Genomic DNA, 230,686 nt, shown 5'->3' on the forward strand with positions numbered 1-230,686 from the left:
CCGCTACCGGCTCCAGGAGACGCTGCGCCACCAGGCCACCCACGACCCGCTGACCGGCCTGCCCAACCGCGCCGCCTTCTTCGAGCGGCTGGAGAAGCTCTTCGAGGACCCGGACCCGGGCGCCCGCTTCGGCCTCTGCTACGTCGACCTCGACGGTTTCAAGGTGGTCAACGACAGCCTCGGCCACGACACCGGGGACCAGCTGCTCGCCGCCGTCGCCGCCCGGCTGAAGGCCGCCCTCAGCCCGCTCGGCCACCTGGTCGCGCGGCTCGGCGGGGACGAGTTCGTCGTCCTGCTGGAGAACAGCCGGGGCGAGCAGGAGGCGGTCGCCGCCGCCAAGACCGTGCTCAAGGCGCTCGCCGGGCCGGTGCTGATCGGCGACCACAAGCTGGCCGTCGGCGCCAGCGTCGGCGTGCTGGAGCGGCGGGTCTCCACCACCACCCCCGGCGCCGCCGTCCGCGCCGCCGACCTGACCCTCTACCGTGCCAAGGAGGCCGGCCGGGGCCGCTGGACGCTCTTCGACCCCAAGGAGAACGCCCGCGCCGTCTCCCGGTACGCGGTCTCGGTGCGGATGCCCGCCGCCCTCGACCGGGGCGAGTTCTTCATCGACTACCAGCCGCTGTACGCGCTCGCCGACGGCCGGCTGGCCGCCGTCGAGGCGCTCGTCCGCTGGCGCCACCCCCAGCTCGGCGTGCTCGGCCCGGACGAGTTCGTCACCACCGCCGAGGAGACCGGGCTGATCATGCCGCTCGGCCGCTGGGTGCTGGAACAGGCCTGCGGCCAGGCCGCGGAGTGGATCAAGCGGTTCGGCGACGCCGCTCCCCAGCTCAACGTCAACCTGGCGGTCCGCCAGGCCCGCAGCGCCGCCCTGGTCACCGATCTCGGCCGGATCCTCGACACCACCGGCCTGGACCCCGCCCGGCTCCAGCTGGAGATCACCGAGTCCACCGTGGTCGGCCCGGAGGACGAGGCGCTGCGCACCCTGCACGGGCTGGTCGGCCTGGGCGTCTCGCTCGCCGTGGACGACTTCGGCACCGGCTGGTCCAACCTCGCCTACCTGCGCGACCTGCCCGTCTCCGGGCTGAAGATCGCCGGGTCCTTCGTCGGCGACCTGCACGACCCGGCGAAGGACGAGTCGACGGGCTGGCGGATCGTCAGCGGCCTGGTCTCGATGGCGCACGCCCTCGGGCTGACCGTGACCGCGGAGGGCGTGGAGACCAGGAAGGACGCCGAGCGGCTGCGCCGGATCGGCTGCGACTGGGCGCAGGGCTGGCACTTCGGCCGCCCGGTCCGGCCCGCCGAGATCGCCCGCCGCATCGTCGAGGAGCCGAAGGGCCGCCCCGTCCCGCCGGCCTGACCGGCAGCCGCCCCGCCACGGCACTCCCGTGCCGGACGACGGGTCGGCCACGCGGATCCGCGGCCCGTGGTGCGTTGTCGGCGGCCGGGTTCCGGCGACGCCGGCCCGGAGCCGCCCCCGGGGCTCAGCCGACCAGGCGGGGGAGCTCGATCGAGTGCCCCGTCCGCTCCACCTTGGCGCGCAGGTAGTGGACGTTGGAGGCGGAGAGGTGGACGCCGGTGGGTACCCGGTCGTGGACCGTGATGCCCAGGCCGGTCAGCTGGGCCGCCTTGTCGGGGTTGTTGCTCAGCAGTTCGACGCCGGTGACGCCGAGCGCGCCCAGCATCTGTGCGGCGGCGGTGTAGTCGCGGGCGTCCTCCGGAAGGCCGAGCGCGGTGTTGGCGTCGTAGGTGTCCAGCCCGGAGTCCTGCAGGGCGTACGCGTCGAGCTTGTTGTACAGGCCGATGCCCCGGCCCTCCTGGCGCAGGTAGAGCAGGTATCCGCCGGCCCCGCTGATCAGTTCCACCGACTCGCGCAGCTGCGGGCCGCAGTCGCAGCGGTCGGAGCCGAACACGTCCCCGGTCAGGCACTCCGAGTGCAGCCGGACCAGCGGGGTGCCGCCCTCCGGTACCTCGCCGAGGGCGAGTGCGAGGTGTTCCGCCCCGTCCGCCAGCCCGTGGAAGGTGAACACCTCCGCGTCGGCCCGGTAGCCGTCCGGGAAGGTGAGCGGGATCCGGACGCGGGACCGCACGGTGGCGGCACCGGTCTGCGGCGGGAGGTGCTGCGGCATGGAAGGGCCTCCGGGGACGGAAGGGGTGATCGGGTCCCGACCGTACTAGGTAGTTCCAATTTGAACAACTGGGTTCCGAGCGCCCGCGTGCTCCGGCGCGCGGGGACGCAGCCTCGCAACACCGTCCGCGCCGGGCCTGTTCCCTCCGTGGTGGGCCGTGGTGGGCCGTGGCGTGCTGTGACCGCGGACGGGCCCGCCGGGTGACTCGGAGCGGTTCCCCCGGGAACGACGGCGCCATGCCCGGGGGAACCGGTTCCCGACCCGCCCCCGAAATGGATTCCCGGAATGCGCCGCGGCCGTTCGGACTTCCCGTGCGGACGAAGGGCGGGCGGGTGAATCCGGACGTGCAAGTCCGTATCGGATCCGGTGCTCCCGAACGGTATCCCGGTGGTCGCACCGCATTCGGCCGGCCGGGACTCCGGCGCGCCGGTCCGGACGCGGCACATCGGCCCCGGTCCCCGTCCGTCGCCCGGGGATCGGGGCCGTGCGACGCGGCGGACCTCCGGTGATGCGGGGCGTGCGTGTGGATTCCCGCTTCCGTGCCGAAGGGAATTCGACGGTTCCGGGGAATTCGCGGACCGCCGCGGTGCCGGACGGAACCGCTCGGCGGGGCCGGAAATCCGGCGTGCCGCGGAGATCCCCGGCGGACCCGGCGGGAGAAGTTCGTCGGCAATGGTTCGCCGCTCCCCGCCCCCGCGGAGCGGGAGGGCCGTGGGCGAATGGTCCGTGTCCGGCGGGCGGGCGCCGGGACCGTTCCGACTTTGCGCCCAGAATGCGGAAGGCGGCGGACAAAGCGGTTCGACAGTGGGAGACTGACCCCGCGCAAGCGGTCCGAGCTGCCGCACGGGTGCGAGTCGCACCGTGACGCCCTCAATGGCGAGGGGGACCGCCGGTGTTCCCCGGGACGGGGACACCCTGCCCGTCGACCACGGTCGACCAGACCACGGAAGGTCCTCACAAGATGCCGGCCACCCCGTTCTCCTCGGCGTCCCACGACGCCGGGAACCCTGTCATCGAGTCGCTCTACGCCGAGGTGCTGCGCCGCAATCCGGGCGAGCCCGAGTTCCACCAGGCCGTGCACGAGGTCGTGGAGACGCTCGGCCCCGTGCTGCTGAAGCGGCCGGAGCTGGTCGACGCCCGGATCGTCGAGCGGATCGCGGAGCCGGAGCGGCAGCTGATGTTCCGGGTGCCGTGGACGGACGACCAGGGGCGGATCCACGTCAACCGCGGGTTCCGGGTGGAGTTCAACAGCGCGCTCGGCCCGTACAAGGGCGGGCTGCGGTTCCACCCCTCCGTGAACCTCGGGATCGTCAAGTTCCTCGGGTTCGAGCAGATCTTCAAGAACGCGCTCACCGGCCTCGGGATAGGCGGCGGCAAGGGCGGCTCCGACTTCGACCCGAAGGGGCGGTCGGACGCGGAGGTCATGCGCTTCTGCCAGTCCTTCATGACCGAGCTGTACCGCCACCTCGGCGAGCACACCGACGTCCCCGCCGGTGACATCGGCGTCGGCGGCCGGGAGATCGGCTACCTCTTCGGCCAGTACAAGCGGATCACCAACCGCTACGAGTCCGGCGTGCTGACCGGCAAGGGCATCGGCTGGGGCGGCTCGCAGGCGCGGACGGAGGCGACCGGCTACGGGTGCGTCCTGTTCACCGCCGAGATGCTGCGCGCCCGGGGCGAGGAGCTGGACGGCCTGCGGGTCGCGGTCTCCGGGTCCGGGAACGTCGCCGTGTACGCGGTCGAGAAGGCCCAGCAGCTCGGGGCCACGGTGGTCACGGTCTCCGACTCGGCCGGCTACGTGGTGGACGAGAAGGGTATCGACCTCGCGCTGCTCAAGGAGGTCAAGGAGGTCCGCCGCGGCCGGCTCACCGAGTACGCGGAGCTGCGGGGCAGCCACGTGCGGTACGTGGAGGGCACCGGCGTGTGGAGCGTGCCGGTCGACGTGGCGCTGCCGTGCGCGACGCAGAACGAGCTCACCGAGGAGGACGCGCGGGCGCTGGTCCGCAACGGCGTGCGGGCGGTCGCCGAGGGCGCCAACATGCCGACCACGCCCGAGGCCGTGCGGGTCTTCCAGGAGGCCGGGGTCGCCTTCGGCCCGGGCAAGGCCGCCAACGCGGGCGGGGTCGCCACCAGCGCGCTGGAGATGCAGCAGAACGCCTCCCGCGACTCGTGGTCCTTCGCGCGCACGGAGGAGCAGCTGGCCGGCATCATGCGGAACATCCACGACGCCTGCCACACCACCGCGGAGAAGTACGGCCGCCCCGGCGACTACGTGCTGGGCGCCAACATCGCCGGCTTCGAGCTGGTGGCGGACGCGATGCTGGCGCAGGGCCTGATCTGAGGCGTCGCCGAGCGCGCACCCGTGCGTCCCGCACCCCTCCGGTCGTCTCTCACGGCCGGAGGGAAGGTGGCGGGCGGGCGGGTGCGCGCTCGGCGTGCCCGCGCTCCGGGCGGTTCGCGCGCCCGCCGGACGGCCCGCGTCCACGCGATGGGCGCCGTCCGTGCCGTCCGTGCCGTCCGTGCCGTCCGTGCCGTCCGTGCCGTCCGTGCCGTCCGTGCCGTCCGTGCCGTGCATGCCGTCCGTGCCGTGCGCGCGCTGCCCACCGGTGCCTCCCGGACCGCGGCGCGGGCCCCGGGGCACCCGACCAGGCCGGGCACAGGATGTCGGGTCCGGCCGGGGGCCCGCTGCCTACGGTGAGGAGCAGTGAGGGAAGGACGGGGCAGTGATGCTGGAACGGCTGAACCAGGCCATGGAGCACATCGAGGAGCACCTCGTCGGGACGGTCGACGCGGCCGAACTGGCGCGGATCGCGACGACGTCGGAGTACCACTTCCGGCGGCTGTTCTCGGCGCTGGCCGGGATGCCGCTGTCGGAGTACCTGCGGCGCCGGCGGCTCACCCTCGCCGGGGCCGAAGTGCTCTCCGGCGAACGGACGCTGCTCGACGTCGCGGTCCGGTACGGCTACACCTCCGGCGAGGCGTTCGCCCGGGCGTTCCGTGCGATGCACGGGGTGGGCCCGGGCGAGGCGCGGCGCGGCGGTGCGGTGCTCACCTCGCAGCCCCGGATGTCCTTCCGACTCGTCGTCGAAGGGAGCAGCAGCATGGAGTACCGCATCGTGGAGAGGCCGGCGTTCCGGGTCGTCGGGAGGAGGGCCCGCGTGCCGTTGGTCCACGAGGGGGTCAACCCGGCCATCGCCGCGTTCATCCGGGGGATCGGCCAGGAGGGCATCGACCGGATCGCCGCCCTCTCGGAGCAGGACCCGGAGGGCATCGTCTCGGTCACCGAGTTCTTCTCGGAGAGCCGGGAGGAGGGCGTCGAACTCGACTACTACCACGCGGTGGTGGCCGGTGCGGACGCCGTGGTGCCGGACGGCCTGGACGTGCGGGAGGTGCCGGCCGGCACCTGGGCCGTCTTCGCCAACACCGGGACGTTCCCGCAGGCGCTGCAGGAGATGTGGCGGGACGTCTACACCCAGTGGTTCCCGTCCAACCCGTACGAGTCCCGGCCGGGCCCCGAGATCCTCCACACCCGCTTCCTCACGGAGGCGGGGACGGCCCGGGCGGAGGTGTGGGTCCCGGTGGTCCGCGCGAGGCGCTGACGGGGTGGCGGCGGGCGGGCGGCGGAGCGGGGAGTCTGCGGGCCGTCCGCCGCCCCGCCGTCCGCCCCGTCCGCTGACCGGGAGCCGTCCCGCCCGGAGCGGCCCCGCTTCGGGCCGGCCGCCCGTTCGGCCCAGCAACGCCCGCCCGCCCGCCGCCCCCGCCCGCATGCTGGGCGGGGGAGCAGCACGGGGGGCGGGGGCCACCGAGCGAGGAGTGGATCGAGGATGGCCAAGGCGTTCGGGTTCGTCGACTACGGCGGGCCGGAGAAGCAGGAGTTCCTGGACCGGCCCGTGCTGGAGCCCGGGCCCGGGCAACTGGCGATCACGGTGCGGGCGGCCGGGGTGAACCCCGTGGACTGGAAGATCCGCCGCGGCCTGCTCGGCCGGGACCGGGAGCTGCCGGCCGTCATGGGCCAGGAGGCGGCGGGCGTGGTGGAGCGGGTCGGGCCGGAGGTGACCGGGTTCACGCCGGGCGACGAGGTGTTCGGGCTCGCCGCCGCGGGAGCGTTCGCGGAACAGACGCTGCTGCTCGCCGCGATGAGCGCGCTCAAGCCGGCGGAGGTCGGCTTCGACCAGGCGGCCACCCTGCCGGTGGCCGCGGCGACGGCCGACGACGGCGTCCGGGACGTCGGGGTGGGCGCCGGGCAGACGCTGCTGATCCTCGGCGTCTCCGGGGGCGTGGGCAGCGTGGCCGCGCAGATCGCCCGCAGCCGGGGCATCCGCGTCATCGGCACGGCGAGCGACGCCAACCGCAGCTTCGTGGAGTCGCTGGGCGCGGTCCAGGTCCGGTACGGCGGCGGGGTCGCGGAGCGGATCCGGGCGGTGGCGCCGGACGGGGTCGACGGCATCCTCGACCTGGTCGGCGGCGACGACGCGCGGGCGGCCGCCACCACGCTGGCGGACCGGTCCCGGCTGGTCGCCACCTCCGACCCGGCCACCGCGGCCGAGCTCGGCGGCCGGTACATCACCCGCTCCAGCACGCCGGAGACGCTCGCCGCGCTGGCCGGGCTGGTGGCCGCCGGCGAACTCGACCCGCGGATCAGCGCCCGCTACCCGCTGGCGCACGCCGCCGAGGCGCTCGCCCTGGTCGAATCCGGACACGCCCGCGGCAAGTCGGTCCTCGAAGTCGCCTGAGCGGCGGCCGCGGACACCGCTCGGCTGCACGACCGGCGGCACCATCGACGACGCCCGGGCCCTCCCGACGGCCCCACCTCCCGACGCCCCCACCCCCTGACGCCCCCACCCCCCCGACCCCCGAGGAACACCGATGAAGATCGACGAAGTGGCGGTCGGCGGCCCGTGCTGGGTCGAGCACGGCAGCGCCGAACCGGCCGCGGCCCAGCGGTTCTACGGCGAGCTGTTCGGCTGGCGGCCCGAGGCCGACGAGCGCCCCGAGGCCGGCGGCTACACCTTCATGCGGCTGGACGACGCGATCGCCGCCTCCGTCTCCCCCCTGTACGGGGAGGGGCAGCCCACCGCCTGGTCCGTCTCCTTCATGGTGGCCGACGCCGACGCGTCCGCCGCGCGGATCGCGGAGGCGGGCGGCAGCGTCATCGTGCAGCCGACGGCGGCGCTCGACTTCGGCCGGTTCGCGATCGCCGCCGATCCGTCCGGCGCGGTGTTCGGGCTCTGGCAGGCGGGCCGGCTGGTCGGGGCCGAGGTGCTGAACGCGCCCGGCGCGCTCGGCTGGGTGGAGCTGCTCACCAGGGACCCGGACGGTGCCGTGGCGTTCTACCCGGCCGTGTTCGGCTGGACGGTCGCCCCGTCCGAGCAGTACACCCAGTGGGGCCTGGCCGGCGAGGACTTCGGCGGCATGCTGGCGATGGGCGAGGAATTCCCGCCGCAGGTGCCGCCGCACTGGCTGCCCTACTTCGCGGTCGCCGACGTGGACGTGACGGCCTTCCGGGCCGGCAACCTCGGCGCCGACGTGCTGATGGCGCCGACCTCGGTGCCGGACGGCCCGCGGATCGCCGTCCTGCGCGACCCGCAGGGTGCGGCCTTCGGCATCTACCTGGCGGGCTCCGAGGGCTGACCGCCCGCCGCCGGCGGCCTCCGCACGCCTGCCGCCGGTCCGTGCGGCGGCCGGCCCGTGCGGCGTCCGCGCCAGGCGGCGGCCGCCGATCCCGCGGTCACCAGCAGCGCGCCCAACGGCACCACGTCCCCGAGCCGGTCGTACCAGGTGAGCGCGGACGGAGCGGTCAGCGGCAGCCGGACGACCAGCACGCCCGTCCCGTCCGTGCCCAGCCGGGCCAGCTCGCGCCCCTGCGCGTCGAAGGCGGCGGACACGCCGGTGAGCGAGGCCTGGACGGTCGGCCGACCGGTCTCGGCGGCCCGGATCGCGGCCAGTGACACGTGCTGCTCCGGCGCCCAGGTGCGCTGGAAGGTCGAGGTCGAGGACTGGTAGACCAGCACCCGCGCGCCCTGCCGTGCGGCGGTCCGGGAGAGGTCGGGGAACGCCGACTCGAAGCAGATCAGCGCCCCGACCGGGAGCGCGCCGCCGCCCCGGTCGACGGTGGGCAGGAGGTGGAAGCCGCTGCCGGGCGCCCGGTTCTCGCCGGCCGCGCGGCTCACTCCGGCCACCCAGCCGAGCACCGGCCGCAGCGGGATGTACTCGCCGAACGGCACCAGCCGGATCTTGCGGTACCGGTCGACGATCCCGCCCGGGGAGACCAGGACCGCGTCCTTGGAGATCCGCCCGTCCGCCTTGCGCGCGTCCTCGCCGGCCAGGACCTGGGCGCCGGTGGCGGCGGCCAGCTCGCGCAGCCGGTCGAGCGTCGCCCCGTCCCGGTCGAGATCGGCGGTGGTGCTGGACTCGCCCCAGACCACCAGGTCGACGGGCCGCCCGTCCAGCGTCCGGGTGGCCCGCAGGCTCGCCTCGAACCGGGCCTGCGGCTCGTCGACGATGCCGGGCTGGACCAGGGCGAGGGTGACGGTCCCGGCCGCCCCGTCCGTCCCGGGGGACGCGCCGGCCCCGCCCGCCGGTTCGGGCGCGGGCCGCAGCGCGAACAACAGCGGTCCGGCGGCCAGCACGCCGGCCGCGGCGAGGGCTGCCACGGCCCTGGGGCGCCGCTCGGCGGCGGTGAGGGCGATCAGCACCCCGGTGTTGACCGCCACCACGGCCGCACTGACCAGCCAGATCCCGCCGACCGAGGCCAGCGCGAGGACGGCCGGGTGCTGCCACTGGGTGGCGCCGAGCAGCGCCCAGGGTCCGCCGAGGGCGGGCCAGGACCGCGCGTACTCGGTGGTGAGCCAGACCGCGGGGACGACCACCAGCGCGAGCAGCGCCCGACGGGCGGTCGGCGGCGGGCGCAGCAGCAGCCACACCGCCATGCCGACCCCGGCCTGGAGCACGCCGAACACCACGGCGAGCACCGGCAGTCCGGGGCCGATGGACGGCAGCAGCCAGTACATGCCGGTGAGGATGAAGCCGGCGCCGAACCACCACCCGCGCACGGCCGCCTCGCGCAGCCCCGGCGCGCGCTGCATCAGCAGCAGGCCGGGGACGAGTGCGACCCAGGCCAGCGCCGCCAGTCCGGGGGCCGGGAAGGCGAACACCGGCACCGCCCCGGCGGCGAGGGCCGCCAGCCGGGGCCGGTACCCGGCGGACCGGCCGGGGCGACCGGGAACGGCGACAGCCGTGGGACCGGCGGGGCCGGTGAGCTGGGAGCGTCGCGACATGCCCCGTATTGTCCGCTTGGCGGGGCCCGGTCACCAGCCCCGTGATCACTCGAACGGGCCAATGGGGCCAATCGTGATGCGAGCAGCCCGCACGGCCCCGCCCCGGCCCGCGCCCAGAACCGCCCCGCCCCTCATCACCTCCCCACCGGGAGCCCCCACCAGGAGGACCTCACCAGGAGCCCCCCACCGGGACGCCGCGCGCCGCCCGCGGGAGTTCGCGGGCGGCGCGCAGGCGTCGGCGGGGTGGCGTCGGCGGGGTGGTGTCGCGGGGGTGGCCGACCCGTACCGGGCGTCAGCCCTCGTCGCCCTCCAGGTCGCCCTCGGTCTCCAGGAACGCCGCCTGCAGCTGCTCGATCAGCTCCGGGTCCGGCTTCTCCCAGAGCCCGCGGCTGGCCGCCTCCAGCAGGCGCTCGCTGATGCCGTGCAGCGCCCACGGGTTGGCGCCGGTCAGGAACTCCCGGTTCACCGGGTCGAGCACGTACTCCTGGGTGAGCTTCTCGTACATCCAGTCCGCGACCACGCCGGTCGTGGCGTCGTACCCGAACAGGTAGTCGACGGTGGCCGCCATCTCGAAGGCGCCCTTGTAGCCGTGCCGGCGCATCGCCTCGATCCAGCGCGGGTTGACCACCCGGGCGCGGAAGACCCGGGCCGCCTCCTCGGTGAGGGTGCGGGTGCGGACCGTCTCGGGCCGGGTCGAGTCGCCGATGTAGGCGGTCGGCGCCTTGCCGGTGAGGGCCCGCACGGTGGCCACCATGCCGCCGTGGTACTGGAAGTAGTCGTCCGAGTCGGCGATGTCGTGCTCGCGGGTGTCGGTGTTCTTCGCGGCGACGGTGATCCGCTTGTACGCGGTCTCCATCTCCTCGCGGGCCGGCCGCCCGTCCAGGCCCCGCCCGTAGGCGTAGCCGCCCCAGACCGTGTACACCTCGGCGAGGTCGGCGTCGGTGCGCCAGTCGCGGCTGTCGATCAGCTGCAGCAGGCCCGCGCCGTACGTGCCGGGGCGGGAGCCGAAGACGCGGACGGTGGCCTTGCGCTCGTCGCCGTGGACGGCGAGGTCGGCCTGGACGTGCGCGCGGACGAAGTTGTCCGCGTCCGCCTCCTCCTGGGCGGCCGCCAGCCGGACGGCGTCGTCCAGCAGCGCGACGACGTGCGGGAAGGCGTCCCGGAAGAAGCCGGAGATGCGCAGCGTGACGTCGATGCGCGGACGGCCCAGCTCCTCCAGCGTGATCGGCTCCAGACCGGTGACCCGGCGCGAGGCGTCGTCCCAGACCGGGCGGACGCCGAGCAGCGCGAAGGCCTCGGCGATGTCGTCGCCGGCGGTGCGCATCGCACTGGTCCCCCAGAGCGAGAGCCCGACCGACGGCGGGCAGGCGCCGTCGTTGTCGGCCTGGTAGCGCTCGACCAGGGAGGCGGCGAGCGCCTGCCCGGTCTCCCAGGCGAGCTTGCTGGGCACGGCCTTCGGGTCGACGGAGTAGAAGTTGCGGCCGGTCGGCAGCACGTTGACCAGCCCGCGCAGCGGCGAGCCGGACGGTCCGGCCGGGACGAAGCCGCCGCGCAGCGCGTGCAGCACGGCGTCCAGCTCGTCGGTGGTGGCGGCCAGGCGCGGGACCACCTGGGCGGCGGCGAAGTCCAGCACCTCGCGGACCGCCGCGCGGTTCTCGTCCGGGAGTCCGGCGGTGACCTTCTCGACGGCCTCCGGAGCCCAGTCCTCGGCCTCCATCGCCTCGACCAGCTCGCGGGCCCGGGCCTCGGCGGCGTCGGTCGCTCCGAGGCTGAGCGCGGCCTCGTCCAGGCCGAGCGCCTCGCGCAGGCCGGGCAGGGCGCTGACGCCGCCCCAGATCTGCCGGGCGCGCAGGATGGCGAGCACGATGTTGACCCGGTCGGTGCCGGCCGGCGCCTGGCCGAGGACGTGCAGGCCGTCGCGGATCTGGGCGTCCTTGATCTCGCAGAGCCAGCCGTCGACGTGCAGCAGGAAGTCGTCGAAGCCGTCGTCCTCGGGGCGCTCGTCGAGGCCGAGGTCGTGGTCGAGCTTGGCGGCCTGGATCAGCGTCCAGATCTGGGCGCGGATCGCGGGCAGCTTGGCCGGGTCCATCGCGGCGATGTTGGAGTGCTCGTCGAGGAGCTGCTCCAGGCGCGCGATGTCGCCGTAGGAGTCGGCCCGGGCCATCGGCGGGACGAGGTGGTCGACCAGGGTGGCGTGGGCGCGGCGCTTGGCCTGGGTGCCCTCGCCCGGGTCGTTGACCAGGAAGGGGTAGACCAGCGGCAGGTCGCCGAGGACGGCGTCGGGGCCGCACTCGGCGGAGAGCGCCGCGGTCTTGCCGGGGAGCCACTCCAGGTTGCCGTGCTTGCCGAGGTGGACCACCGCGTGGGCGCCGAAGCCGCCGTCCGCCTGCTCGGCGGCGATCCAGCGGTACGCGGCCAGGTAGTGGTGGGACGGCGGGAGGTCCGGGTCGTGGTAGATCGCGACCGGGTTCTCGCCGAAGCCGCGCGGCGGCTGGATGAGGACGAGCAGGTTCCCGGAGCGGATCGCGGCGAGCACGATGTCGCCGTCCGGGTTCTGCGAGCGGTCGACGTACAGCTCGCCGGGGGCCGGGCCCCAGTGCTCCTCGACCCGGGTGCGCAGGCCCTCGGGCAGGGTGGCGTACCAGCGGCGGTAGTCGGCGGCGGGGATGCGGACGGGGTTGCGGGCCAGCTGGTCCTCGGTGAGCCAGTCCTGGTCGTAGCCGCCGGCGGCGATCAGCGCGTGGATGAGGGCGTCGCCCTCGTGCTGCTCCTCGCCGGCCGGCCCGCCCGCCGGTGCGTCGTCCAGGCCCGGCAGGTCGGTGCCCAGGTCCATGCCCTCCGCGCGCAGCGCGGTCAGCAGCCGCACCGCGCTGGCCGGGGTGTCGAGGCCGACGGCGTTGCCGACCCGGGCGTGCTTGGTCGGGTAGGCGGAGAGGACGAGCGCGAGCCGGCGCTCGGCGGCCGGGATGTGCCGCAGCCGGGCGTGGGCGACGGCGACGCCCGCGACCCGGGCGGAGCGCTCGGCGTCGGCGGCGTAGACGGTGAGGCCGTCCTCGTCCAGCTCCTTGAAGGAGAACGGGACGGTGATCAGGCGGCCGTCGAACTCGGGCACGGCGATCTGGGTGGCGGTGTCCAGCGGCGAGAGGCCGTCGTCGCTGGCCTCCCACTGGGCGCGCGACCAGGTCAGGCAGAGCGCCTGGAGGATCGGGCGGTCGAGGGCGGCGAGCGCGCCGGCGTCCCAGGCCTCCTCGTCGCCGCCGGCCTGGGCGTCGGCCGGCCGGGTGCCGCCGGCGGCCAGCACGGTGGTGACGATGGCGTCGGCCTCGCCGAGGGCGGCCAGCAGGTCGGCCTCGGCGCCGCGCAGCGAGGCGCAGTAGTACGCCCGGGCCTGCGCGCCCTGGTCCTCGATCGCCCGGCAGAGCGTCTCGACGAAGGCGGTGTTCCCGCTCATGTGGTGGGCGCGGTAGTACAGCACGGCGACGGTCGGGCCGCCGTCGGTGCGGGCGGTGCGCTCCAGCGGGCCCCAGGCGGGGGCCGAGGCGGGCGGGGCGAAGCCGTGGCCGGTGAGCAGCACGGTGTCGGAGAGGAAGGCGGCCAGCTCGGCGAGGTTGGCCGCGCCGCCGTGCGCCAGGTAGGCGTGGGCCTCGGCGGCGATGCCGGCGGGGACGGTGGACAGCTCCATCAGCTGGGCGTCGGGTGCCTGCTCGCCGGTCAGGACGATGACGGGGCGCGGGCCGGCCAGCAGCGCGTCCAGGCCCTCCTGCCAGGCGCGGCGTCCGCCGAGCAGGCGGACCACGACCAGGTCGGTGCCGTCCAGCAGGGCGGGCAGGTCCTCGGGGGTGAGCCGGGCCGGGTTGCCGAGCCGGTAGCTGACCGGCCCCTCGGCGGCGCGGGCACTGAGCAGGTCGGTGTCGGACGTCGACAGCAGCAGAATCATGCGAAGGCCCTCCCGGCCTCGGAAGCGCCCCGAGCCGAAGGGCGCGCCGGCGTTGAAAGTGACGGGTGACAGACGGCTGGTGAAGGCGGGCACGCCGGAGCGGTGGCCCTTCCTGCCCGGTGCCGGGCGAGGAGGGCGGGCGTCAACGGCGGATCCGAGCGCCCGGTGGACCCCTCCTGCCCGTGCGGGGCAAGGGGGGAGGGCGGTCGCGTCACGGAGGACGGGACCGCGGGGGCGGGCATGCGGCGGCGCATGGCTTTTCGAGCCTTCCTCGGGGTCCGCGCCCCGGGCCGGTGGAGGACGGCAGGAGTTCCTGGCTCCCGCGGCTCCCCGGTGTTCCGGTGAGCCGTGGTCACAGTGGCGGGACCGCACCGGGCTCGCACCGGTTTCCTCCCCTGCGCCGTCGCTGGCGTGCGGGCGGTCTGCGGGGACCGCCCGCCCAGCATCGTACGGGGTGTGGCTGACCTGGGGGAGTGCCCTTCGGCAGGGTGCTGTCCGGCACCCTGCCCGGTGCCGCGGTGTGACCTTCGGTACGGCGGCATCCGATCGGATCATCGGTATGCTCGCCGCCATGCCACCGACACCCGACGCCACCACGCCGGGCGCCGCCGCGCCCGACCGGGGGCGTGCGGACGCCTGTCCGGGGGCGCTTCGTCTGCACACCGCCGATGACGGCGCCCTCGCCCGGGTCCGCCTGCCGGGCGGGCTGCTGACGGTCCGTCAGGCGCTGGCGCTCGCCGACGCCGCGGAGGTGCTCGGCGACGGCTCGCTGGAGACCACCTCGCGGGGCAACGTCCAGTTGCGCGGCCTGGCCCCGGGCTGCGGCGGCGAACTCGGCGACCGGCTGCGGGCCGCCGGCCTGCTGCCCTCGGACACCCACGAGCGGGTCCGCAACATCGTCGCCTCGCCCGGTCCCGCCGGCGGCCGCCCCACCCGCGGCCGCACCGCCAACGGTGCACCGGTGGAAGGCCGTTCCGCAGACGGGCGCCCGGCAGACGGCCGTCCCGCCGGGGACGGCCCCGGCGCCGACGTCCGGGCCTGGGCGCGTGAGCTGGACGCGCGGCTCTGCGCGAGCCCCTGGGCGACCGGCCTCTCCGGCAAGTTCCTGTTCGTCCTGGACGACGGCCGCGGCGACGTCGCCGCGCTGGACGCCGATGTGACATTGATCGCAGGCGGTGGCGGCACCGCCCTGCTGCGCCTCGGCCGGGCGGCCACCGCACGCGTCGTCCCCGCCGACGGCGCGGTCGACGCGGCGCTGGACGCCGCCCGCTCCTTCCTGGAGGCCCTGCGCGCGACCGGGACCAGGGCCTGGCACCTGCGCGAGGTCCCCGGCCTGCTGCCGCCCGGGGACGCCCCGCTGCCCGACCTCCCCGGCGAGCCGGTGCCGCTCGGCGCGCTGCCCGGCGGACTCTCCGTCGGGCTCCGGTTCGGCCGGGCCACCGCCGCGCAGTGGCGCGTGCTGGCCGGGGCGGCCGAGGGGGAGCTGCGGCTGACCCCGTGGCGCGGCGCCGTCCTGCCGGACGCGCCGGCCGACCGGCTGCCCGTGCTCGCGGCGGCCGGGTACCGTACCGAGCCCGGCTCGCCCTGGGACCGGGCCACCGCCTGCACCGGGCTGCCGGGCTGCGCCAAGTCGCTCGCCGACGTGCGGGCGGACGCGGCCCGGGCACTCGACGCCGACGCCGACGCCGCCGCGGTGGCGCCGGGCGCGGTGCCCGTGGAGCGCCTCCCGGTGCACTGGTCGGGCTGTGAGCGGCGCTGCGGACACCCGGCCGGGCGCTGGGTGGACGTGCTCGCCACCGGCCGGGGCTACCGGGTGACCACGAACGGGCCGGAGAACGGGCCGACGAACGAGCCGAGGAACGGGTCGACGAACGTGCCGAAGAACGGGCCGACGAACGGGTCGGCGTCCGCCGGTCCGGCCGTCGGTGTGACGAACGAGGAGACGGCAGCGGCGGTCGCCGCGGCCAGGAGGACCACCAAGTGATCGAGTACGAGAAGGACGGCGCGTCCATCTACCGCCAGTCCTTTGCCACCATCCGGGCCGAGGCCGACCTGGCCGCACTGCCCGCGGACGTCTCCCAGGTCGCGGTGCGGATGATCCACGCCTGCGGCATGGTCGACCTGGTCGAGGACCTGGTGTACTCGTCCGGCGTGGTCGCCTCCGCCCGCGCCGCGCTGCGGGCCGGCGCGCCGATCCTGTGCGACGTCAACATGGTCGCCAGCGGCGTCACCCGCAAGCGGCTGCCCGCCGACAACGAGGTGGTCTGCACCCTCACCGACCCGTCGGTTCCCGAGCTGGCGCGGGCGATGGGCAACACCCGCAGCGCCGCCGCGATGGAGCTGTGGCTGCCGCGCCTGGAGGGCGCCGTGGTCGCCGTCGGCAACGCGCCGACCTCGCTCTTCCGCCTGCTGGAGATGATCGAGGCCGGCGCCCCGCACCCGGCCGCGGTGATCGGCGTGCCGGTCGGATTCATCGGCGCGGCCGAGTCCAAGGAGGCCCTGGCCGCCCACCCCGCCGGACTGGAGCACCTGGTGGTGCGCGGCCGGCGCGGCGGCAGTGCGATCGCGGCCGCCGCGATCAACGCGATTGCGAGCGAGGAAGAGTGACGAACCACCGGAACGACCCGGCCCCCGCGGAGGGGGCGACCGGCCGGCTCTACGGGGTCGGTCTCGGCCCCGGCGACCCGTCGCTGGTCACCGTCCGCGCCGCCGAACTCATCGGCAAGGCCGACGTGGTGGCGTACCACAGCGCGCGGCACGGCCGTTCGATCGCCCGGTCCATCGCCGAGCGGTACCTGACCGGCGGGCAGATCGAGGAGAAGCTGGTCTACCCGCTCACCGTGGAGACCACCGACCACCCCGGCGGCTACCGGGGCGCGCTGGACGACTTCTACGAGGAGGCCGCCGCCCGGCTGGCCGCCCACCTGGACGCCGGCCGCGACGTCGTGGTGCTGGCCGAGGGGGACCCGTTCTTCTACGGCTCCTACCAGCACATGCACAAGCGCCTCGCGGACCGCTACCCGACCGAGGTGGTGCCGGGCGTGACCTCGGTCAGCGCCGCCGCCGCCCGGCTCGGCATGCCGCTCACCGAGGCCGACGAGACGCTCACCGTCATCCCGGGCACGCTCCCCGAGGAGGAGCTGACCGCGCGGCTCGCCGCGGCCGACTCCGCCGTCGTCATGAAGCTCGGCCGGACCTTCCCGGCCGTCCGCCGCGCCCTGGAGCGGGCCGGCCGGCTCGACGACGCCCAGTACGTCGAGCGCGCCTTCATGGAGGGCGAGCGGACCGCGCCGCTGGCCTCGGTCGACGCCGGGACCGTCCCGTACTTCTCGGTGGCCGTGCTCCCCAGCAAGGTCGCCCCGCTGGAGTCCGCGCCGCCCGCCCCGGGCGGTACCGACGGAAGCACCGACACCGACACCGACACCGACAGCGGTACCGGCAGCGTGACCGTGATCGGCACCGGCCCGGCCGGTCCGCTCTGGCTCACCCCGGAGGCGCGCGGCGCCCTGGCCGCCGCCACCGACCTGGTCGGCTACACCACCTACCTGGACCGGGTGCCGGTCAGGCCGGGCCAGGTGCGGCACGGCTCCGACAACAAGGTGGAGTCCGAGCGCGCCGAGTTCGCCCTCGACCTGGCCCGCCGCGGCCACCGGGTCGCGGTCGTCTCCTCCGGCGACCCGGGCGTCTTCGCGATGGCCACCGCCGTCCTGGAGGTCGCCTGCGAGGAGGCCTACCGCGAGGTGCCGGTCCGGATCGTCCCCGGCATGACCGCCGCGCACGCCGCCGCCTCCCGGGCCGGCGCCCCGCTCGGCCACGACTACGCGGTGGTCTCCCTCTCCGACCGCCTCAAGCCCTGGGACGTCGTCGCGCAGCGGCTGCGCGCCGCCGCCGCGGCCGACCTCGTGCTCGCCCTCTACAACCCGGGCTCGCAGTCCCGCACCACCCAGGTCGGCCGCGCCCGCGACCTGCTCCTGGAGTACCGGGACCCCGGCACCCCGGTGGTGATGGCCCGTGACGTCGGCGGCCCGACCGAGCGCGTCCGCACGGTGCGCCTCGGCGACCTCGACCCGTCCGAGGTCGACATGCGGACCATCCTCCTGGTCGGCTCCTCGCAGACCCGGCACGTCACCCGGTCCCCCGGCTCCGAGGTCACCTGGACCCCGCGCCGCTACCCGGAGGCCTGAGCACCGCCGCCACCGCCCCGGGCCCGGGGCGGTGGCGGGATGGTGGCGGGATGGTGGACGGACGCCGGAGCGGCGCCCCGTCCGGTAGGGCGTCCGTCAGCCGCGGTAGACCTCGGAACGGTGGCCGACCCGGACCACCAGGACGAGCAGCAGCCCGCCGTCGACGGTGTAGATCACCCTGTGGTCGCCCACCCGCAGACGGCGATGGTCGGGCGATCCCACCAATGCGGTGGTGTGGAAGCCGTAGGGGTCCTGTTCGAGCTCGGCGAGCTTGCGCAGGACCAGGACCGCCGTCGCCCGGGGCAGCTTGCGCAGCTCGCCGCGGGCCGACTCGGTGAAGCGCGTGCTGTACTTCACTCCGGCCTGGCCAGGGTCTCGGCCATGACCTCGTCCAGCGAGTAGGTGGGCTCGTCGCGGCGCTCCTCGATGAGGCGCATCAGTTCGCGCTCCTCCCACTGCCGGTACTCACGCAGCAGCTCTATCGGGACGACGGCGGCGACCTCCCGTCCACGCCGCGTGATGACGGTCGGCTCGTCCCGCTCCGCGCGGTCGACGACGTCGGCGAGGTGCTCGCGGGCCTCGCGAATCGATACGGTCTGCACAGGCTGCTCGCTCATGCCCCGAGTGTACGAAGTGTGCCAGGTGTACACAATCCCGCTTGCGGACCCCGGACCCCACTGCGGGACCGGCGTGCCGGCGGTGGAGCATGATGTCCCGACCGACGAGGAACGACAGGGAGACGGGTGCGGGGCATGGGCGAGGTCGGCGGGCGGGCCGGGCAGCTGAGGAGCAGCGGGCTGCGGCACGGGTGGACGACCGGGGCCTGTGCCACGGCGGCGACCAAGGCCGCGTACCGGGCGCTGCTGACCGGGGCCTTCCCGGACCCGGTGGTGATCACGCTGCCGAAGGGCCAGCGGCCGGGGTTCGCACTGGCGGCGGAGGAGCTCTCCGCCGGGGCGGGCGGCCGGTGGGCGATGGCCGGGGTGGTGAAGGACGCCGGGGACGACCCGGACGTGACCCACGGGGCGCTGGTCCGCTCCACCGTGCGGGCGGGGCGGCCGGGCGCCGGCGTGGTGTTCCGGGCCGGGCCGGGGGTGGGCACGGTGACCAGGGCCGGGCTGCCGCTCCCGGTCGGCGAGCCGGCCATCAACCCGGTGCCCCGGCAGATGATCCGGGACGCGGTCGCCGAGGTCGCGGCGGAGTTCGGCGGCAGCGGGGACGTCGTGGTGGAGATCTCCGTCGACCACGGCGAGGAGATCGCCCGGTCCACCTGGAACCCCCGGCTCGGCATCCTGGGCGGCCTCTCCGTCCTCGGGACGACCGGGATCGTCGTCCCCTACTCCTGTTCGGCCTGGATCGACTCGATCCGGCGCGGGGTGGACGTGGCCCGGGCGGCCGGCCGCACGCATGTGGCCGGCTGCACCGGTTCGACCTCGGAGAAGGTGGCGGTCGCCGTGCACGGGCTGCCCGAGGACGCGCTGCTCGACATGGGCGACTTCGCGGGTGCGGTGCTCAAGTACCTCAAGCGCCACCCGGTGCCCCGGCTGACCATCGCGGGGGGCTTCGCCAAGCTCTCCAAGCTCGCGGCCGGCCACCTCGACCTGCACTCGGCGCGCTCCCAGGTCGACAAGGGCCACCTGGCCGGACTGGCCCGCACGGGCGGTGCGGACGAGGAGTTGGTGTCGGCGGTGGCGTCGGCGAACACCGCGCTGGAGGCGGTCCAGCTCTGCCGCGCCGCCGGGGTGCCGCTCGGCGACCTCGTAGCGGTGCGGGCCCGGGCCACCGCGCTGGAGGTGCTGGTGGGTTCGCCGGTCGAGGTGGACGTCATCTGCATCGACCGGGCCGGGACGATCGTCGGCCGGGCGGAGCCGCTGGGCCCGTGCTGACGGCCCCTTCTGTCTCAGGCGTGTCATAGGAACTTCGCTGTGATGTGAAGATCTGACGCTCATACGGGGGGAGAATCGGACAAAAGTGGCGCCACGCCCGGGGTCGATTCTGGTGCTATCTCAGCCATGAGATATGGTCTGCCGGGTGACAGGCGACTATCTCACCCGTATCGGCACCCTCATCCGCACCGCGCGTCAGCACCGCGGTTGGTCCCAGGCTCAGCTCGGCGAAGCCCTCGGCACCAGCCAGAGCGCGGTCAACCGCATCGAACAGGGCAAGCAGAACGTCAGCCTTGAGATGATCGCCCGCATCGGCGAAGCGCTCGACAGCGAGATCGTCTCCCTCGGCTACGCCGGCCCGATGCACCTGCGGGTCGCCGGCGGCACCCGGCTCTCCGGTGCGATCGACGTCCGCAGCAGCAAGAACGCCTGCGTGGCGATCCTCTGCGCCTCGCTGCTGACCACCGGTCGCACCACCCTGCGCAGCGTCGCCCGCATCGAGGAGGTCTACCGCATCCTCGAAGTGCTCAACAGCATCGGCGTCAAGAGCCGCTGGACCAACGACGGCCGCGACCTCGAACTCACCCCGCCCGCCGAGCTCGACCTCGACGGCATGGACGTCGAGGCCGCCCGCCGCACCCGCAGCGTGCTGATGTTCCTCGGCCCGCTGATGCACCGCGCCGACAAGTTCGCCATCCCGTACGCCGGCGGCTGCGACCTCGGCACCCGCACCGTCCAGCCCCACCTCACCGCGCTGCGCCGCTTCGGCCTGGAGGTCGCCACCACCGGCGGCGCCTACCACGCCTCCGTCCAGCCCGGCACCCCGCTGGACCGGCCGATCGTGCTGACCGAGCGCGGGGACACCGTCACCGAGAACGCCCTGCTCGCCGCCGCCCGCCACGACGGCGTCAGCGTCATCCGCAACGCCTCGCCCAACTACATGGTCCAGGACCTCTGCTTCTTCCTGGAGAAGCTGGGCGTCCGGATCGAGGGCGTCGGGACCACCACCCTCACCGTGCACGGCGTCCCGCAGATCACCTGCGACGTCGACTACACCCCCGCCGAGGACCCGGTGGAGGCGATGAGCCTGCTGGCCGCCGCCGTCGTCACCTCCTCCGAGCTGACCATCCGCCGGGTGCCGATCGAGTTCCTGGAGATCGAGCTCGCCGTGCTGGAGGGCATGGGCCTCGACTACGACCGCACCCCCGAGTACCCGGCCCACAACGGCCGCACCCGGCTGGTCGACCTCACCGTCCGCCCGTCCAAGCTGACCGCGCCGGTCGACACCATCCACCCGATGCCGTTCCCCGGCATCAACATCGACAACGTGCCGTTCTTCGCCGCGATCGCCGCGGCCGCGCACGGCACCACGATGATCCACGACTGGGTCTACGACAACCGCGCCATCTACCTCACCGAACTCACCCGGCTCGGCGCGGACATCAAGCTGCTCGACCCGCACCGGGTCCTCGTCCAGGGCCCGACCCGCTGGCGCGCCGCCGAGATGGTCTGCCCGCCCGCGCTGCGCCCCGCCGTCGTGATCCTGCTCGCGATGCTCGCGGCCAAGGGCACCTCGGTGCTGCGCAACGTCTACGTCATCAACCGCGGTTACGAGGACCTCGCCGAGCGCCTCAACTCCATCGGCGCCCAGATCGAGACCTTCCGCGACATCTGATCGCGACATCTGATCGCGGCATCCGACAGCGCCATCCCACTGCACCACCGGTCGACCGGTGGTGCAGTGCGCGGTGCGCGGTGCCCGGCCCGGGAGACCCGGGGCCGGGCACCGGCGCATTCCGCGTCACTCGCCGGTGCGGCCGTCGAGGTGTTCGCGGAGGAGGTCGGCGTGGCCGTTGTGGCGGGCGTACTCCTCGATCATGTGGGTGAGGATCCAGCGGAGCGAGTAGACCTCGTCGGTGCCGTCGCTGCTGCGCCGGTAGTGCCCGAGTACGTCCAACGAGTCGGCGGCGGCGACGAGTTGCCGGGCGTGCTCGCACTCGCCGCGCCAGATCTCGAAGGCCTCGTCCGGGTCGGCCGCTTCGGCCTCGAACTCCGCGGACCTGTCGTCCTCGTGCCTCCAGTAGCCCGGCCGGTCCTCGTCGGCGAGGACGTTGCGGAACCAGCCGCGCTCCACCTCGGCGAGGTGGCGGGCCAGGCCGAGCAGGGAGAGCTCCGAGGGCAGGAGGGGGCGGGCGCGCAGCTGTTCGGTGGTCAGCCCGGCGCACTTCATCGCGAACGTGGCGCGCTGGTGGTCCAGGAAGGTGACCAGGGTGGCGCGTTCGTCGGCGGTGCGGAGGGGCTCGGTGCGCGCGGCGTCGGCGCGGTCGTAGGCGTCCATCGGGTCATGATCGCAGGGCGGGCGGCTCCTGGCGCCGGGTTTTTTCGAACCGGACCGGGCCTCGGGGGCCGGGCCGCGAAGGCGGGGCCGGGCAGGTCGGGTACGGCCGGTCGGCGCCGGAGGGCGCGCCCGGCGCGGCGGCCGTCACCAGCCGGGGCCGAGCCCGGCGAGCCACTCCCGCGCGGCCCCGACGCTCTCCGCCACCGGGACGCCGTCCGGCAGCGGCGGGCGCTCCACGACCACCACGGGGAGGGCGAGTTCGCGGGCGGCGGTGAGCTTGGGGGCGGTGGCGGCGCCGCCGCTGTCCTTGGTGACCACCACGTCGATCCGGTGCTCGCGCAGCAGCGCGCGTTCCCCGTCCAGGGTGAACGGCCCGCGGTCGAGCAGGACGTCGAGCGAGGCGGGCACCGGGGGCTCGGGCGGGTCGACCGAACGGGCCGTGAAGTGCAGGCCGTCGAGGTGGGCGAACACGCCGATGCCCTGCCGTCCGGTGGTGAGGAGGACCCGCCGGCCGAGCGAGGGGAGCAGCTCCGCCGCGGCCGCGAGGGAGGCCACCGGGTGCCAGCGGTCGCCGGCCACCGGCTCCCAGCCGGGGCGGCGCAGCGCGAGCAGCGGCACGCCGGTCGCGGCGGCGGCCCCGGCCGCGTTGCGGGACATCACGGCGGCGAACGGGTGGGTGGCGTCGACCACGGCGTCCACCCGCTCGGCGCGCAGCCAGGCGGCGAGGCCCTCGGGGCCGCCGAAGCCGCCGATCCGGACCTCGCCGGCGGGCAGCCGGGGTTCGGCGACCCGGCCGGCGAGCGAGCTGGTGACCCTGAGCGGTGCGCCGACCAGGGCGGCGGCCAGCTCCCGCGCCTCGGTCGTCCCGCCGAGGACCAGCAGGTGGGGGCGGTGCGGGGCCCGGGGCGCGGGCTGAGGTACGGGCTGCGGTGCGGGCGGTGCGGGCTGCGGTGCGGGCGGTGCGGGTTGCGGGGCGGGCCGCGGCGGGCGGGCCACTACGACCCGCAGGGCTCGTGCGGGCGCTCGCGGTCCGCCGAGTAGAGGTGGCTGTCGCGGAACTGCTCGGCGGCGAGCGTCCGGCCGACGATGATCACCGCGGTGCGGACCACGCCCGCCTCCTTCACCTGCCCGGCGATGGAGCCGACGGTGCCGCGCAGCACCAGCTCGTCCGGCCGGCTGGCCATCGCGACGACGGCGGCCGGGCACTCGGCGCCGTAGTGCGGCAGCAGCTGCTCGACCACGTCGTCGACGTACCCGGCGGCCAGGTGCAGGACGAGCAGGGCGCCGCTGCGGCCGAGGGTGGCGAGGTCCTCGCCCTCCGGCATCGGGGTGGCGCGCTTGGCGATCCTGGTGAGGATGACGGTCTGGCCGACGGTCGGCACGGTCAGTTCGCGCTTGAGCGCGGCCGCGGCGGCGGCGAAGGCCGGCACGCCGGGCACCACCTCGTACGGGACGCCGGCCGCGTCGAGCCGGCGCATCTGCTCGGCGACGGCGCTGAACACGGACGGGTCGCCGGAGTGCAGCCGGGCCACGTCCTGGCCGGCCCGGTGGGCGCGGACCAGCTCCTCGACGATCTGGTCGAGGTTGAGGTTGGCGGTGTCGACCAGGCGGGCGCCGGGCGGGCACTCGTCCAGCAGCTCGCGGGGCACCAGGCTGCCCGCGTAGAGGCAGACCTCGGCGCGGGCCAGCAGGCGCTGGCCGCGCAGGGTGATCAGGTCGGCGGCGCCGGGTCCGGCCCCGATGAAGTGGACGGTCACGAGGCGTTCTCCTGGGAGGTGAGGGGTTTGACGGCGGACCACTGGGTGACCGGCATCGCCTGGCGCCAGCCGGTGAAGCCGCCGACCGGGACGGCGTGCGCGACGGCGAGCCGCAGCAGCTCCCCGCCGTGCCGCCGGTACCACTCGGTGAGCAGCGCCTCGGACTCCAGGGTGACGGTGTTGGCGACCAGCCGCCCGCCCGGCGCCAGCGCGGTCCAGCAGGCGTCGAGCAGTCCGGGGGCGGTGAGCCCGCCGCCGACGAACACCGCGTCGGGGGCCGGCAGCCCGGTGAGCGCGGCGGGCGCGGGGCCGGTGACGACGTGCAGCCGGGGCACGCCGAGCGCGGCGGCGTTGCGGGCGATCCGCCCGGCCCGGACGGGGTCGCGTTCGACGGTGACGGCCCGGTTGTCGCGGTGGGCGCGCAGCCACTCGATCGCGATCGAGCCGGAGCCGCCGCCGACGTCCCAGAGCAGCTCGCCGGGGGTGGGCGCGAGGGTGGCGAGGGTGGCGGCGCGGACGTGCCGCTTGGTCAGCTGGCCGTCGCTCTCGTAGGCGGCGTCGGGCAGACCGGGGACGACCGGGGTGCGGGGGCCGGCGGGGCCGAGGTCGACCGCGATCAGGTTGAGCGGGTCGCCGGGCGGGTGCGGCCAGCCGTCGGCGGGGCCGTCCAGCTGCCGCTCGGCGGGGCCGCCGAGCTGTTCCAGGACCCGCAGCCGGGCGGCGCCGAAGCCGCTCGCGGTGAGCAGCGCGGCGACGGCGGCGGGCCCTGCGGCGTCGGCGCTGAGGACGAGCAGCCGGCGGCCGGGGTTGAGGGCGAGGCGCAGGGTGTCCAGGGGGCGGCCGACCAGGGTGACCACCTCGGTGGACTCCAGCGGCCAGCCGAGCCGGGCGCAGGCGTACGACACGGAGGAGGGGTGCGGCAGGATGCGCAGCCGGTCGGGGCCGGCGATCTCCGCGAGGGTGCGGCCGATGCCGTGGAACATGGGGTCGCCGCTGGCCAGGACGGCGACCCGGCGGTCCGCGAACCGCTCCAGCAGCCCGGGGACGGCCGGGCGCAGCGGGGACGGCCAGGAGACCCGTTCGGCGGACACCTCGTCCGGGGGGAGCAGGTCGAGCTGGCGGGGGCCGCCGATCACGACCTCGGCCGTCCGCAGCGCGGCCCGCGCGGTGCCGGCGAGGCCGGGCCAGCCGTCGGCCCCGATCCCGACGACGGTGAGCGGGGGCGGCTGCTGGGTCACCGGGGGCTCCTTGGGGATCTGCGGGCGCGGTTCGGGCGGTGGGCTTCGGACGGTGCGCATCGGACGGTGCGGTTCGGGCGGGGTGGTACGGACGGCGGGGGGCCTGCGGCCCGGCTCGGTGGCCCGGGGCCGGAGGGCCGTCCGGGGCCGGTGAGGCGGGACCGGGGCAGCCTACCTGGCGGTATCCGGTCGCGGACCGGCCAGGGTGCACGCCCCGCCGGGCGGCGTTAGCGTCGACCGGGGGGACCTCAGCACGCAACGGAGGGCACCATGTCCGAGTCAGCGGTCCCGTACACCACCAACAACGCCGGGGTCCCGGTGCCGAGCGACGACAACTCGCTCACGGTGGGCAGGGACGGCCCGATTCTGCTCCACGACCACTACCTGATCGAGAAGATGGCCCAGTTCAACCGCGAACGGGTGCCGGAGCGGGTGGTGCACGCGAAGGGGGCCGGGGCGTACGGCGTCTTCGAGACCACGGAGGACGTCAGCCGGTATACCAAGGCGACGCTGTTCCAGCCGGGCAAGCGGACGGAGATGCTGGCCCGCTTCTCGACCGTGGCCGGCGAGCAGGGCAGCCCGGACACCTGGCGCGACCCGCGCGGCTTCGCGCTGAAGTTCTACACCGAGGACGGCAACTACGACCTGGTGGGCAACAACACCCCGGTCTTCTTCGTCCGCGACACGATCAAGTTCCAGGACTTCATCCGCTCGCAGAAGCGGCGCACGGACAACGGCCTGCGCGACCACGACATGCAGTGGGACTTCTGGACGCTCTCGCCGGAGTCCGCCCACCAGGTCACCTGGCTGATGGGGGACCGCGGGATCCCGAAGTCCTACCGGCACATGAACGGGTACAGCTCGCACACCTACATGTGGATCAACGCCGCCGGCGAGCGGTTCTGGGTGAAGTACCACTTCAAGACCGACCAGGGCGTCGACTTCCTCACCCAGGCCGACGCCGACCGGCTGGCCGGCTCCGACCCGGACCTGCACCGCGAGGACCTCTGGCAGGCGATCGAGGGCGGCAACGCGCCGTCCTGGACGCTGCACGTGCAGGTCATGCCGTTCGACGAGGCGCCCGGCTACCGGTTCAACCCCTTCGACCTGACGAAGGTCTGGCCGCACGGCGACTACCCGCTGATCCGGGTCGGCACGATGACCCTGAACCGCAACCCCGAGGACTACTTCGTCCACATCGAGCAGGCCGCCTTCGAACCCGCCAACCTGGTGCCGGGCATCAGCGTCTCGCCGGACAAGATGCTGCTCGGCCGGGTCTTCTCCTACCCGGACACGCACCGGTACCGGATCGGCCCCAACTACGCGCAGCTGCCGCCGAACCGGCCGCACGTCCCGGTGCACTCGTACGCCAAGGACGGGCCGATGCGGTTCGACCCGGCGCGCACTGCGGCCCCGTACGCGCCCAACTCCAAGGGCGGACCGGCGGCCGACCCGAAGGCGTACGACGACCCGTCGGCCGGCTGGCAGACGTCCGGCGACATGGTCCGCGAGGCGTACTCGCTGCACGCCGAGGACGACGACTGGGGGCAGGCGGGCACGATGGTCCGCAAGGTGCTGGACGACGCGCAGCGCGACCGGCTGGTCTCCAACATCGTCGGGCACCTCAAGGGCGGGGTGAGCGATCCGGTGCTGGACCGGGCGGTGCAGTACTGGCGCAATGTCGACAAGGCGCTCGGCGACCGGGTCGCCTCGGGCGTGGGCAGGGCCTGAGCCGGCCGGACGGCGGTCCGGACGCAGTCGGAGGGCGCGGGCCCCGTCGGGCCCGCGCCCTCAGCGGTCGTGCAGCCAGTCCCCGGAGGCGATCAGCGCGGGGTGCGTGCGCAGCCGGGCGGCGACCTCCGGCCCGGCCAGGTACACCCACGCCTGCGCCGCGGCGCCGTCCGCGGTCCGGACGGCGAGCCGCTCCCGGACGTACTCGCCGGTGCCGTCGGCCCGGCAGTCCTCCAGGCGGTCCAGGGCGGCGAGCGCGTCCGGGTACGCGCCGGGGCGGATCGTGACCAGCTCGCCGACGATCCGCCGCCCGGGGGTCGCGTCCGGCACCGCGTAGGGGAACCCCGGTCCCGCGTGCAGGGCCGCGCCCTCCAGCACCGCCCCGCGCACCTCGGCGCACCGGCCGGCCAGGTGGAGGGCGTGGTTGCGCCCGCCGGGGCGGAGGGTGCCGTAGACGAAGAAGGGGAGGGCGGGGGCGGTCGGGGCGGCGGGCACGGGGCTCCTCGGGGGCGGTCGACGACTGATGACTGATGACTGATGACTGGCGGATGACGGAATCCGCCAGTCATCAGTCATCCGCTGATTGTCGGCTGTCGGTCGCTTCCCGATCGCCGGAATCCGTCGACCGCCGGTGCTCCGCCGTCCGGCCCCCTCGGTCCGGTGCCGCCTGCCACCCCCCGCCCGTCGCCGCCCGTCGCCGTCGGTCCGCCGGTCGGACTCCGGTGGCCGTCGGCCGATCGCCTGGTGATACCGACTGGCGCTCGGGTGGGCTGATGCGATGTCATGACTGGTGCAAGCCAGTACCGTCCTAGGGGGACACACATGACAGCTCCCGCCGCAGGCACGTCCGGCGCGTCCGGTGCGGCCGCCGCCGGACCCGCCGCCGTACCCGTCGATGCCGTGCCCGTCGACGCCGCGCCCGCCGGTTCCGTGCCCGCGGACGCCGCGCCCGCCCGCCTCGGCGGCCCGGTGTGGGTGGCGCTCGGCGTGGTCTACGTGCTCTGGGGGTCGACGTACCTGGCGATCCGGATCGCGCTGGAGACGATGCCGTCCTTCCTCTCCGCCGCGGCACGCTTCCTGACCGCGGGTCTGCTGCTCGTCGGGTTCGTCGCGATCCGCTACGGGCGGAGCGGGCTCCGGGTGGACCTGCGGCAGCTGGGGTCCTCCGTGCTGGTCGGCGTGCTGCTGCTGACCGGCGGGAACGGCCTGGTGGTGCTCGGCGAGAACTCGATCCCGTCGGGGCTGGCCGCCCTGCTGGTGGCCGTCGTGCCGCTCTGGATGGTCCTGCTGACGGCGGCGGGCGGCGACCGCCCGAAGGCGGTCGAGCTGGCCGGTGTGATGCTCGGACTGGTCGGGCTCGGTGTGCTCTCGGCACCCGCGATCGGCGGCGACATCGCGAAGGGCGGTGTGATCGCGGTGGTCTGCGGCACCCTCACCTGGGCGTTCGGGTCGTTCGCCGCGAAGCGGATCCGAATGCCCGGCAACGTCTTCGCCGCCAGCGCCTACCAGATGCTCGCGGGCGGGCTCGGCAACACGCTGATCGGGCTGGTGCGCGGCGAGCAGTACGGACTGGACCTGGGAGCCGTCTCCGGGCGGTCCTGGCTGGCGCTCGGCTTCCTGGTGGTGTTCGGCTCGCTGGTCGCCTACACCGCGTACGCGTGGCTGCTGCGCTCGGCGCCGCTGGGCCTGGTCGCCACCTACGCCTACGTCAACCCGGTGGTGGCGGTGCTGCTCGGCTGGCTGGTGCTCGCCGAGCCGCTGACCCGCCCCACCCTGCTGGGCGGGGCGATCGTGGTCGTCGGCGTCTGCCTCGTGGTGAGCGTCAGCCGGACGTCCTCGCGTAAGTGAGGACGACGGCCCCGTTGTCGAAGGTGCGGGCCTCCTCCAGGGAGAAGGCGTGCGGGGCGAACCCGGCCCGGAACAGCGGGACGCCCGAGCCGGTCACGAGCGGGTACTGCTTGATGATCAGTTCGTCGATCTCGGGGAGGAGCCGCCCGGCCAGTTCGCCGCCGCCGCACAGCCAGATGCCGAGGCCGTCCTCCTGCTTGAGCTCGCGGACCAGGGTCAGCGGGTCGGCGGCGGTGACCTCGACCGCGGGGTCGGGGCTCTCCGTCATGGAGCGGGAGAAGACGATCTGGCGCAGGTGGGCGTAGGGGTTGGCGAGGCCGAGGGGCACCCCGGGGCCGTAGGTGCCGCGGCCCATGAGCACGGTGTCGAAGCGCTTGTTGGGCGCGTCCGCCACCCCCAGGGCGGCGCGGCCCGGCGTGGGCAGGGCCTCCGGGAACTCGGCGAGCATGTAGGGGAGGAAGTCGCCGGTGAGGTACGGGAGGAGCATGTCGAAGTCGCCGTCCGGGGCGGCGATGAAGCCGTCGAGGGTGGCGCCGACGTAGTAGGTGAGCTTGCGCATTCACGTCCTTGGAATCGTCCGGTCGAGGGCCTCGTGCTCTCAACCACGACAGTTATAGTACTCCGGATGTAGTGGCTGCAAGAGGTATCCGGGAAAAGTCGGCCGCCGGTCCGAAGGGGCGGGCTGCGCAGGGCCCGGGCCGTCCGGTCGCGCCGCCCTCACGGGTGGGGCGCGGCGCGGGAGACGACCGCCTCGATCAGGTCCGCCCGCTCGGCCACCCCGGCGGCCGGGACGTCGATCAGCCGGAAGCCGTGCGCCCGGTAGGCACGCTCGTGCAGCCGCTCGAAGACGAGCGCGTCCTCGAAGGAGATCCGCCGGGCGGCGGTCGGCTCGACGAAGCCGAGGTTGCGGACGAAGAACACCTCGCGCCGGTAGACGGCCTCTTCGCCGATGCGGCGCAGCTCGGCGGTCAGCCCCGGCGACGCGGGGCGTCCGAGGAAGTCGCGCAGCGCCTCGGTGCAGACCGGCGAGCGGTCGTGGAACTGGACCTCCCCGTCCGCGGCGGCCGCGCGCTCGCGCTGCAGGGCCACGACCTCGTCGACGAAGTCGGCCCGGGTCCACGGTTCCGGATCGCCGCCGGCCTGCCGTCGCGCGATCACGTCGGTGGCGGCCTCCGGCACGACGGTGAAGCCGCGCCGCGCCAACTCGCCCAGCAGAGTGGTCTTCCCGGCTCCCGGTGTACCGGTGAGGACGAACCGCCGCATGGTGCTGCCCCTGTCTGCTCGGACGCCTGCTCGGGCGCCTGCTGGGATGTCTGCCTGGATGCCCCGCTCGGGCGCTTGCCCGGATGCCTGCTGGGATGTCCGCTCAGATGAACCGGATGTGCCTGACCCCCACCAGCGCCCGCCGGAGGCGCCCGCGCAGCGGGCCGTCGGTGTCCGGTGCGATCGCCAACCCGGCCGAGGCCGCCACGTGTTCGGCGACCTCGGGCACGGTGAGGTGGTCGGTCCGCACGTGTTCGCCGAATTCGGCGCCGCCGAGGCGGTCGAGGCAGTGGTCGAGCCGCGACACCGCGAAGCTCTCCCCGCGCAGCGGCGCGTCCACCCCGGCGACCAGCTGCACGGCGTGGCCGAACCCGCGCTCGCGCAGGCGTCGCAGCACCTCCTCGCGCTCCGCCAGCAGGGCGAAGTGCCGTACGTCGTGGCCGCGTTCGCGCAGGCGGCCGAGGGTCTCGGCGAGGTAGGCGGGCTCGGTGACCGTCATCGGCACGATCACCGGACCCGGGTGGTGATCGAGCGTCAGATCCAGGACCTCGAAGACGCCCTGGCGCCAGGCGGGCAGGTCCTGGAAGTCGCCGCGCAGCGCCTTCGGGGTCATCCGGTGCAGCCCGAAGCCGACCTCCTCGGGGTCGCACAGCACGCTGCCGGGCAGCCGCCGCCGCAGTTCGTGCGAGACCTGGGTCTTGCCGACGCCGAAGGGCCCGTTGATCCACAAGAGCATGCCGATCACTCTATGCCGCCGTCCCGGCCGTGCCACTCCCGTGGGCCGCCGCCGGTGCGCGATCGTGGATCTTCGCCAAGTCGCCTCCGGGAAAGGGTCATTCGACTACCATCCATCGGGTGCCCGGCGGCGCCGGGGAGTCGCCGCCGGGTCGGGGAACACACACAGCCGACAGCGGGGGAGCGGTATGACGGACACCGGCGTTCACGGAACACGCACCGACGGGGTCGGCCCGCGGGCCCGTCCGCCCGGGCTCTGGCGGCAGCGGGACTTCGCGGCGCTCTGGTCGGCCCACACCGTCAGCCAGTTCGGCACCCAGATCACCTTCTTCGTCCTCCCCGTCCTCGCGCTCACCACCGTCGGCGCGACTCCGGGCCAGCTCGGACTGGTCGCCGCGGCCGAGACCCTGCCCTTCCTGCTGGTCGGCCTGCCGGCCGGTGCGCTGCTCGACCAGTGGGACCGGCGCCGGGTGATGGTCGTGGCCGACCTCGGCCGGGCGGCCGCGATCTGCGTCCTGCCGCTCGGCTACGCCCTCGACCTGCTGAGCGTGCCGCTGCTCTGCGCGGTCGGGTTCGTCACCGGACTGTTCACGGTCTTCTTCGACATCGCCGACCAGGCGTTCCTGCCCGAAGTCGTCGGGCGCGGCCGGACGGCGGACGGCAACAGCCGGCTGGAGTTCTCCCGCTCGGCCGCCGAACTGACCGGTCCCGGGCTCTCCGGGCTGCTGCTCCAGCTGGTGGCCGCACCGCTGATCCTGCTCGCGGACGCGGTGAGCTACCTCGTCTCGGCGCTCCTCCTCGGCGTGATCCGGACGCCGGGGCGGGCCGGTGGGCCGGAGCGGGCGGAGCCGGGCCGGGGGGAACCCGCGCGGCCCGCGGCCGAGGGGAGGATGCGTACCCGGATCGCCGCCGGCCTGCGCTTCGTCTTCCGCCGGCGGATCCTGCGCTCGCTCGCCCTCGCCACGGCCGTCTCCAACCTGGTGGGCCTGAGTGGTGCGCTGAGTGCCCTGCTGCCCGCGTTCGCCCTGCGTGACCTGGCCCTGTCGCCGGGCCGGCTCGGCCTTGCACTGACCGTCGGCAACGTGTTCGCGCTGCTCGGCGCCCTGTCCACGGCCCGGCTGATCCGGGTGGTCGGGCTCGGCCGGGTGCTGGTGGCGGCCAAGTGCCTGCCCGGCCTGGGCGTACTGCTGCTCGCCACCGCCACCCCCGGCCGTGCCGTCCCCACGCTGGCGGCGGCCGCCGGGATCACGGCCTTCGGCATCACCGCCTACAACATCGCCCAGGTCAGCCTGCGGCAGGCGATCACGCCGGCCGCGATGCAGGCCCGGATGAACGCGTCGGTCCGCTTCGTCATCTGGGGCACGCTCCCGCTCGGCGCGGCCGCCGGCGGTCTGCTGGGCTCTGCGGTGGGCCTGCGTCCGGCCCTCTGGGCGGTGGCCGTGGTCGCGCTGTCCTCCTGCGTGCCGCTGCTGCTGACCCGTGAGGTCCGGGCGCTGCGGGACTTCCCCGCGGAGCCGGCCGACTGACGCCGCCTCTGCGGGACTTCCCCGCGGAGCCGGCCGACTGACGCCGCCTCCCGTGCGGGGGGGCGTGGGTCCGGGGCCCGGCGTCGGTCCGGGGCCCGGCTCAGTACAGCAGGGTCGGTTTGCCGGCCCACCAGTTGCCGGGGGCCCCGGGGTCGCGGCTGGTCCAGAACTCGACGATGCCGGAGACGAATTCGGCGGCGGAGAGCCGTCCGTCGCCGTCCAGGTCGAGCCGTCGGAACGCCTCGTCCGAGTCGTCGCGGGAGAGGGCGGAGAAGTGGCCGCGCTGGAAGACGAAGAACTCGCCCGCGTCGACGGTTCCGCTGCCGTCCACATCGGCGATGGCCATGAACGCCTCGGCCAGGGTGCCGAAGACGGCCCGCGCGGCGGCCGGGTCGTCGGCGACCGTCCGGGTGGAGGCGATGAACTGCTCGCGGGTGATCGAGGTGGCGCCGGGCGGCAGGTGGGCGAGGTGCAGGTCCCGCCAGATGGCCAGGTAGGCGCCGACGATCCGCTCCTCCTTCACCGACCCCTCGGCGTGGCCGAGCGACCGGGCCACCGCGTGTCCCATCAGGACGTGGTCGTGCTCGGTGAGCAGGCCGTCCCCGTCGGCGTCCAGATGGTCGAAGCCGTGGTTGATCTTGGCGATCAGCAGTTCCTCCGACACCGTGCCCCCTCGGTTGGTGCTCGCTCCGAAGTCTGCACGCTAACCCGCCGTCGCGTGATCGCGCAGCCGAAGCCGCCAACAGCCCGGCGAGGCCGCCGACGGCCGTGGTCGGCCGCCGGCGGCCCCGCCGGTGGGGGAGCGGTTCAGCCCGTGCCCGTGCCCTGGAGCGCGGCGTCCGCCAGCCGCTCCGCCAGGCCGCCGAAGGCGGCGCCGAGCTCCTCGTCGGCGATACCCCCGGCGTACGCCTGGAAGGTCAGCGCGGCCTGGGCCTGGACGGCGGGGGTCGCGTACGTCCAGTCGATCGGGTAAGGCTCGCCGGGCGGCCACGGGAACGGCCAGTGCTTCGGCCACGGGATCCTGCCGTGCGGGGTGCCGCACCAGTCGTCGCCGACCTCGGTGAGGATTCTCCCCACGTCGCCGTCGGAGAGGCGGGCGGTGATGGCGGCGTTGGCCACCGCGTTGACGGTGGCGGCGACGGCGAGCCGCAGTTCCGCGGCGCCCGGCGGGATCGGCTGCGGGTTGAGCGGCCTGCCCCCGCCGCCGGCGTCGGCGAGGTGGACGTGCCGGGTGGGGCCCAGGACGGGCAGGTGCGGGACGATGCCGTCGATCGCCTCGGGATGGAGACGGCCCAACAGGTAACAGGAGGTTGGCGGACTGGCGGACGAAGCCCATCGGGGACCCCTTCTCCGGGAATGCGCGGTCACTGCCGGTGGTCGATCGTAGACGGAGCGACGCCGGAGGAGGGGGACCGACACAGCGGCGCGGGCGCCGCCGGGGCCTCAGTGCGCGGCGGCCAGCAGCTCCCGGGTGTACTCGGTGTGCGGCGCGCTGAACAGCTGGTCCCGTCCGGTGGACTCGACCAGCCGGCCCCGGTGCATCACGGCCACCCGGTCGCAGAAGTGCCGCACCACCGCGAGGTCGTGGGAGACGAACAGGAAGGCGACGCCGAGCCGTTCGCGCAGCTCCATCAGCAGGTTGAGCACCTGGGCCTGGACCGAGACGTCCAGTGCGGAGACCGGCTCGTCGGCGATGATCAGCCGGGGCTCGGGGGCGAGTGCGCGGGCGATGCCGATCCGCTGCCGCTGGCCCCCGGAGAACTCGTGCGGGTAGCGGTCCAGGTGCGCGGCCGTCAGGCCGACCTGCTCCAGCAGTTCGGCGGACCGGTCACGGCGTTCCGCGGCGGTCAGCGCGGTGTGCAGGCGCAGCGGGGTGTCCAGCGTCCGGGCGATCGTGCGGCGGGGGTTGAGCGAGGCGTACGGGTCCTGGAAGACCAGCTGGATCTCCTTGCTGAGCCGCCGCCGGAGCGTCCGGTCGGGGGCGGTGGCGTCCACGCCGTCGTACCGGACGGTCCCGCCGGTGACGGTCTGGAGGCCGGCCAGGACGCGGGAGGTGGTGGACTTGCCGGAGCCGGACTCGCCCACCAGGCCGAGGGACTCGCCGGGGGCGATGCGCAGGCTGACGCCCTCGACGGCCCGGACCGGTTCGGGGCGCCGGCCGGGGAAGCGGCGACGGCCGGGGAAGTGCACGGCGAGGTCCTCGACCTCCACCAGCCACGGGGCCGGCCGGGAGGCGGCGGCCCGGTCGGGGGCGGCGCCGCCGCTACGGCCGTCACCGCCGTCACCGTCCCGCGAGGCACCCCGCGCGGCGAAGGAGTACGAGGGCGACGGGTCGTCGACCGTCGGCAGCGGCGTGCCGGGCACCGTCTCCAGGGTGAGCGCCGCGCCCACCAGGGCCCGGGTGTACGGCTGCCGGGGCGAGGCGAGCAGCGAGGCGGTCGGCGCCGTCTCGACCTGCTCACCGCCGCGCAGCACCAGCGTCCGGTCCGTCGTGCCGGCGACCACGCCGAGGTCGTGGCTGACCAGCAGCACGGCGGTGCCGTGTTCGCGCTGCAACTCGCCCAGCAGGTCGAGCACCTGGCGCTGGACGCGGGCGTCGAGCGCGGTGGTCGGCTCGTCGGCGATCAGCACGTCGGGGTCGTTCATCAGCGCCATCGCGATCATCACGCGCTGCCGCATGCCGCCGGAGAACTGGTGCGGGTAGTCGCGGACCCGGGCGGCCGGGATGCCGACCCGGTCCAGCATGTCGGCCGCCCGCCGCCCGGCCTCGGAGCGCCCGGCGCCGGGGTGGTGCAGCCGGTACATCTCGGCGAGCTGCGCGCCGACGCCGTGGAACGGGCTGAGCGAGGTGAGCGCGTCCTGGAAGACCAGCGCCACCCGGCCGCCGCGCACCTCGCGCAGCACCGACTCCGAGGCGCCCACCAGCTCCTGTCCGCCCAGCCGGATCGAGCCGGTGACGGTGGTGGTGCGCGGGTCGTGCAGGCCGAGCACGGCGAGCCCGGTCGCGGACTTTCCGGAGCCGGACTCGCCTACCAGGCCGAGGACTTCACCCCGGGCGAGGTCGAAGGAGAGGCCGTGGACGGCGGTCACGGGGGAGCCGCCGCGCGGGTCGGCGAAGGTGACGGACAGCTCGCGGACGCTGAGCACGGGCTCGCCGGCGGCAGCCCCGGCGCTCCCCCCGACGGGTGCGGGTGCGGGTGCGGGGGTGGGCGCGGGACCGGGGACGGGCGCGGCGGCCGGAGTCGTGGCGGGCTCGGTCATGGGACGGGCTCCAGGAAGGGCGGGGGCGGGGGTCAGCTGAGGCGGATGCGCGGGTCGAGCCAGGCGACCACGAGGTCGGCCAGCGCGACGAACAGCACGACGAAGCAGGCGGCCAGCAGCACCGCGCCGACCACGGCCGGCAGGTCCTGCCCCTCGACGGCCTCGGTGGCGAACCGGCCGATGCCGTTCAGGCCGAACACCGTCTCGGTGATCACCGCGCCGCCGAGCAGGGCGCCCGCCTCCAGGCCGAGCAGCTGCACCAGCGGTCCGGCGGCGCCGCGGGAGGTGTACTTGAGGTGGGTGCGGAGCAGGCCGAGGCCCTTGCCGCGCGCCGTCCGGACGTACTCCTCGTTCATCGTCTCCAGCAGCTGGGAGCGCGAGAGCCGGGCGAAGACGGCCGAGTTGACGAAGCCGAGGACCAGCCAGGGGAGCAGCATCCCGCCCGCCCAGGCGGCCGGGTCGGTGGCCGGCGGGGTGTAGGAGGGCAGCGGCAGCAGTCCGGTGGTGTAGACGAGCCCCCACTGCGCGACGTACCCGAGGAAGTAGATCTGCACGCTGGCGCCGACCAGGGTGAAGCCGGAGAGCAGCTTGTCGGTCCGGGTGCCGTGGCGCAGCGCGGCGACGAAGCCGGTGCCGAGCCCGAACAGCAGCAGGAAGGCGAGCGCGCCGGCGGCCAGCGAGACGGTGACCGGCAGGTGGTCGACCAGCGCGTCGGTGACCGGCTGGTGGAGCCGGTAGGAGTAGCCGAGGCAGGGCGCGTCGCAGTGGATGACCGAGCCGTCGACGTCCTTGATGTCCCGCCCGGCGACGACCCCGGTCAGGTAGTCGGTGTACTGGGCGAGCAGCGGCTGGTCCAGTCCCATGCTCGAACGGACCGCCGCGACCTGGCCGGTGTCGCAGCGCGGGCCGCAGGCGGCGCGGGCCGGGTCGGCGGGGGCGGCGTAGAAGAGGGCGAAGGCGGCGGCGGAGACCGCGGCCAGGACGGCGATCGCCTGGAGGATCCGCCGCAGGGCGAAGGAGAGCATGGTGGCCGGTCCGAATCAGAGGGCGTCGGGAGCGCGTCGGGGGCGTCGAGTGCGTCGGGGGCGGCCCCGCCCGCGCGGACCGTCGCGCGCCGTGGCGGGCGCGGCGGGCGGGGCCGCCGGGGGCTTCGGGCGTCAGGACTTCAGGTAGACCCAGGCCAGGCTGACCGAGCCGTAGATCGGGTGGATGAACGCCCCGCCGACGTTGGCGCCGCGCAGCTGGTTCATGTTCGGGTAGGCGAACGGCAGCACCGGCAGCTCCTTCATCACGGTCTGCTCCAGCGCGTACAGCTCCTTGGCCTTCTGGCGCGGGTCGCCGATCTGGTTGATCCGGTCGATCTCCTTGTCGACCTCGGCGTTGCGGTACCGGGCGGAGTTGAGGTCGCTGTTGGCGCGGCCGTCGAAGGAGAACGGGATCAGCGTGGAGGGCGTCGGCCAGTCGACCGAGCTGGTCTCCTCCCACAGGTCGTAGGGGGAGTCGGCGCGGTGCGTCTCGTCCAGCAGGGCCTTGGGGTCGATCGGCTTGGGCACGATGGTGATGCCGGCCTTGGCGAAGCCGTCGACGAGGACCTGGGCGATCCGCTGCCCGTTGGGCGTGTTGGCGTACGCGTAGGTGAGCGGGGCGGGTGCCTGCTTGGCCTTGGCGAGGGCGGCCTTGGCCGCCTCCGGGTCGCCCTCCGGCTTGGCCGGGTCGAGGTCGTACTTCTGCCAGTCGACGAGCGCAGGCGAGCTGAGGGTGGTGGCGAGTTCGCCGGCCCGGGTGCCGCCCTGCACCTGGCGCGCCTGCTGGCGCGGGTAGGCGAGGTTGAGCGCCCTGCGGACCTCCAGGTCGGCCACCCGCTCGTTGTTGATCATGAGCTGGGTGACGAAGGCGCCCTGCCGGCCGGAGACGACCAGTTCCTTGGCCTTGGGGTCGGTGTCCACGGTCTGGTACAGCTCGGGGGAGAGCTGGGTGGCGACCGTGGTGGCGTCCGCTCCGCCGTCGCGCCCGGAGAGGATCTCCTGGTTGATGTTGAGCGCTTCCTTGCCGAAGGTGAAGACGAACTTCTCCGGGTACTGGTTGCGGATCGGGTCGGTCTCCGGCTTCCAGTGCGGGTTGCGCTCCAGCACCAGCCGGGTGTTCTGGACGTGCTCGACGATCCGGTACGGGCCGCTGGAGTACGGCAGCCGGTCGTAGTCCGTCCCGGTGTCCTTGTCCTTGCGCACCGGCGAGGAGGAGGACTGCGCGGCCATGTACGGCACGTCGGCCTGCGGCTGCGGGAAGTGGAGGACGAGGGTGCGGTCGTCCGGCGTCTCGATCGCGGCGAGGTCGCCGTCCTGCGGGCCGCCGTACTTCTTGCGGGCGTCGTCGTAGCTGGCCTCGCCGGTGAGCCACTGCGGCCAGTACGGCGGGCCGACCTCGTAGCCCTTGCCGAAGCTGCGCTGGATGCCGTACTTGACCTGCTGGGAGGTGATCGGCTGGCCGTCCTCCCAGGCCACCCCCTCCTTCAGCTTGTACGTCCAGGTGCGGCCGCCGTCGGCGGGGGTGCCGGTGTCGGTGGCGAGGTCGCCGACCAGCTTCGCCTTGCCGTCCACCACCTGGTACTGGGTGAGCTGGCGGCCCCAGAGCAGCGAGGTGTTGTAGGCGGCGCCGGCGTACACCTTCTGCGGGTCGAGGTGGCGGAAGTCGGTCGCGTTGTAGACGTTCACCGTGCCGCCCGCGCGGGCGCCGGGGACGGCGGGGGCCGGGCCGGCGCTCTCCTTCTCGGTGCCGAGCGCGGCGGTCAGCGGCGAGGCGTCCTTGGCCGCGGCGGTGCCGCCGGTGCCGGTGGTGCTGCCCGCGCCGGCCGAGCAGGAGGTCGCCAGCAGGGCGGTCGCGACGACGGCGAGGGACGGTCTGATCCAGCGCATGGCGAATCTCTCCTTGCCCCGGGGGCCGGGGCGGCTAGGTGAACGGTGTGACGGGGGAGGGAAGGTCTCGGGGGAGGACGGAAGGCCTCAGCGGGCGGCGCGCGGGTCCAGCGCGTCCCGGACGGCGTCGCCGAGCAGGTTGAAGGCGAGGACGAAGAGCAGCAGCGCGACGCCGGGGAAGAACATGTACGTCGGGTCGGCCTGGAAGACCTCCGAACCGCGGGAGATCATCCGGCCCCAGTCCGGGATCGGTTCGCTGATGCCGACGCCGAGGAAGGACAGCACCGCCTCGGAGGCGACGAACGTCGGCACCGCCATGGTGGCGTGCACCAGCAGTTGCGCCCGGACGTTCGGCAGGAGTTCGCGGAACACGATGTGGAATCCGCTCGCGCCCATGGCCCGTGCGGACTGGACGAAATCCCTTTCCCGGAGCGACCGGACGGCGGCCCGCAGGGAAAGCGCGAGCGGAATCCAGCCGAACGCGGAGAACACCAGGATGAGGACCAGGAACTGCATCCAGTCGGGTTCCGCGGTGCCGGGATCGACCAGCCGGGACTGGATCACCGGGCTGAGCGCGAGCAGCAGGAGCAGCGTCGGGAACGCCAGCAGGACGTTCGAGAGGAAGCCGAAGAGCCGGTCGGTGAGGCCGCCGAGGTAGCCCACCGCCACTCCGGCCAGCACCCCGAGGGCGGTGGTCACGGCGGCCGAGACGAAGGCGATCAGCAGCGAGGTGCGGATGCCGTACAGCAGCTGGGTGAGGACGTCGCGACCGAGCCCGGGTTCGAGGCCGAACCAGAACTCGCCGGAGATGCCGCCGTTCGGCGCGATCGGCAGGCCACCGTCGCTGAGCAGGCCGGGAGCGTTCTGGCCGTAGTGCTCGGTGGGGTTCTTGCCGTACAGCGCGGCGATCAGCGGGGCCGCGAGGGCGAGCAGCAGGAAGAGGACGACGACGGCGAGGGCGACGGCTCCGGTGCGGTCGCGGCAGACGCGCCGCAGCAGGCTCTTCGGGGCGGGTGCCGGGGAGGCCGCCGGGGCGGGCTCCCGGGCGGGGCCCGGGGCGGGCGTCCGTGGGCCCGGCTCCGCGTCCGGCGCTGCGACTGGTTCGACCACTGCCATGAGAGGCGTACTCCCCGAATTCTCCGCCGCCCCGTGGGTGAGGGTGCGCTGACCTGTATTTCCGGGCGGCCGGTCCGGGGGTTTCCCGGGGGCCGCCGATCGCCATCAGATCGGATACCAAGGGAGTTCCGCAAATCATTCCGGAGGCCTGTGTCGGGCTTTGTTTCGTGCATTGTGACGGCTTCATTCCGCCGCAATACTGCCGTTGCAGTAGAACGGACATAGCCGGACAAAAGTCATGTCATGTCCGCCGTCGTCCCGCATTTTGAGATCTCCGCCACAGGAACCGTGGCATTGGTACGATTCCGGCGGGCCGCGACTGGCGCGCACGGATGGAATCGACCATCGGGAAGCGGTCCCGTGCCGAATCACGATCAAGTTGCCGAGCGCCTGGGCCGTCCGAACCTCCCTCCAGGAGACCGCCATGGCCCAGCAGCCCCACACGGCCGCCAGCCCCGGTGCCAACACCGCGTTCCGCTCCGCCCTCGACGCCGTCCGCGAGGTCGAGCCGCGGATCGCCGCCGCCATCGGCCGCGAGATCGAGGACCAGCGCGCCTCCCTCAAGCTCATCGCCAGCGAGAACTACGCCTCCCCGGCCGTCCTGCTCGCCATGGGCAACTGGCTCAGCGACAAGTACGCCGAGGGCACCGTCGGCCGCCGCTTCTACGCGGGCTGCCGCAACGTCGACGACGTCGAGGCCATCGCCGCCGAGCACGCCCGGGCCCTGTTCGGTGCCGACCACGCCTACGTCCAGCCGCACTCCGGCATCGACGCCAACCTGACCGCCTTCTGGGCCGTCCTCTCCCAGCGGGTCGAGAGCCCCGCGCTCGAACGCGCCCGGGTCCGCAACGTCAACGACCTCACCGACGAGGACTGGGCCCGGCTGCGGCAGGAACTCGGCAACCAGCGGATGCTCGGCATGTCCCTGGACACCGGCGGCCACCTCACCCACGGCTTCCGCCCCAACATCTCGGGCAAGATGTTCGACCAGCGCAGCTACGGCACCGACCCGGTCACCGGCCTGATCGACTACGACGCGCTGCGCGCCACCGCCCGCGAGTTCCGCCCGCTGATCCTGGTGGCCGGCTACTCCGCCTACCCGCGCCGGGTCGACTTCCGCAGGATGCGCGAGATCGCGGACGAGGTCGGCGCGACGCTGATGGTCGACATGGCGCACTTCGCCGGCCTGGTCGCGGGCAAGGTGCTCACCGGCGACTTCGACCCCGTCCCGCACGCCCACATCGTCACCACCACCACCCACAAGTCGCTGCGCGGCCCGCGCGGCGGCATGGTGCTCTCCACCGCCGAACTGGCCGAGCACGTCGACCGCGGCTGCCCGCTGGTCCTCGGCGGCCCGCTCTCCCACGTCATGGCCGCCAAGGCGGTCGCCTTCGCCGAGGCCCGCCGTCCGGAGTTCCGGGCCTACGCCCAGCAGGTCGTCGACAACGCGCAGGCGCTCGCCGAGGGCCTGCTGCGCCGCGGCGGCACGCTGGTGACCGGCGGCACCGACAACCACCTCGTCCTCGCCGACGTCTCCGGCCACGGCCTGACGGGCCGGCAGGCCGAGGCGGCGCTCCTCGACTCCGGCATCGTCACCAACCGCAACTCCGTCCCGCAGGACCCGAACGGCGCCTGGTACACCTCCGGCGTCCGGATCGGCACCCCCGCGCTCACCACCCGCGGCCTGGGCGTCGCGGAGATGGACGAGATCGCCGCACTGATCGACACGGTGCTGCGCGCCACCACGCCCGCCACCACCGCCGCCGGCGCCCCCTCCAAGGCGCAGTACGTCCTCGACCCCGCGGTCGCCGACGGCGTCGCCAAGCGCGCCGCCGACCTCCTCGGCGGCTTCCCGCTCTACCCGGGCGTCGACCTGGCGTAGCCGCCCCGACGGGGGCGGGGCCCACCGGCCCCGCCCCCGTCACCGCCTCCTCCGGCCCCGCAGCCCCCCGCAGCCCCCTGTGGCCCGCCGTGGCGCGGACCCGGCCGTGCGCACGACGGGTGACCCGCCCCCGTCCCGCCCCGCCCGGGCCGTCCCCTCCCGGCCCCCTCGCCCCCGCCCCGCCTGGGCCGTCGGCGCGCCCGCCCGCCGAAAGGGTGAAGGCCGTCGTCCGTGGTGATGACAAATCGGGCGAACGGGCGGCACTATGGACGAACGCTCCACCGCTGTCCGAACGTGATCGATCAGGTTCGTCGACCAAGTAGCCGGACGGCGAAATTCTCCGTGCAGAGCTCTCTCCAACTCCGCCGGGTGACCGGTAGATTGCGGCGAACTCCGGCGCCCGGGACTACCGTTGGCCGCAGGTCGAGCCGCGTTCGCGCCCGGTTCACCGTCCGGCCCGGTCGGCGAACCGGCGGAGATCCGTCACCGACGTGCAGCGGCGCTCCAGGGACAGGGAGCGCGGCCGACGGCCGGTCGAACCGTGTGAGGAGCCACCTCGTGACCGACACCGCACTCAGCACCGAGCAGCAGCGACCCGCCGAGCCCGCCGTGCTCGACGACGTCCCCGGCTGGTTCTGGGACCACGACCGTCACCTCTTCGAGTGGTTCCTCGGCCGACAGGAGGCCGCGGGGTTCCGCGGCGACCTGCTGGAGATGGGCGCCTACCTCGGGCGCAGCGCCATCGTGATCGGCTCCCACCTGCAACCCGGGGAGGGCTTCACGGTCTGCGACCTGTTCGACTCGGACGCGCCGGACGACGAGAACGCCGCCGAGATGGACATGTCCTACCGCAAGTCGCTCACCCGGACGGCCTTCGAGGCGAACTACCTCTCGTTCCACGACCGGCTGCCGGAGATCGTCCAGGCGCCCACCTCCGCGCTGGCCGGCGGCCGCCTCCCGGCCGGGGCCTTCCGCTTCATCCACATCGACGCCTCGCACCTCTACGAGCACGTGGCCCCCGACCTGGAGGTGGCCCGCACCGCGCTGGCCCCGCAGGGCGTGGTGGTCATGGACGACTACCGCTCGGCGCACACCCCGGGTGTGGCCGCCGCCACCTGGGAGGCCGTGTTCAACCACGGGCTCAAGCCGGTCGTCCTCACGGACACCAAGTTCTACGGCACCTGGGGCGACCCCGGCGCCGCCCAGCGGGACCTGCTGGCCCGCCGGGGCACCCTCCCGCACTGCGACATCTCCAGCGAGGCGCTGGCCGGGCACCGGCTGGTGAGGGTGGCGGGCAGCTCGGAGGGCGCCGCCCCGTTCCCGGTCTCGCGCCACTACGCCCGGCTGGCCGTCGAGGCCGAACGCCGCGAGGCCGAACGCGCCGCCCGGGAGGCCCTCCACGAGGCGGAGCGGGAGCGCGAGGCCGCCGTTCTCGACCTGACCGAACGCCGGGCCAGGGCCGCCGAGCGCCGCCGCCCGGCCAACGTGGCCAAGCGGGTGGCGGGCGACCTCCTCCCGCCCGTCGTCACCTCCGCCATCCGCCGCGCCCGCCGCGACTGACCCGCCGGCCGGCGGGTCCGGGGCCCGCCCCCGGGGGAACGCGCGAGCGCCGGCCGGGAGGAGTCCCGGCCGGCGCTTCGAGCCTTGCGTGCCGTGGTCGGACCGCGGCGTTCCGTGTTCCGTGCGTCAGACCCGCGAGGTCTCGCCCGCCTGGCGCGGCAGTCCGGTCCCGGCCTCGGCCTCGCCGGCCCCGGCCTCGCGGGCCTCGGCCGCCGCCTCGGCGGCCAGCTCGCGCTTCACGGCGTCGAGCGAGGGGTTGGCCCAGGCGCTGCGGACGCCCCAGGCGTAGAAGGCCAGGGCGATCGCGGCGACGACCAGGAGGTCCCAGCCCTCGGGGAGGTAGCCCTCGCCGCCGAACTCGGTCGAGCCGGCCCACGAGACGGCGGCCATCACGAACAGGTAGGCGATCATCCAGGCGCCCGCCTTCAGGTGCGGCTTCAGCTCGGCGAACGGCTTGCGCAGCTCGTACCAGGCCCAGATCGGCAGGCCGGCGGCCATCAGCAGGATGACCTTGCCGGTCAGCGGCCAGCGGGCCCAGTAGAGGACCAGTGAACCGAAGATCATGGCGACCGGCGCGATCACCGGCATCGCGCGGAGCCGGACGGGGCGCGGCAGCTCGGGGGCGAGGCGGCGCAGCGCCATCACGGCGACCGGGCCGGTGATGTACGAGATCACGGTGGCCACCGAGACGATCTCGGCGAGCGAGCCCCAGCCGCGGAAGACCGCGAGGAAGGCGAAGGCGACCACGAGGTTGAGCACCAGGGCCGGACGCGGGATACCGGTCTTCCGGTCGACCCGGCCGAGGACGGACGGCAGGTGGCCGTTCTCCTGGACGCCGTGGATCATCCGCGAGGTGGTGGCGGCGTAGATCATGCCGGTGCCGCTGGGGGAGACGAAGGCGTCCGCGTACAGCAGCAGGGCGAGCCAGTTGAGGCCCCAGGCGATGGCCAGGTCGGCCAGCGGCGAGGTGTAGGCGAGGTTGCTCCAGCCGTCGGACAGGTCCGCCGACGGGATGGCGCCGAGGAAGGCGATCTGCAGGGCGACGTAGATCACCAGGGCGATCAGGATCGAGCCGATCACGGCCTTGGGCAGCGACTTGCCGGGGTCGCGGGCCTCGCCCGCCAGGTTGAGCGGGGACTGGAAGCCGTTGAAGGCCCAGACGATGCCGGAGACGGCGACCGCGGTGAACACCGCGCTCCAGCCGTTCGGCGCGAAGCCGCCGTGGTCGGTGAAGTGCGCGGTGTCGAAGTGGGCGAGCAGCAGCGCGCCGGCCGTGAGCGTCGGGACGACGACCTTGAAGACCGTGATCGCCGTGTTGGTCTTGGCGAACAGCGTGATGGCGAACCAGTTCAGCGCGAAGTACCCGACCAGCAGCACGCTGGCCAGGGCCACTCCGCTGAGGGAGAGTTCCCGCCCGTCGTAGAGGCCCTTGGCCCAGTCGAAGTCCCAGGAGCTCATGTACTGCACCGAGGCGGTCGCCTCGCCGGGGATCACCGAGACGATGGCTATCCAGTTGGCCCAGGCGGCCAGGTACCCGGCCAGCGAACCGTGCGAGTACTGGCCGTACCGGACCATTCCGCCGGCCTTGGGGAACATCGACCCGAGCTCGCTGTAGGTGAGCGCGATGGTCAGCGCGACCGCCGCTCCGATCACCCAGGCGACGATCGACGCCGGCCCGGCCAGCCGTGCGGCCCGTTCGGCGCCGAACAGCCAGCCCGATCCGATGATCGACCCCAGGCCGACGGCCGTGAGGCTGATGGTGCCGAGCGAGCGGCGGTAGTTCTGATGGGACGCCGTCGTCGACTCGCGCTCACTCAACGTATCGGTCCTCTGTCTCGTCATCTCGTCGGTTTTCCGGACAAACGGACAGCAGCTTATGGGGCGAAAACGGGCCAAACCTCAGATCAACCTCAGATGTGCCGCAAATCGGTTGATCGTTGCCATCCCGTGTCCCGGGGCCGGATATTCGGCGGGGGTCGTCACCGGCTTCCGGCGGGGGTGTCCGCCGACGGCGCCGACAGGGCTGGGAGCGCCGGGCCGGGCCGGGAAAAAAGAAATTCCCCTTGGGTACTCTTTCGAGTTCCCAAGGGGAATTTTCGGTGTCCGAGGGGGGACTTGAACCCCCACGCCCGATAAAGGGCACTAGCACCTCAAGCTAGCGCGTCTGCCATTCCGCCACCCGGACGGGGTGTGTGCTTCGGGGGCTTTCTGCTCGCCCCCTCGGCGACAGAGAGAACATTACCAGGCTTCCGGAGTGCTTCTCACCTGCGTTTCCCCGGTCGGGATGGGAGGGGTGGCAGGGACGGGTCGCGGATGTGCGCGAACCGGTGGTTCGAGGTCGGCAAGCGGTCGGCTTGGGGGTGGCGAACGATCGGAAACAGTCTTGAGCGATCCGACATGGGCAAGTTGTCGACGGTGCCACGGTCCCGGGGACGCCTCTCCTAGCCTCTGTGGACCGAGGGCGCCATGAGCGGAACGCCTGATTCCCGGGGTCGCGGACGAAGGGCGGCTGGACGTGGAGCAGACCAGCGAGGAAGAGACAGAGGCCAGGACGGCAGGGGCCGGGACGGGAGGAGCCGGGCCGGCGGAGGCCGGGCCCGCCGGGACGGCCGCCGGCCCCGTGCCCGGCCCGCTGGCCGACCCCGCGAGCCCGCCCGCGCCGGAGACCGGGGCGGCGGCACTGGTGGCCGGCGCGGTGCTGGAGGCGGGGGCGGCACTGGCCGGCGCGGTGCTGGCCGCGTCCGTACGGGCGTCGGCACGGGCCGGAGCCCCGGCCGCGGCGCCGACCGGCGCACCGGCCCGGAGCGGGCCCGCGGAGGGCGTGTGGCGGTTCACCGTGCCGGCCGAGGAGGCCTCCGTGCCGCGCACCCGGCACGCGGTGCGGGACCGGCTGCTGGCCCAGGGCATGGCGGAGATCCGCTACCAGGAGCTGGTGGACGACGTGCTGCTGATCGTCTCCGAGCTGGTCGGCAACGCCGTCACGCACGCCGCGGAGCTCTCGCCGGAGGTCACCACCGAGCTGGCGGTCCAGGACGGCTGGGTGCGGGTCTCGGTCGAGGACGGCGACCCCTACCGGCCGAAGGCCCTGGAGACCGACACCGGGCGGACCGGCGGGCGCGGGCTGCTGCTGGTGAAGAGCGTCACGCTGCAGGCCGGCGGCGTCTGCGACGTGGAGCAGGCGGGGGAGGGCGGCAAGGTGATCTGGGCCTCGCTGCCCCTCCCCCGGAGGGACCCGGACCGGGGGAGGGGCCGGGACTGACGCGGCCGCCGTCCGGGGCCGCGCCCGTCCCGGTGACCGCGTCCTCCCGGGCGCCGCGTCCTACCAGTCGTTTCCGGCGATCTCCCGGATCCCCGGCAGCGCGGCGTCGAAGACGGTCCGGAACCACACCGAGAACGGCCGCTCCGCCTCCAGCTCGCGCAGCTCCGCGGCGGTGACGAAGGCGTAGTCGTCCACCTCGTCGGGGTTCGGCCGGACCGGCTCGGTGGCCAGGCCGACGAACAGGTGGTTCCACTCGCGCTCGATCAGCCCGGACGCCTCGTCCGGCAGGTCGTAGCGGACCGTCCCCGCCTCGCAGAGCAGCGCCGGGGCGACCCCCAGCTCCTCCGCGGTCCGCCGGGCGGCGGCCACGAAGGGCGGCTCGTCCGGGTACGGGTGCCCGCAGCAGGTGTTCGACCAGACGCCGGGGGAGTGGTACTTGCCGAGGGCCCTGCGCTGCAGCAGCAGCCGGCCCTGCCGGTCGAAGAGGAAGACCGAGAACGCGCGGTGCAGCCGCCCGGGCTGCTGGTGGGCCCAGAGCTTCTCGGCGGTGCCGATCGTCACGCCCTCGTCGTCGACCAGCTCCAGCAGGATCTCGGCGGGGGCGCCGGCGGAATCCGCACCGGTCGCCACGTCGGTCTCCACGTCGAGACCGGTGTCGAGGCCGGTGTCGAGACCGGTCCCGATCTCCGTGGCGTCCGAGGCGAAGCGCGTCGGGTCGGTCGGCAGACTCTGGGGCATGAGGCCTCTTTCGGAAGCTTCGGGAGCGTTGGGAGCAACCACGGCACCGGTGGCGTCGCGGTCAAGTCTGCCGTACGGGTGGCAGTGCGATGGGGTCCCACGCACAACCGGCGGGATCGGGACCGTCCGGGACCGTCTACGGGCCGTGCGAGGGCGTTGGAATAGCAGAACCGTTCGGAACCTGTTCGGTCGGCGTTCGACTTCGCGGCCCGATCGGCCCGATCGGCCGGGAACGCGCACCGCGGCTCCACCCCTTCTTCACGGCACCCCGCACGGCACCCCGCACCGCCCCGCGCCGCACCCGGGCGCAGCCCGCCCGGTGCGCCGCGCAGCCCCCCGGCCGCGTTCGGGCTGGTCGCCGCGGTCGCCTACCATCACATAGGACACGGCGGCCGCATCTCGGCGGCCCCGGCGCGCCACCCGGAGGGGCCGGCCCTGCCGTCCCGCGGACCGGTACCTGGCGCGGCAGCGCACAGCACGACGGATCAGGAGACCACGCATGATCGGCCTCGTTCTGGCAGCCGGCGCCGGCCGCCGGCTGCGCCCGTACACCGACACCCTGCCGAAGGCGCTGGTGCCGGTCGACGGGGAGCGGACCGTCCTGGACCTCACCCTCGGCAACTTCGCCGAGGTCGGCCTGCGCGAGGCGGCGATCGTCGTCGGCTACCGCAAGGAGGCGGTCCGCGACCGCCAGGCCGCCCTGGAGCGGAAGTACGGCGTCAAGCTCACCCTGGTCGAGAACGACAAGGCCGAGGAGTGGAACAACGCCTACTCGCTCTGGTGCGCCCGTGACCTCTTCGCCGAGGGCCTGCTGCTCGCCAACGGCGACACCGTCCACCCGGTCTCGGTGCAGCGCACCATGCTGGAGGGCAACGAGCGGCTGACCGCCGCGGGCCGGGCCCCCGGCATCCTGCTCGCCCTCGACACGGTGAAGAAGCTCGCCGACGAGGAGATGAAGGTGGTCGTCGACCCGGCCACCGGGATGCGCCGGATCACCAAGCTCATGGACCCGGCCGAGGCGACCGGCGAGTACATCGGCGTCACCGTGATCAACCCGGCCGCCGCCGCCGACCTCACCGACGCGCTGCGCGCGACCTACGAGCGCGACCCGCAGCTCTACTACGAGGACGGCTACCAGGAGATGGTCGACCGCGGCCTGCGGATCGACGTCCAGCCGATCGGCGAGGTGTCCTGGGTCGAGGTCGACAACCACGAGGACCTGGCCAAGGCGCGGGAGATCGCGTGCCAGTACTGACCCGGCTGGTGCCGTCGCCGGTCTTCGTCGAGATCCGCCCGGGCGCGCTGGACGCGCTCGGCGGCATCCTCGCGGACCAGCGCCTCTCCGCCTCGGGCCGGATCGCGGTGGCGATCAGCAACGGCTCGGGCGCGGTGCTGCGCGCGCGACTGGAGCCGGCGCTGCCCGGCGCCGACTGGTACAGCGTCGACGACGGCAGCATCGACAGCGCGGTACGGCTGGCGGACGCGATGCGCGGCGGCCACTACGACACCATCGTGGCGCTGGGCGGCGGCAAGATCATCGACGTCGCCAAGTACGCCGCGGCCCGGGTCGGCCTGCCGCTGGTCTCGGTCCCCACCAACCTGGCCCACGACGGCATCTGCTCGCCCGTCTCCACCCTCGACAACGACGCCGGGAAGGGCTCCTACGGGGTGCCCAGCCCGATCGGCATCGTGATCGACCTGGACGTGATCCGGCACGCCCCGCCGCGCTTCGTCGCGGCCGGGATCGGCGACGTGGTCTCCAACATCTCGGCCTGCGCCGACTGGGAGCTGTCGCACGCCGAGACCGGCGAGCCGGTCGACGGCCTGGCCGTCGCGATGGCCCGCTCGGCCGGCGAGAACCTGCTGCGGCACCCGGGGGGCATCCAGGACCGGGACCTCCTCACCGCGCTGGCCGAGGCACTGGTACTGTCCGGCATCGCGATGAACATCGCCGGCAGCACCCGGCCCTCGTCGGGGGCCTGCCACGAGATCTCGCATGCCCTGGACGTGCTGTACCCCAAGCGGTCCGCCCAGCACGGCGAACAGGTCGGCCTCGGTGCCGCCTTCGCCAGCTTCCTGCGGGGCGAGCGCGAGCTGACCGGTCTGATCGTGGAGCGCCTGGCGCGCCACGGACTGCCGGTGACCGCCGCTCAGATCGGCTTCACCGAGACGGAGTTCACCGAGGCGGTGCACTACGCTCCGAACACCCGCCCGGGCCGCTTCACCATCCTCGAACACCTCGACCTCTCCCCTTCCGCAATCAGGGACGCGTACGCCGACTATGTCCAAGCCGTCAACAGCTGACCGCTCCGCCGCGGGTTCCACGCCGCCGCCGGTGGACCTGACCCGCCGCCCCTCGATCGAGGAGCTGCGCGCGGTGATCCACCCGGAGGGCATGCTCCAGCGCCGCAGCGCCGAGCACTGGGCCGGCCGGCTCTACATGCGGAGGATCTCGCTGCGGATCACCCGCGTGCTCTCCACCGTGACGGCGATCACGCCCAACGGCCTGACCTACCTGATGATGCTCACCGGCATCCTGGCCGGCGCGGCGCTGGTCCTCCCGGGCCTCGCCGGTGCGGTGCTCGCCGCCGTGCTCATCCAGGTCTACCTGCTGCTGGACTGCGTGGACGGCGAGGTGGCCCGCTGGCGCCGCCAGACCTCGCTCACCGGCGTCTACCTGGACCGGGTCGGCCACTACATGTCCGAGGCGGCTCTGCTGACCGGCCTCGGGCTGCGCGGCACCGACCTGCTGCACCGGGAGGGCCCGGCCTCGCACTGGGAGTGGGCGTTCCTCGGCACGCTGGCGGCGCTCGGCGCGATCCTGATCAAGTCGGAGACCGACCTGGTCGACGTGGCCCGCGCCCGCAGCGGCATGACGGCGGTCGAGGACAGCGCCTCGGTGCCGCGCTCGTCCGGCGTCGCCAAGGCCCGCCGGGCCGCCTCCGTCCTCAAGTTCCACCGCCTGGTGGGCGCGGTCGAGGCCTCGCTGTTCATCCTCGCCGCGGGCGTCGCGGACGCCGTCCAGGGCGGTCTCTTCTTCACCCGGCTCGCGGTGGTCGTGCTGGCCGCGATCGCCATGCTGCAGACCGTGCTGCACCTGCTGAGCATCGTCCTGTCGAGCAGGCTCCGGTGAGCGCCGCGGACGTGGAGCAGGGCGGCCCCGGCCCCCGGCGGACCCCCGGCGCCGGGGGCGCCCCCGGCGCGGACGCCTTCCGGCTCGGCGCGGTCATCATCACGATGGGCAACCGCCCGGCCGAGCTGACCGCCCTGATCGAGTCGGTCCGCGCCCAGCAGGGCCCGGCCGTCGAGCTGGCCGTGGTCGCCAACGGCGCCCCGCTGCCCCCGCTCCCCGCGGACGTGCGCTCCGTCGAGCTGCCGGAGAACCTCGGCATCCCGGGCGGGCGCAACGTCGGCATCGAGCTGTTCGGCCGCAACGGCCGGGACGTCGACGCGGTGCTGTTCCTGGACGACGACGGCCGGCTGCCCGGCACCGACGCGGCCCGCCTGCTGCGCGAGGCCTTCACCGGCGACCCGGAGCTCGGCATCGTGAGCTTCCGGATCGCCGACCCGGACACCGGCGCCACCCAGCGCCGGCACGTGCCCAGGCTGCGCGCCAGCGACCCGCTGCGCTCGTCCCGGGTGACCACCTTCCTGGGCGGTGCCAGCGCCGTGCGCTGCGCCGTCTTCGACGAGGCCGGCCAGCTGCCCGCCGAGTTCTTCTACGCCCACGAGGAGACCGACCTCGCGTGGCGTGCGCTGGACGCCGGCTGGGCGATCGACTACCGGGCGGACGTGGTGCTGCACCACCCCACCACCTCGCCCGCACGGCACGCCTCCTACTTCCACAACGTGGCCCGGAACAGGGTTTGGCTCGCCAGGCGGAACCTTCCGGCCCTGTTCGTGCCTCTCTATCTGGGAACCTGGTTCCTGCTGACCGTGGCCCGCCGCCCCTCCCCGGAGGCGCTGAAGGCCTGGCTGGGCGGGTTCCGGGCGGGCTGGCGCGAACCCTGCGGTACGCGGCGGCCCATGCGATGGCGTACCGTTTGGCGACTGACCAGGCTGGGCCGACCGCCGGTCATCTGATCCGTCCGATGACCGTACGGTCGGTGGATCGGACGGCCGTACGGAAGTACGGCGGCCGATCGCCGCGGCCGGTGATCACCCACCGGCCGGACTCCCCCCGAGATCCGAGTGGATCCCCCTCGGCGGAAGGCCGGCGGACCCCCGCCGACCGGCTCGCCCCGACCCCGATCCCGCGCGAAGGACGAATGTGTCGACAGTGAGTGAACCCGTCAGCCTCTCAGCCCCTAGGGGGGCGGACACGGGCCTGACCCCCAAGCAGCTTGCGGACAAGTACGGCCTGTCGGTCAGCGGCAGACGGCCGGGCCTGTTCGCGTACTCGAAGCAGCTGTGGGCCCGGCGCCACTTCATCTGGGCTTTCGCCACCGCGCGCCTGGTGGCCCAGTACACCGATGCCAAGCTCGGTCAGATCTGGCAGGTCGTGACGCCGCTGCTCAACTGCGCGGTGTTCTACCTGGTCTTCGGCGAGATCCTCGCCAACAAGGACGACAACCCGTACTACGTGGCGTGGCTGTGCATCGGCGTCTTCATCTTCCAGTTCACCCAGAACGCGGTGCAGTCCGGCACCCGGGCGATCGCTGACAACCTCGGCCTGATCCGGGCGCTGCACTTCCCGCGCGCCTCGATGCCGATCTCGTTCACCCTGATCCAGCTCCAGCAGCTGGCGATCTCGATGGTCGTGCTGTTCGTGGTGGTGCTGGCGAACGGCATCACGCCCGGCCGCACCTGGATCCTGGTGATCCCCGCGCTGCTGCTGCAGTCGATGTTCAACACCGGTGTCGCCCTGATCTTCGCCCGGATCGGCGCCAAGACCAGCGACATCTCCCAGCTGATCCCGTTCGCGATGCGCGCCTGGCTCTTCCTGTCCGGCGTCATGTACAGCATCCAGGACAAGATCAAGGAATGGCCGCCGTTCTGGCAGACGGTGATGGAGATCAACCCCGCCTCCGTCTACATCGACCTGGTCCGCCACGCGCTGGCACCGGTCATGTACAACAAGCACGAGGCGGTGTTCCTGGAGTTCCCGCCGCACCAGTGGAAGTACGGCATCGCCTGGGGCGTCGGCATGCTGGTCATCGGATACGTCTTCTTCTGGAAGGCCGAGGAGGAGTACGGCCGTGGCTGACACCGACCTGCGCAAGAGCGCGCTGGGCAAGGGCAAGAGCGACCTGCCCAAGACCCGTCCGATCTTCGACGCCGACGTGGCCCGCGAGCCCACCGTCGTCGTCGACGACGTCCACATCGTCTACCGGGTGCACGGCGCCGGCTCCGGCAAGGGCAGCGCGACGTCCGCGCTGAGCCGGATCATCAGCCGCAAGCGCTCCGCCGGCGTGCGCGAGGTGCACGCCGTGCGCGGCGTCAGCTTCACCGCGTACAAGGGTGAGGCGATCGGCCTGATCGGCTCCAACGGCTCCGGCAAGTCCACCATGCTGGCGGCCATCGCGGGCCTGCTGCCGACCGAGAGCGGCGGCATCTACACCAACGGCCAGCCCTCGCTGCTCGGCGTGAACGCGGCGCTGATGAACGAGCTCACCGGCGAGCGCAACGTCGTGCTCGGCTGCCTGGCGATGGGCATGTCGCCGGCCGACGTGAAGAGCCGCTACCAGGACATCGTCGACTTCTCGGGCATCAACGAGAAGGGCGACTTCATCTCGCTGCCGATGCGCACCTACTCCTCCGGCATGGGCGCCCGGCTCCGGTTCGCGATCGCCGCGGCCAAGACCCACGACGTGCTGCTGATCGACGAGGCGCTCGCCACCGGCGACCAGGCCTTCCAGGCGCGCAGCAAGAAGCGGATCAAGGAGCTGCGGGAGGCCGCCGGAACGGTCTTCCTGGTCAGCCACGACAACGCCTCGATCCGCGAGACCTGCGAGCGGACCATCTGGATCGAGGCCGGCGAGCTGATCATGGACGGGCCGACCGAGCTGGTCGTCGGCTGCTACGAGCGCGGCGAGCGCCCGTAACGCCGCACCGGACCCCGAGGGAGGGCCGGCCGCCGGAGCTGATCCGGGGCCGGCCCTCCCGTCGTTCGTGCGCCCCCGGTCCGCCGGTCGTGCCCCGGGTGGCCCGCCGCCGCCCGGGTGAGCGCCCCGTGCGCCGGGCGAGGCGCTCTTCTCCGGCGCGGCCGTTGGTGTCAGGCTGTAGGCGCGGGGGTGGTGTGCCGGACGTGACTCCCGTGGTCGGACGCGTGTCCGACTCGGGCCGACGAGTGGATCGGTGTAGAACGGGGGAGTGACAGCAGTGTCGGCTTCGGCCCAGCCCAGTAGTGAACCCCGCCCCGGTGACGGCCCGGCGGCGAGCCCCGTGGGGGCGACCCTGGACAAGGCGAGCGCGGAGAACTTCCCGGTCGCCCCGTTCTTCCTGCCCGCCGCCTGGCGCGACGACCTGATGGCCGTGTACGGCTTCGCCCGGCTGGTGGACGACTCCGGGGACGGCGACCTCGCCGACCCGGCGGGCACCGCCGCGCTGCTCGGGGTGGCCGGACCGCCCCCCGCCGTGACCCGTTCGGCGCAACCCGGTCCGGCCGAGACCGCGTTCCGGCTGGCACTGCTGGACGGGCTGGAGCACGACCTCGACCGGGCGTTCGAGAGCGCCCTGCACCCCCGGACCGCCGAGGCCCCCCGGCACCCGCTGATGCGCTCCCTCGTCCCCCTGCTGGACCGGCACGGGCTGACCCCGGAGCCCTTCCGCCGCCTGATCGAGGCCAACCGGGTGGACCAGACCACCGCCCGGTACGCCCGCTACGAGGACCTCGCCGACTACTGCACGCTCTCCGCCGACCCGGTCGGCCGCCTGGTGCTGGCCATCGCCGGGGTCTCCACCCCCGAACGGATCGCCCTCTCCGACGCCGTCTGCACCGCCCTCCAGATCGTCGAGCACCTCCAGGACGTCGCCGAGGACCTCGCCCGCGGCCGGATCTACCTGCCGGCCGAGGACCTCGACCGGTTCGGCGTGACCGAGGCCGACCTCGCCGCGCCGAGCGCCGGCGGCCCCGTCCGCGAGCTGATCGCCTTCGAGGCGGAGCGGGCCCGGACCCTGCTCGACCGGGGCGCGCCCCTGGTAGGTACGGTTCGGGGGAGGCTTCGACTGCTCCTGGCGGGATTCACCGCCGGCGGGTACGCGGCCCTGGCGGCCGTCGAGGCCGCCGGGTACGACGTGCTCGCCCAGCAGGCGAAGCCTGACAAGCGCCGCCTCGCAGCGAAGGCGGCGGCCATCTTCGCGAAGGGAAGGTGAACGCCCGAGTGGCGGCATCACCACTGGCGTCGGCGCCGGTCATGGCGGCGTACCGGTACTGCGAGGCAGTGACCGGGCTGCAGGCCCGCAACTTCAGCTACGGGATCCGGCTCCTGCCGGAGCCGAAACGGCTGGCCATGTCGGCCCTCTACGCGCTCGCGCGCCGGGTGGACGACATCGGCGACGGCGACCTCCCGGGCGACCGCAAGGCCGAGGCCCTGCTGCGCACCCGCGAGCTGTTGGACGAGGTCCGGGCCGGCTCGGTGGCGGAGGACGACACCGACCCGATCAAGGTGGCCCTGGCGGACACCGCCCGGCGCTTCCCGATCCCGCTCGGCGGCTTCGACGAGCTGATCGACGGGGTCGAGATGGACCTCAAGGGCGCCGAGTACCAGTCCTACGAGGAGCTCAAGGTCTACTGCCGGTGCGTGGCCGGCGCGATCGGCCGGCTCTCGCTGGGCGTGTACGGGTGCGACGACCCCGAGCGCGGGGCCCGCTACGCGGACACCCTCGGCCTGGCCCTCCAGCTCACCAACATCCTCCGCGACCTGCGCGAGGACGCCCTGAACGGCCGGACCTACCTGCCGACCGAGGACCTGGTCCGGTTCGGCTGCCAGGAGGGCTTCGCGCTCTCCAGGCCGCCGGTCGGGGCCGACTTCACCGGTCTGATCGCGTTCGAGGCCGCCCGGGCCCAGGCCGCCTTCGAGGAGGGCCTGCGGCTGCTGCCGATGCTCGACCGCCGCAGCCGGGCGTGCACGGCCGCGATGGCGGGCATCTACCACCGGCTGCTCGGCCGGATCGCCGCCGATCCGGAGTCGGTCCTGCGGGGCCGGGTCTCGCTGCCGGGCTGGGAGAAGGCGTACGTCGCGCTTTCCGGGCTCGCCGGGGGGCGTTCTTGATTCTTGCCACAGTTCTGTCACGCTGTGTCAGCGGGGAATCACTTATGGGTAGAGCCGTGTTGACCGCTGTGTTCGGCGCGACCGAACGGACCACGACCGCAATGACCACGGGCGTGCCGGCCACGAACGGGCGGCGCGTCGGACGCGAGGGGGAGAGCCGATGACCGGGCGAGCCGATGCCGCGCGCCCGGCCGCCGTCGTGGTCGGCGGCGGCCTGGCCGGCATCACCGCCGCGCTGCGGCTGGCCGAGGCCGGGCACCGGGTCACGCTGGCCGAGGGCCGCCCCCGGCTGGGCGGCCTGGCCTTCTCCTTCCAGCGCGGCGAGCTGACCGTCGACAACGGCCAGCACGTCTACCTGCGCTGCTGCACCGCCTACCGCGGCCTGCTGGACCGGCTCGGCGCCGGCGGGCTGGTCCACCTCCAGGACCGGCTCGACGTCCCCGTCCTGGGCGTCTCCGGGCCCCCCGGCGCGCCGGTCCGCACGCTCGGCCGGCTCGGCCGGGCGGCCCTGCCCGTCCCGCTGCACCTGGCGGGCAGCCTGGCCCGGTACCCGCACCTGCGCCCGGCCGACCGCGCCCGGGTGGTCCGCGGCGCGCTGGCCCTCCAGCGGCTGGACCTCGCCGACCCGGCGCTGGACGACGTCTCCTTCGGCGACTGGCTGCGCCGCCAGGGGCAGAACGAGCGGACCCTGGCCGCCCTCTGGGACCTGGTCGGCGTCGCCACCCTGAACGCCCGGGCCGACCGGGTGTCACTGGCCCTGGCCGCGATGGTGTTCAAGACCGGCCTGCTCTCCGACCCGGGCGCCTCCGACATCGGCATGGCCACCGTCCCGCTCGGCGCGATCCACCACGACCGGGCGCTCGCCGAGTTGGAGCGGGCCGGGGTGAAGGTCCTGCTGCGCGCCCGCGTGGCGGAGCTCAAGCCGGCCGCGCCGCAGCACGCCGTCCGGCTGGAGGGCGACGGCGAGCCGCTCGCCGCCGACACCGTGGTGCTGGCCGGCGCCCAGGACACCGCCGCCGCCCTGCTGCCGCCGGAGGCGACCGCCCTGAGGGCCCGGCTGGCGGGGTTCGGCACCGAGCCGATCCTCAACGTGCACGTGGTCTACGACCGGCAGGTGCTGCGCAAGCCGTTCTTCGCCGCGCTCGGCTCGCCGATCCAGTGGGTCTTCGACCGCACCGCGCACTCCGGCCTGGCCGGCACCGGCCTCGGCCGGGCCCACCCCGGCGCCCAGTACCTGGCGCTCTCGCAGTCCGCCGCGCAGGACGAGATCGACCTGCCGGTCGCCGAGCTGCGCGACCGCTACCTCCCGGAGCTGGCCCGGCTGCTCCCCGCCGCCGGCGGCGCCGAGGTGCTGGACTTCTTCGTGACCCGCGAGCGCACCGCCACCTTCGACCCGGCACCCGGGACGGCGGCCCTGCGTCCCGGCCCGCGCACCGGCGTCCCCGGCCTGCTGCTGGCCGGCGCGTGGACGGCCACCGGCTGGCCCGCGACCATGGAGGGCGCCGTGCGCAGCGGCCACGCCGCCGCCGACGCGGCCCTCGCCGCCGACGGCCGCCGCCTTCCGGCGGACCGCGGCGACGGGAGGTGGCCCAGGTGACCAGGGGCACGCCCGGCGGCGACCCCGGGGACCCCGCCAGACCGGGCGGTCACGCCTCCGGTCCCGGCGGCCCCACCGGTCCGACCGGCCGCACAGACATCGCCAGCGCCCGGCCGTCCCACGCGGCCCGGCACCACCAGGGAGAGGGAACGCACGTGGAGTCACGCACCGGCACTGCCGTCGGAGGCACGGCGCACGCCGAACCGGTTTCGGTGCCGGAGCTGCTCGACCGCAGCCGCACGCTCTGTACCCCGCCGCTGCGGGCCGCCGTGGCCCGTCTGGCGGCACCGATGGACACCGTCGCGGCCTACCACTTCGGCTGGATCGACCGGGACGGCACACCGGCGGCGGGGGACGGCGGCAAGGCCGTCCGCCCGGCCCTGGCCCTGCTCTCCGCCCGGGCCGTCGGAGCCCCGGCGGAGGCCGGTGTGCCGGGCGGTGTCGCTGTTGAACTGGTGCACAACTTCTCCCTGCTCCATGATGATCTGATGGACGGTGACGAGACCAGACGCCACCGGGCCACCGCCTGGACGGTCTTCGGCCCGGCCCAGGCGATCCTGGTCGGTGACGCCCTGGCGACGCTCGGTACGGAGGTGCTGCTCGACGCCGCGACCGCGGGCGGCGCGAGCCCCGCCGACGCCGCGCGCGCCGTCCGGCTGCTCACCACCGCGACCCGCCGACTGATCGACGGGCAGGCGATGGACGTCGCCTTCGAGCAGCGGGACAGCGTCACCGTCGCCGAGTGCCTGGAGATGGAGGGCGGCAAGACCGCCGCCCTGCTCGCCGCCGCCTCGGCGATCGGCGCCGTGCTGGCCGGGGCCGACGACCGGGTCTCGGACTCCCTCCAGCGCTACGGGCACCACCTGGGCCTGGCCTTCCAGGCGGTGGACGACCTGCTCGGCATCTGGGGGGCCACCGAGGTGACCGGCAAGCCGCACTGGGGCGACCTGCGCCAGCGCAAGAAGTCCCTGCCGGTCGCGGCCGCGCTCGCCGAGGGCGGGGCCGCCTCGCGCGAACTGGCCGGGCAGCTCGCCGACCCCAAGGGGCGCGGCGAGGAGAGCGAGACCGAGCTGGCAGCCCGGGCCGCCCTGATCGAGCAGGCCGGCGGACGGGACTGGACCCGGGAGGAGGCCCGCCGCCAGCACACAACTGCCCTCGCCGCCCTGGACGAGGTGCCCATGCCCGACGGGGTGCGCGAGCACTTCGTCGCACTCGCCGAATTCGTGGTGGTACGAGAGAGGTGACGTTACGTTGACAGCAACCGCGGACGGCCGGCTCGACCCTGAGTACGATTCCGAGCCGGTCGCGGTGGGCGACCTCCCCCCGGCGCTGCTGAGCGCCGGGCGGTGGCAGCCCGAAGGGTCCGCGCCGGCCCGCCAGGCCGGCCGGACCGACCAGCAACAGGAACGGCCCGCCTCCGCCGAGGAGGCCCTGGCCCGCGCCACCACCCACCTGCTCTCCCTACAGAGCTCCGAGGGGTGGTGGAAAGGCGACCTGGAGACCAACGTCACCATGGACGCCGAGGACTTACTGCTCCGGCAGTTCCTCGGCATCCGGACCGAGGAGCAGACCAAGGCCACCGCCGAATGGATCCGCTCCCAGCAGCGGGAGGACGGCACCTGGTCCACCTTCCACGGCGGACCGGCCGAGATCTCCACCACCGTCGAGGCCTACGTCGCCCTCAAACTGGCCGGCGACGACCCCGGCGCGCCGCACATGATGGCCGCCGCCCGCTGGATCCGCTCCGCCGGAGGGATCGCCGGAGCCCGGGTCTTCACCCGGATCTGGCTGGCGCTGTTCGGCTGGTGGCCGTGGGAACGGCTGCCCGAGATGCCACCGGAGATCATCTTCCTGCCGAAGTGGCTGCCGCTGAACATCTACGCCTTCGGCTGCTGGGCCCGGCAGACCATCGTCCCGCTGACCGTCGTGTCCGCCCACCGGCCGGTGCGCCCGGCCCCCTTCCCGCTCACCGAGCTGCACACCGACCCGGACGACCCGTACCCGCTCCGTCCGCTCGCCCGGGCCACCACCTGGGACGGCGTCTTCGAACGCCTGGACAAGGTGCTGCACGCCTACCACCGCCGGGCCCTGCGCCCGCTGCGCAAGCTCGCCGTCGCCCAGGCCTGCCGCTGGATCGTCGAGCGCCAGGAGGCCGACGGCTGCTGGGGCGGCATCCAGCCGCCGGCCGTCTACTCGCTGATCGCCCTGCACCTGGAGGGCTACGAGCTCGACCACCCGGTGATGCGGGCCGGCCTCTCCTCCTTCGACCGGTTCACGGTGCACACCGAGGACGGCCGGCGCTGGCTGGAGGCCTGCCAGTCCCCCGTCTGGGACACCTGCCTGGCGACCATCGCGCTGGCCGACGCGGGCCTGCCGGCCGACCACCCCGCGCTGGTCTCCGCCGTCGACTGGATGGTCGGCGAGGAGATCACCAGGCGCGGCGACTGGTCGGTCCAGCGGCCCTCGCTGGCCCCCGGCGGCTGGGCCTTCGAGTTCGAGAACGACACCTACCCGGACATCGACGACACCGCCGAAGTGGTGCTCGCGCTCTGCCGGGTCGCCCACCCGGACCCGGCCAAGGTCGGCGGCTCGGTCGACCGGGGCGTCCGGTGGAACCTCGGGATGCAGTCCAAGAACGGCGCCTGGGGCGCGTTCGACGTCGACAACACCAGCACCCTGCCGAACAAGCTGCCGTTCTGCGACTTCGGCGAGGTGGTCGACCCGCCGTCCGCGGACGTCACCGCCCACGTGGTGGAGATGCTCGCCGAGGTCGGCAAGGCCCGGGACCCGCGCACCCGGCGCGGCGTCGAGTGGCTGCTGAAGAACCAGGAGGCCGACGGCTCCTGGTTCGGCCGCTGGGGCACCAACTACATCTACGGCACCGGCTCGGTGCTGCCCGCGCTGGTCGCCGCCGGCGTCCCGGCCGAGCACCCGGCGATCCGCCGCGCCGTCCGCTGGCTGGAGGACCGGCAGAACACCGACGGCGGCTGGGGCGAGGACATGCGCTCCTACGAGGACCCGGCGCGCTGGGCCGGGCGCGGGGAGTCCACCGCCTCGCAGACCGCCTGGGCGCTGATGGCGCTCCTCGCGGCCGACGAGGGGCCGGACGGCCGGGCCAACCCGGCCGTCGAGCGCGGCGTCGACTGGCTGGTCCGCACCCAGCTCCCCGAGGGGACCTGGGACGAACCGCAGTTCACCGGCACCGGCTTCCCGTGGGACTTCTCCATCAACTACCACCTGTACCGGCTGGTCTTCCCGGTCACCGCACTGGGACGGTACGTGCACGGCAGCCCCGCCACCGGCCGGTTCGCCCCCGGTGCCCCGGCGATCGGGGCGTCCCGGTGAAGCCTGCCCCGCTGCTCGTCCTCTGCGCGCTCGGCCCCGAGGTGTGGGCCCTGCGCGGCGGGGACTGGCGCGGCTCGGCCGGCGGCCCGCCGGTCCTGGTCCGCACCGGCGTCGGACGGCGGCGGGCCTCGTTCGCCGTCCGGCGGCTGCTCACCGCGGCCCCCGGCGGCTACGGGGCCGTCGTGGTGGTCGGCTTCGGAGCCGCCGTCGCCCCCGGAGTGACGCCCGGGGAGGTGATCGTCGCCGACGGGGTGCGCGACGCGGAGGGCAACCACTTCGCCGTCGACTCCGCCCCGGAGCTCGGCCGGGCGCTCAGGACACGCGGCCTGAGCGTCCACACCGGCGTGCACCACACCGCGGACCACGTGGTCCGCGGTCTGGAGCGCCGCGCCCTGCACCTCCAGGGTGCACTGGCCGTCGACATGGAGGCCGCCGCGGTACTGGCCGCCCTCCGCGAACTGCGCCCCGCCCTGCCCGCCGCGGTGCTGCGGGTCGTGGTCGACACCCCCGAGCGCGAGCTGCTGCGCCCGGGCACCCTGCCGGCCGGCGTCCGGGCCTGGCGGGCACTGCGGGCCACGGTCCCCGCGCTGGTCGACTGGCACCGCGAGAACCGGCCGTACCCGGGCCGACCGTCGCCCGGCACCCTCAACCACCCCACACCCTCGACGCTCCCCCAGGAGGCGAGCTAGCCATGGCCATGCCGTTGCGCCAGACCGTGCGGGTCGGCACCTACCTCATGCAGCAGAAGCTCAAGCGGCGCGACAAGTTCCCACTGATCGTCGAACTCGAACCGCTCTTCGCGTGCAACCTGGCCTGCGAGGGGTGCGGCAAGATCCAGCACCCGGCAGGCGTGCTGAAGCAGCGGATGCCGGTCGCCCAGGCGGTCGGCGCGGTGCTGGAGTCGGGGGCCCCGATGGTCTCGATCGCCGGCGGCGAGCCGCTGATGCACCCGCACATCGACGAGATCGTGCGCCAGCTCGTCGCACGACGCAAGTACGTCTTCCTCTGCACCAACGCGCTGCTGATGCGCAAGAAGCTCGACAAGTTCACGCCCTCGCCGTACTTCACCTTCACCGTGCACATCGACGGCCTCCGGGAGCGGCACGACGCCTCGGTGGCCAAGGAGGGCACCTTCGACGAGGCGGTGGAGGCGATCAAGGAGGCCCAGCGGCGCGGCTTCCGGGTCACCACCAACAGCACCTTCTTCAACACCGACACCCCGCAGACCATCATCGACGTGCTCGACTACCTCAACGACGACCTCAAGGTCGACGAGATGATGATCTCCCCGGCGTTCGCCTACGAGAAGGCGCCCGACCAGGAGCACTTCCTCGGCGTCGAGCAGACCCGGGAGCTGTTCCGCAAGACCTTCGCCGGCGGCAACCGGCGGCGCTGGAGGCTCAACCACAGCCCGCTCTTCCTGGACTTCCTGGAGGGCAAGGTCGACTTCGAGTGCACCGCCTGGGGCATTCCCAACTACTCGCTGTTCGGCTGGCAGCGGCCCTGCTACCTGATGGCCGACGGGTACGTGCCGACCTACCGCGAGCTGATCGAGAAGACCGACTGGGACAAGTACGGCCGGGGCAAGGACGCCCGCTGCTCCAACTGCATGGCGCACTGCGGCTACGAGCCGACCGCCGTCCTCGCCACCATGGGCTCGCTCAAGGAGTCGCTGCGGGCGATGACCGACACCATCGGCTCCGGCCGCAGCCGCTGACCGCACACCGTCGGCGGCCGGCGCAACCGCCGCGCCGCCCCGTCCGGCCCGGGCCGCCGCGCCCGGGCCGGGCCAACCCCGTCCGGGCCCGGGCACCCGGCCCGGCGGGGGTACCACCGCACCGCTCCGAGTCGTGAGGTGTACCCATGTCACTGCTCTCCAGCGTCACGTCCCCGGCGGACCTGCGAAGAATCCCGGCCGCCGACCTGCCCCGGCTGGCCGACGAGATCCGCGACTTCCTGATCGACGCCGTCACCAGGACCGGCGGCCACCTCGGCCCGAACCTCGGCGTGGTGGAGCTGACCATCGCGCTCCACCGGGCCTTCGACTCCCCGTACGACCGGATCGTCTGGGACACCGGACACCAGAGCTACGTGCACAAACTTCTCACCGGTCGCCAGGACTTCTCGAAACTCCGTTCCAAGGGCGGACTCTCCGGTTACCCGTCGCGCGCCGAATCCGAGCACGACCTGGTCGAGAACTCGCACGCCTCCACCGCCCTGTCCTACGCCGACGGCCTGGCCAAGGCCGCCCAGCTGCTCGGCCAGCACGACCGGAGCACCGTCGCGGTGATCGGCGACGGCGCCCTCACCGGCGGCCTCGCCTGGGAGGCGCTCAACAACATCGCCGACGCCAAGGACCGCCCGCTGGTCATCGTCGTCAACGACAACGAGCGCTCCTACGCCCGCACCATCGGCGGCCTGGCCAACCACCTCGCCACCCTGCGGACCACCCGGGGCTACGAGCGGTTCCTCTCCTGGGGCAAGGACGCGCTGCAGCGCACCCCGGTGGTCGGCCAGCCGATCTTCGACGCGCTCCACGGCGCCAAGAAGGGGTTCAAGGACGCCTTCGCCCCGCAGGGCATGTTCGAGGACCTCGGCCTCAAGTACCTCGGCCCGATCGACGGCCACGACCTCGCGGCCCTGGAGTCCGCGCTCACCAAGGCGCGCGGCTTCGGCGGCCCGGTGATCGTGCACTGCCTGACCGTCAAGGGCCGCGGCTACGGGCCCGCCGAGCAGGACGAGGCGGACCGCTTCCACGCGGTCAACCCGATCGACCCGTACACCTGCCTGCCGACCTCGCCCAGCGGCGGGGTCTCCTGGACGTCCGTCTTCGGCGAGGAGATGCTGGCCATCGGCGCGGAGCGGCCGGACGTGGTGGCGATCACCGCCGCGATGCTCCAGCCGGTCGGCCTGGCCAAGTTCGCCAAGGCCCACCCGGACCGGATCTTCGACGTCGGCATCGCCGAGCAGCACGCCGTCACCAGCGCCGCCGGCCTGGCCACCGGCGGGCTCCACCCGGTCGTGGCGGTCTACGCGACCTTCCTGAACCGGGCCTTCGACCAGGTGCTGATGGACGTCGCGCTGCACCGGCTCGGCGTCACCTTCGTGCTGGACCGGTCCGGGGTGACCGGTCCGGACGGCGCCTCGCACAACGGCATGTGGGACATGTCGATCCTCCAGGTCGTCCCCGGCCTGCGGCTCGCCGCGCCGCGCGACGCCGACGAACTCCGTGCCCAGCTGCGCGAGGCGGTCGACGTCGCGGACGCCCCGACCGTGGTCCGCTTCCCGAAGGCGACCATCGGGCCGGCCGTCCCGGCGGTCGAGCGGATCGGCGGCGTCGACGTCCTGCTGCGGACCTCGGAGCGGCCGGAGATCCTGCTGGTGGCCGTCGGCACCACGGCCGCGGCCGGACTGGACGCGGCCCGGCTGCTGCTCGCCGAGGGGTTCACCGCGACGGTGGTCGACCCGCGCTGGGTCAAGCCGGTCGACCCGGCGCTGCCGGCCCTCGCCGCGGCGCACCGGCTGGTCGTCACCGTCGAGGACAACGGCCGCGCCGGCGGGGTCGGCACGGCCGTCGCCCAGGCGCTGCGGGACGCCGACGTGGACGTCCCGGTCCGCGTGCTCGGCCTGCCGCAGGAGTTCCTGGGCCACGCCGCCCGTGGCGAGATCCTGGAGGAGACCGGGCTGACCGGCACCGGGGTCGCCGCCCAGACCGCCGCCTTCGCCAAGAACCTGCTGCGGGACCGGGTGCCGGCGGACCCGGCAGCGGCCGACCCCGCGCGACCGGACCCAGGGCCACCGAACCGAGGACTTCCGAACCGAGGAGCGAACCAGCACCATGCCGGCTGACCCCGACGACCGCACCGAAGCGCGCTTCGACCTCGCCGCCCTGCTCGCCGAGCGCGGCGGCGAGCGGTACGAGCTGCAGAGCCGCTACCTCAATCCGCAGCTGTCGCGGATGCTGCACACCATCGGCTTCGACAAGTACTACGAGCGCGCCAAGGGGCAGTACTTCTACGACGCCGAGGGCAACGAGTACCTCGACATGCTGGCCGGCTTCGGCATCTTCGCGCTCGGCCGCCACCACCCGGTGGTCCGCTCGGCGATCCAGCAGGTGATGGACCTCGACCTGCCCGACCTGGTGCGCTTCGACTGCTCGCCGCTGCCCGGCCTGCTGGCCGAGCGGCTGCTGTCCCACACGCCCGGGCTGGACCGGGTCTTCTTCGGGAACAGCGGCACCGAGGCGGTGGAGACGGCCCTCAAGTTCGCCCGGTACGCCACCGGCCGGAAACGGGTGCTCTTCGCGGACCACGCCTTCCACGGACTCACCACCGGGTCACTCTCGGTCAACGGCGAGAGCGGGTTCCGCAAGGGCTTCGACCCGCTGCTGCCGGACACCGCCATCCCGCTCGGGGACCTGGGAGCGCTGGCCAAGGAGCTGAAGCGGGGCGACGTCGCCGCCCTGATCGTCGAGCCGATCCAGGGCAAGGGGGTGCAGGCCACCCCGCCGGGCTGGCTGCGCGCGGCCCAGGACCTGCTGCACGAGCACAAGGCGCTGCTGATCTGCGACGAGGTGCAGACCGGCATCGGGCGGACCGGAGACTTCTTCGCCTACCAGGCCGAGGAGGGCGTGCTGCCCGACCTGGTCTGTGCGGCCAAGGCGCTCTCCGGCGGCTACGTGCCGGTCGGCGCCACGCTCGGCAAGAGCTGGATCTTCGAGAAGGTGTACTCCTCGATGGACCGGGTGCTGGTCCACTCGGCCAGCTTCGGCTCCAACGCGCAGGCGATGGCGGCCGGGCTGGCGACCCTGGAGGTCGTCCGGGACGAGCGGGTGGTGGAGAACGCCGCCAAGGTGGGCGAGTACTTCCGCGAGCGGCTGACGGCACTGGTCGACACCTACGAGCTGCTCGCCGAGGTCCGCGGGCGCGGGCTGATGATCGGCATCGAGTTCGGCCGGCCGAAGTCGCTGAAGCTGAGGACCGGCTGGACGGCGCTGCAGGCGGCGCGCAAGGGCCTGTTCGCCCAGATGGTCGTCGTCCCGCTGCTCCAGCGGCACCGGATCCTCACCCAGGTGTCCGGGGACCACCTGGAAGTGATCAAACTGATCCCGCCGCTGATCATCACCGCGCAGGACGTGGACCGGTTCATGGACGCCTTCACCGAGGTGATGGACGACGCGCACCGGGGGAGCGGTCTGATGTGGGACTTCGGTCGGACGCTGGTCAAGCAGGCGGTCTCCAACCGCTGAGCCGCGGCCGGCCGGGGCGCGTGTCACGGAGCGGGAGGCCGGGCGGCCGGCTTCCCACTCCGTGGGAGACACCGCGTCAGAGCTCGGTCCGGCGGCGCCGGATGACGACCACGAGATCGACGACGGCGAACAGGGTGAGGATTCCGCACGCCACGGCGAAGCCGGTCAGGGTGGACCGGCTCGGCGCACCGAACTCCGGGGCGTTCGCGGCCCAGACCGCGAACGCCACCGTGGCCAGGGCGAACAGCGGGGTGAAGGTCAGCGACAGCAGGTAGCGCAGTTTGAGGTCGCTGCGGGCGGTGGCGGGCTCGGTGCCGCTGCGCCGGGGGCGCGGCGTGGTGGCGGGCATCCGTGGTCACCTCCCGGGCCGTCCGGTGCGGCCGGGTCTCCGTACCGCCCGTGCGGGGGCGGTCTACGATTCCAGCGTACGTCCGCAATGCGAGCCGGGGAGGGGCGATGTCGGACCAGGACGCGGAGGGTTACGCGGGGCTGCGGGTGGAGCGGGCCGAGGAGTTGGCCCGCCGGCACGGGTGGGCCTCGGTGCGGGTGCTCGCGCAGGGGGCGGCGATGACGATGGACCACCGGGAGGGGCGGCTCAACCTCGCGGTGCGCGACGGGGTGGTGGTACGCAGCTGGGAGGGGTAGCCGGGCCCCGGGCGGGGGCGGTCCGGCCGGGGCGGTCCGGTCGGTGGGACCGGCCCGGCGGGCAGGGCCGGTTCGCGGGCCGGGCGCGGTCGGTGTGACCGGCCTGGTCGCGGCGTTCGGCCTGGTCGGACCGGTGGGCCTGGTCGGTGTGGTGGGCCTGGTCGGTGTGGCGGTCCGGGGCGGCGGGTTCGGCCCGGTCGCGGTGCCCGGTCCCGTCGGTGTGACCGGCCGGGGCGGGGTCCGGGGCCGTCCGCAGCCGGCCGAGGCGGTGCTCGACCGCGAGCACCAGCGGTTCCAGCAGCGGGAGCGAGAGCAGGACGAGCAGGCCGGCCGCCCAGCCCGCCAGCACGTCGGTCACCCAGTGGGTGCCCAGGTAGACGGTGGTGAGGCCGACCGAGCAGGCGGTGACTCCGGCGAGCACCGCGCCGGTGCGGCGCCACCGGGCCGCGAGGTAGGCGAGCACGCCCCAGGTGACCACGGCGTTGGCGGTGTGTCCGGAGGGGAAGATGGTGCCGCCGGAGAAGAGTTCGGGGGAGCCGACGTAGTGGGCGTAGTGCGGGCCCAGCCTGCCGGTGACGATCTTGACCGTGCCGACGGTGAGGTTGAGCAGCAGCAGCGCGGCGCCCGTGACCAGCAGCGGGCGGATCCGGCCCAGCCGGCGGGCGCGCCAGCCGAGCCAGCCGAAGGCGGCGACGGCGGACGGACCGCGCTGGCCGGCCACCACCCAGTCGTCGAGCAGTGGTTCCAGGCCGGGCCAGCGCTCGTACGGCCGGGCCAGGCGGACCGCCCAGTCCAGGTCGACCAGGGCGGTGTCGAGCAGCACCCCGGCGACGACCAGCAGGTAGGCGAGGCCGGTGAGGCCCAGCAGGAGGGCCTGCCGGCGGCCGAGCGGCGGCCGGCCGGCCGGGCCGGTGGCGGGCTCGCGGGTGGGGCGCGGGCGCTCGCGGCGGGTGGTGGTCAGGTTCTCCGGGAGTTCACTCGGCGCTTGCACGCCGGTGACCATACCCACCGGCTCGGGGTGATTCCCGACGGAATTCGGAATTCCCCGGCAATGCCGCGGACTGATGACAAACAGGCTGTTTCGGGCTGATTCACCGGCGTTTCAGGATCGAATGCCCGTCTGGTCGTCGAGCGGGATTTCCCGGCGGCCGGGAAAACGGACGGAGTGGGAGACCGGCCGCGCCGGTTCCCACTCCGTGGTAACCCTGGGTAGGTTCGGCGCTCAGTCGAGCGGGCCGCCGGCCACGTAGACGACCTGGCCGGAGACGAATCCGGCGGCCTCGCCGGCGAAGAACGAGATGGCGTTCGCGACGTCCTCGGGCACGCCGACCCGCTGGACCGGGATCTGGGAGGCGGCGGCGCGCTTGAAGTCCTCGAAGTCCATGCCGACCCGGGCGGCGGTGGCCGCGGTCATGTCGGTGGCGATGAATCCGGGGGCGACCGCGTTGGCCGTGATGCCGAACTTGCCGAGTTCGATCGCGAGGGTCTTGGTGAAGCCCTGCAGACCGGCCTTGGCGGCCGAGTAGTTGGCCTGGCCGCGGTTGCCCTGGGCGGAGGAGGAGGACAGGTTGACGATCCGGCCGAACCCGGCGTCCACCATGTGCTTCTGGACCGCGCGGGTCATCAGGAAGGCGCCGCGCAGGTGGACGTTCATGACCGTGTCCCAGTCGGACTCGGTCATCTTGAAGATCAGGTTGTCGCGGAGTACGCCCGCATTGTTGACCAGGACGACCGGGGCGCCGAGCTCCGCGGTGATCCGGTCGACCGCGGCCTGGACCTGGGCGGCGTCCGAGACGTCGGCGCCGACGGCGACGGCCCGCCCGCCCGCGGCGGTGATCCGCTCGACGGTCTCCCGGCCGGCGGCCTCCTCCAGGTCGAGGACGGCCACGGCGTAGCCGTCGGCGGCCAGCCGGACGGCGGTGGCGGCGCCCAGGCCGCGCGCGGCGCCGGTGACGACGGCGACTCGGGGGGCGGTGCTCTGCTCGGTCATGCTCGCTCTCGTCTCTCTCGGATGTCGCTCGCGGACTCCCAGGGTTCTCCCAGGGACCTCACAGGTGCCACTCGGGGACCCCGGAGGGCCGTTCGGGGTGTTCCGGCGGGGCGGGAGCTCCCGGGGTGGCCACACCCTACCGGTGGGTAAGGGGCGCTGTCAGGGCCGAAGATGCAGGTGACCGAGGGTAAGGACCGACCGGTCGGCTTTCTCCTGCGAACGGGTTACCGCCGGGTCGGCGCGGCGCGTAAATATGCCAATGTTGCCGAACCTGCGTCTACTATCCGCCCCTGCCTGCCAGCGAGGGCCTGCCGTTTGTATAGTGTCCGCCAGCAGCCACCGGCTGCACGGCTGGAGCGCCCTCCCTCATAGCGGGACGCCCACTCGCCGTTACTGCCCCACCCGGGTGTCCCACACACACCGGGTGTGACATCGGGACGGATACATGGTGCTGGGGGAGATCCCGACGACCCGTGTGTCCGCGCGACTGCAGCAGTCGCCCGGACACCTGATCCGCGTTGCACAGCAGGTCCACACCCGTCTGTGGTCCGAACACGTCGGAGCCGATCTCACGGCTCCGCAGTTCGCGGTCCTGCTGGTCCTCGCCCTCGAACCGGGCGCTGACCAGCGGACGGTCGGGGAGCGTGCTTCGCTCGACAAGGCCACGATGGCCGAGATGGTCGCCCGGCTGGTCCGGCGCGGCCTGGTGCTGCGGCGCCGTGACCCGGCCGACGGCCGGCGCAAGCTGCTCGCTCTCTCGCAGAGCGGCGCCCAGGCTGTTCGTGAGGCCACCGGCGGAGTGGTCCGCGTGCAGCGCACGCTCTTCGAGCCGCTCACTCCGGAGGAGCAGCTGGAGATCGTCCGTGTGATGGCCAAGATAGCCAGGCTGGAACCGGCTCAGGTCGCGGTCCTCACGGACGCGCGGCCGATGCTGGACGCCCAGCGGGCGATCGGCTACCTGATCCGGGTGAGCCAGCAGGTGCACACCAAGCTCTGGACGGAGCACGTCGGTTCGGAGCTGACGGCGCCGCAGTACGCGGTGCTGGACGCACTGGAGCTGGAGCCGGGCGCCGACCAGCGCACGGTCGGCGAGCTGGCCTCGCTGGACAAGGCCACGATGGCCGAGATGGTCAGCCGGCTGGTCCGGCGCGGTCTGGTGCAGCGTCGCCGCGACCCCTCGGACGGGCGGCGCAACCTGCTCTCGCTCTCGCCGGCGGGGCAGGACCTGCTGCACCGCTCGGCCGCGGGCGTGGCCCGGGTCCAGCAGCTGCTGCTGGATCCGCTGGACGAGCACGAGCACGAGGCCGCACTGGCCCTGATCGCCAAGGCGGCCAGGCTGTAGCTTTCGCTTTCGAGCTTCAGCCAAAACGATTCGCCAGCGGATCGAAGGCCGTCGACGGTTCGTGCATGTCGATGCGGCGCAGGCCGCTCTCCCGGAAGAGGGGAGAGCGGCCTGCGGCGTCCGGGGGCGCCGTGGCGCGGGGCCGGACCGGGAACGGTCAGTTCCAGTCGAACTCCTGCGGGTCCGGACCGATCCGCTTGCCGGTGGCGATGCCGGCGATCGCGGCGAGGTCCTCGGCGTCCAGCTCGAAGCCGGAGACGTCGAGGTTCTCCTTGATCCGGGACGGCGTGACCGACTTCGGGATCGCGATGATCCCGCTCTGCAGGTGCCAGCGGAGCACCACCTGGGCGACGGTGCGGCCGTGCTTCCCGGCGATCCGCGCCAGCGCCGGCTCCGCCAGCAGCTCCTTGCCCTGGCCCAGCGGGCTCCAGGCCTCGGTGGCGATGCCGTGCTCGGCGTGGAAGGCGCGGAGCTCGTCCTGCGGGAAGTACGGGTGCAGCTCGACCTGGTTCAGCACCGGCACCACGGAGGCCTCGTCGAGCAGGCGGGTGAGCTGCTCGGGTCCGAAGTTGGAGACGCCGATCGACGTCACCCGGCCGTCGGCGCGCAGCTGCTCGAACGCCTTCCAGACGTTGAGGTAGCTGCCGTGCATCGGGCGCGGCCAGTGGATCAGGTACAGGTCGATGCGGTCGAGGCCCAGGCGGGCCAGCGAGGCGTCGAACTCGCGCAGCACCGCGTCGCGGCCCTGCTCGCCGGACCAGTCGCGGGTGCCGGAGTTCCACAGCTTGGTGGTGACGTAGAGGTCCTCGCGGGCCAGGCCGCCGGCGAGCGCCTCGGTGATCGCCTGACCGGTGCCGGTCTCGTTCTCGTAGACCGCGGCGGTGTCGATCGAGCGGTAGCCGGACTCGATGGCGGCGCGGACGGCGGGGGTGGCCTCCGCGTCCGGCACCTGCCAGACCCCGAAGCCGAGCTGCGGGATCTGCGAGCCGTCGTTGAGCGTGACGGTGGGGATGTTGCTCACGGGAAGGAGTGCCCTCTCCTGGTCGTCCTTGGGGTTCCGATGGGGCAAACCGGTGGGCCGCCGGGAATGTTCCCGTTCCGGAAAAGAATTTTCCGACGCCTGGTACCGGCGTGCGCATGGTCCGTGCCGGGGGCGGGTGCCGCCGGAAAACCTGTTGCGTGGGTCACACCGGAGTTGGCACGCTCGCTGCCATGACCTCCTGACCGACCCACGGCCGTGACCGTACCGGCCGCCCCGAGCCCGCCGCCCGCACCGCCCCGCAACGGAGCGTCATGCCGCTCGAAACCCTCCCCCTGGCCGATCCCGGCCGTCCCGAACTCTCCTCCCCGCTCGCCTTCCTGCGCTGGCTCCAGCGCGGCCAGCGGCGCGGGCAGGTGCTCGCCACCTGCTGGTCGCTGCTGGAGATGGGCGGCCAGGCGGCCCTGCCGGTGCCGGTCGGCCTCGGCATCCAGGCCGCCGTCGACGGCGACGCCGCCGGCCTCTGGCGCGCCGGGGGCATCGCCCTCGGGCTCGCCGCGCTGTCCTCGGTGGGCACCGTCCTGCTGCACCGCCAGGCCGTCTGGAACTGGATCCACGCCGCCACCCAGGTCCGCCAGCTCGTCGCCCGCCAGGCCTCCCGCCTCGGCGCCGGCCTGTCCCGGCGGATCGCGACCGGCGAGATCGTCGCGGTCGGCAGCGGGGACGTCGAGAAGATCGGCTGGTACGTCGAGCTGGTCGCCCGGCTGCGCGGCGCGGTCCTCGTCTGGCTGGCCGTCAGCACGGCGGTGCTGGTCACCCAGCCGCTGCTCGGGCTCGCCGTCCTGCTCGGGGTGCCCGTGCTGGCCGCCTCGGTCTGGCCGCTGCTCGGCCCGTTCGAGCGGCGCTACACGGAACAGCGCGCGCTCGGGGGCAAGGCCACCGAGCTGGCCGCCGACACGGTCGCCGGACTCCGGGTGCTGCGCGGCATCGGCGGCGAGGAGCTCTTCCTCGCCCGGTACCGGGCCGCCTCCCAGCAGGTCCGCGCGGCGGCCGTCCGCTCGGCCCGGATCTGGTCCCTGATGCAGGCCCAGCAGGTGCTGCTGCCCGGCCTGTTCGTGGTGGGCATCACCTGGTACGGCGCCCACCTGGCCGCCACCGGGCGGATCTCGGTCGGCACCCTGGTCGCCGTCTACGGCTCGACGGCCTACCTCGCCGCGCCGCTGCGGATCCTCGGCGAGGCGGCGCACGCCTGGAGCGTGGCCCGGGTCTCGGCCGGCCGGGCCGTCCGGGTGCTCTCGCTCGACCGGACCGCCGGCACCCCCGACTCCGGGCTCACCGGTCCCGCGCAGTCCGACCTGTTCGACCCGGCCACCGGGCTGACCGCCGCGGCCGGCCGGCTGACCGCCGTGGTCTGCGGCGACCCCGACTTCGCCGGCGCGCTGGCCGAGCGGCTCGGCGGGCACGTCCCGACCGCCGAGGACGAGCCGCCGGGGCCGTCCGTCCGGCTGGGCGGCGTCGAGCTGGACGCCGTGCCGCTGGCCGAGGCGCGGGCCGCCGTCCTCGTCCACGACAAGGAGCCGGTCCTGCTCTCCGGCACCCTGGCGGGGCTGTTCGACATCCCCGCCTCCGGGCGGGTCGAACCCGCCGACGCGCTCGCCGCGGCCTGCGCCGAGGACGTCCTGGACGCCCTGGTCGACGGCTCGCCCGACTGCCGGGGGGACGCCATGCGGGCGGAGATCACCGAGCGCGGCCGCTCGCTGTCCGGCGGGCAGCGGCAGCGGCTGGCACTGGCCCGGTCGCTGCTGGCCGACCCGCCGGTGCTCGTCCTCGACGAGCCGACCAGCGCGGTGGACGCGCACACCGAGTCCCGGATCGCGGCCGGGCTGCGCCGCAACCGCGAGGGGCGCACCACGGTGGTCTTCGCGACCAGCCCGCTGCTGCTGGACCAGGCGGACCGGGTCGTCCTGGTCCGCGACGGGAGGGTGGCCGCCGCCGGCCGCCACCGCGAGCTGATGCGGACCGAGCCGGGCTACCGGGCCGTGGTCACCCGTGCGGAGGAGCCGGCGCCGGTGCGGGAGGCGGTGTGAGCCCGGCAGCCCGCCGCCACCGAGCCGACGTCCGAGAACAGCTGAGGAGAACCCCATGAAGCCCCCCGTCCAGCAGGAGCAGGGGCCGGCCACCACCCTCCCGGTCGGCTCCCCGGCCGCCGTGCGGTCCTACCTGCGGCTGCTGGCCAGACGCCACCGGGGCGGGTTCTCCGCCGTGGTGGGGCTGCACGCGGTGGCCACCACGGCCGGGCTGGTCGGGCCCTGGGTGCTCGGCACCCTGGTCGAGTCGCTGGCCACCGGCACCGCCGGGGAGACCGTCACCGTCGCCGTCGCCTGGTACCTGCTGGCGCTGGTGGTGCAGTCGGCGTTCACCTGGTGGTCGCGGCTGCGCGGCAGCGTCCTCGGCGAGCGGGTCCTCGCCGACCTCCGGGAGGACTTCCTGGTCCGCTCGGTGGCGCTGCCGACCGGCGTGCTGGAGCGGGCCGGCACCGGGGACCTCGTCTCCCGCGGCACCACCGACATCGACCGGCTGGACAAGTCGGTCCGCGAGGCGGTGCCGGAGCTGGCCGTGGCGATCGTGTCGCTGCTGCTGGTGCTGGGCGCGCTGGCGGCCACCTCGCCCCTGCTCGCACTCACCTCGCTGATCGGCCTGCCGCTGCTGCTGGCCTCCTCCCGCTGGTACTTCCGGCGGGCTCCGCAGTCCTACCGCAACGAGTCGGCCGGGTACGCGGCGGTCAACTCCGTGCTGGCCGAGACGGTGGACGCCGGGCGGACGGTCGAGGCGCTGCGCCTCGGCGAGCAGCGGGTCCGGCTGACCGACCGCAAGCTGGCGGACTGGATCGCCTGGGAGCGGTACACCCTCTGGCTGCGCTCGGCCTGGTTCCCGACCATCGACGCGGTCTACACGCTGGCCGTGCTCGGCACCCTGGTGCTGGGCGGGTTGTTCACCCTCCGGGGTTGGATCACCGTCGGCGAGCTGACCACCGGGGTGCTCTACGCCCAGGCGCTGACCGCCCCGGTCGATCTGATCCTGCGCTGGTACGACGAACTGCAGATCGGGCAGGCCTCGCTGGCCAGGCTGGTCGGGGTGCGGGAGGTGCCCGAGCAGGAGAGCGACGAGGCGGCCCGGCCGGACGGTCGGCGGGTCGAGGCGCGGGACGTCCGCTTCGGCTACCGCGAGGGCGCCGACGTGCTGCACGGCATCAGTCTGGACGTCGCCCCGGGGAGCAGGGTCGCCCTGGTCGGGCCGTCCGGCGCGGGCAAGTCCACCCTGGGGCGGCTGCTGGCCGGGATCTACGCACCGGGGCGGGGCAGTGTGACGCTGGGCGGGGCCGCGCTGTCGCGGATGCCGGCCGAGCGGGTCCGCTCCGAGGTCGCGCTGGTCAACCAGGAGCACCACGTCTTCGTCGGCACGCTCCGTGACAACCTGCGGCTGGCCGCGCCGGACGCGGACGACACCGAGCTGCGCGGTGCGCTGGACGCGGTGGACGCCGGTGACTGGGTGGACGCGCTGTCGGCCGGGCTGGACACCGAGGTCGGCTCGGGCGGAGCGGCGCTGACCCCGCCGCAGGCGCAGCAGCTGGCGCTGGCCCGGCTGGTGCTGGCGGACCCGCACACCCTGGTGCTGGACGAGGCCACCTCGCTGCTGGATCCGCGGGCCGCCCGGCACCTGGAGCGTTCGCTCTCCAAGGTGCTGGAGGGGCGGACGGTGATCGCGATCGCCCACCGGCTGCACACGGCGCACGACGCGGACGTGATCGCGGTGGTCGAGGGCGGGCGGATCAGCGAGTACGGCAGTCACCCGGAGCTGGTGGCGGCCGGTGGTCCGTACGCGGCGCTCTGGCGTTCCTGGCGCGACGAGCCGTCCTCGGACTGACCGGGGGCCCTCGCCGGGGTGGCGGGGGCGGCGGGCGCACCGCGGTGGGCGGGGCGTGACGGGCGGTAAACCCGTGCGGGCGAGGTTGCCCCGTGCGGGTTACTCCCGGGCGCGTAGCCGGGCAAACCCGCCCATTCGCCCGCAGACTTCGCCTGTGACCAAGATTTCAGACGGTTCGTCCGGTACCAAGCGCAGTGAGATCGGCGGGATCCCCACCCGGTACATCGGGATCGCCGTCATCGTCGTGCTCGCGGTGTGGTTCCTGTTCGCCAATCTCGAAAGGGTGAAGATCCAGTTCTGGGTCTTCACCGTGACCGCGCCGCTCTGGATCGCCCTGCTGGCCACCCTGCTCGCCGGTGGCGCGCTGGGGTGGCTGCTGAAGGGCCGGAGCGGGCGGTGACCGCCGCACCGGAGCCCCGGCCCGGGTCCGGGCCGGGGCTCTCCGCCTTCACGCCCCTGATCGAGATGCGCGGTGTCAACAAGCACTTCGGTGAGCTGCACGTCCTGCAGGACATCGAGCTGACCATCGGCCGGGGCGAGGTCGTGGTGGTGATCGGGCCGTCCGGCTCCGGCAAGTCCACCCTCTGCCGGGCGATCAACCGGCTGGAGCCGATCGAGTCCGGCGACATCGTGATCGACGGCCGGCCGCTTCCCGAGGAGGGCAAGGGGCTGGCGCAGCTGCGCGCCGAGGTGGGGATGGTGTTCCAGTCCTTCAACCTGTTCGCGCACAAGACCGTGCTGCAGAACGTCTCGCTGGCCCAGGTCAGGGTGCGCGGGCGGTCGAGGGCGGAGGCGGACGGGAGGTCCCGGGAGCTGCTGGAGCGGGTCGGGCTCGCCCCGCAGGCGGACAAGTACCCGGCCCAGCTCTCCGGAGGCCAGCAGCAGCGGGTGGCGATCGCGCGGGCGCTGGCGATGGACCCCAAGGCGCTGCTGTTCGACGAGCCCACCTCGGCGCTCGATCCCGAGATGATCAACGAGGTGCTGGACGTGATGCGCGGGCTGGCGCATGAGGGCATGACCATGATCGTCGTGACCCACGAGATGGGGTTCGCCCGGGCCTCCGCCAACCGGGTGGTCTTCATGGCCGACGGGCGGATCGTCGAGGACCGCAGCCCGGAGGAGTTCTTCGGCGCCCCGGAGAGCGAGCGCGCCCGGGACTTCCTCTCCAAGATCCTGAAGCACTGAGGCCGCGCCCGTGAAGAAGATCGTCACCGCCGCCGCGGTGGCCGCCGCCGTGGCCGCGACCCTGCTGCCGGCCGGCTGCGGCAAGGAGGGCACCCCGCCGCCCAAGGGGCCGCAGCCCAGCGCGCTGCCGAGCTACCGGGTGGAGAGCGGTGCCGGGATCACCGGCTCGCCGACCCTGGACGCGGCCCGCAGCCGGGGGCACCTGGTGGTCGGCGCCAAAGAGGACCAGCCCTACCTGGGTCAGAAGAACCCGGCCACCGGGGTGTACTCCGGCTTCGACATCGAGATCGCCAAGATGCTCGCCGCCGACCTCGGGTTCGGCCCGGACCGGATCGAGTTCAGGACCATCGCCTCGGCGAACCGCGAGACCGCACTGCAGAACGGCCAGGTCGACTACTACGTGGGCACCTACACGATCAACGACAACCGCAAGAAGCTGGTCGGCTTCGCCGGGCCGTACTACCTGGCCGGACAGTCGCTGCTGGTGCGCCGGAACGAGACCGCCATCAACGGGCCGGAGGACCTGGACGGGAAGAAGGTCTGCTCCGCGGCCGGCTCCACCCCGTACCAGCGGATCCAGAAGGACTACCCGAAGGCCAGGCTGATCGGCTACGACACCTACTCGGCCTGCGTCGACAACCTGATCACCTCCCAGGTGGACGCGGTGACCACGGACAACACCATCCTGATGGGCTACGCGGCCAAGGTGCCGGACGAGCTCAAGGTGGTCGGACCGCTCTTCTCCCAGGAGCCGTACGGCATCGGCACGCCGAAGAACGACACCGTGCTGCGCGGGGCGCTGAACGACGCGCTGGCGCACCACGAGGAGAACGGCGACTGGCGGAAGGCCTACGACGCGACCCTCGGCCTCTCCGGGGTGCCCGCGCCCACCCCGCCGCCGATCGACCGGTACTGAGGAGGGGGCGGCCCGTGAAGACGCTGACCGACAACTGGTCGATCTACTGGGAGGGCTTCCTCGGCACCCTCTCGCTGTTCCTGGTGAGCGCGGTGCTGTCGCTGGTGCTCGGTGTGCTGGTCGCGAGCTTCCGGGTCTCGCCGGTGAAGCCGCTGCGGGTGTTCGGCACCACCTGGGTGACGCTGCTGCGCAACACCCCGCTGACCCTGCTGTTCTTCATCGTGGTGCTGGGCCTGCCGCGGTTCGACATCACCCTGCCGTTCTTCACCTTCGCGGTGCTCGCGCTGGGCTGCTACACCTCGGCGTTCGTCTGCGAGGCGATGCGCGCCGGCGTCAACACGGTGCCCACCGGGCAGGGCGAGGCGGCCCGCAGCCTGGGGATGACCTTCGGCCAGACGATGGGCCTGGTGGTGCTGCCGCAGGCGTACCGGTCGGTGATCGCCCCGATCGGCAGTGTGATGATCGCGCTGGCGAAGAACACGGCGATCGCCGGCTCGTTCAGCGTCACCGAGCTGCTCGGCACCTACCGGACCATCAACGAGCTGGGCTACGGCATCGTCTGGACCTTCGTCTGGATCGCCGTCGGCTACCTGATCATCACGCTGGCCGTCAGCGCCGTGTTCAACCTGCTGGAACGACGACTGGCGGTGTCGCGATGACGGTGGAATCCTCGGCGCTCTACGACATCCCGGGACCCAGGGCGCTCGCCCGGCACCGGCTGTACGGCGCGATCGCGCTGGTGGCGATCGCCGCGCTGCTCGGCTGGATCGTCTACATGCTCTTCCACACGCAGCAGTTCACCGCGGAGAAGTGGACGGCCTTCGAGTACAAGGGCGTCCAGGAACTGCTGCTGCGCGGGCTCGGCAACACGCTCAAGGCCTTCGGGTGGACCGTGCTGTTCGCGCTGCCGTTCGGAGCGCTGTTCGCCGCGGGGCGGCTCTCGGACCACCGGGTGGTGCGCTGGTTCTCCACCCTGGTGGTCGAGTTCTTCCGGGCCATGCCGCTGCTGGTGATGATCTTCTTCATCTTCGTCGCGCTCAAGGTCGAGCCGCTCTGGGCGCTGGTGGCGGGACTGGTGCTCTACAACGGCTCGGTGCTCGCGGAGGTGTTCCGGGCCGGCGTGCTGGCGGTGCCCCGGGGGCAGAAGGAGGCGGCGTTCGCGCTCGGCATGCGCAAGACCCAGGTGATGGCGTACGTCCTGGTGCCGCAGGCCAACCGGGCGATGCTCCCGGCGATCATCAGCCAGCTGGTGGTGGCCCTCAAGGACACCTCGCTGGGCTTCCTGATCACCTACGAGGAGTTCCTGCACGCGGGGAAGCTGATCGCCACCAACCTGGACTACGACCTGCCCTTCATCCCGGTGGTGATGGTGATCGCACCGGTCTACATCGGGATGTGCCTGCTGCTCTCCTGGTTCGCGCGCTGGGTCGAGCGGCGCAGCCGGCGCAGCCCGAGCGTGCGCGGCGGGGCGCCGGTGGCCAGTGCCGACGTGTCGATGGGGCTGCCGCCGGTCGCCCGGTCCTAGGCCCGTTCTCGGGCCCCTTCCTCCGGCCCCTTCCTCCGGCCCCGGCCGTCACCGGGTGTGCGAGGGGCGGGCGGTTCGCGCTTGAACCATAGGTGCGAACGAGGTCAGGCTCTGTTCCTCCAATCTCTGCTTATGATTGCCGGGACGTGGCACGGCGGTCGGGCGGAGGGGCAGTGGAGCCGGTTTTCGACTCGCGGCACATCAGGACCTTCCACGAGGTGGTCCGGGCCGGTTCCTACTCGGCGGCCGCCCGCGAACTCGGCTACACCCAGCCGGCCATCACCCAGCAGATGAAGGCCCTCGAACGGACCGTCGGCCTGCCGCTGTTCACCCGGGCCGGGCGCGGACTGCGGCTCACCGAGGCGGGCGAGGCGCTCTCCCGGCACTCCGAGCAGATCCTCGGCAGCCTCTCCGCCGCCCAGCAGCAGCTCGCCGCCCTGGCCCGGCTGCGCGCCGGACGCGTCCGGGTCTGCGCCTTCCCCAGCGCCAACGCCACCCTGATCCCCGAGACGATGGCCCGGCTGCTCGCCGAACACCCCGGCGTCCGGGTCGAACTGCTCGAAGCCGAGCCGCCGGACTCCGTCCAGCGGCTGCTCCGCGGTGAGTGCGACATCGCGCTGGCCTTCCGTTATCCGGGCGCGCCGGCCGAGGTGCCGGAGGAGCTGGACGAGATACCGCTCATGGAGGACCTGCTGACCGTGCTCCTGCCGGTCGGCCACCCGCTCGGCCGCCGGCACGCCGTCCGGCTGGCCGACCTCGACGGCGAGCGGTGGATCGCCGGGTGTCCGCGCTGCCGGGCCAACCTGCTGCACGTCTGCGCGGAGGAGGGATTCGCACCCGACATCGTCTTCTCCACCGACGACAACCTCGCCGTGCAGAGCCTGGTCGCCGCCGGTGTCGGCATCGCCCTGATGCCGGCCCTGGTGCTCTCCTTCATGTGCCACCGCAAGGTCACCGGCCGGGCCGTGGAGCCGCACCTGCGGCGCCGGGTCAGCGCCTACGTGCTCCGCGAGCACCGGCGGATCCCGGCGACCGCGCTGGTGCTGGACCACCTGCGGTCGGCGGCCGCGTCGCGGGTGGGGTGCTGAGCCGGTCCGGCGAGGGCGCCGATTCATAAGCGATCATTGGGGGATCCTTAAAGAACCCTCCTTGGACGTGATAGGTGGGTCGGGCCGAACCTGCTGGCATGACACCCTCAGCCACGGTCGGCAGCGGCCCGCTCACCGAGCGCATGACCGCCCTCGTCGGCGGGATCCGCGCGGTCGTGGACCGCGGCCTGCCCCCGGAACTCACCGCCTACCTCGTCGGTGAACGCCTCGCCCCGCACCTCGGCGACAGCGAACTGCTGACCGCCGAGCAGCGCGAGGGCGACCCGGACCGCTACCGCCAGCACGTCCTGCACGCCGAGGACGACGGTTCCTTCTCCGTCGTCGCGCTGGTCTGGCTGCCCGGCCAGCGGACCCCGATCCACGACCACGTCTCCTGGTGCGTGGCCGGCGTCCACCAGGGACAGGAGAGCGAGACCCGCTACCGGCTGGTCTCCGACGGCCGCACCGCCCACCTGGTCGAGACCGAGCACGTGGTCGGCCCCGCCGGCACCGTCGCCGCCTTCGCCCCGCCCGGCGACATCCACCTCGTCCGCAACGCCTGTTCCTCCACCGCGATATCCATCCACGTCTACGGCGCCGACGTCGCCCGGCTCGGCACCAGCATCCGGCGGGTCTACCGGCTGCCCGCCGGCGACCCCCGGTGAGCCCCGCATGGCACTGACCATCCGGGAACGACCGTCGTCCCGCACCCGCGTCCTTCCCCCGCTCGGAGGGGACGCCCCCGGACTGCTGCTCGCCGCGCTCGGCGTGGCCGCCGCCTTCGCCGTCCACCAGGCCGTCCCCGCCGTGCCCAAGCTCACCGCCGCCGTGCTGCTCGGCGTCGCCGCCGCCCACCTGCCCGGGCTGCGGCCGCTGGTCCGGGGCGCCGCCCGGCCCGGGCTCTCCACCGCCGGGCGGCGGTTGATGCGGCTCGGCATCGTCCTGCTCGGCCTCAAACTCGGCCTGGACGACGTGCTCGGCCTCGGCTGGGCCACCGTCGCCATGGTGATCGGCGTCGTCGCCGCCACCTTCGCCGGCACCTGCTGGCTCGGGCGCCGGCTCGGCCTACCCGGCGACCAGCCGCTGCTGGTCGCCACCGGGTACTCGATCTGCGGCGCCTCCGCGATCGGCGCGGTCAGCCAGGCGGCCGGCAGCGAGGAGGAGGACGTCGCCGCCTCCGTCGCCCTGGTCACCCTCTGCGGCACCCTGGCCATCGCCGTCCTGCCGCTGCTCCAGCAGCCGCTCGGACTGGACGAGGCGGCCTTCGGGCGCTGGGTCGGCGCCAGCGTGCACGACGTCGGGCAGGTGGTCGCCACCGCGCAGACCGGTGGGGCGGGCGCCCTGCGCGAGGCGGTGCTGGTGAAGCTGATGCGGGTGGTGCTGCTGGCCCCGCTGGTCGCCGGGGTGGTGATGGCCGGGCGGCGCGCGCGTGCGCGGAGCGGGCCGGCGGAGGACGTCGGGGCCGGCTCGGCGGACGGTTCCGCGGACGGCGGTACGGGCGGGGCCGGTGCTGCCGCTGCCGCCCGTGGGGCGGCAGCCGGTCGTGCGGCCGGGAAGCGGCCGCCGCTGGTGCCGCTCTTCGTCGCGGGGTTCCTCGCGATGATCGTGCTGCGCACCACCGGGCTGGTGCCGGAGCCGGTGCTCCGGCTGGCCGGGGACGCCCAGGAGCTGCTGCTGGCGGCCGCGTTGTTCGGGCTCGGCAGCGCCGTCCACCTGCCGACGATGGCCCGTACGGGCGGGCGGATCGCGCTGCTCGGGCTCGGGTCCTGGGTGATGGTGGCCGGGGTCTCGTACGCCGGGGTGCTGATCACGACGTGACCGGGCCCGGTGCGGCCTCCGCTATTGTCGAGCGGGTAGTCCGAGCCCCCGACCGGGGCTCCCGAAGGCCGGAGAGGACCCGCTGCATGTCCACCGCACTGCCCGAACGGGACGGTTTCGACGCCGTCGTCACCCTCGACCGGCGCGAGGGCCCCTTCGGGGAAGTGGTGCTGCGGCAGCGCGGGCGCCACTACGAGATCATCGCCAACGGCTGCTTCCTGATGGACACCGCCGACGGGCGCTCCGAGCGGCTGCTGGTCCAGGCGGCGCTGGACGAACTGGACCGGACCGGCGGGGTGGACCGGCCTGCGGTGCTGATCGGCGGGCTCGGGGTGGGCTTCTCGCTGGCCTACGCGGCGGCCGAGCCGCGATGGGGGCGGATCGCCGTCGTCGAGCGGGAGACCGCGATCATCGACTGGCACCGGACCGGGCCGCTCGCGGCGATCTCGGCCGGCGCGCTGGGCGACGGGCGGGTCGAGGTGCTCCACACCGACCTGCTGGAGTACCTCGCGGCGGCGGACGGCGCGCGCTACCACGCGCTCTGCCTCGACATCGACAACGGACCCGACTGGACCGTCACCGACTCCAACGCCGGACTGTACGGCGCGGACGGGCTGGCCGTGCTCCGGTACCGGCTGGAGCCGGGCGGGGTGCTGGCGGTCTGGAGCGCGCAGCCGTCCCCGGCCTTCGAGGAGGCGCTGCGCGCGGCCGGGTTCCTGGACGTCGTCACGCACGAGATCCGGGTGGCCCGGGGCGTTCCGGACGTCGTGCACCTGGCCCGCCGCGCGCGGTGAGCGCACGACGGGCCAGGCGGGTCTGAACCGGCCTGTCGGGGCAGGCCGTCGTCCGGTTACTTCAGGCCGTTGTCCACCGCGGCCATCAGCTCGCCGTTGGGCGTGTCACCGTCGAAGGCCCAGATCATCGCACCGGCCAGCCCCTGGGACTTGATCCAGGCGGTCTTCCGGGCGATCTCGGTCGGGTCGTCGTAGCTGTAGAAGACCGAGCCGTTGTAGATGTAGGCGTAGCCGGCCACCGGGTCCCGGTAGATGGTGTAACCACCGCTGGTGGCCATCTGCTTGAGCTTCTTGTAGTCCTCGAACCCGGCCTCGTAGGTGCCCGGGCCGGGGCCCGTCGCGGTCTGGAAGAGGCCGTTGGTGGTGCCGCGCGGCACGCCCGTCCAGCCCCGGCCGTAGAACGGGATGCCCAGTGTGAGCTTGCTCTTCGGGGCGCCGCCGTTCACGTACGCGCCGATCGCGATCTCGGAACTGAACTGCCGTGCGGGCGGGTTCGGGTCGCCGGCCGCGACCTTGATCGCGGACTGCTGGTTGGTGACCATCTCCCAGCCGCCGTGGTAGTCGTAGCCCTGGATGGTGGCGAAGTCGAAGGCGCCGAACAGGCCGGGGATGTCGATGCCGGCGGTGATCTTCGCCGGGTCGGCCGGGAGGAAGGCGCTCAGCGTGTAGTGCTTGGCGGTGGTGGCGCCGAGCGCGTCCAGCTGGCGGCGGAACTCCTGTGCCAGCAGGGTGTAGTTGGCCTTGTCGGCGGGCCGGAAGATGTTCCCGGTGTGCCCGTCGGAGTTCGGCCACTCCCAGTCGAGGTCGATGCCGTCGAAGATGCCGGCAGCGCTGCCCGCACCGCCGCGGCCGTCGATCACCGGCAGGTTGCCCTTGATGTACATGTCGATGCAGGAGCTGACCAGCGCCTTGCGGGAGGCGTCGGTGGCGGCCGCGTCGGAGAACCACTTGCTGTACGACCAACCGCCCAGCGAGATCTGGATCTTGAGGTTGGGGTACTTGGCCTTGAGCTGCTTCAGCTGGTTGAAGTTGCCGGCCAGCTTCTGGTCCCAGGTGTCGGTGGTGCCGGCCACCGAGCTGCCCGCGTCCCAGCCCTTGCCGAAGTCGGCCCAGGCGTCACCGGCGCCGTCACCCGCGTTCGGGTCGTTGTCCGGCCCGGCCGCCTTGTTGGTGATGAAGCACTGCTTGGTGCTGGGGTGGATGTTGGCGAAGGCGTAGTTGAGCGTGGTGAGTCGGCCCGCCGAGCCCGAGGTGTCGAGCTGCTTCACGCTGTACCCGCGGGCGTAGATGCTCCACTGGGTGAAGTAGCCGATCTTCAGCGTGCCGGGGTTGCTGCCGCCGGGCTTGGTCTTGCCGGTCACCGGGCCGGAGGCGGGCGAGACGTTGCCCGCCGCGTCGCGGGCCTTGACCGTGAAGGTGTACTCGGTGTCGGGCGCCAGGTTGCCGACGGTGGCGCCGGCGCCGGTGACGGTCGCGGCCAGCGTGCTGCCGGTGTAGACGTCGTAGGCGGTGACGCCGACGTTGTCGGTGCTGGCGGCCCAGGTCAGCGAGACCGAGTTGGCGTCCGAGCCGGTCACCGTGGGGGTGCCCGGGGTGGTCGGCGCCTGCTTGTCCTCGACCGGCGGCAGGGTGGTGGCACTGACCGGCCCGGCCGCCGCCGAGCGGTTGCCCGCCGCGTCGAAGGCCTGGACGGTGAACTGGTAGGCGGTGCCGGCGGTCAGGCCCTGCACGGTGGCGGCCGTGGTGGCGCCGTCGGTGGTGGCCACCTTGGTGCCGTCACGGTAGACGTCGTAGCCGGTGACGGCGACGTTGTCGGTGCTCGCCGTCCAGGTCAGGCCGACCGAGGTCTGGGTGATGTCGCCCGCCTGGAGGCTGCCCGGGACGGTCGGCGCGGTCTGGTCCCCGCCGCCGGTGCCGTCACACGGCTGACCGTTCAACTTGCAGTTCAGCAAGGGCTTGTAGGCACCCGAGTAGGCGATGTTGAAGCCGACGTTGTAGGTGCCGCCGACCGGCAGGGTCGACGCCCAGCCGGGGTTCTTCACCGTGACGTGGGAGGCCGAGGTGGTGTACGTCGCGTTCCAGAGGCCGGCCACGGTGTTGCCGGTGGGCAGGTCGAACTCCAGCGTCCAGCCGTTCAGCGGGGCGCTGGAACCGTTGGTGATGGTGTAACTGGCGTCGTAGCCGGTGCCCCAGTCGCTGCCCTTGGCGAAGGTCGCGGTGGCGGACCCGGCGACGGCCTCGGCCGAGCGGGCGTTGGCGATGGTGGCAGGGAGGGCGGCGGCGAGCAGCGGGACGAGCAGTGTCCCGGCTGCGAGCAGCGGCAGGCTGATCCGACGTCTGCGCATGGATAAGGCTCCTGTCCTGGGGTCCCGGGGCAGGCCCGGACGCCCCGTTACCCGTGGGGAGGTGTCAGGTGCGTGGAGCAGCGTGCTCCGGCCATGGGGGCGGCGCGGAACCGGAGACCTCGGGCCGTCGGGGTGCCGCGGAGGATCCTGTGCCGAGAGTAGGGAGCAGATCGGCAACTGGCAATAGGTCTGTACCAGTTGTCGATCGTGAGCATGACGGGCCGCTAGGGGGAGCCCAGTTGACCTGGGGCTTCGCCAACTGCCGCTCGGTGGAATCCTGTTGCGGTCGGAGCCGGAGCCGGAGTCAGGCCGGGATTCAGGGCTGGAGCGAGGGCCGGATCCGGAGTCGGGATCGGAGCGGGTGTCGGAGCGGGTGTCGGAGTGGGAGTTCGTGCCGGGGCCGGACCCGGCGGGGCGGCACCGGTGCGGTCGGACGGCGCCGGCCGCCGCTCCGGGAGGCGGGAGCGGCGGCCGGGGTGGGTGCCGGTGCGGCGGGGCGGCGTCGGGCTCAGCCGAACGGGCCGGTCTCGGGGGCGGCTCCCGGCGGCGGCGCGGGGCGGTCCTCCGGCTGCGGCGCGAACGGGTCGAAGTCCGGCGGCGGGACCATCACCGGGGTGCCTTCGGGCCGCGGCCCGGGCTCGCCGGTGCCCCCGGCGGGCGCCCCGGAGGGCGCGGCCGGGACCGGGACGGTCGGCGGCCCCGCGGGCGGCGGGGGGACGGGTGCGGGCCGCTGCGGGGCGGTGGTGCCGTACGGGTCGCCGGGGTGGTCGGCCGCGGTCACCGTCCCGAAGGGGTCGGCGACCGGCGCCGGGGTGGGCGGGCCCGCCGGGAGGTACGGCGCGGGCGGTGCGGCGGGCTGCGGTGCGGCGGGCTGCAGGGCGAACGGGTCGAAGTCCGGGGGCGGGACCGCCACCGGGGTGCCCTTGGGCCCGGGCGGCGGGGCGGCGCCGTCACCGTGGCCGGCGATGTCGGCGTGACCGTGACCGGTGCCGCCGTCCGGGCCGGTCGTGCCGCCGGTGCCGCCGGTGCCGCTCGTGTCGGCGGGGACGAGGATCGGCTGGGCCGGGGTCGGGTCGGCGACCGGTGCGAAGGGGTTGAAGTCGGCGGGCGGAACGCGCACCGGGGTCCCCCGGAGGTGGACCGGCAGCGGGGTGGCGTCGACGGGGGCCGGGTCGGCGGCGGGCGCGGCCGCCGCCGGGTGCGTCGGCGTCGCGGGGTCGACCGGGTGCGTCGGGACGCCGTGGGCCGGGGCGGGCGCGGCCGGCGCGCCGTGCACGCCGTCCCAGCCGAACTGCACGCTCTTCAGCAGCTCGGCGAAGACCTCCGTGTACAGCTCCCAGTCCTGCGGCTGGGCGGTGCTGAGCTGGACGCAGAGCACCGAGGCGCCGTCCGGCAGCGGGACGAACGCCTCCACCACCGAGGTGACCGCCCAGCGGCGCACCCCGTCCGCGGCCAGCGGGCCGGGCACCGGGACGCTTCGGCCCTCCACCAGCACGGCGGCCGGCCCGGCGGGCAGCAGCACCGTCCAGACCTCGGCGTGCCGGCGCACGGTGGCCAGCTCGGTGGCCAACCCGGTGATCGGCAGCGGGTGCCGGGCGAGCGAGACCACCAGGGTGGCGTCGGCGGGCCGGCCGTCCACCTGGAGGGCGCAGACGCCCGCGTAGACGGCGCCCGAGGCGGTCACCGCGTCCGCCAGGGCGGCGGCGATCACCGCGAAGTCGCGGCGGGCGGCCGGACCGGCCCCGCTGAGCAGCTCCTCGGCGGTCTCCGCCAGGTGCGCGGTCAGCTCGGCGGCGGCGGCGCCGGTGGCCGGGTCGACGCCCCGGACGGCTGGGACCCCGCCGCCCGGACCGGTGGGCACGGTGCGGGCGGAGACGCCGGGCGGCCCGCCCGGGGAGGTGAGCGGGTGGAAGCCGGGCGGGACGACCAGGCGGACCTCGGAGCCGGCGCCGGTGGCGAGCTCGACCGGTTGCCGGGTCTGCTGTCCGGCGGCCAGCGCGGCCAGCGCGGTGGTGAACGGCGGGCGGAGCTTGGGGTCGGCGGGCTCGCCGGTCACCGGGAGCTCGAACCGGTCGGCCGTCAGGGCGCCGTGGGCGCCGGGCGCCGCGCCGCGGACCGGGCCGTCGGCGCCGTAGCGGGCCAGGAGTGCGCCGGTCGCCAGCGCGGAGACCGCGGCGCCGGTGCCCGGGCGGGCCGTTCCGGCGGTGACCACGGTGCCGAGCCGGCCGACGGCGGTGTGCACCGGGCCGTTGGGCGCGAGCGGCAGGTCGAAGAGCGCCTCGGCGGCCGGGTGGACGGCCGTCCGCAGGGCGGTCAGCGAGGCCGCCGGGTGGCGTGAGGTCCGGGCGTCGAAGAGGGCGTCGGTGAGTGTTCCGAGCGTCGCGGAGACCCGCTCCGCCGCCGCGAAGGGGTTGGCCTCCACGCTGAACTGGCCTTCCTGGGTCAACTGTTGAGCCCCCCGCTCTGCTCGGTGTGCGTTCGGTGGTCCGGGGATCGGAGCCCGGGGGGTGACCGGCGGGCCGTCAGATCCGTGCACATTCCTATCAGAGGCCGCCGACGTGGCAGAACCTGCCGGCAGGGCGCGTCTCGGCGCCGGGCCGCACCCGCGGCCGGTCGGCGGGCCACCGGTGGTCCGTCAGCGGCCCGGCCCGCCGGTGGGCCCGTCGGGGAGTCCGCCGGGGAGTCCGCCGGTCGGCCCATCGGTCGGCCCGTCGGCGGGGGACGCTCCGGCGGGGGGCTCCTCACCGGCGGGGGGCGGGGCGTCGGGTGCGACGGCCAGGGCGGTGACCGCCTCGGCGAGGCCCGGAACGGCGAACAGCCCGGCCAGGTCGCGGACCAGCAGCCCGGTCGGGCCGTCCGGGCGCTCGTCGGCGAAGAAGCCGGCCAGCTCGGCGGCGAGCGCGGGCTCCCGGGCGGCGGTCAGGGTCAGCGCGGCGACGAACTCCTGCACCAGGTGCAGCTGGAGCTCCTCCAGGGGCACCGAGCGGTCCGCCAGCCACTCCAGCGAGGTGATCTCGGCGTTGGCGATCCAGGCCCGGACGGTCAGCCGCAGGCCAGGCCCGGGGGAGGGGAGCGCCAGGTGGCCGAGGATCTGGTCGTGCGCGGCCCGCCGGACCTCGTCGATCACCGCGGAGGTGTTGGTGCTGGCCGCCACCGAGCCGCCGCGCAGCAGTGCTGCGAAGCCGGGGCCGTGGCTCTGCACGAAGTCCAGGTAGCGGCCCATCACCCGGTGGAGGCGTTCGGACAGCGGGCCCTCAGCGGGCTCCTCGAACCGGGCCGCCAGCTCCCGGCCCGCGCGCCGCAGCGACTCCTCGTACAGGGCCTGCTTGCCCGGGAAGTAGTGGTAGACCAGCGGCCGGGAGGCGCCGGCGGCGGCCGCGATGTCGTCGATCGACACCTCCTCCGGCGGACGGAGGCTGAACAGCTCCAGCGCGACCGCGATCAGCTGCTCGCGCCGCTCGTCCACGCTGAGGCGCCGGCGCGTCCGCTCGCCGCCCCCGCGCGCGGGACGCTCCGCGCGCTCGGCGGGCCGGGTGGGTCCGGCGGGCTCCGTGCGCGCCGCGGGCTGCGGGCCTTCGGGCCGTTCCGGACCCTCCGGTCGTTCCGAGCGTGAGGGCGCGGGGGAGGGGGCCGACGGCGTGCGGGATGCCATGCGCGCCACCCTATCCGGCGTCACCCGGCATAGTGCTCCAGGTAGCGGCGGTACGCCTCGCGGCCGTCCGGCACGAACTCGTCGCGGGCCAGGCGGTCCGCCAGCTCCTCCGGGGTCAGCCAGGCGTGCCAGCCGACCTCCGACTCCTGCGGCGACACCGGGCCGTCCCACTCGGCCTCGTACACGTCGGACCACCAGGAGAGGCCGTCGCCCCGGAACAGGAACCGGAACAGCGGGCGCGGGACGATCCCCTCGACGCCCAGCTCCTCCTCGGCCTCCCGGACGGCGGCGTCCCCGTACGCCTCGCCGGAGCCCACCACTCCGCCGACGAACATGTCGTGGGCGCCGGGGGCGAACAGCTTGGTCTCGGTGCGCCGGTGGACGAAGATCCGCCCGGCCGGGTCGCGGACCAGCACGAAGACGCACCGGTGGATCAGCCCCTCCCGGTACACCTCCCCCCGTGTGGCGGTCCGGATCACCCGGTCGTGCTCGTCGACGACGTCCAGCAGCTCTTCGGCAGGGTTGCTCATGACCGACAGGTTAGGGTTTCCGGGCGGTGCACGGACATACGATCGAATCGAGGGCGGCGCGCGGTGGTGGAGATCTGGGGCGAGACGGCCGAGGGCTTCGAGCCGGTACGGGACGCCTTCGCGCACAACTTCCGGGAGTACGGCGAACTCGGCGCGGCCTTCGCGCTCTACGTGCGCGGCCGCAAGGTGGTCGACCTGTGGGGCGGCGACGCCAGGCCCGAGGTCGGCGGGCGGCCCGCGCCGGCCGTGCCGTGGACCGCCGACACCGCGCAGGTGCTGCGCTCCGTCACCAAGGGGCTGACCGCCGCCACCGCGCTGCTGCTGGCCGACCGGGGGCAGCTCGACCTGGACGCGCCGGTGGCCGAGTACTGGCCGGAGTTCAAGGCCGAGGGCAAGGAGCGGGTCCCGGTGCGCTGGCTGCTGTCGCACCAGGCCGGGCTGCCGGCGCTGGACGTGCCGCTGCGCCTGGAGGACGTGCTCACCTGGGAGCGGGCGGCGGCCGCGGTGGCCGCCCAGGCGCCCGCCTGGGAGCCGGGCACCGCGCACGGCTACCACCCGTACACCTTCGGCTGGCTGGTGGGCGAGGTGGTGCGGCGGGTGAGCGGCCGGACGGTCGGCCGGTACTTCGCCGAGGAGGTCGCCCGGCCGCTCGGCCTCGACCTGTGGATCGGGCTGCCGTCCGGCGCCGCGCCGCGGGTGGGGCGGTTGGTCGACCTGCCGGCGCCGGTGGCCGCCAGGACCGGGCCGAGCGGGCTGCGGCTGCGGCCCAAGCAGGCGGTCCGTGACGCGTACCAGGACCCGACCTCGCTGACCGCGCGGGCGTTCGCCTCGGTGCGGCCCGGGGTGGACCTCAACGACCCGGCGGTGCAGGCCGCCGAGATCCCCGGCGCGGGCGGGATCGGCACCGCCCGCTCGCTGGCCCGCTTCTACGCGGCGCTGGTCGGCGCGGCCGACCGGCACGGCGGCAGCGGCGGCACGCTGCCGCCGCTGCTCGGACCGGAGGTGCTGGCCCGCGCGGTCGGGCCGGTGGTCAGCGGCCCGGACCGGGTGCTGATCGTCAACTCCACTTTCGGGCTCGGCTTCTTCCGGCACGGCCCGACCGCGCTGATGACCTCGCCGGCCGCCTTCGGCCACCCGGGCCGGGGCGGTTCGCTGGGCTTCGCCGACCCGGACCTCGGGATCGGGTTCGGCTACGTGACCAACGGCATGCAGCCCGGTGTGACGGGGGACATCCGGTCCCGCACGCTGATCCGGGCGGTGCGGGGCTGCCTGGGGCTGTCCTGAACGGGCCCGGGGCCGACCGGAGCGGGCCCCGGGCCGTCCTGGGCGGACATCAGGCCTGGCCGGTCTCGAACCGGCTGATCCGGCCGCCGTCGACGGTGAACCGCCAGGCGGTGCGCATCTCGCCCCAGGTCTCGTTGCTGTAGTTGGCGAGCAGGGCGCGGCCGCCGTCGGACTCGGACTGGACGTCCATGTGACCGCGACTGGTGAAGATCTCGCGGTCGATCCAGTCCTGCAGGTCCCGGTCGTTGCCGTCGTCGGACATGGTCGCGTCGGGCGTGAGCAGCGCGACGAAGGCCGCGCGGTCGCCTGAGTTGATCGCCGTGACGGCGGCGCGCACGGTCGGGTCGGACAGCTTGGCGGTGGCGATGGTCATCCGGTCTCCCAGGGGTGAAGGGTCGGTACCTCCTGTTTAGGGCGTCGGCCGGGACTCGCCGGGCATGTCGTCGGCGCGTCGAGGCTTTGGAGGGATTCATGTGCTTAGATCCCGATACGGGTGATTTGCCCCTCGGGGTGCCCGGCTGAGCCACGGGGAGTGGCGTACGGAGTGGGAAGTCGGCCGGACCGGCTTCCCACTCCGCGTTTCCCCGGGGGCCGCGGGCCGGCACGGGACCGACCGGGGCCGGGTCTCGGGGCGGGCCCTCAGAACAGGCCCTGGGCCTCCTGCGCGTAGCTGACCAGCAGGTTCTTGGTCTGCTGGTAGTGCTCAAGGACGGCCTTGTGGTTCTCCCGGCCGATGCCCGAGTTCTTGTAGCCGCCGAAGGCCGCGTGTGCCGGGTAGGCGTGGTAGCAGTTGGTCCAGACCCGGCCGGCCTGGATGGCGCGGCCGGCCCGGTAGGCGGTGGTGCCGTCACGGGTCCAGACACCGGCGCCGAGCCCGTACAGCGTGTCGTTGGCGAGCGCGATCGCGTCGTCGAAGTCCTCGAAGCGGGTGACGGCGACGACCGGGCCGAAGATCTCCTCCTGGAAGATCCGCATCCCGTTGACGCCCTCGAAGACGGTGGGCGTCACGTAGTAGCCGCCGGCGAGGGAGCCGCCGAGGTCGGCCCGCTCGCCGCCGGCCAGCACCTTGGCGCCCTCGGCCTGGCCGATCTCGATGTAGGAGAGGATCTTGCGGAGCTGCTCGGCGCTGGCCTGGGCGCCGACCTGGGTCGCGGTGTCCAGCGGGTTGCCCTGGCGCATCGCGCGCACCCGCTCCAGGCCGTCGGCGAGCAGCCGGTCGTACACCGCGGACTCGACCAGCGCCCGGCTCGGGCAGGTGCAGACCTCGCCCTGGTTGAGGGCGAACATCGCGAAGCCCTCGACGGCCTTGTCGTAGAAGGCGTCGCGCTCGGCGGCGACGTCGGCGAAGAACAGGTTGGGGCTCTTGCCGCCGAGCTCCAGGGAGACGGGGATCAGGTTGCCGCTGGCGTACTGGGAGATCAGCCGGCCGGTGGTGGTCTCGCCGGTGAAGGCGATCTTGCGGATCCGGTCGCTGGAGGCCAGCGGGCGGCCGGCCTCCAGGCCGTAGCCGTTGACCACGTTGAGCACGCCGGGCGGCAGCAGGTCGGCCGTCAGTTCGGCCAGCAGCAGGACCGAGGCGGGGGTCTGCTCGGCGGGCTTGAGCACCACCGCGTTCCCCGCCGCCAGGGCCGGGGCGAACTTCCAGACCGCCATCAGGATCGGGAAGTTCCACGGGATGATCTGGCCGACCACGCCCAGCGGTTCGTGGAAGTGGTAGGCGACGGTGTCCTCGTCCAGCTGGGAGAGGCCGCCCTCCTGGGCGCGCAGCGCGCCGGCGAAGTAGCGCAGGTGGTCGACGGCGAGCGGCAGGTCGGCGGCCAGGGTCTCGCGGACGGGCTTGCCGTTCTCCCAGCTCTCCGCGACGGCGAGCCGCTCCAGGTTGTGCTCGATCCGGTCGGCGACCCGCAGCAGGACCTGGGCCCGTTCGGCGGGCGGGGTGCGGCCCCAGGCCGGGGCGGCGGCGTGGGCCGCGTCGAGGGCGGCCTCGATGTCCTCGGCGGTGCCGCGGGCGACCTCGGTGAAGACCTCGCCGGTGACCGGGCTGGGGTTCTCGAAGTACTGGCCGAGGACCGGCGGCGCCCATCGGCCGCCGATCCAGTGCTCGTAGCGGGGGCGGTAGCTGACGACGGATCCGGGCTGGCCCGGGGGCAGGTAGACCGGCATGCTCTGGTGCCTCCTCGCTGTCGGGGCACCGCCGCGGCGCGCGGGCCGGGCGGTGCGCCGGGCGGCCAAGGGGGGCGGCCCGGCGGGAGTACGGACGCACATGCGGGTCGGGCGCCCCTCGCCGGGGCACCCGCCGGGCAGCACCCTAACCCGGCGGGCCCGGTCCGGCTACGGTCCGTACGGCGGGGATCGACGCAGGGTGGTGGTTTCCGGTCGATCCCGGCCGGCGGACCGGCGGCGGGCGGCGGCTCCCGTCAGGCGGACTGGTAGCGGCCGGTGCGGCGCTCCCAGCTCAGGTAGCCGGCCAGCCAGGTGACGAGGCCGTCGGCGTACCGCTGGGCGAGGAGCCGTTCGACCCGGGCGAGGCCGAGCTCCCGGTGGACGTCGGGCAGCCGCTCGTAGAGCCCCCGGCAGCGTTCGACCATCAGCTGCGCCTCCTCCATCACCACGGCGCAGGCCTCCTCGGCGGAGCAGTTCCGCTCCCGCTGCACGATCATCACCAGGTTGTTGACGTCGCCGCGCGGTGCCTCCAGCGGGAACGACCGCACGTCGTTGGTGAGGGAGGGGATGTCGGCGGCGAGCTGGCGGAGCTGGCGCAGCACCGGGTGGTGCAGGACGGCCGGCGGCACCTCGAAGTTCCCGAGCCGTTCGACCATGTCGAAGATGGTCTCCATGGCGGCGGTGCCGCGCCGCAGGACCAGGTACCCGTCGCGGTCCGGGGGGCGCGGGGAGATCCGGCCGGCCGCCTCGGCGGGGTGACTGGCCAGGTACCACTCCCAGTTGTACGCGGCGCGCGCCTGCCAGCGTGCGGGCATGCCGCGGGCGCTGCGCTCCCAGAGGTCGGCGAACGCGGTCTCGACGGCGGAGTCCTGCCGGGGGCGTGCGCCGTGCAGGACGTCGATCAGCCGGTCGCAGATCGGCGCGACCTCGGTGGGCCGGCGGCCGAGGGGTCCGTCGAACTGGTCGTCGAACAGGAAGTAGAAGCCCATCAGGTCTGCGGCCAGGGCGAGTTCCTCGGGACCGGTGTCGGGGTAGCCCAGGGCGGCGAGGTCGACCACGTCCCAGTGCGCGTACGACGGATGGGTGGGGTCCGGCAGCAGCGGGTGGCGGGTGAGCCAGGCGCGGTGCAGTTCGGTGGCGTACGGCCCGTGCGGGCTGCGACGGTGCGGGAACGGAATCTGAAGTGAGGTGTCGTCAGACATCGGACTCCCGGGGCGGCGATGGGTGGGGGTGCTGGCGTTACTGGTAGTGCCTGTGGGGGAGTTGGGGGAAGCGGCCGTGCGGGGAGGTGCTGATGTGCCATGATCAACTGGCTACGCGGGGCGTAGAGTATCTGATGCAATGATCCGACGTTAGGGATATAGGGCAATTGCCCTTGGCAAGCCCTTCGAACCCTCGATCTCGGCCCCGGCCTGCGTGAATGGATTCCAACACGCCTCCGGCGGCGCTAACCTCGGCTCCACGAGCAGGGATCGGCGAGGCGGAAGGCGCGACGGTGACCGAGCGGGACAACGAATTCCGGGCGGAGGCGCTGCCCGGCGCACGGGACACGGCAGCCGCCCCGAACCGGGTCAGGCTACGCGACCGCGACGCCGAACTCCGCTCGGCCGAGGCCGCCGTGGACAAGCTCTGCCGCGAGTTCGAGGCCGGCGGCACCGAGATCGGCGAACTGCTCACCTTCTCCGGCCGGCCCGGCATCGGCAAGACCACCCTGCTGCACGAGGTCCGCCGCCTCGCCAAGCTGCGCCCGGGCGCCACCGTGCTGTTCGCGCGCGGCGGCGAGCGCCAGTTCAACGAGCCCTACCACGTCCTGCGCCAGCTGCTCCAGCCCGCGCTCGGCATCCTGAAGCCCGGCGAGTTCCGCCAGGTGATGGGCACCTGGGAGGAGGTCGTCGGACCGGCGATGGGCCTCAAGCAGCCCAAGCAGGGCGCCCGCCGCCTCGACCCGCAGGGCGTCCGCGACGGCCTCGACTACGTCCTCACCCAGCTCGCCCCGCGCCGGGCCCCGCTGGTGATGATCGTCGACGACCTGCACTGGGCCGACCTCGAATCCCTCGCCTGGCTCTCCCAGTTCGCCGTCCGCGCCCGCGAACTGCCCGTCCTGCTCGTCTTCGCCTACCGGGACGACGTCGCCGACTGGCAGGCCGAGTCCCAGGAGCACCACGGCGCCGTCACCGGACTCGCCACCCGCAAGCACGAGTTGAGCCGTCTCTCGCTCGTCGCCGTCACCGACATGATCCGCGCCGACCTCGGCGACCGGGCCGAGGACGCCTTCTGCTACGAGTTCTGGAACGTCGCCAACGGAAACCCGTTCGAGGTCGTCGCCCTGCTCGACCAGGTCCGTGACCAGGAACTGGACCCGGTCGAGGAGAACTCCCAGCAACTGCGCGAACTCGCCGTCGATGCGACCGGGATGACCCTCAAGAGCTGGCTGGACCGGCTCGGCGCCGCCACCCTGCGGTTCGCCTGGGCCGCCGCCATGCTCGGCACCGACATCCGGCAGGACCTCGCCGCCCGGATCTCCACCCAGAGCACCGAGGGCGCCCGCGAGTCCGTCAAGGAGCTGCGCAGGCAGCGGGTGCTCACCCAGACCCCGAACGGCAACCTCGAATTCGTCCACCCGCTGATCGCCAGCTCGATCTACAACACCATGCCGGAGGCCACCCGGACCGGCATGCACGGCGTCGCGGCGGCGGAGATCGAGAACGCCGGGCTCGGCCTGCTCGCCGCCTCCCGCCACCTGGTGGAGACCTTCGCGGGCGAGGGCGACGACCGGACCGTCCGCAAGCTCCGCCGGGCCGCCGCCGAACACCTGCTGATCGGCGCGCCCGAGGCCGCCCAGCGCTGCCTCCACCGCGCGCTGGCCGAGCCGCCGGACGACCAGGACCGCGCCGAGGTGCTGTACGAGCTCGGCTGCTCCGCGCTGCTCACCGACCCGATGGCCACCGTCAACCAGCTGAAGCTCGCCCTCGACCCGGAGGAGGGACCGCTGCGCGCCTCGCTGCGGGTGGACGCCACCTTCCGGCTCTCCGAGGTGCTCGCCCACAGCGGCGAACTCCGCGAGGCGGCCCTGGTCTGCCAGCGGGAGGCCGAGCGCACCGCCGCCGACCCGGCGGGCCGGCTCAGGCTGGAGGCCGCCTCGTTCATGTGGCACGCCTACCGGAAGTCCGAGGAGGACGGCCCGAGCCGCTCCGCCCGGCTGGGCGCGCTCTGCGACAGCCTCTCCGGACGGGACGCCGCCGACCGCGCCGTCCTCGCGATGCGCGCCTGGGACCTCACCCTGCGCGGCGAGCCCTCCGCCGAGGCGCTGCGGTACGCCGACGACGTCCTCGACAACGGCCGGCTGCCCAAGGGTCTGGGCTGGACCGACAACACCTGGGGCTTCGAGCTGCCCGCCACGCTCGGCCTCTCCTACACCTACAACGACCGCATCGCGCAGGCCGAGCGGCTCTTCTCGGACGCCATCATCCAGTTCGAGGTGGCCGGCTGGAGCGGCGCCCACCGCGGCTTCGCCTACTTCCTGATGGGCCTGGCCCGGTTCCGGCGCGGTCTGCTCGCCGAGGCCGAGGACTTCCTGCGCCGGGCGCTGCGGCTCTCCGAGCGGATCGGCCCCAAGCTGCCGCTGGCCTGGGACGCGGTCGGGGTGCTGGTCGACACCTTGATCGCCCGCGGCCGCCCCCGGGAGGCCTGGGAGCTCGCCATCGGCTTCGGCTTCCACCCGCCGTACCACGCCACCGCGATGGTGCTGCCCGACGCGGCCTCGCTGTACGGCAAGCTGCTGCTCGCCGTCGACCGGCCCGCCGGGGCGGCCGCCGCGCTCACCGAGGCCGGTGCCCAGCTGGACCTGCGGGGCTGGCACAACACGGTGTGGGCGCCGTGGGCCGGACACCTGGCGATCGCCCTGGCCGGGGACGAGCCGGAGCGCGCCCGCGGGTACGCCAGGCGCTCCGTCGCGGACGCCGAGCGGTTCGGCACCGCCTCGGCGATCGGCACCGCGCTGCGGCTGCACGCCCAGATCGAGGACGGCCAGCAGGCGGTCGAGCTGCTGGAGCGGGCGGTGGAGCACCTCGGACAGTCGCCGGCCGGGTACGAGCACGCGGTGGCCCTGGTCGACCTCGGGGCCGCGCTGCGCCGGGTCGGACGGCTGGAGGACGCCCAGGAGTACCTGTACCAGGGCATCGAGCTGGCGCAGCACTGCGCGGCCGACGGACTGGTCGACCGCGCCCGGCGCGAGCTGGCCAACTACGGGCTGCGGCCCAACCGGCTGGGCGACGTCCGGGAGATGCTCAGCCAGCCCGAGTGGGACGTCGCCCGGCAGGCCGTCCGCGGTGTGCCGCCGCAGCGGATCGCGGAGGAGCTGGACCTCCCGCTCAGCCTGGTCAACCGGCGGCTGGCCGCCGTCTACCGCAAGGCGGGCAGCGGCCCGGACGGGCTGGCCGCCGCGCTCGGCATGCAGCCCGGCGGGCGGGGCGGCCGGCCGGACGCCTCCGGGTCGGACGGCCGAGGACCGGACGGCTACGGCCTGGACGGCTACGGCCTGGACGGCTACGGCCTGGACGGTCACGGGGACGGCCACTGACCGGCGGAGCACCGGCCGGGCGGTGCCGGTCCGGCCGCCGCCGGGGAGCGCGGGTAGCGAACGGCGGGTGCGCGGCGTCGGCGCGTCCGGCGGCGGGCGAGTCGTCGGGCGGCGCGCAGGGGCCCCATGAGCGCCCCCGCGGCCGCCCTCCTCGTTAGGCTTTCGCCGACGGGGCCGCCGGTGGCGGGATCCCCGGGACGGGACCCAGGAACCAGCGCGGCGGTGGTCCACCGCCGCCGCCAGTGAGGAGCAGGCCATGGCGACGCCCCCGGCGAACGGGCCGCAGGCGACCACCGTGCGGCACGAGCCCTTGGAGCCCGCGGGCGCGGGCGCCGCCATCGAGCGCTGGACGCTGCAGGCGGGCCCGTACGAGGCGAGCGTGCTCACCCTCGGCGCCACCCTGCACACCCTGGTCGCGCCCGACCGGCACGGCCGCCGGGACCAGTTGCTGCTCTCCACCGACCGGCTCGCCGAGATCCTCGGCCCGGCCCGGCACTACGGCACCGTGGTCGGCCGCTACGCCAACCGGATCGACCGCAGCGCGGTCACCGTCGACGGCGAGGAGCACCCGCTGGCCCCGACCGGCGGCGGCGTCACCCTGCACGGCGGCCCGGACGGCTTCGCGCACCGGATGTGGGAGGCCGAGGAGCGGCCCGACGGCGTCCGGCTGCGGCTGCACAGCCCGGACGGCGACCAGGGCTTCCCGGGCGCGCTCGACGTCACCGTCGACTACACGCTCGACGCGACCGGCGAGCTGACCGTCTCCTACCACGCCGTCACGACCAGGCCGACCGTGCTCAACCTCACCAACCACGCCTACTTCAACCTGGCCGGGGAGGGCACCGGCGACGTCCTCGGCCACCTGCTCACCCTGGACGCGGACGGCTACACCCCCGCCGACGACCGGCAGATCCCGTACGGCCGGGTCGAGCCGGTGGCCGGCACGCCGTTCGACTTCACCACCGCCCGGCCGATCGGCAAGTCGGTGCACGACGACCACCCGCAGCTGGTGGGCCCCGGCGGGTACGACCACAACTGGGTGCTCAGGCCGCGTCCGGCCGACGGCGCCCCGGCCCGGGCCGCGCTGCTGGAGGAGCCGGTCAGCGGCCGCACCCTGGAGGTGCTGACCACCGAGCCGGGGATCCAGGTCTACACGGCCAACAAGTTCCAGGGCGCGGTGACCGGCGCGAGCGGTGCGGCGTACGGGCCGTTCGCCGGGGTCGCGCTGGAGACCCAGCACTTCCCGGACTCCCCGCACCACCCGGCGTTCCCGAGCACCGTGCTGCGCCCGGGGGAGGAGTTCCGCTCGGTCACCGTCCTGCGGCTGGGCACCGCCTGACCGGGACGCGACCCGACCCGCGTACCCGACCGCGTACGCGACCCGGTACGAGACCTCCGGCGCCCGGACGGCCCGCCCCGCGCGGGTGTCCGGGCGCCGGCGCGAGCGCCCGCAGGAGCGCCCGCACAGCCGGGTGCTGCAAGAGGTTTCCACCGGGTTCCAGCACGGAGGGTGGCCCCGGCGGCCCGGCTCGACCGGGGTGAACCGGACATAGCGCCACAACTTCCACACCTGTCAACTACCGTGCGGCAACGTGAAGGACACGTGGGCGTAACGATCGCCGTTTCTTGCAGAAACTTGCTGCAAGGTCTTTCCGCGGTGATTGCCCCGCTGTTAACTTCCTTCCGAGCCCGACGGCAGCAACGGTGCGGTCGGTGCGAGGCAGCCATTATGCGCCTGTCTCCCTACATCTCGGGCACCCCCCACCCTCCAAGGAGTTCTCATGCGGCGTGGCATCGCGGCCTCTGCCCTCGTTGTGGCCCTCGCGGTCTCGATGGCTGCCTGTGGCAGCAGCGGCTCCAGCTCGGACGGCAAGGCCGACGGGCCGGTCACCCTCACCTACTGGGACACGTCGAACGCCACCAACGAGGCGCCGAACTACCAGGAGCTCGTCAAGAAGTTCGAGGCCGCCAACCCGGGCGTCAAGGTCGACTTCGTCAACGTGCCCTTCGACCAGGCGCAGAACAAGCTCCAGACCGCGATGGGGGCCAAGGGCGCCCCGGACGTCTTCCGCTCCGAGGTCGGCTGGACCGCCGCCTTCGCCAAGGCCGGCTTCCTGGAGCCGCTGGACGGCACCCCGGCCGCCGCCGACAGCGGCAAGTTCCAGCCCAGCCTGATCGAGCAGGCCAAGTACGAGGGCAAGCTCTACGGCGTCCCGCTGGTCACCGACACCCTCGGCCTGCTCTACAACAAGGAGCTCTTCGCCAAGGCCGGCATCACCGCCGCCCCCGCCACCTGGGACGAGCTGAAGACCGCCGCCGCCGCGGTCAAGGAGAAGGCCGGCGTCGACGGCTTCTGGCTGAAGGCCGCCGACGGCTACTACGCGATGCCGTTCCTGTTCGGCGAGGGCACCGACACCGTCGACGCCAAGGGCAAGAAGATCACCGTCACCTCGCCCGAGGCCGTCAAGGGCATCGAGACCTACAAGACGCTCTTCACCTCGCCCGGCACCGCCAAGGCCGACGTCACCACCGACGCCTACGCGCACATGATGGACGCCTTCAACGGCGGCAAGGTCGCGGCGATCGTCCAGGGTCCCTGGGAGATCACCAACATCTACAAGGGCACCGCGTTCGCCGACAAGACCAACCTCGGCATCGCCCCCGTCCCCGGCGGCTCCGCGGGCAAGGCCGGCGCCCCCACCGGCGGCCACAACATCTCCGTCTACGCGGGCGCCGACAAGGCCCACAAGGACGCCGCCGAGAAGTTCGCCGCCTTCATGACCTCGGCCGAGAGCCAGGCGTTCGTCGCGCAGAAGAACTCCACCCTGCCGACCCGCAGCGACGCCTTCACCCCCGAGGTCAAGGCCGACCCCGGCATCGCCGGCTTCCAGGCGGTCCTCTCCAGCGCCAAGCCGCGCCCCGAACTGCCCGAGTACAGCTCGCTGTTCGCCTCGCTGGGCACCAACCTCGGCAAGATCGTCCAGGGCACCTCGACCCAGGACGGCCTGAACACCGTCGCCACCGACTACGCCAAGCTCCTCCCGGGCTTCGCCAAGTAGTCCACCCGCAGCCGTCCGGCCCGCCGCCGCTCCACCCGCGCGGGCCGGACGGCCGGACCCGTAGCAGCAGTCGCCGAAGCGAGGCGGCGGACCTCCCCGAGAAGGTGTCGAACAATGTCAGTCGCCGTGCAGGGCGCCACCGGCAAGGGCAGCCGGGAGCGCGATCCGCGTCCGGGCCTGATGGAGCGCGTCAAGCGCTCGTACGCCAAGCACTGGTACGCCTACGCGATGATCGCGCCGGTCGTGCTGGTGCTCGGCGTGCTGGTGCTCTACCCGCTCGCCGAGGGGCTCTGGCTCACCCTCACCGATGCCAACAGCCTCAACGCCGCCCGGAAGATCGGCGTCAACGAGATCCCGGCCAGCTACAAGTTCGTCGGCCTCGACAACTACGCCGACATCCTCTGGGGCCCCGGCTCGTACGACCGCTTCTGGTCGCACTTCGTCTGGACCATCGCCTGGACGGCGCTCTGCGTCTGCCTGCACTACACCATCGGCCTCGGCCTCGCCCTGCTGCTCAACCAGAAGCTGCGCGGCCGCGCCGTCTACCGGATGCTGCTCATCCTGCCCTGGGCCGTGCCGACCTTCGTCACCGTCTTCTCCTGGCGCCTGATGCTCGCCGACGGCGGCGCCGTCAACGGCCTGCTCTCCGCCCTGCACCTGCCCGAACCCGGCTGGCTGGACGACCCGACCGCGCAGAAGGCCGCCGCCGTCCTGGTCAACACCTGGGTCGGCGTGCCGTTCATGATGATCTCGCTGCTCGGCGGCCTCCAGTCGATCCCGGCCGAGCTGTACGAGGCGGCCGAGATGGACGGCGCCACGGCCTGGCAGCGGTTCCGCCACGTCACCCTGCCGGGGCTGCGCACCGTCTCCTCCACCGTGGTGCTGCTCGGCGTGATCTGGACGTTCAACCAGTTCGCCGTCATCTTCCTGCTGTTCGGCGGCAACGGCGCGCCCGACGCCCAGCTGCTGGTCACCTGGGCCTACCGCCTCGGCTTCGGCCAGCAGCCCCGGGACTACGCGCAGTCCGCCGCGTACGGCGTGATCCTGCTGTCGATCCTCATCGTCTTCACCTCCTTCTACCGGCGCTGGCTCGCCCGCAACGAGCAGGCCAACGGCTGACGCCGACCGGCAACCAAGCGACCCACGAAGGAGGCAACCCCGATGAGCACCACCACCGAACGACCCACCGTCCTCGCCGCCCCGGCGGCCGTCGCCAAGCCGGCCAGGACCCGTCGCCGCGGCGAGTCCGGCCCGCTCGCCAGGGCGCTGTCGCACGGCGCCCTGATCCTGGCCAGCCTGATCGCGCTGTTCCCGGTGGCCTGGATCCTCTACGTCTCGCTCGGCCCGGACAAGACGGACTACCTCCACCCCGGCGAGATCCTCGACAAGATGTCCCTGTCGAACTACGGCACGGTGCTGTTCGACACCGACTTCTTCACCTGGTTCGGCAACGCGTTCCTGGTCTCCGGCGTGACCACCGTCTTCGGCGTGCTGATCGCGGCCACCACCGGCTACGCCGTCTCCCGGATGCGCTTCCCCGGCCACAAGCCGCTGATGTGGTCGCTGCTGGTCACCCAGATGTTCCCGATCGCGGTGCTGATCGTGCCGATGTACACGATCCTCTCCGAACTCGGCCTGCTGGACAGCTACCTCGGCCTGATCCTGGTCTACTCGACGACCACCGTGCCGTACTGCGCCTGGCTGCTGAAGGGCTACTTCGACACCATCCCGGTGGAGATCGACGAGGCCGGCCGGGTCGACGGGCTCACGCCGATCGGCACCTTCTGGCGGCTGGTGCTGCCGCTCGCCCGCCCGGGCCTGGCGGTGGCCGCGTTCTACTCCTTCCTGACCGCCTGGGCCGAGGTCGCCTTCGCCTCCACCTTCATGCTCAGCTCCGACAAGTACACGCTGGCCGTCGGCCTGCAGACCTTCGTCAGCGAGCACGACGCCCAGTGGAACCTGATGGCCGCCACCGCCGTGCTGATCGCGATCCCGTCGTCGGTCCTCTTCTACCTGGTGCAGCGCCACCTGGTGACCGGCCTGACCGCCGGCGCGTCCAAGTCCTGAGCCCGCCCGGGCCCGCGGCTCCCGACCGCGCCCGCGGCTCCGGACCGCTCCCGACCGCGCCCCGATCCTCTGATCCCCGCTCCTCTGATCCCCGAGGGATACCGTCCATGACCCAGAACCTGGCCGACACCTCCCGGCCCGCCGCCGACGCCACCGCTCACGAGGCCGGTGCCGGCGCGGACAGAGGCTGGTGGCGGGACGCGGTCATCTACCAGGTGTACCCGCGCAGCTTCGCCGACTCCAACGGGGACGGCATGGGCGACCTGCCCGGCATCCGCAGCCGCCTGCCCTACCTGCGCGACCTCGGCGTGGACGCCGTCTGGCTCTCGCCGTTCTACGCCTCCCCGCAGGCCGACGCCGGCTACGACGTCGCCGACTACCGGGCGGTGGACCCGATGTTCGGCACCCTGCTGGACGCCGACGCGCTGATCCGCGACGCGCACCGGCTGGGCCTGCGGATCATCGTCGACCTCGTCCCCAACCACTCCTCGGACCAGCACGAGTGGTTCAAGCGCGCGCTGCGCGAGGGCCCGGAGTCGCCGCTGCGCGACCGCTACCACTTCCGCCCCGGCAAGGGCGCGAACGGCGAACTGCCGCCCAACGACTGGGAGTCCATCTTCGGCGGCCCCGCCTGGACCCGCACCGAGAACCCGGACGGCACCCCCGGCGACTGGTACCTGCACCTGTTCGCCCCGGAGCAGCCCGACTTCAACTGGGAGAGCCCGGCCGTCGCCGACGAGTTCCGCTCCATCCTCCGCTTCTGGCTGGACATGGGCGTCGACGGCTTCCGCATCGACGTCGCGCACGGCCTGGTGAAGGCCCCCGGCCTGCCCGACATCGGCGGCTCCGACCAGCTCAGGCTGCTCGGCAACGACGTCATGCCGTTCTTCGACCAGGACGGCGTGCACGAGATCTACCGCAGCTGGCGGAAGATCCTCGACGAGTACCCGGGGCAGCGGATCGGCGTCGCCGAGGCGTGGACCCCGACCGTCGAGCGCACCGCCGGCTACGTCCGCCCCGACGAACTGCACCAGGCCTTCAACTTCCAGTACCTGGGCACCTCCTGGGACGCCGCCGAGCTGCGCGCGGTGATCGACCTCTCGCTCGACTCGATGCGCCCGGTCGACGCCCCCACCACCTGGGTGCTCTCCAACCACGACGTCACCCGGCACGCCACCCGGTTCGCCAACCCGCCCGGCCTCGGCACCCAGATCCGCACCCCCGGCGACCGTGCGCTCGGCCTGCGCCGGGCCCGCGCCGCCACCCTGCTGATGCTCGCCCTCCCCGGCTCCGCCTACCTGTACCAGGGCGAGGAGCTCGGCCTGCCGGACGTCACCGACCTGCCCGACGAGGTCCGCCAGGATCCGTCGTTCTTCCGCAAGGCCGGCCAGGACGGCTACCGCGATGGCTGCCGCGTCCCGATCCCGTGGTCCGGCACCGAGGCCCCGTACGGCTTCGGACCCGCCGCCGGCGGCCCCAGCTGGCTGCCGCAGCCCGCCGAGTGGGCCGGGCTCAGCGTCGAGGCGCAGACCGGCGACCCGACCTCCACCCTGGAGCTGTACCGTTCCGCGCTGGCCGTCCGCCGGGCGCAGGCCGACCTCGGCGCCGGCACCGGCGTCGAGTGGCTGGACGGCCCCGAGGGCACCCTGGCGTTCCGCCGCGGCGCCTTCGTCTGCACCGTGAACGCCACCGCCGGCCCGGTCCGGATACCGGCGCCCGGCCGGCTGCTGCTGAGCTCCGCCGGCGCGGACCCGCTGATCGACGGCGGCGAGACGGTGCTCGCACCGGACAGCACCGACTGGTGGGCGGTCTGACGTGGTTGCAATAGGCTCTGGGACCGTGACTACGGCGCGACTCTCAGACATCGCGGCGCAGGCGGGGGTCAGCGAGGCCACCGTCTCCCGCGTGCTCAACGGCAAGGCGAACGTCTCGGCCGCCACCCGGCAGACCGTGCTGGCGGCGCTCGACGTGCTCGGCTACGAGCGGCCGACCCGGCTGCGCCAGCGCAGTGCGGGGCTGATCGGACTGATCACCCCCGAGCTGAGCAACCCGATCTTCCCCGCGCTGGCCCAGGTGATCGAGCAGGTGCTGAGCCGGCACGGCTACACGCCGGTGCTCTGCACCCAGACGCCGGGCGGCTCCACCGAGGACGAACTGGTGGAGATGCTGGTCGACCGGGGCGTCGCGGGCATCGTCTTCGTCTCCGGCCTGCACGCCGACTCCACCGCCGACCACGACCGGTACGCCCGGCTGACGGGCCGGGGCGTGCCGTTCGTGCTGATCAACGGCTACAGCGAGAAGATCGACGCGCCGTTCATCTCGCCGGACGACCGGGCCGCGATGTGGATGGCCGTCCAGCACCTGGCCGAACTCGGCCACGAGCGGATCGGCCTCGCGGTGGGGCAGCGCCGGTACGTGCCGGTGCTGCGGAAGATCGAGGGGTTCACCGCGGCGATGCGGGAGGTGCTCGGGCGCTCCCGCGAGGAGGCCGAGGCGCTCGTCCACCACACGCTGTTCAGCGTGGAGGGCGGGCACGCGGCGGCCGGCGCGCTGCTCGACAAGGGCTGCACGGCGATCGTCTGCGGCAGCGACATGATGGCGCTCGGCGCGATCCGGGCCGTCCGGCAGCGGGGCCTGGCGGTGCCGCAGGACGTCTCCGTGGTCGGCTTCGACGACTCGCCGCTCATAGCGTTCACCGAGCCGCCGCTGACCACCATCCGCCAGCCGGTGGAGGCGATGGCCACCGCCGCGGTGGACGCGCTGCTGGAGGAGGTCGGCGGGAACGCCGCCCAGCGCGGGGAGTTCATGTTCCAGCCCGAGCTGGTGATGCGCGGCTCGACCGGCGCCGGCGCGCGCTGACCGCACGGACCGCACGGACTGCACGGCGAACGGCCGGGGCCCCGGGAGCACGCGCTCCCGGGGCCCCGGCCGTTCGCCGTGCCGCTCAGCCCTCCTGGGCGATCGGGCGGTCCGGGGTGACCCGGCGGCCGTCGGCGGACTCGCCGGTCCGGGTCTCGGTGCGCCGGCCGCGCTCCAGGTAGTCACGGAGGATCAGCTCGACGGCGTCCTGCGGGTTCTTGGTGCCGGACAGCATCATCGCGTCGATCGCGAGGTTGGCGTCGAGCGTGACGGTGACCTGGGCCATGGTGACTCCTCCTCGGGTACAGAGCAGCAGCATGCCCGGTGCGGCCGGATTTGACCATGACCTTCCGGCGGCCGCGGCGCGTTCCGGCCGGTCCGCCGGGGCACGCCCGCGGCGGGGCGGCGCGCGGTGCTTCCGCGCCGTCCGGGTGGCGGCGGTGGCGGCGGCGGCGGTGGTCGTGGCCCTGCGCTCGGGGGCGTCGGGGCCGCGGGGGCAGGGCCACGGGGTCAGGGGCGTGCTGCGCCGGTCGCGGTGGTCGTCGCCGTGTCCGGCGCGGGGCGCACCGGAGCCCCCGGGGAGGAGCGACCAGACTCCTCCCCGGGGGCTCCGGGCGTTCGTGGGTCAGACCCGGCCGGCGAAGTCCGGGGCCCAGTTGGCGACGGTCTGGGTCCGCACGCCCGAGCTGGGGTTGGCGGCCTCGACGTACTTGCCGTCGCCGATGTAGAGCGCGACGTGGTAGACGCCGGAGTCCTGGCCGTTGTTGGACCAGAACAGCAGGTCGCCCGGCTTGAGGGCGTCCAGCGAGACGTGCGTGGACGCGGCGGCCTGGTCGGCGGCGACGCGCGGGACGGAGACGCCCGCGGCGCGCAGCGCGGCCTGGGTGAGGCCGGAGCAGTCCCAGCCGCCGTTGCCGGTGCCGCCGTAGACGTAGGCCTGGCCGACCTTCGACTGGGCGAAGGACACGGCGGCGGCCATGCTGCCGGTGGCGGTCTGGGCCGGGGCCGGGGTCTCGGCCTGGGCGGCCGGCTTCGCGGCCGGCTTGGTGGCGGGGGCCTGGGTCTGCGCGCCCGCGCCGGTGCCGCCCTGCTGGGCGTCCTTGGCCCGGTTGAACCAGTCGAAGCCCTTGCCGGACTCGTCCGAGGCGGAGGCCGTGGCCTGGCCCTTGGCGCGGTCGCCGAAGGTCAGGTGCTGGCCCGGGTAGATGCTGTGCGGGCCGTCGGTCAGGGTGGCGCGGTTGAGCTCGTAGAGCCGCTCCCAGCCGCCCTGGACGTCGTTCTTGTCGGCGATGGCGGAGAGCCAGTCGCCGGCGACCACGGTGTAGTCGTCGGCCTGGCTCCAGCCGCCCTGCTGACCGGCCTGCTGGCGCCACTGCCGGCCGTCCTGGCCGCCGTCGCCCTTCCGGGCGTCGTCGGAGGCGGGGGCCGGGGCCTGGGCCTGCTGCTGGGGGGCCTTGGGCGCGGCGGGCTGCTCGGCCTTCGGCTTGGCGGCGGGCTTGGCGGCCTCGGCCGGGGCCGGGGCCGGGGCGGGGGTCTGGGCGGCCGGCTTGGCGGCGGCGGAGGTGTCGACGGCGGCCGGGGTGCCGCCCTTGGTCAGGCCGGCCTGGACCGAGCAGACCGGCCAGGCGCCGGGGCCCTGCACGGCGAGCACCTTCTCGGCGATCGCGATCTGCTGGTCCTTGGTGGCGAGGTCGGCGCGCGGGGCGAACGAGGTACCGCCGAACGCGGCCCAGGTGGAGCTGGTGAACTGGAGGCCGCCGTAGAAGCCGTTGCCGGTGTTGATGCTCCAGTTGCCGGTGCTCTCGCACTGGGCGACCTTGTCCCAGGTCGCGACGGTGGCGGCGGTGGCGGTGCCGGAGGTGAGGCAGGGGACGGTGAGGCCGATGCCCGCGACGCCGAGGGCGGCGATGGCGCGACGGGTACGGCCGGACAGACGGGTGCCGTTGGTGGGCAGCATGAAGACGCGGTCCTCTCCCACGCCTGCGAGGTGAGCTGTCGGATTCGGGCTGGAGTTGCCCGGCCGCGCTGTGGACGCGGCTTCACCCCTAGCCCTGGTCGGTCCGGGGACCGGCCTGGGCGAACTACCTGTGGTTCCCCCGCTCCTGCCGTGGTGCTTCGTGCTTCCAGCGCACCCGACGGCAGGACTCGGCGTTGCGGATGAGCTGGGTCCGTGTGGCCACGAACGGGGAGCACGTTAAGCAGAGCCGCATTCAAACCGCAAACATGTGTGAGGCACGTCACTGTTTGCGAAATCCGTGGTGGGCGGCTGTCCTTCATGATCAGAAATGACCGATTTCGCACAACGCCCGTCACGGTCAACGCAACTGCCTATGCTTCAGAACGCCGGCGGCACGCCGGCGAGGACGCAGCCGTCTGGGGGGAGGGCTACGCACCGATGGCCATGGACGAGGATCCGGCCGCCGCCCGCCCGGCCGCCCGGCCGCGTGGAGCGCATCGCAGGGCAAAGCACCGCAGAGCGGACATCCCACCCGAACCATCACCAACTCCCGTAAGCCGCCGCACTCTACTGCGCTGGCTCGCCGTCGGCACCGCCTTCGCGGCGATCAGCGGCGAGGAGGTCCTGCGGCGCTCCCTGAGCGGCCCGACCGAACCGGTCGCCGCCGTCGCCGGACCGTCCGGCGCCGACCCGACGGGACCGGACGGCGGCCACGGCGCCGCGCCGCCCGGGACCGCACCCGGCGGCGTCGCGCCCGACCAGCCCGCCCCCGAGCCCACCGTCGACCAGAGCGGCCGCCGCTGGTCCGACCCGGCCGGCTGGGGCGGCGCCGTACCCGGGCCCGGGAGCGCCGTCCGGATCACCGACCGGGTGCTGCTCGACACCGACGCCGCCGTCGGCACGCTGCTGGTGGAGCCGGCCGGGGCCCTCACCTTCGCCGCCGACCGCACCCTCACCCTCGCCGTCACCGGCAACGCCGAGATCCGCGGCGCCCTCGCCCTCGCCCCCGACGGCGCCCGCACCCACACCCTGCGCTTCCCCGCCGTCGACGAGAGGCGCTTCCGGGGTGACGGCATGAAGGTCGTCGACACCGACGTCGGCCTCTGGGTCACCGGCGCCGGGTACCTCCGGCTGGACGGCGCCGCCAAGACCGCCTGGGTCCGCGCCGACCGCGAACTGAGGGCCGGTGACACCACCCTCGACCTGGCCGCCCCGCCCGCCGGCTGGCTCCCCGGCGACGAACTTGCCGTCACCCCGACCGGCCCGCCCGACCAGGAGGACTTCGCCGCCCGCTACGACCTCGTCACCGTCCGGTCCGTCAGCGGAACGACCGTCACCCTGGAGCAGCCGCTCCGGCACGCCCACCCCCGGGTCGCCGCCGGAGGGGGCGTCACCGTCGGCGCGGAGGTGCTCAACCTGACCCGCAGCGTCCGGGTCGAGGGCACCGCCGGGGGCCGCACCCACGTCCACCTCACCAGCTCCCGCCGCGCCGACGTCCGCCACACCGCGCTGCGCTGGGTCGGCCCGCGCGCCGACACCAAGGAGACCTGGAAGGGCCGGGACGGCACCGTCCCGATCACCGCGCCCGTCCTCGGCCGCTACGGGCTCCACTTCCACCAGCTCGGCGACGCCACCCGCGGCACGGTGGTCGAGGGCGTGGTGGTCCGCGACGCCGGCAGCCACGCGTACGTCCCGCACGCCAGCCACGGCATCACCTTCCGCAGCTGCATCAGCCACGAGACCTGGGAGGACGCCTACTGGTGGGACGGGCCGCTGGACACCCGCACCCCGCAGCGCCCCTCCGACGACATCGTGTACGAGTCCTGCGTCGCCTCCCGCACCCTGCTCGAACCCGAACCCCGCGCCTACCGCCTGACGGGCTTCAACCTCGGCGCGGGCACCGGCGGCAAGGCGGTGGACTGCGTGGCCGTCGGCGTCCGGGGCGCCACCGGCGCCTCCGGCTTCGAGTGGCCGGAGAACAGCGAGGGCGTGTGGACCTTCGAGCGCTGCCTGGCCCACAACAACGCGCAGGACGGCATCTTCGTCTGGCTCAACGCCCGTCAGCAGCACCTCGTCACCCAGTTCGCCGCGTACCACAACGGCGGCTGGGGCATCGAGCACGGCGCCTACCTGAACGACTTCGACTACACCGCGACCGTGCTGTACGGGAACGCGGGCGGGGGAGTGGCGCTGCACGCGCTCGGCCGGGACAGGGGCACCGTCTTCGACGGACTCCTGGTCGACGCGGCCGGGCAGAGCGACTTCGCCGTCTCCACCGCCCGGCACGAACTCGCCGGGCAGTCCGTCACCTTCAGCCGCAGCCGGTTCACCGGCTACCGCCGGGCCGGGATCGCCTTCCGCGCCACCCCGGACGGCCGGCCGGACGACGTGCTGGTGCTGGACTGCGAGTTCGGCGGCAACGAGCTCTGGCTGGACCCGGAGGGCGTCCGGCCGAAGGACATCCTGTTGCGCCGGGCCGGCGGGACGGAGGTGCTCAAGGTCCGGAAGCCGGACGAGGAGGGCGCCGCGCAACCGCAGTGGAACGCCGTCGCCGCGCCGGTGGCCACGTTCGCGGGGCAGTCGCGGCCGGTGCTGGTGCCCGCGCTGAAGCTGAAGGACGCCGCCGCGCCCACCAGTCGGGTCGGCCGCTGAGGCGTGGCCGCCGGCCGCCGTGCGGGCCGGGACCGGAGCCGCCGTCGTCGCGGCCGGACCGGCGGGCAGCCGAAGGGGCCCGGAACGGATGCGTTCCGGGCCCCTTCGGACGGGCCGGTGCTACTGGGCGGCGTGCCGTCCGCCGGACGGCTCCCCGGCGTCCTCCCCGGCCGCGGCCTCGGCGGCCTGCGCCTCGAAGCCGACGGCCGGCAGCGTGGCCAGGTAGGTGGAGGCGATCAGCTGGCCCACCGTCGGGTACGCGCCCAGCGGCGCGGCCGACGGGCAGCCGGTCTCCTCGGCGGCCGTGGCGAGCAGCTCGGAGTCCGCCTCCGGGCCGATCACCAGCGGAGCGAGCGCCGGGTTCTGCGAGCCCATCTCACGGAGGTGGGCGACGGCCGCGGCCACCGAGCCGGGCAGGTCGAGCGCGGCGGGGACGACCGGCACGGCCAGGCGGGCGGCCAGCAGCATGCCGGTGATCCCGGCGGCGTCGGCGGCGGCCTGCCCGCCGACGGTGGTGAGCACCACGCCGTCGGCCGCGGTCGCGATGGCGAACAGCCGGGCCCGGTCGGCGCGGGCCAGACCGGCCTCGGAGAGGCGGACGTGGACGGCCTCGGCCAGCAGCGGGTGCGGGCCCAGCACGTCGGTGACGGGGGCGCCGTACTCGGCGGCGAGTTCGTGGAGCTCGGCCAGGAAGCCGTGCGGGCCGGGGACCAGCGGCACCACGACCGGCGTGGGCAGGCCGGACTCGGCCGCCTCGGCCAGCAGGTCGGCGACGGTGCGCTCGGTACCCGGACCGGCGTCGTGGGCCGAGAGGTAGCCGGCCGCCGTCTGCACGCCGTTCTGTTCGCTGCGGACGATGGACAGCAGCTCCTCGACCACGGACCGGGATTCCGGCCCGGCGGCCGCGGGCACGGCGAGCAGCAGGACCGGGGAACCGGTCGGGATCTCGGGGCGCTCGGGACGGCGGTGGCGCCCCCGCGCACGGGAGCCTGGAGTGCGGACGGGCAGTGGCGCGCCCGGGATGGCTGCGGTGCTCATGGCGGAGATCGTAGGACATCACCCCGCCGTGCTTGCAGTCGGCTGCCGTACGAGGAGGGGCGGGCCGTCCGAAAACCGGACATATCCGGCCTGAACCCGTTCCTCTCCCGGTATCCCCTCAGATGCGGGGGAAGGGGGTCCGAGTTGCAGGGGTGGCGCGTGACATGTCTCACAGTGCGGGCATCGCCTGACGGAGGGTCACGGCGGTGCGACTCCCGGCTTCCGAAGATCAACATTCAGCGGGTGGTCGCCTACGGGCCGTTATCGGAGGCTTGCCGATTCAGTCGGCTATGTCCGCTTACGTACCGTCAGGTGCACGGCTCGTGAAGAGTTCCGTTTCGGTGTCGAAAAGCCCGTGCACCTGCAACGTCCCGTGCTGATGCACGTGCACTGGAGCTATCATCACGTCAAGTGAGGCGTTGTGCCGGGCCGGTACGGGGCCGGCCCAGCCGTTCGGCTGAGGGCCGGGGCGCCGAGCTGGACGACCCACTCCGGAGCTCTTCGGGAGATTTCTATGCACGACACGTTCGACACGTACAACGGGATGGCCGCTGCGGACCTCAAGGGCGTGGTCTGGCAGAAGAGCCTGCACAGCAACTCGCAGGGCAACTGCGTGGAGTTCGCGGCCCTCCCGGGCGGCGATGTGGCGATGCGCAACTCGCGCTTCCCGGACGGTCCGGCGCTCATCTACACCCGGGCCGAGATAGCGGCCCTGCTCCTGGGGGCCAAGGACGGGGAGTTCGACCACCTGGCGGTCTGACCGGCCGTCGGCTTCACCATCGGGGGGCCGTCGTGGGTGCTGACACCACGACGGCCTTTGTCTTTCCCGGCCCGTCTTCCCCGGGCCTCGCTGCCGGTGCGCTGCCGGTCCGGGCCCTGCCCGCCGCCGGATCCGCCGACTCCCGCGGGCCTGCCGTCCCGGTGGCCCGTCGAGCCGCCGACCTGCCGAGCCGCCGACCTGCCGGCCCTGACCGGTGGCCTGGCGGCCTCCGCCCCGCCGGCCGGAGTCCTGTGCCACGGTTCCCGGCCGTCGCCGCCGTGCCGAGCCGCCGCACGCGGATCGGAGGGGCGCCACCGCCGGAAGGCCGCCGGTACCCGCTGCCCGAGGGTCACCGATCGCCGTTGCCGGGGTGTGTCGTGCTGGTCCGTGCCCTCCCGCCGGGGGCTGTGTGGTGCTCCCGCGGGGGTCCTGCCGGTCGTGCGCCGGACTACGCCGAGCGCCGGTGCCGTCCGCCGATCTCGGGGACCGGGGCCGGCCGCTGTTCCGGTTCCGCCTCGAACAGCGCCCAGACGACCTTGCCGCCGCCGAGCGGGTGCCAGCCCCAGGAGTGGCTGAACGAGTCGACCAGGTGCAGACCGCGGCCGGATTCCGCCACGAAGTCCGCCTCCCGGGCGACCGGGCCGATGTTGCTGGGGTCGCTCACCGCGCAGACGACCTGCGGGGAGCGGTGCACGAGGCTTATTCGGATCGGCAGCCTCCCGTCGGCCGCCGCCTGCATGGGAAAGTCGTAGTCGTCCACCGCACCCGGGCGCGCGCCGATCGCGTGCCGCAGGGCGTTGGTCACCAGCTCCGAGGCCACCAGCGCGACGTCGTCGAAGAGCTCGCCCAGGCCCCAGCGGTGCAGGGCGGTTCTGGCGAAGTCGCGCGCGGTTCTGACGGCTTCATATCGGGGAGCGAGCGTACAGGTGACCACATGGGGGTCGACTGCCAAGGCCGTTCCGGTGCTCATGAAGAGCTCCTCCCATAAGGGGGCGGACACGGCTGGACCCGCCGGGGTCATGCCGGTCACCTCCGACTCGCTCGGCCGCTCGGCCGCCCCCTCGACCAGGCGCGCGCGCACATGGGCCCGGTGGCGCGGGGGCGCTGCCGGGCCTGTGCACGGAGTCGCGCGTGGGGTCGACGCGGAGCCCGCGGGATTGCCAGGGATGTGCAGGTGCACGTGCACCATCGTCCTCTGCGCTCACTGCAGATGCAAGAGTCGATTCACGTGCAGTCGTTCAGATGGCATATGCAAACGCCGGATGCACGTGCATCCTGGTGTGCGGAGTGCAGAACTGATAGGAACATCCGTCAGTATCGGCACCGTGAGCGCTCAACTGATGGCAGACTGTGCGCTGTTTGCCCTAGGTGGAGGTTAGGACCACATGACCACAGTTCAGCCGGGCGGCGGCTCGATGGTCCGCCGGATCCTCCTCGGCTCCCAGCTGCGCCGGCTCCGGGAGGCGCGCGGCATCACCCGCGAGGACGCGGGCTACGCGATCCGCGCGTCCGAGTCCAAGATCAGCCGTATGGAACTCGGCCGGGTCAGCTTCAAGGAACGCGACGTCGCGGACCTGCTCAGCCTCTACGGGGTCGACGACGGCCTGGAGCGCGAGGCGCTCCTCGGACTCGTCCGGGAGGCCAACAAGTCGGGCTGGTGGCACAGCTTCAACGACGTCCTGCCGGGGTGGTTCCAGACCTACGTCGGTCTGGAGGAGGCCGCCGCACTGATCCGCACCTACGAGGTCCAGTTCGTCCCCGGCCTGCTCCAGTCCGAGGAGTACGCACGGGCGGTTTTCGGCCAGAGTCGGCCGGTGATCAGCGACGAGGAGGTCGAGCGCCGGGTCAGCCTGCGGATGCGCCGCCAGAAGCTGCTCACCGAGGGCGACAGCCCCCGGCTCTGGGCCGTCATCGACGAGGCGGCGCTGCGCCGCCCGGTCGGCGGGCCCAAGGTGATGCGCGGCCAGGTCCAGTACCTGATCGACGCGGCCGAGCAGGCCAACGTGGTGATCCAGGTCATGCCGTTCCGCTTCGGTGCGCACGCCGGTGAGTCCGGTGCGTTCACCATCCTGCGCTTTCCCGAGCAGGACCTGGCGGACGTCGTGTACCTGGAGCAGCTCACCAGTGCGCTGTACCTCGACAAGCGCGACGACGTCGACGCGTACATCCAGGTCATGGAGCGGCTCTGCGTGGACAGCCTCACGCCCGAGCGCACCATCGACCTGCTGGCCTCGATCCTCAAGGAGCGCTGAGCGCCGGACGTCGGTCCGCCGCCCGCCGCTCCATCGGACGGCCGCCGGCCCCGCGGTTCAGCCGCGGGCCGGCGGCCGTTCGCGTTCCGGGGGGAGCGGCTGGGGCGGACGGCCGAGGTCCCAGGCCAGGTCGTAGCGGCGGAACAGGTCGGCCCGGATCGGCGCCAGCGGCACCTCGGCGCCCGGCAGCAGGACGCCTATGCAGCCGCCCATCAGCGCGCTGCGCAGCACCGCGTGCTCGGCCGTCGGGTCGGGTGCGCCCCAGTCCCGCAGCAGTTCCTGGAGGATCGCGCCGAGCCGTTGCTGCTCCGGGTCCTGGACGAAGGCGCCGGTGTCCGGGTCGAGGATCAGCGCGAGGTGTGAGCGCATCACCCGCGGGTGGTCGACGGCCAGGCCGAGCACCGCGTCGATGGCCCGGGCCAGCCGGTCCTCCGGGGTCGCGTCGGGCGCCAGCTCGCCGAGCACGGTGGAGAGCTCCTGGTGCATCATCCGGTGGGTGGCGGACTGCATGAGCAGCCGTTTGCCGTCGAAGTAGTAGGAGAGCAGTCCGCGGGCCAGTCCGGCCCGTTCCGCGATGTCGGTCAGCGTCGTCCCGGCGTACCCGTACCGGTCGACGAGTTCGACGGTGGCGCGCATGATGCGCCGCCGCGAACGCTGGCGCATCTCCTCATTGACCGAATCCCCGCGAGGTGCCATCGTGTCTGCTCCGTACGTTCGTTGGCTGTCGGCCAATCTACTGGCGAGGCCGGCTGCAGGACCGTGGCGCCCGGCGGTCGGCCGGGCGGCGACGTCCGGTCCGTACGGAGGCGCCGGCTCCACCAACACGGGGGTTTGGTGGAGCCGGCGCCTGCCCGATGCGAGGGTGTCGGTCTCGGGCGTCGTGGAACTCGTGCCGCTGTTCAGCTCTTGCTGAGGATCTCGCCGCGCCGGTCGTCGACCAGGTCTACTGACGGATAATCATAGTCCGGTACGGAGGTGAGGGTTGCCTTCTTCCGTCGGTCGAGCACGGCACCCGCGACGGCGATCACCAGACCGGTCAGGGCGATGCCGGTGACGAACAGCAGGGCCGGCCGGTAGCCGTCCAGCTGTGCCTGCGCGCTGTGCCCGCCGCCGCTGCCGGCGGTGATGATGGCGGTGGCGCCGGCCAGCACGACCGCGGTGCCGACCTGGATCGCGGTGTTCACCAGTCCGGAGGCCAGGCCCTGCTCCTCGTCGGCCACGCCGTCCGTGGCGGCGATGTTCACCGAGGGGAAGGCCAGCGCGAAGCCGACGCCCAGCAGGACGATCGACGGCAGCACCAGCACCGGGTAGGAGCTGTGCTCGTCCAGCCGGAGGAACAGCGCGAACGCGCCGACCAGGGCGAGCAGGCCGATCGGCAGCAGCCGGCCGGTGCCGAAGCGGTCCACCACGGGGCCCATGAACGGCGCCGACAGGGCGATCATGGCGCCGGCCGGCAGCAGTCCGAGCGCCATCTCCAGCGCGGACCAGTCGAGCAGCTCCTGGAGGTAGAGGGTGACCACGAACTGGAACCCGCCGTACGCGCCGGTCATCGCGAAGGCGATCACGTTGGCCCGGGCGACCGCGCCGTTGCGGAAGATCCCGAGTCGCACCAGCGGGTGCGCGGTGCGGCTCTCGACGAACAGGAAGGCCGCGCCGAGCAGGACGACGACGGCGAGCGAGCCGAGGGTGCGCAGGCTGAGCCAGCCGGCGCCCTGTGCCTCGGTCACCGTGAAGACGAGCAGCAGCACGGTGGTCGTGCCGGTGATCGCGCCGAGGACGTCGTACCGGCCGGTGGCCTTCTCCCCGGCGGTCGGGCGGGGTAGCAGCCGGACGGCGAAGACCAGGGCGAGCAGGGCGATCGGGACGGGCATCAGGAAGGTCCAGCGCCAGCCGACCGAGGTGAGCAGTCCGCTGAGGACCAGGCCGAGCGAGAAGCCGCTCGCTCCGCAGGTGGTGTAGATCGACAGGGCCCGGTTGCGGGCCGGGCCCTCCGGGAACGTGGTGGTGATGATCGACAGGCCGGCCGGCGCGGTGAAGGCGGCGGCGACGCCCTTGAGGAAGCGGGCGGCGATCAGCAGTCCGCCGTCGTCGACCAGGCCGCCGAGCAGCGAGGCGCCGGCGAAGACGGCGAGGGCCACGAGGAAGACCCGGCGGCGGCCGAGCAGGTCGGCGGTGCGGCCGCCGAGCAGCAGCAGGCCGCCGTAGCCGAGCACGTACCCGGAGACGACCCACTGGAGGGTCGAGGTGGAGAGGTCGAGCTCGGAGCCGATGGACGGGAGGGCGATGCCCACCATCGAGATGTCCAGGGCGTCCAGGAACAGCGCGGCGCAGAGCACGATCAGCGTGCCCCAGAGACGGGGGGTCCAGTGTGGCCCGCCCTGTGATGAGTCGTCAGATGTCGTGACGGTCGCGGTGGTCATGGGGCAAGAGACTACATGCACGTGCATTCAATGCAAGTGAATAAAGTGTTAACGCATAAATTGCTGGCGCGTGTGATAGCGTGGCGGCGTGGCTGAACTCGACCCCCTCGACTCCCCGGCGGAGGCAGGTCTGGTCGCCGAGTGGCGCGACCTGCTCGCCCGGCACGCCCAGACCGCCTGCCTGCTCGACCGTGAACTCGGCGAGAGGCACGGGCTGGGCATGAGCGAGTTCGAAGTGCTGGAGCGCCTCGTCGAGGGGTGCGACGGCGGCAGCCACGGACTGCGGATCCAGGAGCTCGCCGACACCGTGCACCTGAGCCAGAGCGCGCTCTCCCGGCTGATCGGCCGACTGGAGAAGGCCGGACTCGTCACCCGCGCGATGTGCGCGAGCGACCGGCGCGGCATCCAGGTCGCGCTCACCGAGGACGGCCGCCGCCGCTACACGGAGGCCCGGCCGCTGCACCGCGAGGTGCTCGCGCTCACGCTCGCGGACGGGCCGGTGCGGGCCTGCGGGGCCCCCGCCGACTGACGGGCCGCCCGCCGGCGGGGCCGGATCCCCGCCAACCCGCCCGTGGGGGTCGGCCCTTGGGGCGCGCCCCGGTCCGACGCGACTCTGCCGGCACGCCCTAGAGCAGCGAGGCCAGCCCCGGTGCGGCGGCCAGCAGGACGACCGCCGCGGGCGCGGCCGCGGCGGCCAGGGTCAGCCGGAGCCGGTGCGGCACCGAGAGCCGGGGCTGCCCGGCCAGCAGCCGGTCCACCCGTCGCGGCGACTGCGCCAGGCCGGGCGGGCAGGAGCCGAACACCCCGCGCCCCAGGTTTAGTTCGGCCAGTGCCAGCGCGGTGGTGTGCCGCCCGTGCCGGCGGGCGGCCCGGTCGTCCGCCGCCAGCTCGACCAACTCGCCGACCTGGTCCCGGAAGGCGCTGAACACGCCGACCCCCGGGAAGCCGGACGCGAGGGCCTGCGCACCCTGCGCCAGCCAGTGGTGCCGGGCCCGGACGTGCCCGCGCTCGTGGCTCAGCACCGCCTCCAACTCCCGGTCGGTCAGCTGGCGGAGCGCCCCGGTGGTGACGACCAGCCGGGAGTTGTGTCCGGGCAGCGACCAGGCCCCGGGCCGGACGTCCTCCAGGACCACCAGCCGCTCCCGGCGCTGCCGGACGTCCGCGATCGTCGTCGGCAACTCGGGTGACATCGTGGCGAGTTCCGCATGCCGGTGGGCGCGCAGCGCCTTCGCCGAACGGACCTCGCGGGTCAGCGCGACCAGCGTCTGCAACCCGCCCGCCGCCAGCACCGCGGCGCAGAGCCGGCCCCAGCCCTCGGCGTTGTGCAGCCCGTACGCGGCCTCCACCCCGTGCGGCGCGCCCGCGAACAGCAGCGAGCGCAGCCCGGGGAGGGCGGCCGAGGCGGCCAGCAGCAGGCTCAGCGCGCAGCACAGCAGCAGGGCCACCACCAGGCACTGCCAGACCAGCAGTGCCAGGACGGGTTCGCGGTCCACCCAGCGGGCCCGGGTCAGCAGCCGGGGAGCGACCGTGGCGAGCAGCAGTCCGAGCAGCAGCAGGCCGATCAGGGCCGTCATGGCATGGGCTCCCCGAGGAGGCACGGAGCGCGACGGTGCGCTTCCTGCCAACCTATGCGCTGCCGACGCGGCGTGGCACGACTTTCGGTCGGCCAGTGACCAACGCCACGACTGTCCGCCGCCGGACCGCAGGGTCCGGTGCGGGGCGGGCGGGAGGTGGCGGGGAACGGGTGCCGGGGGTGGGTGCGGGGGCGGGCGGGGAGCCCGGCGGCGGGTCCGGTGTCACATGGTCAGGAGCATGGCGAACATGCCGATGCCCATCGACAGCCGGCAGGCCCGGGGGAGCGCCGCCGCCGCGGTCGGCACCCCGCCGGACCCGTCGCCGGCGACGCTCAGCAGCCGGCTGCCCGACCAGAGCGCGTAGCCGCCGAAGTACGCCAGCAGCACGCCGGTCAGCGCCGGTGACCCGGCCGCCGACAGGTGGTGCCCGGTGTGCGGGCCCGGCGCGGTGGCCATCACGAGCGCCATGTAGGTCATCGCCGACGCGCCGACCGCATGGTGCAGCCGGTGCGCCCGCCGGTCCGGACGGCACGCGGCGGCCAGCAGCAGGGCGACCGCGGGCGGGCCGAACACCCAGGCCCAGACGGTGCCCGGCACGGCCGTCCCGGTCACCGCCATGGCGGCCATCCCGAAGCCCATCAACGCCTCGGCGGCGTCCGACTCGTACGCGTGCAGCCGTCGGGCGCGGGCCGTCCCGGCGTCGGGTCCTCCCGGGCGGGGCGCCCCCGTCCCCGGCGGCGAGCAGGGGTCGCGGCGGAGCCGGCTGAGGCAGTAGCCGCCGGAGGCCGCGGTGAGGACGGCCAGCAGCCAGCTGACCAGGGTCGATCCGTGCAACGACGACCTCCCGGGCGGTGCGGACGGGCGTACGGCGTGGGGCCGGGCACGGTCCACGATCACCGCTCGGGGCCGAGTGCAGCAGGGCGCGCGCGGGGGCGCACGGTGGTGCCCGACCGGGTGGGCCCGGGGGCGGGCGCCGTCCACGGCCAGGCCGGCCCGCCGCGCCGTCCACCGCCAGGCCGGCCCGCCCGCCCGGCCCGCCGTGCCCGCCCGGTCCGTCGGGTGGGCCCTGCCCCGTCGGGTGGGCCCTGCCCCGTCGGGTGGGCCCTGCCCCGTCGGGTGGGCCCTGCCCCGTCGGGTGGGCCCTGCCCCGTCGGCCGAGGCCGGTCAGCCGAGTCCGGTCGGCCCGGACTGTCCCGAGAGCCGCCCGGAGGCGATCACCCGGCTCAGGAACCGCCGGGTCCGCTCCTGCCGCGGCGCCCCGAACACCTGCTCCGGCGGGCCCTGTTCGAGCACCACGCCGCCGTCCAGGAAGCAGACCCGGTCGGCGACCTCGCGGGCGAACGCCATCTCGTGGGTCGCGACCAGCATCGTCATGCCCCGCTCCTTGAGGTCGCGCACCACCGACAGCACCTCGCCGACGAGCTCCGGGTCGAGGGCCGCGGTGATCTCGTCGAGCAGCAGCAGCCGCGGCCCGGTGGCGAGGGCCCGGACGATGGCCACCCGCTGCTGCTGGCCGCCGGAGAGCCGGTCGGGGTACTCCCGGGCCTTCGCCGCGAGCCCGAGCCGGTCCAGCAGGTCGAGGGCCTGCGCCTCAGCCTCGGCCCGGGCCAGGCCGTGCACCCGGCGCGGGGCGAGCGTGACGTTCTCCAGCACCGTCATGTGCGGGAAGAGGTTGTACGCCTGGAAGACGACGCCGATCCGCCGCCGGACGGCGTCCTCGTCGGCGCGCGGGTCGGTGATCTCCGCACCGTCCAGGAAGACCGCGCCGTCGTCGATCCGCTCCAGCAGGTTGACGCACCGCAGGAGGGTCGACTTGCCGGAGCCCGAGGCGCCGATCAGCGCCGTCACCGAGTGCTCGGGGACGACGAGGTCCACGTCGCGCAGCACCACCTGGCCGTTGAAGGTCTTGCGCACCGACTCCACGCGCAGCACCGGCCCGCCGCCCGCGCCGTCGGCGGCCCCTCCGGTCGGTCGGCCGCTCACACCGCACCTCCGTGCTGCTGCTTGCGGTTCATCCGGGTGGTCAGCCAGCCGGTGAACCGGGTGAGCGGGATGGTCAGCACCACGAAGACGAGCGCCGCCACCAGGTACGGGGTGGAGTTGAACGACCGGCCGTTGATGATCTTCGCCGCGTACACCGCGTCGATCACCCCGCCGATCGAGACCAGCCCGGTGTCCTTCTGCAGGCTGACCAGGTTGTTGAGGAGCGGCGGAACCACCCGCCGGACCGCCTGCGGCAGCACCACGTACCGCATCGCCTGCGCGTTGGAGAGGCCCAGCGACCGGGCGGCGGCCCGCTGGCTCGGGTGGACCGACTCGATCCCGGCCCGGAACACCTCCGAGACGTACGCCGCGTAGGTCATGACCAGCGCGGCGCCGCCGAGCCAGAGCGGGTCCGAGGTGACCCCGGTCAGCCGGAGCGCCGGCACGCCGGTGATCATCACCAGCAGGCAGATGATCATCGGCAGGCCGAGGAAGAAGTCCACGTACGCGGTGGCCAGCAGCCGCACCGGCAGGAAGACCGGCCCGCTCAGCGTCCGGAGCACCGCGAGCAGCAGGCCGAAGAAGAGGATCAGCACGCCGCAGACGGCCATCAGCTCCAGGTTGATCCGCAGCCCCCGGAGCACCTCGGGCAGCGCCTGCCGGGCGTACTCGGCGCTGAGGAACGACCTCCGCACCGCCGGCCAGCCGGGAGAGCCGACCACCAGCAGGACCAGCGCCACCGCCGTCGCCAGCGTCGAGCCGGCCGCGATCAGCGCCGCCCGCCGGGCCCGGGCGCGCCGGTACGCCTCGTGGGCGAGCCGCCGCGCCGACGGGCGGTAGTCGTCCACCGCCGCGCCGGGGTCGTCCGCCCCGTCCGGCGCCCCCGGCGCGCCCTGAGCCCCCACGGCGTTCCGGGCCCCCGCCGCGTCCGGGTCGGCCGGACCCGGGGAGGACCCCTTCACGGCGCCGCTCACCTGAGCACGGGGGCCGAGACGGCGTCCGAGAGCCACTGCTTCTCCAGCTTCGCCAGTGTCCCGTCGGCCCGCAGCGCGTCCACCGCGCCGGAGACGCAGCCGGTCAGCTTCGAGCCCTTGTCCAGCACCAGGCCGAACTGCTCGCCCTGCGCCGCGCCCTCCAACTGGCCGACCACCTGGGCGTCCGTCACCTCGGCGCCGGTGATGTAGAACGCCGTCGGCAGGTCGACCACCAGCGCCTCGACCTGACCGTTCTTCAGCGCGGCCTTCGCGAGGTCGTTGGAGTCGAAGACGGCCGGCTGGACGGTCGGCCTGATGGTGCCGGTGACCGCCTCCAGGCTGGTGGTGCCGACCTGCGCGCCCAGCTTGGCGCCCTTGAGGTCGGCGAGGCTCCGGGCCGAGGCCGCCTTGGAGCCCTTCAGCGCGATCACCGCCTGGCGGACGTCGTAGTAGCCGGAGGAGAAGTCCACCGCCTGGCGGCGCTCGGCACTGATCGAGACCTGGTTGACGTCGAAGTCGAAGTCCTTCGGGCCGGGGGCGGTCGCCGTGCCGAACGGCGCGACCACCCAGCGCACCTTCTCCCTGGGGTAGCCCAGCCTCTCCGCCACCGCGTACGCGACCGCCGACTCGAAGCCCTTGCCGTTCTCCGGCGCGTCCCCCGAGAACCACGGGTCGTACGCGGGCTTGTCGGTGCCGACGGTCAGCGTCCCCGCCGTCCGGGTGGCCAGCGCCCCCGGGGCGCAGCCGCCGGCCGTGCCCGCGGACGAGGCGCTCCCGCCGGACGCGGAGTCCTGGGGGGCGCAGGCGGCCAGCACGGTACCGGCCAGCACGGTGCCGGCGAGCAGCAGCGCGACGAGCGGCTTGCGGGGGAGGGGCATGGCGGGACTCCCGGGAGGAGGGGGACGGACCGGTCGGGTGGGGAACCTCCCCCGGTGGCGACCCCGGAACACGCGCGGCATGGTCGGCTTACGAGGCTTCGCCCGCTCTGTCCCGGAAGATCCCGGCGGCTGTTCACACGGACGACATACGGCCGCCGGCGCCGTCCGCCGCAGATCCGTCGCCAGGTGCCCCCTTGAACAGAAGAACCTTTCGTACTTATGGTGGTCTCGTTGAAAACCCTCCTGTCGAAGTGAGTCCCCGATGCAGAATCTTTCGCCAAGGCTCGCCGTGGCGGCCGACGCTCCGGCCGAGACCCTCGCCGGCCACCCGGCCTGGCTGCGGCTCAAGGAAGCTGTCGAGGCCCTCCGCCCCCTGCAGTCCAAGGACGGCTCCATCGACCTGTCCGTCGTCGAGCGGCAGACGGTCGACCCGCTGGTCGCCACCGTGCGCACGGCGGTCGCGGAGCTGGCGCCGCTGTTCCCGCACGACGCCGCCTACCTGGCCGCCGTCGACGCCGACCTGGCCAAGTGGGCCGACACCGGCTACCGGGAGCCCGACTTCCTGGACTCGCTGCTCGCCTTCCAGCCCGCCGAGCAGCGCGAGGACGGCCTGGAGCACCTGGTCGTCTTCCCGATGTACACCCAGAACGGCAACCCGGACCGGAACCTGGAAGCCGTCCTGCTGAGCGTCGTCTGGCCCGAGTGGCTGGCGGAGCTGGAGCGCACCCGCTTCGACAACCCGATGTTCGTGCCGATCACCTTCACCGACTTCACGGCCGGCTACGACACCAACTCCGCCGTCCTCTTCCCCGAGACCGTGGCCGTGCGCAAGGCGCCGGAACGTTTCACCTGGGGCGGCATCTTCTGCGACCGCGAGGCGGCCCGCTTCCGGGTCGTCACCACCAACGCCGTCGAGCTGCTCGGCCTGGAGATCCCGGCCGACGCCGAGAGCCTGCTCCAGGACCAGGCGCGCTCGCAGCAGACCTTCGTGCTGTGGGACCTCATCCACGACCGCACCCACAGCCACGGCGACCTGCCGTTCGACCCCTTCATGATCAAGCAGCGCAGCCCGTTCTGGATGTACGGCCTGGAGGAGCTCCGCTGCGACCTCACCACCTTCAAGGAGGCGGTGACCCTGGAGGCCGAGGGCAACGAGCACGCCCGCGACGTCCAGTACGCGATCCTCTTCGACCGCATGTTCCGCTTCCCCGTCAGCGGCGACCGCGTCCGCAACTACGACGGCCTCGGCGGCCAGCTGCTCTTCGCGTACCTGCACAAGCACGACGCGCTGCGCTGGCGCGACAACCGCCTCAGCATCGACTGGGAGCGGGCCCCGCAGGTCACCAACGCACTCTGCGCCGAGATCGAGACCCTCTACCGCGACGGCATCGACCGGCCCAAGCCGGCCCACTGGATCGCCGCCTACGAGCTGGTCTCCCGCTACCTCACCCCGCACCCCGCCTCCACCTGGGCGAAGGGCTCCGAGGCGCTGCCGTTCGACATCACCGAGGGCAAGGCCCTCAACAAGGCGCTGTGCGACGCTGTGCTCCCCGACGAGTTCCCGCTGAGCATGTTCTACGAGGCCCTCTCCAAGAAGCTCAGCGGCGTCATCGCCTCGACCACCGGCATCACCGGTGCCGGCCTGCAGGGAGCTGCCGCGTGACCACCGCACCCAAGGGACCCCTCAACGGCAAGGTCATCGCCGTCGCCGGAGCCAGCGGCCCGGCCGGCCAGGCCGTGCTGCGCCGCCTCGCGGCGGACGGCGCCACCGTCATCGGCGCCGACATCGACGCCCAGCGGCTGGAGGCCGCCCTCGACACCGTGCGCGTCGCCGTGCGCGGCGCCAAGGTCAGCGGCCAGGTCATCGACCTCCTCGACCCGCAGGAGGTCCACGACTGGGCCGACCACCTGGAGGCCGAGCACGGCCACGTCGACGGCCTCCTCCACCTGGTCGGCGGCTGGCGCGGCAGCAAGACCTTCTTCGACTCCCGGATCGACGACTGGGACTTCCTGCACGACACCGTCGTGCGGACCCTCCAGCACACCTCGCTGGCGTTCCAGCCCGCCCTCGTCCGCAGCGCCGCCGGCCGCTACGCCATGATCTCGGCCGCCGCCGCGCACAAGCCCACCGCGGGCGGCGCCGCCTACGCCGCCGCCAAGGCGGCCACCGAGGCCTGGACGCTCGCCATGGCGGACTCCTTCAAGAAGGAGACCACCGCCGAGGACGGCAAGCCCACCGCCGCGGCTGCCATCCTGGTGATCAAGGCGTTGGTCAGTCCCGAGATGCGTGCCGAGAAGCCGGACGCGAAGTTCGCCGGCTTCACCGACACCGCCGACCTCGCCACCACCCTGGCGGGCCTCTGGGACCGCCCCGCAGAAGAACTGAACGGACAGCACCTGTGGCTGACAGCCCGATGACCGACCTCACCTCCCACACGGACGCGGCCCGGCGGCACGACCCCGCCGTCCGCGGCTTCGCCAGCGACAACTACGCCGGCGTGCACCCGGAGGTCCTCGCCGCGATAGCCCTCGCCAACGGCGGCCACCAGGTCGCCTACGGCGAGGACGACTACACCGCGCACCTGCAGGACGTCTTCCGCCGCCACTTCGGCGAGAAGGCCGAGGCGTACCCCGTCTTCAACGGGACCGGCGCCAACGTCGTCGCGCTGCAGGCCCTGCTCCCGCGCTGGGGCGCGGTGATCGCCGCCGAGTCCGCCCACATCAACGTGGACGAGGGCGGCGCCCCCGAGAAGATGGGCGGCATCAAGCTGCTCACCGTCCCCACCCCGGACGGCAAGCTCACCCCCGAGCTCATCGACCAGCAGGCCTGGGGCTACGGCGACGAGCACCGTGCCCAGCCGCTCGCGGTCTCGATCACCCAGAGCACCGAGCTCGGCACCCTCTACACGGTCGAGGAGATCCGGGCGATCGTCGACCACGCGCACCAGCACGGCATGCTGGTCCACGTGGACGGCTCCCGCCTGGCCAACGCCGCCGCCTCGCTCGGCGTCCCGCTGCGCGCCTTCACCACGGACGTCGGCGTCGACGTGCTCTCCTTCGGCGGGACGAAGAACGGCCTGCTGCTCGGCGAGTGCGTGGTCGTGCTCGACCCCGAGAAGGTCAGGAACATCAAGTTCCTGCGCAAGACCTCGATGCAGCTCGCCTCGAAGATGCGCTTCGTCTCGGTCCAGTTCGAGGCCCTGCTCTCGGGCGACCTCTACCTCCGCAACGCCGGCCACGCAAACGCGATGGCCAGCCGCCTGGAGGCCGCGGTCCGCGAGATCGACGGCGTGACGGTGGTGCGCCCGGTCGAGGCGAACGCCGTCTTCGCGATCCTCCCGCGCGAGGTCAGCGAGCGCCTGCAGAAGCGCTACCGCTTCTACTTCTGGAACGAGCACACCGGCGAGGTCCGCTGGATGTGCGCCTACGACACGACGGAGGCGGACATCGACGCCTTCGCCGCGGCCATCGCCGAGGAGATGGGCCGCGCGTGACGCGTGCCTGACCTGCCCGTTCCGGGTGCCCGGACCGCGGATCGCCCCGTCCTGCCGCCGCAGGACGGGGCGATTTGCATGTGGCGGGCGTAGCCCCGTACAGTTCCGGAGTCGCCGCGAGAGAGCGGGGGCAAGGTGGAAAGCCAATCCGATGAATGAAACTCCGGAAAACGGGGCGGAAAACGTCTGATAAGCTTGAAACACGAAAGAACGAAGCGCCCGGAGGGCCGGTGTGAAAGCCGCCTGAAGGAAGTGTCCGTTCCTTGAGAACTCAACAGCGTGCCAAAAGTCAACGCCAGATATGTTGACATCCCCGGCCTCAGATCATCTGGGGTTGGAGATTCCTTTTGAAGTAAAACACTAGCGAGGACGCAGTGCGCGGGACCGCCCTATTCCGGTGGTTGCCGTGCCGCTCAACGCGGGTGTCGACCGGATTACCGGTAAACATTCACGGAGAGTTTGATCCTGGCTCAGGACGAACGCTGGCGGCGTGCTTAACACATGCAAGTCGAACGGTGAAGCCCTTCGGGGTGGATCAGTGGCGAACGGGTGAGTAACACGTGGGCAATCTGCCCTGCACTCTGGGACAAGCCCTGGAAACGGGGTCTAATACCGGATATGACCTTCCTCCGCATGGGGGTTGGTGGAAAGCTCCGGCGGTGCAGGATGAGCCCGCGGCCTATCAGCTTGTTGGTGGGGTAATGGCCTACCAAGGCGACGACGGGTAGCCGGCCTGAGAGGGCGACCGGCCACACTGGGACTGAGACACGGCCCAGACTCCTACGGGAGGCAGCAGTGGGGAATATTGCACAATGGGCGAAAGCCTGATGCAGCGACGCCGCGTGAGGGATGACGGCCTTCGGGTTGTAAACCTCTTTCAGCAGGGAAGAAGCGCAAGTGACGGTACCTGCAGAAGAAGCACCGGCTAACTACGTGCCAGCAGCCGCGGTAATACGTAGGGTGCGAGCGTTGTCCGGAATTATTGGGCGTAAAGAGCTCGTAGGCGGCCTGTCGCGTCGGATGTGAAAGCCCGGGGCTTAACCCCGGGTCTGCATTCGATACGGGCAGGCTAGAGTGTGGTAGGGGAGATCGGAATTCCTGGTGTAGCGGTGAAATGCGCAGATATCAGGAGGAACACCGGTGGCGAAGGCGGATCTCTGGGCCATTACTGACGCTGAGGAGCGAAAGCGTGGGGAGCGAACAGGATTAGATACCCTGGTAGTCCACGCCGTAAACGTTGGGAACTAGGTGTTGGCGACATTCCACGTCGTCGGTGCCGCAGCTAACGCATTAAGTTCCCCGCCTGGGGAGTACGGCCGCAAGGCTAAAACTCAAAGGAATTGACGGGGGCCCGCACAAGCAGCGGAGCATGTGGCTTAATTCGACGCAACGCGAAGAACCTTACCAAGGCTTGACATATGCCGGAAACATCCAGAGATGGGTGCCCCCTTGTGGTCGGTATACAGGTGGTGCATGGTTGTCGTCAGCTCGTGTCGTGAGATGTTGGGTTAAGTCCCGCAACGAGCGCAACCCTTGTTCTGTGTTGCCAGCATGCCTTTCGGGGTGATGGGGACTCACAGGAGACTGCCGGGGTCAACTCGGAGGAAGGTGGGGACGACGTCAAATCATCATGCCCCTTATGTCTTGGGCTGCACACGTGCTACAATGGTCGGTACAAAGGGCTGCGATGCCGCGAGGCGGAGCGAATCCCAAAAAGCCGGCCTCAGTTCGGATTGGGGTCTGCAACTCGACCCCATGAAGTTGGAGTTGCTAGTAATCGCAGATCAGCATGCTGCGGTGAATACGTTCCCGGGCCTTGTACACACCGCCCGTCACGTCACGAAAGTCGGTAACACCCGAAGCCGGTGGCCTAACCCGTAAGGGGAGGAGCCGTCGAAGGTGGGACCAGCGATTGGGACGAAGTCGTAACAAGGTAGCCGTACCGGAAGGTGCGGCTGGATCACCTCCTTTCTAAGGAGCACATAGCCGCTTGCAGGCGAATGTCCTGCACGGTTGCTCATGGGTGGAACGTTGACTATTCGGCACAGGAAGAGACCAGGGGCTAGTACTGCTTCGGCGTGGAACGCGTTCTGGGATTGACTGTGTCGGGCACGTTGTTGGGTCCTGAGGGAACGGCCGTATGGTCGTTGCTTCAGTGATGCCGGTCCCATGCTTGTTCAGGTGGGTGTCTGGTCGTTGTTTGAGAACTGCACAGTGGACGCGAGCATCTGTGGCCAAGTTTTTAAGGGCGCACGGTGGATGCCTTGGCACCAGGAACCGATGAAGGACGTGGGAGGCCACGATAGTCCCCGGGGAGCCGTCAACCAGGCTTTGATCCGGGGGTTTCCGAATGGGGAAACCCGGCAGTCGTCATGGGCTGTCACCCATACCTGAACACATAGGGTATGTGGAGGGAACGCGGGGAAGTGAAACATCTCAGTACCCGCAGGAAGAGAAAACAACCGTGATTCCGGGAGTAGTGGCGAGCGAAACCGGATGAGGCTAAACCATGAGCGTGTGAGACCCGGCAGGGGTTGCGCTTGTGGGGTCGTGGGATTTTTCTTGACCGGTCTGCCGGCCGGTCGGCGAGTCAGAAACCGTATGGATAGTCGAAGGACATGCGAAAGGTCCGGCGTAGAGGGTAAGACCCCCGTAGGCGAAATCTGTACGGCTCGTTTGAAGAACTCCCAAGTAGCACGGGGCCCGAGAAATCCCGTGTGAATCTGGCGGGACCACCCGCTAAGCCTAAATATTCCCTGGTGACCGATAGCGGATAGTACCGTGAGGGAATGGTGAAAAGTACCGCGGGAGCGGAGTGAAATAGTACCTGAAACCGTGTGCCTACAAGCCGTGGGAGCGTCGTTCACGTTTTCGGACGTGGGCCGTGACTGCGTGCCTTTTGAAGAATGAGCCTGCGAGTTTGCGGTGTGTAGCGAGGTTAACCCGTGTGGGGTAGCCGTAGCGAAAGCGAGTCCGAATAGGGCGGTTGAGTTGCATGCCCAAGACCCGAAGCGGAGTGATCTAGCCATGGGCAGGTTGAAGCGGAGGTAAGACTTCGTGGAGGACCGAACCCACCAGGGTTGAAAACCTGGGGGATGACCTGTGGTTAGGGGTGAAAGGCCAATCAAACTCCGTGATAGCTGGTTCTCCCCGAAATGCATTTAGGTGCAGCGTCACGTGTTTCTTGCCGGAGGTAGAGCACTGGATAGGCGATGGGCCTCACCGGGTTACTGACCTTAGCCAAACTCCGAATGCCGGTAAGTGAGAGCGTGGCAGTGAGACTGTGGGGGATAAGCTCCATGGTCGAGAGGGAAACAGCCCAGAACACCGACTAAGGTCCCTAAGCGTGTGCTAAGTGGGAAAGGATGTGGAGTCGCAGAGACAACCAGGAGGTTGGCTTAGAAGCAGCCACCCTTGAAAGAGTGCGTAATAGCTCACTGGTCAAGTGATTCCGCGCCGACAATGTAGCGGGGCTCAAGCACATCACCGAAGTCGTGTCATTGCAGCATATAGGGCCAACGCCTGCTGTGATGGGTAGGGGAGCGTCGTGTGCCGGGTGAAGCGGCGGTGGAAACCAGTCGTGGACGGTACACGAGTGAGAATGCAGGCATGAGTAGCGATACAAGAGTGAGAAACTCTTGCGCCGATTGACCAAGGGTTCCTGGGTCAAGCTGATCTGCCCAGGGTAAGTCGGGACCTAAGGCGAGGCCGACAGGCGTAGTCGATGGACAACGGGTTGATATTCCCGTACCCGCTTTGAAGCGCCAACGCTGAACCAGGTGATGCTAAAGCCGTGAAGCCGGCCCGGAGTCTTCGGACAAAGGGACGTGGTGGAGCCGCTGAACCAAGTCTGTATTAGGTGAGCGATGGGGTGACGCAGGAAGGTAGTCCAGCCCGGGCGGTGGTTGTCCCGGGGTAAGGGTGTAGGCCGAGTGATAGGCAAATCCGTCACTCATTAAGGCTGAGACCTGATGCCGAGCCGATTGTGGTGAAGTGGATGATCCTATGCTGTCGAGAAAAGCCTCTAGCGAGTTTCATGGCGGCCCGTACCCCAAACCGACTCAGGTGGTCAGGTAGAGAATACCGAGGCGTTCGGGTGAACTATGGTTAAGGAACTCGGCAAAATGCCCCCGTAACTTCGGGAGAAGGGGGGCCATTCCTGGTGACGGCACTTGCTGCCAGAGCTGGGGGTGGCCGCAGAGACCAGCGAGAAGCGACTGTTTACTAAAAACACAGGTCCGTGCGAAGCCGTAAGGCGATGTATACGGACTGACGCCTGCCCGGTGCTGGAACGTTAAGGGGACCGGTTAGCTCCACTTCGGTGGGGCGAAGCTGAGAACTTAAGCGCCAGTAAACGGCGGTGGTAACTATAACCATCCTAAGGTAGCGAAATTCCTTGTCGGGTAAGTTCCGACCTGCACGAATGGCGTAACGACTTCTCGACTGTCTCAACCATAGGCCCGGTGAAATTGCATTACGAGTAAAGATGCTCGTTTCGCGCAGCAGGACGGAAAGACCCCGGGACCTTTACTATAGCTTGATATTGGTGTTCGGTTCGGCTTGTGTAGGATAGGTGGGAGACTTTGAAGCAGCAACGCCAGTTGTTGTGGAGTCGTCGTTGAAATACCACTCTGGTCGTGCTGGATGTCTAACCTGGGTCCGTGATCCGGATCAGGGACAGTGTCTGGTGGGTAGTTTAACTGGGGCGGTTGCCTCCTAAAGAGTAACGGAGGCGCCCAAAGGTTCCCTCAGCCTGGTTGGCAATCAGGTGTTGAGTGTAAGTGCACAAGGGAGCTTGACTGTGAGACTGACGGGTCGAGCAGGGACGAAAGTCGGGACTAGTGATCCGGCGGTGGCTTGTGGAAGCGCCGTCGCTCAACGGATAAAAGGTACCCCGGGGATAACAGGCTGATCTTCCCCAAGAGTCCATATCGACGGGATGGTTTGGCACCTCGATGTCGGCTCGTCGCATCCTGGGGCTGGAGTAGGTCCCAAGGGTTGGGCTGTTCGCCCATTAAAGCGGTACGCGAGCTGGGTTTAGAACGTCGTGAGACAGTTCGGTCCCTATCCGCTGTGCGCGTAGGAGTGTTGAGAAGGGCTGTCCCTAGTACGAGAGGACCGGGACGGACGAACCTCTGGTGTGCCAGTTGTCCTGCCAAGGGCATGGCTGGTTGGCTACGTTCGGGAGGGATAACCGCTGAAAGCATCTAAGCGGGAAGCCTGCTTCGAGATGAGCACTCCCACCTCCTTGAGAGGGTAAGGCTCCCAGTAGACGACTGGGTTGATAGGCCGGATATGGAAGCCCTGTAAGGGGTGGAGTTGACCGGTACTAATAGGCCGAGGGCTTGTCCTCAGTTGCTCGCGTCCACTGTGTTGTTCTGAAACAACGACCCCCACATCAGGTCACGGTGTGGGTGCGGTTGACAGTTTCATAGTGTTTCGGTGGTCATAGCGTGAGGGAAACGCCCGGTTACATTCCGAACCCGGAAGCTAAGCCTCACAGCGCCGATGGTACTGCAGGGGGGACCCTGTGGGAGAGTAGGACGCCGCCGAACAATCATTCACAAAGAACCCCCGCCGGGAAACCGGCGGGGGTTCTTTGCATTTCAGGGGAAGACGGAAGCGCGAGCGGAATTCGCGGAACGAGGGGCGTCAGCCCTGCGGTGCTGCCGCCGTGCCCCAGCTCGGCCGGCTCTCCGAGCGCTCGGGGGTGTCGGTGAGCCGGGTGGGGCTGCCGCCGTCCGGTTGCATGACGTACAGGTCGGAGGAGGTTCCGGTGCCGGCGGCCTGGGTGAACACGATGGAGCGTCCGTCGGGGGAGTAGGAGGCCGGGCCGTACGAGAGGTCGGAGGGGCCGGGGGTGAGCGCTTCGATCGCGCTGCCGTCGGCGTGCATGGTGTAGATCCCGCCGCCGGGGGTGAGGTCGGGGCCGGCCGGGAACGTGGTGAAGACGATCCGCCCGCCGTCGGGGGACCAGCCGGCGCGGCCGCCGGCCCGCAGCTCCCACGGGGTGAGCTGGTGCAGACCGGTGCCGTCGGCGGCGACGGAGAACAGGGCCCGGCCGTCGGCGGGCTGTCCGGTGGCGCTGGTGCGGTACTCGAAGACGAGCTGCTTCCCGTCGGGTGACCAGCTCGGGCTCGTCACCTCGCCGGAGTAGGGCTTGTCGTTGGTGAGGAAGGTCAGGCGCTGGACGTCGGTGCCGTCGGGGCTCATCAGGTACAGGTCGGAGTACTGGACCTGGCCGGTCTCGGGATCGCCGGCTCCCCAGGTGCGGTTGAAGGCGAGCCGTCGGCCGTCCGGGGAGAACGCGGGGTGGCTCTCGGCCTCGTTGACGCAGTCGGGGGCTCCGACGCTGCAGAGCGGGCCGACCTGGTGGGATTCCTCGCCGGTGGCCGTCGTGAGCCAGACCCGGGCGGCGTCGGTGCCGGTCCGGTCGAACGCGAGGGTGGCACCGTCGGGGGACCAGGACGGGTTGTCGTCCCGGGCGCCGTTCGGGGGCTGGGTGAGCGGGTGTTCGCCGGTGCCGTCGGGTCCGGTGGAGAGGATGGCGCCGGTGTCGCGTTCGGTGCTCGGGGTGACCCGGCTGGCGATCAGGCCGTTGCGCGCGGGCGGAGCGGTCGGGGTCGCGGCGACGGCGGCGCCGATCACCCCGGGGGAGGCGGCCGCTTCGGCCGCGGGGGTGGGCGTCGGGGTGGGGGAGGGCGACTCGGCCCGGATCTCGCTGAGCGGGATGTCGCCGGGCTGGGCGCCGCAGCCGGTGAGCAGGGCCCCTGCCAGCAGCAGGCCCGCACCGGCGCGAGTGCGGGTGCGGGCCGTGGTGGGGGTGGTCCGGGGGAGCCGTGTGTCGGTCATGCGCGTCTCATCTCCGTCTTCGATCCGCCGGGTGAGTGCGGGCGGGTCCCGAGGGAGCTGTCACTTTGTCAGATCGGACGCGGTGGAGACGGGGCGACACGCGACGCTGTGCGTCCGCCCGGGCACCCGGAGTAGTCCTTCGGGGTGTGGAGGGAACGCGACGGGCGGGTGCCGGGCTTGTTCAGTCGCGCGCGGTCCGGCGTTCGGCCTTGGCGGCGGCTTCCGCCTCGTCCTCGGCCTCGGCGGTCTCCAGGGTGGGAGCGGTGCCGCCGAGGTGGGTGGGCAGCCACCAGGTGTCGTCGGGGCCGGAGGGCTTGCCGGGGTACTCGCGCTGGGCCTGGTCGAGCATCTCGGACATCGCGGCGCGGAGCCGGCGGGTGACCATGACGGGCTTGTCGGTGGGTGCCAGCTCGATCGGCTCGCCGATCATGATGGTCACCGGGACGTGCCGCTTGGTGAGGGTCTTCGGGCGGCCCTTGGTCCAGAGCTGCTGGGTGCCCCAGAGGATGACCGGCAGCAGCGGGGTGCCGGAGTCGGCGGCCATCCGGGCGGCGCCGGTCTTGAACTTCTTCAGCATGAAGGAGCGGCTGATGGTCGCCTCGGGGAACACCCCGACGACCTCGCCGGCCCGCAGGGCTCGGACGGCGGCCTCGTACGCGGGCTGGCCGTCGGTGCGGTCGACCGGGATGTGCTTCATGCCGCGCATCAGCGGGCCGGAGACGGCGTGCTTGAAGACGTCGTCCTTGGCCATGAAACGGGTCTTGCGCTTGCCGCCGCGGAAGGCGCCGAGGCCGGCGAAGAGGAAGTCCAGGTAGCTGATGTGATTGCTCACCAGGACCGCTCCGCCCTTGGCGGGAATGTGTTCGGCGCCGACGATCTTGATGCGCACGTCGAGCGCGCGGAAGACGGTCAGTGCGGCGCCGATCACCGGCGGGTACACGAACTCTGCCACGGTCAGTCCTGACTTCGACGGGCCTCGCGGCCCGGTACGGCGGGTACCCGTGCCGTACGTGGGGGCCGACCGGGGGCGCGGCACGCCGCGGCGGCCACGGGTGATACACGGAGATGATCCCCCGAAGGGGTGCCCGCTGTCACCTGAGGCGTCCTGCCAGGCGGAATGTGAAGGTGTGATGTGCGTGATGGGCCGGGCCGGGAACTTTTCCCGGCCGGACCCGGACCCGGCTGCGGACCCCGGACTGTGGACCCGGGGCCGGGTCGTCCGGAGCGGGGCGGTCAGGCGGCGATGTCCACCCGCCCCTGCGCGCGGCGGACCAGCAGGTACATCTCGCAGCCCAGGCAGTAGCCGAAGGCGGCGTTGAGGAAGGCGGCGGCGAGTGCGAAGCCGGTCGCGAGCAGGCCGAGCCAGGCGACCCCGGTGAGGAAGCCGAGCGCGCCGACGACGGCGAAGACCAGGCCGACGCCCTGGGCGAACCTCGGCGGGCGCTCGTCCTCGGTCTCGGTCGGCGGTGCCAGGCGGGGGCGGACCAGGGTGCGGTAGAGCCAGCCGTACGGGGAGCGGCGCAGCCCGCCGAGGGCGCCGAGGGCGAAGACGAGCGCCTGGGCGGCGAGCAGCGGCCCGCTGCCGGTGAGCAGGACGGCGACGAGGACGACGGTGGTGAGCGCGGCGGCGAAGCGCGGGCCGCGGGGATCGATCTGCACGGGGGCTCCGGGAGGGACGGCGACGGGGTGACGGCGGGGGCGCGTCAGCGACAGCGCGAGGCCGTGGCCCGGCACAGGTCGACCACCCGGCGGGCGGTCAGCAGCGGCTGTGCGGGGCGGTCGGAGTCCACCCGGCGATCGTACGCGGGTGGTGGGCCGGCGGTCGACCGGTTTGCGGGGGTCCGCTCCGGGCGTCCGGAGGGGGCGGGCAGACTGGGGGGATGACCGGGTTGGTGGTGTGCGTTGTCGTGCTCGCGGTGGCGAGTGCGTTCGGGCTGCTGCGGGCCAAGCGCGACGGGAGGCTGCGGGTGCGGGCGAAGGACGGGGCGGTGGCGCTGTCGGCGGCCGAGCTGGGGGTGCCGCTCGGGGAGCGGGCGACCCTGGTGCAGTTCTCGACCGCGTTCTGCCAGCCCTGCCGGGCGACCCGCCGGGTGCTCGCCGAGGTGGCGGAGATGGTCGACGGGGTGGCGCACGTCGAGCTGGACGCCGAGGAGCGGCTGGAGCTGGTCCGGCGGCTGGACATCCTGCGGACGCCGACCGTGCTGGTGCTCGACGCGCGGGGCCGGGTGGTGCGCCGGGCGGCCGGGCAGCCCAGGCGGGCGGACGTGATCGCGGCGTTGGGCGAGGCGGTCTGAGGGGCTCCGCGCGCCCCCGGTGTGAAGGGCGCGGGCCGCTTCCGCAGTGGATCCGGAGGGGAACGGACCGCCCTGCGGCGTGGACCAGGGGTCGGACTGGGGCAGGATGTCCCCTGACGGCAGTGCAGGCCGTCCCGTGGCAACCGTCCGGACCGGGGCCCCTCCCGGGCGGGTCGGAGGGTCCGCGGGACGCTCGGAAGGGACCGCCCGACGTAAGCTACTGGCCAGTAGTGAACGTTGTGCTACCGGCGGGTATGCTGCCGGGAAGTTCCGGACCGGCACGGGAACACGCTGCCCGGAGCGGGTGCGTGCCGTGTTCGCGCCCGCTTGCACAGCCGCAGCCGCCGGACGAGACCAGTACAGGAGACAGGCCGTGAGCTTGAGGATCGTTGTCTGTGTGAAGTACGTGCCGGACGCGACGGGCGACCGTCGTTTCGCGGACGACCACACCACCGACCGGGAGGGCGTGGACGGCCTCCTGTCGGAGCTGGACGAGTACGGCGTGGAGCAGGCGCTGCGGATCGCGGAGGCGAGCGGTGACGCCGAGGTGACGGTGCTGACGGTCGGTCCGGACGACGCGAAGGACGCGCTGCGCAAGGCGCTGTCGATGGGTGCGGACAAGGCCGTGCACGTGAACGACGACGACATCCACGGTTCGGATGTGATCGGGACGTCGGCGGTGCTGGCGAAGGCGCTGGAGAAGACCGGGTTCGACCTGGTGATCGGTGGTATGGCGTCGACGGACGGGTCGATGGGTGTGCTGCCGGCGCTGCTGGCGGAGCGTCTGGGCGTGCCGCAGGTGACGCTGCTGTCGGAGGTGTCGGTCGAGGGCGGTGTGGTGAGGGGCCGTCGTGACGGTGACGCGGCGACGGAGCTGGTGGAGGCCGCGCTGCCGGCGGTGGTCTCGGTGACGGACCAGTCGGGTGAGGCCCGTTACCCGTCGTTCAAGGGGATCATGGCGGCGAAGAAGAAGCCGGTGCAGTCGCTGGACCTGGACGACCTGGGCATCGAGGCGGACGAGGTCGGTCTGGCGGGTTCGTGGACGGCGGTGGAGTCGGTGGCCGCGCGTCCGGCGCGGACCGCGGGCACGGTCGTCAAGGACGAGGGCGAGGGCGGCAAGGCGCTCGCGGGCTTCCTCGCCGACCAGAAGTTCATCTAGTCCCGCCCGTCAGCGCACCCAACGATCGATCAGGAGCAACGAATCATGGCTGAGATCCTGGTTCTCGTGGACCACGCCGACGGCGCGGTCCGCAAGCCGGCCCTCGAACTGCTGACCCTGGCCCGCCGGATCGGCGAGCCCTCCGCGGTCGTCCTCGGCGCCGGCGCGGCCGCCGCGGCGATCGCCGCCAAGGCCGCCGAGTACGGCGCGGCGAAGGTCTACACGGCCGACGGCGCCGAGTTCGCCGACCAGCTGGTCGTCCCCAAGGTGGACGCCCTGGCCCAGATCGCCAAGGCCAGCGAGGCCGCCGCGGTCCTCGTCACCTCCTCCGGCGAGGGCAAGGAGGTCGCCGCCCGCGTGGCGCTGCGCCTCGGCTCCGGCATCATCACCGACGCCGTCGACCTGGAGGCCGGCGACGGCGGCCCGGTCGCCACCCAGTCGGTGTTCGCCGCCTCCTTCCAGGTGAAGTCCAGGGTGTCGCAGGGCGCCCCGGTGATCACCGTCAAGCCGAACGCCGTCGCCCCGGAGGCCGCCCCGGCCGCGGGCGCCGTCGAGGACGTCGCCGTCGCCTTCACCGGCAACGCCGCCAAGGTCGTCTCGCGCACCCCGCGCGTCTCCACCGGCCGCCCCGAGCTGACCGAGGCCGCCATCGTGGTCTCCGGCGGCCGCGGCGTCGGCGAGGCCGCCGGCTTCGGCGTGGTCGAGGAGCTCGCGGACGCGCTGGGCGCGGCCGTCGGCGCCTCGCGCGCCGCCGTCGACGCCGGCTGGTACCCGCACACCAACCAGGTCGGCCAGACCGGCAAGCAGGTCTCGCCCCAGCTGTACATCGCGGCGGGCATCTCCGGCGCCATCCAGCACCGGGCCGGCATGCAGACCTCGAAGACCATCGTGGCCGTCAACAAGGACCCCGAGGCCCCGATCTTCGAGCTGGTCGACTACGGCGTGGTCGGCGACCTCTTCGCGGTGCTGCCGCAGCTCACCGCCGAGGTGAAGGCCCGCAAGGGCTGATCCGCCGCCAGGCAGGTCCACGAGGGCGCGTCCGGGAACACCCGGGCGCGCCCTCGGCGCGTCCGGGCCCCGACGGCGGCGCGGCGCGGTGGTCCCCGGGGCCGGGCCCCGGCGGCGGGCCCGTAGAGTCGGCGGCACGAGCGCCGGCGACCGCCGGCGGCGGGGCGGCCGATCGCGGACTGGGGCGAGGGCGGACACATGACACTCTTGACGGCACTTCAAGGCGGCTTCGGGGACTCCGGCGACGCGTTGCGGATCGACGGACGGACACTCTCCCGGGAGCAGCTGCTCGGCGCGGCCACCGCCGTCGCCGACCGGGTGGCGGGCGCCCCCGCGCTCGCGGTGCTCGCCCGGCCCACCGCCGAGACCGTGGCCGCCGTGGTCGGCGGCCTGCTCGCCGGGGTGCCGGTCGTCCCGCTGCCACCCGACTCCGGCCCCAAGGAACGGGCCCACATCCTGCGCGACTCCGGCGCGGCCCTGCTCGCGCACGCCGCCGGGGACACGCCCCCGGAGGACGGTCCGGCCGACGGCCCGGCGGTCACGGCGGTCCCCGTCGACCTGGCGGAGCGCTCCGCCACCACCTACGCCGAACCGGCCGCGGGGACGGCCGCCTTCATCCTCTACACGTCCGGCACCACCGGCGCGCCCAAGGGCGCGGTGATCCACCGCTCCGCCGTGGCCGCCGACCTCGACGCGCTCGCCGAGGCCTGGCAGTGGGATGCCGGGGACACCCTCGTGCACGGGCTGCCGCTTTTCCACGTGCACGGACTGGTGCTCGGCGTGCTCGGCGCGCTGCGCACCGGCAGCCGGCTGGTGCACACCGGGCGCCCCACCCCCGCCGCCTACGCGGAGGCCGGGGGCAGCCTCTACTTCGGCGTGCCGACGGTCTGGTCCCGGGTGGCGGCCGACGGGGAGGCGGCCGGGCGGCTGGCCTCAGCCCGTTTGCTGGTCTCCGGCAGCGCCCCGCTGCCCGTCCCGGTCTTCGAACGGCTGGCCGCGCTGACCGGCCACGCGCCGATCGAGCGGTACGGGATGACGGAGTCGCTGATCACCGCCTCCACCCGGGCCGACGGCGAGCGCCGCCCCGGCAGCGTCGGCCTGCCGCTGGCCGGCGTGCGGACCCGGCTGGTCGGCGAGGACGGCGGGCCCGTCCCGTACGACGGCGAGAGCGTCGGCGAGCTGCAGGTCGCCGGACCGACCCTGTTCGCCGGGTACCTCAACCGGCCGGACGCCGACGCCGAGGCCTGGACGGCGGACGGCTGGTTCCGCACCGGGGACGTCGCGGTGATCGGCCCGGACGGCTTCCACCGGATCGTCGGCCGGGCCTCCGTCGACCTGATCAAGAGCGGCGGCTACCGGATCGGTGCCGGCGAGGTCGAGGCGGCACTGCGCGACCACCCCGCGGTGGCCGACGCGGCCGTGGTCGGCGCGCCCGACGAGGACCTCGGCCAGGCGGTCGTCGCGTACGTCATCCCGGACGGTCCCGTGACGGGGGAACAGCTGACGGCCTTTGTGGCGGAGCGGCTCTCGGTGCACAAGCGTCCCCGCCGGGTCGTGCTGGTGCCCGAACTGCCCAGGAACGCCATGGGAAAGGTGCTGAAGAAGCAGCTGCTCGCCGAGTCGGCACTCGGGTGACGGGCGGTCACCCGACGGCTGTCGGGTGACGCCCGCTCACCTTCCGTGAGCCCTTCCTTTGGCGCACTCCACTGCGCACGGTGAGCGGACGCGTGCCTAACGTGACACGCAGGCAGAACTGAATCCCCGGGCTCCGCTCCCCGGCTTCCGGCCGTACGGCCGGAAGCCGGGGAGCGGAGCCCGGGGAGCGGTCCCGCCTCGTCCAGCGTTCCGCGATCCGCGTTCCGCGTTCAGTGCTCAGCAAAGGAAGACAGCAGGATGACGACCGTCAACACCGGCGCACCGGGTGCCGCCGACGAGCCGACCGGGCAGCACGCAGCCGCCACCACCTCCCAGCCGGCGCAGGCCGTCCGGACCTCCCGCCCCTCCCGGGCGGCGCGGGTCCGTCGGGGGATAGGCATGGTGGCGGTGATCGTGGCCGGTGCCGGCGTGGTCGGTCTCGGGACCGGCGTGGGCAGCGCGGCCGCCGAGCCGGCGCCGGCCCACGCGGGCTGGGACGGGTCGAAGTACTGGTTCAAGAACAGCCAGGGCCAGTGGCGCTGGACCACGCACTACGACGTCTACCTGGCGCGGACCGGGGCGTCGTCCGGGACCGCGGCCTCCTCGTCCGCGACGGTGAGCTCCGGGGGGATCACCCAGGGGTGGGACGGCTCCCGCTACTGGTTCAGGAACAGCCAGGGCGAGTGGCGCTGGACGACACACTACGACGTCTACCTGGCGCGGACCGGGGCGTCGTCCGGGACCGCGGCCTCGTCGTCCGCGGCCTCGTCGTCCGCGGCCTCCTCGTCCGCGACGTCGACCTCCGCCGACTCGGCGGTGCCGGCCACGGACGGCGACGTCGAGACGGCCGTGCAGTTCGCCCTCGCCCAGCTCGGCAAGCCGTTCAAGACGGCCGGGAACGGGCCGGACGGCTACGACTGCTCGGGCCTCGTCCAGCAGTCCTTCCGGCGTGGTGACATCGAGCTGCCGCGCGTCGCCAACGACCAGTACGCGGCCACCACACCGGTGAAGGCCTCCCAGCTGCGACGCGGCGACCTGCTCTTCTGGTCGGACGACGGCACCGCGCGGGGCATCCACCACGTGGCGATCTACCTCGGCAACAACCAGTACGTGGAGGCCGCGCGGCCCGGCACGCTGATCCGTGTCTCCGGGATCAGCAGCGGCTACTACCCGACCCACATGGGTCGGCCCTGAGCCGGGTCCGCGCTCGGACGACGACGCCCGGGCCGGATGGCCCGGGCGTCGTCGTCCGGCGGCGGCGCGGGGTGCCGGCGGGGCGGGCGGCCGCGGTGGCGCCGGGCTCCGGGGTCAGGGACGGCGGGCGTCGGGGCGGTCGGAGTCCGGGTGGCCGGGGGCCGGGTGGCCGGGGGCCGGATGGCCGGGGTCGGGGAGACCGAGGTCGGCCGGGCGGGGGAGGGCGCCGCGGGCGCCCGCGGCGGTGACGGCGAAGGCGCCGGCCCCGGCGGCGGTGGCCGCGGCCGCGGGGAGCGGCACGCCGTGGGCGAGCCGGGCAGCCAGGGCGCCGCAGAAGACGTCGCCGGCGCCGGTGGTGTCGACGACGGTCACGACGGGGGCCGGGACGCGGTGGACCGCGCCGTCGACGGCGACCAGTGCCCCGGCCGCGCCGAGGGTGATCACCGCGCCCTCGCCCAGGGCGGCCAGGGCGAGGGCGGTCGCACCGACGGCCGCGTCCTGGGCCGCGCCGTGGGAGGGGTCGTGGGGCCGGGTGCCGGTGCCGGTGCCGGTCAGCTGGGCGGCCTCGACGGAGTTGGCGACGATCAGCGGGCGCCGGCGGCCCGGGCCCGTCCAGTCGGGGAGGCGGCCCGCCGGGGCGGCGTTGTGGATCCAGCGGGGCCCGGGCGGGAGGGCGGCCGCGGTCGCCAGGATGCACTCCTCCGGGACCTCGCCGCTGGTGAGGACGGTGTCGGCGGCGGTGAGGGCGAGCGCGGCGAGCGCCTCGGCCACCTCGGCGCCGGTGAGCCGGGCGTTGGCGCCGGGGACGACCAGGATGCTGTTCTCGCCCGACGGGTCGACCACCACCACGGCTTGACCGGTGGGTGCGTCCGGGTCGGTGAGCACGGTGCCGGTCCCGACGCCCGCCCCGCGCAGGTCGGCCAGGGCGGCGCGGCCGTCGGCGTCCGCGCCGACCTTGGCCACCAGGTGGGTGGGCGCTCCCATGGCGGCCGCGGCCACGGCCTGGTTGGCGCCCTTGCCGCCGAAGCCCTGGGCCGAGTCGGTCACCAGGACGGTCTCGCCGGGTGCGGGGAGGGCGGGGCAGCGGAGGATCCGGTCGATGTTGACGGAGCCGACGGCCACGACGCGGCCGGGTGCGGTGGATGCGGTCACCGTTCATCTCTATGCGGTCGGGTGGCCGGAGGCAACACCGGAGGGGACGCCGGAGGGGAACCGGGGGGTCGGCGGGGCCGTCCTCTGATCGGGGCCGGAGTGACGGGCCGGGGAACACGGGGCGGGTGGTGCGGGTGGTGCGGGTGGTTCGGGGCGGCGGCCGGGAGCGGGTGGCCGGGCGCGTCGGCGGCGGGAGTCCGGCGAAGGCGTGCGACGGCGGCCGACCGGCGCGCGGGGCGGGTGCCGAGCCGGTTTCCCGTACACCTCGGGCGGGGCGCGCAGGGTGTGGAGGGGGCGCGTGCGAGGATGTCGGACGCCGGTTGCCGGGGGTGTGCACTCCGGCGTGTCGGGGGTCGTACGGGCGTTGCGGCAGGGCCGCTGGCCTGGGCACATGCCTCCGTCAACCGGAGCGGCCGACGGTCGCGAGCAGGACGGGCGGGGAGGCATGGGGACCGGCGCGGCGGGGGACCACCTCGGGTGGCGCTGGTTCGGCTGACGGGGGCGCCGCCCGGTGCGAACGGCGCCGGGGGAGGTCGAGGGGCAGGGGATGTCTGTGATCGTCTGGGTCAATGGCACGTTCGGGGCGGGCAAGACGAGTGCCTGCCGCGAGTTGGTGGAACTGCTGCCCGGCAGCACGCTGTTCGATCCCGAACTGGTCGGGTTCGGACTGCGCGCGGTGCTGCCGGCCGACCGGATGGCAGCGGTGTCGGACTTCCAGGACCTGCCGGCCTGGCGCCGGCTGGTGCCCGAGACGGCGGCCGCACTGCTCGGTGAGGTGGCCGGGCCGCTGGTGGTCCCGATGACGCTGCTGCGGGAGGACTACCGGGACGAGATCTTCGGTGCGCTGGCCTCGAACGGGATCACGGTGCACCACCTCGTCCTCGATCCTGAAGAAACGATCCTGCGCGAGCGCATAGCGCAGCGCGACGAGTGCCCGGACGATCCGGAGCGCAGTGCGCGGATCCGGCAGTGGTGCCTGGACCATCTGCCGCGCTACCGGGCCGCCCGCCGCTGGCTCGGTCGCGACGCCCGGCTGGTCGACACCGCCGGCCTCACCCCGCGCGAGACCGCCGCCCGGCTCGCCCAGCTCGTCCGGGACGGCTCGGCCCGCTGCCCGATCGTCCAGACCCCCGACCCCACCGGCGACACCGTGGCCGCCGCCGTCCTGTTCTTCGACGAACAGGACCGGGTCCTGCTCGTCGACCCGGTCTACAAGCCGGACTGGGAGTTCCCCGGCGGAGTGGTCGAACGCGGCGAGGCACCGACCGACGCCGCCCTCCGGGAGACCGCCGAGGAGCTCGGGCTGCGGCTCGACCCCTCCGCGCTGCGGCTGCTGGCCGTCGACTGGGAGCCGCGGACCGGACCGCGCCGGGGCGGGCTGCGCCTCGTCTACGACGGGGGGTTGCTGGACGCCACCGCCCGCCAGGGCCTGCTGCTCCAGCAGGAGGAACTGCGCGGCTGGCGGTTCGTCACCCTGGACGAGGCCGCCGGGCTGCTGCCGCCGGGCCGCTACCGGCGGCTGGCCGCGGCGCTGGACGCCAGGCGCTGCGGGGAGCTGAGGTACCTGGAGGCCGGGCGCCGCGCCGGGGTGGGGCTGGCGAGGGCCGCCGACGCGGCGTGAGCCGCCCGCCGGGTGCGGGGAGCCGGGCCGTGCGGCCCCGGACGAAGGTCCGCCTCGGACGGGCGGCGGCGGACGAGGGCGGCGGACGAGGGCGGCCCCGGACGGGCGGGCGGCGGACCCGGCGTCCGGAGCGGTCTCGGGCGCGGTCCCGGAAGCGGTCGGTGCGGCGCGGGCCGATGACGGCACCCCGGTGGCCGTGCGGCGGCAGGATGAGGCCCATGCCCTTCACCCTGAGTCACCCGGCCGCCGTGCTGCCCCTGCTGCGCGCGGCCGGCGAGCGCGGACCGCTGGTCGCTTCGGCACTCGTCGCCGGCTCGCTCGCGCCGGACGTGCCGTTCTTCGCCGAGTCGCTGCTGCCCGGCGCGTACCGGCAGGGCCGGCTGACCCACCGCTGGTGGGCGGTGCCCACGGTGGACGTCGCGGTCGCGGCCGCGCTGGTGGCCGGCTGGCACGGACTGGTGCGCGGACCGCTGGTCGCGCTGCTCCCCGAGCGGTGGGCGGGCGCGGCCGAGGCGCTGACGGTCCGCCGGGGCCGCCGGGGCCCCGCCCGGGGCGGGACGCTGCGGGGCGTCTCCCCGGCCGACGCCGCCTGGTTCGCGGCCTCGGCGGCGCTGGGCGCGGCGAGTCACGTCGGCTGGGACGCCTTCACCCACGAGGGGCGGCTCGGCGCCCGGCTGCTGCCGGCTCTGGAACGGCCCGTGGCCGGCGGACCACCGCTGTACACGGTGCTCCAGTACGGCACCTCGGCACCGGCACTGGCCGCGGTGGCGGGGTACGCCGTCCGGGCGGCCCGGGTGCTGGAACCGGTCCGCCCGGCGGTCGTCCTGAGCGACCGGGCACGGCGCTGCGCCGTGGCGGGGCTGGCGGCGGCGACGGCGGCCGGGGTGGTGCACCGGCTCGTGCCGCTGCGTCGGCGGCTGATCCCGGAGGTGTGCTTCGGGGCGGGGGCCGGGCTGACGGCGGGAGCGGTGGGGTACGCACTGGTCCGGGCCGCCGGGGTGGGGCTGCGGACGGCACGCGGGTAGTGCCCGGCGGGCGTGCGGGCCGGACCGCGGGCGCGCGGTCCCGGCCGTACGACGGCGCGCGAGGCGTGCGGACGGCGCGGTACGGAAGGCCGCGCCGTCCAGGGGGACGGCGCGGCCCGGGGAGTCCGCGGTGGCGGGTGGCGGGTGGCGGGTGGCGGGTGGCGGGTGGCGGCCGGGGCGGCCGTCGCGGGCCTCCGGCGTCAGACGGAACGCAGCTCGGCGTAGCGGCGCAGGAAGAGCGCCTCGGTGAGTGCCATCCGCTCCAGCTCCAGCGGGTCGACGCTCTCGTTGACCGCGTGGATCTGGGTGGTCGGCTCCTCGACGCCGATCAGCACGATCTCCGCCTCCGGGTAGAGCGTGCGCAGGGTGTTGCAGAGCGGGATCGAGCCGCCCTCGCCGGAGGCGACCATCGGCGTGCCGAAGGCCTCCGCCATCGCCTCGCCCATCGCCTCGTACGCCGGACCGGAGGTGTCGGCGCTGAACGGCGCGCCGTTGCCCTGGCGCTCGACGGTGATCCGGGCGCCGAACGGCACGTGGGCCTCCAGGTGGGCGACCAGCGCCTCCTGGGCGGCGGCGGTGTCGGTGCCCGGCGGCACGCGCAGGCTGACGGACGCCTTGGCGGAGGACTGGACGGACGAGGTGGCGCCCACCACCGGCGGCGCGTCGATGCCGAGGACGGTGACCGACGGACGGGCCCACAGCCGGTCGGCGACGGTGCCGGTCCCGGTGAGTGCGACGCCGTCCAGCACCTTGGCGTCGGCGCGGAACTGCTCCTCCGGGTACTGCACGCCGGTCCAGGTCTGGCCGCCGGTCAGGCCGGTCACCGCGACGTCGCCGTGCTCGTCGTGCAGCGAGGCGAGCGCCTTGACCAGGGCCTGCAGCGCGTCCGGGGCGGCGCCGCCGAACGCACCCGAGTGCAGGTTGCCGGCCAGGGTGCGGACCGAGACGTCGACCACGGTCATGCCGCGCAGGGAGGCGGTGACGGTCGGCAGGCCGGCGGCGAAGTTGCCGGTGTCGCCGATCACGATGGCGTCGGCGGTGAGGAGTTCGGGGTGGGCCTCGGCGTAGCGCTCCAGGCCGCCGGTGCCCTGCTCCTCCGAGCCCTCGACGATGATCTTCAGCCCGACGGGGTAGCCGCCGTCCACCCGGTGCAGCGCCCGGAGCGCCGTCAGGTGCATCAGGATGTTGCCCTTGCAGTCGGCCGCGCCGCGCCCGTACCAGCGGCCGTCACGCTCGGTCAGCTCGAACGCCGGGCTGAGCCAGGCGTCCTCGTCGAGCGGCGGCTGGACGTCGTAGTGCGAGTAGAGCAGGACGGTCGGCGCGCCGGCCGGGCCGGGGAGTTCGGCGTAGACGGACTGGGTGCCGTCGGGGGTGTCCAGCAGCCGGACGCCGGTCAGGCCCTCGGCCTCGAACGCCGCGGCGACCCAGCGGGCGGCCTTCTCGCACTCCTCGACCGGGAACTGGCGCGGGTCGGCGACGGAGGGGAAGGCGACCAGCTCGGCGAGGTCGGTGCGGGCGCGGTCCATCAGGGACCGGACGGCGTCGGCCAGGGGCTGCTGAGGCATCGGGGTGCTCCGGGGAGGGCTGGTCCGTCCGAGGGGTGGTGCGGGCGAACGTCGTTGACGGGGGTAGCGCCGATCATAGGCGGACACGAACGGTCGGCCGCGCGGGGGCGGTCCGGCGGGGCACCGGGTGCGGGCGGGTGCGGACGGGTGCGGGGGCGGCCCGCGGCGCGCCCGGTGACGCGGGCGGGGGATTCGGCCGGGCGTTCGGAGCGGTGCGGCCGACGGCGGCGGGGTCGGCCGCATTAGGATTGTTGCCCGTGACTGACTCCGGAAGCCCTGATTCTCGTAGCCCGCACGATGCCAGTGGCCCGCAGGTCGCGCGCGGCCCGCTCGACGCCGATTCCGACGCCGATTCCGGTGCCGACACCGTGGCTGACGGCGTGACCGACACTGCGGCCGATGCCGATGCCGATGCCGATGCCGTGGCTGACGGCGGTGCCGTGGCGGGCGCCGCGGCCGATGACGAAGGCGGCGCCGTGGCCGACGGCCCGGACCGGCTGGACGGCGTCTGGGACGTCGTCGTGGTCGGGGCCGGTCCGGCCGGCGCCTCGGCCGCGTACGCCGCCGCCGAGCAGGGCCGGCGCGTGCTGCTGCTCGACAAGGTCGAGCACCCCCGGTACAAGACCTGCGGCGGCGGCATCATCGGCCCCTCCCGGGACAGCCTCCCGGCCGACTTCAAGCTCCCGTTCCAGGACCGGGTGCACGCCGTCACCTTCGCCTACCGGGGCCGGTTCACCCGCACCCGGCGTTCGAAGCCGATGCTGTTCGGGCTGGTCAACCGGGACGAGTTCGACCTCCGCCTGGTGCAGGCGGCCAAGCAGGCCGGGGCGGTGCTGGTCACCGGAGTGACCGTCACCGGGGTGGAGCAGCGCGGCGGCGAGCACCGGACGGCGCTGGTCACCGCCGCCGACGGGCGGACCTTCGAGGCGCGCGCGGTGGTCGGCGCAGACGGCAGCGCGAGCCGGATCGGCCGGCACGTCGGCGTCTCCTTCGACCAGATCGACCTGGGCCTGGAGGCCGAGATCCCCGTCCCGCCGTCGGTCGCGGCCGACTGGGCGGGCCGGATCCACCTCGACTGGGGCCCGCTGCCGGGCAGTTACGGCTGGGTGTTCCCGAAGACCGAGTCCGGCAGCCTCACCGTCGGGGTGATCTCGGCGCGCGGCGACGGCGAGCGGACCAAGCAGTACCTGGCCGACTACATCCGCCGGCTGGGCCTCGCCGGCTTCCAGCCGAGCGTGGAGTCCGGGCACCTGACCCGCTGCCGGGCCGAGGACTCTCCGCTCTCGCGCGGCCGGGTGCTGGTGGCCGGCGACGCGGCCGGGCTGCTGGAGCCGTGGACCCGGGAGGGCATCTCGTACGCCCTGCGCTCGGGCCGGCTGGCCGGGGAGTGGGCGGTGAAGGTGGCCGAGGCCGGCACCGCGGGCGAGGTGCGGCGCGAGGCGCTGAACTACGCCTTCGCGATCAAGGCGGGGCTGGGGGTCGAGATGCGGGCCGGCAAGCAGATGCTGACCGCGTTCGAGCGCAGGCCCTACCTGTTCCACGCGGCGGTCTGCCTGGTCGATCCCGCGTGGCGGGCGTTCGCCCGGACCACGCAGGGGCACACCACCTTCGCCCAGGTGCTGCGGCAGTACCGGTCCGCGCGACGGCTGGCGGCGCTGGCCTCGCGCTGACGGCGGGCGCGGTCGGCGGTCGGCGGGCGGCGGGCGCGGTCAGGGGCCACCGTCGAGGGCAGTCGGGGGCTCTCCGTCCGGGGCGTTCGGTCCGGGACGCCCCGGGACGCCACCGGACGCCCCGCCGGGGACGCTCCGTCAGGAACCGGACCGTCCCTGACGGAGCGTCGGTCATGTGGTGCCGACCGGCGGTGCTACTTGAGCCCGTTGTCGATCGCCGTGATGAGCGCGCCACCCGGGGTGTCGCCCGTCATCTCCCAGATCATCGCGCCGAGCAGGCCCTTCGACTTCAGGTAGGCCGTCTTCTTGCCGATGGACCAGGCGTCGTCGAAGGTCCACCACTGCCCGCCCGCGCCGGTGTACCCGTAGGTCGCGACGGACTGTTCGTCGTGGTAGACGGAGAGGTTGGGGAAGGTGGTGATCAGGTTGTTGTACCCGCGGGTGCCGGCCTCCTCGGCGAACTGGCCGGGGGCTGCGCCGGTCGCGCTCTGCCACTCGCCCTTGACGCCGCCGTCCGCCACGCCCTGCCAGCCGCGGCCGTAGAAGGCGAGGCCGATGGTGAGCTTGCGCGGGTTGACCCCGGCGTCGAGGTAGGGCTTCAGCGCCGCGTCCACGCTGAAGTGGTTCGGGTACGGGTCCTGGGCGTCCGGGTAGAGGTTGCCCTGGTGCCCGGTGCGGTTGGGCTCCCACGAGTTGTCGCTGCCCGCGCCGTGGAAGTCGTAGCCCTGGACGTTGGCGATGTCCAGGTAGTTGAAGATCTTCGAGAGGTCCCAGCCCTGGTCGATCTTGACCGGGTCGGCCGGGGTGAAGGCGGTCAGCAGCTTGTGCGAGCCGCCGAGCGCGTCGAGCTGCTTGCGGAACTCGGCCAGCAGCTGCGTCAGGTTGGCCTTGTCGTTGGTGTTGTAGTGGTTGCCGGCGTGGCCGTCGGGGGAGCCGGGCCACTCCCAGTCGAGGTCGATGCCGTCGAAGATCCCGGCCGCCACGCCGTCGCCGCCGGCGCCGTTGTAGAGCGGCAGGTTGCCCTTGATCCACACGTCGATGCAGGACTTGACGAACTTCTGCCGGGAGGCCTCGGTGGCGGCCGCGTCGGAGAAGTACTTGGAGTACGTCCAGCCGCCGAGCGAGACCACGACCTTCAGGTTCGGGTACTTGGCCTTGAGCTTCTTCAACTGGTTGAAGTTGCCGCGCAGTTTGCCCCAGCCGTCGTCGGCCACGCCGTCCACCGACTGGGCCGCGCTCATCGGGCGGGCGTAGTCGGCGTCCGCGTCGCCCGCGCCGGTGCCCTGGTCCGGGTCCTGCGGGTTGGCGGTGGTGCCCCGGGTGACCCCGGCCATGCAGGTGAGGTTGACCGGATCGATGTTCTCGAAGGCGTAGTTGATGACGTCGAGCTTGGCCGCGCTGCCCGAGGTGTCGAGGTTCTTGACGAAGTACTGGCGGCCGTAGATGCCCCACTGGGTGAAGTAGCCGACCCGGGCGTACTTCCCGGCACCCACCAGGTCGGAGGTGGTGACGGAGAGCGGCGCCGAGGCGGGCGAGGCGTTGTCCGCGCCGTCCCGGGCCTTCACCGTGAAGGTGTAGGCGGTGGACGGGGAGAGGCTGGTGACGGTGGCGGTCAGCGTGGAGCCGGTGACCGTGCGGACCAGGGTGGTGCCCTGGTAGACGTCGTACGCGGCGACCTTGAGGTTGTCGGTGGCGGCGTTCCAGGCGAGCGTCACCTCGCTCGAACCCACGGCGGTGGTACGGAGGTTGGTCGGCGCGGTGGGCGGGACCGGGTCGGTGGCCGGGTCGAAGGTGGAGGCGGTGACCGGCACGCTGAGCGGGCCGGTGTTGCCCCGGGTGTCCTTGGCCCGGACCGTCAGGGTGTAGCTGGTGGCCGGGGTCAGCCCGGTGACCAGGGCGTCGGCGGTGGCACTGGTGGCGAGCACGGTGGTGCCGCTCAGCACCTCGTAGGACGCGACCTGGAAGTCCCCGCCGGTGGCGGCCGGCCACTTCAGCGCGAGGCTGTGCGCCGTCGAGTCGGTGACCACGGGGGTGCCGGGCGCGGACGGCAGGACGTCCGAACTCCCGTCGCACTTGTCGCCGTTGATGCGGCAGCCGGTCGGCGTGCCGACCGGCCCGTTGGCGACGAACCAGAAGCTGTACGGCTCGGTGGTGCCGTGGGCGGGCACGTTGGCGTTGTAGAACGCGTTGGTGGCCGTGACGTGGCGGCCGTTGGCCGTCGCGGTGCCGTTGTAGCTGTTCTGGATGGTCACGCCGGCCGGGAGGTCGAACTCCAGGGTCCAGCCGGAGACGGCGGCGGCGTTGTCGTTGCGGACGATGTAGGTGCCCTTCCACCAGGAGCCGTTGTTCTCCGTGGTGAAGGTGGCGGTGAGCTTCCCGGCGGCGTTGGCCGGCGTGGCCAGTGCGGTGATCGCGGCCAGCGGGAGGAGCAGGACGGACAGCAGCGCCAGCAGTCTGTGGCGCGCTCGCGGGCGGTGCGCCCGGGGTCGAGCGGACATGGTTCTCCCTGTGACGTGGGGGTTGGACAGGGTGACGTAGAACCGTACGGATGGTGCGGGGTGGTGCGGGGTGGTGCCTGATCGGCGCCTGTCGGAGCGGTGGTGCGTGGCCGATCCGTGCCCGCGCTTGTGGGGAGACGGGGCATGGGAACTGTAGGAGGACTGGACCAATGCGTCAACAGGTCTGTACCAGTGGGGAGTTGGGGTGGTCTCCCGGGAGGTGCGCGGCGGACCGGTGGACGGACCGGTGGACGGGCAGGTGGGCGGGGCGGTGGGCGGCCCGGCCGGGCGCACCTCAGGGGCGGCGTGGGCCGCCGGTCAACTCGTCCCCCAGCGGGCTGCGGGAGTACAGCACCGAGCGGCCGTGCCGGGCCCGGCTCACCAGTCCGGTCGCGTGCAGCACGGTCAGGTGCTGGCTCACCGCGCCCGCGGTCACACCCAGCCGGTAGGCGAGGTCGGTGGTGGTGGCCGGCTCGGCGAGCAGCGTCAGCAGCCGCGACTTCGGCGTGCCGAGCAGCTGCTCCAGCGCGCGCGGGGTGGCCGGCGGCCGCGGTCCGGCCATTCCGGCCTGGCCGCGCGCCGGATAACTGATCTGCGGTGCACGGTCGTCGCTGATCATCGTGATCGCGCCCCGGGCGAAGAACGTCGGCACCAGGACGAGTCCGCGGCCGTGCACGGTGATATCGCCGTCGGCGTCCGCCCAGTTCCGGTCGATCGAGAGCACGCCGTCCGCCCAGTGCAGCCGCCGGTCGAGGTCGGCGAAGAGCGTCGCCGCCCCCTGCTGGGCCAGCACCCGCGCCCGGTAGACCAGGTCCGCCTCCAGCACCGCGCGGGCCTGCGGCCACCAGGCGGGCGCCAGGCAGTACTCCCAGTACTCCTCCAGCGCGTCGGCGATCCGGGTCAGCAGCCGGGCCGGATCGGCCAGCCCGTCGGCCAGGACGGCGGGCATCGGCCGGTGGTCCAGCAGGAAGGTCCGTTCGAGTTCCGGGCGCAGCTGCTCGGGCGGGAGCGCCCGGACGGCGGCCAGCTCGGTGCGGAAGTCCGGGGAGGGAGTGGCCGGGCGGGGTGTCAGGAAGTCCGGGAGCCACCGGTTGGAGGAGACCAGTGAGAGGAGCAGCGAGGAGTCCAGCCGTTCGAACGAGGGCCGGATCCGCTCGAAGGCGGGGGACTGGAGTGTGTAGACGCCGGGATGGGTCCACATCCGCAGGCTGAGCGAGGCCTCCTGGATCGGCGAGCAGGCGAACCAGGTGGAGGCCAGGTCGGCCAGGCCGAGTCTGAACCGGTGCACGCGACCCCCCGTCGCCGACTGCATTTAGGCCCAGCCTAAATCAGTACTGCTGAGGGGCGGTGTCGGGGTGGGATCTTGGACATGACCACCTCACCGGCGGCGACTGCCGCACCTACCTCCGGCCTGCCCGAAAGCGGTGGACCCCCCGACGGACGACCGCCGGAGCCGGGCGCGTCCGGCGCGCCCGGGAACGACCGGGCGGCCGGGAACGCCTCGAACGCCTCGAACACCGGGAACACCGGCGCGGCCGGGAACGCCTCGAACAGCGGCACGGCCGCGGGCTTCGCGGGGGAGCCCGCGGGTGCTGGGAAGGCCGGCGGCCCCGGCGGCCCCGGGCGCTCGGAGCGGCGCGCGTCCCGGGCGTCCCGGCTGCTGCACCCCGACCCGATGGTCCGGCGGCTCGCCGGGATCACCCTGCTCAACACCGTCGGCAGCGGGCTCTCGCTCTCCGTCGCCGTGCTCTTCTTCACCGGCACCCTCGGACTGAGCGCCGCCCAGCTCGGCCTGGCGCTCACCGCGGCCGGGCTCTGCGGGGTCGTGGCGAGCGTCCCCGCAGGACGCGCCGCCGACCGCTGGGGATCGCAGCGGATCCTGGTCGCCCTGGTGGCGCTCACCGGTCTCGGCACCTTCGGCTACACCCTGGTGGACGGCTACCCGGCGTTCGTGGTGCTGGCCTGTCTGGTGGCCGCCGCCGACCGCGGTTCCTCCGCCGTGCGCGGCGCGCTCTACGCCGAGGTGCTGCCCGCCGACAAGCGGGTCGCCGGCCGGGCCTACCTGCGGGTGGTGACCAACGTCGGCATCTGCCTCGGCACGGGCGTGGGCGCGGTGGCCCTCCACCTGGACTCGCGGCCCGCCTACCTGGCGGCGATCCTGGCGGACGCCGCCTCCTACCTGGTCGTGGCGCTGCTGTTCCTGCGGCTGACCGTGCCCGGCACGGGCGGTGCCGGGCGGGCGGCGGAGGCGAAGCTGCCGAAGCCGGTGGCGGCGGAGCGGGAGAGGGGCCGCAACCCCGCGCTGCGCGACGGGCCGTTCCTGCTGGTGACCGCGCTCGGCTCGGTCCTGTGCCTGCAGTTCGCGATGCTGGAGGTCGGAGTGCCGCTCTGGATCGTCCAGCAGACCGACGCCCCCCGGATCACCGTGGCGGGCACCCTGATCGTCAACACCGTGCTGGTGATCGCCTTCCAGGTCCGCGCCACCAGGGGGACGGAGGAACCGGCCGCCGCCGCCCGCGCCTGCGGCCGGGCCGGGCTGATCCTGGCCGCCTCCTGCCTGGTGCTCGCACTCGCCCACGGCGCTCCGGCCGCGATCGCCGTCGTGGTGCTGCTGGTCGGCGTCGCGCTGCAGGCGATCGGCGAGGTGCTGAGCCAGGCGGGCAGCTGGGCGCTCAGCTACGACCTGGCGGGCGAGCGCGCGCACGGCGCCTACCAGGGCGTCTACAACGCCGGAAGCTCTGCGGCACTGATGATCGGGCCGGCCGTGGTCTCGACCGTCGTCATCGGGTACGGCCTGGCGGGCTGGGCCGCGCTCGGCGCGCTGCTCGCCGGCGCCGGCCTCGCCATGGGCCCCGCCGTCCGGTGGGCCGGACGCGAACGCGCCGTCAGCGATGGCGGTGGCAGCGGAGGCAGTGGCGGCAGCGGAGGCCGGCGGTGACGGCGCCGACGGCACGCTCCGGCCCGGGGCGGTGCGCCACGGGCCGGGCCGCGCCGACGACTTCCGCACCGGGCCCGTCCGTGCTCGGGCCGGAGCCACTGGTACCGGGGGCACCGGCTGCGGCGGAGCCGCCGAGGACTACTCCGGGACCACCGCGAGCGCCTCGATCTCGATCAGCACCTCGGGCAGGAACAGCGCCGAGACCTGCATCGCCGAGCTGGTCGGGAGCGGGGTGTCGCCGAAGAACTCGTTCCGCGCCTCGCGGACGGCGGCCAGATGCTCGATGTCCGTGAGGAAGTAGGTGAGCTTCACGAGGTCCGAGAAGTCCGCCCCGGCTGCGGCCAGGCAGCGGCGGATGTTCTCGAAGATCTGCCGGGCCTGCGCCTTCGGGTCGCCCGGCCCGACCAGGCGCCGCTCCTCGTCGAAGGCGACCTGGCCGGAGACGGCCACCAGCCGGCCGGTGCCGGTGACGACCTGCGTGTAGCCGGTGCCCGGGGCCACGCCGGGAGGCTCGGTGATGTGGGTCAGGTGGGCGGCGCGCCGCCCGGGTTCGGTGGTCATGAGGTCATCGTGGCCGACGGATGATCACCGCACCAGTGTGTTTCCGGGGCGGGCCGGGACCGGCGGCCGGGACCGGGGAGGCGCGGCGGCCGGTGGGTCGGCCGCCGCGCCCGGGCACCGGATCGGCGGTCCGGGCACGGGTGGCTCTGGTCGAGCGGAGGGTGGGCATGTCAGAGTCGTCCGGGCGGCGCCCCACCGGACGGCGTCCGCCCCCTCCGACCCACCCTCAGCCGGAAAGCAGGACCGCACCGATGACCCGCGAAGCGCCCCTCGTCCACGTCACCACCGAGGACGCCGTCACCACCCTCACCCTCGACTCCCCGCACAACCGGAACGCGCTCTCCACCCGGCTGATGGCCGAACTCACCGCCGGCCTCGCCGCCGCCGCGGCCGACCCGGAGGTGCGCGCGGTCGTGCTCACCCACGCCGGCAAGGTCTTCTGCGCCGGCGCCGACCTCTCCGAGGCGACCGGAGCGGACCCGACCGTCGGCCCGCGGGGCCTGGTCGACCTCCAGCGGGCGATCGTGGACTGCGCCAAGCCGGTCATCGCCGTCATCGACGGGCACGTCCGCGCCGGCGGCCTCGGGCTGGTCGGCTCGGCCGATCTCGCGGTCGCCGGGCCGGCCGCCACCTTCGCGTTCACCGAGGTCCGGCTCGGGCTGGCGCCCGCCGTCATCTCGCTGCCGCTGCGCCCCAAGCTGGACCCGCGCGCGGCCTCCCGCTACTACCTGACCGGCGAGGTCTTCGACGCCGCCGAGGCGGCCCGGATCGGGCTGATCACGCAGGCGGCCGACTCCGCCGAGGCCGCCGCCGTCGCGCTGAAGGGCCTGTTGGACGCCCTCCGGCTCGGCTCGCCGCAGGGCCTCGCCCAGTCGAAGCGGCTGGCCAACGCCGAGGTGGTGCGGTCCTTCGAACGGGACGCCGACGAGCTGGTCGAGCTGTCGGCACGGCTGTTCGGCTCGGAGGAGGCGCAGGAGGGGATGCGGTCGTTCCTGGAGAAGCGCCCGGCCCGCTGGGCCCGCTGACGGGCGGCGGACTCCGGACCGCCGGTCGCCCGGTCACCCGGTCGCCCGGTCGTCGTGGGCGGTGCGGGCGTCGGCCGGGTGACGGCGTCGACCGGGTGGGGTGTGCGGTCCGGAGCCGCGTCACGCCAGGGGCGTCGGCTTCAGCGGACGGCGGCGCCCTCGCGCCAGAGGTCGAGCAGCGACCGGTCGCCGGAGCGGGTCACCCGGTCGGTGTCGACGGGCAGCCGGTTCCACAGCAGCAGGTAGAGGTCGTGGGCCGGGCCGGAGAGCGTCAGGTCGGCGGCCGGGGCGTCGGCGGGTCCGCCCGGCGGGAGCTCCACGGACAGCTGCTCCCGGCTGACGGTCAGCAGCCAGGGACCCGGCCGGTCGCCGTCGGTCGGGCGGACGAGCACCGTCCGGGGCCGCTCGCTGCGCACCCGGGTCCGGTCGAGCGACATGAACCCGCGCAGCAGCTCGTCGATCCCGTCCAGCGCGAGCTCCGCGTCGACCCGGGGACCCTCGACGCCCGCCGCCGCGTCGGCGTCGGTGCGGTGCACCGCCGTCTCGTGCGCCTGGCGGCGGGCCCAGAACGCGAGCGGGCTGGGCGCGGGCAGGAAGCTCCAGCAGTCCAGGTCGGCCGGGGCCGCGGTGAGCGTCGCCACCAGGGTGGCGTGGCCGGTCCGGAACCAGTCGACCAGGTCCGCGTCGTCGGGCTCCGGGCCCCAGGCGGCGCGTTCGCCGTCGGCGTCCATCCGGGTGCGGTGCGCGTCGCGGACGTTGGCCGTCACCCAGCGGTGCACCTGGCCGGTGTGCAGCACCAGGTCGCGCAGCCGCCAGTCCGGGCAGGTGGGGACCGGCGCGGCGAGGTCGGTGCCGGCTGCGGCGTCCGCGAGCAGGGTGCCCTCGCGCCGCAGTGCGTCGATGTGGTCGGTGATCTCCATGGGCCGAGAGTCTTCCAGCGCCGGCGGTTCCCGGACCCGGTCACCGGGACGGTCGGCGGAAAGCGGCGGCAGGTTGGCAGTTTCTCGGGGGTCGCCGCGCAGCCCCCGGGCCGTCCTGCGGCGGCCTCGCCCGGTCGTCCCGCGGCGCCCCGTCGGTCGTCCCGCGGTGGCCGTGTGACCTTGGCCGCCTCCGCGCCGGGGGCGTCCTACGGACCGGTAACGTGAGCGCATGTCGATCACGCGTTCCCTGTTCACCGCTGTCCGGGCCGGTGGCCGGCGCGCCGCGAGCCGGGCGGTCCACCGGGGCTGGCAGTGGGTGCAGCGGGCGGGCGCGGTGTCCTGCGAGAACCCCGGGCCGTACCGGTTCGGTGAGCTGGGGGCCGGGACCAAGCTGACCTTCCCGCTCGGGGCGGTGTTCAACGAGCAGTGGATCACCATCGGCCCGTTCTCGATCATCGGCGAGCGGGTCACCATCAGCGCCGGGTTCCTGCCGGGTCTCGACCTCGGCCCCGAGCCGATCGTGCGGATCGGCGGCGGTTGCGTGATCGGACGGGACAGCCACATCGTCGGCCACCAGTCGATCGTGCTCGGCGACGACGTCTGGACCGGCCCCGGTGTCTACATATCCGACCAGGCCCACGAGTACCGCGCCACCGACCTGCCGATCGGCAAGCAGTGGCCGCGCAACGAGCCGGTCGAGATCGGCGCGGGCAGCTGGATCGGCACCGGCGCGGTGATCCTCCCCGGTGCGCGGCTGGGCCGCAACGTGGTCGTCGCGGCCGGCTCGGTGGTGCGCGGCGAGGTGCCGGACCACACGGTGGTCGCGGGCGCGCCGGCGAAGGTCGTCCGCCGCTGGACGGAGCAGGAGGGCTGGCAGCCGCCGTTCCGCACCGAGGCGCCCAGGCCGCTGCCGGACGACGTGACCGCCGCGCAACTGCGGGCGCTCGCCGGGTGGGACCTGCGGCTGCCGGGCGAGTCGGAGGGCTGAGACCGGGGCCGTCGGGCCGGTGGCGTGGCGCGGGGGCCGACGCGGTACGGGGGCGTGGGGCTACGGCGTGTCCTTCGGATCACGCCGGACCGGTTCCCGGGCGCGATCCGAACCGCGGCCGGTGCGGTGGTCGGCCGTGTGGTGGCCGGTCGTGCGGTGGTCGGCCGTGTGATGGCCGAGCGTGTGGTGGTCACCGGTGGACCCGGTGCGGTGGTCGGTGTCGCGCTCCGCGTCCCGGGCGGCGATGGCCGCGGCGATGCGCGGCAGGTCGGCGGGCCGGGCCGGGTCCAGGCCGGTGAGGACGGCGATCCGGCGCAGCCGGTAGTCGACGGTGTTCGGGTGCAGGTGGAGCAGCTGCGCGGTGTGACGGCGGTTCAGCCCGCCCGACAGGTGGGCGCGGAGGGTGGTGAGCAGCTCGCCGCCCTCCTCCAGGGGTGCGAGCAGTGAGGCGAGCCGCGACCTGGCCTGGCTGGGCCTGCTGAGCTGGTATTCGAGCAGGAGGTCGTCCAGCCGGTGCAGCCCGGGAGGCCGGCCGACGGCCCGCGCCACGCGCAGCACCTCGTCGGCGAGGGCGGCCGCCGCCGGCACCCCGGGCGGTGCCGCGGCCGCCGCGCCGGCCCGGACGGTGACGCCCGCCGCGCGTGCGGTGCGGTCCACGGTCTCGGCGAGCCGCTGCCAGACGCCGTCCGGTACGGCCTCCGGCCGGTGCTCCAGCGGGACCAGCACCACCCCGCCGGTGGCGGTGAGCGACGAGAGTGCCGACTGCCGTGTGGCGTGGTCGAGTTCGGCGCGCATCCGGCGCAGCTTGCGGTGCCCGGCCACGGTCCGCTCGACGCCGGGGGCCCGCTCGTCGGGGTGGTCGTCGACGGCGAGGCGGAGCACGGCGTAGGCGGCCGGGAGGTGGAGCCCCGCGCGTCCGGCGGCCTCCTCGGCGGGTGCGCCGTCGAGGAGGGCGGTGAGCAGGGCGTGCCGGGCGGTCCGCCGTTCGTCGGCGCCGGAGCGCCGTTCGTCCAGGTAGCCCGCGCCGGCGGCGGCGGTCGCCTGGCGGAGCTGGTCGAGCAGCAGCCGGTTGAGCACCAGCAGGTCGGCCGCGTCGCCGTCGCGGGCGTGCCGGGTGACGAGCTCCCAGCAGACCTCCAGCCCCAGGTGGTGGGCGAGCAGGACGGCGTCCAGCGGCACGCCCTCCTCGGCGCGCCGTGCGGCGGCCTCCCGGACGGCGGCGAACTCCGCTGCGGGGGCGGGCAGCCCGGTGCGGACGGCGTGGGCGAGCGCGCGGATCCGGCGTTCGGTGACCTGGGCCAGTTCGCCGGCGAGCTGTTCGCGGGGCAGTCGGCGGTACGTCGGCACCCGGTCGAGCAGTGCGGCGATGACGGCTTCGACCAACTCCGGTACGGCGCCGAGCAGGCACTGGTCGGCGGGGACGCCGCCGATCACGGGGATCCGCCAGCCGGCGGCTCGGGCGGGTGAATTGTGACCGGTCACAGGGATCACCGTCCAGGTCTGGGGGACACCCAAGGGCCAGGTCGGAGGGGCGACCGCATGATGGAGCCACTCGGGTTACCTGTTGGTAACAAACTTCCGCCGTGGAGGCAACAGTTGAGAACCCCACTTCTCCGCTTCGCCGCAGGACCGGTACGCCGCAGGATCCTCGGGCCGCTCGGCTCGGCCCTGCTGGCGGGCGCGCTGCTCGCCGGCGGCCCGGCCGGGGCGGCGCGGGCGGCGGACGCGACCCCCACCGCGCCCGCCGCCGTCACCGCCGTACCCGCCGTCACCGCCCCGGCCGGTGAACTCCCGCCCGACGGCGACCAGGTGGCGTCGCCGCCCGGCGCCAACGACTGGAACTGCCGGCCGAGCGCGGCGCACCCGAACCCGGTCGTCCTGGTGCACGGCACCTTCGCGAACCGGTACGAGAACTGGCTCGCGCTCTCCCCGCTGCTGAAGGGCAAGGGCTACTGCGTCTTCGCCCTGGACTACGGCATGGTCCCCGGAGTCACCTCGTCCGGCAGCGGACTGCTGCTGCCGATCGGCGGGCTCGGCCCGGTCGCGGAGTCGGCGGCCCAGCTGGGCCGGTTCGTCGACCTCGTGCGCACGGCGACCGGTGCCGCGAAGGTCGACATCGTGGGCCACTCGCAGGGCGGCATGCTCCCGAACTACTACCTGAAGTTCCTCGGGGGCGCGGCGAAGGTCGACAAGGTGATCGGACTGGCGCCGTCGAACCACGGCACGACGCTCTCCGGGATCGCCAACCTGGCCCCGTACTTCCCGCGGGTCGCCGAACTGATCTACACCGTGTGCGCCGCGTGCCGGGACCAGGTGGCGGGCTCGGACTTCAACCGGGCCATGGCCTCGAAGCCGGACACCGTGCCGGGCGTCCGCTACACCGTGATCGCGACGGTCTACGACGAGGTCGTCACGCCGTACCGGACCCAGTTCCTGACCGGGGCGAACGTGAACAACGTGGTGCTGCAGGACCGTTGCCCGGTCTCGCTGGCCGAGCACGTGGCGATCGCCTTCTCGCCGACCGCGCTGCACCTCGTCGCCAACGCCCTGGATCCGGCCCGCGCCACGCCGGTGATCTGCGGCTGAGGCGGGTGGGCGGCTGAGGCGGGCGGGGGCGGTCTGCCGCCGTCGCGGGGGAGCTGCGCAGGAAGTCGGACCGGCCGACTTCCTGCGCAGCGGCACGTCCGTGCCGGGACCGAGGGCTCCGGCACCCGGGCCGCCGTGGCCGGCGGAAACGCGCTCCCCGCCGTCGCGTCCACGGGCTACCGAGCTCTTTGCAAAGCCCTGCCGGGACTTTGCAAAGTCGTCCTAGGCGGTGCTGGCTTCGCGGAAGGTGATCACGGCGGTCACGCCGTCGGGCCGCAGCTCGTACGGGCCGGGCTCGTCGAGGAGCGCGCCGTCGTAGCGGGCGAGGGCGGTGGCGCCGGCGGTCGCGGTGCCGGACAGGCAGACCAGCAGGACGGTGGCGCCGTCCGGGACGTCCACCGCGCGGGGCGCGTCGGCGAGCAGGAGTTCGGCGGTGACGCGGCCGCGGCGGGTCATCACGTTGAAGTCGACCAGCGGGCCGCCGAGCAGCCGGCAGTCGGTGGCCGCGTCCCCGGCGAAGGCGAGCGGACGGAACGGGGCGTCGACGACGTGCTCGACGCCGTCGACGGTCAGGGCCATCCCCTCGCCCTCGACCAGCGTGATCACCCGGTCGATGCCCGGGAAGGCCGAGAACGGGCCGGCCGACGCGACGTCCGCCAGGCTGACCCGCCAGCCGAAGTCGTCCAGCCCGGAGCCTGCGGGGCACCCGGCCACCTCCCTGGTCACTCCGCCGCCGTTCCGCCAGGCCGTGGCAGGGCGCTCGGCGGCGGGGAGGAGCCGGACCGGTCCGCTGTTGCTCGTCATGGCGCGCATCCTCGCACGGCGGGGCGGGCCGGGGGGCCTCTGGGCGGCGGGTGGTGGGCCGAGCGGTGGGTCGTCGGGCCCCGGCCGGGTGGTCGCGGGCGCGGCGGCGACGCCGGTCCGGTCCCGTGGCGGGCGGTGGGGATGCCGGCGGGGACGGGACGGGGCAGGTCGTCGGGCGGCGGGTCAGCGCCTGCGGGCGGTGAGGGGGAGGACGGCGGCGGCGACGGCGGCGGCCGCCACGGTGGTGAGGGCGAGCGGGAGGCTGCTCGCGTCCGCGAGGAAGCCGATGACGGGCGGGCCGATGAGCATGCCGCCGTACCCGAGGGTGGAGGCGAACGCCACCGCCTGCGGGCCGCCGCCGGCGCCCGCCCGGGCGATGGCGAGCGGGAAGATGTTGGCCAGGCCGAGCCCGACCAGCACGAATCCGGCCAGGGCGAGCGGCACCGCCGGGGCGAGCGCGGCGAGCAGCATCCCGGCCGCCGCGGTGAGCCCGCCGAGGACCATCAGCCGGGTCTGGCCGAGCCGGGCGGAGAGCCAGGAGCCGCCGATCCGGCCCGTCGTCATGGCGAGTGCGTAGGCCACGTAGCCGGCGGCGGCCACTCCGGCGCTCGCGTGGACGTCGTCGGTCAGGTGCAGGGTGGTCCAGTCGGCGACGGCGCCCTCGCCGTACGCGCAGCAGAGCGCGGTGAGGCCGAGCAGGAGGACGAGCAGCCGGGTGTGCGCCGGGCGGCCGTCGGATCCGGTCTCGGTCCCGGTCCCGGTCTCGGTCCCGGCCTCGGTCCCGGATCCGGTCCCGCCTGCGGCTTCGGGGTCGGTCGCGGCCGCCGGGGCGGGCACGCCCGCGGCCGGGCTGCGCAGCAGCACGGCGCCAGCGACCGCGGTGACCGCCAGGCCCAGCAGACCGCTGAGCGCGAGTGACCAGCCGGCGGTGACGGCGCCCGCGACCAGGCCGCCGGCGCCCGCGCCGAGCAGGCCGCCGAGGCTGTAGCCGGCGTGGAAGCTGGGCATGACGGGGCGCCGGAGTTCGGCGACTATCTCGACGGCGGCGCTGTTCATGGCGACGTTGGCGCCGCCGTACCCGGCGCCGAAGAGGAACAGGACGCCGCCGAGGGCGGCCACCGAGTGGGTGTGGGCGGGCAGCGGGACGGCCAGGCTGAGCAGGGCGAGGGAGGCGACGGTGACCGGCCGCGACCCGTACCGCAGGCAGAGCCGCCCGACGACCGGCATGGTGGCGACGGCCCCGGCGGAGACGCAGAGCAGGGCCAGTCCGAGGGCGCTGTGGGAGGCGCTGACCTGGCTCCGGATGTCCGGGATGCGGACGACCCAAGCGGCGAAGAGGAAGCCGTCGACCGCGAAGAAGGCGGTGAGGGCGATCCGCGCGGCACTCCAGGCGGTGCGGGCGGAGGGCCCGGCGGAGGGTCCGCCGCGGTATCGAGTGAGGTCGGGGCTGTGGGGATCGGGGGTGTTGCTGCGAGACTGGGGGGACGGCGGGTCGGCGGGGGCGAGGGGACGGATTTTGTTTCGGAGCGGCACAAAGTAACAATAGGCACGTGCAGCTCACACCATCAAGTCCCAGGCCCGGCTCCGGAGCCGACTCCGACGCGCAGCGCGACGCCCACCGCCGCTCGGCTCCCGACCGCGGCCGGACGCTGCTGGGACCGGCGCTCTCGCTCATCCACACCGGCCAGACGCCGACCCGCTCGGCGCTCACCCGCGCGCTGGACGTCACCAGGGCCACCGCCGGAGCCGTCACCGCCGAACTGGAGGCGCTCGGCCTGATCACGGTCGACTCCCGCCCCGCCGGCGGCGGCCGCGGCCGCCCCTCGCACCGGCTCGCCATCGACCCCGCGGGCCCGGTGGTGATCGCCGGACAGATCCACGCCGACGGTCTGAGCGTCACCCTGGCCGGACTCGGCGGACTGCTCGACCCGCCGCTCCACCTCCCGCTGCCCGCCGCCACCGACCCGGTGCGACTGCTGCGCGCCGTCGCCCAGGCCGGTGCCGGACTCGCCCGCGACACCGACCGGCGCTGCCTCGGCGCCGCGCTCGCGCTGCCCAACCCGGTCACCGAACCGGACGGCACCGCGCTCGCCGCCCTGCACTTCGCCTGGCCCAGCGGCACCCCCGTCGCCGACCTGTACGACGTCGAGGTGGGCCGCGCCGACCACGGCCCGCGGGCGCTCGACCCGCTGCCCACCGCGATCGCCAACGACGCCAACCTCGCCGCCCTCGCCGAGTACCGGCACGGCGCCGGGCGCGGGGCCCGCCACCTGCTGCTGGTGACCTCCGGCCACCGGGGCGTCGGCGGCGCGCTGGTCATCGACGGCCGGCTGCACACCGGCAGCGCCGGCCTCGCCCTGGAGGTCGGCCACCTCACCGTCGACCCGCAGGGCCGCCCCTGCGGCTGCGGGAACCGGGGCTGCCTCAACTCCGAGACCGACCCCGACGCGCTCTTCGCCGCCGCCGGGCTCACCCCCGACCCGGACCGCCCGCTGCTCGACCAGGGGCGCGAACTCTGCCGGGCCGCCGCCACCGACGAGCGGGCCCGGGCCGCCGTCGAGCACGTCATCGACCGGCTGGGCCTCGGGCTGGCCGGCGTCGCCAACATCCTCAACCCCGACCGGGTGGTGCTCAGCGGGCTCCACCGCGACCTGCTGGAGGCGGCGCCGGACCGGCTGCGCGCGGTCGTCGCCGAACGCAGCCTCTGGGGGCGCAGCGGCCGGGTGCCGATCGTCGGCGCCGAACTCGCGCACAGCGCGCTGGCGGGGGCGGCCGAGCTGGGGTGGCTGCCGTACCTGGCGGACCCGCAGTCGGTGCTCCCGGGCTGAGCGCGGGGCCGGGCGGTCGGGGGCCGGACGGCCGGGGGCGGGGCCGGAAGGTCGCCGGTCGGGGCGAGCGGGGTGCCGGGCGGTCGGACCAGGGGGATAAGCGGAAGCTGGGCTTTCGCATAATGTCACTTATCGTGACTCTCGTACACTCGTAGTGAGTACTCGGAGGGGGCTTCGAAGGACTCGAACGACCCGTACGAGGAGAGTGGCCATGAGCACCCAGCCGACCGTCGAGCCGACCGTCGACGTCGACCGATCCGACGCCGAGTACCGGCGCTGGCTCAAGGAGGCGGTGCGCAAGGTCCAGGCGGACGCCAACCGTTCCGCCGACACCCACCTGCTCCGCTTCCCGCTCCCCACCGAGTGGGGCATCGACCTCTACCTCAAGGACGAGTCCACCCACCCGACCGGCTCGCTCAAGCACCGGCTGGCCCGCTCGCTCTTCCTCTACGGGCTCTGCAACGGCTGGATCCGCCCCGGCAAGCCGGTGATCGAGGCCTCCAGCGGTTCCACCGCCGTCTCCGAGGCGTACTTCGCGCAGCTCGTCGGGGTGCCGTTCGTCGCGGTGATGGCCAAGTCCACCAGCCAGTCCAAGATCGACCTGATCGAGTTCCACGGCGGGGAGTGTCACCTGGTCGAGCGCTCGGACGAGGTGTACGAGGCCTCCGCGCGGCTCGCCGAGGAGACCGGCGGCCACTACATGGACCAGTTCACCTACGCCGAGCGGGCCACCGACTGGCGCGGCAACAACAACATCGCCGAGTCGGTCTTCGCCCAGCTGCGCCTGGAGCCGCACCCCGAGCCGGCCTGGATCGTGGCCACCGCCGGCACCGGCGGCACCTCGGCGACCATCGCCCGGTACGTCCACTACATGCAGTACGACACCCGGATCTGCGTGGCCGATCCGGAGAACTCCTGCTTCTTCGACGGCTGGGTCCGGCACGATCCGGACGCGGTCTGCGACAGCGGCTCGCGGATCGAGGGGATCGGCCGGCCCCGGATGGAGCCCAGCTTCGTGCCCGGGGCGATCGACCGGATGATGAAGGTCCCAGACGCCGCCTCGATCGCCGCGATCCGGGTGCTGGACGGCGTCCTCGGCCGGAAGGCGGGCGCGTCCACCGGGACCGGGCTGTGGAGTGCGCTGCGGGTCGTCGCCGAGATGCGGGCGGCGGGGGAGCGCGGCAGCGTGGTCACCCTGATCTGCGACCCGGGTGACCGCTACCTCGACAAGTACTACTCGGACGACTGGCTGGCCGGCGAGCGGATCGACATCGCCCCGTACCGGGACGGGCTGGAGTCGTTCCTGGCCGGCGGCGCCTGGGTGGGCTGAGCGGGGGCGCGTCCGGGGGTTCCGGTCTCCGGGGCCACCCGGTTCGCGCGGGCTCGCGGTCTCCCGGTTCGCGCGGGCTCGCGGTCTCCCGGTTCGCGCGGGCTCGCGGGGCCGGGACCCGGGGTCAGGCGGTGGGCCGGCGCTCGGTGAGGAACAGTGCGCCGGTCAGCGCGACCGCCACGGCGGTGGCGCCGTGGATGCCGTACGCGGCGGCCGCCGAGCCGTGGTGGCTCAGGACGTTGAGCGCGTCGTCCAGCGGGATGAGCGCGTCGACCAGCAGCAGCCAGCCGAGGGCCCGGCGGTGCCCGGTGCCGAGCAGGACGAGGACGGCGATGCCGGAGGCGAGGTCGCGGATGCCCTTGATGGAGAAGAACGCGGCGGCCTCGCCGTGCGGCCACTCGGGGAGGCCGAAGCCGGACACCGTGCTCTCCGGGGCGAACAGGTAGCTGACGCCGATGTAGCCGATGCCCAGTGCGAGCAGTACGGCGAGGGTGGTGGCGACCTTCTCGCGGAGGGTGCGGCCGGTGCCGGTGCTGGTGGTCGCGGTGCCGGTGGTGGCGGTCCGGGCGGCGGTGGTCTGGACGGCGGTGGTGGTGGCAGTGGTGCTGGACATGGTGGATCCCCCTCGGTCGACTGCGGCAGGTGCTGCTTCCGCTAGATCTCCTAGCGGCGCTAGCTTCTGGAACGACGTTAGCGCGAGCGATGCTCGATTGTCTAGCACTGCTAGAATTCTTGCCATGGCCACCCAGGACCGCCGCGAGCGCGAACGCGCCGAACGGCATCAGCTGATCATCCGGACCGCCCGCGCCCTCGCCGAGGCCGAAGGCTGGGAGGCGGTGACGATCCGCCGGCTGGCCGGCGGCATCGAGTACAGCCAGCCGGTGCTCTACACCCACTTCGCCAACAGGGACGCGATCGTCGCCGCCGTCGCGCTGGAGGGATTCGCCGAACTCGCCGCCGACCTGCGCGCCGCGGCACGGGAGGCCGACGGTCCGGCCGCGGGCTTCGCCGCCGTCGTCGACGCCTACGCGGCCTTCGCGGCCGCCGGTCCCGCGCTCTACGACGCCATGTTCACCCTCGCCACGGACCTGCCGTTCGGGCGCCCGGACTCGCCCGCCCCGCTCAAGGAGGCCTTCGCGGCCCTGGCCGGCCCGGTCGCGGCGGTCGCCGGCACGCGGGACCCGGAGACCTTCACCGAGGTGGTCTGGACCGCCCTGCACGGGCTGGCCACCCTCACCCGGGGCGGCCGGCTGCGCCCGGACTTCGCGCGGCGGCGGCTGGAGCTGCTGGTCGCCGTGATGCTGGGGGAGCCGGCCGGCGGGGCGGAGGGCGTGGGTGGGACGGAGGGCGCGGACGGGACGGGGGGCGTGGACGGGACGGCCGCGGGCGGCTGACGGCCGGCGCCCGGTGGGGACGCCCGCCGGGGCGCCCCCACCCGGCTACGGCAGCCGGGCGGCCGGCAGGTCGGCGGGGACGAGGAGTTGGAGCTCCTCCGTCGACGGGTCGGCGAGCTGGGCGACGCGCATCGCGTGGCGTTCGACCATGGTCTCGAAGACCTGTCGGGCGGTGCGGCCGTTGCCGAAGTTGGGGCCGCGCTCGATCGTGGCGAAATGCGCCAGGAGGGCACTCGCGGTGTCGTCCGGGAGGGCGTACTCGTGCTCGGCGCACTGGGCCCGGGCGATCTGGAGCAGCTCGTCCGCCGAGTAGTCGGGGAAGCCCACGGTCCGTGAGAAGCGCGACGAGACACCGGGGTTGGCGGAGAGGAAGCGCTCCATCTCCGCGGTGTAGCCGGCCACGATGACCACCACCTCGTCCCGGTGGTCCTCCATCAGCTTCACCAGGGTGTCGATCGCCTCCCGGCCGAAGTCGCGGGCGCCGTCCTCGGGGGCCAGGGTGTACGCCTCGTCGATGAAGAGGACCCCGCCGCGCGCCCGGTCGAAGGCCGCGGCGGTGCGGATCGCGGTCGAGCCGATGTGCTCGCCGACCAGGTCGACCCGCGCCACCTCGACCAGGTGGCCGCGCTGCAGCACGCCGAGCGAGGCCAGGATCTCGCCGTAGAGCCGGGCCACCGTGGTCTTGCCGGTGCCGGGGGCGCCGGTGAAGACCAGGTGGCGGCGGAGCGAGGGCGCCTTCAGCCCGGCCTGCCTGCGGCGGCGGCCGACCGAGATCAGGTCGATCAGCGTCCGCACCTCCTGCTTGACGGTGGCGAGGCCCACCAGGCCGTCGAGCTCGGCGAGCGCCTCGTCGGCCGGCCGGCAGTCGGGGATCGGTCCGATCGCCGCGGCGGCCGGGGCGGAGGAGGCCAACGACACCGCGGCGGCGGTCAGTTGGGTGGCGCGGGGGGCCGGCAGGTCGAGCGCCGGCGCGGGCGCCGCCACCACGTCGTCCGAGGTGCAGCCGTCCACCACCGGGCCCGGTTCGGAGAACTCGAAGCCGGCCCGCTCGTTCTGCTCGGCCCGGCACCTGGTCAGCACCGTCCGGCAGCCGTCGATGATGTGGAAGCCGAAGCCCTTGCCGTGGGAGACCCGGCAGTCCTCGAAGGTGCCCCGGCCCTGCGCCGAGACGTAGACGCCGGCGTCCGATCCGGCCCGGACGGTGCAGTCGCGCAGCACCGGGTCGGCGCCCTTGGTGACGATCACGCCGGTCGCCACGTCGGAGATCTCGCAGTCCCGCAGCAGGCCCCCGCTGCCGTGGTCGCGGAACCAGAGCCCGGTGCCGGCCTCCTGGACCCGGCAGCCGGTGAGGTTGACCGTCGCGCCGCCGCTGACCGAGACCGCCGAGCTGCGGATCCGGCTGAACGAGCAGCCCTCCGCGACGGCCGCGGAGTCGCGGTCCAGGACGAACAGCGCGTCCGGCAGGTCGTGCAGCGCGCAGTCGGTGAGCGTGAGCCGGGCGCCGTCACTGACCCAGAGCGCCGGGTACTCGCCGGTCGAGCCGTGGATCTCGCACGACTCGGCGGTCGCCTCGGTGCCCTGGTCCCAGACCGAGAGCGCCCCGCGGCCGAAGTCCCTCACGGTGGAGTTCGCGAGGCTGAGCCGGGCCCGGCCGCGCAGGTCGGCGCCGTTCTCGGGCAGGTCGTGCACCCGGCAGCCGGTCAGCACCAGCTCGGCCTCGCCGTCCAGGGTGAGCCCGTTGCCGGTGACCCGGTGGATGTCGCAGTCGACCAGCCGCCCGCCCGCCTGCGACTCGGCCTGGACGCCGCTGCCCCGGATCTCGTAGATCTCGCAGCCGGTCAGTTCGGCCGCGCTGCCCGGATCGGAGAGCAGGACGCCCGCGCCGGCGGCGTGGTGCACCCGGCAGCGGTCGAGGGCGGCGGTGGCGCCGCCGAGCACGGCCAGCCCGGCCTGGCCGGCGGCGGACACCTCGCAGTCCTCGAACGCGGCCGCGGTGCCCGCGCCGCGCAGCCGCAGGCCGAGCCCGGTCGGGTTGGCCACCACACAGCCCCGCAGGGTGGGCCGGGCGCCCCCGGTCACCTCCACACCGGCGGACGAACGGGTCTCCACCCGGCAGCCGGTGAACGAGGGCGCGGCCGCCTCCCCGGTCACCAGCACCGCCGGGACGGAGCTGTCGCTGCCCTCGATCACCAGGTCGCGGACGGTCGCGGCGGCGGTGACCGTCAGCGGCACCCCGCCCGGCGGGTCGATCCGGACCGTGCCGGGGCCCTGGGCGGGAACGATCGTGACCGGCTTGTCCAGGACGACGTTCTCCCGGAAGGTGCCCGGCCGCACCGTGACGGTGTCGCCCGGTTCGGCGGCCGCCAGGGCCTCCGCGAGCGTGTCGTACTCGCCGGCGCGGCGTCGCCAGCGGGATGCGCTGTCCTGGGTGACCCGAACCCTGTGCTCAGCCATGACGGTCTGTCGTCCCACCTTCATCGAGCCGGCGATCTACGGACCTGACGCGCGCGGGCGCGGCTTCACCCACGTGGGACGCCTCCGGGAGCGGTGCACGCGGGTGCGCGGGCCGTCCGCCCACCGTAGCGCGCCCGGACGGGTGCTCCGGCCCGTCCGCCGCCCCGCGGACCGGGGACCGTCGCGGGTTCACCACATGCTTCAACGAGCGCGCACACTTCCGGTTCCGGTACGCGGGTACGGACCGCGCTCCCTCCCCATGCGGGGCCACGGGAGCCGTGGCCGGGCGGGCGTCAGGCCGGCCGGTCCGCCGGCCGGTCGGCGGGCCACTGCGCGCCGTCCTCCAGCACCTCGACCTCGTCGCCGATCCGCAGGGTGCCGAGCACGTCGCCCTCGACACCGGCCGGGCGCTCGGGGATCAGGTTCTGCCCGAACGCGGCCTTCTTGATCAGCCGGTGGTGCCGGGCCAGGGTGCGCAGCGGCTCGGGGCCGCGCCGTTCGCCGCTCTCCTGGTCGGTGGTGGTGACCACGCAGCGCCCGCACGGCTTGACCACCCGGAAGGTCAGCTCCCCGATCCGGATCCGGCGCCAGCCGTCCTCGGCCCAGGGCTCGCCGCCGGAGACGACCACGTTGGGGCGGAACCGTTCCATCGGCAGCTCCTCGTGGCCCTCCGGGTGATCGGCGGCGATCAGCGCGTTGAGCCGCGCCAGCGAGGCGGTGGTGGTGAGCAGCAGCGGGAACCCGTCGGCCATCGAGACGGTGTCGCCGGGGGCGGAGAACGCCGGGTCGACCGGCCGGGCCCGCGGGTCGTCCAGGTGCACCAGGCGGTAGTCGCCCACGTGTTCCTCGATCCACAGCCGGGCCTCCTTGGCGGCCTCGGCGGCCCGGAAGCGGGTGCCCCAGACCTCCACCTCGGCGAGCTGGTCGCCGAGGGCCGCGGAGGGCGCGGGAATCTCGGCGCGGGCGCCCCCGGGAGCGGTCAGGACGAGTGTGCCGTCGGCGAGGAGCTCGGTGCGGATCCGGCCGAGGGCGGCGTTCTCGCGCTGGGTCACGAACCGCCCGGTCGCGTCGGCGAGCATCCAGCGGCGGTCGCCGGACAGGCCCCACGGTTCGACCCGGGCGCTGTCGGGGCTCAGACGGTACATCGACTTGACGGGGTAGACGTGGAGTCCGGAGAGCTGCATTCCCCCATCCTGCCAGCACCGATCGCGCCGGAGTCAGCCCGGCGGCGGGTGCGCGCGCCCCTCGCGCCGCCCGCTCCGGACCGTCCTCCCGGCGCCCCTCCCGCGCCTCTCGCCGGCCCGCCCCCCACCGGCCCGGGCGGGCGCCGCGCGGTCCCCGCCCCGCGGCGCCGCCGGAATGCGCACGGACCGCCCGGGACGCCGGTGGGGCGGCGTTCCGGGCGGTCCGTGGATGACCCGTTTCTCCGTACGCCCGACGCCTTGGGTACGCCGGGTGGTGCTCAGGTGGTGCGGGTGCGGGCCGGATGGGGTCGGCCCTGGTTCAGTGGTCTGGGATCAGTAGTTCTGCCCCTGCGGTTGGTAGCCCTGCTGGAACTGGCCGGGCTCCCCGTACGGGGCCGGGCGCTGCGGCTGCATCGGGCGGACCGGTGCGACCGGGGTGACGGCCGGGCGCAGCTGCGCACCGCCGAACGACTGGTCGCCCGCGCCGTTGAAGCCGGACCCGGTGAAGCCCTGGCCGCCGGGGGTCGGGCCGCCGAAGCCCTGCGGGGCGCCGAAGGACGGCGCGCCGCCCTGCGGCTGGCCGGCGGGGTGCTGCGGGCCGCCCGGGGCGCCGGCCGGCTGAGCACCGAAGGTCTGCTGGCCGTGGCCGCCGACGAAGGTGTTCTGGCCGCCGAAGCTCTGGCCGCCGGACGGCTGGTAGCCGCCGGTGGTGGCCTGCGAGAAGCCGGGGGCGGGGGCCTGCGGTCGCTGGCCGGGCAGGTACGGCTGGGGGCCGCCGTAGCCGGGGACGGGCGGCTGGGGCGCGGCGGCGTACGCGGGCGCGGTCTGCGCCGGGATGTACGTGGTCGCGGGGCCGGAGGAGGGCGCGCTGCTCGGGCCGGGGCCCAGGGCGAGGCGGGCGGGCGGCAGGGCGGGGAGGTTGCCGCCGGGGGTGTCGTACCCGGTGCCGTACCGGTTGTCGTAGGACTGGCCGGAGAGGCCGGATCCGTAACCGGACGAGAGGGCCGGCGGCAGGGCGGCCGGCACGTTGATGGGCGCGATCTGCGGGACTCCGCGCTCTGCGACGAGGCTGTCGTAGATGGGCGTGCCGGAGGAGAAGGACGGAGAGGGGTAGCCGACTCCGTCGTAGGAGCGGGGCGAGGTCATGGGGCATACGGTAAGCCCACAACGAGCCTGCTGAGGAGAGTGGGAGGCCGAGCAGTTCGAGTGTTTACACAAGCTTCGCCCGAACAAAAGTTTCGAAAGTGTGAAGAACGGACATTCTGGCGGCTAGTTCTGGCCACCTTCGGAGAAGGGTGCGGACTCGAACGATGTCCGGACGGTGTCGTCGAAGGGCCGTGCGGTGACCGGCCGGTAGCCGGTTCGGGACCGGTCGGAGAAAGTTCTGCGGACGGGTTGTGCGCCGGCACTTTCGAGCCCCCGCCGACAGCGCGACGGGGGCTCGTGAATGTTTCGGGGATAAAGTCCCCGTGAGGCCCCCGGTCTCCCGGCCGGCCCCGCGGGGCCGCGGCCCCGGGCCGGTCAGCGCGGCTGTACCGACTGCGCCGCCGCCTCGTGGACGGGCTGGTGGGGCGCCTGGTGGGCCTGGTGCGCCGCCTGGGCGGGGAAGCCCGGCCGGCCGGCCACCTCGGAGGTGCAGAAGGAGCAGCGCACCGCCGCGACCGGGATGCTGCTCAGGCACTCCGGGCAGTCCGCCTTGGGGGCGGGAACCGGCTTGTCCCCGTCCAGCCGCGCCTGCAGCCTGCCGACCGGCACCACCACGATGAAGTAGATCACCGCCGCGACCAGCACGAAGCTGATCGCCGCGTTGACGAAGACGCCGTACGGGAACCGGGTGCCGGCCACCGCGAAGGTCTTCTGGGTGAAGTCGCCGACCGCGCCGGTCGCGACCCCGATCAACGGCGTGAGGAACGCCGTCACGAACCCGGTGACCACGGCCGTGAAGGCCGCGCCGATCACGATGCCGACCGCGAGGTCGACGACGTTTCCGCGCAGCAGGAAGCTGCGGAATCCCTTGAGCACCGGGTACTCCAAATCCGTACGGGGGAGGGCGGGATGGGACCACGGGCCCCGGCCGGACATCCTGCCGACCGGGTGGGCCCGCGGTCCAGCCGCGTTCACCCGATGTGCGTAACCGGGGGCGGCCGGGTCAGGCGGCGCGCAGACGCTCCGCGTACGGCTGGATCCGGACCACGGCACCGGCGATCCGGCGGACGGTGGGCGCGTCCATCTGGGACCAGAGCGGCACGGTCAGCACCGAGTCGGCGAGCCGGTCCGTGAGCGGCAGGGCGTCGGCCTGGCCGAGGTGGGCGTAGGCCCGCTGGCGCTGCACCGGCGGGTGGAAGTAGCGGCGCGAGTCGATGCCCTCGGCCCGCAGCGCGTCGGCGAGTTGGCGCGCGGTTAGGCCGAACCCGGCGGCGTCCAGGATGAGCGTGAGGTCCTTGAAGGTCGACGTGTCGCCGTCCTCCGGCAGGGCCAGTCGCAGGCCGGGCAGACCGGCCGTCACGGCGGCGAACTCGCCCACCAGCGCGCCCCGGTGGGCCACCCGCTCGGGCAGCCCGGCCAGCCAGTTGAGGCCGACGGCCGCGTGCAGCTCGCTCATCCGGGCGTTGAGGCCGGGGAACAGGGTGTCGTAGTCACCCGGGTTGCCGTAGTCGCGGGCGGTGCGCAGCCGCCGGGCGAGGCCGGCGTCGTGGGTGGCGACCAGACCGCCCTCGCCGGCCACCGCGATCTTGGTCGGGCTCATCGAGAACACCTCGGCGTAGCCGAAGTTGCCGATCGGCACGCCCCTGCGGCGGCTGCCGAAGCCGTGCGCCGAGTCGTACACCAGCGGCACACCGGCGGCGTCGGCGACCTCCTGGAGCCGCTCGACCTGGCAGGGCGTGCCGTAGACGTGGGTGGCCATCAGCGCGGCCGGGCGGTCGGCGGCGGCCAGCCGGGCGGCGGCGTCCTCCGGGTCGAGGGTGATGTCCGATGCGCGGGCCTCGGCGAACACCGGGGTGCCGCCCGCCCAGTGGGCGGCGTGCGCGGTGGCGGAGAAGGTGAAGCCGGGCATCACCACCGGCCGTCCGCCGCCGACGCCGGCCGCCTGCAGCACCAGCATCAGGCCGGCGGTGCAGCTGGAGACCGCCACCACGTGCGGCACCTCCAGCAACTCGGCCGCGGCCTCCTCCAGTTCGGCGACGGTGCGGCCGTTGGTCAGCTGACCGCTGTCCAGCACGGTGCCGAGCCGCTCCAGCAGCGCGGCGCGGTCGGGGACCTGGACCCGGGTGAGCGGCAGCCCGTCCGGGAAGGCGGCGGCGCCGCCGAGGGCGGCGGGCAGGGCAAGGGTGTCGGTGCTCATGGCGCGGGTGATCCCCCCTGGGACGGTGACGGCCGGGCCGGCGGCGACTGCCGCCGTCCGGGCGGTGCGGCGGGCGGTGCCGCAGGCGGTGGGGCGGGCGGTGGGGCGGGCGGCGTGGAAGGCGGTGGCTCGGGTGGTGGCACGGCCGCGGAGCCGGCCGGCGGGTGTGCGGACCGCGGCGGGCGCGACGCGGACGGGGGCGCCGCCGGCACCGCTGCGGGCGCGGCCCGCCGGGCGCCCCACTGGCCCGGTGAGACCCGCCAGACCGGCGGCGGGCGCCGGCTCGCCACGGCCCCGCGCGTCGCGGCGGTGGCCGGGACGACCAGCAGGACCAGTGCCATCGGCAGCACCTGGACGCGCTCGCGCGACAGGATGCCCATGTTGTTGATGGTCGAGAAGGCCCAGCAGAACAGCAGCGTGTAGACGGCGGCGAAGGCCACGTACGAGCGCTGCACGAACAGCCTCGGCACCCGGCTCAGCCGCGGCCAGGCCCGGATGAACATGACCAGCAGCGCGAAGCACTCCACCGACTGGATCAGGTTCTGGACGTTGGACGCCTCGAACGGGAAGGGCCGGAACAGCACGCTGATCACGGCGACCGGCAGCCCCGCCGGGTTGAGGCCGAACTCGGGTGCGGCGTCCTCGGGCGCGGTCGCGTTGATCATCGAGTTGCCCTGGCTGGTGCGCCGGGAGGTCTCCGAGAGCACCTGGTTGACGGCGTCGCCGCCGGTGCCGTCGGTCCCGAAGAAGGCGGAGACCTGCTGCAGCACCAGCACCGCCATCGCGCCCAGCACCACCGCGGTCAGGATGGTGCGCAGCGGCCCGAGCGCGCTCACCTGCCGCGGCCGCCGGCGGAGCACGTACGCGACCATCAGCCCGGCCCCCGCGAGTGCGGTGACGTGCGGGCGGACCATCGCGGTGCCCAGCGAGCCGAGCACGATGCAGGCGAAGGCGCCGAACCGGCGGTCCAGCAGCCGGGCCGTGCCGTACGTGGTGAGGCCCAGGCAGAACATCATCCAGGCGTCCTTGCCGATGCTGGACGGCCAGAACAGCAGGGACGGCAGGAAGAAGACCAGCTTCGCGTACTTGCGGGTGTCCGCCTCGGGGAAGGCGATCTGCAGGGCCCGCCAGAACAGCAGCAGGCCCCAGAAGCCCAGCCACGAGAAGACCAGGAAGCCGCCGATCAGCGAGGGCCCGGTGACCGCGTACACCACGCCGGTGAGGATGACGACGAAGCCGGTGCCGGCCACCTTCATGCCGAGGTCGTAGTGGATCCCGGCGAACAGGTCGGCCTGGTCGAGGTAGGCGGCGAGTTCGGTGCCCTTCCGGTGGTACATCTTCGCGTCGGCGGCGCCGCCGTACAGCACGAAGGCCATCAGGTAGCGGGGGAAGGAGCAGAGCAGCTTGGCGGCCATGGCCAGGAGCAGCAGCCGGAAGACGTTCCGTTCGGGGTTGGCGGCGGCGATCCGGGCCAGGACCGGCGTGCTCACCGCCATCAGTGCGGGAAGGATGAGCAGTGCGCCCCAGGTGTCGTACGAGGTGTGCGCCGAGGCCAGGACGAAGACCGTCACGTAGCCGGTGACCAGGGCGGCGGCGAGGGCGGAGGGCCAGGGGAGGCGGCTCAGGGCGGCCCGGGGGGACGCGGACCGGGGCCGCCCGCCCCGGGCCGGTGGCCGGGGGGTGCCGCGCGGGGCGGCCCCGGGCGGCGCGGACGCCCCCGGCGCCCCTGGCACTCCCGGCACCCCCGGCATCAGAACACCTCCAGGTCGCCGAGGCTGAACCGCCAGTCCGCGAGGGTGAGCGGGGTGGGGCCGGTCGGGGTGCGGGCGGCCAGGGTCATGCCGGTGCGCGGGGCGCGCAGGTAGCCGGTCCGCAGCGCGGCCGCGGCGGCCTCGGTGCCGGGGGAGAGGTGGGTGGCGACGTGGTCGCACCCGGATTCGCGGGCGGCGGCGCGCAGCAGGCGGGCGGCGCTGTCCCGGTCGCCGGGGCGGACGACGACGTCGGCGAGGGTGAACTCGGCCAGCGGGCCGCGCCGTCGGGGCCGGCCGAAGGCCAGGCCGGTGAGTTCGCCGCCGCGGTGGCAGCTGAGCACCCGGTAGTCCAGTCCGGGGGCCAGGCCGTAGCGCCAGCGCAGGAGTTCCGGGGTGCGCCGGACCGCGAGGCGGTCGTCGTCCGCGTCGGCGGCGGCCCGCTCGCGGAGCAGTTCGGCCAGCGGGCCGCCCGTTCCGGCGCCCGGCTGGGCGGCGAACCACTCGTCGGCGCCGGGCAGTCGGCAGTCCGGGGGACCGGCGGGACCGGCCGGGCGGCGGGCCAGTGCGGCGCGCACGCCGCGGGCGAAGGCGGCCGGGCGGACGGTCCGGACCGCGACCGGGACCCTGCCCAGCTCCTGCCAGCCCATCGCCCGGTAGCCGGGCAGGCTGTTGCCGTTGGGCGTGTTGAAGACCAGATCGGTGTCCCCGGCGACCTGGTCGAGCAGGTCCGTGGTGAGCCGGCGGAAGACGCCCCGGCCCCGGAAGTCCGGGTGGGTCGCGGTGTCCACCGGGCGGACCGCGGTCACGGGGCGGGCGTCGCGCCCCCGGTGCCACTGCCAGCGCAGGAACAGCCGGACGCCGGCCACCCGTCCGTCGGCGGTCTCGGCGAGCAGTCCGGGGCTCGCTCCGAACGGGTTGAGCCGGTGCTTCCAGGCGAAGAACCCGGCGGTGCGGGTGCCCGTCGGGCCGCCTGCCAGGGAGGCGGTGAGCAGGTCGAGCACCGCGGGGAGGTCGGTCTCGGCGAGCGGGCGGAAGGTCAGCTCGGCGGGGGCGGGCAGGGGGCTCACGTCCGGACTCGCTCTCCCATCGGTGGTCGGGGGCAACGGGGCGACTCGGTACTCCGGCAGGGACGGTGGGGTCGGCAGGGCCGGTGGGGCCGGTGGGCTCAGCGCAGCAGGACCCGGGCGTACACCGCCTCGACGGCCCGCTGGGCGCCGGCCACGTCGAACCGCTCCGACCGTTCGCGGGCGGCCGCGCCGAGCCGGGCGCGCAGCCCGGGGTCCTCGGCGAGCCGGGCGAGGGCGTCGGCCAGGGCGGCCGGATCGCCGGGGGGCACCAGGAACCCCTGGCCGCCGTCGTCCAGCACCTCGGGCATCCCGCCGACCCGGGTGACCACGGCGGGCAGCCCGCTCGTCATCGCCTCCATCAGGGCGACCGGCAGGCCCTCCTGGCGTGAACTCAGGGTGAACACGTCGAAGGCGGGCAGCAGTTCGGGGACGTCGGAGCGCGACCCGGTGAACACGACGGTGTCCGCCGGGGCGAGTTCGGCGGCCCGGGCGCGCAGTCGAGCCTCCAGTGGTCCGGCGCCGATCACCACGAGCCGGGCCCGCGGATGCCGCCGGAGCAGTGCGGCGTGCGCGGCGAGCAGGGTGGCCTGGTCCTTCTTCGGGGTCAGGTTGCCGACCGTGCCGACCACGAACGCGTCCTCCGGGAGCCCGAGTTCGGTGCGGGCGGCGGCGCGGGCGGCCGGTCCCCCGGGGGCGCCGGCGAGGTCCGGTCCGTGGTGCACCACGGACACCCAGTCGCCGGGGCGGCGCCGGTCCGCGGGGATGGTCCGCTCGACGGCGTGCGAGACGGCGATCACCGCGTCGTTGCGCCGGTAGGTCAGCGCGTTCGCCCAGCGGGTGGCCGGGCGGTAGCGGTCCCAGACGTTGTGCTCGGTGTGCACCAGGCGCGGCGCCGGCGTGACCGTGGGCGAGAGCAGCCGGACGGCGGCCGCCGGGACGGGCATGTGGGTGTGGACCAGGCCGTAGCGGCGGTCGGCGAGCAGCCGGCGCAGCCGCAGCGGCCAGCGCGGGTCGGCCCGGCCGGGGGTGCCGGGTACGCCGCCCAGGCAGTGCACGGTGACGCCCGCCTCGGTGAGCGCCGGGGCGAGCGCGTCCTTCCACGGCAGCACGTAGGCGACCTCGATGCGGTAGCGCGAACGGTCGGCGTGGCGGGCGCAGTTGAGCAGCAGCTGCTCGGCGCCGCCGCGGCCGAGGCCCTTGGCCAGCCAGAGCACCCGGGTGGGTTCGGCCGGCGGGCGGCCCGGTCGCCGGTGCGCCGCCGGGTGCGGGGGGCCGTCCGCCGCGCCGTCGCCCGGTTCGCCGGTCGGGTCGTCCGGTGGGTCGTGCAGCGGGTCGCGCACCGGATCGGTCACCGCTCCTCCGCATCGCGCAGCAGGGCCGGCTCGCCGTGGTCGCCGCCGTGACCGGAGCTGTGGCCGGAGCCGGAGCCGGAGCCGGGCCCGGCGCCGGCGGCTGGGGGGTGCGGGCCGTGGCCGTTCACGCCGTTGACCCCCCTGGCCCCGCTCGCGCCGCGCGCGGGCCGACCGGTGCGGTCGCTGCCGCCGTGGCCGTCGGCGCCCCAGGCCCCGGTCCGCGGGCCGTGTTCCGGCCCGTAGGGCGACTCGTACCGCGCGGCGCCCGCCGCACCGTGCTGCGCACCGCCTCCCGGTCCGTGCTCGGACCCGTACGCCGAACCGTGCTCGGGCCCGCGCCCCGGTCCGTGCTCGGGCTCGGGCCCGTCGCCGGGACCGGGCGCGCGCCGGGCCCAACTGGGCGTCGCCCGTCCGCCCCCGCGCCCGACCCCGTGTTCGCCGGCCCGCTCGCCCTGCCGATCGCCCTGCCGTTCGTCGGCCCGTTCCGTCGCGGGCCCGGCCGGACGCGGCGGCGCGGGCTGCTGCCCGCCCCGTCCGGCCGGTGCGGCGGTCCCGCCGCCCGTGGTGCCGCGCCGCCGCCGTCCGGAGGGCCGCCCGTTGGTCCCGAGCAGCGCCACCCCGGCCACCGGGACACCGGTGCGGGAGAGCAACTCCGCCACCCGGTCCGCCTGTTCCGGCGTGACGTTTCCGCTGCGTACGGTGACCAGCACCGCGTCCGCGTGCTGCACCAGGTCGTAGGCGTCGTTGGCGTGCAGCAGCGGGGAGGTGTCGACCAGGATGACGTCCGCGTGCCGGCGGGCCCGGCGCAGCACCTCGGCGGCACGCAGGACGAGCGCGGCCGGGTACGCGGTGGCGTGCCCGCCGGTGATCAGTGAGACGCCCTCGACGTTGGTGGGCCGGATCAGGTCGTCCAGCTCGCCCAGCCGTTCGCCGCTGAGCAGCTCGGCCATGCCCGGACCGTCGCCGACCCCGAGGTGGGCGTGCAGTTCGGGGTGCCGGAAGTCGCAGTCCAGGACGAGGACTTCGCGGCCCGTCTCGGCGAGTGCGGCGGCCAGGTTGGCGATCGTGGTGGTCCGGCCGTCGCGGCTGGTGCCGGAGGTGACCAGCACCACCGGGGCCGGCTCGGCGAGCCGCCGCGAGACGGTCTCCGCCGGGTCCCACCCCTCCCCGCCGGCCGGCCGGGCGAGCGAGTCCGGCCCGGTGAGCAGCAGGGTCGAGCGGAGCGAGCGGTAGGCCTCGGCGGCCGGGTCGGAGGGCCGGGCGCGGACCAGCGGTTCGCGCAGCCGCCGCAGCCGGCGGGAGAGTTGCGGCACCTCGCCGATCACCGGCAGGTTGAACGCCTCCTCGACGGCGTTGCGGGTGCGCAGCCGGGTGTCCATCCGGCTGAGCATCAGCGCGGAGACCACGCCGAGTGCGAGCCCGAGCGCCACCGCGAGGCCGAGGCGCACGCTCCGGCTGGGGGAGGAGAGCGGGTTGCTGTTCCCCTGCCGCGCGTCGATGCTGCCCCATTGCTGGATGGCGTCGGTCTGGGCGGCGTTCTGCAGCTTGCTGATCGTGGTGAGGGTGGTGGTCAGCGCGGTGGTGGCCGAGGTCAGCTTGGGCTGGAGCTTGGGCTGGTCGGCGGCCGGGGCGCGGGTGAACTGCTGCTGGATGTCGTTCAGCTGCCGCTGCTGCTCGTCGGCCTGGGCCTGGAGCCTCCTGATGGTCTCGGCGGCGCTGCGGGCCGACTCGTCGCTGTAGCCCTTGATGATGGCGGCCGAGTAGGCGGTGGCGAGGTCGGAGCAGGTCTGCCGGGTCGGCCCGGTGGTGGCGATGGTCAGCATCTGGGCGCTGTCGGCGGTGACCGTCCGGCGGGCGATCACCGCGGCGGCGTCGGCGATGCCGAGCTGCTTGGCGGCGGCCGTGGCGACGTCGGCCCCCTGCGCGTAGGAGAGCACCTGGTCGGCCCGCACGGTGTCACCGGCCCCCGCGACCGGCGTGATGGCGACCTTGCACTTCCATCTGGCGTTGTCCACCGTGTCGCCGGCGGGGGTCAGCAGCCAGCCGACGAGGAGCGCGGCGAGCGTGCAGCCGGCGAGCAGCCGCCAGTACCGCCGCAGGACGGTGAAGTGGTTTGCCGGTTCCACCGGTCGGATCCCCTCGCGTTCGTGGTGCGGTGGTGCTGTTCAGCGCCCGTCCGGCTCCCGTCGGGGAGTGCGGTGGGTCGGGGTACTGCCGGCACTGTCCGGACCGGTGGCACGGTCCGGCCGCCCGGGTACGGTGGAATCCCTCGGCCGATGTCGCAACCCGCCCCCCTGACGACTCGCGGTGGACGTCCCGGCGACGCGCTCCCCGCAGACCCGGCCCGGCCGTGCGCCGGCGCACTGACCGCCGCCCCCGCCGGTCCTCCTGGCGATGCTTCCCGAGCCGCGACGTGCGGCGCAACCGCTTTGGCGATACTGGGCCGGGAGGTTCCCGCACAACGGGCCACGACCGCCCGGATCCGGACAGAGTGCCCCCGGAGTGCCCCCGGACGGCCCGCCCGCCCGGCCGGGGGAGGCACCGCGCCGGGGTCGCCCGGCTGCGGCACGGCACGCCGGTCGGGCCGCCCGACCAGCTCAGACCGTCCCGACCGGCTCAGACCGTCCGCAGCCGCAGCGAGCGCTCGTAGAACCCGACCATCTGCGCCGACACCTGCTGCAGCGTGAACGAGGTCAGGAACCGCGCCCGGGCCGCCTTCGCCCGCACCCGCGCCGAGGCCCGGTCCTCCAGCGTGTCGACCAGCGCCTCCGCCAGCGCGGCCGGCCGCTCCGGCGGCACCAGCCGTGCGTAGTCCTCCGACCCGACGGTCTCGCGCAGCGCCGGGACGTCGGCGGCGACCAGCGGCACCCCGATCCCCATCGCCTCCATGGCCGCGCTGCCCAGCCCCTCCCAGCGCGACGGCACCGCGAGCGCGTCGGCCGCCGCCATCAGGTCGAACACGTCGTCCCGCGGCCCCAGGAACCGCACGCCGCGCGTCGTCCCGGCCAGCGCCCGCAGCCGCTCCGTCTCGCCGCCCTCGCTGCCGGCCAGCAGCAGCACCGCCTCCGGTTCCGCGCGCAGCACCGCCGGCCACGCCTCCAGGAGGACGTCCAGGCCCTTCTGGTACTGCTGACGGGCCGCCGCCAGCACCACCGGCACGTCCTGCGGCAGCTCCAGGGCCGACCGCACGGCGGCCCGCCGCTCCGGCGTCACCGTGCCCAGCAGCAGCGGGTCCCGCCCCCGCGGCACCACGTCGATCCGCTGCGACGGCACGCGCAGCCGGCGCGCCATCGCCCCGGCCACGTACCGGGTGAGCGCGTGGAACCGCCGGGTGCCCTGCGCGGTCGTCGCGTCCACGGCCTGTGCCGCCCGCACCTTCCAGGGGCTCAGCCCGCGCGCGTTGCGGTGCTCGGGCCCGTACGCGGCGTTGACGAGGCTGGTCACGACCGGTGTGCGGGCGGCGAGCGCGGCGGCCCGGCCGAGCACGTCCGACTCGTACAGCGTGGTGTGCAGGAGGTCCGGCCGGCGTTCGCGGACCAGCCGGTGCAGCGCGGCGAGGCTCTGCCGCCGGGTGGGCCGGCCGACCCCGAACACGTCGGCGCCGGCCGCGGTCAGCTCCGACTGGAAGCCGCCGGGCGAGTCCTTGAGGTACGCGATGTCGAGGCGGACACCGGCCCGCACCAGCTGGGGTGCCATCGCCACCAGGCCCTGCTCGGCCCCACCGACCCGGCTCACGCTGTCGATCACATAGAGCACATGCACAGGCCAACCCCCGCCCTCCTGGGCGCGCCCGGTCTCCCGTGCCGGGACGGCGCCCTGACTGCCGCTCAGCATCGCAGGTCGCGGCCGGTGCCCGCCAGCGAATCGGCCAGGACGGCCCGGTGTCGACCGGTCCCGCGGCCGGTCCGCGGCCGGCCGAGGGACCGGGCGGCTACCGGCGAGTACCGGCGGAGCGGCCGGACCGGCGGGGACGGGGGCGCCCGACGGCGCCGGGAGGGGCGCGCGGACCCGCCGACGGGCGCACCACGGCACCCGACCGGCGCCCGCCGGGAGTACCCGCGCCGACCAACGGACCACCGCCGGGTTATGCCCAGGGGTCGTCCGGGCGCGGGGCCCTGTGCCAAGGTCGTTCCCATGCCTGAAGCGACACCGGTCAGGACGGCCGGAACCCGCCCCCGCATCCTGCACCTCGTCACCGACCCCCGCCGCCGCGGCGCGCAGAACCTCGCCCGCGACCTCCACCGCGAACTCCGCCGACGCGGCCAGGCCTCCGCGCTGCGCGCCCTCGCCCCGCACCCCGACGCCCACCCCGACGCCGCCGACACCCGGGCCACCGCCGTGCTCGGCCCCGGCCGCCTGCACCCCCGCACCCTCGCCGCCCTGCGCACCGCCGCCCGCACCGCCGACCTCGTCGTCGCGCACGGATCCACCACCCTCCCCGCCTGCGCCCTCGCCCTGGCGGGCACCCGCACCCCGTTCGTCTACGTCTCCATCGGCGACCCCCGGCACTGGACGGCGAGCCCGCTGCGCCGCCTGCGCACTGGAACCCTGCTGCGCCGCGCCGCGGCCGTCACCGCGCTCGCCGACGAGGCCCGGGAGGTGCTGGTGGAGCGTTTCCGGCTGCCCGCCGCGCGCGTGCGCACCATCCCCAACGCCCGTGCGGCCGACCGGTACCCGCCCGCCGCGGGCGAGGCCGACCGGCGCGCCGCCCGGCAGTCCCTGGGCCTGCCGCCGGACGGCCTGCTGGTCGCCTGGCTCGGCTCGATCTCCCCCGAGAAGCGGCTGGACGTCGCCCTCGAAGCCCTCGACCGCCTTCCCGACGTCCGGCTGGCCGTGGCGGGCGACGGCCCGCAGCGCGCCGCCCTGGAGCGACATCCGGCCGCCGCCCGGGCCCATTTCCTGGGGACCCTCGCGGACCCCGCCCCGCTCTACCGGGCCGCCGACGCGGTCCTGCTGAGCAGTGACAGCGAGGGCGTGCCGGGGGTGCTGATCGAGGCCGCGCTGGCCGGGCTGCCCGCCGTCGCCACCGATGTCGGCTGGGTCCGTTCGGTCGTGCGGGACGGCACCACCGGCGCGCTGGTCACCCCGGGTGACCCGGTCGCCCTCGCCGAGGCGATGGCCAAGGTGCTCGCCGGTGACCGCGCCGGGCTCGGTGCCGCGGCGCGGGTCCACGCGCTGGCCCACTGCGAGCTCGACGTGGTGGCGGACGCCTGGCAGGAGCTCTTCACCGAGGTCTGCGGACACGACGGGCGGGGCTGACGCGTCCCGGTACGCCGGGCCGGGTGCGCCGTTCGGGCGAATCCCGGCCCGACGCACCGGGGCGACTGGCCGATGACGTTCCGTCACCGTCACACTGCCCGGTGTGAAGTCGATCCTCAGAACCACTCTGCTGCTCGCCGTCGCCACAGGGATCGCCGCGTGCCCCGTGCAGGCCGGCGCCGTATCCCACCAGCCGCCCCGCGAGGGTGCCCAGTTCGTCCGTCTCGACGCGCCGCAGCCGGTGCGCGAGAGCGCCCGCACCGAGGCGCTTGAGTTCTTCTGGTACGACTGCGGCCACTCCCAGCAGCTCGAACAGCCGCTCCAGGCCTGGGTCGAGAAGCACCGGGCCGACGTCGACCTGCGCCGGGTGCCGGCCGTCTGGCAGGGCAGCCGGGAGGAGGGTGCGCAGCGCGGACACGCGCGCCTGTACTACACGCTGGAGCGGCTCGGCCTGGTCGAGCGGCTGCAGTCCTCCGCGTTCCGCGCGATCCACTCGAACGAGGAGGACCTCACCACCGAGGACACCACCGCCTCCTGGGCCGCCCGGCAGGGCGTCGACGCGCAGCGGTTCCGCGAGGTGTACCGCTCGGAGGAGGTCGGGCGGGCCGTGGACGAGGCCGTCGCGCTGTTCGTCCGGTACGGCATCAACGAGCTGCCCACCGTCGTGGTGCAGGGCGAGTACCGGACGTCGCCGACCAACGCCGGCGGTGTCGAGGCGATGCCGGACGTGCTCGACCACCTGGTCGCGCAGGACCAGCAGCGCCACCCCCGCATGCAGCGCCACTGACCCCGGCGCCCCCTCCCGAACCCCTGGCGGGTCGGCCGTTCCCGGCCGACCCGCCCTTTTCGGCCGCCCCCGCGACCGCGAGCCGATCACCTTCACCGAACCGACCCCCGCCGACCACACCGTGTGCCACAGTGGGGGCCGGGCCGCCACCGCCGCGGGGTCAACCGCCGCCCTGACGTGCTCGCTTCTCGATACCGCCGGTACCGGAGAGGGCAGGTGTCCGTGGGGGGACGACGCGCGCAGCTCGTCGACGAGCGTGGCGGCGCGGCCGCGGCCGCGCCCGGGCACCCGTCGGCCGCCGACGGTCCGCCGGCCGAACTGGTCTTCAAGCGCCGGCTCCGCCCGGCCCGGGTGGCCCGGGAGTTGTGGGCGGCCCGCGAGCTGGTGCGCGCGCTGGCCGAACGCGATCTGCGGGCCCGCTACAAGCAGGCGGTGCTCGGCTTCGCCTGGGCAGTGCTCACCCCGCTCGCGCTCTGCGCCGTCTTCACCCTGGTCTTCCGCCGGGCCGTCCACGTCGACACCGGGGGCGCCGCGTACCCGCTGTTCGCCTACGTCGGCCTGATCGTCTGGCAGTTCTTCAGCAACACGATGAACCAGGGCGCGCTGAGCCTGGCCAACAACCTCAGCCTGCTCAACAAGGTCTACTGCCCCCGCGAGGTCTTCCCGCTCGCCACCATGCTGGTCGCCGGCGTCGACATGCTGATCGGCACCGCCGTCCTGGGCCTGCTCTTCCTGGTCTTCTGGACGGCGCCCGCGGCGACCCTCCTCTGGGTCCTGCCGCTGCTGGCCGTCCAGTTCGCCTTCACCTACGGCGTCGCGCTGGTCCTCTCGGTGGCGGTGGTGTACCTGCGCGACGTGCGGCACCTGCTGCCGATCATCACGCAGATGGGCGTGTTCGCCACCCCGGTCGCCTACCCGCTGGCGCAGATCCCGGAGCGCCTCCAGGAGGTGTACGTCGGGATCAACCCGCTCGGCGCCGTGATCGAGGGCTACCGCGACGCCCTGCTGTACGGCCGGGCGCCGGACGCCACGCTGACCTCGATCGCGGCGGTCTCCTCGGTGGTGTTCCTGGCCGGCGGCTACCTGCTGTTCAAGAAGCTGGAGACGGGGATCGCCGATGTCGCCTAGCCCGACCGCCACCGGTGACCTCCCGTTGGGAACCATCCGCACCGACCGGGTGTGGAAGCGCTTCAAGGCCGACCAGCAGCGGATGCTGCTGCGCGACAAGGTCGATTCCCTGGCCCGCCGGCTGCGCGGCGGGAAGGGCGAGGAGTGGCGCTGGGCGCTGCGCGACATCTCGATGCACATCGAGCCGGGCGACTCGGTCGGGCTGATCGGCTCCAACGGCTCGGGCAAGTCCACCCTGCTCAAGATGCTGACCCGGGTGATGTACCCGTACGGCGGGGTGATCGACGTGCGCGGCCGGATCGGTGCGCTGATCGAGATCCGGGCCGGCATCCACCCGGATCTGACGGGGCGTGAGAACGTCTACCTGTTCGGTGCGTTGCTCGGTCTGCGGCGACGCGAGGTGGCCACCCGGTTCGACGACATCGTCGAGTTCGCCCGGCTGGGCGGTGCGATCGACCGGCAGGTGAAGTTCTACTCCTCCGGCATGCAGATGCGCCTCGGGTTCGCCGTCGCCGCCTACCTGGAACCCCATGTCCTGCTGGTGGACGAGGTGTTGGCGGTCGGTGACGCGGTCTTCCAGCAGCGCTGCCTGGACCGCATGCGCGAGGTCGCCGAGCAGGGCACCACCATCGTCTTCGTCTCGCACGACCTGCCCGCGGTGGAGTCCATCTGCCGGCGCGGCATCTGGCTGGAGCAGGGGTCGATCCGGGTGGACGCCGGGATCAAGGAGGCGATGGCGGGCTACCGCGACTCGATCGAGGCGCAGTCCGAGGCCGGCGGCCGGGCGGGGGAGCCGCTCCGGCTGCTCAAGCACGAGGTGCGCGGCGAGGACCGGGAGGGCCTCACCACCGACGAGCCGATGACCGTCGAACTCACCCTGGACGGCGACTACCGGGGCGACGCGACCCTGCACCTGGGCGTCAGCGAGGGCACCTCCAGCCCGATCTTCCAGATCAGCCACGAGATCCGGCTCGCCGGCGGGGACCACCGGGTCGCCTGCGTGATCCCCCGGCTGCCGCTGCCGCGCGGCCGCTACACGCTCTGGACCGGCGTCTACAGCATCGGCAGGACCGACGGCGGCACGCTGATGAGCTGGCACCCGGTCGGCCGGTTCGACGTCTTCGGGCCGGTGCTGGACTCCCCGCCGCGCGCCGTGGTGCTGGCCGCGCCGGTGTTCGTGCCGCACCGCTGGGAGGAGTGACGCGTGGGACCGGTCCGGGTGCTCGTCCACCTCAACAACCTCGCCCTGGGCGGTGCCCAGCTCAACGCGGTCGACATCGCCCACGCCCTGCGGGAGCGCGGCCACGACCCGGTGCTGTTCGCCCAGGGCGTGGCCGGCCCGGCCCCGCTGGTCGAGATCGCCGCCGGGCACGGCCTGGACGTGGTGGTCGCGGGCGGGCCCGACACCCCGCACGCCGAGGTCCGCCGCCGGCTCGGCCGGCTGGCCGCCGAGCACGGCAGCCAGCTGATGCACGCCTGGGAGGTCCGGGCGGCCCGCAACTCCTACTTCGGGCCCGGGCGTTACGGCCGGCTCCCGGTGGTCACCACCTTCTACGGCATCCGGATGCTGCGGGGCCTGCCCCGGCACCAGCCGCTGGTGCTCGGCCTGGGCGCACTGCTGGGCGACGGCCGGGCCTTCGGCCATCGGGACGTCAGCCTGATCGAGCCGCCGGTCAACACCGCGACCGATGCGCCCGGTCTGGTGGACGGCGCCGCCTTCCGGCGTGAACACGGCATCCTGGAAGACGAGTTGCTGCTGGTCATCGTGACACGCCTGGTGCCCGCGCTGGAGAAGGACGCGGGCGCCGAACTCACCGTCGACGCGGTCCGGGCGCTGGACGATCCCCGCGTCCGGCTGGTCGTGGTGGGGGCCGGGCCCAGCCTGGAGCGGCTGCGCGCCCGCGCGGCCGCCGCCAACGAGGCGCTCGGCCGTGCGGCGGTGCTGGTCCCGGGCCAGTCGGCCGATCCGCGGCCCGCCTACGAGGCCGCCGACATCGTGCTCGGGATGGGCGGATCGGCGCTGCGCGGTCTGTCCTTCGGGAAGCCGGTGGTGGTGCACGGCGCGGCCGGCTACACCGCCGTGCACGAGCCGGGTCCGCTGGTCGAACCGCACGCGTCCCGCTGCATGTACGGCCTGGGTGACGGCACGCGCGCGCCGGGGGCCCTGGCCGAGCAGTTGCGCGGACTGCTCGACGGCCCGGACCGCCGGGCGGAACTCGGCGCGTGGGGGCGGGACTGGGTGGTCGGGCGCTTCTCGCTGGAGAGCGTCACCACGGCCTTCGAGGAGCTGTACGCGCGGGTGCTGGCCCGTCCGGCCGGCGCGCTCGGCTGGTGGAAGGACCTCGAACAGATGACCCGGTTCGAGTTCGCCAAGCCGGCCGGGCTGAGGCTGCTGCGGCGGTGACGGTCGCGGTGACGGCGGCCGCCGTGGTGGCGGTTCTCGCCCAGGTGGCGGTGCGGGCGGTGGAGATGAGAGGGGGCGGGTAGGCGGTCGCTCGGCCGGTGGCGGCGGCCCGGTGGGCCCCGACCCGTTTACCTAACCGGTTCGATGGTGTTTAATGGTTAGCATGAGCGAGCTGACGATCCCGCACATCCACCACCGCCACGTCGACGTCGACGGCCTGCGCGTCTTCTACCGCGAGACCGGCCCGGCCGACGCCCCGGTCCTCCTGCTGCTGCACGGATTCCCGTCCGCCTCGCACCAGTTCCGCCGGCTGTTCGACGCGCTCGGCACCCGCTACCGGCTGATCGCCCCCGACTACCCGGGCTTCGGCCACAGCGACAGCCCCGCCCCCGGCGCGTTCGACTACCGCTTCGACACCCTGGCCGACGTGGTCGAGGGCTTCTGCCGGACCCTCGGCCTCGACCGGTTCGCGCTCTACGTCTTCGACTTCGGCGCCCCGGTCGGCCTCCGGCTCGCCACCCGGCACCCCGAGTGGATCACCGGCCTCGTCGTCCAGAACGGCAACGCCTACGAGGAGGGGCTCTCCGACCAGGCACGGGAGTTCATCGCCAACCGGCCGGGCGTCGAGGGCGCCGCCGAACGCGCCCGTGCCATCCTCACGCTGGAGATCACCCGCGCCCAGTACGAGGGCGGCACCGGCGACCCCGAACTCGTCGCCCCCGACGGCTGGACGCTCGACCAGCACGCCCTCGACCTGCCCGGCCGCAAGGACATCCAGGTCGAACTCGCCCTCGACTACCACTCCAACGTCGCGCTCTACCCCGTCTGGCAGGAGTGGCTGCGCACCCACCGGCCGCCCACCCTGATCGTCTGGGGCCGCAACGACCCGTTCTTCACCGAGCCCGGCGCCCGCGCCTACCTGCGCGACCTGCCCGACGCCGAACTGCACGTCCTCGACACCGGGCACTTCGCGCTGGAGGAGAAGCTGCCCGAGATCGCCCCGCTGATCGACGACTTCCTCGCCCGCACCCAGAAGTAGCCCGGGGAGCGGGGCCGGGGCGGCGGCCCCGTCCGGCCCCTGCCCCCGTCCTGCCCGGGCGGGGGCCGCTCAGGTCAGGCGCAGCAGCAGCGTCACGAACCCGAGCGTCCCCCGGTAGCCGTGCAGCCACTCGGCGCGGTGCAGGTCCGCGGCGTCCCGGGCGGCCTCCGCGTCCGGGTGGTCCGGGTTGTCCAGCGCCCACTCGGCCAGCGAACCCGTCCAGGAGAACTCGTAGTCGTCCCACTCCTGCCGGCTGCTCACGTACCCGAACACCGGCGTCCAGCCGTCCGCCGCCACCCGGTCGACGGTGGTCCCCAGATCCGCGTAGTCCTCCCGGGCCGCACCCAGCCCCTCCAACGCCGACCGGCTCGGCTCACGCTCCCAGAACGCCTCGCCGACCAGCACCCGCCCGCCCGGCGCCAGGTGCTCCCGAGCGGCGGCCAGCGTCGGCAGCAGCCCGCCGAAGGCGTGCGTGGAACCGATGTTCAGCACCAGGTCGAAGCCCTCGGAATCGCTGAACTCCCGGGCGTCCACGTGGTGCAGGCCCAGCCTCCGCTGCACACCGAGCGCCTCCGCCGTCTGCCGGGCCCGGGTCAGGGCCGCCGCGTCCAGGTCCACCCCGACCGCCTGCCAGCCGGGTCGCGCGGTCAGCGCCCGGACCAGCCAGCCACCCTCGCCGCACCCCAGATCGAGCGCCCGGCCGTGCTCCGTGCCCGCCGTCGCCCGCGCCAGCAGCCGGGCCACCGACTCGTCGGTGACCGGTGCGGCGATCGGGTGGTGGACATGGGCGAGGCGGGAGATCGTTTGACGGTTCATTCGAACAGTGTCGCCCAGCCCGGCTCAGTACGTCCGGCCTTTCCAGGCGGCCCCCCGCCCCCGCCAGTGCTGCACCGCCGAATCCACCGTCATCAGCAGGTACAGCGACGCCGTGAACGGCAGCAGCAGCGCGGCCGGCGCCGGCTGCCGGTAGTAGCGGAGCATCGGCAGGAAGGTGCCCGTCATCAGCGCCCACGCCGCCCCGCCCGCCACCGCCACCGGCCACTCGCCCGCCACCAGGCCCGCCACGGCGGCCACCGGCGGCACCAGGTACACCAGCCCCAGCCCCAGCACCGTGCCGAGGAGCAGCAGCGGCGAGTGCCGCAGCTGGGCGTACGCACTGCGCGAGACCATCCGCCAGAGCTGCGCCAACCGCGGGTACGGCCGCACGCTGTCCACCTGCTCGGCCAGCCCCAGCCAGGTCCGCCCGCCCGACGCCTTCACCGCCCGCGCCAGCGAGACGTCGTCGATCACCGCCCCGCGGATCGCGGCCACCCCGCCCGCCCGCTCCAGCGCCTCCCGCCGCACCAGCGAACAGCCGCCCGCCGCCGCGGCCGTCCGCGAACCGGGCCGGTTGCTCCACCGGAACGGGTACAACTGGGCGAAGAAGTAGACGAACGTCGGCACGATCAGCCGCTCCCAGCCCGTCTCCACCCGCAGCCGGGCCATCTGCGAGACCAGGTCCAGCCCGTTCCCCTCGGCGGCGGCCACCAGCTCGGCCAGCGAGTCCGGGCCGTGCGCGATGTCCGCGTCCGTCAGCAGCAGGTACTCGGCGTCCGGCCCGGCCAGCTCCACCCCGTGCCGCAGCGCCCACAGCTTGCCCGTCCAGCCCGCCGGCAGCGGGGGAGGCGTGGTCACGGTCAGCTCCAGCCCCTCCGGGGCGGCCATCGCGGCCGCCAGCCGCCCCGTGCCGTCCGAGCTGTGGTCGTCGACCAGCACCACCCGGGCCCGCCCGGGGTACTTCTGCGCCAGCAGGCTCGGCAGGCTGACCGGCAGCACCCCGGCCTCGTCCCGGGCCGGCACCACCACCGCCACCTGCGGCCAGCGCGCGGGCGGCCGGCGCGGCGGCAGCCGCACGTCGGTACGCCAGAACAACCCGTGGCAGGCCGCCAGCCAGAGCCAGACCAGCAGGGAGAGCACGGCGATCCACAGCAGGACGGTCACCCGGGCAGTCTGCCGCACCAGGGGCCCGGCACGGGGCATCGACTAAAGTCTTGACCCGTGAAGATCGCACTGATGGACTCGGGAATCGGCCTGCTGGCCGCCGCCGCCGCGCTCCGGACGCTGCGTCCGGACGTCGATCTGGTGCTCTCCTCCGACCCCGCCTCGATGCCCTGGGGCCCGCGCACGCCCGACGAGGTGACCGAACTCGCCCTCGGCTGCGCGCGGGCGGCCGCTGCGCACGGGCCGGACGCACTGGTCGTCGCCTGCAACACCGCCTCCGTCCACGCGCTCGCCACGCTCCGGGCCGAACTCGAACCCGGCCTCCCCGTCATCGGCACCGTCCCCGCCATCAAGCCGGCCGCCGCCCTCGGCGGCCCGGTCGCCATCTGGGCCACCCCCGCCACCACCGGCAGCGAGTACCAGCGCGGCCTGATCCGCGACTTCGCCGGGACGGCCGCCGTCACCGAGGTGGCCTGCCCCGGCCTGGCCGACGCGATCGAGCACCGCGACGAAGCCGCCATCACCGCCGCCATCGCCGCCGCAGCCGCCCGCACCCCCGCCGGCACGGCCTCGGTCGTCCTCGGCTGCACCCACTACGAGCTGGTCGCCGACCGGATCCGGGACGCCGTCGCCCCGGCCGCCGCCGCGGAACTCACCCTGCTCGGCTCCGCCGAGGCCGTCGCCGCCCAGGCGCTGCGCCGCGTCGCCGACCCCACCCGCCGGGGTGGGGGCACCCTCACCGTCCTCCACGCGGGCGCCCCCGCGGCCCTGCCCGCCGCGGCCCTCGGCTACTCCGAGGCCCTCTCCCTCACGGCCCCGGCCGTCTGACCGCCCCGCGGACCTGTGGCCTAGCGCGATCGCCTCCCGCGCACGGACGCACGCGCCGGAGGTCGGCCGGTCCGACTTCCTGCGTCGGTGGGTCGTTCTTCCGTTGACCGCCTGGCTGGTCCTGCGCCGTGGCTGTGCCCGGCTGCCCGGCCGATGGTCCGTTCGGGTGCCGCACCGGAAGTCGGCTGCTCCGACCTCCTGAGAGCTGCTGGTTAGCCGGGGGCTTGTCTCGCTTGTTCGCGGTCACGTCGATCGCTGCGCTGTGGTTTCGGCCTTGGGTGAGAGGTGCGGCGTGAGAAGTCGGCCGGTCCGACTTCTGGTGCGCTGCCGGTTGCCCGGGGCCGGGGCCTGTCCGAGGGGTGGCGGGGCGGCGTGTCGATTGTGGGCCGCTGCTTAGGACGGCCGATGTGCGGGGCGAGGCGGCGCGGTCGGCACCCGCGTCTGCGGCCCGGACGTGGTGCCGGTGGCACGCGTGGTTTCAACGGGCCGGTGGTTCGTGCCGGAGGCACCTGGGGTGTGCAGGGGATCGGGCGGGTCGGCTCCCTGTGCGGGGGGCGTTGTGCGGCCGTCCCCTGCGGGCTGCGGCCCGGATGGCGCGCGTGTTGTCAGCGGGCCGGTGGTTCCTACCGTAGGCGCCCGAGGCGCAGGAAGTTGGGCAGGCCGACTTCCTGCGCGTGAGGGGGCGTGAGGCGTGAGGGGCGAGACGAGCGAGGGTGTCAGGCGGCCTGGCCGCGCCAGCGGCGGTAGGCCGGTTCGAGGCCGGACAGGATGGTGTCGAACCGCCGGGAGCTGGTCGTGGAGTCGACCTGGAGGCGGCTGATCTGCAGCGGGTGGTTGGGGAGGCGCGGGCCGAGGCGGTGGTCGGAGAGGAATCCGAGCCGGTAGCCGAGCTCGTGCAGGACGGTTTCGGCGCGGGGGTCGTGGCCGCCGTCGGGGTAGGCGAAGGCGGTCGGCGGCTCGCCGAGCCAGCGGGTGAGCGCCTCGTGGGCGCCGGTGATCTCGGAGCGGACGGTGGCGTCGTCGCAGCGCCCGAGGCAGGGGTGCCCCTGGGTGTGGTTGCCGATCGCGACGCCGCCCTCGCGGAGCGCGAGCAGGTCGGCGGGTGTGAGCTGTTCCTGGCCGGGCGGGCGCCGGTGGGCGCTGACCCGCAGTTCCTGGAGGCTGCGCCGCCGGTCCGGGTCGGGCATGGCCTTGAGCCGGCGCAGCAGCTGGGAGGGGTGTCCGCAGTCGAGCGAGCGGGCCCGCCCGCCGTGCCGGGCGAGGAAGTCGGCCTCGTGCCACCAGAACGGCTTCTCCGTCCCGATGAGCTCGGAGATCACGAAGGCCGCGGCCGGGATGCCGCGCTCGTTGAGGGCGGGCAGCGCGTGGGTGAGGACGCTGCGGTCGGCGTCGTCGAAGGTCACCAGCACGCTGCGGGCGGGCAGCGGGCGCCGTTCGGCGACGGCCTGCTGCACGGCGGCCAGCGAGACGGGTGTGGCGAGTCTTCGCAGCCGGTCCAGCTGGGCGCCGAACGAACGGGGGTCGGTCACGCCGTGGTAGGCGAGTACGGCGAGCCGCTGCGCGGCCCGGGCCCGGAAGAGCGGCTGGACCGGCGCGAAGCGGAGCCATTCACCGCGGGCGTCGGCCGGACAGGCCCCGGTGGCCCGGGGCGGGCGCGGTGCCGGGCCGGGGGTGTGCCGAGGTACGGGCCGCAGCTCCCGGCCTGCCGGTGGCCCGGTGAGCGGCGGCCCGGTGAGGGCCTCTCCGATGAACGGCCGACCCGCGAGCGCCTGGCCCGCGAGCGCCTGGCCCGCAGGCGCCGCGCCCGTGAGTGTCGCGCCCGTCAGCGCCTGTCCGTCGACCGGCTGCCCGTCGGTCGGCGTGACGATGGAGGTAACGGGGCTCGGCACCGGCACCGGCACCGCTACGGGCGCGGGCGCGGGAACGGGCGTCGGCAGGGACTCGGACACCCGGACGGGTGCGGGACCCGCGGGTTTCCGCCCCACGGACGGCCGCCCCCTGGACGGCGCCCCGGTCGGCGGCAGCGGCCGCAGGCCGGGTAGGGCCCGGACCGCGGCCGTGGGCCGGGCCATGGAACTGGAGGTCGATGTCGTGGACTGGGACTGCGGCACGGTTCCCCCTCGGTCGCCGATGCGGCGTGGCGGTACCGTCGGAGGACGGAGCCCGGCCTCCGACTCCAGGGCACGGCGGCTCCGCCCCCTGGGTATTTCCGGTCCTCGGTGGGGACTCCCAACCCGCACCGCGGACGGCTCCTGGATCGCTCAATGTAATGGAGACAGCTACGGCGTGTTGATGGTTGTACCGGACAGTCCAGGTTTTTCCGGGGGCTCGAAACCGATCGGCAACGAGGCCGAAACGGACGCCCCGGGCGTGCGCCGGATTGCACGCCCGGGAGGTGGCGGCCGGTGCGGTGCCGGACGGAACCGGGTGGGGGAGCCGACGGGCCGGTGCGGCGCGGTGATCACTGAGCGTGTCCGGGGAATCGCGTCCTGCATGCTGCCTCCGCCGTCGTGCCGGGGTACCTTGGGCTCATGGCAGACGCGGAACGTGATCACATCCACCCGCATGGTGCGACCCGGATGGACCGGTTCTGGCACGGCGGTGCCCTGGTCACCCACCAGGTCCCGCTGGCCCTGGTCGGCCTGGCCTGCCTCGCGCTGGGCATCGTGGTCGCCGTCGTGGTTCCGGACAGTGACGGTCCGGCCTGGGCGATGGCCGTGGCCGGATGCCTCGCGGCCGGGGTGCTGCTGCTCGGCCGGATCGGCTTCGCGCTGTTCCGCCAGCGCCGCCGCGCCACGGCCTGACCGGCCCGTGGCCCCGGCCCGACCGGCCCGCGCAACGGTCCGGGCCGCGGCCCGACCGGTCCGGGAATGCTTCCCGCCGGCCCTGGTCACGAAACTGAACTGACGATCGAGCCCAACCGGTCGGATCGGCCTGTTTTCGGCCCAACTGCCAGCCCCTTCTCGCTTCTTTCACAATTCCAGGGCATCAGCCCCACAGTTCCCCCTACTGTGAATTCCGTCCGCGCCGCCAACCGGCCCGGATGCGAGGCCACTTGCCGGCGCCGGGGAGGGCGCCGCAGAGGGGGGAACGATGAGCGGCACCACCGTGCCCGGAACCGCCCCGGTCGGCGGGGGGATCCGGGCCCAGGTGAAGCGCCAACTGGCGCGCCGGGTCGGGGCGAGCCCCGGCGAGGGCGCCACCGTGCTGATCTACCACCGCGTCGGCGGTGGAAGCCCGGACGAACTGGACGTGTCCACCGCCGACTTCACGGCCCAGGTGGACCTGCTCGCCGAGCTGCCGCCCGGCCGGGTGGTCTCCCTGGACGAGGCGACCGACCGGATCGAGGCCGGCCGCCGCACCCCCGGCACCGTCCTCACCTTCGACGACGGCTTCGCCGACGTCCACCGGAACGCCTGGCCCCTGCTGCGCGAGCGGCGCCTCCCGTTCACGATCTACCTGGCCAGCGGACGCGTCGGCGGGGAGATGCGCTGGGAGGGTTCCACCGCCAGGACCACCGGCGCGCCCGCGCTCAGCTGGGAGCAGCTGCGGGAGATGACCGACTCCGGCCTCTGCACGGTCGCCAACCACACCCGCAGCCACGCCCGCCCGGGACTGCTCTCCGTCGCGGAACTCGACGCCTGCAACGACGACGTCGAGGAACACCTGGGCGTCCGCCCCCGGCACTACGCCTACACCTGGGGTGTGCCGGTGCCGCACATGGAGCCGGCGCTGCGGGCCCGGTTCCGGACCGCCGCGACCGGCGAGGTCGGCCGCAACGAACCCGGCGTCGACCCGGTCCGGCTGTACCGGGTGCCGGTCCGCCGCACCGACCCGATCGACTTCTTCCGCGCCAAGCTCTACGGCCGGCTCATCCCCGAACGCGCCTACGCCCGGATCGTCGCCACCGCGAAGGCGGTGGGCGCCCGTGCCTGAGACCCGGCCCTTCCCGCGCCTGCGCGGTCCCGGCGGCCGCCCGCTGCGCGTCGCCCACCTCACCACCGTCGACATGAGCCTCCAACTCCTCCTCGCCACCGAGCTGAAGGTCGACCTGGCGGCCGGGTTCGAGACGTACGGGATCAGCGCACCCGGCCCGTACGTCCCCGGCCTGGAGGCGATCGGGGTGCGGCACGAGCCGCTGCACGCGCTCACCCGGGCCTGGCGGCCGCGTGCCGACGCCGCCGCCGCCCGCGAACTGCTCGCCGTGCTGAGCCGGATCCGTCCGGACGTGCTGCACACCCACAACCCGAAGACCGGTGTGCTCGGGCGCGTGCTGGGCCGGCTCGCCCGTGTCCCGGTCGTCGTCAACACCTGCCACGGGCTCTGGGCGCAGGCCCACGACCCGCTCGCCAAACGGGCCCTCGTGCTCGGGGCGGAGGCCTTCGCGGGCCGCTTCTCGCACGCCGAGCTCTACCAGAACGGCGAGGACCGCCGGACGCTGTCGCGCGCCGTCCCGGCCCGCCGCTCGCGGGTGGTCGGCAACGGCGTCGACCTCACGAGGTTCGCCACCGCCCCGGGCGAGCGGGCCCGCGTCCGGAGCCGGCTACGGGCCGAACTCGGCGTCGGGCCGGACGAGCTACTGGTCGGCGGGGTCGGCCGGCGGGTGGCCGAGAAGGGCATCCGCGAGTACGCCGAGGCGGCCCGTGCCCTGGCCGGCAAGGCCCGGTTCGTCTGGATCGGGCCGGACGACCCGGACAAGCCGGACGCCCACGGCTCCGAGAGCGGCGTCCACTTCCCGGGCCCGCGCAGCGACATGCCCGCGGTCTACGCGGCCCTGGACGTCTTCGTGCTCCCCTCCCACCGGGAGGGGTTCTCCCGCTCCGCGATGGAGGCCGCCGCCGGCGGCCTGCCGATGGTGCTCAGCGACATCCGCGGCTGCCGCGAGATCGGCACCCACGACGAGCACCTGCTCCTCACCCCGCCCGGCGACGCCCGGGCCCTCACCAGCGCACTGGACCGGCTCCTCACCGAGCCCGACCTGCGCGACCGGCTCGGTGCCGCCGTCCGGCGCCGCGCCACGGCGCACTTCGACCAGCGCGCCGTGGCAGCGGTCTCCCTGGAGACCTACGCGGCCGTCGCCCGCGCCAAGGGACTGCCCTGGACGGTCGGCTGAGTCCGCCCACCCACCACACCGCATCAGGGGGAAGGACCGTCATGAAGCGTGGGGGGGACCTCGCGGTCACCGCCCTGGCCGGCATCGTCGCGATTCCGCTCGGCCTGGTGATCGCCCTGCTGATCCGCTGCACCATGGGCGGACCGGTGCTCTTCCGCCAGACCAGGACCGGGCTGCGGGGCGAGGAGTTCCGGATCCTCAAGTTCCGCACCATGCGGGACAAGCGGTTCCCCGAGGAGCCGGACGCACCCCGGATCACCCGGCTCGGGGCGGTGCTCCGCCGGACCAGCCTGGACGAGCTGCCGCAGCTGTGGAACGTCGCGCGCGGCGAGATGGGTGTGATCGGGCCCCGGCCCACGCTGCCCGAGCAGGTCGTCCACTACTCCCGCCGCCAGCGCGGGCGGCTCGACGTCCGCCCCGGCCTCACCGGCTGGGCCCAGGTCCGGGGCCGCAACTCGATCACCTGGCCCCAGCGGATCGAACTCGACCTCTGGTACGTCCGGAACCGCTCGCTCCGGCTCGACCTGCGGATCCTCCTGCTCACCGTCAGGGTGCTGCTGCGCCCGGCCGGGATCACGGCGGCCGGGGGCGTCAACCCGGGCTTCCCGGCGCCCGCGGAGCCGTCCGGTGCGGCGGTGGCGGTGGCGGCCCCGGCCGGATCGGCGGCCCCGGCGGCCCCGACGGTTCAGGCGGCCCCGACGGTACCTGCACCCCGGGCGGCACCGGTGGGTCCGGAGGGCTTCCCCGGGCGCGAGCCGTTCCCCGCCGTCAGCCTGCCCCGGCAGGCGACCGCGTCCCGGCAGGCGGCGGCGCCGTGGCGGACCGCCGCGGCCCGGCAGGGCACCGCGCCCGGGCCGGCCGGTGTGCCGAGACCGGCCCCGCCGGTCCGCACCGCCGTGGAGGAGGCGTCCTGAGCCCGGAACCCGGCAGGATGGTGCCCATGACGTCCGAAACAGCACCGCACGGCCTCTGGATCGCCGGCGCCGGGGGCGTCGGCCGCGAGGCGCTGGACACCGCGCTCGCGGCCGGCGTCCCGGTCGCCGGGTTCCTCGACGACCGCCTGCACGGTGCCACCGTCCGGGGCCTGCCCGTCCGCAGGCCCGAGGAGCTCGGAGCCGGTGCCCGCTACCTGGTCGGCATCGCCGACCCGGCCTTCCGGAAGCGGCTCGCCGCCCTGCTGGACGGTCTGGGCGCGGAGCCGCTCACGCTGGTGCACCCGCGGGCGCTGATCGCCCCGGAGACGGTGCTCGGCCCCGGCTGCCTGGTGATGGGCGGGGCGTACGTCTCCAGCGGGGTCCGGCTCGGCGCGCACAGCCAGGTCCACTACAACGCCACCGTCGGCCACGACACCGTGGCCGGTGAGCGGGTGACGGTCTATCCGGGCGGGAACGTCTCCGGCGCCGTGCTGCTCGCGGACGGTGCCACCGTCGGGTCGAACGCGGTGGTGCTCCAGGGCCGCAAGATCGGCGCGGGAGCCTTCGTCGGCGCGGCCGCCGTGGTGACCAGGGACGTGCCGCCCGGCGAGGTGGTGGTCGGCTCCCCGGCCAGGCCGCTGCCCGGGGACGCCGCCCTGCGCACGCCCTGAAGGCCGTCCCGGGAAGCCGGGGCGGGGCGTCCGCGGCCCGGTCGTCCGGCGCGCGTCCCGGGGCGGCGGGGGAGGCCGCCGGGGCAGGGGGCGCAGGGGACGCGTGGTCCCGGCACCGCGGGCCGAACGGCCCCGGTCCGGACCCGGGACCCGGATAGGGTGCGGGACATGGCGATCCCCGAATTCCTGGCCGACCTGCGCTCCGTGGTCGGCACCCGTCTGCTCTGGCTCAGCGCCGCCGTCTCGGTCGTGGTGGACGACGCCGGCCGGGTCCTGCTGGTCCGGCGCAAGGACGACGGCCGCTGGGCGCCGCCCGGCGGCATCCTCGACCCGGGCGAGCAGCCCGCCGACGGGGCGGTCCGCGAGTGCCTGGAGGAGACCGGGGTGGTCGTGGTGCCCGAGCGGCTCGTCCTCACCACGGTCTCGCCCGAGGTCACCTACCCCAACGGCGACATGACGCAGTACCTGGTGCTGGTCTTCCGCTGCCGGCCGGTGGGCGGCGAGGCCCGGGTCGACGAGGACGAGACGCTCGCGGTCGGCTGGTTCGGGCCGGACGAGCTGCCGCCGATGGCCGAGACGGAGCTGGAGTGCCTCCGGCACGCCCTCGCCGACGACCCCGGGGCGGCCTTCGTCTGGTCGGGCGGGGAGCGCCCCTGAGCTCGGCCCGCACGCTCCAGGGACGGTTCCGGGGGGCGGTTCCGGGGGCGACGGAGCCGGGACACGCCCCGGCTAGAGCGTGCGGAACCAGTCCGCCGTCCGCGCCAGGCCCTCGCGCAGCGGCACCGGCCGGACGTCCGGGAACAGCTCGCGCAGCCGCGCGTTGTCGGCCTGCGAGTCCCGGACGTCCCCGGGCCGCGGCTCGGTGTGCGCGACCGCGACCGGGTGGCCCAGCACCGACTCCAGCTCGCCGACCAGCTCCAGCAGCGAGGTGCGGGTGCCGAACGCGAGGTTCACCGGATCGGCGTGCACCACGCGGCGGAGGACCGCGTCGGTGATCACCTGGGCGACGGTGCCGACGTAGGTGAAGTCCCGGCTCTGCCCGCCGTCCCCGTGCACGGTCAGCGGCCGCCCGGCCAGCGCGGCGTCGAGGAAGGCCGGCACCACGGCCGCGTAGGCGTGCCCGGCGGGCTGCAGCGGGCCGAACACGTTGAAGAACCGCAGCGGCAGCACCCCCAGCCCGTAGCAGTGGTGGTACGCCGCGAGGTACGCCTCGGTGGCCAGCTTGCTGACCGCGTACGGGCTCATCGGCGCGGTCCGCATGGTCTCCCGCTTGGGCAGCTCGCGGTTGGCGCCGTAGACCGAGGAGGAGGACGCGGCGGCCACGTACGGGCCGCCGGCCCTGCGGGCCGCCTCCAGCACCTGGAGGGTGCCGGTGGCGTTGGCGTGGTGGCTGGCCAGCGGGTCGGCCACGGAGCGGGGGACGGACGGCAGCGCGGCGAGGTGGACCACCGCGTCGGCGCCCGTGAAGGCCTCGTCGAGCAGCGCCGGGTCCAGGACGGTGCCCTCGTAGAGCACGGCGGCGGTCCCGGTCAGGTTGGCCTTGTCCCCGGTGGAGAGGTCGTCGACGACCCGGACCTGTTCCACCTCCGGCCGGTCCAGCAGGGCCCGGACGAGATTGGCCCCGATGAATCCGGCTCCGCCGGTGACGACGACGCGCATGGCTGAGGTTCCCCCCTCCGACCATCCGGCCCGCTCGACCGGTTCTGCGCCGATGGTAGCCGTGCGGTCACCCGCCGTGGGGTGGAAAGCCGAGAACGGCCGGAACCGGTGGGATCCGCCCGGGGCCGGACAGGTCCGGACGGGTCCGGACAGGTCTCAGCCCTTGTGCTGGCGGTACGCCTCCTCGGCGGCGTCCAGGACGGCGGCGAGGTCGCCGCCGGCCGTGGCGGTGGCCACCGCGGCCACCGCGCCCTCCACGAACGGGGCGTCGGCGAACCGGACCGGGAAGGGCAGGCCGTGCTCGTCCGCGTCGGCGAGCAGCGCCCGGACGGTGGTCACCGCTCCGCCGTGGTCGGCCAGGATCACCACCCCGTGGCCCTGGTCGACCCGGCGGGTCGCGGCGGCCACCAGCACGGCGCTGATGCCGGGGCCGGAGACGAGGTCCCCGCCGGTGGCCGAGACCGGTGCGGGGGAGTCGGCGTCGGCGAGCGAGAGCGCCATGGCCCGGAGGGCGGTGGCCAGTTCCTGGCTGTGCGAGACCAGGACGACGCCCACCCGGCCGTGCGCGGGCGGGCGTCCCGGGGCGGGCCGGGGCAGCGGCGTGCGGGAGGGCGGGGTGCGGGGCGCCGGCGGGTGGGCCGAGGGGGCCTCGGAGATGGGGATGACATCGGCGCGGGTGCCGTCCCGGCGGCTCATCGGCTGCTCCTGGGGGAGTTGGGCGGGGCGGTGGGGGCTTCCCACACTCTGGCAGCTCGCCCGCCGCCCGTCCGCGCGGGACACGCCCTAGCACAGCCGGGGCCGCCGCGGGGCCGCCGAGGGGCTCCCGGACCCGGTCGGGGGAGTCCCGGGCAACCCGCTGACCGGGGCTGCGGCGGTGACTAGGCTTGGCCCGTTCAGGCCGTCGGGAGGAGACACCAGCAGTGGCAGCGAACAGCGGGACCGAGGCGGGTTCGGTGGAGCAGGTGGAGCTCGGGGTGAACGGGAAGCCGAAGGTGGACTTCACGGGGGCCACCTGGCTGTGCAGCAGCCAGGGCGTCGGGGACGTCCAGATCGCTTTCGTGGACGGCTACATCGGCATGCGGGACGGCCGTCAGGAGGACGGTCCGGTCCTGGTGTTCACGCCGGCCGAGTGGCGCGCCTTCGTGCTCGGTGCGCGGGACGGCGAGTTCGACCTCACCTGAGGGTGTTCCGGCCTCGCCGGGGGCGGGTCCGGGGGTTCCGGATCCCGCCCCCGGGGGGGCTTCGGAACCGGGTCCGGTGCCGGCCCGGACCGCCGGGTCGGCACCAAGGTCTCCGCTGGTCATCTTTCTGATCACATTTGAGCGTGCCCCGTCATGATTTCTGTTGACTGTTAGACAAACGCAGCTCAGAGTATGAACACAGGCAGACGCCGTGCCCACCGCCCCCACGCGGCCAGACACGGCGCCTGCTGTGTGAACCCGACAGCGCTGCCGGGCCTTCCTCCCAGTCATCCCCTGCGCACCGGGGTGCGTTGGCCGGTCCCGGCCCACGAGGGGCCGGCAGTCGCCGGGAGGATGGCGCCGGAACCGAGAGCGACTCGGAGCCGGTGCCTGTGCCCGGGACCCGCACGCCCCCACGCGGCGGCGTCCCGAGCAGGTCCACGGGAGCGACGGGCCGGGGCCCCGCGGACCTTGCTTGTGTGTGGAACTGTTGGCTTGTGTGCTGTGCTGTGTGCGACGACGAAGCTGGGTGCTCGGCTGTTCGGCACGACGGTGTGCACAGTGAGGGAGTACGCGTGTAGGGCCGCGTTGCGACATGCCGTCCCCCCGAAGGGTGAAACCCAGAACGGCTGTCGTGCTGAACCGAACGTAGCCCGGACGGTTGCTCAGAGTCAACATTGGTCTCTGAGCGTGGATCTCCGTCCGGCGCCCCACCCACCCCGTGAGCGTGGTGCGCAGGGCACGTACGATGTTCCCATGTCTTTTCTCCGCCGTCGCTCCGGCCAGCCCGCCGGCCCGGACTTCGACGTGCTCGCGATGGACCCGGGCGACTGGCCCGGCGACTTCGGTGCGGCCATGATGACCGGCCCCGACGGCTCCTGCCAGGGGATTTTCCTGCGCTACGACCTGTTCGGCGGCAGAGGACCGGCGATGTTCATCGGCAACCTCCCCGAGGGGTCGCCGGCCCGGGACACCGGGGACAGCGTGCCCTTCGAGGTCCGGCAGCTGCTCGCGGCACTGGGCGACGAGGAATTGGTCGAGTTCGTCTCGGCCGAGGACTTCCCGGTGATGCTCGGGGACGACCTGCTGATCGTGAAGAAGGTCAAGGTCAGCGAGGGGCGGGTGTTCTGCTCCCAGTTCGGCCGGAGCGACGGAGTGCAGGTCACCATCGCCTCCTGGGACCGACCGATTTCGGACGACCTCTACCAGCTGCTCAAGCCGCTGCCCGCGGACATGTTCCAGCAGGGCTGACCGGGCGCCGGAACCCTGCCCCGGAGGACCGGGTTCCGCTTCCCGTTCGGCGCCCCGCCGGTTGCACCGCCGGATGTCCGGCCGCACCTCCCGCGGCCGTCGCGCGGTCGTCCCACCGGCTGTTCCCCGGTCGTCCGCCGATCGTCCGCCGGACGTTCCGGTCCGGGCCTCGGGCGCTGCTTGACGGTTTCGATCACGGCTTCGTACAGTCGCGAACATGTCGTGCCGTCTTCCGCTGCTGACCCGCCGCAGCTACCTCGACCTGCGGCGCACCGCCAGCGCGGCGTGTCCGGGCTGCTGAGGGGGATTCGTCCCCGAGGCGGTGGGCGGTCGGCCTGAGCGGCCGGCGCCGATCCGGGGGCGTTCCGCCGACCTCCGGGGCCGCCCACCGGTACCGCGCGCCCGTCCGGCGTGCCGCCCGCAGATGCCGAGCCCACGCTGCCGCCCGGAGGCACCAGCACCATGACCACCACCGCTGCCGACCAGTCGCCCGTCGCCCAGTCGCCCGTCGCGGCCGCTCTCGCCGGACTGCCCAGGGTCGTCGACCTGCTGGCCGCGCGGGCCGAGGAGCACGACCGCGACGCCACCTTCCCGTACCAGGGCATCGAGGCGGTGCACGAGGCCGGGCTGCTCACCCTGACCGTCGACCGGCGGTACGGCGGCCCCGGCGGCACGCTCGCCGACACCGTCCGGGTGCTGGCCCAACTCGGGCGCGGGGACGCCTCGGTGGCCGTGGTCACCGCGTTCACGCTGCTCCAGCACGCCGAGCAGGCCCGGGTGGCGGGCTGGCCGACGGCGGGCTACCGGCGGCTGCTCAACGAGTCCCGGCGCGGCCCGGCGCTGGTCAACACCCTGCGCGTGGAGCCCGGCGGCCGGACCGGTGCGCCGCCCGCCACGGTCGCCCGGCGGGAGGGCGACGGCTGGCTGCTCAGCGGCCGGAAGACCTACTGCACCGGCGCCGAGGCGCTGGCCTGGATGGCCGTGACGGCGCGGACCGACGAGCCGGTGCCGCGGATCGGGACCTTCCTGGTCCGCGGTGAGAGCGAGGGCCTGGAGGTCGACCCGACCTGGGACCAGCTCGGTCTGCGCGCGAGTGCCAGCCACGACGTGGTGCTGGAGGACGTGTACGTCCCGGCGGAGCTCGCGCTCGGCCTCACCCTGCCGAAGGGCGGGTCCCCGAAGGCCGGAGCCACCGCCTCCGCTTCCGGTCGGACGCAGACGGCCGCCTTCGTACCCGCGCCCGGACCTGTCGCCGGCTCAGGCTCCGCCGCAGCTCCGGCCGAGGCCGTTCCGGCGGCCGAACTCACGCGTGCCTGGCACGATCTGGCGCTCTCGGCGGTCGCCGTCGGGGTCGCCCGGTCCGCCCAGGACTGGCTGGTTCGCTTCCTGCACCAGCGCACTCCGGCCAATCTGACCGAGCCGCTGGGAAGCCTGCCCCGCTACCGCTCGGCGCTGGGCGAGATCGAGGCCCAGCTGATCGGTGCCGAGGAACTGGTCCACGGTCTGGCCCCGCGGGTCGACCGGGCGGAGCCGGACGCGGTCGCCCGCACCGGCCCGGCCCACCTGCTGGCCACCCGGGCGGCCATATCGGCCGTCCAGCAGGCCGTTTCGCTCACCGGGAACCCGGGACTGAGCCGGCGTCACCCGCTGGAGCGCTACCTCAGGGACGTGCTGAGCAGCCGGGTCCACCTGGCCCCGGACGAGGCCGTCCTGGAGGCCGCCGGCCGGGCGGCGCTGGAGCGCGGCGCCCGGCCCTGAGTAGAGAAACCCGGCCCTGAGCCGAGCGCCCGGCCCTGAGTCGAGCGCCGGGCCCGTACGCCGGGCGCGTGCGCCCAGGGGCCGGGCGCCGTCCGCTCAGCGGGTGCCGACCGCCGCCCGGACCGCGCGGCGGGCCAGTGCGGCGTCGTCGTACAGCCGGCGGATCATGATCCGCTGCTCCTCGCCGGCGCCCGGCACGTCGTACAGCCGGATCTCCCGCATCAGCACCAGCACCAGGTTCACCAGGAACGCGTCCCTGGCCATCGTGCCGCCGCTCTGGGCGAGTTGGCTGATCTGGCGGCGGGCCGCGGTGTCGCCGGAGAGCACGCTCCACAACACCGCCAGGTCGTAGCCGGGCAGGTACCAGCCGGCCTGCTCCCAGTCCACCAGGACCGGACCGGACGGCGCCAGCAGCATGTTGCTGAGCAGCGCGTCCCCGTGGCAGAGCTGGAGCGGCACGTGGCCGAGCCCGTGCAGCAGGCCGCGCAGGTCGCCGGCGTCCCGGTCGGTGAGCTGGCCCACCGAGTGGTACCGGGCGATCTCCAGCTGGTAGTCCATCCGTGGCTGGAACACGTCGGTCGGCGGCCGCCAGAGGTTGAGCGTCCGGACCGCGGTGAGCAGCGCCCGGACCTCCCCCGGGGTGGGCGCGTTGACCGGGTGCCGCTCCCGTGCGGCCGGCCGGCCGGGAACGCGCTCCATGACGAGCACGCAGCGGTCGTGGTCGGCCGCCACCAGGCGGGGCAGCCGCACCGGCGGGCGGTGCCGGACGAACGCCCGGTAGACCGCGACCTCGTGGTGGAAGTCGGCCACCAGCTGCTCGAAGTACTCGCTGCGCACCGCCTGCGGGGCCAGGCACTTCGCCACCACCGGTGCGCGGCCGATGGTGCCCGCCACCAGGATGTGGCGGCTCCCCTCGCGCAGCACCTGGCGCGGGGTGAAGGCGGGGCATATCCGGGCGACCCCGGCGAGCGCGGCCCGGATCGCGGGGGTCTGCAGCGCCGCGGGGTCGATCCGCTCCTGGACGCCGGACTGGCCCGGGCGGAGCGGCGGGCGCAGCATCCGGCCGTCGCCGGGGCGCGCGGCGGGGATCCGTGCGCCGGGGGCCCGTGTACCCGCCGGGACGGCGGTGTCGGGTGCGCGCAGCCCCAGGGCGGTCCGGGCGGCCTGGCCCCGCGGGTCCGCGGACCGCCCGTCGGCGCCGCGCGGGGCGGCGGGCCGGGCCGGCGGCACCTGCTTCGGTCCGGGACGGCCGGCGGCTGCGGTGGGGGGGCGCAGCGCCGTGCGGGTTCCGGTCGGCGTCGGGGAGGTCGCTGAGGAGTACATGGGGTGAGGGGGGTTCCTTCCTGTCCGTCTGCGGGTGCACCCCGCCGCTGCGGGGAGGGCCGGTGCCGCGTGCTTCCTGGCGTGACGGCGGCCCTTGCTCGGTCCGGTGGGTGGTACGCGGGCGCCGGGCACGGACGCCGGGGTCGGAACCCCGTGCTGCGGCGGTGGACCGGCCGTCCGCACCCTGGGGAATGCGGTCGGCCGGTACTGCCGTGGCCGTGCCCGGCGCCCCCGCGCCACCCGGCCGCGCCACCCCCTCGGGTGAGGACCGGGGACGTCCCGCGGCGCGCGGGGAATCCCCCCTGACGGCCTGGGACGCCGCCCGACCCGGGGGTCGAGGTGGCGCACCTCTACATCACACCCGAATGCCGGTGGTTGGTAATGTGGCGGGCCCTGGCGAAGCCTGGCGAATGCTCGCCTGGCACATGACGGAGCCTCTAGCCTCGAACCAGCCGAGGAACCTGGGGGCTTCACGTGAGCAGGGGACCCAACACCCGACTCGCCGACCTGTTCGTCCTGACCGGATGGTCGAAGGGCGAGCTCGCGCGGCTGGTCAACCGGCGTGGTGCCGCGATGGGACAGCAGCAGCTGTCCACCGACACCTCGCGGGTCCGGCGCTGGATCGAGCAGGGCGAGGTCCCGCGCGACCCGGTGCCGAGGGTGCTGGCAGCCGTGTTCACGGAGCGGCTCGGCCGTGTCGTCACCACTGAGGACCTCGGTCTGGAACGACACCGGCCCACCAGGACCGGAGCGGCGCATTCCGCCAACTCGTCATTATGGGAGCCGGATCGAACGGCCGCGGTCCTCACCGAGTTCACGGGAATGGACCTCATGCTGAACCGACGTGGATTGGTGGGCGCGGGCGCCGCGCTCACGGCCGGGGCGATCGTCGCCGACTCGCTCAAGGGCTGGCTGGGCGGGGACGCGGTCGCGTACGCGGCCTCGGCGCCCGGACCCCGGCCGGTGGTCGCCCAGGGCGGTGCCCGCCCGGTGGTCGACCTGTACGACGCCGGCCCGGTGGGCCCCGACGAGGTCGAGGCGCTGGAGCGCTCGGTGCAGGTCTTCCGGGCCTGGGACGCGGCGCGCGGCGGCGGCCTGCAGCGGAAGGCGGTGGTCGGCCAGCTCAACGAGGTGGGCGGCCTGCTGACGCACCGCCACGGCACCGCCGTGGAGCAGCGGTTGTGGCTGGTCGCGGCCAACCTGGCGGTGCTGGCCGGCTGGATGTCGCACGACGTCGGCCTGGAGCCGACCGCGCAGAAGTACTTCATGCTCGCCGCCGAGGCGGCGAAGGAGGCGGGCGACCGGCCGCGCGCCGGAGAGGCGATCTCGCGGGCCGCCCGGCAGATGGTCCACCTCGGGCGGGCCGACGACGCGATCGACCTGATGGCGGCGGCCAAGGCGGGCGGGGGCGGCCGGATGCTGCCGAGAACCCGGGCGATGCTGAACACCGTGGAGGCCTGGGCGCACGCCTCGATCGGCCAGTCGCAGGCGACCCGGCGGCTGCTCGGCGAGGCGGAGGACCTCTTCGCGGAGGAGGTCACCGGCCCGCCGCCGTCCTGGATGCAGGTCTTCGACGAGGCGGAGCTGCGCGGGATGCAGGCGCTGGTGCTGCGGACCCTCGCCGAGCACGACGGGTCGGCGGCCGCGGACGCGTGCCGGCACGCCGAGCGGGTGATCGCGCTGCGCGAGGGCACCGGGCAGCTGCGGTCGGCGCTGTTCGACCGGATCACGCTGGCCTCGGTGCACTGGATCACCGGCGAACCGGACGCGGCGGACTTCCAGGTCAAGATGGTGATGAACCTGATCGGCCAGAACTCCTCGCACCGGACGTGGGACCGCCTGCGGGAGATGTACCGGCTGACCGCGCGCTACCGGGGGGTGCCGGTGGTGGACGAGCTCCGGGCGGAGCTGGGCCGGGAGCTGCGGTCGGCGGACGCGAAGAACCGGCCGAGGCCGTCCTGAGTGCGGGCCGCCGGGCCGTCCGGCGGCGCTCGGATCGTCCGGTGCCCGGTCGGGGCCGCGACGGCGGGGAGTTCGGCGGGGCCGGCGGTGGCGGGCCTCGACGGGGTCCGCCGAGGGGTGCTTCAGCGGGATTCGGCGCGGCGCAGCAGCATGCGCAGGGCGGTGACGGTGCCGTCGTCGCCGAGCACGGGTTCGCCGGTGTACTCGACGGTGTCGTGCCCGCCGCCGGGGCGCCGGACCTGGAGGGTGCCGAAGGCGTGCCGTCCGTGCACCAGGGCGTCGGTCATCATCCGGCGCAGCTGGGGCCGGTCGGCCGCGTCCAGCCGGTCGGGCAGGCGGTCCAGGCTGAGCGGGCCGCGGCCCGGGTCGCAGCCGAGCAGCCGGTAGGCGCCGGCCGACCAGTGGGCGTCGTCGGTGAGCAGGTCCCATTCGGCCGAGCCGACCGTCGCGGAGTCGGGCGGCGCCTGCGTCGTGCCGTCCACTCTCTCGCCCGCCGGGCCGTCGTCGCCGGCGGGGCCGTCCCCGTCCGCGGCGCGCGTGCCGGCCGGGGTGGCTGCGGTGGCCACGACGGCCGGCGCGGCGCCCGGGGGGCGGGTGGCAGGATGCGTCATGATCATGGCATGTCCAGTGGTCCCGAGGTGGTGGGCGGGCCGGTCGGGTGGTGAGGAAGACTGTCGCACAGCGACGTCACCCTTGTGGGCGATTTGGACAGATCGCAGGCAAAATTCCCCCGGCATATGCCAGTGCGCACAAAGGGTCGGTCGCCCTGTGTGCGGCGGGGGGCCCGAGGCGGTAACCTTCGGTGATTCCGGCGCCCGGGCGCCCACCGCAGTACCGACCAGAGACCCCGGCGACGGAAATCCCGTTGCCACTACGACCGCCGCAACGGATGCTGACCTCATGTTCGAGCCAGTGATAGCACCCAGTGCCAGCCTCCTCGGCCTCCTCCAGCGAGGCCGCGGTGACGGGCAGCTCCATGCGCTGGCCGCCGACCGCACCGAAGCGATCGCCGCGCTGGAGGAGTGCGTCACCAGGGACCCGAGAGCCGACTGGCAGGTCGAGAACCGCTCCCTCTACTACGCGCGCCTCTACATGGAACTGGAGGCGCCGCTCGACGGGATCGAGGACCACCTCCACTCCCCGGAGGACCTCCTCGACGAGGACGAGTACCGGACCGGCCTCGCGCTCTCCGTCCTGGGCCACCTCGCCGCGTACGGGCGCCGCGACGCGCTGCTGATGCTCCGCGAGTACGCCGCCACCGGCACCAACTGGGCCTGGGCCCTGGACGAACTGGCACTGCGCGACGACGACCGCGGCCTACTGCTGCTCGGTACCGCCGTCCTGGACCACTTCGCGCCGGGCCCCGAGGGCGACGCCGAACTGCGCGAGACCATCCGCGCCGCCTACGAGCCCCGGCCCTGGCGGCTCTGGGCGGCCTACCACCCGCGGGTGGCGGCCGCCAGTGAGCAGTCCCCGTTCGACCTCTGGCAGCGCCAGCTGAACCGCAGCGGCGTCACCCCCGGCTGGTCCACCGCCGATGTGCTCGCCTGGGCCGACCAGGGCGAACTCGGCGGCCTGCGCGCCACCGCCTTCGCCGGGCGTCCGGACCGCACCGATCCCGCCCGTGACCTGCGGGACGGCCGCGACACCGGTGACACCACCGGCCCCGACGCGGTGGACCGCCGCGCCGCCGCCGCCGCCCGCTGCCTGACCGCCGTGGTCCGGCCCGAGGACCGCCCCGTCGTGCTGGAGGCCGCCCGGGCCGGGCTGCCCGGCGCCCGCCGGGCCGCCCTGCGGCACCTGGTGGACCAGCAGGACCCGGCCGCGGCCGGGTTGATCGAGGCGGCCGCCTCCGACGTGGACGACCGGCTGGTCCGGTTCGCCCTGGAACTGCTCGGCCGGATGCGCGGCCCGGAGGCGCTGGTGCACGCCCGCCGCTGGGCCGATCCGGCCACCGGCGGCGCCGACAGCGCCCTCGGCGAGGCCGCCGTCCAGCTGCTGGCCGACGCGGGGGAGCCCGCCGACGGCCCGCTGGTGGTGGCCGGGCTGCGCCGCTGGATCTCGGTCCGCGGAGTGGCCTGCGCCGGTTCCGGGCTCGGGGCGCTGGTCGACGGCGCGGGGCGGCTGGCCGCCGCCGGAGCCGTCCCGGTCCTGCGCCACATCTACGGGGAGGCCGCCTCCTCCGACCTGCGCGGCCGCGCCGCCCGGGCGCTCGCCGCGACCGACGTGCACTTCCCCGAGGGGCCGGCCGTCGAGTGCCTCTGGGACTGCGAGGAGTCCACCCGGGAGCTCGCCGCGAGGCACGTCGCCACCACCGGCGACGCCCGCGTGCTGGAGCGCCTGCGCCGCCTCGCCGCCGACCCGGCCGAGGAGGCCGAGGTCCACGCCGCCGTCCGGGGCCGGCTGACGGCCGCCCGGGAGCGGCGCCGGTAGCCGCCGGAGACACGACGAAGCGGGCCGGTCCACCTGGGGAAGGTGGACCGGCCCGCTGTCGTAGGTCGGTGGAACGCGGGGGCGGGTGGAACGCGGTTCTAGTCGCGGTCCCGTCCGGAGGGCCGGCCGCCGTCGGGCAGCCCTCCGGACCGCGTCACTTGACCACGCCGGCGTCCGGCGTCAGGGTGCCGACGGACACCAGGACGATGATCAGGATGCCGAGCGCGATCCGGTAGACCACGAACGGCATGAAGCTGTTGTTCGAGATGTACTTCAGGAACCAGGAGATCGCCGCGTAGCCGACCACGAAGGCGATCAGGGTGGCCAGGATGGTCGGCCCCCAGGCCGGTGACGGGCCCTCGCCGATCTTGAAAAGCTCCAGCACGCCCGAGGCCAGCACCGCCGGGATCGCCAGCAGGAACGAGTAGCGGGCCGCCGCCTCCCGGCTGTAGCCGAGCAGCAGGCCGGCGCTGATCGTGCCGCCCGAGCGCGAGACGCCGGGGATGAGCGCGAGCGCCTGGGCCATGCCGTAGCCGGCCGCGTGCGGGAGGGTCAGGTCGCTGATCGGCTTCGCGTGCCGGACGGCCCTGGTCCGGTCGGCGACCGCGAGGATCACGCCGAAGAGGATCAGTGTGGTGCCGATGATCCGCAGGTCGCGCAGGTCCTTCTCGATGGTGTCCTGGAACAGCTTGCCCAGGATGCCGATCGGCAGGGTGCCCATGATCACGAACCAGCCCATCCGCGCGTCCTGGTGCGAGCGGAGCGCGGGCCGGAACAGCGAGAGCGTCCAGGTCTTCACGATCGAGGCGATGTCGCGGCGGAAGTAGATCAGCACCGCGGTCTCGGTGCCGAGCTGCGTCACGGCGGTGAACGCAGCGCCCGGGTCCTGCCAGCCCAGCAGGGCGGGGAAGACGCGGAGGTGGGCGCTGGAGGAGATCGGCAGGAACTCGGTGAGCCCCTGGATCAGGCCGAGGACGGCCCCGTGGAACCAGTCGATCACCGGACACCCGCCAGGGGTATCCGTCGCTCGATGCGCATTCAGCGGTCCTTGTTGGTCGGTGCGGGAACAGGCCCTGCGGCATGCGGCCGGCGCATGCGAGTGGCACGGTCCGATGGCAGGCGAACCACCGGTCCCGCCCGGCGCTCGGGCCGCGCGCGGGCCCGGCGTGCGCCTGATGCTACGCCGTTCAGGTGACAGGCTGTCGCTCGCCCCCGCCGCTGTGCGCACCACCCCGCCGCCCGGGACCCTTCGTGCGCCGCCGGGGCCGGTCCGGGGTCGGGTTCGGGCGGGTCCGGGGTCGGGTTCGGGGCTGGTCGGAGGTTGGTCCGGGGCGGGTTCGGGGTCGGTTCCCGGTCGGGTCGCCGTCGGCCCGACCGGTGGGCGTCGGGCCGGTCGGGGTCGGCCGGGTGGGCGTCGGGCCGGTCGGCGTCGGGTCGGGGAAGGCAGGCGCGGCCGGGGGCGGCTCAGCCGGCGATCGGCCGGGCCCGCACCCAGATCCGGTCCTCGGTGAGGTAGGACTCGACGGCCAGCCCGGCCTCGGCCAGCGCCCCTTCGAACTGCGCCGTGTCGAGCGGCCGGGAGAGGAAGGTCTGGCTCCACCGCGCGTCCGGGAACTCGTACTCGACGTGGACGCGGTTGACGCCGTCCGCGACGGGCGTGGCCGAGACCACCCGCACCAGCCCGTCCGGGGCGAGCGGCCGCTCGCGGGGTACGTCGAGGTGCCAGTTCTCGCCCTCGCGCTGGAGCAGCACGCAGCCGTCCTCCGCGACGTGCCGCCGGCAGGTCTCCAGCAGCCCGCGGCGGACCGCCGGATCGCCGGCGTGGACCAGGAAGGACGCGAGCAGGACGACGTCGAACCGCTCGTCGAGGTCCAGCCGCTCGATCGGGCTGCGGACGGTCCGCGCCCCGCGCACCCGGGCCAGCATCTCGGCGGACTCGTCCACGGCCGTCACCCGGAACCCGCGGTCCAGCAGCGGATGCGTCACCCGGCCCGCGCCGCAGCCGAGTTCGAGGATGCTCGCGCCGGCCGGGACGGCGCGCTCGATGACCTCCGGCTCGCCGTTGGGCCGCAGCCGCTCGTACATCTCGACCGCGCAGCCGTCCGGAGTGATCGCCCCGGGGCCGGTCCCGTCGTATCCCGTGCGCCGTTCGTCAGCCATGCGAACCATCCGAACACGGCGGGCCCGGAGTGGGAAGAGCAGCGGGCGAATCCATGGTTGTCACATACCCCTAGGGGGTATACATTCATCGACGAACCGGGAAGCGGACGGCGATCGGGCAAGTGGAGGACGACATGGCACACCCCGCCCAGCACGAGCACCGGCAGCACGCGGGCCACGGAGACCACGACGGCCACCAGGGCCATGAGGGCCACCAGGGCCATGAGGGCCACCAGGGCCACACTGGAGGGATGGACCACTCGGCGCACACCGGGCACGGCGTCCGGCAGGGGCACGGCGCCTCGCCCGGGCACGGTGTCGGGGGTGCGAGCTGGCGGACCGCCGCGCAGGCCACCCTGCACTGCCTCACCGGCTGCGCCATCGGCGAGATCCTCGGCATGGTGATCGGCACCGCCCTCGGCCTGCACAACGGTGCGACCGTGGTGCTCTCGATCCTGCTGGCCTTCGTCTTCGGCTATGCGCTCACCATGCGCGGCGTGCTCAGGGCCGGGCTTGACGTCCGCGCCGCGGTGAAGGTCGCGCTGGCCGCCGACACCGTCTCGATCCTCGTCATGGAGCTGATCGACAACACCGTGATGGTGACCGTCCCGGGCGCGATGGACGCGGGCCTCGGCGACGTGCTGTTCTGGCTCGCCCTGGCCGGCTCGCTGCTGCTGGCCTTCGCGCTGACCGTCCCGGTCAACAAGTGGATGATCGGCCGCGGCCGCGGCCACGCCGTGGTCCACGCCTACCACGAGCACTGACGGCGCCCGCGCCGCCCGCGCGTGCACCCGCACCCGGGGCCGGATCCGCACCCGGGTCCACGGGCGGATCCGCACCCGCGACCGTGTCGCCCGGCCCGACGGCCGCGGCCCGTACCGGCCCTCCTGGGGCGGTAGGGGCCGCGGCCGTTCCGCGTTCCGGCCGGTGTTCCGGTCGGCGCGTCGGTCGGGGTGTCGCTCAAGGCGCCGGTCGGGGCGCCGTTCGGGTGCCGGTCAGTGGGCCCGGTCGAGCTCCGCGAGGGTCGCGTGCAGCCAGCCCAGTTCGGCCTCGGTGGTGGCGCGGGCGATCAGCAGCATCCCCCGGCGGAACGGATCGTCCACCTCCTCGGCGCCGACCGGGCGGCTGCCGTCGTAGAAGAAGCTGGCCGGTTCGCTGAGGAACGCCAGGCGCCGGCGGAGCACCGCGGCCTGGGCGGCCGGTTCGGCGTCGAGGTGCCGGAGGAAGGCGAGGGTGGTGAACCAGCGGTTCTCGTCGCTGATGTCCAGCTCCTCCGGTGCGCGGAGCCGGTCGAGCAGGGCGGCCCGCCCGGCGTTGGTCAGGCGGAGCGTGTGCCGGGGGGCGGCCGCCGCGCCGGGTTCGGTGGCGCGGACGAGCAGGCCGTCGGATTCGAGCCGCTTGATCGCCGGGTAGAGCGTTCCGTCGCTGATCGGCCGGACGTGCCCGGTGAGGGCCGCCAGGTGCCGGCGCAGTTCGTAGCCGTGCAGCGGCCGGTCGTGGAGGAACCCCAGGATCGCGAGTTTCAGCATGGGGTCACTCTCTCAGATGCCCGACCTGAATATATCGGTGTTGCTATACCTCGGGATCGAGGTATGGTCATGGACGTCACCCCACCGCACCCGCATCGAGGAGGAACACGACCGTGCGCGAAGCCACCGTCACCCCGAACGGCGACCGGATCCGCTGGGTGGAGGTCCCCGGCGTCGAACCCGCCCGCCTCTACCTGCACGGCCTCGGCTCCAGCTCGCCCGTCTACTTCGCGGCCGCCGCCGCCCACCCGCTGCTCACCGGACACCGCTCGCTCCTGCTCGACCTGCTCGGCTTCGGCATCAGCGACCGGCCCACCGACTTCGGCTACACGATGGAGGAACACGCCGACGCGGTGGCCACGGCGGTCCGGGCGGCGGGACTGGACCAGGTCGAGGTGATCGGTCACAGCATGGGCGGCGCGGTCGCGGTCGTGCTCGCCCACCGGCACCCGGGACTGGTCACCAACCTCGTCCTGGTCGACGCCGCGATCGACCCGGCCGCCCCCGTGCCCGGCCCGGGCAGCAGCGGCCTGGCGTCCTTCACCGAGGAGGAGTTCCTGGCCGACGGCCGCAAGCAGGTGGAGGAGTGGGCCGGTCCGTTCTGGTGGGCGACCATGCGGCTGGCCGGCCCCGAGGCGCTCCACCGCAGTGCGGTCCACCGCTCCCGGGGCACCGTCCCGACCATGCGCGAACTGCTGATCGGACTCGACCTGCCGCGCACCTTCCTCCACCCGGCCGAGGACGGCCCGTACCCTGGCGCGGAACGGCTCCGCGAGGCCGGGGTGGTGCTCGCGGCGCTCCCGGACTGCGGGCACAACATGATGTTCGACAACCCGGAGGGCTTCGCGTCCGTCACCGCCGCCGCGCTGGCACCCCGGGGCTGAACGCCCGGGACTCGACGCCCGGGACTCGACGCCCGGGGACCGAATATTCGGACACTGAACGTCCGGACACCGAATACCCTGCGATCGAACGCCCCGCGGTAGAACGCCCGCTGCCCGCTGCCCGCTGCCCGCCGCCTGCTGCCCTTCGACCCAGGGAGCCGTCCGCCATGGCCGTCCATGTACCCGAGGCGCTGGCCGCCTCCCTCGTCGACTCCCTCGGTGAGTCCGGCCGCGTCTGGGCGGCCGGACTGCCCACCCTGGCCGACGGTCTGCTGGAGCGCTGGTCGCTCCGCCCCGACGGGCCGACCGCGCACGGCGTGGTGGGCCTCGTCCTCCCGGTCCGGTGTGAGGACGGCACCCCCGCCGTGCTCAAACTCCAGCCCGTGGACGAGGAGACCGCCGGCGAACCGCTCGCCCTGCGCACCTGGGGCGGGCGGAGCGCGGCGCGGCTGCTCGACCACGACCCGACGACCGGGTCGATGCTGCTGGAGCGCCTCGATCCGGCGCGCTCACTGCTCGCCGAGCCCGACCACCTCGCCGCCGCCGGTGAAATCGCCTCGCTGCTGGCCGACCTGACGTCACATCAGGCACCGGTCGGGATGCGTACGCTGGCGGAGATCGCCGACGCGATGCTGGCGGAGGTCCCGGAAGCGCTCGGAGGACTCGCCGACCCCGGCGACCGCCGGCTGCTCGCCGACTGCGCCGCCGCCGTCCGCGAGGTCCGGCCCGACCCCGGCGACCGGCTGCTCCACTGGGACCTGCACTACGGCAACGTGCTCGCCCCGGTCGGCCCCGACGGCCGCGCGCCCTGGCTCGCCATCGACCCCAAACCACTCGCCGGCGACCCCGGGTTCGAGCTGCTCCCCGCCCTCCACAACCGCTGGGCCGACCTCACGGCCACCGGCGACCTGCCGCGAGCGCTCCACCGCCGCTTCGACCTCATGACCGAGCGCCTCGCCCTCGACCGGCCGCGCGCCGTCCGCTGGACCCTCGGGCGGGTCCTGCAGAACATCCTGTGGGACGTCGAGGACGGCGAGGAGGTGATCGATCCGGCCCAGCGGGCCGTCGCCGAGGCGCTGTTGGGGCGCTAGGCGATCGGGGCGGGGCCGCCCTGGCCCCCGCCTTCGCGCTCTCGCTTCTGCGTCCTCGTCTTGCGCTCTCGCTCTTTCGCCCTCGCCCCTGCGCGTCAGGTGGGTCGTGTGGTGCGGAACGAGTGCCGGTAGCTGGCCGGCGGGACTCCGACGACCCGCTTGAACTGGCGCCGGAGCGTCGTGGCCGTGCCCATGCCGGTGGCGACCGCGATCGCCTCGACGCTCTCGTCGGTCGACTCCAGCAACTCCTGTGCCCGGCGCACGCGCTGGGTCAGCAGCCACTGGAGCGGGGTCTGTCCGAGTACGGCCCGGAACTGCCGCCCGAGGTGGCGCGGGCTGGTGTTCGCCCGTCGGGCCAGGTCGGTCACTGTCAGCGGCCGGTCCAGCCGTTGCTGGGCCCAGGCGAGCAGATGGGCGAGTACGTGGTCGCCGGAGACCTGTACCGGCGTGGCCACGAACTGGGCCTGGCCGCCCGCCCGGTGGGGCGGCATGACGAGGCGGCGGGCGACGGCGTTGGCGATCGCGGCCCCGTGGTCGAGGTGGACCAGGTGCAGGCAGAGGTCCACGGCGGCGGCCTTGCCGGCGGCCGTCAGCACGCTGCCGTTGTCCGTGTAGAGCACGTCCGGGTCCACCACGGCCAGCGGATGACGGGCGCTCAGCTCCGCGGTGTGCGCCCAGTGGGTGGTGGCCCGGCGGCCGTCCAGCAGGCCCGCCGCGCCGAGCACGAACGCCCCGGTGCAGAGGGAGGCGACGCGGGCGCCCGCATCGTGGGCGGCGCGTACCGCTTCGACCACCTCGGCCGGCGGCGGCTCGTCGACGTCGGCCCACGCGGGCACGATCACGGTGTCGGCTCCGGCCAGCTCCTCCAGCCCCTGGTCGGGCTCGACCACGAACGGCCCGACCCGGACCGGTCCCGGGCCGCAGAGCCGGACGTCGTACCAGTCGTCCCGGGCCTCCTGCGGGGGATTGCCGAAGATCTCGTAGGCCACCGCCAGTTCGAAGTGCAGCAGGTGACCGGCGGCCAGCAGTGCGACAGTCGGCATGTCCGAAAGTGTACGGGTGCTGTCGTTCCGGACCATCACGGTTCGACCGGCCCCGCGGCGAGACTTGATCCATCGGCACGGCGAGAGCGGGGAATCATGGGTACAGCGGCAGCAGTGGTGGTCTACGGGGCGACCGGGCACACCGGGCGCTTCATCGTCGCCGAACTGCGCAGGCGCGGCTTCGCCGCCATCGTCTCTGGTCGTGACGCGGCCAAGCTGGAGGCGCTGGCGGCCGAACGGGGCGACCTGGAGGTGCGGCCGGCGACCGCGGACGACCCGGCCTCGCTGGACCGGGCCCTCGCGGGTGCGGCGGCCGTCATCAACTGCGCCGGACCGTTCGCGGTGACGGCCGGTCCGCTGGTCGAGGCGGCGCTGCGCGCGGGGATCCCGTACGTCGACGTCGCGGCGGAGATCGAGGCCAACGCCCGGACGTTCGCCGACTACGCGGAGGCGGCCCGGGAGGCCGGGGTGGCCGTGGTGCCGGCGATGGCCTTCTACGGGGGCCTGGGCGACCTGCTGGCGACCGCGGCGATGGGGGAGTGGACGGCGGCCGACGCGGTGCACGTCGCGTACGGGCTGAACAGCTGGCACCCCACGGAGGGCACCCGGGAGGCCGGCCGGGTGTCCCACCGGCGCCGCGCGGGGCGCCGGGTGCGGTTCGCCGACGGCGAGTTGCAGTACCACGACGACGAACTGTCCCGGCAGGACTGGCACTTCCCGGAGCCGTTGGGCGAGCGGGCGGTGCTCGCGGAGTTCACCATGGCCGACGTCGTCACCCTGCCGAGCCACCTGGCGGTGCCCGAGGTCCGCACCTACATGACGGTCGAGGCGGCCGGGGACCTCGCCGGGGCGGACACGCCGGCACCGCAGCCGGTCGACGACCTGGGGCGGTCGGACCAGACCTTCGTCGTGGACGTCCGGGTCAGCTCGGGGGGCGTCGAACGCCGTGCCACGGCCGGCGGCCAGGACATCTACGCGATCACCGCACCGCTGGCGGTGGAGGCGGTCCGGCGGATCCTGGCCGGGCAGGCGCGGACGACGGGCGTGGCCTCGGCCGGCGCGATGTTCGAGGCCGCGGAATTCCTGGAGGCGCTGAGCCCCTACCTGTCGGTCGACCTCCCGCACTGACCGGTGCCCCCGGCTGTGTTGGCTCGGGGTTGTGTGTCATGGCTTGGTTGGGGTGGTGCGCGCAGGAAGTCGGACCGGTCGACTTTTCGGTCGGGTGCTGGGTGGGGTGTGGGTGATTATGCAGACCGGTCTACAGAGAGGTGGTCTGTAGACCGGTCTGCATATTTTGGTGGGAGAGGGAGTTGGCTGATCCGACTTCCTGCGCAGGAACTATCCACCCCATTCACGCACTCCCCGGCTAAAGCTTGTTCCGGAAGGTCCGGGACTGGGCATTTCTCCGGTATGGGTGGGGTGCTGCGGGCTGAGCCGGTCTGGGTGGAGACGTTCACAGGTCTGCGGATGCGGCAGTTCGAGGGCCTGGTGCGGGTGGTGCGGGAGCGGGGTGGCAACGGGCCGGGCGGTGGCAGGCCGTGGTGCCTGCCGCTGCCCGACCGGGTCCTGCTGGTCGCCGTGTACTACCGGACCAATCTCACGATGCGCCGGCTCGCGCCGCTGTTCGGGATCTCGACGGCCACGGTCTGCCGCGTCGTCCAGCGCCTGGGCCCGCTCCTGGCCCTCGAAGCCGCTCCACGCCCGCAACCGGGCGTGGAGCGGCTGTGGATCGTCGACGGCACCCTGGTCCCCGTGCGCGACCGCAGCATCGCCGCCTCCGGCCGCAACTACCGCTTCTCCGCGAACGTGCAGGTCGTCGTCGACGCCGACACCCGCCTCGTGGTCGCCACCGCCCGCCCCGTGCCGGGCAACAAGGCCGACGCGCACGCGTGGCGCACCTCCGACCTGCCCGCCACCTGCTCCGGCACCACCGTCCTCGCCGACGGCGCCTACATCAACACCGGCCTCGTCGTCCCGCACCGCAGACGCGCCGGCCGTCCCCTCCTGCGGGCCCAGGAGGAGGACAACGCCGAACACCGACGCGTACGCGCCCGCGTCGAGCACACCTTCGCCCGCATGAAGAACTACAAGATCCTCCGCGACTGCCGACAGAAGGGCGACGGCCTGCACCACGCGGTGCAGGCCGTCGCCCACATGCACAACCTCGCCCGAACTGGATGAAACCAGCAGGTCAGACCACACCCCGACCTGCCCACACCCAGACTTCTGCAACAACCTTTAAGGGCTGTCCCGTAACTGGGTGCGGCAGGGCAGCCCTGCCTGGCATCATGGCTCCCGTGATTATGTGTCGAAAGGCCAATGCCGCGTAGACGGCCACGCGCGCTGCGCGCTGAACGGCCGGTCTCCCGCCTCTGGGGGCCGGCTCCTCCGATCCGGATTCACGGACTCTCCGCTGGGGCGAGCCTGGCGGTGCACCGGGTCGAGTACCTGAGTGGCAGCTTCTACATACACCCGGGCGCCACCGACCGGGCGTTGCGGCGATACCGCGAGTTCGTGCGCCCGCCGGGCAGGCGTCCGCTGTATCCGCAGGAGTCGTTCTGCTCGTGTACCTGGTGTTCCTTCGACGACGTCAGGCACGCGCGCGACGTGCTGGAGGAAGTCCTGGAGAGACTGCCGGAGCGGGCGCGTGCCGAGCTCGGCCGGCTGGTGAAGCCTCTGGATGTGGTGTTCTTGCACCGCACCCTGCCTGACCCGTTCGCGCACCGGCGCGAGTGGCGCACGGAGTTCTGGTGGTACCGCCGCCTGACTGACAGGTCGGAGCGGGGGTGAAGGAACCCGCGGCCGGTCCCGCACCAAGATGGGATGATCACGGCCATGGCTGTTGTGATCACGGCGTCGGAATCGTCCTGGATAGCCCCGTTCACCGGGCTGAGCCCGCGCGACTTCCGCAAGCTGATGACAGCGCTCCGCCGCGAGGGCGCTGACACCGTGCGGTCGGGCCGGCCTTGGAGTCTTCCGCTGGAGGACCGGGTCCTGCTGGTCGCGGCCTACTGGCGGACCAACCTGACGCTGCGGCAGCTCGCGCCGCTGTTCGGCGTGTCCAAGTCGGCGGCCGACCGTATCATCGACCACGTCGGCCCCCTCCTTGCGCTCAGGCCCCGGCGTCGGTTCCGCAAGGACACCGTGCTGATCGTCGACGGCACCCTCGTCCCCACCCGCGACCACACCATCGCGGAGAAGTCGAAGAACTACAGGTACTCCACCAACCATCAGGTCGTCGTCGACGCCCACACCCGCCTGGTCGTCGCGGTGGGCACACCCGTCCCGGGCAACCGCAACGACTGCAAGGCCTGGGCCGAATCCGGCGCCAAGGCTGCCGTCGGCCGGACCACCACCATCGCCGACGGCGGCTACCCCGGCACCGGTCTCGTGATCCCGCACCGCCGCCCCAAGGGCGGCGAGCTCACTGAATGGCAGACCGAGCACAACCGCGACCACAAGCGGGTCCGGGCCCGCGTCGAGCACGTCTTCTCCAGGATGAAGACCTGGAAGATCCTGCGCGACTGCCGCCTCAAGGGCGATGGCGTTCACCATGCCATGCTCGGCATCGCCCGCCTCCACAATCTTCTCCAGGCCGCATAGTCCGGGTCTGCCGCCAATGGGCGAGGTCTGGCCAGCCACCGCCAGAGACCAATTACGGGACATCCCTTAGCCCTGGCCGGCCTCGGGTGGTTGGTGGCCTGGCTGTTCTGCTGGCTTGTGGTGCCGTTGGTGGTGTGCCCGGTTGGTGCGGTTCCGTATTGCCTGGCTGTGCCGGTTTGGGGTTGTGTGTTGTGGGTTGGTTGGGGTGGTGTGCGTAGGAAGTCGGACCGGTCGACTTTTCGGTCGGGTGCTGGGTGGGGTGTGGGTGAATATGCAGACCGGTCTACAGAGAGATGCTCTGTAGACCGGTCTGCATATTTTGGGGCCGAGGGGTTGGTTGGGGCTGGTGGAATTGCGGATGAGGCGGATGGTTCTCCGCGCAGGAAGTCGGACCGGCCGACTTCCTGCGCAGAGAACCAGCGTCGGGTGAGAGGTCGAGGGACCGAGGACGCGCCGCCGTGTGGGTGCTCCGGGCGTGCGGGGCGGGGCCGTCACCGCTTCCGGAACACGGTGAAGCGGATCGGGGTGCCGGGCCGGGCCTGGGCGGCGGCGGCCAGATCGGCATACGGGACGACGCCGATGACCGGGTAGCCCCCGGTGGTCGGATGGTCGGCCAGGAACACCACCGGCCGCCCGTCCGGGGGGATCTGCACGGCGCCGAGCACCATGCCCTCGCTGGCCAGTTCACCGGTGCCCGCCCGGTCGACCGGCGGCCCCTCGGTGCGCAGCGCGATCCGGTTGCCGGCCGTCGCCACCCGGTAGGGATCGCGTGCGAGCCGCGCCAGGGCCTGCGGGGCGAACCAGTCGGCGCGCGGGCCGGGCCGCAGCCGCAGCACCAGGACGGTCGGCGGCGCGGCCTGCGGGACCAGATCGGGTGCGGGCCGGTACGGCGGCGGTGGGCCGACCGGCAGTGTGTCGCCGGAGGCCAGCGGGGCCGGTCCGAGCCCGGACAGCAGGTCGGCCGAACGGCTGCCGAGCACCGGGGGTACGGCGATCCCGCCCGCCACCGCCAGGTAGGCGCGCACGCCGTGCGTCGCCGCGCCGACTTCGAGGACCGCGCCGGCGGGTACGGCGACCGGCGCTCCCCAGGCGGCGGCGCGGCCGTCGACCCGGACCGGCGACGGCGCGCCGGTCACCGCGATGACCAGTGGACGGAGCGCGCGCAGGGCGACGCCGCCGAGCGTGGTCTCCAGGGCCGCCGCGCCGGGCGGGTTGCCGACCAGCCGGTTGGCCGCGCGGAACGCCGGCTCGTCCAGCGCACCGGCCCGGGGGACGCCGAGGTGGGCGACTCCGCGCCGCCCGAGGTCCTGCACGGTGGTCAGCGGTCCGGGCCGGACCACCGCCATCCCGTCGGCCGCGTTCATGCCGCACCCCCGGGGCGTCCGGCGGGGGCGTCAATCGCACCGGCCACACCAGCCACACCGGCCGCACCACCGATGCCACCGGACCGGCCCGTGCCGCCTACGGCATCCGGCCCGTCCGGCCCGCCCCTGCGGCTTGCTGCGCTCCCACCGCCCGCGGCGTTCGGGGGACCGGCTGCGCCTGGCCCCGTCCTGCCACCCGTTCCGCCACCCGTCCTGCCGTCCGCCCGGCCCGCAGTCCCCGGAGCGTCGGCAGTACCCGCATCGCCCGCCGGGTGCGCACCGTCCAGGTGGTCCGCGGCGGCCCGGTCGACGGCGCGGTTCCCGGTACTGGCAGGGTTCGGCCCGTCGGCACTTCCCGCAGCGTCCGTGGCGTTCGCACTGCCCGGGCGGCACGCTGAATCCGCCTCGCCCGCGCGGGCGAGGCGTTCCGTGCCGCTCTGACTGCCCGTGTCGCTCGCCGGGTCCGTGTCGCGGGTGTCGTCCGGACGGGTGCCCGTCCGACCGGCCACCCGTGCGGCGTCCGCCGTCCCGGGGCCTCCGGCGTCGGCGTCCGGACGGCGGGGACCGCTCCGCAGCGGGGTGAACCGGACCCGGACGCCGGGGGCGAGCAGGGCGGCCGGTTCGCGGGCCGCGTCCCAGAGCGGCAGCGCGGTGTGCCCGAGGAGCTGCCAGCCGCCGGGGGAGGAGCGCGGGTAGACCCCGGTGTAGGGGCCGGCCAGCGCGACCGAGCCCGCCGGTACGGAGCTGCGCGGGGTGGCGCGGCGCGGCACCGCGTACCGGGGCGGCAGTCCGGTGAGGTACCCGAAGCCGGGGGCGAAGCCGCAGAACGCGACCACGTACTCGGGTTCGCAGTGGATCCGGACGGCGGCCTCGGGGGAGACGCCCCACAGGGCGGCGACCTCGGCGAGGTCCTGGCCGTCGTACACGGTGGGTACCTCCACCAGTGGGCCGGGCACGGTGTCGGCCGTCGTCGGGCGGGCGGAGTGCAGCAGGGCGGTCAGGGCGGGAACGTCGGTGACGCCGTCCAGCAGGACGGTCCGCGCGGCGGGGACGATCTCCTCGACCTCGGGCAGTTCGCCGGCCGCCTGGCGTTCGCGCAGCCAGCCGTACAGGGCGGTGGCCGCGGCCTGGTCCGCGAGCTCGGCGAGCACGGCGCGGTCGCCCACCGGGAGGAGCGCGACGCCCTCGCCGCCGCCCCCGCCATCCCCGCCGCCGGTCCCGGTCGGGCCCGCGTCCCCGCCGCCGGTCCCGCCCCCGGGGCGGCCCGTTCCGCCCCCGCCCCCGCCCCCGCCCGCCGCCGGTGCGGCCGGGGTCATGCGAAGGCCTCCACCCGGACGCCCGCCGAGGCGAGCGCGCCGCGGATGCGCCAGGCCAGCTGGGCCGCACCGGGGGTGTCGCCGTGGACGCAGAGCGAGCGCGCCTCGACGGTGATCGGCTCGCCGCCGACCGCGACCACCGAGCCGTCCCGGGCGATGCCGACGGCGCGGGTGATCACGGTCTCCGGGTCGTGCACCACGGCGTCCGGTTCACGGCGGGGGACGAGCGTGCCGGCCCAGGTGTAGGCCCGGTCGGCGAACGCCTCGGCGACGACCGGCAGGCCGACGCCGTCGGCCACCGCCAGCAGCCGGGAGCCCGGCAGGCCGAGGACGGGGAGCGGCCCGTCGCAGACCGCCCCGGCCCGCAGGATGCCGGCGACCACGGCCTCCGCCTGCTCGGAGTCGGCCACCACCCGGTTGTAGAGGGCGCCGTGCGGCTTGACGTAGGAGACCCGGGAGCCGGCCGCGCGCGCGAAGACCTGGAGGGCGCCGATCTGGTAGGCGATCTCGTCCGCCAGTTCCTCGGGCGGGACGTCCATCGCGCGGCGGCCGAAGCCGGCGAGGTCGCGGTAGGAGACCTGGGCGCCGATCCGGACTCCGCGTTCGGCGGCCAGGGAGCAGACCCGGCGCATGGTGGACGGGTCGCCGGCGTGGAAGCCGCAGGCGACGTTGGCGCTGGTGACGACGGAGAGCAGCGCCTCGTCGTCGGTCAGCGTCCAGCGTCCGAACCCCTCACCGAGGTCCGCATTGAGATCGATCACCGCATCGGCCACGCCCGTCCGCCTCCCAGCAGCTGTTGAGCCAGATGGTAGGGCCTGCGGGTGAGGGCGGAGTGCCGCTCGTCCGGTCAGCCTGCGGCCGGGGCCGGGTGGTTCCCGGCCCGCTCGACGAGCGGCCGCAGCGCGCGCAGCACGATCAGCAGCGGCACCACGCCCACGATCCCGAACGACATGTCGACAAGCCGCCAGTACGGCGGGATGCCCCGGAGTGGGCCGCAGATCAGGGCCAGGGGGATGATCCCGGCGCAGGCCAGGACCGCCCACCGGATCACCCAGACGTTGCGCACCGGGTCCTTGATCGGGCCCCAGAACGCCGCCGCGATCACCAGGTGGGCGAAGGCGAGCCAGTCGGTGCCGTAGGCGAGGAAGGGGTAGCGGGCGTTGGTCTCGGCGATGCCGTCCCGTACCCGTTCGGTCCACTCCAGCAGGGCGGGGAAGCGGTCGGTCACCGGGGCGCCGGGGCCGGCCGCGAGGTCGGCGAGCCAGCGGGTCTCGGCCTCCAGGGGGAACGCGGTCAGGCCGCTGAGGACCAGGCAGACCACGAAGATCCACAGCCATCTCCGGACCTGTCGCAGGGCTGCCCGTTCGGCCGCGGTCGTCCCGCTGTCGGCCGTGCCACTGCCGGTCGTCCTGCTGTCGGCCGTGCCGCTGCCGGTCATGCCGCTCATGCCGCTCATGGCGCTCATGTCGCTCATGGCGCAAACCCCCGTGCCGAGGTGGCGGGCGGGGCTGTTCCCACCTGCACGGGAGTGACTCTAGACCTGGAATTGAACGCGTTCAACTCCACCTCGGGCCTGTCCGTGAGCGGTAGGGAGACAGCGCGGCGGGGAGGCGGGGCGGCACGGGGCAGGGCGGCGAGGCGGCAGGAAAGCAGGGTGGGCGCTGCGGCAGGCGGCGGACGTGACGGGGCCCGGCACCGCACCGGTGCCGGGCCCCGTCGGGAGGACCGCTGTCAGGGCGTGTAGGTGAACCGGTCCGCGACGACGGGCGCGCTCGCCCCGCCCGCCGTCGTCACCGTCACGTCGACCACGCCCGAGCCCGCCGGGGCGGTCGCCGAGCAGAGCGCCGGGCCGCAGGAGTACCGGGTGGCCGGCACGCCGCCGAAGCTGACCGTGCCGTTGGCCAGGTTGCTGCCCTGGACGTAGATCTGGGTACCGCCGGCGGCCGGGCCGCTGCTGGTGGTCAGACCGCTGACCGCCGGCGCGGGCGGCGCGGGCGGGGCCGCGCCGGTGTAGTCGAAGGTGGCGGCCGCGGTGGCGGCTCCGCCGGGGGTGACGACGGTGACCGGCACGCTGCCCGAGCCGCCGGGGGCGGTCACGGTGCAGCCCGTGCCGGTGCAGCTGCCGGCCGCGACCGCGCCGCCGAACAGCACGAAGCCGTTGTCCAGGTTGGTGCCGGTCAGCGTCACGGCGGTGCCGCCGGTGCCCGGGCCGGTCGTGGTGCCGACGCCGGTCACCGCGGGGGCGGCCTGGGTGGCCGGGGCCTGCGGGCCGCTGCCGAGCAGGTAGGTCGAGACGTTGTCCGACGGGTCGGCGTCGTTCCGGTTCGCGGCCGTCACCTTGATCGTCCCGGACGGCCGGGTGCCGTGGGAGACGACGTTGAGCTTCATGAACTCGCTGCGCCCCGGCGCGCGGTTCCCGGTGAAGTAGGCGTCGAGCCGGCGGCCGTCGGGCGAGACCTGCTGGGTGAAGGTGTAGTCCTGGAAGGAGGTGATGATCGCGCCGTCGGTGGTCAGGCCGGACGGCAGTTCGACGGTGAGGTGGGTGACCCCGGTGAGGTCGGCGGTGCCCGAGGACTTCCAGGTCACCGAGATGTTGGTGTTGTCGATCGGGAAGATCGGGTAGTTCCCGCTCTGCGACACGGTCACGTTCTGGCCGGTGACCGCCGCCTTGGCGGCCGGTCCGGCCTTGGTTCCGGCGGCGGATCCGGCCTTGGTGCCGACCTTGGTTCCGGCGGCGGTTCCGGTGGTGGTCGCGGCGCTGGAGACGGCGGCGCCGACGGTCAGGGTGGCCACGGCGAGGGAGGCGGCGAGGCCGGCTCGTACCAGTCTGGTGATCATATGAAGAATCATGGCGGGGGTGATTCGCCCACGGGGCCGTTTCTCGAAAGCGGGTTCTATTTGCCCGCGTTCGGTCGCGTTCCGTTGTCCTCCGCGTTCCCTGCCCGACCCGCTCGGGCCCCGCCGCTGCCGAGCCCCGGCCCGCCATGCTCCCGCCGCGTTCCCGCCGTCTCCCCGCCCCGCCCGTGCCCCGTGTCCCCGCCGCGCTCCCGCCGTGTCCCCGCCCCGCCCGTGCCCCGTCTCCCCGCCTCGCCCGCGCCCCGGGCTGCCGCCCCGCCACGCCCCCCGGGCCCACCGTCCCGCCCTCCGCACCCTGGTGCCCGTAAGGTCCGTTTCGGTCGATGTCGGCGCCTACCTCTAGTCTTGTCCACCGTGACCGCCATCGCTGACCAGCCCACCGAGCTCGGCTCCCGGCCGCCCGCCGGGCCCGCCGTCGCCGCCGCGCGGCCCGCGCCCGGCCCCGCCGCCGACGAGGGCCTGGCCCGCCGGCTCAAGGCGCTGGCCTGCACCGCGCCGCTGCACGACCTGGACAGCCGCAAGGTCATGCTGGCCGGCGAGTACGGCGGCTACGCGATGGCCGAGGTCGGGCTCGCCGCGATCGACCTGGTCACCCTCAACATGGACTTCGACACCGGCGCCGACCGCGAGATAGTGCTGGCCCGGCTGCTGCCCAGGGTCGCCGCCCAGGCGCCCGCCCGGTCCGCCGCCGAGCACCAGCGGGTCGGCCGCTGGGTGCTGGAGTCGCTGATCAACGTCGGCAGCGTGGACCGCGGCTTCCGCGCCGTCTACGGCACCTTCGACGCCGAGGGCGCGTACGTCCGCCGCGACTACGACTTCAAGCTGATCGAGGAGGTCCCGGGCCCCGACGGCGGCGTCTACCTGCGGACCACCGACGAGGCGGTCAACGTCCTGGTCGGCGCGCTCGACACCGACGTCACGTCGGCCCAGATCGCCGCCGAGGTCAAGCTGGAGGTGCTGATCCGGCGCGGCCGCCTGGCCGACGCCCAGCTCGCCGCCGAGCAGGCCCGCTACCGGACCGTCCAGTACGCCGAGACGCTGCGCCGCGCCCTGGACGCCACCCGGCGCAACGTCCGTGCCGTCGACTGGATGCAGGCCGTTCCGGACCTCATCGACGAGGCCCTCGACCACATCGCCGACCGCTACCGGCACGAGAACGCGATTCTCACCAACATCCGCAAGGCCCGCGACGAGGCGGAGGACCAGGAGCACAAGCGCCGCGCCGCCGAGCTGGTCGACATCGTCAAGGACTGCATCCGCCGCCACACCCAGCTGCAGACCAGGCTGCTGGAGGCGGGCCCGCTGTTCCGTGCCGAGCAGGACCGGCAGGCCTTCGCCACCCCCGGCGCCCGCAGCGGCGTCGACCTCTACGGCCAGCTGCTCGCCCCCGTCCTGCGGCTGCCGATAGAGCAGGCCGTCCGGCCCACCGGTGCGTTCTTCGCCCGCGGCGTCGGCCTGCGCACGCCCGTCTCGGTCCGGCTCTCCGACCTGGTCGACCTGCTGCTGACCCCGCCGGTCGAGCGCGAGCACCTGGGCGTCGAGCTGCCCGACCCCGACCTCGTCGCCACTCCCGACGACAGCCGCTTCTCCGAGGCCCAGCTGGAGGCCGCGCTGGTGCTGCTCGACCTGCCGGCCGACGCACCCCGCCGGCTCTCCGGTCTGCTCGCCGACGCCCGCGAGCAGGATCCGGAGCTCCCGTACCTGGTGGCCCTGCTCGCCGTGCACGCGGCCAGCCCGCCGGTCGGCACCGCCTACCGGCAGGGCGAGGAGCGGCTGCTCTTCGCGGTCGACGACGGGACGGTGCTGCGCGACCCGGAGTTCGGCGGCGCCGACCTCATCGTCGGCAGCGCCCTGCTCGACGCGGTCGGCATGGCGGCCGACCGCAAGGACGCCGGCTGACCCGCATGCCGACCAGTCACAGGACCCGTCACAGGACGACCGACCACCGGCCCACCCCACCGGACAGTCACCCGGCCGACCAGGCGAACCCGGCGAACACGGCTATCCCGGCGAACCCGGCCGACCAGGTCAGCCCGGCCGACCCGGCCGACCGACCCGCCGCCCACCGGACCACCCCCCGAACCCCCAGCAACGCCCCCGAGGAGCACCGCCCGTGACGACCCACCACGACACGTCCTGGGCGCCCGAGGCCGAGCCCGCCGCGCCCGCGCCGATCACCCCGGCCGACGTCGCCGACGCCGCCCGGCTGGTCTCCTTCGGCCTCCAGGCCAAGCTGCTCCCGGCCCGCGACGCCGAGTACGCCGAACTGGTCCGCCGCCACCGCGAGGACCCGCCGTTCGCCCGGCTCGCCGACGCCGTCGCCACCGGCATGGGCCTGGTCGTCCTGGAGGTGTCGCCGCGCGCCGGCATGGCCGTCGCCGCCGCCGAGGAGTCGGTCTTCGCCGTCCGGATGGGCGACTACTCGCGCCGCGCCGCCTCCGAGTCCACCGACCGCTTCCTGCACGGCCTGGCCCACCTCGCCGTCGCCGCGATGGCGTTCCCCCGGCCCGAGGACCTCGCCGACGACGGCTACCTCGGCCGGATCACCGTCAACGGCGTCGACTCCTTCGTCCGCCAGGCCTGCCGCCGCCTGGAGGAGCAGGCCACCTCGGACGGCGCCAACACCGACCCGCACAGCGACGCCCCCGGCCTGGAGGCCGCCTGGCGGGTCTGGGCCCGGCGCACCGCCACCGGCGCCACGAAGGACGCCCGCCGGCTCTCCGGCTCCACCATCGGCATCGTCGCCAAGGCGGTGCTGTTCCTGGTCGACTCCGGCTTCCTGCAGAAGGTCTCGGACGACTCCGGCGGCACCTACCGCACCACCGCCCGCTACCAGCTCCAGGTGCGTGACCTGGCCGGCAGCGCCGCCATGGCCGAACTGCTCGACCTCGGCGTCGTCCCGGTCTCCGACGGCACCGCCACCCTGCTGCCCCCGGACACCGGGGACGAACTGGTCGCCGACGCCGGCCTCCCGTTCCACTCCCTCTGACCCCCGGCCCCCAGGCCCCGCCCCGCACCCCCAGCCCTCAGGCCCTCAGGCCCGGCCCCCCAGCCTCCTGAGCGCCGGACGAATCCGCCCCGCCGCCCCCTCCGACCCCGCACCACCCCCTCCGACCCCGCACCACCCACCGTCCGAGCCGGCTCCCCGCCCACCCGCCTCCTGGAGAACTGCCGCACATGTACGAGCTCAACCGGGTCCGCCTCTACTCGATCGGACCGGCCGGCGCCCGCTACGCCGACACGGTGCTCGACCTGCGCGGCGTGGGCGAGCCCGTCGCCGACCCGGCCCCGCAGCAGATCGGCCTGTTCGGCGAGGAGGCCGACGGCCCGGTGCGCCGCCCGGCGCCCGCCGGCGTGCTCTTCCTGGAGAACGGCGGCGGCAAGTCCGTCCTGCTCAAGCTGATCTTCTCGGTGATGCTCCCCGGCCACCGCAACACCCTCGGCGGGGCCAGCTCCGGCGTGCTCCGGAAGTTCCTGCTCGCCGACGACTGCGGCCACGTCGCCCTGGAGTGGCAGCACACCGTCACCGGCGAGCTGATCGTGGTCGGCAAGGTCAGCGAGTGGCGCGGCCGCCAGGTCTCCTCCGACCCGCGCAAGTTCGCCGAGACCTGGTACTCCTTCCGCCCCGGCCCCGGCCTCACCCTGGACTCCCTCCCGGTCTCCGAGCGGATCAGCCTGGCCGGCGACCAGAAGGCCCGCGGCCGCCGCCGCACCATGAAGGGGTTCCGGGACGCCCTCACCGAGGCCGGCAAGGCCCATCCGCACCTGGACCTGGTCTTCGAGGACGGCCACGACCGCTGGACGGAACACCTCGGCGAGCTCGGCCTCGACCCCGAACTCTTCCGCTACCAGCGCGAGATGAACGCGGACGAGGGCGAGGCGGCCGGTCTCTTCGCGGTCAAGCAGGACAAGGACTTCACCGACCTGCTGCTGCGCGCCGTCACCGACACCCGGGACACCGACGGCCTCGCCGACCTGGTCCACGGCTTCGCCGCCAAGCTCGGCCTGCGCTCCGAACTCACCGCCGAACGCGACTTCACGGCCGGCTCGCTGGAACTGCTGGAGCGCATCGCCGAGTCCACCACCGCCCGCGAGACCGTCCGCGAGGCCCACCGCAGCGCCGAACGCCGCGCCCGCCGGCTCGCCCAGGCCCTCGGCTCCCGGGCCGCCGCCGAACGCGACCGCGCCCAGGACCTCGCCGTCGAGGTCGCCGCCGCCGCGGGCGCCGTCACCGCCGCCGAGACCGACCGCACCCGGCACACCCTGATCGCCGCCGAACTCACCCACCGGCACGCCACCCTCGCCCTGGCCGCGGCCACCGCCGAGGCCGCCGCCCTGCGCCGCGAACTCACCGACGCCCGCACCCTGCACTCCGCCTGGCAGGCCGCCGAGGCGGTGCTCCGCCAGCGCGCCGCCGCCGACCGGGTGGCCAGGGTCGCCGCCGCCATCCGCGAGGCCGAGCTGGACGCCGCCCCCGCGCTGGCCGCCCGCGCCCGCGCCGCCGGCGCCCTGGCCCGCGCCCTGGAGAGCGCCGCCGCGGCCGTCGAGGAGCGCGCCGACACCGAGGAGCAGCGCGCCGCCGAACTCCAGGCGGACGGCGCCAAGTCGCAGACCGACGCGACCGAGGCCGCCACCGCCGCGCAGAAGGCCCGCAGCGAGGCCGACCACCTGCGCCAGCGCCTCGCCGAGGTCGAGCAGGAGACCGAGGCCGCCGTCGAGGCCGGCTGGATCGACCCCGACACCGCGGAGCCGGACCCGGCCCGCGCCGCGCTGCACGCCGCCGACGTCGAGAAGACCGCCAGCGCCGCCCTCGCCCGGGCCCGCGCCGCCGCCGAGTCGGCCGCCGCCCGGCTGCGCGAGTCCGCCACCGCCACCGGCCGCGCCGAACTCGCCGACGCCCGCGCCACCGACGCCCGCAAGGCCGCCGCCCGGGCGCTCGCCACCGAGCAGCGCACCGCGGCCCTGCTCGCCACCGAGCCCAGGCTCGCCGACCTGCTCTCGCTCACCCCCGCCCCCACCGACTGGCACGAGGACGGCTCGGGCGTCGACGAGGACGCCGGCTTCCTCACCCCCGCGGTGCTCGACCGCAACGCCGAGTACCTGCGCGAACTCCTCGACGAGGCCATCGCCACCGCCGAACGCACCCTGTTCGACCTGCGCACCGCCGCCGCCGACGACTCCCGCATCCTCGCCGCGCTCGGTGACGGCGGCCTGCTGCCGCCCGGCCCGGACGTCCTCGCGACCGTCGAGTACCTGGCCGAGCACGGCATCCCCGCGCTGCCCGGCTGGCGCTACCTCGCGCAGTCCGTCGACCCGGTCGACCACGAGGCGATCCTCGCCGCCCGCCCCGAGCTCGTCGACGGCGTCGTCATCACCGACGCCGACTCCCTCGACCGGGCCCGCGAGGCCCTCCAGGCCGCCGCGCTGCTGCCCCGCTCCACCGTGGCCGTCGGCGCCGCCGCCTCGCTGATCGCCCCGATCACCGACGAGCCGGCCTTCTTCCTGGTGCCGCCGAACCCGGCTATGCACGACGAGTCCGCCGCCGACGACGAGCGCCGCGAGCTGCGCGCCCGCGCCACCGCCCGCGAGGAGCACATCCGCGAACTCGCCGCCCGGCTCGGCGGCGACCGCGCGCTCGCCGCCCGGCTCGCCTCCTGGCATGCCAGCTGCCCGCCCGGCACCCTCAGCGAGCTCACCGAGGCCGCCGCCGCCGCCCGCGAGCACGCCGAGCAGGCCGCCGCCGCCCTGGCCACCCTGCGCGCGGACCACGACGAGGCCGAGACCGACCACGCCGCCGCCGCCTCCGCCCACGAGGAGCACCGCGAGGCCGCCCAGCACGCCCGCCGCCGCGCCGACGCCCTCTCCGGCCTCGCCTTCCGGCTGCGCGAGCGCGCCAACTGGAGCCGCCGCCAGCGCGAGCTCGCCGAGGACGCCGCCGAGTGCGACCGCCGCCAGGCCGTCTGCGCCGAACGCGCCCGCACCTGCGACGAGGACCGCCGCGCGGCCCAGCGCGCCGCCGACGACGCCCGGCGCACCGCCCGCACCCTGCGGGCCGAACGCGCCGAGATCCCCGCCGCCGAACAGGACGACGAGCCCGCCGGGACGGCCCCCGCCGCGCTGCCCGCGCTCCGCGAGGCCTACCGCTCCGCCTCCCAGCTGTACGAGAAGGTCGGCGTCGGCGCCGACCTGCGCGCCGAGCAGGCCCGCGCCGAGGGCGACGAGGCCGCCGCCGCGACCGAGCTCGACCGCCTGACCAACAAGGTCCGCACCCGCGCCGAGGAGCTGCTGGGCAGCCCCGACGGCGCCGACGGCCCGGCCCGCCAGGCCGCGGCGGCCCGCGCCGAGGAACTGGTCGCCACCATCGAGGCCCGCTCCGCGGGCGCCAGCGAGCAGCTCGGCCGGCTCCGGGGCGAGGCCGAACGCTCCGCCCCGGCCGACGGCGAGGCGCACACCGAGCTCCCCGAGGAGCTCGTCCCCACCGACCCCGAGCACGCCCAGACCCTGCTGCGCACCGCCACCAGCCGGCTCGCCGAACGCCGCGAGGCCCTGGACGCCGCCCGCACCGCGCACGCCGACCTCCAGCGCACCTTCGACGCCGCCCAGACCGCGGCCGCCGACTTCGACGAGCACGCCGGGCAGCTCCGTGACGGCCTGCGCGAGCACCAGGACGACGCGGACCAGCCGGCCGAGCCGTACCTCGGCCCGCTCGCCGACGCCCGCGCCGCCGCCGCGGAGGCCCGCCGGGTGCTCCGCACCGCCGCCGGCGAGCTCTCCGCCGCCGAGCTCTCGGTCCGCGACGCCTCCGACGCCCTGGTCCGGCACGCCAACGCCGCCCGCTACGAGGCCGTCCGCACCCCGGCCCGCCAGCAGATCCGCGAACTGCCCGCCGCCGCACTGCCCGACCACGCCGCCGCCTGGGCCGTCGCCTTCGCCCCCCGGCTGCGCGTGCTCACCGACGAGCTCGCCCAGCTGGAGCGCAACCGCGGCTCGATCGTCGACCGCCTGCGCGGCCTGGTCGAGTCCTCGCTCACCACCCTGCGCGCCGCCCAGCGGCTCTCCCGGCTGCCCGAGGGCCTGGGGGAGTGGTCGGGCCAGGAGTTCCTGCGGATCCGCTTCGAGGACCCGGACCACGCCACCCTCGTCGAGCGGCTCGGCGAGGTCATCGACGAGGCCACCCGGGCGGCCGTCCGGAAGAACAGCGACCTGCGCCGCGACGGCATGTCCCTGCTGCTGCGCGGCGTCGCGGCCGCGATCGGCCCGCGCGGCGTCTCGGTCGAGATCCTCAAGCCCGACGCGGTGCTGCGCGCCGAGCGGGTCGGGGTCGGCCAGATGTCGGACGTCTTCTCCGGCGGCCAGCTGCTCACCGCGGCGATCGCGCTGTACTGCACGATGGCCGCGCTGCGCGCCAACGACCGCGGCCAGTCCCAGCTGCGGCACGCGGGCACGCTGTTCCTGGACAACCCGATCGGCCGGGCCAACGCCACCTACCTGCTGGAGCTCCAGCGCGCGGTGGCCGACGCCCTCGGCGTCCAGCTGATCTACACCACCGGGCTCTTCGACACGACGGCGCTCGCCGAGTTCCCGCTGGTCATCCGGCTGCGCAACGACGCCGACCTGAGGGCGGGGCTGAAGTACATCTCGGTGGAGGAGCACCTGCGTCCCGGCCTGCCGGCTCCGCAGGACCCGGACGGCCCGGCCGTCCACGGGGAGATCACCGCCACCCGGATGTTCAAGCGGCCGGCGGAGGTTCCCGCCCCGTAGCGGTCGAACGTACGGTGGGCCCATGTTGACGATCGTTCACTTCAGCGACATCCACCTGGGCCAGGACCACGACGGGGACGGCGGCGCGCGGGCCCGCCGGCGGGCCGAGCGGGTGATGGCGTACCTCGACGCCCTGCCCGGCGCGCCGGACGCCGTCCTGGTCTCCGGCGACCTCGCGGACCACGGCCTTCCGGCCGAGTACCGCGAGGTCGCCGAGGTGCTGAGGTCCCGTCACCCGGTGCTGCTCTGTCCGGGCAACCACGACGTGCGCGGGCCCTACCGGGAGGTGCTGCTCGGCGAGGAGCCCGCCGGCGGCCCGGTCAACCGGCTGCACCGGCTGCCCGGCGCGGACGTGCTGATGCTCGACTCCTCGATACCGGGCCGCCACGACGGCCTGCTCGACGAGGAGACCCTCGGCTGGCTGGACGGCGCCCTCGCCGAGGGCGGGCCGGAGCGTCCCGCGCTGGTGGCCTTCCACCACCCGCCGGTGCCGCTGAACCTGCCGTACGTGGACCCGATCCGGCAGTTCGGCGAGGAGCGGCTCGCCGAGGTGCTGGCCCGTCACCCCCGGGTGCGGGCGCTGCTCTGCGGCCACGCCCACACGGCGGCGGCCACCACCTTCGCCGGACTGCCGCTGCTGGTCGCGCCGGGGGTGGTCTCCACCGTCGCGCTGGCCTGCGAGGGCGGGCCGGACGTCACCTTCGAGCAGCCGCCGATGGTCGCCTTCCACGTGCTGGACGACGCGGGCCGGCTGACCACCCACTACCGGGTGGTCACCTCGGGCTGACGCGGTCCGGCACCGGCCGGCGGCTGTCTCGGCGGGGAGGCGGGCGGCCGTCCGGCCGGGGGCGGCTGCGCACCTGCCGGCGGAGGCGTCCGCGGGTACGCCTGCGGGTGTGCGGGCGGGTAGGCCTGCGGATGCCCCGGCGCATGCCCCGGCGCATGCCCCGGCGGGTACGTCTGCGGGTACGCCTGCCCGGGCCGTGCGGGAGCGCCCCTCGGCCCCGCCTGCCCCCGCGGACCCGCCTGCCCCCGCGGACCCGCCTGCCCCCGCGGACCCGCCGGTCCCGGCACACCCGCCGGGCCCGCCGCTCCCGGCACCCGGCTGCCGGCCATCGGGGAGGCGGAGTTCGGCCCGCGCATCCGCTGCGCGGCCACCTGGCGGGAGATCAGGATCTCCAGCAGGCACCACATCGTGCCGAACACCCCGAGCCCCATCGCCATCAGCGCGGGCGTCATCAGCCAGCTGTCCGCGTACGAGGACAGCGTCGCGAGCACGATGCCGACCAGGGTGAAGGAGAGGCAGAGCACCGCGCGGACGACGGAGGTCCGTACCTCGTCGGGCAGGCGGCGGCGTCGGCGTGCGGATGACATCGGGCGACCCCCAGGCGCGGTCACGGCGGCGTACGCGGGTGGACACGGGCGGACAGCAGGCGGACAACGGGTGGACACGGCCGGGGCGGGCGGGACTCCGCGGGGACGGGCGCC

General features: G+C 74.1%; 186 protein-coding genes, 1 tRNA gene, 3 rRNA genes and 3 riboswitches (1 of these 193 running past the window's edge). Of the genes, 106 read left to right on the top strand and 84 right to left on the bottom strand.

The features are described from left to right. A protein-coding gene (locus tag OG550_RS30500; RefSeq protein WP_327682970.1) for a putative bifunctional diguanylate cyclase/phosphodiesterase crosses the window boundary here: on the top strand, positions 1-1,357 show its 3' portion. 764 nt of this gene lie to the left of the window's left edge; 1,357 of the gene's 2,121 nt are visible here — the last part of the coding sequence; its start codon lies off the left edge, out of view; it ends in the stop codon at positions 1,355-1,357. A gap of 124 nt (positions 1,358-1,481) precedes the next feature. Here OG550_RS30500 and OG550_RS30505 read toward each other — a convergent pair whose 3' ends face one another. Beyond that, positions 1,482-2,126, bottom strand: coding sequence for a GTP cyclohydrolase II (locus OG550_RS30505; protein WP_327682972.1), 645 nt, complete (start codon positions 2,124-2,126; stop codon positions 1,482-1,484). Positions 2,127-3,087: 961 nt separating this feature from the next. Here OG550_RS30505 and gdhA point away from each other — a divergent pair. From gdhA to OG550_RS30525, 4 genes are all read left to right on the top strand, one after another. Next, positions 3,088-4,467 (top strand): NADP-specific glutamate dehydrogenase, encoded by a 1,380-nt coding sequence (gene gdhA, locus OG550_RS30510; RefSeq protein WP_327682974.1) that lies wholly within the window; start codon positions 3,088-3,090, stop codon positions 4,465-4,467. A 385-nt stretch (positions 4,468-4,852) separates the two neighbouring features. Beyond that, positions 4,853-5,725 (top strand): AraC family transcriptional regulator, encoded by an 873-nt coding sequence (locus OG550_RS30515; protein WP_327682976.1) that lies wholly within the window; start codon positions 4,853-4,855, stop codon positions 5,723-5,725. 225 nt (positions 5,726-5,950) lie between these two features. Continuing rightward, the gene (locus OG550_RS30520) at positions 5,951-6,859 is read left to right on the top strand and encodes an NADP-dependent oxidoreductase (RefSeq protein ID WP_327682978.1); all 909 of its coding nucleotides are present in this window, start codon (positions 5,951-5,953) and stop codon (positions 6,857-6,859) included. A gap of 133 nt (positions 6,860-6,992) precedes the next feature. Further along, positions 6,993-7,757, top strand: coding sequence for a VOC family protein (locus OG550_RS30525; protein WP_327682980.1), 765 nt, complete (start codon positions 6,993-6,995; stop codon positions 7,755-7,757). Here OG550_RS30525 and lnt read toward each other — a convergent pair. Continuing rightward, positions 7,733-9,403 carry an apolipoprotein N-acyltransferase gene (gene lnt / locus OG550_RS30530; RefSeq protein WP_327682982.1) on the bottom strand — a complete coding sequence of 557 codons (1,671 nt, stop codon included), beginning with the start codon at positions 9,401-9,403 and terminating at the stop codon, positions 7,733-7,735. The genes OG550_RS30525 and lnt overlap by 25 nt on opposite strands. A gap of 292 nt (positions 9,404-9,695) precedes the next feature. Then, a complete protein-coding gene (gene cobN / locus OG550_RS30535) occupies positions 9,696-13,340 on the bottom strand; it encodes a cobaltochelatase subunit CobN (protein WP_327682983.1) in 3,645 nt (1,214 codons plus the stop codon). Positions 13,341-13,647: 307 nt separating this feature from the next. Further along, positions 13,648-13,733: riboswitch (cobalamin riboswitch) on the bottom strand. A gap of 166 nt (positions 13,734-13,899) precedes the next feature. Here cobN and OG550_RS30540 point away from each other — a divergent pair. The 3 genes from OG550_RS30540 to OG550_RS30550 are packed head-to-tail and all read left to right on the top strand — an operon-like array spanning position 13,900 to position 17,524. Further along, a complete protein-coding gene (locus OG550_RS30540) occupies positions 13,900-15,324 on the top strand; it encodes a cobalamin biosynthesis protein CobG (protein WP_442906100.1) in 1,425 nt (474 codons plus the stop codon). After that, on the top strand, positions 15,321-15,947 hold the full coding sequence (locus OG550_RS30545; RefSeq protein WP_327682987.1) for a precorrin-8X methylmutase: 627 nt from the start codon (positions 15,321-15,323) through the stop codon (positions 15,945-15,947). The genes OG550_RS30540 and OG550_RS30545 overlap by 4 nt, the downstream gene beginning before the upstream one ends. Then, positions 15,944-17,524, top strand: a complete 1,581-nt coding sequence (locus OG550_RS30550) for a precorrin-2 C(20)-methyltransferase (protein WP_327682989.1) — start codon at positions 15,944-15,946, stop codon at positions 17,522-17,524. The genes OG550_RS30545 and OG550_RS30550 overlap by 4 nt, the downstream gene beginning before the upstream one ends. 96 nt (positions 17,525-17,620) lie before the next feature. Here the strand turns inward: OG550_RS30550 and OG550_RS30555 are convergent, their stop codons facing one another. Both OG550_RS30555 and OG550_RS30560 read right to left on the bottom strand, forming a co-directional pair. Beyond that, positions 17,621-17,881, bottom strand: a complete 261-nt coding sequence (locus OG550_RS30555) for a type II toxin-antitoxin system RelE family toxin (RefSeq protein WP_327682991.1) — start codon at positions 17,879-17,881, stop codon at positions 17,621-17,623. Continuing rightward, on the bottom strand, positions 17,878-18,141 hold the full coding sequence (locus OG550_RS30560) for a type II toxin-antitoxin system Phd/YefM family antitoxin (protein WP_045939983.1): 264 nt from the start codon (positions 18,139-18,141) through the stop codon (positions 17,878-17,880). The genes OG550_RS30555 and OG550_RS30560 overlap by 4 nt, the downstream gene beginning before the upstream one ends. Positions 18,142-18,276: 135 nt before the next feature. Here OG550_RS30560 and OG550_RS30565 point away from each other — a divergent pair, with 135 nt between their 5' ends. Next, positions 18,277-19,410, top strand: coding sequence for a cobalt-precorrin-5B (C(1))-methyltransferase (locus tag OG550_RS30565; RefSeq protein WP_327682993.1), 1,134 nt, complete (start codon positions 18,277-18,279; stop codon positions 19,408-19,410). Between the two features lie 145 nt (positions 19,411-19,555). Beyond that, positions 19,556-21,085, top strand: coding sequence for a UDP-N-acetylglucosamine 1-carboxyvinyltransferase (locus OG550_RS30570; RefSeq protein ID WP_327682995.1), 1,530 nt, complete (start codon positions 19,556-19,558; stop codon positions 21,083-21,085). A gap of 126 nt (positions 21,086-21,211) precedes the next feature. Here the strand turns inward: OG550_RS30570 and OG550_RS30575 are convergent, their stop codons facing one another. From OG550_RS30575 to cbiE, 4 genes are all read right to left on the bottom strand, one after another. Further along, positions 21,212-21,748 carry a DinB family protein gene (locus OG550_RS30575; RefSeq protein ID WP_327682997.1) on the bottom strand — a complete coding sequence of 179 codons (537 nt, stop codon included), beginning with the start codon at positions 21,746-21,748 and terminating at the stop codon, positions 21,212-21,214. Between the two features lie 144 nt (positions 21,749-21,892). Next, positions 21,893-22,630, bottom strand: a complete 738-nt coding sequence (locus OG550_RS30580; RefSeq protein ID WP_327684260.1) for a cobalt-precorrin-6A reductase — start codon at positions 22,628-22,630, stop codon at positions 21,893-21,895. Between the two features lie 113 nt (positions 22,631-22,743). After that, positions 22,744-23,505 carry a precorrin-4 C(11)-methyltransferase gene (gene cobM, locus OG550_RS30585; protein WP_327682999.1) on the bottom strand — a complete coding sequence of 254 codons (762 nt, stop codon included), beginning with the start codon at positions 23,503-23,505 and terminating at the stop codon, positions 22,744-22,746. Beyond that, complete coding sequence (cbiE, locus tag OG550_RS30590) at positions 23,502-24,803, bottom strand: precorrin-6y C5,15-methyltransferase (decarboxylating) subunit CbiE (RefSeq protein WP_442906101.1); 1,302 nt, start codon at positions 24,801-24,803, stop codon at positions 23,502-23,504. Before cbiE ends, cobM begins: the two co-directional genes overlap by 4 nt. 210 nt (positions 24,804-25,013) lie before the next feature. Here cbiE and OG550_RS30595 point away from each other — a divergent pair, with 210 nt between their 5' ends. Next, positions 25,014-26,474, top strand: a complete 1,461-nt coding sequence (locus tag OG550_RS30595; protein ID WP_327683003.1) for a catalase — start codon at positions 25,014-25,016, stop codon at positions 26,472-26,474. Positions 26,475-26,534: 60 nt separating this feature from the next. Here OG550_RS30595 and OG550_RS30600 read toward each other — a convergent pair whose 3' ends face one another. Next, positions 26,535-26,969: a gamma-glutamylcyclotransferase family protein gene (locus OG550_RS30600; protein ID WP_327683004.1), complete on the bottom strand. Its 435-nt coding sequence runs from the start codon at positions 26,967-26,969 to the stop codon at positions 26,535-26,537. Between the two features lie 327 nt (positions 26,970-27,296). Here OG550_RS30600 and OG550_RS30605 point away from each other — a divergent pair, with 327 nt between their 5' ends. Beyond that, positions 27,297-28,322 carry an EamA family transporter gene (locus tag OG550_RS30605; RefSeq protein WP_327683006.1) on the top strand — a complete coding sequence of 342 codons (1,026 nt, stop codon included), beginning with the start codon at positions 27,297-27,299 and terminating at the stop codon, positions 28,320-28,322. On the opposite strand, the gene OG550_RS30610 is transcribed toward OG550_RS30605, so the two are convergent. The 3 genes from OG550_RS30610 to OG550_RS30620 form a co-directional block, all read right to left on the bottom strand. Beyond that, positions 28,297-28,881: a dihydrofolate reductase family protein gene (locus OG550_RS30610; protein WP_327683008.1), complete on the bottom strand. Its 585-nt coding sequence runs from the start codon at positions 28,879-28,881 to the stop codon at positions 28,297-28,299. The two genes, OG550_RS30605 and OG550_RS30610, sit on opposite strands and share 26 nt — an antisense overlap. Positions 28,882-29,039: 158 nt before the next feature. Further along, positions 29,040-29,585: an AAA family ATPase gene (locus OG550_RS30615; protein WP_327683010.1), complete on the bottom strand. Its 546-nt coding sequence runs from the start codon at positions 29,583-29,585 to the stop codon at positions 29,040-29,042. A 103-nt stretch (positions 29,586-29,688) separates the two neighbouring features. Then, on the bottom strand, positions 29,689-30,321 hold the full coding sequence (locus OG550_RS30620) for an AAA family ATPase (protein ID WP_327683012.1): 633 nt from the start codon (positions 30,319-30,321) through the stop codon (positions 29,689-29,691). Between the two features lie 187 nt (positions 30,322-30,508). Between OG550_RS30620 and OG550_RS30625 the strand changes: the two genes are divergently transcribed. After that, the gene (locus tag OG550_RS30625) at positions 30,509-31,846 is read left to right on the top strand and encodes an MFS transporter (RefSeq protein ID WP_327683014.1); all 1,338 of its coding nucleotides are present in this window, start codon (positions 30,509-30,511) and stop codon (positions 31,844-31,846) included. A 100-nt stretch (positions 31,847-31,946) separates the two neighbouring features. On the opposite strand, the gene OG550_RS30630 is transcribed toward OG550_RS30625, so the two are convergent. The 6 genes from OG550_RS30630 to OG550_RS30655 form a co-directional block, all read right to left on the bottom strand. Continuing rightward, positions 31,947-32,510: an EF-hand domain-containing protein gene (locus OG550_RS30630; protein WP_327683016.1), complete on the bottom strand. Its 564-nt coding sequence runs from the start codon at positions 32,508-32,510 to the stop codon at positions 31,947-31,949. Between the two features lie 143 nt (positions 32,511-32,653). After that, a complete protein-coding gene (locus tag OG550_RS30635) occupies positions 32,654-33,142 on the bottom strand; it encodes a hypothetical protein (protein ID WP_327683018.1) in 489 nt (162 codons plus the stop codon). Positions 33,143-33,289: 147 nt separating this feature from the next. Beyond that, the gene (locus tag OG550_RS30640; RefSeq protein WP_327683020.1) at positions 33,290-35,107 is read right to left on the bottom strand and encodes an ABC transporter ATP-binding protein; all 1,818 of its coding nucleotides are present in this window, start codon (positions 35,105-35,107) and stop codon (positions 33,290-33,292) included. A 32-nt stretch (positions 35,108-35,139) separates the two neighbouring features. Beyond that, complete coding sequence (locus tag OG550_RS30645; protein ID WP_327683022.1) at positions 35,140-36,132, bottom strand: ABC transporter permease; 993 nt, start codon at positions 36,130-36,132, stop codon at positions 35,140-35,142. A 132-nt stretch (positions 36,133-36,264) separates the two neighbouring features. Then, positions 36,265-38,019 (bottom strand): ABC transporter substrate-binding protein, encoded by a 1,755-nt coding sequence (locus tag OG550_RS30650; protein ID WP_327683024.1) that lies wholly within the window; start codon positions 38,017-38,019, stop codon positions 36,265-36,267. Between the two features lie 87 nt (positions 38,020-38,106). Beyond that, complete coding sequence (locus OG550_RS30655) at positions 38,107-39,135, bottom strand: ABC transporter permease (RefSeq protein WP_327683026.1); 1,029 nt, start codon at positions 39,133-39,135, stop codon at positions 38,107-38,109. A gap of 305 nt (positions 39,136-39,440) precedes the next feature. Continuing rightward, positions 39,441-39,538, top strand: a riboswitch (ZMP/ZTP riboswitch). Between the two features lie 21 nt (positions 39,539-39,559). Here OG550_RS30655 and OG550_RS30660 point away from each other — a divergent pair. After that, complete coding sequence (locus OG550_RS30660) at positions 39,560-41,017, top strand: glycine hydroxymethyltransferase (RefSeq protein ID WP_327683028.1); 1,458 nt, start codon at positions 39,560-39,562, stop codon at positions 41,015-41,017. A gap of 558 nt (positions 41,018-41,575) precedes the next feature. After that, positions 41,576-42,577, top strand: coding sequence for a class I SAM-dependent methyltransferase (locus tag OG550_RS30665; RefSeq protein ID WP_327683030.1), 1,002 nt, complete (start codon positions 41,576-41,578; stop codon positions 42,575-42,577). 126 nt (positions 42,578-42,703) lie between these two features. Here the strand turns inward: OG550_RS30665 and OG550_RS30670 are convergent, their stop codons facing one another. After that, on the bottom strand, positions 42,704-44,395 hold the full coding sequence (locus OG550_RS30670) for an APC family permease (RefSeq protein ID WP_442906102.1): 1,692 nt from the start codon (positions 44,393-44,395) through the stop codon (positions 42,704-42,706). A gap of 282 nt (positions 44,396-44,677) precedes the next feature. After that, positions 44,678-44,762 (bottom strand) — tRNA-Leu (locus tag OG550_RS30675). A 546-nt stretch (positions 44,763-45,308) separates the two neighbouring features. Between OG550_RS30675 and OG550_RS30680 the strand changes: the two genes are divergently transcribed. Beyond that, complete coding sequence (locus OG550_RS30680) at positions 45,309-45,836, top strand: ATP-binding protein (protein WP_442906192.1); 528 nt, start codon at positions 45,309-45,311, stop codon at positions 45,834-45,836. A 60-nt stretch (positions 45,837-45,896) separates the two neighbouring features. Here OG550_RS30680 and idi read toward each other — a convergent pair whose 3' ends face one another. Next, positions 45,897-46,478 (bottom strand): isopentenyl-diphosphate Delta-isomerase, encoded by a 582-nt coding sequence (idi, locus tag OG550_RS30685; RefSeq protein WP_442906193.1) that lies wholly within the window; start codon positions 46,476-46,478, stop codon positions 45,897-45,899. A 595-nt stretch (positions 46,479-47,073) separates the two neighbouring features. Between idi and OG550_RS30690 the strand changes: the two genes are divergently transcribed. The 15 genes from OG550_RS30690 to OG550_RS30760 all read left to right on the top strand — a co-directional run bounded on the left by OG550_RS30690 (position 47,074) and on the right by OG550_RS30760 (position 64,977). Next, positions 47,074-47,829, top strand: coding sequence for a phosphocholine cytidylyltransferase family protein (locus OG550_RS30690; protein ID WP_327683035.1), 756 nt, complete (start codon positions 47,074-47,076; stop codon positions 47,827-47,829). Next, positions 47,817-48,878 carry an iron-containing alcohol dehydrogenase family protein gene (locus tag OG550_RS30695; RefSeq protein WP_327683037.1) on the top strand — a complete coding sequence of 354 codons (1,062 nt, stop codon included), beginning with the start codon at positions 47,817-47,819 and terminating at the stop codon, positions 48,876-48,878. The genes OG550_RS30690 and OG550_RS30695 overlap by 13 nt, the downstream gene beginning before the upstream one ends. Positions 48,879-48,969: 91 nt before the next feature. Next, positions 48,970-49,707: a CDP-alcohol phosphatidyltransferase family protein gene (locus OG550_RS30700; RefSeq protein WP_327684262.1), complete on the top strand. Its 738-nt coding sequence runs from the start codon at positions 48,970-48,972 to the stop codon at positions 49,705-49,707. A 104-nt stretch (positions 49,708-49,811) separates the two neighbouring features. Further along, complete coding sequence (locus tag OG550_RS30705) at positions 49,812-50,657, top strand: glycosyltransferase family 2 protein (protein ID WP_327684264.1); 846 nt, start codon at positions 49,812-49,814, stop codon at positions 50,655-50,657. Positions 50,658-50,844: 187 nt separating this feature from the next. Then, the gene (locus OG550_RS30710; protein ID WP_327683039.1) at positions 50,845-51,780 is read left to right on the top strand and encodes an ABC transporter permease; all 936 of its coding nucleotides are present in this window, start codon (positions 50,845-50,847) and stop codon (positions 51,778-51,780) included. 61 nt (positions 51,781-51,841) lie between these two features. After that, entirely contained in the window at positions 51,842-52,618 is a 777-nt protein-coding gene (locus OG550_RS30715; protein ID WP_327684266.1) for an ABC transporter ATP-binding protein, read from the top strand. Between the two features lie 340 nt (positions 52,619-52,958). Then, positions 52,959-53,888 (top strand): squalene synthase HpnC, encoded by a 930-nt coding sequence (gene hpnC / locus OG550_RS30720; RefSeq protein WP_327683041.1) that lies wholly within the window; start codon positions 52,959-52,961, stop codon positions 53,886-53,888. A 41-nt stretch (positions 53,889-53,929) separates the two neighbouring features. After that, positions 53,930-54,787 (top strand): presqualene diphosphate synthase HpnD, encoded by an 858-nt coding sequence (gene hpnD / locus OG550_RS30725; RefSeq protein WP_327684268.1) that lies wholly within the window; start codon positions 53,930-53,932, stop codon positions 54,785-54,787. 160 nt (positions 54,788-54,947) lie between these two features. Further along, a complete protein-coding gene (hpnE, locus tag OG550_RS30730; RefSeq protein ID WP_327683042.1) occupies positions 54,948-56,384 on the top strand; it encodes a hydroxysqualene dehydroxylase HpnE in 1,437 nt (478 codons plus the stop codon). Between the two features lie 155 nt (positions 56,385-56,539). Then, positions 56,540-57,628 carry a polyprenyl synthetase family protein gene (locus OG550_RS30735; RefSeq protein ID WP_442906103.1) on the top strand — a complete coding sequence of 363 codons (1,089 nt, stop codon included), beginning with the start codon at positions 56,540-56,542 and terminating at the stop codon, positions 57,626-57,628. A 7-nt stretch (positions 57,629-57,635) separates the two neighbouring features. Continuing rightward, positions 57,636-59,729, top strand: a complete 2,094-nt coding sequence (gene shc / locus OG550_RS30740; protein WP_327683044.1) for a squalene--hopene cyclase — start codon at positions 57,636-57,638, stop codon at positions 59,727-59,729. Then, positions 59,726-60,418, top strand: coding sequence for a phosphorylase family protein (locus tag OG550_RS30745; RefSeq protein WP_327683046.1), 693 nt, complete (start codon positions 59,726-59,728; stop codon positions 60,416-60,418). Before shc ends, OG550_RS30745 begins: the two co-directional genes overlap by 4 nt. Before the next feature lie 2 nt (positions 60,419-60,420). After that, positions 60,421-61,446: an adenosyl-hopene transferase HpnH gene (gene hpnH / locus OG550_RS30750; RefSeq protein WP_327683048.1), complete on the top strand. Its 1,026-nt coding sequence runs from the start codon at positions 60,421-60,423 to the stop codon at positions 61,444-61,446. A 146-nt stretch (positions 61,447-61,592) separates the two neighbouring features. Further along, a complete protein-coding gene (gene dxs / locus OG550_RS30755; RefSeq protein WP_327683050.1) occupies positions 61,593-63,578 on the top strand; it encodes a 1-deoxy-D-xylulose-5-phosphate synthase in 1,986 nt (661 codons plus the stop codon). Continuing rightward, the gene (locus OG550_RS30760; RefSeq protein WP_327683052.1) at positions 63,568-64,977 is read left to right on the top strand and encodes an aspartate aminotransferase family protein; all 1,410 of its coding nucleotides are present in this window, start codon (positions 63,568-63,570) and stop codon (positions 64,975-64,977) included. The genes dxs and OG550_RS30760 overlap by 11 nt, the downstream gene beginning before the upstream one ends. A gap of 76 nt (positions 64,978-65,053) precedes the next feature. Here OG550_RS30760 and OG550_RS30765 read toward each other — a convergent pair whose 3' ends face one another. Continuing rightward, a complete protein-coding gene (locus OG550_RS30765; RefSeq protein ID WP_327683054.1) occupies positions 65,054-65,326 on the bottom strand; it encodes a DUF6343 family protein in 273 nt (90 codons plus the stop codon). 107 nt (positions 65,327-65,433) lie between these two features. Here OG550_RS30765 and OG550_RS30770 point away from each other — a divergent pair, with 107 nt between their 5' ends. Continuing rightward, positions 65,434-65,622 carry an I78 family peptidase inhibitor gene (locus OG550_RS30770; protein WP_327683055.1) on the top strand — a complete coding sequence of 63 codons (189 nt, stop codon included), beginning with the start codon at positions 65,434-65,436 and terminating at the stop codon, positions 65,620-65,622. Here OG550_RS30770 and OG550_RS30775 read toward each other — a convergent pair. Then, the gene (locus OG550_RS30775) at positions 65,573-66,613 is read right to left on the bottom strand and encodes a phosphatase PAP2 family protein (protein WP_442906104.1); all 1,041 of its coding nucleotides are present in this window, start codon (positions 66,611-66,613) and stop codon (positions 65,573-65,575) included. The two genes, OG550_RS30770 and OG550_RS30775, sit on opposite strands and share 50 nt — an antisense overlap. Before the next feature lie 231 nt (positions 66,614-66,844). Then, positions 66,845-67,612: a 3-oxoacyl-ACP reductase FabG gene (gene fabG / locus OG550_RS30780; RefSeq protein WP_327683057.1), complete on the bottom strand. Its 768-nt coding sequence runs from the start codon at positions 67,610-67,612 to the stop codon at positions 66,845-66,847. Between the two features lie 475 nt (positions 67,613-68,087). Between fabG and OG550_RS30785 the strand changes: the two genes are divergently transcribed. Further along, positions 68,088-68,954: a MarR family winged helix-turn-helix transcriptional regulator gene (locus OG550_RS30785; protein ID WP_327683059.1), complete on the top strand. Its 867-nt coding sequence runs from the start codon at positions 68,088-68,090 to the stop codon at positions 68,952-68,954. A 157-nt stretch (positions 68,955-69,111) separates the two neighbouring features. Here the strand turns inward: OG550_RS30785 and OG550_RS30790 are convergent, their stop codons facing one another. Next, on the bottom strand, positions 69,112-69,975 hold the full coding sequence (locus OG550_RS30790; RefSeq protein ID WP_327683061.1) for an aldo/keto reductase: 864 nt from the start codon (positions 69,973-69,975) through the stop codon (positions 69,112-69,114). A gap of 272 nt (positions 69,976-70,247) precedes the next feature. Here OG550_RS30790 and OG550_RS30795 point away from each other — a divergent pair, with 272 nt between their 5' ends. The 11 genes from OG550_RS30795 to OG550_RS30845 all read left to right on the top strand — a co-directional run bounded on the left by OG550_RS30795 (position 70,248) and on the right by OG550_RS30845 (position 81,183). Continuing rightward, positions 70,248-72,020 (top strand): ABC transporter ATP-binding protein, encoded by a 1,773-nt coding sequence (locus OG550_RS30795; protein ID WP_327683063.1) that lies wholly within the window; start codon positions 70,248-70,250, stop codon positions 72,018-72,020. A 55-nt stretch (positions 72,021-72,075) separates the two neighbouring features. Next, positions 72,076-73,857, top strand: a complete 1,782-nt coding sequence (locus tag OG550_RS30800; RefSeq protein WP_327683064.1) for an ABC transporter ATP-binding protein — start codon at positions 72,076-72,078, stop codon at positions 73,855-73,857. A gap of 154 nt (positions 73,858-74,011) precedes the next feature. After that, the gene (locus tag OG550_RS30805) at positions 74,012-74,257 is read left to right on the top strand and encodes a LapA family protein (protein WP_327683066.1); all 246 of its coding nucleotides are present in this window, start codon (positions 74,012-74,014) and stop codon (positions 74,255-74,257) included. Between the two features lie 65 nt (positions 74,258-74,322). Beyond that, entirely contained in the window at positions 74,323-75,042 is a 720-nt protein-coding gene (locus tag OG550_RS30810; RefSeq protein ID WP_327684273.1) for an amino acid ABC transporter ATP-binding protein, read from the top strand. Between the two features lie 10 nt (positions 75,043-75,052). Beyond that, positions 75,053-75,958, top strand: coding sequence for a glutamate ABC transporter substrate-binding protein (locus tag OG550_RS30815; protein ID WP_442906105.1), 906 nt, complete (start codon positions 75,053-75,055; stop codon positions 75,956-75,958). A gap of 14 nt (positions 75,959-75,972) precedes the next feature. Next, on the top strand, positions 75,973-76,617 hold the full coding sequence (locus tag OG550_RS30820) for an amino acid ABC transporter permease (RefSeq protein ID WP_327683068.1): 645 nt from the start codon (positions 75,973-75,975) through the stop codon (positions 76,615-76,617). Then, positions 76,614-77,483 (top strand): amino acid ABC transporter permease, encoded by an 870-nt coding sequence (locus tag OG550_RS30825; RefSeq protein ID WP_327683070.1) that lies wholly within the window; start codon positions 76,614-76,616, stop codon positions 77,481-77,483. Before OG550_RS30820 ends, OG550_RS30825 begins: the two co-directional genes overlap by 4 nt. Positions 77,484-77,656: 173 nt before the next feature. Continuing rightward, entirely contained in the window at positions 77,657-78,571 is a 915-nt protein-coding gene (locus OG550_RS30830; protein WP_327683072.1) for a LysR family transcriptional regulator, read from the top strand. 98 nt (positions 78,572-78,669) lie between these two features. Beyond that, positions 78,670-79,236: a cysteine dioxygenase family protein gene (locus tag OG550_RS30835; RefSeq protein WP_327683074.1), complete on the top strand. Its 567-nt coding sequence runs from the start codon at positions 78,670-78,672 to the stop codon at positions 79,234-79,236. Between the two features lie 7 nt (positions 79,237-79,243). Further along, complete coding sequence (locus OG550_RS30840; protein WP_327683076.1) at positions 79,244-80,389, top strand: YeiH family protein; 1,146 nt, start codon at positions 79,244-79,246, stop codon at positions 80,387-80,389. Between the two features lie 86 nt (positions 80,390-80,475). After that, positions 80,476-81,183: a spermidine synthase gene (locus OG550_RS30845; RefSeq protein ID WP_327683078.1), complete on the top strand. Its 708-nt coding sequence runs from the start codon at positions 80,476-80,478 to the stop codon at positions 81,181-81,183. A gap of 56 nt (positions 81,184-81,239) precedes the next feature. On the opposite strand, the gene OG550_RS30850 is transcribed toward OG550_RS30845, so the two are convergent. The 4 genes from OG550_RS30850 to OG550_RS30865 all read right to left on the bottom strand — a co-directional run bounded on the left by OG550_RS30850 (position 81,240) and on the right by OG550_RS30865 (position 87,710). After that, positions 81,240-83,528: a glycoside hydrolase family 18 chitinase gene (locus tag OG550_RS30850; RefSeq protein WP_327683080.1), complete on the bottom strand. Its 2,289-nt coding sequence runs from the start codon at positions 83,526-83,528 to the stop codon at positions 81,240-81,242. Between the two features lie 508 nt (positions 83,529-84,036). Beyond that, entirely contained in the window at positions 84,037-85,974 is a 1,938-nt protein-coding gene (locus OG550_RS30855; RefSeq protein ID WP_327683081.1) for a hypothetical protein, read from the bottom strand. Between the two features lie 189 nt (positions 85,975-86,163). After that, the gene (locus tag OG550_RS30860) at positions 86,164-86,994 is read right to left on the bottom strand and encodes a TetR/AcrR family transcriptional regulator (protein WP_442906106.1); all 831 of its coding nucleotides are present in this window, start codon (positions 86,992-86,994) and stop codon (positions 86,164-86,166) included. A gap of 206 nt (positions 86,995-87,200) precedes the next feature. Then, positions 87,201-87,710 (bottom strand): NUDIX hydrolase, encoded by a 510-nt coding sequence (locus tag OG550_RS30865; RefSeq protein WP_327683083.1) that lies wholly within the window; start codon positions 87,708-87,710, stop codon positions 87,201-87,203. A gap of 63 nt (positions 87,711-87,773) precedes the next feature. Between OG550_RS30865 and OG550_RS30870 the strand changes: the two genes are divergently transcribed. After that, positions 87,774-88,994, top strand: coding sequence for a serine hydrolase domain-containing protein (locus OG550_RS30870; RefSeq protein WP_327683085.1), 1,221 nt, complete (start codon positions 87,774-87,776; stop codon positions 88,992-88,994). 49 nt (positions 88,995-89,043) lie between these two features. On the opposite strand, the gene OG550_RS30875 is transcribed toward OG550_RS30870, so the two are convergent. The 3 genes from OG550_RS30875 to OG550_RS30885 all read right to left on the bottom strand — a co-directional run bounded on the left by OG550_RS30875 (position 89,044) and on the right by OG550_RS30885 (position 92,359). Further along, a complete protein-coding gene (locus OG550_RS30875; protein WP_327683087.1) occupies positions 89,044-89,367 on the bottom strand; it encodes a nuclear transport factor 2 family protein in 324 nt (107 codons plus the stop codon). A gap of 266 nt (positions 89,368-89,633) precedes the next feature. Continuing rightward, a complete protein-coding gene (exaC, locus tag OG550_RS30880; protein WP_327683088.1) occupies positions 89,634-91,157 on the bottom strand; it encodes an acetaldehyde dehydrogenase ExaC in 1,524 nt (507 codons plus the stop codon). A 254-nt stretch (positions 91,158-91,411) separates the two neighbouring features. Next, a complete protein-coding gene (locus OG550_RS30885; RefSeq protein ID WP_327683090.1) occupies positions 91,412-92,359 on the bottom strand; it encodes a terpene synthase family protein in 948 nt (315 codons plus the stop codon). Positions 92,360-92,652: 293 nt separating this feature from the next. On the opposite strand from OG550_RS30885, the gene OG550_RS30890 reads away from it, so the two are divergent. The 7 genes from OG550_RS30890 (at position 92,653) to OG550_RS30920 (ending at position 103,721) form a co-directional block, all read left to right on the top strand. Continuing rightward, positions 92,653-95,736, top strand: coding sequence for an ATP-binding protein (locus OG550_RS30890; protein ID WP_327683092.1), 3,084 nt, complete (start codon positions 92,653-92,655; stop codon positions 95,734-95,736). A gap of 256 nt (positions 95,737-95,992) precedes the next feature. Then, positions 95,993-97,075, top strand: a complete 1,083-nt coding sequence (locus tag OG550_RS30895) for an aldose epimerase family protein (protein ID WP_327683094.1) — start codon at positions 95,993-95,995, stop codon at positions 97,073-97,075. A 442-nt stretch (positions 97,076-97,517) separates the two neighbouring features. Then, a complete protein-coding gene (locus OG550_RS30900) occupies positions 97,518-98,795 on the top strand; it encodes an extracellular solute-binding protein (RefSeq protein ID WP_327683096.1) in 1,278 nt (425 codons plus the stop codon). A gap of 114 nt (positions 98,796-98,909) precedes the next feature. Continuing rightward, positions 98,910-99,914 (top strand): carbohydrate ABC transporter permease, encoded by a 1,005-nt coding sequence (locus tag OG550_RS30905; protein ID WP_327683098.1) that lies wholly within the window; start codon positions 98,910-98,912, stop codon positions 99,912-99,914. A gap of 42 nt (positions 99,915-99,956) precedes the next feature. After that, the gene (locus tag OG550_RS30910; RefSeq protein WP_327683100.1) at positions 99,957-100,862 is read left to right on the top strand and encodes a sugar ABC transporter permease; all 906 of its coding nucleotides are present in this window, start codon (positions 99,957-99,959) and stop codon (positions 100,860-100,862) included. Positions 100,863-100,969: 107 nt separating this feature from the next. Next, positions 100,970-102,676, top strand: coding sequence for a glycoside hydrolase family 13 protein (locus OG550_RS30915; RefSeq protein ID WP_327683102.1), 1,707 nt, complete (start codon positions 100,970-100,972; stop codon positions 102,674-102,676). A gap of 25 nt (positions 102,677-102,701) precedes the next feature. Further along, complete coding sequence (locus OG550_RS30920; RefSeq protein ID WP_327683104.1) at positions 102,702-103,721, top strand: LacI family DNA-binding transcriptional regulator; 1,020 nt, start codon at positions 102,702-102,704, stop codon at positions 103,719-103,721. Positions 103,722-103,806: 85 nt separating this feature from the next. Here OG550_RS30920 and OG550_RS30925 read toward each other — a convergent pair whose 3' ends face one another. Beyond that, complete coding sequence (locus tag OG550_RS30925) at positions 103,807-104,007, bottom strand: hypothetical protein (protein WP_327683105.1); 201 nt, start codon at positions 104,005-104,007, stop codon at positions 103,807-103,809. A 339-nt stretch (positions 104,008-104,346) separates the two neighbouring features. Beyond that, positions 104,347-105,699, bottom strand: coding sequence for a transglycosylase family protein (locus OG550_RS30930; RefSeq protein WP_327683107.1), 1,353 nt, complete (start codon positions 105,697-105,699; stop codon positions 104,347-104,349). Then, positions 105,686-105,882: riboswitch (cyclic di-AMP (ydaO/yuaA leader) on the bottom strand. (Overlaps the previous gene by 14 nt.) Before the next feature lie 234 nt (positions 105,883-106,116). Here OG550_RS30930 and OG550_RS30935 point away from each other — a divergent pair. After that, positions 106,117-108,330 carry a hypothetical protein gene (locus tag OG550_RS30935; RefSeq protein WP_327683109.1) on the top strand — a complete coding sequence of 738 codons (2,214 nt, stop codon included), beginning with the start codon at positions 106,117-106,119 and terminating at the stop codon, positions 108,328-108,330. Positions 108,331-108,450: 120 nt separating this feature from the next. On the opposite strand, the gene OG550_RS30940 is transcribed toward OG550_RS30935, so the two are convergent. Beyond that, complete coding sequence (locus OG550_RS30940; protein WP_327683111.1) at positions 108,451-109,368, bottom strand: hypothetical protein; 918 nt, start codon at positions 109,366-109,368, stop codon at positions 108,451-108,453. Positions 109,369-109,882: 514 nt separating this feature from the next. On the opposite strand from OG550_RS30940, the gene OG550_RS30945 reads away from it, so the two are divergent. After that, positions 109,883-110,128 (top strand): DUF397 domain-containing protein, encoded by a 246-nt coding sequence (locus OG550_RS30945; RefSeq protein ID WP_327683113.1) that lies wholly within the window; start codon positions 109,883-109,885, stop codon positions 110,126-110,128. 448 nt (positions 110,129-110,576) lie between these two features. On the opposite strand, the gene OG550_RS30950 is transcribed toward OG550_RS30945, so the two are convergent. Continuing rightward, positions 110,577-111,098 carry an ATP-binding protein gene (locus OG550_RS30950; RefSeq protein WP_327683115.1) on the bottom strand — a complete coding sequence of 174 codons (522 nt, stop codon included), beginning with the start codon at positions 111,096-111,098 and terminating at the stop codon, positions 110,577-110,579. A gap of 415 nt (positions 111,099-111,513) precedes the next feature. Between OG550_RS30950 and OG550_RS30955 the strand changes: the two genes are divergently transcribed. Next, positions 111,514-112,380 carry a helix-turn-helix domain-containing protein gene (locus OG550_RS30955; protein WP_327683117.1) on the top strand — a complete coding sequence of 289 codons (867 nt, stop codon included), beginning with the start codon at positions 111,514-111,516 and terminating at the stop codon, positions 112,378-112,380. A 57-nt stretch (positions 112,381-112,437) separates the two neighbouring features. Here OG550_RS30955 and OG550_RS30960 read toward each other — a convergent pair whose 3' ends face one another. Then, positions 112,438-113,043 (bottom strand): TetR/AcrR family transcriptional regulator, encoded by a 606-nt coding sequence (locus tag OG550_RS30960; RefSeq protein WP_327683119.1) that lies wholly within the window; start codon positions 113,041-113,043, stop codon positions 112,438-112,440. Positions 113,044-113,279: 236 nt separating this feature from the next. Beyond that, positions 113,280-114,800, bottom strand: coding sequence for an MFS transporter (locus tag OG550_RS30965; protein ID WP_327683121.1), 1,521 nt, complete (start codon positions 114,798-114,800; stop codon positions 113,280-113,282). An 88-nt stretch (positions 114,801-114,888) separates the two neighbouring features. Here OG550_RS30965 and OG550_RS30970 point away from each other — a divergent pair, with 88 nt between their 5' ends. After that, entirely contained in the window at positions 114,889-115,329 is a 441-nt protein-coding gene (locus OG550_RS30970) for a MarR family winged helix-turn-helix transcriptional regulator (protein ID WP_327683123.1), read from the top strand. Positions 115,330-115,426: 97 nt separating this feature from the next. Here OG550_RS30970 and OG550_RS30975 read toward each other — a convergent pair whose 3' ends face one another. From OG550_RS30975 to OG550_RS30995, 5 genes are all read right to left on the bottom strand, one after another. Then, entirely contained in the window at positions 115,427-116,374 is a 948-nt protein-coding gene (locus OG550_RS30975) for a M56 family metallopeptidase (protein WP_327683125.1), read from the bottom strand. Positions 116,375-116,596: 222 nt separating this feature from the next. Continuing rightward, positions 116,597-117,208, bottom strand: a complete 612-nt coding sequence (locus OG550_RS30980; protein WP_327683127.1) for a DUF5134 domain-containing protein — start codon at positions 117,206-117,208, stop codon at positions 116,597-116,599. Positions 117,209-117,538: 330 nt separating this feature from the next. Then, a complete protein-coding gene (locus OG550_RS30985; protein WP_327683129.1) occupies positions 117,539-118,357 on the bottom strand; it encodes an amino acid ABC transporter ATP-binding protein in 819 nt (272 codons plus the stop codon). Further along, the gene (locus tag OG550_RS30990) at positions 118,354-119,262 is read right to left on the bottom strand and encodes an amino acid ABC transporter permease (RefSeq protein WP_442906194.1); all 909 of its coding nucleotides are present in this window, start codon (positions 119,260-119,262) and stop codon (positions 118,354-118,356) included. Before OG550_RS30990 ends, OG550_RS30985 begins: the two co-directional genes overlap by 4 nt. Positions 119,263-119,327: 65 nt before the next feature. Next, positions 119,328-120,209, bottom strand: a complete 882-nt coding sequence (locus tag OG550_RS30995; protein WP_327683131.1) for an ABC transporter substrate-binding protein — start codon at positions 120,207-120,209, stop codon at positions 119,328-119,330. A 262-nt stretch (positions 120,210-120,471) separates the two neighbouring features. On the opposite strand from OG550_RS30995, the gene OG550_RS31000 reads away from it, so the two are divergent. From OG550_RS31000 to rrf, 6 genes are all read left to right on the top strand, one after another. Next, positions 120,472-121,872: a DUF6421 family protein gene (locus tag OG550_RS31000; protein ID WP_327683133.1), complete on the top strand. Its 1,401-nt coding sequence runs from the start codon at positions 120,472-120,474 to the stop codon at positions 121,870-121,872. Then, entirely contained in the window at positions 121,869-122,627 is a 759-nt protein-coding gene (locus tag OG550_RS31005; RefSeq protein WP_327683135.1) for an SDR family NAD(P)-dependent oxidoreductase, read from the top strand. The genes OG550_RS31000 and OG550_RS31005 overlap by 4 nt, the downstream gene beginning before the upstream one ends. Continuing rightward, positions 122,624-123,703, top strand: a complete 1,080-nt coding sequence (locus tag OG550_RS31010) for a threonine aldolase family protein (protein ID WP_327684279.1) — start codon at positions 122,624-122,626, stop codon at positions 123,701-123,703. Before OG550_RS31005 ends, OG550_RS31010 begins: the two co-directional genes overlap by 4 nt. A 447-nt stretch (positions 123,704-124,150) precedes the next feature. After that, positions 124,151-125,674: ribosomal RNA gene (locus OG550_RS31015) — 16S ribosomal RNA — on the top strand. 261 nt (positions 125,675-125,935) lie between these two features. Beyond that, a 23S ribosomal RNA gene (locus OG550_RS31020) occupies positions 125,936-129,056 on the top strand. 85 nt (positions 129,057-129,141) lie between these two features. Further along, positions 129,142-129,258 (top strand): 5S ribosomal RNA (rrf, locus tag OG550_RS31025). Together the 16S, 23S and 5S rRNA genes form the textbook arrangement of a ribosomal RNA operon. 97 nt (positions 129,259-129,355) lie before the next feature. Here rrf and OG550_RS31030 read toward each other — a convergent pair. The 3 genes from OG550_RS31030 to OG550_RS31040 form a co-directional block, all read right to left on the bottom strand. After that, complete coding sequence (locus tag OG550_RS31030) at positions 129,356-130,555, bottom strand: hypothetical protein (protein WP_327683136.1); 1,200 nt, start codon at positions 130,553-130,555, stop codon at positions 129,356-129,358. A gap of 181 nt (positions 130,556-130,736) precedes the next feature. Next, on the bottom strand, positions 130,737-131,507 hold the full coding sequence (locus OG550_RS31035) for a lysophospholipid acyltransferase family protein (protein ID WP_327683138.1): 771 nt from the start codon (positions 131,505-131,507) through the stop codon (positions 130,737-130,739). 281 nt (positions 131,508-131,788) lie between these two features. Continuing rightward, a complete protein-coding gene (locus tag OG550_RS31040; protein ID WP_327683140.1) occupies positions 131,789-132,214 on the bottom strand; it encodes a DUF4395 domain-containing protein in 426 nt (141 codons plus the stop codon). Positions 132,215-132,435: 221 nt separating this feature from the next. On the opposite strand from OG550_RS31040, the gene OG550_RS31045 reads away from it, so the two are divergent. From OG550_RS31045 to OG550_RS31065, 5 genes are all read left to right on the top strand, one after another. Beyond that, the gene (locus OG550_RS31045; protein WP_327683141.1) at positions 132,436-132,849 is read left to right on the top strand and encodes a TlpA family protein disulfide reductase; all 414 of its coding nucleotides are present in this window, start codon (positions 132,436-132,438) and stop codon (positions 132,847-132,849) included. A gap of 373 nt (positions 132,850-133,222) precedes the next feature. After that, positions 133,223-134,008 (top strand): electron transfer flavoprotein subunit beta/FixA family protein, encoded by a 786-nt coding sequence (locus OG550_RS31050; RefSeq protein ID WP_327675982.1) that lies wholly within the window; start codon positions 133,223-133,225, stop codon positions 134,006-134,008. A 45-nt stretch (positions 134,009-134,053) separates the two neighbouring features. Beyond that, positions 134,054-135,016, top strand: a complete 963-nt coding sequence (locus OG550_RS31055) for an electron transfer flavoprotein subunit alpha/FixB family protein (RefSeq protein ID WP_327683143.1) — start codon at positions 134,054-134,056, stop codon at positions 135,014-135,016. Positions 135,017-135,214: 198 nt separating this feature from the next. Next, entirely contained in the window at positions 135,215-136,651 is a 1,437-nt protein-coding gene (locus OG550_RS31060; protein ID WP_327683145.1) for an acyl-CoA synthetase, read from the top strand. 258 nt (positions 136,652-136,909) lie between these two features. After that, positions 136,910-137,845 (top strand): C40 family peptidase, encoded by a 936-nt coding sequence (locus OG550_RS31065; protein WP_327683146.1) that lies wholly within the window; start codon positions 136,910-136,912, stop codon positions 137,843-137,845. 114 nt (positions 137,846-137,959) lie between these two features. On the opposite strand, the gene OG550_RS31070 is transcribed toward OG550_RS31065, so the two are convergent. After that, the gene (locus tag OG550_RS31070; protein ID WP_327683147.1) at positions 137,960-138,997 is read right to left on the bottom strand and encodes a PfkB family carbohydrate kinase; all 1,038 of its coding nucleotides are present in this window, start codon (positions 138,995-138,997) and stop codon (positions 137,960-137,962) included. 553 nt (positions 138,998-139,550) lie between these two features. Between OG550_RS31070 and OG550_RS31075 the strand changes: the two genes are divergently transcribed. Together OG550_RS31075 and OG550_RS31080 are read left to right on the top strand one after the other, a co-directional pair. Beyond that, positions 139,551-140,618: an NUDIX hydrolase gene (locus OG550_RS31075; protein ID WP_327684281.1), complete on the top strand. Its 1,068-nt coding sequence runs from the start codon at positions 139,551-139,553 to the stop codon at positions 140,616-140,618. Between the two features lie 218 nt (positions 140,619-140,836). Beyond that, positions 140,837-141,643, top strand: a complete 807-nt coding sequence (locus tag OG550_RS31080; RefSeq protein WP_327683148.1) for a DUF4184 family protein — start codon at positions 140,837-140,839, stop codon at positions 141,641-141,643. Between the two features lie 200 nt (positions 141,644-141,843). Here the strand turns inward: OG550_RS31080 and OG550_RS31085 are convergent, their stop codons facing one another. After that, positions 141,844-143,208, bottom strand: coding sequence for a dipeptidase (locus tag OG550_RS31085; protein ID WP_327683149.1), 1,365 nt, complete (start codon positions 143,206-143,208; stop codon positions 141,844-141,846). A gap of 476 nt (positions 143,209-143,684) precedes the next feature. Here OG550_RS31085 and OG550_RS31090 point away from each other — a divergent pair, with 476 nt between their 5' ends. Next, a complete protein-coding gene (locus tag OG550_RS31090) occupies positions 143,685-144,878 on the top strand; it encodes a geranylgeranyl reductase family protein (RefSeq protein WP_327684283.1) in 1,194 nt (397 codons plus the stop codon). Between the two features lie 194 nt (positions 144,879-145,072). Here OG550_RS31090 and OG550_RS31095 read toward each other — a convergent pair whose 3' ends face one another. Together OG550_RS31095 and OG550_RS31100 are read right to left on the bottom strand one after the other, a co-directional pair. Continuing rightward, positions 145,073-147,376 (bottom strand): glycosyl hydrolase family 18 protein, encoded by a 2,304-nt coding sequence (locus tag OG550_RS31095; RefSeq protein ID WP_327683150.1) that lies wholly within the window; start codon positions 147,374-147,376, stop codon positions 145,073-145,075. A 295-nt stretch (positions 147,377-147,671) separates the two neighbouring features. Next, on the bottom strand, positions 147,672-148,664 hold the full coding sequence (locus tag OG550_RS31100; RefSeq protein WP_327683151.1) for an ArsR/SmtB family transcription factor: 993 nt from the start codon (positions 148,662-148,664) through the stop codon (positions 147,672-147,674). Positions 148,665-148,745: 81 nt separating this feature from the next. Here OG550_RS31100 and OG550_RS31105 point away from each other — a divergent pair, with 81 nt between their 5' ends. Continuing rightward, a complete protein-coding gene (locus OG550_RS31105) occupies positions 148,746-150,314 on the top strand; it encodes an MFS transporter (protein ID WP_327683153.1) in 1,569 nt (522 codons plus the stop codon). A 138-nt stretch (positions 150,315-150,452) separates the two neighbouring features. On the opposite strand, the gene OG550_RS31110 is transcribed toward OG550_RS31105, so the two are convergent. Continuing rightward, positions 150,453-150,875 (bottom strand): RidA family protein, encoded by a 423-nt coding sequence (locus tag OG550_RS31110; RefSeq protein WP_327683155.1) that lies wholly within the window; start codon positions 150,873-150,875, stop codon positions 150,453-150,455. Between the two features lie 251 nt (positions 150,876-151,126). On the opposite strand from OG550_RS31110, the gene OG550_RS31115 reads away from it, so the two are divergent. After that, positions 151,127-151,900, top strand: coding sequence for an enoyl-CoA hydratase family protein (locus tag OG550_RS31115; protein WP_327683157.1), 774 nt, complete (start codon positions 151,127-151,129; stop codon positions 151,898-151,900). A gap of 140 nt (positions 151,901-152,040) precedes the next feature. Here the strand turns inward: OG550_RS31115 and OG550_RS31120 are convergent, their stop codons facing one another. Then, positions 152,041-152,820: a maleylpyruvate isomerase family mycothiol-dependent enzyme gene (locus OG550_RS31120; RefSeq protein WP_327683159.1), complete on the bottom strand. Its 780-nt coding sequence runs from the start codon at positions 152,818-152,820 to the stop codon at positions 152,041-152,043. A 229-nt stretch (positions 152,821-153,049) separates the two neighbouring features. On the opposite strand from OG550_RS31120, the gene OG550_RS31125 reads away from it, so the two are divergent. After that, positions 153,050-153,808, top strand: a complete 759-nt coding sequence (locus OG550_RS31125) for an acyltransferase (protein ID WP_327683161.1) — start codon at positions 153,050-153,052, stop codon at positions 153,806-153,808. Positions 153,809-153,868: 60 nt separating this feature from the next. On the opposite strand, the gene OG550_RS31130 is transcribed toward OG550_RS31125, so the two are convergent. Beyond that, the gene (locus tag OG550_RS31130; RefSeq protein ID WP_327683163.1) at positions 153,869-155,290 is read right to left on the bottom strand and encodes a PucR family transcriptional regulator; all 1,422 of its coding nucleotides are present in this window, start codon (positions 155,288-155,290) and stop codon (positions 153,869-153,871) included. A 114-nt stretch (positions 155,291-155,404) separates the two neighbouring features. On the opposite strand from OG550_RS31130, the gene OG550_RS31135 reads away from it, so the two are divergent. Continuing rightward, a complete protein-coding gene (locus tag OG550_RS31135) occupies positions 155,405-156,394 on the top strand; it encodes an esterase/lipase family protein (protein WP_327683165.1) in 990 nt (329 codons plus the stop codon). A gap of 222 nt (positions 156,395-156,616) precedes the next feature. Here OG550_RS31135 and OG550_RS31140 read toward each other — a convergent pair whose 3' ends face one another. Next, on the bottom strand, positions 156,617-157,198 hold the full coding sequence (locus OG550_RS31140) for a HutD/Ves family protein (RefSeq protein WP_327683167.1): 582 nt from the start codon (positions 157,196-157,198) through the stop codon (positions 156,617-156,619). A 183-nt stretch (positions 157,199-157,381) separates the two neighbouring features. Next, positions 157,382-158,731, bottom strand: coding sequence for an MFS transporter (locus OG550_RS31145; RefSeq protein WP_442906107.1), 1,350 nt, complete (start codon positions 158,729-158,731; stop codon positions 157,382-157,384). 17 nt (positions 158,732-158,748) lie between these two features. Between OG550_RS31145 and OG550_RS31150 the strand changes: the two genes are divergently transcribed. Beyond that, the gene (locus OG550_RS31150; RefSeq protein WP_442906108.1) at positions 158,749-160,026 is read left to right on the top strand and encodes an ROK family protein; all 1,278 of its coding nucleotides are present in this window, start codon (positions 158,749-158,751) and stop codon (positions 160,024-160,026) included. A gap of 211 nt (positions 160,027-160,237) precedes the next feature. Continuing rightward, positions 160,238-161,356, top strand: coding sequence for a PLP-dependent cysteine synthase family protein (locus OG550_RS31155; protein WP_327683168.1), 1,119 nt, complete (start codon positions 160,238-160,240; stop codon positions 161,354-161,356). A 124-nt stretch (positions 161,357-161,480) separates the two neighbouring features. Here the strand turns inward: OG550_RS31155 and OG550_RS31160 are convergent, their stop codons facing one another. Continuing rightward, complete coding sequence (locus OG550_RS31160; protein ID WP_327683170.1) at positions 161,481-161,969, bottom strand: DUF4267 domain-containing protein; 489 nt, start codon at positions 161,967-161,969, stop codon at positions 161,481-161,483. Between the two features lie 124 nt (positions 161,970-162,093). Between OG550_RS31160 and OG550_RS31165 the strand changes: the two genes are divergently transcribed. Continuing rightward, positions 162,094-162,750 (top strand): TetR/AcrR family transcriptional regulator, encoded by a 657-nt coding sequence (locus OG550_RS31165; protein ID WP_327683172.1) that lies wholly within the window; start codon positions 162,094-162,096, stop codon positions 162,748-162,750. Positions 162,751-162,795: 45 nt separating this feature from the next. Here the strand turns inward: OG550_RS31165 and OG550_RS31170 are convergent, their stop codons facing one another. From OG550_RS31170 to OG550_RS31215, 10 genes are all read right to left on the bottom strand, one after another. After that, positions 162,796-165,204, bottom strand: a complete 2,409-nt coding sequence (locus OG550_RS31170; protein ID WP_327683174.1) for a right-handed parallel beta-helix repeat-containing protein — start codon at positions 165,202-165,204, stop codon at positions 162,796-162,798. Positions 165,205-165,497: 293 nt separating this feature from the next. Then, positions 165,498-166,388 carry an MOSC domain-containing protein gene (locus tag OG550_RS31175; RefSeq protein WP_327683176.1) on the bottom strand — a complete coding sequence of 297 codons (891 nt, stop codon included), beginning with the start codon at positions 166,386-166,388 and terminating at the stop codon, positions 165,498-165,500. Between the two features lie 333 nt (positions 166,389-166,721). After that, positions 166,722-167,534 (bottom strand): DUF6643 family protein, encoded by an 813-nt coding sequence (locus OG550_RS32840; RefSeq protein WP_442906109.1) that lies wholly within the window; start codon positions 167,532-167,534, stop codon positions 166,722-166,724. A 375-nt stretch (positions 167,535-167,909) separates the two neighbouring features. Next, positions 167,910-168,410: a large conductance mechanosensitive channel protein MscL gene (gene mscL, locus OG550_RS31185; RefSeq protein WP_327683178.1), complete on the bottom strand. Its 501-nt coding sequence runs from the start codon at positions 168,408-168,410 to the stop codon at positions 167,910-167,912. Between the two features lie 127 nt (positions 168,411-168,537). Then, positions 168,538-169,731: a DegT/DnrJ/EryC1/StrS family aminotransferase gene (locus tag OG550_RS31190; RefSeq protein ID WP_327683180.1), complete on the bottom strand. Its 1,194-nt coding sequence runs from the start codon at positions 169,729-169,731 to the stop codon at positions 168,538-168,540. Beyond that, positions 169,728-171,473, bottom strand: coding sequence for a hypothetical protein (locus OG550_RS31195; protein WP_327683182.1), 1,746 nt, complete (start codon positions 171,471-171,473; stop codon positions 169,728-169,730). Before OG550_RS31195 ends, OG550_RS31190 begins: the two co-directional genes overlap by 4 nt. An 8-nt stretch (positions 171,474-171,481) precedes the next feature. After that, the gene (locus tag OG550_RS31200; RefSeq protein WP_327683184.1) at positions 171,482-172,549 is read right to left on the bottom strand and encodes a GNAT family N-acetyltransferase; all 1,068 of its coding nucleotides are present in this window, start codon (positions 172,547-172,549) and stop codon (positions 171,482-171,484) included. 98 nt (positions 172,550-172,647) lie between these two features. Next, positions 172,648-173,901, bottom strand: coding sequence for a glycosyltransferase (locus OG550_RS31205; RefSeq protein WP_327683186.1), 1,254 nt, complete (start codon positions 173,899-173,901; stop codon positions 172,648-172,650). Next, a complete protein-coding gene (locus OG550_RS31210) occupies positions 173,898-176,027 on the bottom strand; it encodes a polysaccharide biosynthesis tyrosine autokinase (RefSeq protein WP_327683188.1) in 2,130 nt (709 codons plus the stop codon). Before OG550_RS31210 ends, OG550_RS31205 begins: the two co-directional genes overlap by 4 nt. 490 nt (positions 176,028-176,517) lie before the next feature. Continuing rightward, complete coding sequence (locus tag OG550_RS31215) at positions 176,518-177,648, bottom strand: glycosyltransferase family 4 protein (RefSeq protein WP_327683190.1); 1,131 nt, start codon at positions 177,646-177,648, stop codon at positions 176,518-176,520. 387 nt (positions 177,649-178,035) lie between these two features. On the opposite strand from OG550_RS31215, the gene OG550_RS31220 reads away from it, so the two are divergent. The 6 genes from OG550_RS31220 (at position 178,036) to OG550_RS31245 (ending at position 184,518) form a co-directional block, all read left to right on the top strand. After that, entirely contained in the window at positions 178,036-179,160 is a 1,125-nt protein-coding gene (locus tag OG550_RS31220; protein ID WP_327683192.1) for a glycosyltransferase family 4 protein, read from the top strand. 103 nt (positions 179,161-179,263) lie between these two features. Then, complete coding sequence (locus OG550_RS31225) at positions 179,264-179,947, top strand: thiol:disulfide interchange protein DsbA/DsbL (protein ID WP_327683194.1); 684 nt, start codon at positions 179,264-179,266, stop codon at positions 179,945-179,947. 222 nt (positions 179,948-180,169) lie between these two features. Then, a complete protein-coding gene (locus OG550_RS31230) occupies positions 180,170-181,075 on the top strand; it encodes an ABC transporter permease (protein WP_327683196.1) in 906 nt (301 codons plus the stop codon). After that, positions 181,065-182,276: an ABC transporter ATP-binding protein gene (locus OG550_RS31235; protein WP_327683198.1), complete on the top strand. Its 1,212-nt coding sequence runs from the start codon at positions 181,065-181,067 to the stop codon at positions 182,274-182,276. Before OG550_RS31230 ends, OG550_RS31235 begins: the two co-directional genes overlap by 11 nt. A 3-nt stretch (positions 182,277-182,279) precedes the next feature. After that, positions 182,280-183,479, top strand: a complete 1,200-nt coding sequence (locus OG550_RS31240) for a glycosyltransferase family 4 protein (protein WP_327683199.1) — start codon at positions 182,280-182,282, stop codon at positions 183,477-183,479. 163 nt (positions 183,480-183,642) lie between these two features. Further along, positions 183,643-184,518: an alpha/beta fold hydrolase gene (locus OG550_RS31245; protein ID WP_327683200.1), complete on the top strand. Its 876-nt coding sequence runs from the start codon at positions 183,643-183,645 to the stop codon at positions 184,516-184,518. A 69-nt stretch (positions 184,519-184,587) separates the two neighbouring features. Here the strand turns inward: OG550_RS31245 and OG550_RS31250 are convergent, their stop codons facing one another. Next, positions 184,588-185,334: an SAM-dependent methyltransferase gene (locus OG550_RS31250; RefSeq protein WP_327683202.1), complete on the bottom strand. Its 747-nt coding sequence runs from the start codon at positions 185,332-185,334 to the stop codon at positions 184,588-184,590. A 24-nt stretch (positions 185,335-185,358) separates the two neighbouring features. Then, positions 185,359-186,498: a glycosyltransferase gene (locus OG550_RS31255; protein ID WP_327683204.1), complete on the bottom strand. Its 1,140-nt coding sequence runs from the start codon at positions 186,496-186,498 to the stop codon at positions 185,359-185,361. A 57-nt stretch (positions 186,499-186,555) separates the two neighbouring features. Between OG550_RS31255 and OG550_RS31260 the strand changes: the two genes are divergently transcribed. Beyond that, positions 186,556-187,326: a glutamate racemase gene (locus OG550_RS31260; protein ID WP_327683206.1), complete on the top strand. Its 771-nt coding sequence runs from the start codon at positions 186,556-186,558 to the stop codon at positions 187,324-187,326. A gap of 716 nt (positions 187,327-188,042) precedes the next feature. On the opposite strand, the gene OG550_RS31265 is transcribed toward OG550_RS31260, so the two are convergent. After that, a complete protein-coding gene (locus OG550_RS31265; RefSeq protein ID WP_327683208.1) occupies positions 188,043-189,215 on the bottom strand; it encodes a polysaccharide deacetylase family protein in 1,173 nt (390 codons plus the stop codon). Positions 189,216-189,857: 642 nt separating this feature from the next. Between OG550_RS31265 and OG550_RS31270 the strand changes: the two genes are divergently transcribed. The 6 genes from OG550_RS31270 to OG550_RS31295 all read left to right on the top strand — a co-directional run bounded on the left by OG550_RS31270 (position 189,858) and on the right by OG550_RS31295 (position 194,681). Continuing rightward, entirely contained in the window at positions 189,858-190,130 is a 273-nt protein-coding gene (locus OG550_RS31270; RefSeq protein ID WP_327683210.1) for a hypothetical protein, read from the top strand. Positions 190,131-190,419: 289 nt separating this feature from the next. Further along, positions 190,420-191,262 (top strand): polysaccharide deacetylase family protein, encoded by an 843-nt coding sequence (locus OG550_RS31275; protein WP_327683212.1) that lies wholly within the window; start codon positions 190,420-190,422, stop codon positions 191,260-191,262. Next, a complete protein-coding gene (locus OG550_RS31280) occupies positions 191,255-192,439 on the top strand; it encodes a glycosyltransferase (protein ID WP_327683214.1) in 1,185 nt (394 codons plus the stop codon). The genes OG550_RS31275 and OG550_RS31280 overlap by 8 nt, the downstream gene beginning before the upstream one ends. Positions 192,440-192,480: 41 nt before the next feature. Beyond that, positions 192,481-193,353, top strand: a complete 873-nt coding sequence (locus tag OG550_RS31285; protein WP_327683216.1) for a sugar transferase — start codon at positions 192,481-192,483, stop codon at positions 193,351-193,353. A 26-nt stretch (positions 193,354-193,379) separates the two neighbouring features. Continuing rightward, positions 193,380-194,024: a NeuD/PglB/VioB family sugar acetyltransferase gene (locus tag OG550_RS31290; protein WP_327683218.1), complete on the top strand. Its 645-nt coding sequence runs from the start codon at positions 193,380-193,382 to the stop codon at positions 194,022-194,024. 168 nt (positions 194,025-194,192) lie between these two features. Beyond that, positions 194,193-194,681: an NUDIX hydrolase gene (locus OG550_RS31295; protein WP_327683220.1), complete on the top strand. Its 489-nt coding sequence runs from the start codon at positions 194,193-194,195 to the stop codon at positions 194,679-194,681. A 72-nt stretch (positions 194,682-194,753) separates the two neighbouring features. On the opposite strand, the gene OG550_RS31300 is transcribed toward OG550_RS31295, so the two are convergent. Together OG550_RS31300 and OG550_RS31305 are read right to left on the bottom strand one after the other, a co-directional pair. Then, complete coding sequence (locus OG550_RS31300) at positions 194,754-195,683, bottom strand: NAD-dependent epimerase/dehydratase family protein (protein ID WP_327683221.1); 930 nt, start codon at positions 195,681-195,683, stop codon at positions 194,754-194,756. A gap of 156 nt (positions 195,684-195,839) precedes the next feature. After that, complete coding sequence (locus tag OG550_RS31305; protein WP_327683223.1) at positions 195,840-196,379, bottom strand: PTS-dependent dihydroxyacetone kinase phosphotransferase subunit DhaM; 540 nt, start codon at positions 196,377-196,379, stop codon at positions 195,840-195,842. A gap of 257 nt (positions 196,380-196,636) precedes the next feature. Here OG550_RS31305 and OG550_RS31310 point away from each other — a divergent pair, with 257 nt between their 5' ends. From OG550_RS31310 to OG550_RS31320, 3 genes are all read left to right on the top strand, one after another. Further along, positions 196,637-196,864, top strand: a complete 228-nt coding sequence (locus OG550_RS31310; RefSeq protein WP_327684288.1) for a DUF397 domain-containing protein — start codon at positions 196,637-196,639, stop codon at positions 196,862-196,864. A 756-nt stretch (positions 196,865-197,620) separates the two neighbouring features. Then, positions 197,621-198,115: a hypothetical protein gene (locus tag OG550_RS31315; RefSeq protein ID WP_327683225.1), complete on the top strand. Its 495-nt coding sequence runs from the start codon at positions 197,621-197,623 to the stop codon at positions 198,113-198,115. Positions 198,116-198,577: 462 nt separating this feature from the next. Continuing rightward, positions 198,578-199,873 carry an acyl-CoA dehydrogenase family protein gene (locus tag OG550_RS31320; protein ID WP_327683227.1) on the top strand — a complete coding sequence of 432 codons (1,296 nt, stop codon included), beginning with the start codon at positions 198,578-198,580 and terminating at the stop codon, positions 199,871-199,873. 96 nt (positions 199,874-199,969) lie between these two features. On the opposite strand, the gene OG550_RS31325 is transcribed toward OG550_RS31320, so the two are convergent. Further along, a complete protein-coding gene (locus tag OG550_RS31325) occupies positions 199,970-201,196 on the bottom strand; it encodes an aminoglycoside phosphotransferase family protein (protein ID WP_327683229.1) in 1,227 nt (408 codons plus the stop codon). A 474-nt stretch (positions 201,197-201,670) separates the two neighbouring features. Here OG550_RS31325 and OG550_RS31330 point away from each other — a divergent pair, with 474 nt between their 5' ends. Then, a complete protein-coding gene (locus OG550_RS31330; protein WP_327683231.1) occupies positions 201,671-203,158 on the top strand; it encodes a DNA-binding protein NsdB in 1,488 nt (495 codons plus the stop codon). A 122-nt stretch (positions 203,159-203,280) separates the two neighbouring features. Here the strand turns inward: OG550_RS31330 and OG550_RS31335 are convergent, their stop codons facing one another. Then, the gene (locus OG550_RS31335; RefSeq protein ID WP_327683233.1) at positions 203,281-203,769 is read right to left on the bottom strand and encodes a hypothetical protein; all 489 of its coding nucleotides are present in this window, start codon (positions 203,767-203,769) and stop codon (positions 203,281-203,283) included. A gap of 289 nt (positions 203,770-204,058) precedes the next feature. Between OG550_RS31335 and OG550_RS31340 the strand changes: the two genes are divergently transcribed. Beyond that, positions 204,059-205,591, top strand: a complete 1,533-nt coding sequence (locus OG550_RS31340; protein WP_327683234.1) for a HEAT repeat domain-containing protein — start codon at positions 204,059-204,061, stop codon at positions 205,589-205,591. Positions 205,592-205,745: 154 nt separating this feature from the next. Here OG550_RS31340 and OG550_RS31345 read toward each other — a convergent pair whose 3' ends face one another. After that, positions 205,746-206,588 (bottom strand): undecaprenyl-diphosphate phosphatase, encoded by an 843-nt coding sequence (locus OG550_RS31345; protein ID WP_327684289.1) that lies wholly within the window; start codon positions 206,586-206,588, stop codon positions 205,746-205,748. A 467-nt stretch (positions 206,589-207,055) separates the two neighbouring features. Continuing rightward, a complete protein-coding gene (locus OG550_RS31350; RefSeq protein ID WP_327683236.1) occupies positions 207,056-207,751 on the bottom strand; it encodes a class I SAM-dependent methyltransferase in 696 nt (231 codons plus the stop codon). Between the two features lie 251 nt (positions 207,752-208,002). Here OG550_RS31350 and OG550_RS31355 point away from each other — a divergent pair, with 251 nt between their 5' ends. Continuing rightward, entirely contained in the window at positions 208,003-208,515 is a 513-nt protein-coding gene (locus tag OG550_RS31355) for a DUF4396 domain-containing protein (RefSeq protein ID WP_327684290.1), read from the top strand. Between the two features lie 231 nt (positions 208,516-208,746). On the opposite strand, the gene OG550_RS31360 is transcribed toward OG550_RS31355, so the two are convergent. Next, complete coding sequence (locus tag OG550_RS31360) at positions 208,747-209,280, bottom strand: PadR family transcriptional regulator (protein WP_327683238.1); 534 nt, start codon at positions 209,278-209,280, stop codon at positions 208,747-208,749. A gap of 113 nt (positions 209,281-209,393) precedes the next feature. Between OG550_RS31360 and OG550_RS31365 the strand changes: the two genes are divergently transcribed. Continuing rightward, on the top strand, positions 209,394-210,164 hold the full coding sequence (locus tag OG550_RS31365) for an alpha/beta fold hydrolase (protein WP_327683240.1): 771 nt from the start codon (positions 209,394-209,396) through the stop codon (positions 210,162-210,164). Between the two features lie 167 nt (positions 210,165-210,331). Continuing rightward, positions 210,332-211,255 carry an aminoglycoside phosphotransferase family protein gene (locus OG550_RS31370; protein WP_327683242.1) on the top strand — a complete coding sequence of 308 codons (924 nt, stop codon included), beginning with the start codon at positions 210,332-210,334 and terminating at the stop codon, positions 211,253-211,255. A gap of 95 nt (positions 211,256-211,350) precedes the next feature. Here the strand turns inward: OG550_RS31370 and OG550_RS31375 are convergent, their stop codons facing one another. Continuing rightward, positions 211,351-212,298 carry a helix-turn-helix domain-containing protein gene (locus tag OG550_RS31375; protein WP_327683244.1) on the bottom strand — a complete coding sequence of 316 codons (948 nt, stop codon included), beginning with the start codon at positions 212,296-212,298 and terminating at the stop codon, positions 211,351-211,353. Between the two features lie 96 nt (positions 212,299-212,394). Here OG550_RS31375 and OG550_RS31380 point away from each other — a divergent pair, with 96 nt between their 5' ends. The 4 genes from OG550_RS31380 to OG550_RS31395 all read left to right on the top strand — a co-directional run bounded on the left by OG550_RS31380 (position 212,395) and on the right by OG550_RS31395 (position 215,901). Next, the gene (locus OG550_RS31380; RefSeq protein WP_327683246.1) at positions 212,395-213,426 is read left to right on the top strand and encodes a saccharopine dehydrogenase family protein; all 1,032 of its coding nucleotides are present in this window, start codon (positions 212,395-212,397) and stop codon (positions 213,424-213,426) included. A 282-nt stretch (positions 213,427-213,708) separates the two neighbouring features. Then, positions 213,709-214,479 carry a transposase gene (locus OG550_RS31385; protein WP_327683248.1) on the top strand — a complete coding sequence of 257 codons (771 nt, stop codon included), beginning with the start codon at positions 213,709-213,711 and terminating at the stop codon, positions 214,477-214,479. 249 nt (positions 214,480-214,728) lie between these two features. Further along, a complete protein-coding gene (locus OG550_RS31390; RefSeq protein ID WP_327683250.1) occupies positions 214,729-215,088 on the top strand; it encodes a hypothetical protein in 360 nt (119 codons plus the stop codon). Between the two features lie 45 nt (positions 215,089-215,133). After that, the gene (locus OG550_RS31395; protein WP_327683252.1) at positions 215,134-215,901 is read left to right on the top strand and encodes a transposase; all 768 of its coding nucleotides are present in this window, start codon (positions 215,134-215,136) and stop codon (positions 215,899-215,901) included. A 491-nt stretch (positions 215,902-216,392) separates the two neighbouring features. On the opposite strand, the gene OG550_RS31400 is transcribed toward OG550_RS31395, so the two are convergent. From OG550_RS31400 to OG550_RS31420, 5 genes are all read right to left on the bottom strand, one after another. Continuing rightward, complete coding sequence (locus tag OG550_RS31400) at positions 216,393-217,265, bottom strand: biotin-dependent carboxyltransferase family protein (RefSeq protein WP_327683254.1); 873 nt, start codon at positions 217,263-217,265, stop codon at positions 216,393-216,395. Beyond that, entirely contained in the window at positions 217,262-218,581 is a 1,320-nt protein-coding gene (pxpB, locus tag OG550_RS32845) for a 5-oxoprolinase subunit PxpB (protein WP_442906110.1), read from the bottom strand. The genes OG550_RS31400 and pxpB overlap by 4 nt, the downstream gene beginning before the upstream one ends. Next, positions 218,578-219,354 carry a LamB/YcsF family protein gene (locus tag OG550_RS31410; RefSeq protein ID WP_327683256.1) on the bottom strand — a complete coding sequence of 259 codons (777 nt, stop codon included), beginning with the start codon at positions 219,352-219,354 and terminating at the stop codon, positions 218,578-218,580. Before OG550_RS31410 ends, pxpB begins: the two co-directional genes overlap by 4 nt. 74 nt (positions 219,355-219,428) lie before the next feature. Further along, positions 219,429-220,019 (bottom strand): hypothetical protein, encoded by a 591-nt coding sequence (locus tag OG550_RS31415; protein WP_442906195.1) that lies wholly within the window; start codon positions 220,017-220,019, stop codon positions 219,429-219,431. A 293-nt stretch (positions 220,020-220,312) separates the two neighbouring features. Continuing rightward, a complete protein-coding gene (locus tag OG550_RS31420) occupies positions 220,313-221,419 on the bottom strand; it encodes an IPT/TIG domain-containing protein (RefSeq protein ID WP_327683258.1) in 1,107 nt (368 codons plus the stop codon). Positions 221,420-221,800: 381 nt separating this feature from the next. On the opposite strand from OG550_RS31420, the gene OG550_RS31425 reads away from it, so the two are divergent. The 4 genes from OG550_RS31425 to OG550_RS31440 all read left to right on the top strand — a co-directional run bounded on the left by OG550_RS31425 (position 221,801) and on the right by OG550_RS31440 (position 229,985). Continuing rightward, positions 221,801-223,336, top strand: a complete 1,536-nt coding sequence (locus tag OG550_RS31425) for a hypothetical protein (protein WP_442906196.1) — start codon at positions 221,801-221,803, stop codon at positions 223,334-223,336. 214 nt (positions 223,337-223,550) lie between these two features. Continuing rightward, entirely contained in the window at positions 223,551-224,426 is an 876-nt protein-coding gene (locus OG550_RS31430; RefSeq protein ID WP_327683260.1) for a hypothetical protein, read from the top strand. A gap of 188 nt (positions 224,427-224,614) precedes the next feature. Further along, positions 224,615-229,198, top strand: a complete 4,584-nt coding sequence (locus OG550_RS31435; protein WP_327683262.1) for a hypothetical protein — start codon at positions 224,615-224,617, stop codon at positions 229,196-229,198. Positions 229,199-229,220: 22 nt separating this feature from the next. After that, positions 229,221-229,985, top strand: a complete 765-nt coding sequence (locus OG550_RS31440) for a metallophosphoesterase (RefSeq protein ID WP_327683264.1) — start codon at positions 229,221-229,223, stop codon at positions 229,983-229,985. Here OG550_RS31440 and OG550_RS31445 read toward each other — a convergent pair. Then, the gene (locus OG550_RS31445; RefSeq protein WP_327683265.1) at positions 229,961-230,572 is read right to left on the bottom strand and encodes a hypothetical protein; all 612 of its coding nucleotides are present in this window, start codon (positions 230,570-230,572) and stop codon (positions 229,961-229,963) included. The two genes, OG550_RS31440 and OG550_RS31445, sit on opposite strands and share 25 nt — an antisense overlap. Positions 230,573-230,686: the final 114 nt, after the last annotated feature.

This window comes from Kitasatospora sp. NBC_00458, assembly GCF_036013975.1.
GTDB lineage: Bacteria > Actinomycetota > Actinomycetes > Streptomycetales > Streptomycetaceae > Kitasatospora.

What these genes read in the sequence shown, in the direction of transcription:
- OG550_RS31065 (WP_327683146.1), top strand. Translation starts at nt 136,910, where the DNA reads ATGACGACCGTCAACACCGGCGCACCGGGTGCCGCCGACGAGCCGACC.
- OG550_RS30965 (WP_327683121.1), bottom strand. Translation starts at nt 114,800, where the DNA reads ATGACCACCGCGACCGTCACGACATCTGACGACTCATCACAGGGCGGG.
- OG550_RS30615 (WP_327683010.1), bottom strand. Translation starts at nt 29,585, where the DNA reads ATGCGGCGGTTCGTCCTCACCGGTACACCGGGAGCCGGGAAGACCACT.
- OG550_RS31170 (WP_327683174.1), bottom strand. Translation starts at nt 165,204, where the DNA reads ATGGCTGAGCACAGGGTTCGGGTCACCCAGGACAGCGCATCCCGCTGG.
- OG550_RS30575 (WP_327682997.1), bottom strand. Translation starts at nt 21,748, where the DNA reads ATGGACGCCTACGACCGCGCCGACGCCGCGCGCACCGAGCCCCTCCGC.
- hpnH (WP_327683048.1), top strand. Translation starts at nt 60,421, where the DNA reads ATGGCCATGCCGTTGCGCCAGACCGTGCGGGTCGGCACCTACCTCATG.
- OG550_RS31360 (WP_327683238.1), bottom strand. Translation starts at nt 209,280, where the DNA reads ATGCTGAAACTCGCGATCCTGGGGTTCCTCCACGACCGGCCGCTGCAC.
- OG550_RS31010 (WP_327684279.1), top strand. Translation starts at nt 122,624, where the DNA reads ATGACCGACCTCACCTCCCACACGGACGCGGCCCGGCGGCACGACCCC.
- pxpB (WP_442906110.1), bottom strand. Translation starts at nt 218,581, where the DNA reads ATGACCCCGGCCGCACCGGCGGCGGGCGGGGGCGGGGGCGGGGGCGGA.
- OG550_RS30895 (WP_327683094.1), top strand. Translation starts at nt 95,993, where the DNA reads ATGGCGACGCCCCCGGCGAACGGGCCGCAGGCGACCACCGTGCGGCAC.
- OG550_RS30655 (WP_327683026.1), bottom strand. Translation starts at nt 39,135, where the DNA reads ATGGCAGTGGTCGAACCAGTCGCAGCGCCGGACGCGGAGCCGGGCCCA.
- OG550_RS30810 (WP_327684273.1), top strand. Translation starts at nt 74,323, where the DNA reads ATGCGCGGTGTCAACAAGCACTTCGGTGAGCTGCACGTCCTGCAGGAC.
- OG550_RS30995 (WP_327683131.1), bottom strand. Translation starts at nt 120,209, where the DNA reads ATGCCCCTCCCCCGCAAGCCGCTCGTCGCGCTGCTGCTCGCCGGCACC.
- OG550_RS30910 (WP_327683100.1), top strand. Translation starts at nt 99,957, where the DNA reads ATGAGCACCACCACCGAACGACCCACCGTCCTCGCCGCCCCGGCGGCC.
- OG550_RS30690 (WP_327683035.1), top strand. Translation starts at nt 47,074, where the DNA reads ATGATCGGCCTCGTTCTGGCAGCCGGCGCCGGCCGCCGGCTGCGCCCG.
- OG550_RS31080 (WP_327683148.1), top strand. Translation starts at nt 140,837, where the DNA reads ATGCCCTTCACCCTGAGTCACCCGGCCGCCGTGCTGCCCCTGCTGCGC.
- OG550_RS30540 (WP_442906100.1), top strand. Translation starts at nt 13,900, where the DNA reads ATGCTCGCCGCCATGCCACCGACACCCGACGCCACCACGCCGGGCGCC.
- OG550_RS31220 (WP_327683192.1), top strand. Translation starts at nt 178,036, where the DNA reads ATGCCTGAAGCGACACCGGTCAGGACGGCCGGAACCCGCCCCCGCATC.
- lnt (WP_327682982.1), bottom strand. Translation starts at nt 9,403, where the DNA reads ATGTCGCGACGCTCCCAGCTCACCGGCCCCGCCGGTCCCACGGCTGTC.
- OG550_RS31190 (WP_327683180.1), bottom strand. Translation starts at nt 169,731, where the DNA reads ATGAGCACCGACACCCTTGCCCTGCCCGCCGCCCTCGGCGGCGCCGCC.
- OG550_RS30650 (WP_327683024.1), bottom strand. Translation starts at nt 38,019, where the DNA reads ATGCGCTGGATCAGACCGTCCCTCGCCGTCGTCGCGACCGCCCTGCTG.
- OG550_RS30865 (WP_327683083.1), bottom strand. Translation starts at nt 87,710, where the DNA reads ATGAGCAACCCTGCCGAAGAGCTGCTGGACGTCGTCGACGAGCACGAC.
- OG550_RS30940 (WP_327683111.1), bottom strand. Translation starts at nt 109,368, where the DNA reads ATGAGCACCGCAGCCATCCCGGGCGCGCCACTGCCCGTCCGCACTCCA.
- OG550_RS31250 (WP_327683202.1), bottom strand. Translation starts at nt 185,334, where the DNA reads ATGAACCGTCAAACGATCTCCCGCCTCGCCCATGTCCACCACCCGATC.
- OG550_RS31370 (WP_327683242.1), top strand. Translation starts at nt 210,332, where the DNA reads ATGGCCGTCCATGTACCCGAGGCGCTGGCCGCCTCCCTCGTCGACTCC.
- OG550_RS30625 (WP_327683014.1), top strand. Translation starts at nt 30,509, where the DNA reads ATGACGGACACCGGCGTTCACGGAACACGCACCGACGGGGTCGGCCCG.
- cobN (WP_327682983.1), bottom strand. Translation starts at nt 13,340, where the DNA reads ATGATTCTGCTGCTGTCGACGTCCGACACCGACCTGCTCAGTGCCCGC.
- OG550_RS31045 (WP_327683141.1), top strand. Translation starts at nt 132,436, where the DNA reads ATGACCGGGTTGGTGGTGTGCGTTGTCGTGCTCGCGGTGGCGAGTGCG.
- OG550_RS30885 (WP_327683090.1), bottom strand. Translation starts at nt 92,359, where the DNA reads ATGTCTGACGACACCTCACTTCAGATTCCGTTCCCGCACCGTCGCAGC.
- OG550_RS31110 (WP_327683155.1), bottom strand. Translation starts at nt 150,875, where the DNA reads ATGACCACCGAACCCGGGCGGCGCGCCGCCCACCTGACCCACATCACC.
- hpnE (WP_327683042.1), top strand. Translation starts at nt 54,948, where the DNA reads ATGACCGGGCGAGCCGATGCCGCGCGCCCGGCCGCCGTCGTGGTCGGC.
- OG550_RS30900 (WP_327683096.1), top strand. Translation starts at nt 97,518, where the DNA reads ATGCGGCGTGGCATCGCGGCCTCTGCCCTCGTTGTGGCCCTCGCGGTC.
- OG550_RS31375 (WP_327683244.1), bottom strand. Translation starts at nt 212,298, where the DNA reads ATGCCGACTGTCGCACTGCTGGCCGCCGGTCACCTGCTGCACTTCGAA.
- dxs (WP_327683050.1), top strand. Translation starts at nt 61,593, where the DNA reads ATGTCACTGCTCTCCAGCGTCACGTCCCCGGCGGACCTGCGAAGAATC.
- OG550_RS31340 (WP_327683234.1), top strand. Translation starts at nt 204,059, where the DNA reads ATGTTCGAGCCAGTGATAGCACCCAGTGCCAGCCTCCTCGGCCTCCTC.
- OG550_RS31320 (WP_327683227.1), top strand. Translation starts at nt 198,578, where the DNA reads ATGACCACCACCGCTGCCGACCAGTCGCCCGTCGCCCAGTCGCCCGTC.
- OG550_RS30950 (WP_327683115.1), bottom strand. Translation starts at nt 111,098, where the DNA reads ATGAGCACCGGAACGGCCTTGGCAGTCGACCCCCATGTGGTCACCTGT.
- OG550_RS30770 (WP_327683055.1), top strand. Translation starts at nt 65,434, where the DNA reads ATGTCGGACCAGGACGCGGAGGGTTACGCGGGGCTGCGGGTGGAGCGG.
- OG550_RS31325 (WP_327683229.1), bottom strand. Translation starts at nt 201,196, where the DNA reads ATGTACTCCTCAGCGACCTCCCCGACGCCGACCGGAACCCGCACGGCG.
- OG550_RS31120 (WP_327683159.1), bottom strand. Translation starts at nt 152,820, where the DNA reads ATGGAGATCACCGACCACATCGACGCACTGCGGCGCGAGGGCACCCTG.
- OG550_RS31270 (WP_327683210.1), top strand. Translation starts at nt 189,858, where the DNA reads ATGGCAGACGCGGAACGTGATCACATCCACCCGCATGGTGCGACCCGG.
- OG550_RS31440 (WP_327683264.1), top strand. Translation starts at nt 229,221, where the DNA reads ATGTTGACGATCGTTCACTTCAGCGACATCCACCTGGGCCAGGACCAC.
- OG550_RS31160 (WP_327683170.1), bottom strand. Translation starts at nt 161,969, where the DNA reads ATGTCCAGCACCACTGCCACCACCACCGCCGTCCAGACCACCGCCGCC.
- OG550_RS30795 (WP_327683063.1), top strand. Translation starts at nt 70,248, where the DNA reads ATGCCGCTCGAAACCCTCCCCCTGGCCGATCCCGGCCGTCCCGAACTC.
- OG550_RS30905 (WP_327683098.1), top strand. Translation starts at nt 98,910, where the DNA reads ATGTCAGTCGCCGTGCAGGGCGCCACCGGCAAGGGCAGCCGGGAGCGC.
- OG550_RS30765 (WP_327683054.1), bottom strand. Translation starts at nt 65,326, where the DNA reads ATGCCCGCCACCACGCCGCGCCCCCGGCGCAGCGGCACCGAGCCCGCC.
- OG550_RS30515 (WP_327682976.1), top strand. Translation starts at nt 4,853, where the DNA reads ATGCTGGAACGGCTGAACCAGGCCATGGAGCACATCGAGGAGCACCTC.
- OG550_RS31060 (WP_327683145.1), top strand. Translation starts at nt 135,215, where the DNA reads ATGACACTCTTGACGGCACTTCAAGGCGGCTTCGGGGACTCCGGCGAC.
- OG550_RS30915 (WP_327683102.1), top strand. Translation starts at nt 100,970, where the DNA reads ATGACCCAGAACCTGGCCGACACCTCCCGGCCCGCCGCCGACGCCACC.
- OG550_RS31235 (WP_327683198.1), top strand. Translation starts at nt 181,065, where the DNA reads ATGTCGCCTAGCCCGACCGCCACCGGTGACCTCCCGTTGGGAACCATC.
- OG550_RS31140 (WP_327683167.1), bottom strand. Translation starts at nt 157,198, where the DNA reads ATGACGAGCAACAGCGGACCGGTCCGGCTCCTCCCCGCCGCCGAGCGC.
- gdhA (WP_327682974.1), top strand. Translation starts at nt 3,088, where the DNA reads ATGCCGGCCACCCCGTTCTCCTCGGCGTCCCACGACGCCGGGAACCCT.
- OG550_RS31300 (WP_327683221.1), bottom strand. Translation starts at nt 195,683, where the DNA reads ATGCGCGTCGTCGTCACCGGCGGAGCCGGATTCATCGGGGCCAATCTC.
- OG550_RS30955 (WP_327683117.1), top strand. Translation starts at nt 111,514, where the DNA reads ATGACCACAGTTCAGCCGGGCGGCGGCTCGATGGTCCGCCGGATCCTC.
- OG550_RS30845 (WP_327683078.1), top strand. Translation starts at nt 80,476, where the DNA reads ATGTCCACCGCACTGCCCGAACGGGACGGTTTCGACGCCGTCGTCACC.
- OG550_RS30620 (WP_327683012.1), bottom strand. Translation starts at nt 30,321, where the DNA reads ATGCTCTTGTGGATCAACGGGCCCTTCGGCGTCGGCAAGACCCAGGTC.
- OG550_RS30925 (WP_327683105.1), bottom strand. Translation starts at nt 104,007, where the DNA reads ATGGCCCAGGTCACCGTCACGCTCGACGCCAACCTCGCGATCGACGCG.
- OG550_RS31355 (WP_327684290.1), top strand. Translation starts at nt 208,003, where the DNA reads ATGGACCACTCGGCGCACACCGGGCACGGCGTCCGGCAGGGGCACGGC.
- OG550_RS30525 (WP_327682980.1), top strand. Translation starts at nt 6,993, where the DNA reads ATGAAGATCGACGAAGTGGCGGTCGGCGGCCCGTGCTGGGTCGAGCAC.
- OG550_RS31095 (WP_327683150.1), bottom strand. Translation starts at nt 147,376, where the DNA reads ATGTCCGCTCGACCCCGGGCGCACCGCCCGCGAGCGCGCCACAGACTG.
- OG550_RS31175 (WP_327683176.1), bottom strand. Translation starts at nt 166,388, where the DNA reads ATGCAGCTCTCCGGACTCCACGTCTACCCCGTCAAGTCGATGTACCGT.
- OG550_RS31290 (WP_327683218.1), top strand. Translation starts at nt 193,380, where the DNA reads ATGACGTCCGAAACAGCACCGCACGGCCTCTGGATCGCCGGCGCCGGG.
- OG550_RS31285 (WP_327683216.1), top strand. Translation starts at nt 192,481, where the DNA reads ATGAAGCGTGGGGGGGACCTCGCGGTCACCGCCCTGGCCGGCATCGTC.
- OG550_RS31445 (WP_327683265.1), bottom strand. Translation starts at nt 230,572, where the DNA reads ATGTCATCCGCACGCCGACGCCGCCGCCTGCCCGACGAGGTACGGACC.
- OG550_RS30610 (WP_327683008.1), bottom strand. Translation starts at nt 28,881, where the DNA reads ATGCGCAAGCTCACCTACTACGTCGGCGCCACCCTCGACGGCTTCATC.
- OG550_RS30960 (WP_327683119.1), bottom strand. Translation starts at nt 113,043, where the DNA reads ATGCGCCAGCGTTCGCGGCGGCGCATCATGCGCGCCACCGTCGAACTC.
- OG550_RS31380 (WP_327683246.1), top strand. Translation starts at nt 212,395, where the DNA reads ATGGGTACAGCGGCAGCAGTGGTGGTCTACGGGGCGACCGGGCACACC.
- OG550_RS31420 (WP_327683258.1), bottom strand. Translation starts at nt 221,419, where the DNA reads ATGATCACCAGACTGGTACGAGCCGGCCTCGCCGCCTCCCTCGCCGTG.
- OG550_RS30605 (WP_327683006.1), top strand. Translation starts at nt 27,297, where the DNA reads ATGACAGCTCCCGCCGCAGGCACGTCCGGCGCGTCCGGTGCGGCCGCC.
- OG550_RS31305 (WP_327683223.1), bottom strand. Translation starts at nt 196,379, where the DNA reads ATGAGCCGCCGGGACGGCACCCGCGCCGATGTCATCCCCATCTCCGAG.
- OG550_RS30840 (WP_327683076.1), top strand. Translation starts at nt 79,244, where the DNA reads ATGGCACTGACCATCCGGGAACGACCGTCGTCCCGCACCCGCGTCCTT.
- exaC (WP_327683088.1), bottom strand. Translation starts at nt 91,157, where the DNA reads ATGCCGGTCTACCTGCCCCCGGGCCAGCCCGGATCCGTCGTCAGCTAC.
- OG550_RS31335 (WP_327683233.1), bottom strand. Translation starts at nt 203,769, where the DNA reads ATGACGCATCCTGCCACCCGCCCCCCGGGCGCCGCGCCGGCCGTCGTG.
- cbiE (WP_442906101.1), bottom strand. Translation starts at nt 24,803, where the DNA reads ATGCGCACCGTCCGAAGCCCACCGCCCGAACCGCGCCCGCAGATCCCC.
- OG550_RS30700 (WP_327684262.1), top strand. Translation starts at nt 48,970, where the DNA reads ATGCTCCAGCGCCGCAGCGCCGAGCACTGGGCCGGCCGGCTCTACATG.
- OG550_RS31030 (WP_327683136.1), bottom strand. Translation starts at nt 130,555, where the DNA reads ATGACCGACACACGGCTCCCCCGGACCACCCCCACCACGGCCCGCACC.
- OG550_RS30505 (WP_327682972.1), bottom strand. Translation starts at nt 2,126, where the DNA reads ATGCCGCAGCACCTCCCGCCGCAGACCGGTGCCGCCACCGTGCGGTCC.
- OG550_RS31350 (WP_327683236.1), bottom strand. Translation starts at nt 207,751, where the DNA reads ATGGCTGACGAACGGCGCACGGGATACGACGGGACCGGCCCCGGGGCG.
- OG550_RS31125 (WP_327683161.1), top strand. Translation starts at nt 153,050, where the DNA reads ATGTCGATCACGCGTTCCCTGTTCACCGCTGTCCGGGCCGGTGGCCGG.
- OG550_RS31000 (WP_327683133.1), top strand. Translation starts at nt 120,472, where the DNA reads ATGCAGAATCTTTCGCCAAGGCTCGCCGTGGCGGCCGACGCTCCGGCC.
- OG550_RS31315 (WP_327683225.1), top strand. Translation starts at nt 197,621, where the DNA reads ATGTCTTTTCTCCGCCGTCGCTCCGGCCAGCCCGCCGGCCCGGACTTC.
- OG550_RS31115 (WP_327683157.1), top strand. Translation starts at nt 151,127, where the DNA reads ATGACCCGCGAAGCGCCCCTCGTCCACGTCACCACCGAGGACGCCGTC.
- OG550_RS31105 (WP_327683153.1), top strand. Translation starts at nt 148,746, where the DNA reads ATGACCACCTCACCGGCGGCGACTGCCGCACCTACCTCCGGCCTGCCC.
- OG550_RS30825 (WP_327683070.1), top strand. Translation starts at nt 76,614, where the DNA reads ATGACGGTGGAATCCTCGGCGCTCTACGACATCCCGGGACCCAGGGCG.
- OG550_RS30875 (WP_327683087.1), bottom strand. Translation starts at nt 89,367, where the DNA reads ATGACCATCGCCACCGCCAAGCTGTCCGACCCGACCGTGCGCGCCGCC.
- OG550_RS32840 (WP_442906109.1), bottom strand. Translation starts at nt 167,534, where the DNA reads ATGACCTCGCCCCGCTCCTACGACGGAGTCGGCTACCCCTCTCCGTCC.
- OG550_RS30640 (WP_327683020.1), bottom strand. Translation starts at nt 35,107, where the DNA reads ATGACCGAGCCCGCCACGACTCCGGCCGCCGCGCCCGTCCCCGGTCCC.
- OG550_RS31400 (WP_327683254.1), bottom strand. Translation starts at nt 217,265, where the DNA reads ATGAACGCGGCCGACGGGATGGCGGTGGTCCGGCCCGGACCGCTGACC.
- OG550_RS30945 (WP_327683113.1), top strand. Translation starts at nt 109,883, where the DNA reads ATGCACGACACGTTCGACACGTACAACGGGATGGCCGCTGCGGACCTC.
- OG550_RS30760 (WP_327683052.1), top strand. Translation starts at nt 63,568, where the DNA reads ATGCCGGCTGACCCCGACGACCGCACCGAAGCGCGCTTCGACCTCGCC.
- OG550_RS31245 (WP_327683200.1), top strand. Translation starts at nt 183,643, where the DNA reads ATGAGCGAGCTGACGATCCCGCACATCCACCACCGCCACGTCGACGTC.
- OG550_RS31415 (WP_442906195.1), bottom strand. Translation starts at nt 220,019, where the DNA reads ATGACCGGCAGCGGCACGGCCGACAGCAGGACGACCGGCAGTGGCACG.
- fabG (WP_327683057.1), bottom strand. Translation starts at nt 67,612, where the DNA reads ATGACCGAGCAGAGCACCGCCCCCCGAGTCGCCGTCGTCACCGGCGCC.
- OG550_RS30565 (WP_327682993.1), top strand. Translation starts at nt 18,277, where the DNA reads ATGGGCGAGGTCGGCGGGCGGGCCGGGCAGCTGAGGAGCAGCGGGCTG.
- OG550_RS30645 (WP_327683022.1), bottom strand. Translation starts at nt 36,132, where the DNA reads ATGCTCTCCTTCGCCCTGCGGCGGATCCTCCAGGCGATCGCCGTCCTG.
- OG550_RS30660 (WP_327683028.1), top strand. Translation starts at nt 39,560, where the DNA reads ATGGCCCAGCAGCCCCACACGGCCGCCAGCCCCGGTGCCAACACCGCG.
- OG550_RS31385 (WP_327683248.1), top strand. Translation starts at nt 213,709, where the DNA reads ATGGGTGGGGTGCTGCGGGCTGAGCCGGTCTGGGTGGAGACGTTCACA.
- OG550_RS31165 (WP_327683172.1), top strand. Translation starts at nt 162,094, where the DNA reads ATGGCCACCCAGGACCGCCGCGAGCGCGAACGCGCCGAACGGCATCAG.
- OG550_RS30520 (WP_327682978.1), top strand. Translation starts at nt 5,951, where the DNA reads ATGGCCAAGGCGTTCGGGTTCGTCGACTACGGCGGGCCGGAGAAGCAG.
- OG550_RS31155 (WP_327683168.1), top strand. Translation starts at nt 160,238, where the DNA reads ATGAGCACCCAGCCGACCGTCGAGCCGACCGTCGACGTCGACCGATCC.
- OG550_RS31085 (WP_327683149.1), bottom strand. Translation starts at nt 143,208, where the DNA reads ATGCCTCAGCAGCCCCTGGCCGACGCCGTCCGGTCCCTGATGGACCGC.
- OG550_RS31055 (WP_327683143.1), top strand. Translation starts at nt 134,054, where the DNA reads ATGGCTGAGATCCTGGTTCTCGTGGACCACGCCGACGGCGCGGTCCGC.
- OG550_RS31275 (WP_327683212.1), top strand. Translation starts at nt 190,420, where the DNA reads ATGAGCGGCACCACCGTGCCCGGAACCGCCCCGGTCGGCGGGGGGATC.
- OG550_RS30800 (WP_327683064.1), top strand. Translation starts at nt 72,076, where the DNA reads ATGAAGCCCCCCGTCCAGCAGGAGCAGGGGCCGGCCACCACCCTCCCG.
- OG550_RS30935 (WP_327683109.1), top strand. Translation starts at nt 106,117, where the DNA reads ATGGCCATGGACGAGGATCCGGCCGCCGCCCGCCCGGCCGCCCGGCCG.
- OG550_RS30560 (WP_045939983.1), bottom strand. Translation starts at nt 18,141, where the DNA reads ATGAGCGAGCAGCCTGTGCAGACCGTATCGATTCGCGAGGCCCGCGAG.
- OG550_RS30705 (WP_327684264.1), top strand. Translation starts at nt 49,812, where the DNA reads ATGGGCAACCGCCCGGCCGAGCTGACCGCCCTGATCGAGTCGGTCCGC.
- OG550_RS31295 (WP_327683220.1), top strand. Translation starts at nt 194,193, where the DNA reads ATGGCGATCCCCGAATTCCTGGCCGACCTGCGCTCCGTGGTCGGCACC.
- OG550_RS30850 (WP_327683080.1), bottom strand. Translation starts at nt 83,528, where the DNA reads ATGCGCAGACGTCGGATCAGCCTGCCGCTGCTCGCAGCCGGGACACTG.
- OG550_RS30595 (WP_327683003.1), top strand. Translation starts at nt 25,014, where the DNA reads ATGTCCGAGTCAGCGGTCCCGTACACCACCAACAACGCCGGGGTCCCG.
- hpnD (WP_327684268.1), top strand. Translation starts at nt 53,930, where the DNA reads ATGGCGGCGTACCGGTACTGCGAGGCAGTGACCGGGCTGCAGGCCCGC.
- OG550_RS30975 (WP_327683125.1), bottom strand. Translation starts at nt 116,374, where the DNA reads ATGACGGCCCTGATCGGCCTGCTGCTGCTCGGACTGCTGCTCGCCACG.
- OG550_RS31435 (WP_327683262.1), top strand. Translation starts at nt 224,615, where the DNA reads ATGTACGAGCTCAACCGGGTCCGCCTCTACTCGATCGGACCGGCCGGC.
- OG550_RS30835 (WP_327683074.1), top strand. Translation starts at nt 78,670, where the DNA reads ATGACACCCTCAGCCACGGTCGGCAGCGGCCCGCTCACCGAGCGCATG.
- OG550_RS31395 (WP_327683252.1), top strand. Translation starts at nt 215,134, where the DNA reads ATGGCTGTTGTGATCACGGCGTCGGAATCGTCCTGGATAGCCCCGTTC.